The sequence below is a fragment of the Photobacterium sanguinicancri genome (assembly GCF_024346675.1).
Classification (GTDB): domain Bacteria; phylum Pseudomonadota; class Gammaproteobacteria; order Enterobacterales; family Vibrionaceae; genus Photobacterium; species Photobacterium sanguinicancri.
Window position 1 is genome coordinate 1,268,773 of the sequence record NZ_AP024850.1, and the last position, 230,686, is coordinate 1,499,458.

General features: G+C 43.6%; 200 protein-coding genes, 4 tRNA genes and 1 riboswitch (2 of these 205 running past the window's edge). Of the genes, 102 read left to right on the forward strand and 102 right to left on the reverse strand.

What is annotated here, in order from left to right:
• A protein-coding gene (locus tag OCU87_RS06165) for an ADP-ribosylglycohydrolase family protein (protein WP_261858011.1) crosses the window boundary here: on the forward strand, positions 1-189 show its 3' portion. 780 nt of this gene lie to the left of the window's left edge; the window shows 189 of its 969 coding nt (coding positions 781-969); its start codon lies off the left edge, out of view; its stop codon occupies positions 187-189.
• 130 nt (positions 190-319) lie between these two features.
• On the opposite strand, the gene OCU87_RS06170 is transcribed toward OCU87_RS06165, so the two are convergent.
• From OCU87_RS06170 to pabB, 4 genes are all read right to left on the reverse strand, one after another.
• Entirely contained in the window at positions 320-1,681 is a 1,362-nt protein-coding gene (locus OCU87_RS06170; RefSeq protein WP_062688855.1) for an L-serine ammonia-lyase, read from the reverse strand.
• A gap of 239 nt (positions 1,682-1,920) precedes the next feature.
• Positions 1,921-3,171: an aromatic amino acid transport family protein gene (locus OCU87_RS06175; RefSeq protein ID WP_261858012.1), complete on the reverse strand. Its 1,251-nt coding sequence runs from the start codon at positions 3,169-3,171 to the stop codon at positions 1,921-1,923.
• 186 nt (positions 3,172-3,357) lie between these two features.
• Positions 3,358-3,981: a CoA pyrophosphatase gene (locus OCU87_RS06180; protein ID WP_261858013.1), complete on the reverse strand. Its 624-nt coding sequence runs from the start codon at positions 3,979-3,981 to the stop codon at positions 3,358-3,360.
• Between the two features lie 219 nt (positions 3,982-4,200).
• On the reverse strand, positions 4,201-5,598 hold the full coding sequence (gene pabB / locus OCU87_RS06185) for an aminodeoxychorismate synthase component I (protein ID WP_261858014.1): 1,398 nt from the start codon (positions 5,596-5,598) through the stop codon (positions 4,201-4,203).
• Between the two features lie 274 nt (positions 5,599-5,872).
• Between pabB and OCU87_RS06190 the strand changes: the two genes are divergently transcribed.
• Complete coding sequence (locus tag OCU87_RS06190; RefSeq protein WP_261858015.1) at positions 5,873-7,381, forward strand: fumarate hydratase; 1,509 nt, start codon at positions 5,873-5,875, stop codon at positions 7,379-7,381.
• Here the strand turns inward: OCU87_RS06190 and OCU87_RS06195 are convergent.
• A complete protein-coding gene (locus OCU87_RS06195) occupies positions 7,378-7,617 on the reverse strand; it encodes a hypothetical protein (RefSeq protein ID WP_062688669.1) in 240 nt (79 codons plus the stop codon). The two genes, OCU87_RS06190 and OCU87_RS06195, sit on opposite strands and share 4 nt — an antisense overlap.
• A gap of 204 nt (positions 7,618-7,821) precedes the next feature.
• Here OCU87_RS06195 and OCU87_RS06200 point away from each other — a divergent pair, with 204 nt between their 5' ends.
• From OCU87_RS06200 to OCU87_RS06210, 3 genes are read left to right on the forward strand one after another with little or no spacing between them, the layout of a single operon-like run.
• Complete coding sequence (locus OCU87_RS06200) at positions 7,822-8,835, forward strand: efflux RND transporter periplasmic adaptor subunit (RefSeq protein ID WP_261858348.1); 1,014 nt, start codon at positions 7,822-7,824, stop codon at positions 8,833-8,835.
• Position 8,836: 1 nt separating this feature from the next.
• Positions 8,837-9,937: an efflux RND transporter periplasmic adaptor subunit gene (locus OCU87_RS06205; protein ID WP_261858016.1), complete on the forward strand. Its 1,101-nt coding sequence runs from the start codon at positions 8,837-8,839 to the stop codon at positions 9,935-9,937.
• Positions 9,934-13,026 (forward strand): efflux RND transporter permease subunit, encoded by a 3,093-nt coding sequence (locus tag OCU87_RS06210; protein WP_094956596.1) that lies wholly within the window; start codon positions 9,934-9,936, stop codon positions 13,024-13,026. Before OCU87_RS06205 ends, OCU87_RS06210 begins: the two co-directional genes overlap by 4 nt.
• A 100-nt stretch (positions 13,027-13,126) precedes the next feature.
• Here the strand turns inward: OCU87_RS06210 and pyrC are convergent, their stop codons facing one another.
• From pyrC to OCU87_RS06225, 3 genes are all read right to left on the reverse strand, one after another.
• The gene (gene pyrC / locus OCU87_RS06215; RefSeq protein WP_094956597.1) at positions 13,127-14,155 is read right to left on the reverse strand and encodes a dihydroorotase; all 1,029 of its coding nucleotides are present in this window, start codon (positions 14,153-14,155) and stop codon (positions 13,127-13,129) included.
• 133 nt (positions 14,156-14,288) lie between these two features.
• Positions 14,289-15,224, reverse strand: coding sequence for a DMT family transporter (locus OCU87_RS06220; RefSeq protein WP_390960796.1), 936 nt, complete (start codon positions 15,222-15,224; stop codon positions 14,289-14,291).
• 529 nt (positions 15,225-15,753) lie between these two features.
• Positions 15,754-17,757 (reverse strand): methyl-accepting chemotaxis protein, encoded by a 2,004-nt coding sequence (locus tag OCU87_RS06225; RefSeq protein ID WP_261858018.1) that lies wholly within the window; start codon positions 17,755-17,757, stop codon positions 15,754-15,756.
• Between the two features lie 353 nt (positions 17,758-18,110).
• Here OCU87_RS06225 and hinT point away from each other — a divergent pair, with 353 nt between their 5' ends.
• The 10 genes from hinT (at position 18,111) to OCU87_RS06275 (ending at position 26,858) form a co-directional block, all read left to right on the forward strand.
• A complete protein-coding gene (gene hinT / locus OCU87_RS06230; protein WP_261858019.1) occupies positions 18,111-18,461 on the forward strand; it encodes a purine nucleoside phosphoramidase in 351 nt (116 codons plus the stop codon).
• 101 nt (positions 18,462-18,562) lie between these two features.
• The gene (locus tag OCU87_RS06235) at positions 18,563-19,948 is read left to right on the forward strand and encodes a COG3014 family protein (protein WP_261858020.1); all 1,386 of its coding nucleotides are present in this window, start codon (positions 18,563-18,565) and stop codon (positions 19,946-19,948) included.
• Positions 19,948-20,334, forward strand: coding sequence for a YcfL family protein (locus OCU87_RS06240; protein WP_062688677.1), 387 nt, complete (start codon positions 19,948-19,950; stop codon positions 20,332-20,334). The genes OCU87_RS06235 and OCU87_RS06240 overlap by 1 nt, the downstream gene beginning before the upstream one ends.
• Positions 20,335-20,358: 24 nt before the next feature.
• Positions 20,359-20,952: a penicillin-binding protein activator LpoB gene (lpoB, locus tag OCU87_RS06245; protein WP_062688678.1), complete on the forward strand. Its 594-nt coding sequence runs from the start codon at positions 20,359-20,361 to the stop codon at positions 20,950-20,952.
• A 126-nt stretch (positions 20,953-21,078) separates the two neighbouring features.
• Positions 21,079-21,675: a TetR/AcrR family transcriptional regulator gene (locus tag OCU87_RS06250; RefSeq protein WP_062688680.1), complete on the forward strand. Its 597-nt coding sequence runs from the start codon at positions 21,079-21,081 to the stop codon at positions 21,673-21,675.
• A 125-nt stretch (positions 21,676-21,800) separates the two neighbouring features.
• Positions 21,801-22,649: an alpha/beta hydrolase gene (locus tag OCU87_RS06255; RefSeq protein ID WP_094956601.1), complete on the forward strand. Its 849-nt coding sequence runs from the start codon at positions 21,801-21,803 to the stop codon at positions 22,647-22,649.
• Between the two features lie 46 nt (positions 22,650-22,695).
• Positions 22,696-23,535 (forward strand): phosphotransferase, encoded by an 840-nt coding sequence (locus OCU87_RS06260; RefSeq protein ID WP_261858021.1) that lies wholly within the window; start codon positions 22,696-22,698, stop codon positions 23,533-23,535.
• A 242-nt stretch (positions 23,536-23,777) separates the two neighbouring features.
• On the forward strand, positions 23,778-24,593 hold the full coding sequence (locus OCU87_RS06265; protein ID WP_261858022.1) for a DUF6279 family lipoprotein: 816 nt from the start codon (positions 23,778-23,780) through the stop codon (positions 24,591-24,593).
• A gap of 264 nt (positions 24,594-24,857) precedes the next feature.
• On the forward strand, positions 24,858-25,400 hold the full coding sequence (gene ycfP, locus OCU87_RS06270) for an alpha/beta hydrolase YcfP (RefSeq protein WP_062688685.1): 543 nt from the start codon (positions 24,858-24,860) through the stop codon (positions 25,398-25,400).
• Positions 25,401-25,568: 168 nt separating this feature from the next.
• Entirely contained in the window at positions 25,569-26,858 is a 1,290-nt protein-coding gene (locus OCU87_RS06275; protein WP_062688686.1) for an NAD(P)/FAD-dependent oxidoreductase, read from the forward strand.
• Between the two features lie 89 nt (positions 26,859-26,947).
• Here OCU87_RS06275 and OCU87_RS06280 read toward each other — a convergent pair whose 3' ends face one another.
• From OCU87_RS06280 to OCU87_RS06300, 5 genes are all read right to left on the reverse strand, one after another.
• Positions 26,948-27,421, reverse strand: a complete 474-nt coding sequence (locus OCU87_RS06280) for an FKBP-type peptidyl-prolyl cis-trans isomerase (RefSeq protein WP_062688688.1) — start codon at positions 27,419-27,421, stop codon at positions 26,948-26,950.
• A 214-nt stretch (positions 27,422-27,635) separates the two neighbouring features.
• Positions 27,636-28,205, reverse strand: coding sequence for a GNAT family N-acetyltransferase (locus tag OCU87_RS06285; RefSeq protein ID WP_062688690.1), 570 nt, complete (start codon positions 28,203-28,205; stop codon positions 27,636-27,638).
• A 55-nt stretch (positions 28,206-28,260) separates the two neighbouring features.
• Positions 28,261-29,103: a peptidoglycan binding protein CsiV gene (locus OCU87_RS06290; protein ID WP_094956606.1), complete on the reverse strand. Its 843-nt coding sequence runs from the start codon at positions 29,101-29,103 to the stop codon at positions 28,261-28,263.
• Positions 29,104-29,132: 29 nt separating this feature from the next.
• The gene (mfd, locus tag OCU87_RS06295) at positions 29,133-32,588 is read right to left on the reverse strand and encodes a transcription-repair coupling factor (RefSeq protein ID WP_062688691.1); all 3,456 of its coding nucleotides are present in this window, start codon (positions 32,586-32,588) and stop codon (positions 29,133-29,135) included.
• 10 nt (positions 32,589-32,598) lie between these two features.
• On the reverse strand, positions 32,599-33,207 hold the full coding sequence (locus tag OCU87_RS06300) for a PilZ domain-containing protein (RefSeq protein ID WP_261858023.1): 609 nt from the start codon (positions 33,205-33,207) through the stop codon (positions 32,599-32,601).
• A 199-nt stretch (positions 33,208-33,406) separates the two neighbouring features.
• On the opposite strand from OCU87_RS06300, the gene lolC reads away from it, so the two are divergent.
• The 3 genes from lolC to lolE are packed head-to-tail and all read left to right on the forward strand — an operon-like array spanning position 33,407 to position 36,541.
• Positions 33,407-34,615, forward strand: coding sequence for a lipoprotein-releasing ABC transporter permease subunit LolC (gene lolC, locus OCU87_RS06305; RefSeq protein WP_261858024.1), 1,209 nt, complete (start codon positions 33,407-33,409; stop codon positions 34,613-34,615).
• Positions 34,608-35,297, forward strand: a complete 690-nt coding sequence (gene lolD, locus OCU87_RS06310) for a lipoprotein-releasing ABC transporter ATP-binding protein LolD (protein WP_261858025.1) — start codon at positions 34,608-34,610, stop codon at positions 35,295-35,297. The genes lolC and lolD overlap by 8 nt, the downstream gene beginning before the upstream one ends.
• Positions 35,297-36,541, forward strand: coding sequence for a lipoprotein-releasing ABC transporter permease subunit LolE (gene lolE / locus OCU87_RS06315; RefSeq protein WP_062688699.1), 1,245 nt, complete (start codon positions 35,297-35,299; stop codon positions 36,539-36,541). Before lolD ends, lolE begins: the two co-directional genes overlap by 1 nt.
• A 299-nt stretch (positions 36,542-36,840) precedes the next feature.
• Here the strand turns inward: lolE and OCU87_RS06320 are convergent, their stop codons facing one another.
• Positions 36,841-37,371 carry a DUF2062 domain-containing protein gene (locus OCU87_RS06320; protein ID WP_062688701.1) on the reverse strand — a complete coding sequence of 177 codons (531 nt, stop codon included), beginning with the start codon at positions 37,369-37,371 and terminating at the stop codon, positions 36,841-36,843.
• Between the two features lie 29 nt (positions 37,372-37,400).
• Here OCU87_RS06320 and OCU87_RS06325 point away from each other — a divergent pair, with 29 nt between their 5' ends.
• Positions 37,401-39,944: a DNA internalization-related competence protein ComEC/Rec2 gene (locus tag OCU87_RS06325; protein WP_261858026.1), complete on the forward strand. Its 2,544-nt coding sequence runs from the start codon at positions 37,401-37,403 to the stop codon at positions 39,942-39,944.
• Between the two features lie 101 nt (positions 39,945-40,045).
• Here OCU87_RS06325 and OCU87_RS06330 read toward each other — a convergent pair whose 3' ends face one another.
• Positions 40,046-41,677, reverse strand: a complete 1,632-nt coding sequence (locus OCU87_RS06330; RefSeq protein ID WP_062688707.1) for a methyl-accepting chemotaxis protein — start codon at positions 41,675-41,677, stop codon at positions 40,046-40,048.
• Positions 41,678-42,169: 492 nt separating this feature from the next.
• On the opposite strand from OCU87_RS06330, the gene msbA reads away from it, so the two are divergent.
• From msbA to kdsB, 4 genes are read left to right on the forward strand one after another with little or no spacing between them, the layout of a single operon-like run.
• Positions 42,170-43,942, forward strand: a complete 1,773-nt coding sequence (gene msbA, locus OCU87_RS06335; RefSeq protein ID WP_062688708.1) for a lipid A ABC transporter ATP-binding protein/permease MsbA — start codon at positions 42,170-42,172, stop codon at positions 43,940-43,942.
• Positions 43,942-44,973 (forward strand): tetraacyldisaccharide 4'-kinase, encoded by a 1,032-nt coding sequence (gene lpxK, locus OCU87_RS06340; RefSeq protein WP_261858027.1) that lies wholly within the window; start codon positions 43,942-43,944, stop codon positions 44,971-44,973. The genes msbA and lpxK overlap by 1 nt, the downstream gene beginning before the upstream one ends.
• Positions 44,954-45,133 (forward strand): Trm112 family protein, encoded by a 180-nt coding sequence (locus OCU87_RS06345; protein ID WP_062688712.1) that lies wholly within the window; start codon positions 44,954-44,956, stop codon positions 45,131-45,133. The genes lpxK and OCU87_RS06345 overlap by 20 nt, the downstream gene beginning before the upstream one ends.
• Before the next feature lie 3 nt (positions 45,134-45,136).
• On the forward strand, positions 45,137-45,883 hold the full coding sequence (kdsB, locus tag OCU87_RS06350) for a 3-deoxy-manno-octulosonate cytidylyltransferase (protein WP_094957688.1): 747 nt from the start codon (positions 45,137-45,139) through the stop codon (positions 45,881-45,883).
• Positions 45,884-45,982: 99 nt separating this feature from the next.
• Here kdsB and OCU87_RS06355 read toward each other — a convergent pair whose 3' ends face one another.
• Together OCU87_RS06355 and elyC are read right to left on the reverse strand one after the other, a co-directional pair.
• A complete protein-coding gene (locus tag OCU87_RS06355) occupies positions 45,983-47,365 on the reverse strand; it encodes an L-cystine transporter (RefSeq protein ID WP_315972480.1) in 1,383 nt (460 codons plus the stop codon).
• Between the two features lie 258 nt (positions 47,366-47,623).
• Positions 47,624-48,457, reverse strand: coding sequence for an envelope biogenesis factor ElyC (elyC, locus tag OCU87_RS06360; RefSeq protein WP_261858028.1), 834 nt, complete (start codon positions 48,455-48,457; stop codon positions 47,624-47,626).
• Between the two features lie 119 nt (positions 48,458-48,576).
• On the opposite strand from elyC, the gene cmoM reads away from it, so the two are divergent.
• From cmoM to torA, 9 genes are all read left to right on the forward strand, one after another.
• Entirely contained in the window at positions 48,577-49,395 is an 819-nt protein-coding gene (cmoM, locus tag OCU87_RS06365) for a tRNA uridine 5-oxyacetic acid(34) methyltransferase CmoM (RefSeq protein ID WP_062688717.1), read from the forward strand.
• Positions 49,392-50,714: a chromosome partition protein MukF gene (gene mukF, locus OCU87_RS06370; protein ID WP_062688718.1), complete on the forward strand. Its 1,323-nt coding sequence runs from the start codon at positions 49,392-49,394 to the stop codon at positions 50,712-50,714. Before cmoM ends, mukF begins: the two co-directional genes overlap by 4 nt.
• Positions 50,695-51,429, forward strand: coding sequence for a chromosome partition protein MukE (gene mukE / locus OCU87_RS06375; protein ID WP_062688720.1), 735 nt, complete (start codon positions 50,695-50,697; stop codon positions 51,427-51,429). Before mukF ends, mukE begins: the two co-directional genes overlap by 20 nt.
• Positions 51,429-55,898, forward strand: coding sequence for a chromosome partition protein MukB (gene mukB / locus OCU87_RS06380; RefSeq protein WP_261858029.1), 4,470 nt, complete (start codon positions 51,429-51,431; stop codon positions 55,896-55,898). Before mukE ends, mukB begins: the two co-directional genes overlap by 1 nt.
• Before the next feature lie 399 nt (positions 55,899-56,297).
• Entirely contained in the window at positions 56,298-57,320 is a 1,023-nt protein-coding gene (locus OCU87_RS06385) for a hypothetical protein (protein ID WP_261858030.1), read from the forward strand.
• A 300-nt stretch (positions 57,321-57,620) separates the two neighbouring features.
• Positions 57,621-58,415: a tetratricopeptide repeat protein gene (locus OCU87_RS06390; RefSeq protein ID WP_062688725.1), complete on the forward strand. Its 795-nt coding sequence runs from the start codon at positions 57,621-57,623 to the stop codon at positions 58,413-58,415.
• Positions 58,416-58,660: 245 nt separating this feature from the next.
• The gene (gene torE / locus OCU87_RS06395; protein ID WP_062688727.1) at positions 58,661-58,834 is read left to right on the forward strand and encodes a trimethylamine N-oxide reductase system protein TorE; all 174 of its coding nucleotides are present in this window, start codon (positions 58,661-58,663) and stop codon (positions 58,832-58,834) included.
• Between the two features lie 37 nt (positions 58,835-58,871).
• The gene (gene torC, locus OCU87_RS06400; RefSeq protein ID WP_094955791.1) at positions 58,872-60,056 is read left to right on the forward strand and encodes a pentaheme c-type cytochrome TorC; all 1,185 of its coding nucleotides are present in this window, start codon (positions 58,872-58,874) and stop codon (positions 60,054-60,056) included.
• A gap of 19 nt (positions 60,057-60,075) precedes the next feature.
• On the forward strand, positions 60,076-62,553 hold the full coding sequence (gene torA, locus OCU87_RS06405) for a trimethylamine-N-oxide reductase TorA (RefSeq protein ID WP_261858031.1): 2,478 nt from the start codon (positions 60,076-60,078) through the stop codon (positions 62,551-62,553).
• 65 nt (positions 62,554-62,618) lie between these two features.
• On the opposite strand, the gene OCU87_RS06410 is transcribed toward torA, so the two are convergent.
• Positions 62,619-65,669 (reverse strand): efflux RND transporter permease subunit, encoded by a 3,051-nt coding sequence (locus OCU87_RS06410; protein WP_261858032.1) that lies wholly within the window; start codon positions 65,667-65,669, stop codon positions 62,619-62,621.
• Positions 65,670-65,672: 3 nt separating this feature from the next.
• Entirely contained in the window at positions 65,673-66,788 is a 1,116-nt protein-coding gene (locus OCU87_RS06415; protein ID WP_062688731.1) for an efflux RND transporter periplasmic adaptor subunit, read from the reverse strand.
• Between the two features lie 178 nt (positions 66,789-66,966).
• On the opposite strand from OCU87_RS06415, the gene OCU87_RS06420 reads away from it, so the two are divergent.
• Positions 66,967-67,575 carry a TetR/AcrR family transcriptional regulator gene (locus OCU87_RS06420; protein ID WP_062688733.1) on the forward strand — a complete coding sequence of 203 codons (609 nt, stop codon included), beginning with the start codon at positions 66,967-66,969 and terminating at the stop codon, positions 67,573-67,575.
• Positions 67,576-67,675: 100 nt separating this feature from the next.
• Here OCU87_RS06420 and OCU87_RS06425 read toward each other — a convergent pair whose 3' ends face one another.
• The 4 genes from OCU87_RS06425 to ebgR all read right to left on the reverse strand — a co-directional run bounded on the left by OCU87_RS06425 (position 67,676) and on the right by ebgR (position 74,203).
• Positions 67,676-69,124: an amino acid permease gene (locus OCU87_RS06425; protein WP_261858033.1), complete on the reverse strand. Its 1,449-nt coding sequence runs from the start codon at positions 69,122-69,124 to the stop codon at positions 67,676-67,678.
• 108 nt (positions 69,125-69,232) lie between these two features.
• Positions 69,233-69,712 (reverse strand): beta-galactosidase subunit beta, encoded by a 480-nt coding sequence (locus tag OCU87_RS06430; protein ID WP_062688734.1) that lies wholly within the window; start codon positions 69,710-69,712, stop codon positions 69,233-69,235.
• Between the two features lie 3 nt (positions 69,713-69,715).
• Positions 69,716-72,820: a beta-galactosidase subunit alpha gene (gene ebgA / locus OCU87_RS06435; protein ID WP_261858034.1), complete on the reverse strand. Its 3,105-nt coding sequence runs from the start codon at positions 72,818-72,820 to the stop codon at positions 69,716-69,718.
• A gap of 393 nt (positions 72,821-73,213) precedes the next feature.
• Positions 73,214-74,203, reverse strand: coding sequence for a transcriptional regulator EbgR (ebgR, locus tag OCU87_RS06440; protein ID WP_261858035.1), 990 nt, complete (start codon positions 74,201-74,203; stop codon positions 73,214-73,216).
• A 355-nt stretch (positions 74,204-74,558) separates the two neighbouring features.
• On the opposite strand from ebgR, the gene galE reads away from it, so the two are divergent.
• From galE to galM, 4 genes are all read left to right on the forward strand, one after another.
• Entirely contained in the window at positions 74,559-75,569 is a 1,011-nt protein-coding gene (gene galE, locus OCU87_RS06445) for a UDP-glucose 4-epimerase GalE (RefSeq protein ID WP_261858036.1), read from the forward strand.
• Between the two features lie 14 nt (positions 75,570-75,583).
• Entirely contained in the window at positions 75,584-76,639 is a 1,056-nt protein-coding gene (locus tag OCU87_RS06450; protein WP_261858037.1) for a UDP-glucose--hexose-1-phosphate uridylyltransferase, read from the forward strand.
• Positions 76,640-76,736: 97 nt separating this feature from the next.
• Positions 76,737-77,897 carry a galactokinase gene (gene galK, locus OCU87_RS06455; RefSeq protein WP_261858038.1) on the forward strand — a complete coding sequence of 387 codons (1,161 nt, stop codon included), beginning with the start codon at positions 76,737-76,739 and terminating at the stop codon, positions 77,895-77,897.
• Between the two features lie 84 nt (positions 77,898-77,981).
• A complete protein-coding gene (gene galM / locus OCU87_RS06460; protein WP_261858039.1) occupies positions 77,982-79,016 on the forward strand; it encodes a galactose-1-epimerase in 1,035 nt (344 codons plus the stop codon).
• A gap of 144 nt (positions 79,017-79,160) precedes the next feature.
• On the opposite strand, the gene OCU87_RS06465 is transcribed toward galM, so the two are convergent.
• Positions 79,161-80,159, reverse strand: coding sequence for a substrate-binding domain-containing protein (locus OCU87_RS06465; RefSeq protein ID WP_261858040.1), 999 nt, complete (start codon positions 80,157-80,159; stop codon positions 79,161-79,163).
• 166 nt (positions 80,160-80,325) lie between these two features.
• Between OCU87_RS06465 and OCU87_RS06470 the strand changes: the two genes are divergently transcribed.
• The gene (locus tag OCU87_RS06470; protein WP_062688741.1) at positions 80,326-80,658 is read left to right on the forward strand and encodes a tRNA-binding protein; all 333 of its coding nucleotides are present in this window, start codon (positions 80,326-80,328) and stop codon (positions 80,656-80,658) included.
• Between the two features lie 123 nt (positions 80,659-80,781).
• Here the strand turns inward: OCU87_RS06470 and OCU87_RS06475 are convergent, their stop codons facing one another.
• Complete coding sequence (locus tag OCU87_RS06475; protein ID WP_261858041.1) at positions 80,782-81,561, reverse strand: THxN family PEP-CTERM protein; 780 nt, start codon at positions 81,559-81,561, stop codon at positions 80,782-80,784.
• 382 nt (positions 81,562-81,943) lie between these two features.
• Here OCU87_RS06475 and OCU87_RS06480 point away from each other — a divergent pair, with 382 nt between their 5' ends.
• Positions 81,944-82,573 (forward strand): PEP-CTERM sorting domain-containing protein, encoded by a 630-nt coding sequence (locus OCU87_RS06480; protein WP_261858042.1) that lies wholly within the window; start codon positions 81,944-81,946, stop codon positions 82,571-82,573.
• Between the two features lie 134 nt (positions 82,574-82,707).
• Here OCU87_RS06480 and OCU87_RS06485 read toward each other — a convergent pair whose 3' ends face one another.
• Positions 82,708-83,418, reverse strand: a complete 711-nt coding sequence (locus OCU87_RS06485; RefSeq protein ID WP_261858043.1) for a cysteate racemase — start codon at positions 83,416-83,418, stop codon at positions 82,708-82,710.
• 270 nt (positions 83,419-83,688) lie between these two features.
• Here OCU87_RS06485 and OCU87_RS06490 point away from each other — a divergent pair, with 270 nt between their 5' ends.
• A complete protein-coding gene (locus OCU87_RS06490; RefSeq protein WP_062688747.1) occupies positions 83,689-84,573 on the forward strand; it encodes a LysR substrate-binding domain-containing protein in 885 nt (294 codons plus the stop codon).
• Between the two features lie 147 nt (positions 84,574-84,720).
• Here the strand turns inward: OCU87_RS06490 and OCU87_RS06495 are convergent, their stop codons facing one another.
• On the reverse strand, positions 84,721-86,034 hold the full coding sequence (locus OCU87_RS06495; RefSeq protein WP_261858044.1) for an anaerobic C4-dicarboxylate transporter: 1,314 nt from the start codon (positions 86,032-86,034) through the stop codon (positions 84,721-84,723).
• 473 nt (positions 86,035-86,507) lie between these two features.
• Between OCU87_RS06495 and OCU87_RS06500 the strand changes: the two genes are divergently transcribed.
• Positions 86,508-87,278 carry a TSUP family transporter gene (locus OCU87_RS06500; RefSeq protein WP_261858045.1) on the forward strand — a complete coding sequence of 257 codons (771 nt, stop codon included), beginning with the start codon at positions 86,508-86,510 and terminating at the stop codon, positions 87,276-87,278.
• On the opposite strand, the gene OCU87_RS06505 is transcribed toward OCU87_RS06500, so the two are convergent.
• Together OCU87_RS06505 and OCU87_RS06510 are read right to left on the reverse strand one after the other, a co-directional pair.
• Positions 87,229-88,083, reverse strand: coding sequence for a LysR family transcriptional regulator (locus OCU87_RS06505; RefSeq protein WP_062688750.1), 855 nt, complete (start codon positions 88,081-88,083; stop codon positions 87,229-87,231). The genes OCU87_RS06500 and OCU87_RS06505 overlap by 50 nt on opposite strands.
• A 150-nt stretch (positions 88,084-88,233) precedes the next feature.
• Positions 88,234-88,725 carry a MarR family winged helix-turn-helix transcriptional regulator gene (locus OCU87_RS06510; RefSeq protein ID WP_062688752.1) on the reverse strand — a complete coding sequence of 164 codons (492 nt, stop codon included), beginning with the start codon at positions 88,723-88,725 and terminating at the stop codon, positions 88,234-88,236.
• Positions 88,726-89,008: 283 nt separating this feature from the next.
• Between OCU87_RS06510 and OCU87_RS06515 the strand changes: the two genes are divergently transcribed.
• From OCU87_RS06515 to OCU87_RS06555, 9 genes are all read left to right on the forward strand, one after another.
• Complete coding sequence (locus OCU87_RS06515) at positions 89,009-89,542, forward strand: hypothetical protein (RefSeq protein ID WP_261858046.1); 534 nt, start codon at positions 89,009-89,011, stop codon at positions 89,540-89,542.
• 9 nt (positions 89,543-89,551) lie between these two features.
• Positions 89,552-91,153: a BCCT family transporter gene (locus OCU87_RS06520; protein WP_094956221.1), complete on the forward strand. Its 1,602-nt coding sequence runs from the start codon at positions 89,552-89,554 to the stop codon at positions 91,151-91,153.
• 249 nt (positions 91,154-91,402) lie between these two features.
• A complete protein-coding gene (locus OCU87_RS06525; RefSeq protein WP_062688756.1) occupies positions 91,403-92,656 on the forward strand; it encodes an imelysin family protein in 1,254 nt (417 codons plus the stop codon).
• Between the two features lie 172 nt (positions 92,657-92,828).
• Positions 92,829-94,259, forward strand: coding sequence for a di-heme oxidoreductase family protein (locus tag OCU87_RS06530; RefSeq protein ID WP_261858047.1), 1,431 nt, complete (start codon positions 92,829-92,831; stop codon positions 94,257-94,259).
• An 11-nt stretch (positions 94,260-94,270) separates the two neighbouring features.
• Positions 94,271-95,332 carry an imelysin family protein gene (locus tag OCU87_RS06535; protein WP_261858048.1) on the forward strand — a complete coding sequence of 354 codons (1,062 nt, stop codon included), beginning with the start codon at positions 94,271-94,273 and terminating at the stop codon, positions 95,330-95,332.
• Positions 95,322-96,455 carry a DUF1513 domain-containing protein gene (locus tag OCU87_RS06540; protein WP_261858350.1) on the forward strand — a complete coding sequence of 378 codons (1,134 nt, stop codon included), beginning with the start codon at positions 95,322-95,324 and terminating at the stop codon, positions 96,453-96,455. The genes OCU87_RS06535 and OCU87_RS06540 overlap by 11 nt, the downstream gene beginning before the upstream one ends.
• A gap of 101 nt (positions 96,456-96,556) precedes the next feature.
• Entirely contained in the window at positions 96,557-98,347 is a 1,791-nt protein-coding gene (locus tag OCU87_RS06545; RefSeq protein ID WP_261858049.1) for a L,D-transpeptidase family protein, read from the forward strand.
• A gap of 153 nt (positions 98,348-98,500) precedes the next feature.
• The gene (locus OCU87_RS06550; RefSeq protein WP_062688765.1) at positions 98,501-99,055 is read left to right on the forward strand and encodes a YcbK family protein; all 555 of its coding nucleotides are present in this window, start codon (positions 98,501-98,503) and stop codon (positions 99,053-99,055) included.
• A 104-nt stretch (positions 99,056-99,159) separates the two neighbouring features.
• Positions 99,160-99,813: an MBL fold metallo-hydrolase gene (locus OCU87_RS06555; protein ID WP_062688767.1), complete on the forward strand. Its 654-nt coding sequence runs from the start codon at positions 99,160-99,162 to the stop codon at positions 99,811-99,813.
• A gap of 79 nt (positions 99,814-99,892) precedes the next feature.
• Here OCU87_RS06555 and OCU87_RS06560 read toward each other — a convergent pair whose 3' ends face one another.
• Positions 99,893-100,588: a DUF2982 domain-containing protein gene (locus tag OCU87_RS06560; RefSeq protein ID WP_261858050.1), complete on the reverse strand. Its 696-nt coding sequence runs from the start codon at positions 100,586-100,588 to the stop codon at positions 99,893-99,895.
• A gap of 385 nt (positions 100,589-100,973) precedes the next feature.
• On the opposite strand from OCU87_RS06560, the gene OCU87_RS06565 reads away from it, so the two are divergent.
• Entirely contained in the window at positions 100,974-101,375 is a 402-nt protein-coding gene (locus OCU87_RS06565; RefSeq protein WP_062688770.1) for a hypothetical protein, read from the forward strand.
• A 257-nt stretch (positions 101,376-101,632) separates the two neighbouring features.
• Positions 101,633-101,938: a hypothetical protein gene (locus OCU87_RS06570; protein ID WP_062688772.1), complete on the forward strand. Its 306-nt coding sequence runs from the start codon at positions 101,633-101,635 to the stop codon at positions 101,936-101,938.
• A 129-nt stretch (positions 101,939-102,067) separates the two neighbouring features.
• Here OCU87_RS06570 and OCU87_RS06575 read toward each other — a convergent pair whose 3' ends face one another.
• The gene (locus OCU87_RS06575; protein ID WP_062688863.1) at positions 102,068-103,258 is read right to left on the reverse strand and encodes an amino acid aminotransferase; all 1,191 of its coding nucleotides are present in this window, start codon (positions 103,256-103,258) and stop codon (positions 102,068-102,070) included.
• Positions 103,259-103,820: 562 nt separating this feature from the next.
• On the opposite strand from OCU87_RS06575, the gene OCU87_RS06580 reads away from it, so the two are divergent.
• Positions 103,821-105,191, forward strand: a complete 1,371-nt coding sequence (locus tag OCU87_RS06580) for an MFS transporter (RefSeq protein WP_261858051.1) — start codon at positions 103,821-103,823, stop codon at positions 105,189-105,191.
• A 116-nt stretch (positions 105,192-105,307) separates the two neighbouring features.
• Here OCU87_RS06580 and OCU87_RS06585 read toward each other — a convergent pair whose 3' ends face one another.
• Positions 105,308-106,066, reverse strand: coding sequence for an enoyl-CoA hydratase-related protein (locus OCU87_RS06585; RefSeq protein WP_062688774.1), 759 nt, complete (start codon positions 106,064-106,066; stop codon positions 105,308-105,310).
• A gap of 218 nt (positions 106,067-106,284) precedes the next feature.
• The gene (locus OCU87_RS06590; RefSeq protein WP_062688777.1) at positions 106,285-106,500 is read right to left on the reverse strand and encodes a VF530 family protein; all 216 of its coding nucleotides are present in this window, start codon (positions 106,498-106,500) and stop codon (positions 106,285-106,287) included.
• 153 nt (positions 106,501-106,653) lie between these two features.
• On the opposite strand from OCU87_RS06590, the gene OCU87_RS06595 reads away from it, so the two are divergent.
• Entirely contained in the window at positions 106,654-107,127 is a 474-nt protein-coding gene (locus OCU87_RS06595) for a YehS family protein (RefSeq protein WP_062688778.1), read from the forward strand.
• 118 nt (positions 107,128-107,245) lie between these two features.
• Here OCU87_RS06595 and OCU87_RS06600 read toward each other — a convergent pair whose 3' ends face one another.
• From OCU87_RS06600 to queE, 9 genes are all read right to left on the reverse strand, one after another.
• Entirely contained in the window at positions 107,246-107,815 is a 570-nt protein-coding gene (locus OCU87_RS06600; protein ID WP_261858052.1) for a hypothetical protein, read from the reverse strand.
• Positions 107,816-108,044: 229 nt separating this feature from the next.
• The gene (locus OCU87_RS06605; protein ID WP_062688782.1) at positions 108,045-108,623 is read right to left on the reverse strand and encodes a rhodanese-like domain-containing protein; all 579 of its coding nucleotides are present in this window, start codon (positions 108,621-108,623) and stop codon (positions 108,045-108,047) included.
• A gap of 37 nt (positions 108,624-108,660) precedes the next feature.
• On the reverse strand, positions 108,661-109,107 hold the full coding sequence (locus tag OCU87_RS06610) for a MauE/DoxX family redox-associated membrane protein (RefSeq protein WP_062688865.1): 447 nt from the start codon (positions 109,105-109,107) through the stop codon (positions 108,661-108,663).
• Positions 109,108-109,475: 368 nt separating this feature from the next.
• Positions 109,476-110,273: a hypothetical protein gene (locus OCU87_RS06615; protein WP_261858053.1), complete on the reverse strand. Its 798-nt coding sequence runs from the start codon at positions 110,271-110,273 to the stop codon at positions 109,476-109,478.
• A 2-nt stretch (positions 110,274-110,275) separates the two neighbouring features.
• The gene (locus OCU87_RS06620; RefSeq protein ID WP_261858054.1) at positions 110,276-110,788 is read right to left on the reverse strand and encodes a hypothetical protein; all 513 of its coding nucleotides are present in this window, start codon (positions 110,786-110,788) and stop codon (positions 110,276-110,278) included.
• 328 nt (positions 110,789-111,116) lie between these two features.
• Entirely contained in the window at positions 111,117-112,517 is a 1,401-nt protein-coding gene (gene asnS, locus OCU87_RS06625) for an asparagine--tRNA ligase (RefSeq protein ID WP_062688867.1), read from the reverse strand.
• 99 nt (positions 112,518-112,616) lie between these two features.
• Complete coding sequence (locus tag OCU87_RS06630; protein WP_062688788.1) at positions 112,617-114,236, reverse strand: methyl-accepting chemotaxis protein; 1,620 nt, start codon at positions 114,234-114,236, stop codon at positions 112,617-112,619.
• Between the two features lie 366 nt (positions 114,237-114,602).
• Positions 114,603-117,419 (reverse strand): hydrogenase expression protein HypA, encoded by a 2,817-nt coding sequence (locus OCU87_RS06635; protein WP_261858055.1) that lies wholly within the window; start codon positions 117,417-117,419, stop codon positions 114,603-114,605.
• Between the two features lie 310 nt (positions 117,420-117,729).
• Complete coding sequence (queE, locus tag OCU87_RS06640; protein ID WP_062688793.1) at positions 117,730-118,398, reverse strand: 7-carboxy-7-deazaguanine synthase QueE; 669 nt, start codon at positions 118,396-118,398, stop codon at positions 117,730-117,732.
• A gap of 218 nt (positions 118,399-118,616) precedes the next feature.
• On the opposite strand from queE, the gene mlc reads away from it, so the two are divergent.
• Positions 118,617-119,834, forward strand: coding sequence for a sugar metabolism global transcriptional regulator Mlc (gene mlc, locus OCU87_RS06645; RefSeq protein ID WP_062688795.1), 1,218 nt, complete (start codon positions 118,617-118,619; stop codon positions 119,832-119,834).
• Between the two features lie 286 nt (positions 119,835-120,120).
• Here the strand turns inward: mlc and OCU87_RS06650 are convergent, their stop codons facing one another.
• From OCU87_RS06650 to OCU87_RS06675, 6 genes are read right to left on the reverse strand one after another with little or no spacing between them, the layout of a single operon-like run.
• Positions 120,121-120,780 carry an HAD family hydrolase gene (locus OCU87_RS06650; RefSeq protein ID WP_261858056.1) on the reverse strand — a complete coding sequence of 220 codons (660 nt, stop codon included), beginning with the start codon at positions 120,778-120,780 and terminating at the stop codon, positions 120,121-120,123.
• Between the two features lies 1 nt (position 120,781).
• On the reverse strand, positions 120,782-121,801 hold the full coding sequence (locus tag OCU87_RS06655) for an ABC transporter ATP-binding protein (protein WP_261858057.1): 1,020 nt from the start codon (positions 121,799-121,801) through the stop codon (positions 120,782-120,784).
• Entirely contained in the window at positions 121,798-122,586 is a 789-nt protein-coding gene (locus tag OCU87_RS06660; protein ID WP_094956210.1) for an ABC transporter permease, read from the reverse strand. The genes OCU87_RS06655 and OCU87_RS06660 overlap by 4 nt, the downstream gene beginning before the upstream one ends.
• A complete protein-coding gene (locus OCU87_RS06665) occupies positions 122,586-123,476 on the reverse strand; it encodes an ABC transporter permease (RefSeq protein WP_261858058.1) in 891 nt (296 codons plus the stop codon). The genes OCU87_RS06660 and OCU87_RS06665 overlap by 1 nt, the downstream gene beginning before the upstream one ends.
• On the reverse strand, positions 123,473-124,288 hold the full coding sequence (locus OCU87_RS06670; RefSeq protein WP_261858059.1) for an alkaline phosphatase family protein: 816 nt from the start codon (positions 124,286-124,288) through the stop codon (positions 123,473-123,475). Before OCU87_RS06670 ends, OCU87_RS06665 begins: the two co-directional genes overlap by 4 nt.
• A gap of 59 nt (positions 124,289-124,347) precedes the next feature.
• Entirely contained in the window at positions 124,348-125,415 is a 1,068-nt protein-coding gene (locus OCU87_RS06675) for an ABC transporter substrate-binding protein (RefSeq protein WP_261858060.1), read from the reverse strand.
• 214 nt (positions 125,416-125,629) lie between these two features.
• Here OCU87_RS06675 and OCU87_RS06680 point away from each other — a divergent pair, with 214 nt between their 5' ends.
• Positions 125,630-126,346 carry a UTRA domain-containing protein gene (locus OCU87_RS06680; RefSeq protein WP_261858061.1) on the forward strand — a complete coding sequence of 239 codons (717 nt, stop codon included), beginning with the start codon at positions 125,630-125,632 and terminating at the stop codon, positions 126,344-126,346.
• A gap of 15 nt (positions 126,347-126,361) precedes the next feature.
• Here OCU87_RS06680 and OCU87_RS06685 read toward each other — a convergent pair whose 3' ends face one another.
• From OCU87_RS06685 to bioA, 9 genes are all read right to left on the reverse strand, one after another.
• Positions 126,362-127,267: a LysR family transcriptional regulator gene (locus OCU87_RS06685; RefSeq protein ID WP_062688869.1), complete on the reverse strand. Its 906-nt coding sequence runs from the start codon at positions 127,265-127,267 to the stop codon at positions 126,362-126,364.
• 118 nt (positions 127,268-127,385) lie between these two features.
• A complete protein-coding gene (locus tag OCU87_RS06690; protein WP_094956206.1) occupies positions 127,386-128,132 on the reverse strand; it encodes a LutC/YkgG family protein in 747 nt (248 codons plus the stop codon).
• Between the two features lie 15 nt (positions 128,133-128,147).
• A complete protein-coding gene (locus OCU87_RS06695) occupies positions 128,148-129,557 on the reverse strand; it encodes a LutB/LldF family L-lactate oxidation iron-sulfur protein (protein ID WP_261858062.1) in 1,410 nt (469 codons plus the stop codon).
• Between the two features lie 11 nt (positions 129,558-129,568).
• A complete protein-coding gene (locus OCU87_RS06700; RefSeq protein WP_062688807.1) occupies positions 129,569-130,288 on the reverse strand; it encodes a (Fe-S)-binding protein in 720 nt (239 codons plus the stop codon).
• A 252-nt stretch (positions 130,289-130,540) separates the two neighbouring features.
• Complete coding sequence (locus OCU87_RS06705; RefSeq protein ID WP_261858063.1) at positions 130,541-132,124, reverse strand: L-lactate permease; 1,584 nt, start codon at positions 132,122-132,124, stop codon at positions 130,541-130,543.
• 607 nt (positions 132,125-132,731) lie between these two features.
• The gene (locus OCU87_RS06710) at positions 132,732-133,430 is read right to left on the reverse strand and encodes a ChrR family anti-sigma-E factor (RefSeq protein WP_062688811.1); all 699 of its coding nucleotides are present in this window, start codon (positions 133,428-133,430) and stop codon (positions 132,732-132,734) included.
• A complete protein-coding gene (locus tag OCU87_RS06715) occupies positions 133,423-133,992 on the reverse strand; it encodes a sigma-70 family RNA polymerase sigma factor (RefSeq protein ID WP_083540834.1) in 570 nt (189 codons plus the stop codon). The genes OCU87_RS06710 and OCU87_RS06715 overlap by 8 nt, the downstream gene beginning before the upstream one ends.
• 143 nt (positions 133,993-134,135) lie before the next feature.
• Positions 134,136-134,699: an LON peptidase substrate-binding domain-containing protein gene (locus OCU87_RS06720; protein WP_315972481.1), complete on the reverse strand. Its 564-nt coding sequence runs from the start codon at positions 134,697-134,699 to the stop codon at positions 134,136-134,138.
• A gap of 247 nt (positions 134,700-134,946) precedes the next feature.
• Entirely contained in the window at positions 134,947-136,236 is a 1,290-nt protein-coding gene (gene bioA / locus OCU87_RS06725; RefSeq protein WP_261858064.1) for an adenosylmethionine--8-amino-7-oxononanoate transaminase, read from the reverse strand.
• 227 nt (positions 136,237-136,463) lie between these two features.
• Between bioA and bioB the strand changes: the two genes are divergently transcribed.
• From bioB to bioD, 4 genes are read left to right on the forward strand one after another with little or no spacing between them, the layout of a single operon-like run.
• Positions 136,464-137,516, forward strand: a complete 1,053-nt coding sequence (gene bioB / locus OCU87_RS06730; RefSeq protein WP_062688818.1) for a biotin synthase BioB — start codon at positions 136,464-136,466, stop codon at positions 137,514-137,516.
• Positions 137,503-138,654 carry an 8-amino-7-oxononanoate synthase gene (gene bioF / locus OCU87_RS06735; protein ID WP_261858065.1) on the forward strand — a complete coding sequence of 384 codons (1,152 nt, stop codon included), beginning with the start codon at positions 137,503-137,505 and terminating at the stop codon, positions 138,652-138,654. The genes bioB and bioF overlap by 14 nt, the downstream gene beginning before the upstream one ends.
• Positions 138,647-139,495: a malonyl-ACP O-methyltransferase BioC gene (gene bioC, locus OCU87_RS06740; protein WP_261858066.1), complete on the forward strand. Its 849-nt coding sequence runs from the start codon at positions 138,647-138,649 to the stop codon at positions 139,493-139,495. Before bioF ends, bioC begins: the two co-directional genes overlap by 8 nt.
• The gene (bioD, locus tag OCU87_RS06745) at positions 139,488-140,168 is read left to right on the forward strand and encodes a dethiobiotin synthase (RefSeq protein WP_261858067.1); all 681 of its coding nucleotides are present in this window, start codon (positions 139,488-139,490) and stop codon (positions 140,166-140,168) included. Before bioC ends, bioD begins: the two co-directional genes overlap by 8 nt.
• 97 nt (positions 140,169-140,265) lie before the next feature.
• Here the strand turns inward: bioD and OCU87_RS06750 are convergent, their stop codons facing one another.
• A complete protein-coding gene (locus OCU87_RS06750) occupies positions 140,266-141,165 on the reverse strand; it encodes a hypothetical protein (protein WP_206422891.1) in 900 nt (299 codons plus the stop codon).
• A 560-nt stretch (positions 141,166-141,725) separates the two neighbouring features.
• Here OCU87_RS06750 and OCU87_RS06755 point away from each other — a divergent pair.
• The 10 genes from OCU87_RS06755 to OCU87_RS06800 all read left to right on the forward strand — a co-directional run bounded on the left by OCU87_RS06755 (position 141,726) and on the right by OCU87_RS06800 (position 149,268).
• Positions 141,726-142,124: an ATP synthase subunit I gene (locus OCU87_RS06755; protein WP_062688824.1), complete on the forward strand. Its 399-nt coding sequence runs from the start codon at positions 141,726-141,728 to the stop codon at positions 142,122-142,124.
• A 1-nt stretch (position 142,125) separates the two neighbouring features.
• The gene (gene atpB / locus OCU87_RS06760) at positions 142,126-142,896 is read left to right on the forward strand and encodes a F0F1 ATP synthase subunit A (RefSeq protein WP_062688826.1); all 771 of its coding nucleotides are present in this window, start codon (positions 142,126-142,128) and stop codon (positions 142,894-142,896) included.
• 49 nt (positions 142,897-142,945) lie between these two features.
• Positions 142,946-143,182: a F0F1 ATP synthase subunit C gene (atpE, locus tag OCU87_RS06765; RefSeq protein WP_004730405.1), complete on the forward strand. Its 237-nt coding sequence runs from the start codon at positions 142,946-142,948 to the stop codon at positions 143,180-143,182.
• 53 nt (positions 143,183-143,235) lie between these two features.
• On the forward strand, positions 143,236-143,706 hold the full coding sequence (locus OCU87_RS06770; RefSeq protein WP_062688828.1) for a F0F1 ATP synthase subunit B: 471 nt from the start codon (positions 143,236-143,238) through the stop codon (positions 143,704-143,706).
• Between the two features lie 13 nt (positions 143,707-143,719).
• A complete protein-coding gene (locus tag OCU87_RS06775) occupies positions 143,720-144,268 on the forward strand; it encodes a F0F1 ATP synthase subunit delta (RefSeq protein WP_261858068.1) in 549 nt (182 codons plus the stop codon).
• 13 nt (positions 144,269-144,281) lie between these two features.
• On the forward strand, positions 144,282-145,823 hold the full coding sequence (gene atpA / locus OCU87_RS06780; RefSeq protein WP_062688831.1) for a F0F1 ATP synthase subunit alpha: 1,542 nt from the start codon (positions 144,282-144,284) through the stop codon (positions 145,821-145,823).
• A 53-nt stretch (positions 145,824-145,876) separates the two neighbouring features.
• On the forward strand, positions 145,877-146,752 hold the full coding sequence (atpG, locus tag OCU87_RS06785; RefSeq protein WP_094955751.1) for a F0F1 ATP synthase subunit gamma: 876 nt from the start codon (positions 145,877-145,879) through the stop codon (positions 146,750-146,752).
• A gap of 74 nt (positions 146,753-146,826) precedes the next feature.
• Entirely contained in the window at positions 146,827-148,212 is a 1,386-nt protein-coding gene (gene atpD / locus OCU87_RS06790) for a F0F1 ATP synthase subunit beta (protein WP_094955750.1), read from the forward strand.
• Positions 148,213-148,222: 10 nt separating this feature from the next.
• A complete protein-coding gene (locus tag OCU87_RS06795) occupies positions 148,223-148,666 on the forward strand; it encodes a F0F1 ATP synthase subunit epsilon (RefSeq protein ID WP_062688833.1) in 444 nt (147 codons plus the stop codon).
• A gap of 215 nt (positions 148,667-148,881) precedes the next feature.
• Complete coding sequence (locus tag OCU87_RS06800) at positions 148,882-149,268, forward strand: thiol-disulfide oxidoreductase DCC family protein (RefSeq protein ID WP_062688834.1); 387 nt, start codon at positions 148,882-148,884, stop codon at positions 149,266-149,268.
• 29 nt (positions 149,269-149,297) lie between these two features.
• Here OCU87_RS06800 and OCU87_RS06805 read toward each other — a convergent pair whose 3' ends face one another.
• Positions 149,298-150,155, reverse strand: a complete 858-nt coding sequence (locus tag OCU87_RS06805; protein WP_261858069.1) for a helix-turn-helix transcriptional regulator — start codon at positions 150,153-150,155, stop codon at positions 149,298-149,300.
• 184 nt (positions 150,156-150,339) lie between these two features.
• Between OCU87_RS06805 and OCU87_RS06810 the strand changes: the two genes are divergently transcribed.
• A complete protein-coding gene (locus tag OCU87_RS06810) occupies positions 150,340-150,513 on the forward strand; it encodes a hypothetical protein (RefSeq protein ID WP_157072551.1) in 174 nt (57 codons plus the stop codon).
• 137 nt (positions 150,514-150,650) lie between these two features.
• Here OCU87_RS06810 and OCU87_RS06815 read toward each other — a convergent pair whose 3' ends face one another.
• The 4 genes from OCU87_RS06815 to OCU87_RS06830 form a co-directional block, all read right to left on the reverse strand.
• Entirely contained in the window at positions 150,651-151,364 is a 714-nt protein-coding gene (locus tag OCU87_RS06815) for an HAD family hydrolase (RefSeq protein WP_062688837.1), read from the reverse strand.
• Between the two features lie 222 nt (positions 151,365-151,586).
• On the reverse strand, positions 151,587-152,759 hold the full coding sequence (locus OCU87_RS06820; RefSeq protein ID WP_062688839.1) for a MerR family transcriptional regulator: 1,173 nt from the start codon (positions 152,757-152,759) through the stop codon (positions 151,587-151,589).
• 194 nt (positions 152,760-152,953) lie between these two features.
• Positions 152,954-153,538: a GNAT family N-acetyltransferase gene (locus tag OCU87_RS06825; RefSeq protein ID WP_261858070.1), complete on the reverse strand. Its 585-nt coding sequence runs from the start codon at positions 153,536-153,538 to the stop codon at positions 152,954-152,956.
• Positions 153,539-153,865: 327 nt separating this feature from the next.
• Positions 153,866-154,024: a hypothetical protein gene (locus OCU87_RS06830; protein ID WP_164488543.1), complete on the reverse strand. Its 159-nt coding sequence runs from the start codon at positions 154,022-154,024 to the stop codon at positions 153,866-153,868.
• Between the two features lie 405 nt (positions 154,025-154,429).
• Between OCU87_RS06830 and htpX the strand changes: the two genes are divergently transcribed.
• Positions 154,430-155,308: a protease HtpX gene (htpX, locus tag OCU87_RS06835; RefSeq protein ID WP_261858071.1), complete on the forward strand. Its 879-nt coding sequence runs from the start codon at positions 154,430-154,432 to the stop codon at positions 155,306-155,308.
• A 513-nt stretch (positions 155,309-155,821) separates the two neighbouring features.
• Here htpX and OCU87_RS06840 read toward each other — a convergent pair.
• The 3 genes from OCU87_RS06840 to OCU87_RS06850 form a co-directional block, all read right to left on the reverse strand.
• Positions 155,822-157,408 carry a Na+/H+ antiporter NhaC family protein gene (locus tag OCU87_RS06840; protein ID WP_261858072.1) on the reverse strand — a complete coding sequence of 529 codons (1,587 nt, stop codon included), beginning with the start codon at positions 157,406-157,408 and terminating at the stop codon, positions 155,822-155,824.
• 85 nt (positions 157,409-157,493) lie between these two features.
• Positions 157,494-157,665, reverse strand: a riboswitch (Lysine riboswitch).
• 318 nt (positions 157,666-157,983) lie between these two features.
• Complete coding sequence (locus tag OCU87_RS06845) at positions 157,984-159,192, reverse strand: MFS transporter (protein ID WP_261858073.1); 1,209 nt, start codon at positions 159,190-159,192, stop codon at positions 157,984-157,986.
• Positions 159,192-159,359: a hypothetical protein gene (locus OCU87_RS06850; protein WP_164488547.1), complete on the reverse strand. Its 168-nt coding sequence runs from the start codon at positions 159,357-159,359 to the stop codon at positions 159,192-159,194. Before OCU87_RS06850 ends, OCU87_RS06845 begins: the two co-directional genes overlap by 1 nt.
• A gap of 585 nt (positions 159,360-159,944) precedes the next feature.
• Here OCU87_RS06850 and OCU87_RS06855 point away from each other — a divergent pair.
• Positions 159,945-160,844 carry a DMT family transporter gene (locus OCU87_RS06855; protein WP_261858074.1) on the forward strand — a complete coding sequence of 300 codons (900 nt, stop codon included), beginning with the start codon at positions 159,945-159,947 and terminating at the stop codon, positions 160,842-160,844.
• Between the two features lie 55 nt (positions 160,845-160,899).
• On the opposite strand, the gene OCU87_RS06860 is transcribed toward OCU87_RS06855, so the two are convergent.
• Both OCU87_RS06860 and OCU87_RS06865 read right to left on the reverse strand, forming a co-directional pair.
• Positions 160,900-161,763: a bestrophin-like domain gene (locus OCU87_RS06860; protein ID WP_261858075.1), complete on the reverse strand. Its 864-nt coding sequence runs from the start codon at positions 161,761-161,763 to the stop codon at positions 160,900-160,902.
• A gap of 208 nt (positions 161,764-161,971) precedes the next feature.
• Entirely contained in the window at positions 161,972-163,669 is a 1,698-nt protein-coding gene (locus tag OCU87_RS06865) for an L-lactate permease (protein ID WP_261858076.1), read from the reverse strand.
• 157 nt (positions 163,670-163,826) lie between these two features.
• Here OCU87_RS06865 and OCU87_RS06870 point away from each other — a divergent pair, with 157 nt between their 5' ends.
• Positions 163,827-164,729: a LysR family transcriptional regulator gene (locus OCU87_RS06870; RefSeq protein WP_062690377.1), complete on the forward strand. Its 903-nt coding sequence runs from the start codon at positions 163,827-163,829 to the stop codon at positions 164,727-164,729.
• Between the two features lie 49 nt (positions 164,730-164,778).
• On the opposite strand, the gene OCU87_RS06875 is transcribed toward OCU87_RS06870, so the two are convergent.
• Entirely contained in the window at positions 164,779-165,201 is a 423-nt protein-coding gene (locus tag OCU87_RS06875; RefSeq protein ID WP_261858077.1) for a YcgJ family protein, read from the reverse strand.
• Between the two features lie 204 nt (positions 165,202-165,405).
• Here OCU87_RS06875 and OCU87_RS06880 point away from each other — a divergent pair, with 204 nt between their 5' ends.
• Complete coding sequence (locus OCU87_RS06880; protein ID WP_261858078.1) at positions 165,406-165,792, forward strand: DUF805 domain-containing protein; 387 nt, start codon at positions 165,406-165,408, stop codon at positions 165,790-165,792.
• A 100-nt stretch (positions 165,793-165,892) separates the two neighbouring features.
• Here OCU87_RS06880 and OCU87_RS06885 read toward each other — a convergent pair whose 3' ends face one another.
• Together OCU87_RS06885 and OCU87_RS06890 are read right to left on the reverse strand one after the other, a co-directional pair.
• Positions 165,893-166,159, reverse strand: coding sequence for an acyl-CoA-binding protein (locus OCU87_RS06885; RefSeq protein ID WP_261858079.1), 267 nt, complete (start codon positions 166,157-166,159; stop codon positions 165,893-165,895).
• Positions 166,160-166,206: 47 nt separating this feature from the next.
• Positions 166,207-168,210, reverse strand: a complete 2,004-nt coding sequence (locus tag OCU87_RS06890; protein WP_261858080.1) for an SDR family oxidoreductase — start codon at positions 168,208-168,210, stop codon at positions 166,207-166,209.
• Positions 168,211-168,465: 255 nt separating this feature from the next.
• On the opposite strand from OCU87_RS06890, the gene OCU87_RS06895 reads away from it, so the two are divergent.
• The 4 genes from OCU87_RS06895 to OCU87_RS06910 all read left to right on the forward strand — a co-directional run bounded on the left by OCU87_RS06895 (position 168,466) and on the right by OCU87_RS06910 (position 172,862).
• Positions 168,466-170,100 (forward strand): GMC family oxidoreductase, encoded by a 1,635-nt coding sequence (locus OCU87_RS06895; protein ID WP_261858081.1) that lies wholly within the window; start codon positions 168,466-168,468, stop codon positions 170,098-170,100.
• A gap of 254 nt (positions 170,101-170,354) precedes the next feature.
• Positions 170,355-171,416 (forward strand): alpha/beta hydrolase, encoded by a 1,062-nt coding sequence (locus tag OCU87_RS06900; RefSeq protein ID WP_261858082.1) that lies wholly within the window; start codon positions 170,355-170,357, stop codon positions 171,414-171,416.
• Between the two features lie 115 nt (positions 171,417-171,531).
• Positions 171,532-172,350, forward strand: coding sequence for a metalloregulator ArsR/SmtB family transcription factor (locus tag OCU87_RS06905; RefSeq protein WP_261858083.1), 819 nt, complete (start codon positions 171,532-171,534; stop codon positions 172,348-172,350).
• Positions 172,351-172,367: 17 nt separating this feature from the next.
• A complete protein-coding gene (locus tag OCU87_RS06910) occupies positions 172,368-172,862 on the forward strand; it encodes a phosphatase domain-containing putative toxin (RefSeq protein ID WP_261858084.1) in 495 nt (164 codons plus the stop codon).
• Positions 172,863-173,012: 150 nt separating this feature from the next.
• Here OCU87_RS06910 and OCU87_RS06915 read toward each other — a convergent pair whose 3' ends face one another.
• Entirely contained in the window at positions 173,013-173,669 is a 657-nt protein-coding gene (locus OCU87_RS06915; protein WP_062690381.1) for a Qnr family pentapeptide repeat protein, read from the reverse strand.
• A 495-nt stretch (positions 173,670-174,164) separates the two neighbouring features.
• On the opposite strand from OCU87_RS06915, the gene dcuC reads away from it, so the two are divergent.
• The gene (gene dcuC / locus OCU87_RS06920; RefSeq protein WP_261858085.1) at positions 174,165-175,559 is read left to right on the forward strand and encodes a C4-dicarboxylate transporter DcuC; all 1,395 of its coding nucleotides are present in this window, start codon (positions 174,165-174,167) and stop codon (positions 175,557-175,559) included.
• A gap of 127 nt (positions 175,560-175,686) precedes the next feature.
• Here the strand turns inward: dcuC and OCU87_RS06925 are convergent, their stop codons facing one another.
• The 3 genes from OCU87_RS06925 to pnuC form a co-directional block, all read right to left on the reverse strand.
• Positions 175,687-176,367 carry a Crp/Fnr family transcriptional regulator gene (locus tag OCU87_RS06925; RefSeq protein WP_062690384.1) on the reverse strand — a complete coding sequence of 227 codons (681 nt, stop codon included), beginning with the start codon at positions 176,365-176,367 and terminating at the stop codon, positions 175,687-175,689.
• Between the two features lie 238 nt (positions 176,368-176,605).
• Positions 176,606-177,343 carry a nucleoside phosphorylase gene (locus OCU87_RS06930; protein WP_261858086.1) on the reverse strand — a complete coding sequence of 246 codons (738 nt, stop codon included), beginning with the start codon at positions 177,341-177,343 and terminating at the stop codon, positions 176,606-176,608.
• Positions 177,343-178,107 carry a nicotinamide riboside transporter PnuC gene (gene pnuC / locus OCU87_RS06935; protein WP_261858351.1) on the reverse strand — a complete coding sequence of 255 codons (765 nt, stop codon included), beginning with the start codon at positions 178,105-178,107 and terminating at the stop codon, positions 177,343-177,345. Before pnuC ends, OCU87_RS06930 begins: the two co-directional genes overlap by 1 nt.
• An 84-nt stretch (positions 178,108-178,191) precedes the next feature.
• Here pnuC and OCU87_RS06940 point away from each other — a divergent pair, with 84 nt between their 5' ends.
• The 7 genes from OCU87_RS06940 (at position 178,192) to ald (ending at position 184,127) form a co-directional block, all read left to right on the forward strand.
• Positions 178,192-178,392, forward strand: coding sequence for a hypothetical protein (locus OCU87_RS06940; RefSeq protein ID WP_261858087.1), 201 nt, complete (start codon positions 178,192-178,194; stop codon positions 178,390-178,392).
• Between the two features lie 116 nt (positions 178,393-178,508).
• The gene (locus OCU87_RS06945) at positions 178,509-179,507 is read left to right on the forward strand and encodes an ArsJ-associated glyceraldehyde-3-phosphate dehydrogenase (RefSeq protein WP_062690386.1); all 999 of its coding nucleotides are present in this window, start codon (positions 178,509-178,511) and stop codon (positions 179,505-179,507) included.
• 34 nt (positions 179,508-179,541) lie between these two features.
• Positions 179,542-180,771 (forward strand): organoarsenical effux MFS transporter ArsJ, encoded by a 1,230-nt coding sequence (gene arsJ / locus OCU87_RS06950; RefSeq protein WP_261858088.1) that lies wholly within the window; start codon positions 179,542-179,544, stop codon positions 180,769-180,771.
• A gap of 253 nt (positions 180,772-181,024) precedes the next feature.
• Entirely contained in the window at positions 181,025-181,669 is a 645-nt protein-coding gene (locus OCU87_RS06955) for an HAD family hydrolase (protein WP_062690388.1), read from the forward strand.
• A gap of 48 nt (positions 181,670-181,717) precedes the next feature.
• Positions 181,718-182,083, forward strand: coding sequence for a DUF2799 domain-containing protein (locus OCU87_RS06960; protein ID WP_261858089.1), 366 nt, complete (start codon positions 181,718-181,720; stop codon positions 182,081-182,083).
• A 27-nt stretch (positions 182,084-182,110) separates the two neighbouring features.
• Entirely contained in the window at positions 182,111-182,377 is a 267-nt protein-coding gene (locus OCU87_RS06965) for a hypothetical protein (protein WP_094956154.1), read from the forward strand.
• Between the two features lie 634 nt (positions 182,378-183,011).
• The gene (gene ald, locus OCU87_RS06970) at positions 183,012-184,127 is read left to right on the forward strand and encodes an alanine dehydrogenase (RefSeq protein WP_261858090.1); all 1,116 of its coding nucleotides are present in this window, start codon (positions 183,012-183,014) and stop codon (positions 184,125-184,127) included.
• Between the two features lie 112 nt (positions 184,128-184,239).
• On the opposite strand, the gene OCU87_RS06975 is transcribed toward ald, so the two are convergent.
• Positions 184,240-186,150: a bifunctional metallophosphatase/5'-nucleotidase gene (locus tag OCU87_RS06975; protein WP_261858091.1), complete on the reverse strand. Its 1,911-nt coding sequence runs from the start codon at positions 186,148-186,150 to the stop codon at positions 184,240-184,242.
• 237 nt (positions 186,151-186,387) lie between these two features.
• A complete protein-coding gene (locus OCU87_RS06980) occupies positions 186,388-187,104 on the reverse strand; it encodes a glycerophosphodiester phosphodiesterase family protein (protein WP_261858092.1) in 717 nt (238 codons plus the stop codon).
• Between the two features lie 275 nt (positions 187,105-187,379).
• Here OCU87_RS06980 and rsgA point away from each other — a divergent pair, with 275 nt between their 5' ends.
• From rsgA to OCU87_RS07025, 9 genes are all read left to right on the forward strand, one after another.
• Positions 187,380-188,423, forward strand: coding sequence for a ribosome small subunit-dependent GTPase A (rsgA, locus tag OCU87_RS06985; protein ID WP_261858093.1), 1,044 nt, complete (start codon positions 187,380-187,382; stop codon positions 188,421-188,423).
• 300 nt (positions 188,424-188,723) lie between these two features.
• Positions 188,724-190,355 carry a glutamate--cysteine ligase gene (gene gshA / locus OCU87_RS06990; RefSeq protein ID WP_261858094.1) on the forward strand — a complete coding sequence of 544 codons (1,632 nt, stop codon included), beginning with the start codon at positions 188,724-188,726 and terminating at the stop codon, positions 190,353-190,355.
• A 13-nt stretch (positions 190,356-190,368) separates the two neighbouring features.
• Positions 190,369-192,204, forward strand: a complete 1,836-nt coding sequence (locus OCU87_RS06995) for an ABC transporter ATP-binding protein (RefSeq protein ID WP_261858095.1) — start codon at positions 190,369-190,371, stop codon at positions 192,202-192,204.
• Complete coding sequence (locus OCU87_RS07000) at positions 192,197-194,125, forward strand: ABC transporter ATP-binding protein (RefSeq protein ID WP_261858096.1); 1,929 nt, start codon at positions 192,197-192,199, stop codon at positions 194,123-194,125. Before OCU87_RS06995 ends, OCU87_RS07000 begins: the two co-directional genes overlap by 8 nt.
• Positions 194,126-194,154: 29 nt before the next feature.
• Positions 194,155-195,642, forward strand: coding sequence for a glutathione synthase (locus OCU87_RS07005; RefSeq protein ID WP_390960641.1), 1,488 nt, complete (start codon positions 194,155-194,157; stop codon positions 195,640-195,642).
• A 189-nt stretch (positions 195,643-195,831) separates the two neighbouring features.
• On the forward strand, positions 195,832-196,482 hold the full coding sequence (locus OCU87_RS07010) for a hypothetical protein (protein ID WP_261858097.1): 651 nt from the start codon (positions 195,832-195,834) through the stop codon (positions 196,480-196,482).
• Between the two features lie 173 nt (positions 196,483-196,655).
• The gene (locus OCU87_RS07015; protein WP_062690394.1) at positions 196,656-197,429 is read left to right on the forward strand and encodes a ribonuclease H family protein; all 774 of its coding nucleotides are present in this window, start codon (positions 196,656-196,658) and stop codon (positions 197,427-197,429) included.
• Between the two features lie 178 nt (positions 197,430-197,607).
• Positions 197,608-199,077, forward strand: a complete 1,470-nt coding sequence (locus OCU87_RS07020) for a DEAD/DEAH box helicase (protein WP_261858098.1) — start codon at positions 197,608-197,610, stop codon at positions 199,075-199,077.
• A gap of 196 nt (positions 199,078-199,273) precedes the next feature.
• Positions 199,274-199,723, forward strand: coding sequence for a hypothetical protein (locus OCU87_RS07025; RefSeq protein ID WP_261858099.1), 450 nt, complete (start codon positions 199,274-199,276; stop codon positions 199,721-199,723).
• Between the two features lie 88 nt (positions 199,724-199,811).
• On the opposite strand, the gene OCU87_RS07030 is transcribed toward OCU87_RS07025, so the two are convergent.
• Entirely contained in the window at positions 199,812-200,873 is a 1,062-nt protein-coding gene (locus OCU87_RS07030) for an endonuclease/exonuclease/phosphatase family protein (RefSeq protein ID WP_261858100.1), read from the reverse strand.
• 244 nt (positions 200,874-201,117) lie between these two features.
• Here OCU87_RS07030 and deoR point away from each other — a divergent pair, with 244 nt between their 5' ends.
• Positions 201,118-201,852: a DNA-binding transcriptional repressor DeoR gene (deoR, locus tag OCU87_RS07035; RefSeq protein ID WP_083540915.1), complete on the forward strand. Its 735-nt coding sequence runs from the start codon at positions 201,118-201,120 to the stop codon at positions 201,850-201,852.
• A gap of 76 nt (positions 201,853-201,928) precedes the next feature.
• On the opposite strand, the gene OCU87_RS07040 is transcribed toward deoR, so the two are convergent.
• From OCU87_RS07040 to OCU87_RS07120, 16 genes are all read right to left on the reverse strand, one after another.
• Entirely contained in the window at positions 201,929-203,134 is a 1,206-nt protein-coding gene (locus OCU87_RS07040; protein ID WP_261858101.1) for a NupC/NupG family nucleoside CNT transporter, read from the reverse strand.
• Between the two features lie 298 nt (positions 203,135-203,432).
• Positions 203,433-204,371 carry a LysR family transcriptional regulator gene (locus OCU87_RS07045; RefSeq protein ID WP_261858102.1) on the reverse strand — a complete coding sequence of 313 codons (939 nt, stop codon included), beginning with the start codon at positions 204,369-204,371 and terminating at the stop codon, positions 203,433-203,435.
• 159 nt (positions 204,372-204,530) lie between these two features.
• The gene (locus OCU87_RS07050; protein WP_261858103.1) at positions 204,531-207,716 is read right to left on the reverse strand and encodes an ExeM/NucH family extracellular endonuclease; all 3,186 of its coding nucleotides are present in this window, start codon (positions 207,714-207,716) and stop codon (positions 204,531-204,533) included.
• 44 nt (positions 207,717-207,760) lie between these two features.
• Complete coding sequence (locus OCU87_RS07055) at positions 207,761-208,843, reverse strand: porin (protein ID WP_261858104.1); 1,083 nt, start codon at positions 208,841-208,843, stop codon at positions 207,761-207,763.
• Between the two features lie 420 nt (positions 208,844-209,263).
• Positions 209,264-209,629: a hypothetical protein gene (locus tag OCU87_RS07060; protein WP_062690398.1), complete on the reverse strand. Its 366-nt coding sequence runs from the start codon at positions 209,627-209,629 to the stop codon at positions 209,264-209,266.
• A gap of 207 nt (positions 209,630-209,836) precedes the next feature.
• Positions 209,837-210,667 carry an IS3 family transposase gene (locus tag OCU87_RS07065; protein ID WP_239928692.1) on the reverse strand — a complete coding sequence of 277 codons (831 nt, stop codon included), beginning with the start codon at positions 210,665-210,667 and terminating at the stop codon, positions 209,837-209,839.
• A gap of 11 nt (positions 210,668-210,678) precedes the next feature.
• A complete protein-coding gene (locus tag OCU87_RS25040) occupies positions 210,679-211,188 on the reverse strand; it encodes a helix-turn-helix domain-containing protein (protein ID WP_390960646.1) in 510 nt (169 codons plus the stop codon).
• A gap of 68 nt (positions 211,189-211,256) precedes the next feature.
• Positions 211,257-211,333 (reverse strand) — tRNA-Val (locus tag OCU87_RS07080).
• Positions 211,334-211,376: 43 nt separating this feature from the next.
• A tRNA-Val gene (locus OCU87_RS07085) sits at positions 211,377-211,453 on the reverse strand.
• Positions 211,454-211,496: 43 nt separating this feature from the next.
• Positions 211,497-211,573 (reverse strand) — tRNA-Val (locus OCU87_RS07090).
• Between the two features lie 44 nt (positions 211,574-211,617).
• A tRNA-Val gene (locus OCU87_RS07095) sits at positions 211,618-211,694 on the reverse strand.
• Between the two features lie 171 nt (positions 211,695-211,865).
• Positions 211,866-213,020, reverse strand: coding sequence for a DUF3080 domain-containing protein (locus OCU87_RS07100; protein ID WP_261858105.1), 1,155 nt, complete (start codon positions 213,018-213,020; stop codon positions 211,866-211,868).
• Between the two features lie 100 nt (positions 213,021-213,120).
• A complete protein-coding gene (locus tag OCU87_RS07105) occupies positions 213,121-213,468 on the reverse strand; it encodes a rhodanese-like domain-containing protein (protein WP_261858106.1) in 348 nt (115 codons plus the stop codon).
• 293 nt (positions 213,469-213,761) lie between these two features.
• Positions 213,762-214,022, reverse strand: coding sequence for a DUF5062 family protein (locus OCU87_RS07110; protein ID WP_062691131.1), 261 nt, complete (start codon positions 214,020-214,022; stop codon positions 213,762-213,764).
• A 208-nt stretch (positions 214,023-214,230) separates the two neighbouring features.
• The gene (locus OCU87_RS07115; protein ID WP_062691130.1) at positions 214,231-215,601 is read right to left on the reverse strand and encodes an MATE family efflux transporter; all 1,371 of its coding nucleotides are present in this window, start codon (positions 215,599-215,601) and stop codon (positions 214,231-214,233) included.
• 178 nt (positions 215,602-215,779) lie between these two features.
• Entirely contained in the window at positions 215,780-217,606 is a 1,827-nt protein-coding gene (locus tag OCU87_RS07120; RefSeq protein ID WP_062691129.1) for a sensor domain-containing diguanylate cyclase, read from the reverse strand.
• A gap of 238 nt (positions 217,607-217,844) precedes the next feature.
• On the opposite strand from OCU87_RS07120, the gene OCU87_RS07125 reads away from it, so the two are divergent.
• A complete protein-coding gene (locus tag OCU87_RS07125) occupies positions 217,845-218,453 on the forward strand; it encodes a riboflavin synthase (protein WP_062691146.1) in 609 nt (202 codons plus the stop codon).
• Between the two features lie 87 nt (positions 218,454-218,540).
• On the opposite strand, the gene OCU87_RS07130 is transcribed toward OCU87_RS07125, so the two are convergent.
• The 8 genes from OCU87_RS07130 to hutC form a co-directional block, all read right to left on the reverse strand.
• Complete coding sequence (locus OCU87_RS07130; RefSeq protein ID WP_062691128.1) at positions 218,541-218,744, reverse strand: CPXCG motif-containing cysteine-rich protein; 204 nt, start codon at positions 218,742-218,744, stop codon at positions 218,541-218,543.
• A 483-nt stretch (positions 218,745-219,227) separates the two neighbouring features.
• Positions 219,228-219,881, reverse strand: coding sequence for a hexitol phosphatase HxpB (gene hxpB, locus OCU87_RS07135; protein WP_062691145.1), 654 nt, complete (start codon positions 219,879-219,881; stop codon positions 219,228-219,230).
• Positions 219,882-219,970: 89 nt separating this feature from the next.
• Positions 219,971-220,837, reverse strand: a complete 867-nt coding sequence (locus OCU87_RS07140; RefSeq protein ID WP_261858107.1) for a fructosamine kinase family protein — start codon at positions 220,835-220,837, stop codon at positions 219,971-219,973.
• 296 nt (positions 220,838-221,133) lie between these two features.
• Entirely contained in the window at positions 221,134-222,681 is a 1,548-nt protein-coding gene (gene hutH, locus OCU87_RS07145) for a histidine ammonia-lyase (protein ID WP_261858108.1), read from the reverse strand.
• A 20-nt stretch (positions 222,682-222,701) separates the two neighbouring features.
• Positions 222,702-224,405 (reverse strand): urocanate hydratase, encoded by a 1,704-nt coding sequence (gene hutU / locus OCU87_RS07150; RefSeq protein WP_261858109.1) that lies wholly within the window; start codon positions 224,403-224,405, stop codon positions 222,702-222,704.
• 232 nt (positions 224,406-224,637) lie between these two features.
• Positions 224,638-225,678 (reverse strand): formimidoylglutamase, encoded by a 1,041-nt coding sequence (hutG, locus tag OCU87_RS07155; protein ID WP_261858110.1) that lies wholly within the window; start codon positions 225,676-225,678, stop codon positions 224,638-224,640.
• Positions 225,668-226,903 carry an imidazolonepropionase gene (hutI, locus tag OCU87_RS07160; RefSeq protein ID WP_261858111.1) on the reverse strand — a complete coding sequence of 412 codons (1,236 nt, stop codon included), beginning with the start codon at positions 226,901-226,903 and terminating at the stop codon, positions 225,668-225,670. The genes hutG and hutI overlap by 11 nt, the downstream gene beginning before the upstream one ends.
• 267 nt (positions 226,904-227,170) lie before the next feature.
• Positions 227,171-227,875, reverse strand: coding sequence for a histidine utilization repressor (gene hutC / locus OCU87_RS07165; RefSeq protein ID WP_094956307.1), 705 nt, complete (start codon positions 227,873-227,875; stop codon positions 227,171-227,173).
• Positions 227,876-228,103: 228 nt separating this feature from the next.
• On the opposite strand from hutC, the gene OCU87_RS07170 reads away from it, so the two are divergent.
• The 4 genes from OCU87_RS07170 to thrS all read left to right on the forward strand — a co-directional run.
• A complete protein-coding gene (locus tag OCU87_RS07170) occupies positions 228,104-228,490 on the forward strand; it encodes a carboxymuconolactone decarboxylase family protein (RefSeq protein WP_261858112.1) in 387 nt (128 codons plus the stop codon).
• Positions 228,491-228,560: 70 nt separating this feature from the next.
• Positions 228,561-228,953 (forward strand): VF530 family DNA-binding protein, encoded by a 393-nt coding sequence (locus OCU87_RS07175; protein WP_062691123.1) that lies wholly within the window; start codon positions 228,561-228,563, stop codon positions 228,951-228,953.
• Between the two features lie 56 nt (positions 228,954-229,009).
• Positions 229,010-229,312, forward strand: coding sequence for a N(4)-acetylcytidine aminohydrolase (gene yqfB, locus OCU87_RS07180; protein ID WP_062691144.1), 303 nt, complete (start codon positions 229,010-229,012; stop codon positions 229,310-229,312).
• A gap of 188 nt (positions 229,313-229,500) precedes the next feature.
• A protein-coding gene (gene thrS / locus OCU87_RS07185) for a threonine--tRNA ligase (RefSeq protein ID WP_261858113.1) crosses the window boundary here: on the forward strand, positions 229,501-230,686 show its 5' portion. It continues 743 nt past the right edge of the window; only the first 1,186 of its 1,929 coding nucleotides appear in the window; it begins with the start codon at positions 229,501-229,503; its stop codon lies beyond the right edge, outside the window.

Here is a 230,686-nt window from a genome sequence, read left to right on the forward strand (position 1 = left end):
CTTAACAATATTAAAGCTTCAGGTGATAGTTGTGGTCGGGCAATGATGGTAGGGGCAATTGCAGGAGCTTGTTATGGCTTTGGTGATGAGAAAGGAATACCTATCTCATGGCTAACCACGCTACAAAATGGCGAGGCCATCGCGGAAGATATCGAAGCCTTATTAGCGGCGTCTGGCAAGCTTACGTAGTTGCTGTTGGGGTGGAAGCATCATATAGATTGAGGTAATAAAAAAGGCTACCGAATCTTAGATTCTGTAGCCTTTCATTTTTAAAAATCATAGCCTTAGAGGCTATGATTTTTAATTAATAGGTGACCTATTAACAGATAACCTTGATTGCTAGACCACCCTGAGATGTCTCACGGTATTTAGCATTCATGTCTTTACCTGTTTCCAGCATAGTCTCGATAACTTTATCAAGAGATACGCGAGGAGCAGATGAACGACGAAGCGCCATGCGTGTTGCATTAATTGCTTTAACAGCAGCAATACCATTACGCTCGATACAAGGAACTTGTACTTGGCCAGCAACTGGGTCACATGTTAGACCTAGGTTGTGCTCCATTGCGATTTCAGCCGCCATACATACTTGCTCTGGGCTACCACCCATAAGCTCAGCAAGGCCTGCTGCTGCCATAGAACAAGCAACACCCACTTCACCCTGACAGCCAACTTCAGCACCAGAGATAGAAGCGTTACGCTTGTAAAGACCACCGATAGCGCCAGATGCCGCGAAGTAACGCGTGTAATCTTTAGGGCCAACAGATTGAATGAACTTATCGTAGTAAGCTAATACTGCAGGGATGATGCCACAAGCGCCGTTTGTTGGTGCTGTAACAACACGGCCACCGGCTGCGTTTTCTTCGTTAACAGCGAAAGCGTACATGTTAACCCAGTCAACAACTGTCATAGGGTCATTGCTTAGCTTTTCGTTCGTCATTAGTTGCTGACGAAGTGCTGCTGCACGACGAGGAACACGTAGTGGACCAGGCAGGATACCTTCTTCGTTCATACCGCGTTCCATACACTCACGCATGGTTTTCCAGATATTAGCGAAGTAAGTGCTGATCTCGTCTTCTGCGTTCATTGCGCGTTCGTTCGCCATTACTAGCGAGCTGATAGATAGACCGTGCTCATTACATTGCTCTAAAAGCTCATCGGCTTTAGTGAACATGTAAGGTACTTTAACGGTTGATTCTGATTCTTTGCCGAAGTGTTCTTCATCAACAATGAAACCACCACCGATAGAGTAGTATGTTTTGGTATACGCAACTTCTTCATTAACAAAGGCAGTAATTGACATGCCATTTTCATGAAGAGGAAGGTTAGTAGTGTGGAAGTTCATGCCACCGTCACGAGGGAAGTCGACAGTGTGGCAGTGCATACCTACAGGAAGGCGCTCTGTTTCTTCAACACGAGAAATAAAACCAGGAATGCTATCAATATCAACATGCTCAGGACTGTTGCCAGCTAGACCCATGATGATAGCGATATCTGTGTGGTGACCTTTACCGGTAAGAGAAAGAGAACCATAAACGTCAACGGTAATTTTGGTTACATCACGTAATTTGCCCATTGAGCGCAAGTCATCGATGAACTCTTTGCCTGCTTTCATTGGACCGACAGTGTGTGAACTGGAAGGACCCACACCGATTTTGTAGATATCAAAAACACTGATCATGTTCATTACCTCAGCCTGTTTTAAAGTACTCTGCTTTAAATTCGGACTGTATCGTTTTATTTGTCTCGCCCCTTCCTTGGCGAGATGTAGAAAAACAAAAGAGCAGTAGATGATTCATCCCTGCTCTTTTGAGTACTCTATTTTACGCGATTTCTCTGTGAAGACCATGCGTTGTAGCACATTTTCTTATCGTAAATCTACGTTAGCAGCAAATAACACTCTAAGAGTGTCATTTAACCTTATAGTGCGCCGTAGATTACAGAAGTAATCGCTGCAACACCACATAGTGCTGTGAAAATACGTACAGGCGCTGAAGTTTTGTACTTAGCCATTGCTGGAACTTTGTACATTGCGATAACAGGCATTAGGAACAAGATACCTGCAATCATCGGTGCACCCATCGTTTCAATCATACCCAAGATGCTTGGGTTAATAATCGCAACAATCCACGTAGTGATAACAATGAAACCTAGAGAGATTTTCTCAGCTTTCTTAACAGATGTTTTCTCTGATTTAACTAGACCAACAAGACCTTCGTGTGCACCAAGGAAGTGACCGAAGTAGCTTGATGTGATTGCAGCGAATGCAACTAGTGGACCTAGAAGAGAAATCAATGGTGATTCATGAACGTTAGCTAGGTAAGAAAGAACACTGATGTTCTCTGCTTGTGCCATTGCTAGTTGCTCAGGAGACATTGAAAGTACTACAGAGAATACGAAGAACATTACAAAGCCCATTAGCATCATCGCTGCACCACCAGTGATCATGTCAGTTTTTTGAACTGCATTGTCACCGTATACACGACGTTGTTCTTTAGTGAACTGGCTAATGATTGGGCTGTGGTTAAAAGAGAAAACAATGATTGGGATTGCTAACCAGATAACTGTTGGCATTGAGCTCCAGTCTGGTGCAACTTCAACCATAGAAGTGTTCCAGCCAGGAATCAGGTAAATAGAAAGTGCTAGTAGGATGAATACTAGTGGGTAAACCATTGCTGATGTCGCTTTAAGCATTAGTTCTTTACCGAACACAACACCTGCTGTCATCAGAGCGATAAGTACGCCAGACAGTAATGCGCGTGGAATTGATTCCATGCCCATTTGGTTTACAAGGAATGAATCAACAGTATTAGTAATACCTACACCGTAGATAAGTACAATCGGGTAAATGGCGAAGAAGTAGGCAAACGTAATAATTTTTGCGCCAGATTTACCGAAATGTTCTTCAACAGTATCAGTGATGTCTGCTTCTGGATTTTTAGAAGACAGAACGAAACGAGCTAGACCTTTGTGAGCAAACCAAGTCATTGGTGCTGCGATCAAAGCCAAAATAACGAGAGGCCAGAAGCCACCAGCGCCTGCTTTGATTGGAAGGAAAAGTACACCGGCACCAACAGCGGTACCAAATAGTGATAGAGCCCAAGTGAAATCTTTGTAGGTCCACTTTGTTTTTGGAGCAGTTGCTGATGCGGAACTTGTAGTAGTTTGCATAGTATAAATCCAATTTTCGGAACGGGAACGTTAGGAACGAGGCGCATTCTGAGGATTTATAAAAGTAAAACTTTGATTAAGATCTCGTTATTGGATGTATATATTTTGCAATACAAATAAAGGTGATCACGGTCACATTTTATCTGTGATTTGCATAAGTAAAACTTATCCGTCGCAATATAAAGTCTAATGCCAAAGTTGCAGTGATAAAATTTTAATCATTTGTGCTGTTGCTCCCCAAATTGAATATTTGCTGAATGATATGGAATAAATATCATGTAAATGGCCATTTATTGGGAATTTATGGCTTTTTATATTCAATGGGTTGATTAGGTGGTTGATAGGAACCTCGAATAAACTATCAACTTCGTTGCGATCTAATGTGGGTGAGTAGTTTGGGGAAATGGTTGATAAATATGGTGTGACGACATATCCGCTAATTGTCGGAAGTGGAGGAAGTTGTCCTAAAATGTTATCACGTTGACAAATAATGCCGGTTTCTTCGTACGTTTCTCTTAACGCTGTATCAATAAGATCAACATCAGAGTGTTCTTTTTTCCCACCAGGAAATGCAACTTGTCCTGGATGGTGCTTTAAGTGATGGGCGCGTTGAGTTAATACAACATTGAAGGTGTTGTTACGCGGAACAAGTGAAATAAGCACAGCGGCGGGTTTAAATGCAGAACGGTGTTGTTGCTTAGAAAAAGAATGCGCAGCAAGATGCTGACGCACTCGCAACTGATGACTTTCGTCATAGTCTGCGGTCGGCGCCAGTATAAATCGGCTTAGTAATTGCTGCTGTTGGTTCATAACCCTTCCATGGCTAGTATTGTACTATTTGTATATACAGCTTCTATTTTAGTCGTTTTGGGACAGAAACGACGAGTTGTCTCAATATTTAGCTATCCATTGCTAAATATTGCTTGAAACAGCGCTCAGGATAACCGTGTTTCAAGCCGATATTCAATCACAATACTGTTTTATTGTTAAATTGATCACTGATTAAGTTATCAGTATGTAGTCATAATACTATAAAACAGGAAGTATTTTACTCAGCTTGTCCAGTGTCTCTTGATACTCACTGTTCACTTCACTGTCAGCTACAATGCCACCGCCTGCCCATGCATACATTTTATCGTGCTCAGCGACCAAGGTACGAATGGTAATGCTGGTGTCCATATTGCCGCACTGGCTAATGTAACCAATGCTGCCGCAGTACATATTGCGGCGGTTTGGCTCTAGTTCTTCAATGATTTCCATCGCACGTACTTTAGGTGCACCAGTAATCGAACCGCCAGGGAAACATGCGCGTAGTAAATCTGATGGTGAATACGGGTTATCTAATTCGCCAGTGACAGTGCTAACAAGGTGATGGACTGCTGGGAAGCTTTCAATTGCAAACAAACTCGGTACTTTTACCGTGCCTGCTTTTGCGACTCGGCCAATATCGTTACGCAATAAATCAACGATCATTAAGTTTTCAGAACGATCTTTTTCTGCGCAACGCAGTGCCTCAGCACTGGCTTGATCTTGCTGCTGATCAGTAAAGCGGGGGCGAGTGCCTTTTATTGGTTTGGTTTGAATATATCCTTGTTTGTGCTGTAAAAATCGTTCTGGTGATACAGATAAAATACAGCTTTGATTCGTGCGGATAAAACCAGAAAACGGCGCACCATTCGTTGCATCTAACTTACAATATGCCGCCCACTCATTACCGTTATAACTTGCTGAAAAACGTTGTGCTAAGTTGATTTGGTAACAATCACCAGATGTTAAATATTCCTGCACTTGATTAAACTTTTTGCAATAACTCGCAAAAGTCATGTTGGCAGACCATTCAGATGTTAATGCAAATTCATCAGCATGTTGTAAACCATGTTTTTCGTGGTTCAATTGCGCACTGTTTTTAAGTTCGGTTAACCAAGCTAATCGATTACTGTTTTTGGGAGAGACTAAAAACAGTTCTTGGCGTTGATGATCGGCAATCAGAGCCCAATCATAAATTCCAACAGCCATATCAGGTGTGGTTAAGTCTTGGATTGATGTGGAAGGTAACTTCTCGACTCGTCGCCCTAAATCATAGCCAAAAAAGCCCAAGGCCCCACCAAGAAAAGGGATATCCGTCATAGTGTTAACCGACGGTAATAATGAAGCTTGTAGCGATGCGACTAACTCAAACGGATCATCGGTGCTTGTTTTTTCATCACCTTCTGACAATTTAATACGGGTTATTTCACCTTGTGTCTCTAAAGTGGCTAAAGGATCAGCAACTAAAATATCAAAGCGATTATCTGGATGATTGTTTGCAGCAGAGCGTAATATCATAGCCCACGGCATTGCGGATAGTGGTGAAAACCACTCCAGAGATGCCGTTGGATGATACTTGAGCTGTTCTATCTTTAGTGAGGATTGCGATTTACAAATCATTTTCTTTTTTGTGACAGCTGTTCGATTAGCGCGTAGCGCGAAGTTGTCGGCAAGAGTATCATAAAGTTAGTTTTGAATACGACGCCCAAGGAAGAACCTTTTGGTGTATTTTTGGCGATTTATGTCAGTAAATATAACAAAAGGAATATGCCGCAGGATATTGGCAATGTGATTACCCTTTTCCCTATAAATACTGATTGGTATTTTGAAGTGGTAATCATGACAAGGACGCAAATCGGGCGCCATGGAATGATAATAATCAACGAGGGCAAATATGACTGTCATCCGTAAAGAAGATGTGATTAGTAGTGTTGCAGATGCTTTGCAATATATCTCTTACTATCACCCACTGGACTTTGTTCAAGCATTGGAAAAAGCGTACAACAAAGAACAAAGTCAGGCAGCGAAAGATGCTATCGCGCAGATTTTAATAAACTCGCGAATGTCTGCGGAAGGTCACCGCCCAATTTGTCAGGATACAGGCATTGTTACTTGTTTTGTTAAGATCGGCATGAATGTCCAGTGGGACAGCGATTTAACAGTGCAAGAAATGATAGATGAAGGTGTACGACAAGCTTACACCAACCCAGATAACCCGCTACGTGCATCCGTTGTTGCTGATCCAGCAGGTAGCCGTACGAACACCAAAGATAATGCTCCAGCGGTTGTGCATATTGACATGGTACCGGGCAACAAAGTTGATATTCAAATTGCAGCCAAAGGCGGCGGTTCTGAAAATAAAACAAAAATGGTGATGTTGAACCCGTCTGATGATATTGCAGAGTGGGTTGAGAAAACCGTACCACTAATGGGTGCTGGTTGGTGTCCTCCGGGTATGCTTGGTATAGGTATTGGCGGTACAGCTGAAAAAGCAGCGGTACTGGCAAAAGAATCCTTAATGGAATCGATTGATATCCATGAGCTACAAGCGCGCGGTGCACAGAATGCAGAAGAAGAACTTCGCTTAGATATTTATGATCGTGTGAACAAGCTAGGTATTGGTGCACAAGGCCTTGGTGGCATGACGACGGTTATTGATGTGAAAATCAAAACTGCGCCAACCCATGCTGCCTCTAAACCTGTTTGTATGATCCCGAACTGTGCGGCAACACGCCATGTTCATTTCACGCTTGATGGTCAAGGTCCTGCAGAATTAACACCGCCGAAACTTGAAGATTGGCCTGAAGTAACATGGGAAGTGGGTGATAACGTTCGTCGTGTGAATGTAGACGAGATCACTAAAGCGGATGTTCAAGAGTGGAAATCAGGCGAGACAGTACTGCTGTCAGGTAAAATTTTAACTGGTCGTGATGCAGCGCATAAGCGTATTCAAGACATGCTGGCACGTGGTGAAGATTTCCCTGTTGATTTCAATAACCGCTTTATTTATTACGTAGGTCCTGTTGATGCAGTGGGTGATGAAGTTGTAGGCCCTGCTGGCCCAACAACATCAACGCGTATGGATAAATTTACTGACATGATGTTAGAGCAAGCTGGCTTAACAGGCATGATTGGTAAAGCTGAACGCGGTCCAATGGCAATCGAATCTATCAAGGAAAACAAAGCGGTTTACTTGATGGCAGTGGGCGGTGCAGCTTACCTTGTTGCGAAAGCCATCAAAAAAGCACGTGTTGTCGCTTTTGAAGATTTAGGTATGGAAGCGATTTACGAGTTTGAAGTGGAGGATATGCCAGTGACAGTGGCTGTTGATTCAACTGGTAATAATGCCCACCAGACAGGTCCAGATATCTGGAAAGTGAAAATTGCTGAAATGGATGCTTAATACTGACATCTGTTAAATAAATAAAAAGGAGCTTCGGCTCCTTTTTGCTTTTCTGTTGTTATTTTATCTTGCTGTTGCGAGTTCATTTCATAAAAACCACTTGGTTTGGCTCTATTTTCCCTATCGCCTTTCATGTCATAACTTCGCTTGTTATAAGCATAAATATCCTTTCTGCTGAACTCTGTGTCTACACTGTTTAAAAGCATCCACAAAATTTTTACTGTATTAATGTGCAATTTGTCACACTTAGTCAGGCAAAAAAAGGATGTTTATCAGCGCCAGATAAAAGACTGACAGGGGTGTAGATGCCGATGATGATGGATAAGTGCGTAAGTGCTCAGTCGCAGAATCTCGATAAACAGAGCTTCGTTGACGAGAGCTCTACAAACAAATATTTATTCTTAAAAGGCAAACAATACGTCACACGATTTTTTACTGCAATGGCAGCATGCTTATCATTAGCGGCGTGTGGGGAGAAAGAACTCGCCGTGGCTGAACCTGATTCACGGCCAGTGAAATTGATGCCAGTTTCCGTTGGCAATAAAGATACGTTTCGAACTTTTCCTGCGACCGTTGAAGCTGGTGATAAGGCCATTCTGGCGTTTAGGGTTTCTGGTGAATTGGCCAGTATCTCTGTGAATGCTGGTGATGTTGTGAAAAAGGGTAAAAAGTTGGCAATGCTTAATGTTGATGAGCTCACGCAGTTGATGAAGCAAGCGCAAGCGAACTATCAACTGGCATTAGTTCAATTTAACCGTGACGTTGAACTGCGAAAGACCAAGGTGATATCTGAACTCGATTACGATACGTCCAAAGCCGCCCTCAAACAAGCCAAAGCCAGCCTTGATAAAGCCAAAGCCAATCTTAGTTATGCCACCTTACTTGCCCCTTACGATGGCAACATTTCATTGTCTTTGATTGAAAATTATGAATTTGTGAACGCGAAAGAACCGGTATTACATATTCAAAGTGCCGGATTAATTAACGTGACCTTCCAGTTGCCCGATCACTTATTTTCACGATTTAAAGGCTACACCAACACGATTAACCCAGTTGTGACGTTTGATACTGAGTTAGATAAAACCTATCTCGCACAATTTAAAGAAGTCGATACCGAGGCAGACCCAAAAACATCCAGCTACAAGGTGACGTTATACATGGAACGCCCGAGAGGTAAGAATATTTTGCCAGGGATGTCTGGACAAGTTCGGATAAAAATTCCTAGAGGGAAGGTCGGAGCGATTCCTCTGCGTGCGATTATCACCGAAGGCAGTGCAACGTATGTTTGGCGTGTTAGCGATGAGGGATTAATTGAAAAAACAGCCGTTGAATTAGATGAAAATAACCGAATCACGCAAGGACTCCAAGATGGAGATTTGATTGCTACTTCGGGGGTTGATGAATTGGTCGATGGTCAAAAAGTCCGTTCTTGGATTAAAGAGAGGGGGCTATAACATGATGAAGCTATTATCTACGTCAGGTCTTTTTACGATTGGTTTAACCGCTATTTTAGTGTCGGGCTGTGATAAAGCGGCCGTCGAACCAAGAGTGATCGCTCAGCCGATAAAAATTTCCACGGTGTCATTGGCCAATGCTGCACCATTATTGACTTTTCCCGCTGTCGCAGCTGCGGCAGACAAATCCAGCTTATCTTTTCGCATCCAAGGCGAAGTTACTAAAGTATTGATTCGTCCTGGTGCATTAGTGAAAAAAGGCCAGTTACTGGCAGAACTTGAACCTACAGATTATCAACTAGAAGTCGATGATGCGCTCGCTAAATATAATGTGGCAGATAGCCAGTATCGTCGTTCGGCAAAATTGGTCGATAAAGGCTATATAGCGCAGTCTCAATTTGATGAATTACGCGCCCAACGTAGTATCGCCAGAGCGCGATTAGATCTTGCGCGATTACGGTTAACCTTTACTAAACTACGTGCGCCTTTCTCTGGTGTTATCTCTAAAGTCCCCATTGAAGAATTTGAAAACGTACAAGTGGGCCAACAAGTGATGAATATCCATAGTACTAAGCAGGTGGACATTCATATTCAAGCGCCAGATATGGTTTTCTCTCAGCGTTCAGCGGTCGAGATTGAACGTGATAGACCCAATGCCCGCGTAGTAATGCCTGATGGCGTGGAATATCGCGCCAAGCTAAAAGAATTCACCACCGAGCTTGACCCTGATTCAGGCACTTTCCTTGTAACGTTAACCATGCCAATGCCTAGCGATCGCTTCATTCTTGATGGTATGGCCGTTGAAGTAAAAGCGGATGCGCAAAAGTTGAAAATTTATCAAGAAGGTGAGCCTGTTGTGCCCGTTGAAGCTATTTTCAACGAAGACGGTGATGGGATCGAACAAGCCAATAAATTCGTATGGGTCGTCAATACGGACAATACCGTCACGAAACGGCAAATCATAACCGACAAAGTGGTTCCTGAAGGGGTGCGAATTCTTTCTGGTGTGACAGAAGGTGAGCAAATAGTCATCGCGGGTGGTAATCGCCTTCGTGATGGGCAAAGTGTGATTGTTGTTGATGAAGAGGATAACCAACCATGAAACAAGATATCGCATCCTATTTCATCGAAAATAAAGTGATTAGCTGGATGTTGACGCTTATCTTTATGATCGGCGGCACCATGGCTTTCTTTGGTCTTGGCCGTTTGGAAGACCCTGCTTTTACGATTAAAGATGCCATGGTGGTGACCTCATACCCTGGCGCCACCCCGCTGCAAGTTGAAGAAGAGGTGACGTACCCGATTGAAAAAGCGATTCAGCAGCTGACCTATGTCGATGAGGTGAATTCCATTTCAAGTCGTGGCTTATCACAAATAACGGTCACGATGAAAAACAACTATGGCCCAGACGATTTACCCCAAATTTGGGATGAACTACGCCGAAAGGTCAACGATTTAAAACCGAGCTTACCACCCGGTGTTGCTGACCCTTCGGTGATTGATGATTTTGGTGATGTGTTCGGCATTTTATTAGCGATAACGGGGAATGGTTACAGCTACAAAGAATTGAATGATTACGTTGATTACCTACGACGAGAAATCGAGTTAGTTGATGGTGTTGGTAAAGTGTCAGTCACTGGAACGCAGCAAGAACAAGTCTTTATTGAGATATCACTCCAGCGTTTGACTAGTTTGGGAATTTCTCCCCAAACGATTTATGGCACCTTAGCGGCACAAAACTTAGTTAGCAGTGCAGGGGCTGTGCGTGTGGGTGATGAATATATTCGAGTTCACCCAACAGGCGAGTTCAAAAACGTTGATGAGCTTGGGGACTTGATCATCACGGAGAGTGGTGCAGAAGGGCTGATTTATTTACGTGATGTCGCCACCATTCAGCGTGGTTTTAAAGAAATTCCCTCCAATCTGATTAATTTCAATGGTAAGCAAGCACTGAACGTGGGGATCTCGTTTGTCTCTGGCGTCAATGTGGTGAAAATTGGTGACCAAGTTCAGCGTCGCCTTGCCGAATTGAAAGAACAGCAGCCTATTGGGATTAACATTAGTGCTGTTTATAGCCAGCCAACGGAAGTGGATAAATCGGTCAGTGGCTTTGTGGTCAGTTTAGGCCAAGCTGTCGCCATTGTGATCGTAGTGTTGTTGTTTTTTATGGGGCTACGGTCCGGTCTTTTGATTGGCTTAATTCTGTTACTGACAGTGTTAGGTACTTTTGTGTTCATGAAGTGGATGGCAATCGACTTACAACGTATCTCCTTAGGGGCTTTGGTTATCGCGCTGGGGATGCTGGTGGATAATGCCATCGTGGTGGTCGAAGGGGTGCTGATAGGGATGCAAAAGGGGCGGACTCGCTCTCAGGCTGCCTCTGATATTGTTACCCAAACCAAGTGGCCCTTGCTAGGGGCGACGGTTATAGCAGTAATGGCGTTTGCCCCCATTGGTTTGTCACAAGATTCGACTGGTGAGTATTGCCGAACCTTATTTACCGTATTACTTGTTTCCTTAATGCTTAGTTGGTTTACCGCGATTTCGCTCACGCCCTTTTTCTGCGACATGTTCTTTAAGAGCGTTAAAATCGATGAAAACGCCAAGGATAGTGATCCTTATGCGGGTAAATTCTTCGTCGTATATAAAGCCTCTTTAGAGTGGTGTATGCGCCGCGCATGGTTAACGGTTGTTTCGCTCGTGATTATGCTGGGTGTCAGTTTGTATGGGTTTACCTTACTTAAACAGTCCTTCTTCCCTTCTTCAACAACGCCTATGTTTATGGTGGACGTGTGGCTGCCAGAAGGCACCGATATTCGTGCGACCAATGCGGCGTTAAAAGAGTTGGAAGGGGCTTTACAACAGCAAGACGGGGTCGAGTATGTTAGCTCAAGTGCAGGGAAAGGTTCGCAGCGATTTATGCTGACCTACACACCTGAAAAAAGCTATGCCTCATACGGTGAACTTATTGTTCGCTTGGAATCGTTTGATGCAGTGCTACCTAATATGGCGATGTTTAGCGAGTTACTCGATAAGGAATTCCCACAGCTTGAGTACAAGCTCAAACAAATCATGCTTGGTCCATCTTCTGGCGCCAAAATTGAAGCGCGTCTTGTTGGGCCTGATCCAACGGTGTTACGTAGCTTAGGAAAGCAAGTGGTCGATATTATGCATGCCGATCCCGGTGCGTTTAATATTCGTCATGATTGGCGTGAACGTACCAAGGTTATTGAGCCTGTATTTAATGAAAGCCAAGCGCGTCGATACGGTATTACCAAAGAAGAAGTTGATGACTTATTACAAATGGCTTTTTCTGGCTTAACGGTTGGTATTTACCGAGATGGGACTAACTTGATGCCAATTGTGGCGCGTTTACCAGAGAAAGAACGGGTCGATGTTTCTACTATTGAAGGCATGAAAATATGGAGCCCCGTCAATCAAGGTTACGTACCGTTACAACAAGTCATGCTGGGTGTGAACATACGTTGGGAAGATCCGTTGATTGTTAGAAAAGACCGTAAGCGAATGCTAACTGTCATGGCCGATCCCAACCCATTAGGTGATGAAACGGCTGCAACGGTGCAAGCACGTATTCAACCTGTGATTGAAGGACTCGATTATCCTCCAGGCTATTCTTTAGAGTGGGGCGGTGAGTATGAATCGTCGGCTGATGCACAAGCGTCGTTATTCTCAACTATGCCTATGGGCTACTTGGTGATGTTCTTGATTACGATTTTCTTATTCAAGAAGGTTAAAGAAGCCTTGATTGTGTGGGCGACAGTTCCACTGGCGGTAATCGGTGTGACGACAGGCTTATTAGCCCTTAATACGCCATTTGGTTTTATGGCGTTACTTGGATTTTTAAGTCTTTCTGGCATGTTAGTTAAAAACGGTATTGTCCTGATTGATCAGATAGAAATTGAGGTAGCCAGCGGTAAAGACATGTATAGCGCCGTGGTTGATGCGGCGGTGAGTCGGGTACGACCTGTGTGTATGGCGGCGATAACAACCGTGCTCGGGATGCTACCTTTATTACCTGATGTGTTCTTTAAGCCAATGGCGGTTACTATTATGTTTGGTCTGAGCTTTGCCACTGTGCTGACCTTGATTGTGGTGCCTGTGCTTTATCGTTTGTTTCATAAGGTCGAGATTCCAGACTCTAGTTCGGTGCAGTTAGCGACGCAGAGCTAAGTCGGTCAAATATCGCGATAGATGAGATACGAAAAAGGCTCCGCTTTTATTAAAGCGGAGCCTTTGTGCTATTCAGTTTGCAGTTTGAATTAAAGAGCGCTTAGCGTACTTTCCACTGCATGTCTTCACCCGCCAGAATTGGCACTACTACGTCGTTACCAAAGGTCATGGTTTCAGGTACTGCCCATGCTTCTTTTTGTAGCGTAATCGTGTCGGTGTTACGCGGTAGGTCGTAGAAGTCAGGGCCGTTAAAGCTGGCAAAGCCTTCTAGCTTATCTAAAGCATCAGCTTCTTCAAATACACTCGCGTAAAGCTCGATAGCGGCGTGTGCTGTGTATGAACCTGCACAACCACACGCTGATTCTTTACGGCCTTTAGCGTGTGGCGCTGAATCTGTCCCTAAGAAGAACTTCTTGCTGCCACTGGTTGCGGCTTCAATCAACGCTTGTTGATGCGTGCTACGTTTTAGGATTGGTAGGCAGAAAAAGTGTGGACGGATACCGCCAACCAACATGTGGTTACGGTTAAACATCAGATGGTGAGCTGTAATTGTCGCAGCAACGTTCGGGCCTGCATTTTTCACAAACTCTACAGCGTCAGCCGTGGTGATGTGCTCAAGAACAATTTTCAGTTCTGGTAGCATGTCAACAATTGGGCCTAAAACGTTATCTAGGAAAGCTTTTTCGCGGTCGAAGATATCAACATCGTGTGTAGTCACTTCACCGTGGATAAGCAAAGGCATACCGACTTCTTGCATTGCTTTGAATGTAGGAAGTAGCTGTTCAATCGAAGTCACACCTGAATCTGAATTGGTTGTTGCGCCAGCAGGGTAAAGTTTAGCGGCGTAAACATGGCCAGTGGCTTTGGCTTTGCGGATTTCTTCAGGAGAGGTGTTGTCGGTTAGGTAGATAACCATAAGAGGGGAGAAATTGCCTTGAGGACCTTCAGCAAGAATACGTTCACGATAAGATAATGCTGCATCGGTGTCCGTTACTGGTGGGATCAAGTTTGGCATTATGATCGCGCGTCCCATATAACGGCTGATGTCGCGAACAGTATCTTTTAGTACGTCGCCATCGCGTAAATGCACATGCCAATCATCGGGGCGTGTGATAGTCAAAGTCGTCATAGTCGCTTACCTCCCAAAAAATTTGCCCGATTCTAAAAGTATAACTTAATGATGTAAAGGTGAATTCTACATCAAATCGGGCAAACGGTGATTTTAGACGCAATCGTTTGCTGGAGGTCGCTATTTGGTCGTGTTATTTCCTATTCATTAACACGACTGAGTAGACGACTACTGACATGCCAATCGCATGGTACAAGGTAAATGCTTCTCCCAGTAATACCACAGCGAAGATCGCAGTAATAGCTGGGCCTATATTACTGGTTAAGCTGAGTTGCGAGGGACTTAAGCGTTGCATTGCTGCTGCGATTAAGAAAGAAGGCAATACGGTACAAAAGAACCCCATTATCACACCTATGATGATGAACTCTCGACTAAATGTACTTGGCTCAACACCAGTGATATTACTTTGTAACAGAATGATAAATCCCGCCGAACCCATACCGATACAAGTAAAGAGTTGGCTGCCCATTTTGGTGATCAGGGATTTACTCAATACTAAATAGGTCGCGAAGATGATTGCAGAACCTATGGCTAGTCCACTGCCTAATAGGGTGTTACCTCCCATGCTGGATAGGTCGTGCGCCACGATACAGCTGACGCCGAGATACCCTAATCCTGTTGCTTTCAGGGTACGTGATGAAGGCGTTTGTTTTAGCCAGAACCAGCTAATTAGCACCACAAATGTTGGGAACAGGAATATAAGTAAACGCTCAAGCTGCGCACTGACGTACTGAAGCGACAAAATATCCAAGTAGGAAGCTATGTAATAGCCTAATACACCAACAAGCCCTGCGGGTAAGCTATAACGAAGAAGGTTACTCCTATGGGTTTGATGGCGGCATAGCCATAGCAGCATCGCAAGGTAAAAAGGGAGCGAGAAAGCAGCACGTATCGCCATTATAGCAACGGGATCGCCGCCGAATTGATACGCGAACTTAACCAAAATCGGCTTGATAGAAAATAGCACTGTCGCAATTAATGCCAGCAGTATCCCAGTGGCAATATCTGCGCCTGTATTATTTCGCACCTCTATATTTCGCGCCTCTGTATTTCGCGCTTCCGTATTCAGGGTGTCCGTCTTTTGGGGGGCACTAGCAACGTTGCTTTGCTTGATATTGTTATTTGAGTGCGTGTTTGCGTTGGTTGTATCCATACTTGGCTCTTTATTAACAACTGTGAAGTTCGCAGTAAAGGTGTCAGCTGAGCGGTGATGGATGCAGGAGGAAGGCTATTTTTTCGGCTGAAGCTTTGGTTTGAATCATAGCGGCTGTGCATACATCACAGCCCAAAGGAAACTACAGGCTGAGAGTCTGGGAGAGGTTGAGCCAGAGGAGGTGAGCGGGTGCTGTCGCACAAGTTAGTGAAGGGTGATAGGTCATCATACTGCTCCTCGTCGTTAAGAAATAATCATGTTTAAAAACAAGCTAAAGCTTTTGGTCTTTAGCCGCAAGGGTATGGTATTAAAACAGTGCGAAATAAGGGGATAGTTGAATATCACCGAATAAGCGCGCATATAAAAACGGCTAACTGATGTTAGCCGTTTGTCTTTTATGTTGATTGCATCACGCTTACTTGGTGATCAATGAAGCCAAAATTAATTAAACCTTAAAGCGATGCACCAAGCTGTTTTGCTGGTGGGCCAGTTGATCCAGCTTGCTACTTGCTTCTGCGACTTCTTCCATTGAAGTAAAGTTTGCATCAGCAATATGGCTGATATCTTCAAGGCTACGTGCAATGTTCCCCGTGGTACTGCGCTGCTCTTGCGCTGCATGGGCAATGTGCTCGCTCATTTCGCTGATATCTAGAATAATGGCTTGGATTTCTTCCATTGCACCGTTGGCATCTGATGCTTGACTGATGCTGTTATCCATCTCAGAAACGCAGCTTTGCATCATGGTAACAGCCTGCCCAGAGCTGCTTTGTAAGCTTTGAATCATGGATTCAATTTCAGCGGTTGAATCTGTGGTACGTTTCGCAAGGACACGAACTTCGTCTGCGACTACAGCAAACCCGCGACCTTGATCGCCTGCGCGTGCTGCTTCAATTGCTGCGTTTAATGCGAGTAAGTTGGTTTGGTCTGCGATATTGCGAATGACATCTAAAATTGATCCAATATTACTGCTCATTTCTTGTAGCTTGCCTACGGCACTGACTGACTCATCCAGTCGCGTAGATAATTGGTGAGCGGTATTGATGTTGCGGCTCATTACGTCACGGCCAATATCAGCGGCTTTACTCACTTCAATAACACGTTCCATTGAGCTTTGTGCGCTGCGAGAGACATCTGCCACGGATTGCTCCATTTCTGTCATTGCCGTGGCAACAGAGCCTGTTTGCTGACGCTGTTCATTGAGGCGATCTTTAGCCGCAGTTGTTGTAGTTTGGTTTTCAGTTGCAACATTGGTTAAATCTTCAGAAGCAGAACTGATCTCTCCCAACACCTCTTGTAAGTTGCCAGCTAAGGTATTGATATGGCTGCTCAGCTTTTGGAATTCGATGAAGTGATTATTTTCAATTCGCTGAGTCATATCACCATCGGTAAGCGCTTCTAATGTTTTAAGTGTTGAACGAAGTGGTTTTCGTACGCTTTGTGCGAGTACCCAGCCGATGAAAATTGCAAAAAATGTCACACAAAAACCGATAAGCACAGCATTACGTAGGCCTTGATTATAGGCAGTTTCAGCTTTTTCGATAGCACCATTCATCAGGCTGTTTGCTTGATTTTGGAAGGTGTTAAGTAAGTTAACAGCTTCATCGACTTCTGTCGCTAATACCGAGATGTTGTCATACAGGCGGTTTTTAGCATTGACGTAATCGTAATGGGTCGCAAGGATACCGTCGCTTTGGCCTATATCACGCGTATATTGCTGAATAGCCTTATCAAAGTTTTGTTTTAGTGCCGGTAGTTGAGTTGATAAACCTCGGTAAGCATCATTCAAATGGCTGATATAGCGTCTGTTTTTTTTCATCGCCTTACTGATAGCGTCAGCATCATCGATGGCAAGGGCATCGGATGTAATGGTTTCTGTTTGCTCTAACTTGATGAAATAACTCTTAGCCATCATTTTTACAGTGAAGCTCTCTTGATCATCAATGTATTCCTTCATCTTTACGCTTAATTGGGGGTAAAGTTGTTGGAATCGGCGGGCCATTCGTTGACGTTCAGCTTGAGCAACAAGTTGTGTGCGATAATTGGCCATCGCATTATTTGCCTCAGTGAAATAACGTTGTTCTAGGCTTAGTAGCTGATCGGTTTGGGCGCGAAGTGCTGGGTGTTTTTGCACTTCGTTAAGCAATGCTTCCTGTGTCGCTAAATAGGTATTGTGCGCTTCAGTGAAGGTTGCTTGATAGGTTGCCATGCGATCGAGGTTTTGACTGGTGAGGTAGTCTTTGAAAATCTTGTCGGCTGCTAATAAGCGTACACTCGCTTGGCTGGCAGTCGAAACTAGCGGTAGCGATTCTGATGTAACCGCCTCTAGCTGGGCATGAATGCGGTTAGTTCCTTGCAACATCAATGCGATTGTTATAACAAAAAGTACAACCATGACTGCAAATCCCGCATACATTCGACGTATGACAGAGGTTTGTCTTTTATTCTTCATAATGTCCCTAAATAGTCGCTCAAGGCATACTTGGGTGAGTGTGTATGCAAAATAAGAAAAGTACGTTTAACCGCTGAGTCTGACTTCTTTTTCATCGGTGTTTCATTACTAATCAAAATAGCTAAGTATCTGTTCTGTACTATGTTTGACTGTAACACCAGTTGTAGAGTCTTAATGTTAGCCTTGATAATAATTGAGTTTCTAATACACATTCTTTGAACTGCGCTGCAAAAAAAGAGTCACAGAATGCAATATTCACTGGAATTAATGTTTAAAACAGTGTTCAATATTGCTCTGAACGCTGGAGTCGAGCATACTCTTTGGTGATGTAATCTTTTGAAATGGAGCATGGCATGGCCGAAGAAACGATCTTCAGTAAAATTATTCGTAAGGAAATCCCAGCGGATGTCCTTTATCAAGATGAGATGGTGACAGCATTTCGTGATATTAACCCGCGTGCGCCAAGTCATATTCTGATTATTCCGAATAAGCTGCTTCCAACAGTTAACGATATAGAAGCAGACGATGAAGCGATGATGGGACGTTTGTTTACCGTTGCACGTAAATTAGCGAAAGACGAAGGTATTGCTGAAAATGGTTACCGTTTAATTGTGAACTGTAATCCGCATGGTGGCCAAGAGGTTTACCATATCCACATGCATTTAGTCGGTGGTCGTCCACTTGGCCCTATGATTGTTGGCTAAATAAGTAAGAGGAGTGAAGGCATGCTAGGCATGGTTCACTCCTCGTTATTGACTGTTTGTTGGTGATTAACCAGCTCAATGGATGAAAGGCTATAAATTTCATGCTGAAAAAAGCCGCAACGGTATTGTTATCTTTGACATTAGCGGCCTGTGCTAATTTATCTGCTCAGGGATTGTTTAGTCATTACAGTGCAGCGATGGCCCCTACACATACGGCTTTAGAGCAAGGGCGATACGAATCCGCAATTGAATCATTGCCAACAGCACCTGCTGGCCCCATTCTTGATGGTATGGAGCAGGGACGAACACGCTTTATTGCTCAACAATATCCTGCCAGTTTTTCTGCTTTTCAGGGCGCTGATATCGCCGTGAAAGAGCAACAGAGTAAAGCGATTATCCAAGTGTCTGAAGGCTTTAATCAAGCTGGTGCGATACTAACTAACGATAATATGATCACCTATCAACCGACTGATTACGAGTTGGGCTTTTTACATCTTTATCTTGCGCTTAATTACGTACAGCAGCATAAACTCGAGGGTGCATTAGTTGAAGTGCGTCGTGCGAATATGGTGCAAGAAGCGGCACGTAAAATCCGAGAGAAAGAACTTGCTAGTGCTGAAAAGGCGGTAAAGAAAAAAGGCATTAGTGACAATATTGGTGCGGTACTGGCACGTTACCCTGATGCGGGTACAACGCTAAGTGCAGTACAAAATGGCTATCTGTTTTTCTTATCGGGTGTGTTGTACGAAGCGGATGGCGATTTGAATGGCGCTTATATCGACTTCAAGCGCGCATTAGCGGTTGCTCCTAATAATATATATGTCGCACAAACAGTACTGCGTTTAGCAACACGACTACAAATGCGTGATGATTTACAAACACTCGAAGCGCGTTATGGTAAGTATCAAAAGTCAGCGAAAAATGAAGGTAGAGTGGTTATCTTTGATGAGCAAGGTGTCGTTGCTGCTCGTGATAACTGGCGATTGCCGCTTTATCTGAGTGACAGCCGTGGTCAAGGTGCTATCTATAATTTAGCATTGCCATACTATCGCAATGTGACTTTACCAAGATTATCGCCACTTAAATTGGGCAATAACTCATTGAATAGTGAACAAGTTGCTAATGTTAATAGCATGGCGCAACAGAGCTTGTCTGAAGGTTTACCAGCAATAGTGGTTCGCCAAGCATTGCGTGTACTGGCAAAAGATGAAGTGAGACGTACAGCTGCAAAAAATGGCGATGATGTTGGCAATGTATTAGCGAATATTTTTAATACGCTGACAGAGCAACCCGATACGCGTAGTTGGCAAACATTGCCAGCCGCTATCAATATTTATCAGGATGATGTCAAAGCGGGAACGCAGACGTTAAGTTGGAATGGGCAACAGTTGGATGTTGAAGTGAAAGCAGGACGCACAACCATGGTTTGGGTGTCACGCCAAGGCAATCAAGTCAGCTGGTGGTCAGTATTACTAGGAGCAAATTAATGAAAGCACTATCTGTCTTGTTATTTGCATTGATGCTGTCGGCATGTGCGCCACGGACATCAGGCATTAGCATTGAAAGCAGCAATCAAAATGTGGTGATTGGCAATTCATCTTTAGCGAGTAAGTTAACGATTGAAAAAGCCATGATTACAAATGTAAATGGATTGATGAAAGCAGCTGTGCCTGTAACGAGTCAATCTGAAAATGACCTCCAACTTCAATATCGTATCTATTGGTATGATGCACAAGGCCTTGAGCTTGAGGGCAGCGATGCACCTTGGCGCCAATTTGTGATTCATGGTAAAGACTCGATGACACTCCAAGCGGTAGCGACTAGTGCTAACGCAAAGCAGTACCGAATTTATATTCGCCGCGCTAATTATTAATTGATTATTTTTAAAGGTAAGAAGATGAAAAAAGGCCTAATCGCTGTATTAAGTTTAGCTATGTTATTGGGTGGTTGTGCTCAGAAAGTTAGCTACGGTGACGCTCAAGAAGCGGAAACGACAACCATTGAATTTGGTTCTACGGATCTACAGAAAATTGCGGTAGAAATGACAGATAGCATGCTTGCTTCTGGTTCTGTTGCTTACATCACGGCTAATGGCAAACGTCCGATCGTAGTGGTTGATAGTATTAAAAACAAAACCAGTGAGCACATTGATACAGAATCTGTAACGGATTCTATCAGCACGCGCCTATTAAATTCTGGTAAGTTCCGTTTTGTTGATATGACGCGTGTTGAAGCGGTTCGTAAACAACTTAACTTCCAAAATAACGATGAGCTAGTTAATCAAAGCACTGCTATTCAGTTCGGCCAAATGGTTGGCGCGCAATACATGCTTTACGGTAATCTAGCGAGCATCGTTAAGCAAAACGGTAGTGACAAAGACGTTTACTACAAAATGACAATGCGCTTGATGGATCTTAAAACAGGTTTGATCGAGTGGGCGGACGAGACTGAAATCCGTAAGCAAGAAGCGAAGTCGCTATTTGGCATGTAATACCAATTAGTCACTGATTCAACAAATAACGCCAATGAATGCTCGTTGGCGTTATTTTTTTGCCAAAAAAGTACGATCGTGCTAAAAATGGTGTCAGGCATTAAATAGGCAGCACTCGTACCGATAATGAGCAAAAAGAAAGCAACACGAGAACATATTCTAGCCACAGCTTTTGAGGCCGCTAGTACGACAGGATTAGACAGCTTAACCATAGGGAAGCTGGCGACGGATGTGGGTATGTCTAAAAGCGGTTTATTTTCTCATTTTCAGTCGAAAGAAAACCTGCAGGTGGCTGTGATTGAGTATACCGGCATGTTGTTTGTTGAGCGGGTGATCCAACCTGCACGAATAGCGCAGACGGAGAATGTTGAACACAAGCTACGTCTATTGTTTAAACATTGGCTTGCTTGGAATCGTTCATTCCAAGGTAGCTGTATGTTTATCGATGCATGGAAAGATAAAGCAGGTGAGGCTGATTGCGCTTTACAGGCTGCTTTACAAGGAATGACGCGTCGTTGGCTGGATTATTTGGTACACCAACTAGAGAAAGGGAAAGCGAGTGGAGAGTTTCGTGTAAGTATTGATAGCTGGCAAGAAGTTTACCGTTTATATGGTATCTATTTGAGTAGCCACTTATTTCAATCATTAGCATTAGAAACCGATGATCATCAGCGTTTTTGGACTGGGATCGACAGTTTGTTTAACGAATGGCGACAGCCATAACTATCAGGGTATAAATTGCAGCACAGTGATGTTATGCGTTTATGCCTTAAATTTTAATAATAAAAAGCACGGTCGTTCTATTTTTGGTTTCAATATAACGTCGAGACTTGATGGAGAAGGTTAGGATGAGTAGCAAAATTTACTTTAAGCAAACAGGTGGCGTGAATTTACGCCGTGGGTTCATTAATGTTGCATCACGGTTGCATCATCGTATTGCTCCTGCACATGCAAAGCAATTTGCCAAAAAACTATTGCTGACGCCTGTGCGTTCTAAAAAAGTCATCATTGAACCTGAAGGGCTTGTGCGCCAGTCGATTGAGACATCAGAGGGTAAGATCATGACTTACCGTTTAGGAAGTGGTCCTACGTGGGTGCTAGGCCATGGTTGGTCTGGCTCATCCAGTCAATTTTTCCCATTGATGGAGTATATTGCGCAGGCTGGCTATACCGCATTGGCGTTTGATAACCCGGCTCATGGTGAGAGTGAAGGTCAGTTTGGGCATTTGCCTGGGTTTGTCGCTGCTTTAGATGGTGTTTTAGAACAGCAAGATGCCATTGCTGGTATTGTTGCACATAGTATGGGAGGCGCAATGGTACTTGAGAGTCGACACCTATGCTTAGAGAGTAAACCTGTGTTATTGGTTGCCCCTGTACTCAATTATGCTGAAAACCTGATGACAACGGTTGAGCGTTCAGGCTTTTCAATGAAGCTTTTCCAAGAAGTGATTGATGAAATTGCGGTGAGTTATCAATACGAACTTGAAAGTATTAACCCATTGCAGCGTCTTCAGCTCACGAAAGCTCGCACGGTTATTGTGCATGATAAAGCTGATAAATTTGCATCCTTCTCAGAATCCGAGCTGGCAGGAGAATTGTCTCATGTTACCTTGATTGCAACTGAAGGGTTAGGGCATGGCCGAATCCTAAAAAGTGAGCAATTACGTCAAGGTTTTGATTTATTAGCGCGTGCTTAAAGCCGTGGTTTAGTAGGTATAAATTTAAATAGGCAGAATTAAGAAAATGGCAACAAAGGTAGATACATTGGTTTTTGATACGGCGATTAAAACCATGATTGAGCATCAGATTGGTCAGCCTATTATTAATGCAGCCCCTTTGTTGGGGGGGCTAAGTAATCGTTGTTGGCGAGTCGACTTTGATTCATTTTCTGCCGTATGGCGACCTGTTGCCAAGGCATCAGATGCGTTTGCTGTTTCGCGCTTGCATGAGTCTCAAGTACTTCTTCAACTACAGGAAAAGCCATTTTCACCCAATGTCTTATTACTTGCCGATGATGGCTTACTTGTTGAGTGGCACGCTGGTGAGGTGCATCACACGCCATGTGATCTTAATACGATGATGTCTCTTCAAGCACGTATTCATCAATGCGTAGCGCCTGTTCACACTTTAGACGTACACGAAAAAGCGGCTTTGTACTGGTGCGCAATATTGCCTGATGACAAGCATGCTGAGCTTGAGTCGGTTTTTAATCGTTTTCAGCAAACCGCGCTGCCTTATGCCTTTCCGCTGACTTGCTGTCACTTTGATTTGGGCTATTACAACGTTATTCGTTGTGAAGACCAGACGGATGCAGTCATTGACTGGGAGTATTCGGCAGCAGGTGACCCAGCATTGGATCTGGCGATGACAATTCAAGCCAATGACTATGAGCGTGAAGCCGCAGTGAATGCATATTGTCGAGCGCGTAATGACGATAACATTGAGTATTGGCAAAACGCTGTCATTGCATGGCAACCTTGGTGCGATTATCTTGCCATGCTATGGTATTTTGCAGGAGCGCAAGTTTGGCAAGATCAGAGCTATCGTGATCAAGGTAAAAAGCTATTAAATCAATTGCTTTGATTGAAATATAAGCGAACTAGCAGAACGGAATTACAAGGAATGTAATTTCAACTCGTGGTAACGGTCTATATTGATCGTTAAAGGCATTACATTCGTATTAATTTAGTGTCACAAACATAGACTGACTCCAAGGATTAGTGAGGTTAGTATTGAAATCGCTTTTATCATCATTGTTTCATAATACAGATACTGCTAAATCTTGGCGGTATACCTTCTGCTGTTCTTACCTGCTACGAGCAAGTGTGATTCTCACTGTCCTTTTTACAACAGGGTGCGTGCTTCGTCTTGGTTACAATACGCTTAATTTCTGGATCCCATATTATGTTTCGGATTATGTCAGCTTAAACTCAGCGCAAGAACGCGCGTTTGAAACTAATCTTGATTTGGCACTTGAACAACATCGCGTAAAAGAGCTTCCTAAGATCCACCGTTTAATTTCAGAACTTCAAGCGGATCTTGAAAAACCACTGACTTTCCAGCAGATAAAAAGCTATCACTTCAAATTTACAGCGGTGGGGCAAGAATCGGCGACTATTTTCATTCCGACATTTTCAGCTATGTTGAGATCGCTTAATGCTTCCCAGCGAAACCAATTTAATAAAAAAATTGAAGATGATATTGAAAAAGTACGGCAAGAGCGTGTGAAGCTCACGACTGAACAAAAAATTAAAAAGCGAAGTTTGGATCTTCAAGCAAAAGCGAAAGATTGGTTAGGCTCGCTAACCACTAAGCAAAGAGGGCTACTAACAGAGCTTGCAGGCTACCAAGTCGAGATGGAGCCGACATTTTTCTCAGTCAGACAGCATTTTTTATCTGATTGGAAAGCCTTGATGTCTCAACAGCGCTCAACGCAATTTCAACAGCAACTCAAGATAACGGTTCACCAGCTTTTGGCTTTTGAAAACCCTAAAGTAGAAAAAGAACTCACCTTCTATTTGAATCGCCGTTTTGATGTTATGCGCCGACTTAATCATAGCCTGAGCGATAACCAGCTTGAACACTTACAGGGATTGTTGACTGATCTGCGTAAGGATATGGCAAAGCTTATTCATGAATAGCACTGAGTAAATAACCTATGCTATTGGTCTATACGTTTAAATATTAAGATATGCTTTGCCGCCTTTTCATCGCAACAACGCCTATTTTGGGGCAGCGAAAAGCAGATGAAATAGCGCTAACCTTACTAATATGAAGGCTGGCGGCTGTGCAAAGAACTGTGGAGTATTCCTCGATTTTGCATACTAATCCCGACAATTGACTTTTAAACCCTACGAAACGTGTTAGATTAATTTTGCAAGATATATAAACCGAGGGAGAAAAGGATGATCATTTATCTGCACGGCTTCGATTCAACAAGCCCAGGTAACCACGAAAAGGTTTTACAACTACAGTTTATCGATCCCGATGTACGGTTTGTTAACTACAGTACGCGCCATCCTAAACACGATATGCAGCACCTACTAAAAGAGGTGCACAAATTGATTGAAGAATCGAGTGATAAAAACCCTATTATTTGTGGGGTTGGTTTGGGTGGGTTCTGGTCTGAGAGGATTGGTTTTTTATGCGGTATTAAACAGGTCATTTTTAACCCGAATTTACACCCTGAAATTAACATGGAAGGAAGAATTGACCGACCAGAAGAGTATTTAGACATAGCGACTAAATGTGTTTCCGAATTTAGAGAAAAAAATGCAGGTAATTGTCTATGCATACTTTCAACTCAAGATGAAATATTAGATAATCGTCACACAAGTGATGCTCTAGGTGATTACTACAAAATCATCTGGGATGAGAAACAAACTCATAAATTCCAAAAATTATCTCAGCATCTACAAACTATAAAAGCGTTTAAAGAAACAATCTAAGCCTCCTACGCCTTTGAAGGACTGATTATAAATCGGTCCTTCTATCTATTTGCCCTCTGAAACCGCGAGGTTTCATGGTCAGTTTGTCTTAGTGTTTACTGTTGTCAGCCACAGAGCTAAGTCGAGCTATTCAAGACAAGAATTCGATAAATCAAAGAGGAAGTAATCGTGACGCGAATTATCGTTGTTGGCGGTGGTGCCGGTGGGCTTGAGCTTGCTACAAAACTAGGTCGTACATTGGGTCGCAAAGGTCGTGCAGAAGTCACGCTTGTTGATCGCAAAGCAAGTCATTTATGGAAGCCTCTTCTACACGAAGTAGCAACAGGTTCGATGGACGCAGGTGTGGATGCATTAAGCTATCGCGCACATGCTAAAAATCATCACTTCGATTTCCAAATGGGTAGTTTGCAAGAAATTAATCGTGAAGCTAAAACGATTACGCTTTCTGAATTACACAATAAACAAGGTGAATTGTTAATGCCTGAGCGTGAGCTTGCGTATGACATCCTTGTTATGGCGATCGGCTCAACGTCTAACGATTTCAACACTCAAGGCGTACGTGATAACTGTATTTTCCTTGATAGCCCAGAGCAAGCACACCGTTTCCGTACAGAAATGAACGATCAGTTCTTGAAGCTTCACGCTAATAAAGAGCAGAAAACCGTTGATATCGCAATTGTTGGTGCAGGTGCGACGGGTGTAGAACTTTCTGCTGAACTACACAATGCTGTGAAAGAGCTGCAAAACTATGGTTTTGGTGGTCTAGACAGCTCACGCTTAAACGTGAATTTGGTTGAAGCGGGTGAGCGTATTCTTCCTGCTTTACCGCCACGTATTTCATCAGCAGCGCACAGTGAACTAACCAAGCTTGGTGTGAATGTTCGCACTGCTACAATGGTAACGAAAGCCGATGAGTCTGGTCTAACAACGAAAGACGGTGAACACATTCCTGCACAAATCATGGTTTGGGCTGCTGGTATTAAAGCACCTGATTTCATGAAAGACATTGCGGGTCTTGAAACTAATCGCATTAACCAACTTGTTGTTAAACCAACACTGCAAACTACGCGTGATGATGACATTTACGCGATTGGTGATTTAGCGTCTTGTGTTCAAGCTGATGGTAGTTTTGTACCACCTCGAGCACAAGCTGCACACCAAATGGCAAGTCGTTGTTTTTCTAACATTGTTGCGAAAATCACTGACCGTGAGCAAAAACCATACGTATACAGTGACCATGGCTCACTTGTTTCTTTAAGTCGTTTCTCGACGGTAGGTAGCCTGATGGGTAACCTAACGAAAGGCTCGATGATGGTTGAAGGTCGTATTGCACGTGTTGTGTATATTTCACTATACCGAATGCATCAGGTTGCTTTGCATGGTGTGATTAAGACGGGTTTGATGATGCTGGTAGGGCGAATCAACCGCGTACTTCGTCCGAACCTGAAACTTCACTAAGTTAGCTTGAATAAACCAGATAATAAAAAACCGCCAATGTGATAATGGCGGTTTTTTTTACGTCTGCGTTTTAGGGCTTTTTTAAGCGATTAGTTGATTTTGATGAGCTCAACATCAAAAATCAGCACTGAACCTGGTGGAATGCTACCAATTGCACGGTTGCCATAAGCAAGATTAGCAGGAATAAAGAAGCGGGTTTTCTCGCCCTCTACCATTAGCTGTACACCTTCAGTCCAACCTGCGATTACTTGGTTTAGACCAAAATCAATTGGTTGACCGCGATCTACTGAACTATCGAATACAGAACCATCTAATAAAGTACCATGGTAGTGCACAGTCACTTTATCTGATGCTTTTGGATGAGCGCTGCCAGTGCCTGCTTGAAGCACTTGGTATTGCAGACCTGAAGCTGTGACATTCACACCCTCATTTTGTTTGTTCTCAGCCAGAAAGGTTTCACCTGCTTGGATATTTTCAGCTGCTGCTTTTTTGTTGCTTTGAGAGCGATACATGAAAAAAATCACGAAGCCAATAATGGCAATGGTTACGATAATCTTGAACACAGGCTGTCCTTTAAGTGTTTGAGTTGAAATTATAATACGTGGTTTAAGTTATACCAATCCCATCAATTATCCAAACATTCTTGTTGGTTTCAATGACTAAGAACTGCGTTATAGATTTTTCAGGTAGAACAAATAGCTAGCTGCAATCAATGCCGAGTTATTAGTGATTTTTCTGCACAATATCTTGCGTAGTTAATCAAGATAATTGGCCGCTTTAGAAAGCTTCATCCAACAGCTTTGTATCACTCGGTATGATGGAATAAAGGTTGGCATCAATGGGATCGCCATACATCATTATTTTGTTACGCAGTAAGCCTTCAAATTTTGCACCAAAAGTTAACGCGGTACGTTGGCTCGCAATGTTATCGGGGTGGGTGACGATATCAAGACGGGTTAATCCTAGCGTAATGAAGGCTAAGCGGCAGATGACATACAGCGCTTCAGAGGCAATGCCTTTTCGGTGATGGCTTGAACGGATCCAATAACCGACATTTGCCGAATTGGAGTTAGCCAATACATCATAGAGTGAAATACTGCCGACAAAAGTGTCACTACATCGGTCAAAAATTGCGAGCTCATAGCACACATCCGAGCGCCAATTTACTCGACTAGTAATTATCCACTCATTTGCATCGTGCTGATTGTAGCTATCACCACACCATTCTAACCAAGGCGTTAGTTCTGGTAACGATTCATGCACCGCTTCTAAGTGAGGAAGCAAATCGACACTTTTATAAGGGCGTAGAGTAAGACGTGGAGTGTTGTAGATATAATCTAAATTCATTGGTATTTAATACGTTTGAATAGAAAAAACCTCGCTAAAGCGAGGTTTCAAAAAATTAAGCACCGACACGACGTACTTGAATAATCATACCCATTAGTGGGTGATCCAAGTAGTGGGTTTCGCTGCTCTTCATTCGACGTGTTTGCTTAAAGCGGAAGTCTTTCAGGAACTCTTCTACTTCAACCCGCTTTTTCACTTCTTGAAGGTGGCCAACTTGCACGTTCCCTTCGTTCCCTAATGTATCAATTTCAAGCGGTTCAGTACCTACAATGACTTCACGGCGACCTGGTTCACGTAAGTCTAAATCGGCTTCAACGAACAAGTAGTGTTGAACATAGACTTGTAACTTGCCGTCAAGTTCAAACAGTGAGTTTTTGATAGCAGACTCGTTAATGTTATTGATGCCTGTATTGGCTGTACCATTGTCAGTTGTGACGACAATACCGCCTTCTTCGCTTGGCGTTGTTGTGCTGAAGTCTTGATTGGCTTGTGCTGTCACAGCATCGCGAGAACTACCATCCTCAAAGTAACGATCTGAGAAATCTTTGCCTGCGGTTAAATGAATACGAGGTGCTGCACCTCTACTTTTATCACCCTGACGCCATGCAATGTGAGCAAGAGGCGTGAATCCAGCATGATTTTTTAGCTTGGCGTATTCATTATTTAATTGGTATTGGCTTGGTGGTAAAACGCGTACGCCTTTCGCTGCAAGATGTTCGGTATCACTAAAGGCAATGGTGCCACGTAAATCAATGGGCTTTTGGGCATCAGGCCATGATTCATTGACTTGCTCTGGATTAATGTTGCGCTTAAACAAAATGACTTCAATATCAAATTGTCGTGCTGCAAAACTTGGCCAACTTACTACTAAAAGCAGTAAATAGATAAACTTTTTCAAGGTAATACTCCGCACGTTAGTGCATTCAATTATAAGCGGTTTTCAGCAAACTGTGTTAAGACATCGTCAACAAACTTGACGCGGTCTTTCGCATTATTTAGCGGTATAGCTAACTTCAGCTTCGTTGGCCCTTCCATTCGGTATTTCTGCGGCTGTGATTGTAACAAGCCAACAAGGAAGGTCGGGTTGATGCTGGCATCTGGATTGAATTCAAGATACGCACCTTTTTCACCTGCTTCAATACGCTTAATGCCAATGTCTGCAGCTTTCAGTTTGATTTTGTTTAATGCTAACAGGTTCGTTGTAGCTTCGGGTAGTAGGCCGAAGCGATCTATTAGCTCAACTTTCATTTCATTGATCGCATTTTCATCACTCGCACTCGCAATACGTTTGTATAGCGATAGGCGGGTATTGATATCTGCGATGAAATCGTCAGGGATCAGAGCGGGTATGCGTAGTTCCACTTCAGTTTGTTGCTTCAACAAATCATCGAGCGATGGTTCTTTACCTTCTTTTAATGCATCAACAGCCTGTTCTAGCATTTCCATGAAGAGGGTAAAGCCAACAGATTGGATTTGACCACTTTGATCATCGCCCAATAGCTCACCTGCACCACGAATTTCTAAATCGTGGGTTGCAAGGGTAAAGCCAGCGCCAAGATCTTCTAATGAGGCAATCGCTTCTAAACGTTTGACTGCATCTTTGGTCATGCGTTTAGGATGCGGCGTTAGCAAATATGCATAAGCTTGGTGGTGCGAGCGACCAACACGGCCACGCAGTTGGTGTAGCTGAGCCAAACCCAGGTTATCTGCGCGGTTCATGATGATGGTGTTTGCTGTCGGCACATCAATGCCGGTCTCAATAATGGTCGTACAGACTAATACATTGAAACGCTGGTGATAGAAGTCACTCATGATGCGTTCAAGCTCTCGCTCAGGCATCTGACCGTGAGCAAATGTAATACGCGCTTCTGGCACGAGCTTGGTCAGTTCTTCGACCGTTTTTTCGATGCTGTCTACTTCGTTATGCAGGAAGTATGTCTGACCACCACGCATAATCTCACGTAGAATTGCCTCACGTACCACTAAATCATCACGCTCACGCACGAATGTTTTGATGGCGAGGCGACGTGCTGGTGGGGTAGCTATAATGGATAAATCACGCATGCCACTCATCGCCATATTCAGCGTACGCGGAATAGGCGTTGCCGTAAGGGTTAAGATATCGACATCGGCACGTAGTGACTTAATTTTCTCTTTTTGACGAACACCAAAACGGTGTTCTTCGTCGACGACTAATAAACCAAGGTCGTGATATTTAATTGAAGCATTTAGGAGTTTATGAGTGCCGATCAGGATATCAACTTTGCCAGCCTCTACGTCTGCCATAATTTGCTTTTGTTCCTTTGGCGTTTTAAAACGCGAAAGTACTTCAACCCGCACTGGGGTGTTTGCAAAACGGTCTCGGAAGTTTTCAAAGTGTTGCTGGGCAAGCAGCGTCGTTGGCACTAAGACACTGACTTGTTTGTTGTTATCGATAGAGACAAACGCGGCTCGCATTGCGACTTCCGTTTTACCAAAACCAACGTCACCACAGACTAGGCGATCCATCGCTTTTGCTTGGCACATGTCAGACAGTACGGCATTAATGGCAAGTGCTTGGTCATGGGTTTCTTCAAATGGGAACCCCGCACTGAAATCAGCATAACCTTCGCGGTTTAGGATAAATTTATGGCCAGGTTTTAGCTCTCGTTTAGCGTAAACATCAAGTAATTCCGCAGCCACATCTCGGACTTTTTCTGCTGCACGTTTGCGTGCTTTGGTCCAGGCTTCACCACCTAATTTGTGCAGTGGTGCTGTATCTTCAGCGCCACCTGAGTAACGACCGATTAAATGTAAAGAGGCGACAGGCACATAGAGCTTCGCACCACCTTGATATTCTAGGGTAACGTATTCTGTCTTTAATCCGCCGGCTTCAAGCGTTTGTAGCCCTTTAAAGCGGCCAATACCGTGATCGATGTGCACCACGGGTTGATCGATTTTTAATTCAGCCAGGTTACGGATAAGGGTATCGGCATTTATGGTTTTCTTTTCTTCACGTCGACGGCGTTGGATAACGCGCTCACCCAATAAATCACTTTCACAAATGAACGCGATATTGGCATCTGACAAGATAAAACCATTCTCAGCGGCACCAATAACCAGCGTGTATTCACTTGGCGCTTGCAGTGCTTCGGTGAGGTTTGGACATACCATTGGGCGAAGTTTGATGCGCGCAAGCAAATCGAGTAAGGCTTCTCGACGGCCTTCAGAGGCAACTGAAAAAATCACTTTACCGCTGAACCCTTCAATAAAGCGGCGTAATTCAGCGAAAGGTTCTTTTAGCTGCTGGTTAATCATTAACTCAGGCACAGCTTCTAGGGCCGGGTTATATCGGCCTGCTTTATCCGATTCAGCTTCATGGCGAAGACGTACTTGTGGTAACGGTTTAAAGCCAGCAAACATTTCGTCTTTGCCTAGCCATAATTCTGCTGGTGGCAGCAATGGGCGCAGCGGATCGACGCGACGTTGGTCGTAACGGTATGCTGCATCAGCTAAAAACTGATCGACAGGTGATTCCAGCTCGCCCACAGTCACTAACAAACTGCTTTGTGGCAGGTAATCAAATAGCGTTTCTGTTTGCTCAAAGAACAGTGGTTGCCAGTATTCAATACCCGCAGGCCATGTCCGCTTGCTGACTTGCTGGTAGATAGACTCTGGTTCGCGGCGTGCATCAAAACGTTCACGCCAGCGCATACGAAAGTTTTCTACTGCGATTTCATCAGTTGGGAACTCATGAGCAGGTAGTAAATGGATTTCGTTGATTTCACCTGTTGAGCGCTGATTTTCAGGATCAAACTGGCGAATTGAATCGACTTCATCGTCAAAAAAATCAATGCGGTATGGGTGGTTACTGCCCATAGGATATAAATCAACAAGAGAACCGCGGCTGGCATACTCGCCGTGTTCCATCACTTGATCAACATGACGATAACCCGACGCTTCAAGTTGAATACGGAGCTTCTCAAGCGACAACCGATCACCGTTACTCACTAATAGCGCATGCTGATGTAAAAACGATTGTGGCGTTAAGCGTTGCAGCAGTGTGCTTACTGGGATGAGTAATACCCCAGAACTTTGTGTCGGTAACTTGTATAAGCAAGCGAGTCGGTCAGAGATAATATCTTGGTGCGGTGAGAAATTATCGTAAGGTAAAGTTTCCCAGTCGGGGAAAACGGTAACGTCATGCGCGGTAAATTGGCTTACTTCAGGTTGAAGGCGTAATGCCGACTGTGAATCAGCGACAACAACCAGCAGTGGGCCTTTATGTTCATTGGCAAGCTCAGCAATAGAAAGGGCAAGTGCCGCCCCAGAAAGGTTGCCTACGAATCGTTTGTCACCCGCTTTCTGTGGATGAGGTATAGCAAGAATAGATTCTGTTTTCATGGGGCTCTAATTAACTATTTGAACGTTGTTGTGCGCGTTCGCGCAGCAATTTTTGTTGAACATGCAAAGCCGCTCGGATTAATAAATCACGATCGTTTTCAAGTAGCTGGCTATAGCGCAGGTGCACTTCGTAGTTGTTTTTATCGCCGCTGTTGCCTTTGGCATCGCCAGTTTGATTGCTGTATGGCTGGCAATCAATAACGTCGGCATAACAATAGATAGCGGCTGGTGGATCGGTTAAAAACAGTTTCATGCGGACAGTACAACCAGTGGCCAGCGGTGTTGGCGAAAGAAAGCTCAGTCGGCTGGCACCAAAAGTTCGGGTTGTAAAACGAATGGCCGGATCATCTTGTTGGGAAAGAACATAGGAGAGCAATAGATTGATCTTGGTATTTTGAGCACCAAGGTAGCCAATTAACGCTTTGCTATCGTCGCTGCCAAAATTAGACAATAGACGCTCTGTACTTTCTTCTAGTTCGCTGCATTCACTAGCAACACGAAATAGCGGGGGAATTTCTAAACGAAAGGCCTCTTCATCAGGGCATGCAGTGTTCTCGTCAAGTGGCTCTACATTAATAGTCAGCCCTGCATGGACTGAAAAATATTCATCCTGAATCATCGGGTGCTCTGTTTTTTAATTCAATTTAAGGATTATCACGCACCTTTGCCAATCGAGCAAGTGAAGCGGTTTAACTGCTCATTATTTGTCTATATTTAGCTGTTGTTTTTTCATTACTTTTACTTAGGCGGTTGGTAATCACTCACGGCAAGGGTTATGCTTGCAGGCAGTTATTTATTGATGGTTTTTGAGCGAGTTTATGTTTCATCCCGTCTCACTTTTTATAGGGTTACGTTATTTGCGTGGCCGTTCTGGCGACCGATTTAGTCGCTTTGTCTCTTATATGTCGACCGCAGGTATCACGATAGGTGTGCTTTCTTTAGTGACGGTATTGTCGGTGATGAATGGTTTTGAGCAACAGCTCAAGCAGCGTATTTTAGGGGTCATGCCTCAAGCTGTGATTAGCGAACCAGCAAATATCACCTTGTTAGCAGACCAAGCGCCAGCATGGCTTTCTGAATTACCGCATACCACACAAGTTACGCCAGTTGTTCGTGGTGAAGCTATTTTGCAAAGTGCCCAGTCATTATCTGCGGGTATGTTAATGGGGGTTGACCCATCTGAACTTGAACCTATCGCGCAACAAATGACATTGGGTAACCTTTCTGACCTGACATCGGGTAGCTATCGTGTGGTGCTTGGCCAAGCATTGGCGGTACAACTGGGTGTACAGGTGGGTGATAAAGTGCGCTTGATGGTCACCAGTGCTAGCCAATACACACCATTAGGACGTATTCCAAGTCAGCGAAACTTTACTGTGTCTGGCTTGTTTGATACTGGATCTGATGTAGACAAACAGCTGATCGTGGTGAACATACATGACGCTGGTAAGTTGTTACGTTTGAAAAAAGATGAAATTTCTGGCTGGCGTTTATTCTTAGATGATCCGTTTGCGGTGACTGAACTGGCTAATATGTCGTTACCAGATGGCTGGGCATGGTCTGATTGGCGTGAACAACGTGGCGAACTTTTCCAAGCTGTTAAAATGGAAAAAAACATGATGGGCTTGATGTTAGGGCTAATTATTGGTGTTGCTGCGTTTAATATTATTTCTGCGTTGATCATGGTGGTGATGGAGAAACAAGCCGAAGTCGCCATTTTGAAAACCCAGGGTATGACTAATTTTCAAGTTTTGATGGTGTTCATTGTTCAAGGGGCGAGTAGTGGTGTTATTGGTGCCTTAGCGGGTGGATTACTCGGGGTATTGTTGGCTCTTAACCTCAATACTGTTATGACGGTATTTGGCGTACAGTTGATTACTGTTGGTGGTTCACTGCCTGTTGTTATTTCACCGCTTCAAATTTTGTTTGTTATTTTAGGTGCTATAGCATTAAGCCTATTAGCCACTGTTTTTCCTTCTTATCGTGCAGCTACTGTTCGTCCTGCTGAGGCACTTCGTTATGAGTAATTCGTTATTAGTTTGTCATGGTTTGCGTAAAGTTTATCGCGAAGCTCAGATGGAAACCGAGGTACTGAAAGGTGTTGGCTTTAGTATTGAAAGCGGTGAACTTGTCGGTATTGTCGGATCATCAGGTTCAGGTAAAAGTACGTTGTTGCATTTATTAGGGGCTTTGGATGAACCAACTGCGGGCGAGGTTTTTTTCAACGGAAACAACTTGGGCGCAATGAGTACGAATAAACAAGCGAAATTGCGTAACCAAGAGATTGGTTTTGTGTATCAATTTCACCACTTACTAGCTGACTTCAGTGCGTTAGAAAATGTGGCGATGCCCCTGCTTATTGGTGGTGTTGCGATTAATGAAGCCAAATCACGAGCAGAAGAATTGTTGACGATGGTTGGTTTAAGCCATCGAGTAGAACACCGTCCGTCAGAGCTTAGTGGTGGGGAGCGTCAGCGTGTGGCCATTGCACGTGCGTTGGTGAATAAGCCGTCGTTAGTCTTAGCTGATGAGCCAACGGGTAATTTAGACCATAAAACGGCATTGGATATTTACGATTTAATGCGTCGTTTGAATACTGATTTTGGTACAGCATTTTTAGTCGTGACGCATGATAAAGAATTAGCAGCAAAACTTGATCGCTGTATGCACATGCAAGATGGTGAATTGGTACAGGTTGAGGTGGCTTAATGTTTCGACCTTTATCCCTGTATATAGGTAGCCGATTTAGTCGTGCTAAACAGCGTAATAAGATGGTTTCGTTTATTTCGATATCGTCTACGTTGGGGATTGCGATAGGTGTTGCAGTGATCATTATTGGTTTATCTGCAATGAACGGTTTTGAACGTGAATTACAAAATCGCGTGCTATCAGTGATCCCTCATGGTGAATTACAAGCGGTGAATCCTCCATTTACCGACTGGCAGCCTGTGATTGAAAAAGCAGAGCAGCATCCTCGTGTTACGGGCGCGGCACCGTATATTCTGTTTACGGCGTTGCTAGAAAAAGGCACTAACTTGAAAGCGGTTGAAGTGCGAGGTGTAGATCCGACTCAAGAAGAGAAAGTCAGCGCGATTCCGCAATTCATCCAAAATGGTGCGTGGCAGCAATTTAAAGCAGGCAGTAAGCAAGTGATCCTTGGGCAAGGTGTTGCTGATAAGCTGGGTATTAAAGTCGGCGATTGGATCACGGCGATGATTCCAAATCCAGATCCTGCATTGAAGTTGCGAGCACCGCATCGCGTTCGTCTACAAGTATCGGGGTTATTAGCATTGGGTGGTCAAATAGACCATAACTTAGCCTTGGTACCGCTAGCGGATGCGCAGTCCTATTTAGCGATGGGTGATGGTGTGACTGGCGTTTCACTTCAAGTTGATAATGTACTCGAAGCCATGCCTATTGTTCGTGAGGTCGGTTATACCTTACCTGTCTATGTGTATCTGAAAAGTTGGACCCAAAAATACGGCTATTTATACCGTGATATTCAGATGGTTCGTACCATCATGTACTTAGTCATGGTGTTAGTGATTGGTGTGGCGTGTTTTAACATTGTGTCGACACTGATGATGTCAGTAAAAGATCGATCACCAGATATTGCAATTCTTCGTACCATGGGTGCCAGCGACGGTTTAATTAAGTCCATCTTCATTTGGCATGGCGTACTCTCTGGGGTGTTAGGCAGCTTGGTTGGCTCGGCAATAGGGTGCTTTGTCGCATTGAATCTGACGTCTTTTATCAAAGGCGTAGAGCAGCTCATCGGTCACCAGTTTCTATCTGGTGATATCTACTTTGTCGACTTTTTACCCACAGAATTGGCAATGCAAGATGTTGCCCTCGTGACGATTACTGCGGTTATTCTGAGTTTACTCGCGACTTGGTACCCTGCTCGTCGTGCGAGTGCACTCCACCCAGCGCAAGTACTGAGTGCTAAATGATTTTTTAGCGACCGGATGATTAGGTATAACGGGAAAGCAGCCAATCTGGCTGCTTTTTTTATTCAGTGTACTTAGTCGTAGTAGCACTCGCTGTAGCACTGAACATTGTTATGGGGCGATAACACAATGATGCAAATACAGTGATTTGTTAGTAAAACTATCTTAGTTGCTACTCGCATCTACATAAGCTTTATTCAGTATTAAGGGCCTGTTCGACATTATTTTGATATTAAAAAACCTCATTACCCATTGAGTTGATTGGTAACGAGGTTTTTTTGATGGTTATAACTTTTTAGGCGTTATAACCCTTTGCTAAACGGTTTTCTAAAGCGGCGTTTATTCCAGCTTCTTACGACTGAATAACGCCATAGGCCTTGAATACCGAAGTAACCAATAAGGCCACAAGCTACGCTGCAAATAAGACAGCCAAGTAAGAATGGCGGTCCAATTTGGCTCATTTGATGCAGTAAGAAATCCCACGACAGTTCAAAGTGGAAAGCTTGATGTGGCGTGTGCATCAACCATGCCCCAATCTTATATGCGCCATAAAAAAGCACAGGCATGGTAATAGGGTTGCTTATCCATACTAAGGCAACAGAAAGTGGTAAATTAACGCCGAAACAAACAGCTAAACCTGCAGCCATGATCATTTGACTGGGTAGGGGAACAAAAGCCATAAAAAGGCCAACAGCGAAGGCGCCCGAAGCAGAACGGCGGTTTAAGCACCATAAGTTCGGGTTATAGAGGGTGTTGCCGAAAATTTTCAAAGCCTTTTGGCGCTTGATGACGTCATGGCTTGGTAAGAAACGTTTAATAAGTTGTTTAGGCATCTTTATTTCATACTAATCAAGTAACTAAAATGGTTATCCAAGCAGCTATTGGTTTTTCTATCGGATTATTGTCTCTTCACTACTGGCCTTATGTGCTAGCAGATCAAGATGTGCTCATTATTACCCTGCTTGGTGGGGGTGTCGCTTTATTCTTACGCTACTATTTATGCCACTATGCCTTGGCAAATGTATTGATATGGCTCCTTGCTGGTGGCTCGTTTGTCTATATTTCAACCAATAATTATATCAATACAGTGATACAGATCCCTCCGATGGGAGCGAATATTACCATAGTTGGCATAGTTGATAGCATACAAAATGTGAATATTCCGTCTGATAACTTTGATTTCATTATCAAGAAATGGAAAGTACCGTCGGAAACATCCATTAGGGAAATGAAGGTTCGTATTTATTGGAATGAAGCAAATACCCTGAAGCAAGGGGAGTTGCTGACGTTACAAGTTGTTCTGCGCCGACCGTATGGTCGAGTGAATCAGGCCGGGTATGATGCCGAAAAATGGTACGTTGGACATGGCTTTCATGGCCGAGGTAATCTTGTCGAAATATTGCCTGTTACGGCACCACCTACAACGTCAGGTTTTTTACATCAGCAAGGCTCAATTTCCGTTCGGCAATTATTGTTTGATACTGTCGTTGACCAAGTGATTGCCTTGCCAAGGCACGGATTATTGCTTGCGCTCAGCTTTGGTGTGAAAGATGCGTTAACTGCTGACGATTGGTTGTGGCTACGTGATAGTGGACTTGCTCATTTAATGGCGATTTCTGGTCTACATATCGGTTTGGCTGTTGGTCTTGGTTGGTGGGTTGGGCTTCGCTTACGGGGCATACTCCCCGAGGTAACATATTTTACTTGGCTTCCTATGTGGATAGGTTTGCTTTTAGCATTATGTTACGCATGGTTAGCGGGGTTTAGTGTCCCAACACAGCGTGCGTTGCTAATGGCCAGTTTAGTCATGTTGTTTATAAGATACTTAGTGGTGTCACCTGCATGGTTTATTTTATTACTGACATTTGCACTGTGCTTAGCAATAGATCCATTAGCTAGTTATACCATGGGTTTTTGGTTCTCGTTTTTTGCTGTGTTTGTGCTGTTAGTTTTACGGTCGAGCCAGCAATCAGTGCCTCAAAAGAACAGTGCTAACCAACAACAAGAAGACGATTCAAATGTTGCTTCAGGTGTTGGAATTGACCCTCTTCCTTCAGCTAATCGCCGAATTTCATTATTCGCAAGCATGGTAATCACCACATTCTCGCTAATGTATCAACGCTCAAAACAGTTGCTGTTTTTACAGCTGTATTTGCTGATATTAATGTTGCCTTTGCAGTGGTCTTTTTTTGGGGGATTTTCCGCGTTAGCCCCTGCTATTAATTTTATTGTTTTACCCTTAGTGAGTTTACTCACTGTTCCGTTAATTTTTGCAGCCTTGCTGGTCATTAAAATTCCAAGTTTAGCGGCAATATTCTGGCAGCTAGCTGATTGGAGTCTATGGCCTGTGGCATGGCTTGGGCAGCTTTCAGTCGGAGCGTGGCTTGAATTTTCTCTGCTATGGCTGCCTGTTGTGGTGCTTATTGCTCTATTTGTCGTTGGTTTACGATTGTTACCTTTTCATCATTTTCCTGCGCTCTACTTTAGTATCGTATTGGGGTTCTGCTGTTGGCAGTGGCAGCAATATGCCCCGATAATACAGAAGTTTTTATTTACCCGTATGGAAACGATAATAGAGAACAGAGCAGAACAATCATTAGGTGCATCAACTGATCGGCAGTGGCATGTTGACATGTTAGATGTCGGGCATGGCTTATCTGTACTCATTACCCGCAATGGACGTGCTGTTTTGTATGACACGGGTAACCGATGGCGACAAGGCAGTATTGCTGCATCGGTTGTTGAACCAGTATTGAAATATAAAGGTATTTACACACTCGACGGCTTAATACTAAGCCATGCTGATAGTGATCATGCTGGTGGCGCAAGTTATTTAAGTGCGCGGTATGCGCCTAGCTGGAAAAGGAGCAGTGATTATCGTCTAGGGTATTTACCCTGTATAAAAGGTGAAACTTGGGAGTGGCAATCACTCACATTCACCGTCATTTGGCCACCGAAGCGGGTTAAACGTGCGGCCAATCCACATTCTTGTGTTATTACGATAAGTGATAAGCTTTTAGCTAGTAGGGAGGGCCATCAAGAAACCGAGGTGTTATTAACAGGAGATATTGATGCGATATCTGAACTTTTGATAGCCCGAGAGCAGCCAAAACTATCACCTGATGTGTTTTTTGTCCCTCATCATGGAAGTCGTACGTCATCAAGTGTGACTTGGCTAAATAGAATGACGCCTAAACTCGCGTTAGTGTCTGTTAGCCGTTACAACCCTTGGCAATTACCTGCTATTTCAGTGAAAGAACGTTATCAAGTTCGAGGTATTCCGTGGCTAAGTACTGCGGAGTCTGGTCAGGTATCTGTGGTTATACAAGATGGCGACATTCAATATAAAGAGGCGAGAACCAGTTATCAGCAAACATGGTATCGAGACGTGTTTTCTGCCTTGTAGCTGGTTGTTAGTCGGCCCACCTTCAAGCGTGAAGGTGGGCGTTTAATGATATTGAGAGTAAAAATACAGCCTCAACGTTATTACTATGTTCAGGTTATGGACTAAACAATCTTAAATTGTCGAATCACATCCTGCATATTAACGGCCAGTTGACTAAGTTGCATACAGGCCTGAGCTGTTTGAGATGAACCTGTCGCAACTTCACCAGAGAATTGGTTGATATGTTCAACATTACGCTGTAATTCTTCGGATACAGAGCTTTGCTCACTGCAAGCACTTGCAATTTGAATGCTCATGGCTGCCATGTCATTAATTGAAGCACTAATTTGATCTATGGTATTTCCTGTCTGCTCTGTTTGCTCTACGCAGCGAAGGATTAACTCACAGCTATTGCTTGTTCCCTGTACTGCCGTTTTTGAACGAGACTGGAGTTTATCGATAATTGAGACGATCTCTTCCGTTGAAGATTGAGTTCGCCCAGCCAAGGTTCTTACCTCATCGGCAACCACTGCAAATCCACGTCCTTGCTCACCTGCGCGCGCAGCTTCAATCGCTGCATTCAATGCGAGTAAATTCGTCTGCTCTGCAATGCTTTGGATGACATCCACAACCATACTAATGTTAGAGCTATCTTGTTCTAGCTGTTCAACCATTTCCCCCGTTTGTTGGATGACACTTTGTGCCTTTTGAATGTTTTCGATGCTTAATTGCACCACGACTCGCCCTTCTTCCGCATCTGAGGTTGCATTGTTGGCAGACTGAGAGGCCTCTTCTGTATTGTTTGCGACATCATTTACCGTTGCTTGCATTTGATTCATTGCCGTAGCGATCAAGTTAAGTTGGTTTTGCTGCTCATTCATGCCTTGTGAGGTTTGCTCGGAAATAGCGCTAACTTCTTCAATCGACGCACTTAGTTGAGTTGCTGTGCTTGAAATTTGCTCTATTAGGGCCAACAATTTATCCTGCATTTGTTGAAAACTATCTGCAAGTTGCCCCATTTCGTCATTGCCAATTTTGTCTCGTGCAATACGGTGCGTTAAATCGCCAGAAGAAATCTTATGAGCTAACTCCATCACAAGTTCAAGCGGACTACATACTTGACGGCTTAACAGTGATCCCATTACGACCATGAAACCGAGTAGTAAAATTACACCCGCAAATGCATACAAGCGAGTGTCTTCTACCATCTGGTTACTCGTGGCTTTATCTGCGGTCATATAAGACTGGTTCAGTTCTTCAAGATCAGATAAAGCAGTTTGTAATTTTTGAAAGCTGCTTAAGCTAGAGAGAACGATTTGATTGGCTTGATCGAGGTCACGTCGTTTTAATGCAGGAATATACTCTTTCGATTGATTTAGGTACTGCTGCCAAGCTTGGTTTACTTGTGCAAAGGTTTGTTTATCGTTGTCATCCCATAGTCCTTTTTCATACTCATCTAGGTAAGCATTAATGCGCTTTTCTGAGTCGACAATACCTTGAATCCAATTAATTAGTTGTGGGTGCTCTATGTTAGGTAGAAGAGAGAACTGATCTTTACGCAGTGTTATTACTTCATTTTGTGTGTTTTTAACTAAAACAACACTGGGTACTGTGGTTTCGGCAAACTCGACCAGAGAATCATTCACATGATCGAGTTGGTTAACAATAAAAAAGATTAGGAAAACAATCGCAGCAGAGATGCTAGCGAAAACGGCAAACATTTTTTTTCTAATACTTAAATCGGATATTCTCATAGGATAAAAACTTAAAATTGATCTATATAGAGGCTGCTGAGGTGTTCTGGCTCTATCAATATCATCGTTAAAAGCGACTACTTGGTACGGCAATTCCCCAGCAGGATGGTAACGTCATGTTGATTAAGCGGCTAATGTCATGGCGGGATGAAATTATAGAGTGATTACTCAATTGTATTTATGCGCCAAATCACACCAATCGTCTTATGCTTTATACGAATTGTGTGCGTATTGACCATTTCTTTTACTTTAGTCGGATGAAAAGCACGGATTATCGGTGTACGACGACTTGTTTTTTTTGCTTATTATTGATGAGTAATGCTGCTAATTAAGTCGTACATTAATAAATGTTGAGCTTAAGCCGAAGAGGTTTATAGGCGGTTTAATTGTACAAAAAGGGAGCAGTGTAAGTATGTTAGCCGTAACATATTTGGAGCACAGCCAAGATTGAGAGTAGAATGGGAATATCGTCTCAAATAATAACGAGTTTTCATGACAAAGAATAAAGAGCAGCAGTCGGATCAATCGACGCTTGATACCTTTAAACGCCTATGGCCTTTTATTAGCCTGTATAAGACAGGTTTGGCGGTAGCGGTTGTTGCACTGGTTATTAATGCATTGGGTGACACCTTGATGCTTTCTATGATCAAACCACTTATGGACGAAAGCTTTGGTGGTTTTGATTCTGTTGATGGTGATTTCCTCTCAATGATGCCGTTCTACCTTGTTCTCTTAATGATTGTTCGTGGTGCGAGTGGGTTCGCTTCTACTTATTGTCTTTCTTGGGTATCTGGTAATGTAGTAATGAACATCCGTCGTAAAATGTTTAATCACTTTATGAAAATGCCAGTAAGCTTCTTCGATAAAGAATCCTCCGGCGCGTTACTCTCGCGTATCACGTATGACTCGGAACAAGTCGCTTCAGCAACCAGTGGTGCTTTAGTTAGCCTTGTACGTGAAGGTGCTTCAATCATTGGCCTTATGGCGTTGATGTTTTGGAACAGCTGGCAGTTGTCTGCAATTCTTTTAGTAATTGCCCCTGTTGTTGCTATCAGTATTCAGATCGTTTCTAAGCGTTTTCGTAGTATTTCAAAAAATATGCAAGATGCGATGGGCTCGGTCACTTCACAAGCGGAACAAATGCTTAAAGGCCATAAAGTGGTGTTAAGCTATGGCGGTCAGCAAGTAGAAAGCGATCGTTTTGATTCAGTCAGTAATAATATGCGTCAACAAACGATGAAGTTAGTTTCAGCGCAAGCTATTGCTAACCCTGTCATTCAACTAATAGCTTCTTTTGCTTTAGTTGTAGTTCTTGTTCTCGCTGGTTCAGAGTCTCTACGTGCAGAGCTTACTCCTGGTACTTTTGCTGTTGTATTTGGTGCGATGTTTGGTTTGATGCGCCCACTTAAAGCGCTAACGAATGTGACATCACAATTCCAACGAGGTATGGCTGCATGTAATACCTTATTTGAATTAATGGAAATGGAACCAGAAAAAGACAATGGTCACCACGATTCTGATCGCGTAAAAGGTGATATTAGAGTTGATAACGTAACGTTTACTTACCCAACCAAGGATACTCCCGCGTTACGTAACGTGAGCTTTGATTTACCTGCGGGCAAAACATTAGCGTTAGTAGGGCGCTCTGGTTCAGGTAAGAGTACGATAGCAAATTTACTGACGCGTTTTTACGATATTGATTCGGGTCAGATCCACATTGATGATCATATAATTACTGATTACAAATTATTTAACTTACGTGAACAGGTTGCCGTTGTTTCTCAAAACGTCCATTTGTTTAACGATACAGTTGCAAATAATATCGCTTATGCAACCAATAATAAGTACAGCCGTGAAGAGATTGAACGTGCTGCAGAATTAGCTTACGCCACCGATTTTATCCAAGGTATGGATCAAGGTTTTGATACCATGATTGGTGAAAATGGTGTGAGCCTGTCTGGTGGTCAGCGTCAGCGTATTGCTATTGCTCGTGCACTTTTACGTAATGCACCAATACTGATCTTAGATGAAGCAACATCAGCACTTGATACCGAGTCTGAACGTGCTATTCAATCTGCGTTGGATGAGTTACAAAAAGACCGTACTGTCTTGGTTATTGCGCACCGTCTATCGACTATCGAGAATGCAGACCAGATCCTAGTCGTTGATGAAGGTGAGATTATTGAACGTGGTACTCATAGTGAGCTAATTGATAAAGCTGATGGTGCCTACGCGCAGCTTCACCGTATTCAATTCGGTCAATAATGAGCACCTTGATTGAGAAAATTTGGTTTCAGCGCCATCCTGCAGGGATAGCGCTGATGCCTGTTTTATGGCCGCTTAGTAAAATATTCGGTGCTATCAGTCGGTATCGGCGTCAGCAATTCTCAGATGGTAAAAAACCATCTTATCGAGCACCTGTGCCCGTTGTTATTGTTGGTAACATCACTGCTGGCGGCAATGGTAAAACACCGGTTGTTATTTGGTTAGTTGAGCAATTACTTGCACAAGGCTTAAAGCCCGGTGTGGTATCGCGCGGTTATGGTGGCAAAGCGCCACATTACCCTTACCAAGTTAATGCTGACAGCCCAACATCTTATGTGGGTGATGAGCCGGTTCTTATTCATCGTCGTACTGGTGTGCCTGTGGCTGTTTCTCCCGTCCGTGCCGATGCAGTAAAATTGTTACTTGGTGAGACCGATGAAGATCATCACATTGATGTGATCATTACCGATGATGGTTTACAGCATTATGCACTTGCGCGTGATTTGGAGATCGTGGTAATTGATGGTCAGCGCCGATTTGGTAATCAACATTTAATTCCGATGGGACCATTACGCGAATCTTGTGAACGCCTTCGTGAGGTTGATTTTCAAATTTGTAATGGTGGTGAAGCGCAGCAGGGTGAAATTCCAATGCGACTATCCCCTTCAGCATTGATTAATCTCAAAACGGGTGAGCGGTGCTTAGTTACCGAATTGAGTGATATTGTGGCCATGGCTGGTATCGGGCATCCGCCGCGTTTCTTTGAAACATTGCGAGAGCTTGGGGTTGAGCCGATATATTGTCAGCCTTTTGCTGATCATCAAGCGTTTAAACAACAAGAATTAACTGTGCTGGCTGAAAAAGGACAGCATTTAGTCATGACAGAGAAAGACGCGGTGAAATGCCACGCTTTCGCTGAGTCAAATTGGTGGTATCTGCCCGTGGACGCTGAGTTACCAGCAAGGCAGGCACAAGACATCATTAGTCAGATAATAAAAGTAAAGGAACAATATGGATCACCGTCTGCTTGAAATCGTTGCATGCCCAGTGTGTAAAGGGAAATTGAACTACGATAAAGAAAAGAACGAACTTATCTGTAAATTTGATCGTCTGGCTTACGCTATTAATGACGGCATCCCTGTATTGCTGGAACCAGAAGCTCGTACGCTGAGCGCAGAAGAGGTTAAATAAAGCATGGCTTTTACTGTAGTTATACCAGCCCGTTATCAATCATCTCGTTTACCGGGTAAACCATTGGCAGATATTGGCGGGAAGCCTATGGTGCAATGGGTGTATGAACAAGCAAGCAAGTCTGGTGCGGATAATGTTATCGTCGCGACAGATGACCAACGCATTGTCGATGCAGTGAACGCTTTTGGTGGTGAAGTTTGCCTAACGCGTGATGACCATGAGTCAGGCACGGAGCGTTTGGCTGAAGTGGTTGAGAAATATCAACTGGCCGATGACCACATTGTGGTGAATGTGCAAGGTGATGAACCATTGATCCCTGAAAGCATCATTCGCCAAGTTGCGGACAATATTGCACGTTGCGATGCCCCTATGGCTACACTGGCTGTACAGATAGATCATGCAGATGAAGTCTTTAATCCGAATGCGGTTAAAGTTGTGACAGATGCAAATGGCTACGCACTGTATTTTAGCCGTGCACCGATCCCATGGGATCGTGATAACTTCGCTAAGCGCCCTCAAGAAATTCATCAAAGCTTACTTCGCCATATTGGCATTTATGCTTATCGTGCAGGTTTCATTAATACCTATATTAACTGGGAACCAAGTACGCTTGAAAAGATTGAATCACTAGAGCAACTGCGTGTGCTTTGGTACGGTGAGAAAATCCATGTTGACGTGGCAATTGATACGCCACCAGCGGGTGTTGATACACCTGAAGACTTAGAAAAAGTGCGTCAGCTTATCGGTTAGGTTCTTGCGTTAAAGAATCAATCATTGATAAAAAGTGAATACAAAAATGCCACCTTAGCAATAAGGTGGCATTTTTTTGTTTAGAACTTACTGCCAATATTAGGCTTTTGCTGTTTCTACTTCACCATCTTGTTGGAAGATAGATTCGTCTGCCTGACCCAGTAGACGTGAGGTGATTGTTCCTGCAGTCATAGAGCCACTCACGTTAACAGCAGTACGGCCCATATCAATCAATGGCTCGATAGAAATCAGTAGACCAGCGAGTGCGACAGGCATATCAAGTGCTGATAGTACAATCAATGCTGCGAACGTTGCACCGCCACCCACACCCGCAATACCAAATGAACTGATCGTAACAATCGCAACCAGTGTCAGGATGAAGCTAATATCCATTGGGTTAATGCCCACAGTTGGCGCAATCATTACTGCCAACATCGCAGGGTATAAACCTGCACAGCCGTTTTGGCCCATGGTTGCACCAAATGATGCAGAGAAGTTTGAAACGCCTTCACCGTTACCCAACTGCTTAACCTGAGCATCTATGTTCAGTGGGATTGTGCCTGCGCTTGAACGAGAGGTGAATGCAAAGGTCAGTACAGGTAAAACCTTCTTCAGGAAGCGGATAGGATTAACGCCAACCAGAGAAACTAGCACAAGGTGCATAACCAGAATAATGGCTAAGCCTACGTACGATGCCATCACAAAGTTAATCAGGCTAAGGATGTCGTCAACGTTTGAACCCGCAACTACTTTGGTCATTAGGGCAAGTACGCCGTATGGCGTTAGGCTCAATACCATGCGTACCAATGTACGAACAATTTCTTGAGCGACTTGGACAAATTTCTCAAAGCTTGCACCAAGCTCGGGTTGAGTACGGATAACACTGACGCCAGCCACACCAATGAAAGCAGAGAAAATAACGACAGCAATTGTCGATGTCGCACGGCTACCAGCTAGATCTGCAAATGGGTTAGCTGGGAAGAAAGAAATAATCATGTCGGCAAAAGAGATTGCTTCCACTGTTGAAAGGCGAGTCTCTAACATTTCGCCTCGAGCAATTTCACGTGCACCCTGCACGATACCTTCTGCAGATAGACCAAACAGGTGGCTGACGAATAAGCCAATAACAGCAGATGCAGCTGTGGTTGCGAGTAAGATACCGATTGTTAAACCTGAAATCTTACCCAGTGAACCAGAGTCTTTTACTTTAACGATGGCACCAATGATAGACACCATGATCAATGGCATGATGATCATCTTCAGTAAACCGACATAGCCAGCACCCACAATATTTACATACTCTAGCGTGCTACCGATTACGGCATTGCCACCACCATAAACCACTTGTAGAGCACCACCGAATAACACACCAAGACCAAGGCCAGTGAATACGCGCTTAGAGAGAGTTTGATCTGTTTTTTGCTGTTTCGCTAATAATGCGATGAGTAGGGCGAATATCGCCAAGTTTATAATTTGATACATAATCTCTAGCCACCTAACTTCTTGATATGTGAATCTTGTAATGACAGGAATCATAAAGAGGTCTGGTGTAAAACGGGAGCTGTTTTTATCGCTATCAATATATGAATTTCGCACAACTTATAACGTAAAACGCTATCAGAGCGTAATGTGGCGATATAGTGCTCATATAAAACAAAAAGCCAGCTAAGTTAAGCTGGCTTAATGGTTTTGCTAAATTGTGGAATATTTTTGCTTTTATCGACTGTCTAAAAAGACGAGCTATGACAACGCATCGGTGTGGCTGATAACAACGGCTGTTGTGGGTGATTCTTTATCAATTAGGTGCTCATTATTACCGATAATATTGCGTAATTTTTGCCACCATTGCCCCAACGTTTCATGCCAGTAACGCTCAGTTTGTTCTAAATACTTAGCTTGCGGGGTGTATTTTGCCCAAGGCTGTTCAATGTTACGGGTTGCTAAAAAGTTTGTTGGTGCAGGGGTCGGTTGTAAACCTGCTTCATTAAATTCAAATAATGCACGTTCCATATGGCTGGCTGATGTGACTAAGACTAAGTTCTTACTGCCAACAACAGATGATGCCTGGAAGGCTTCTTCCCATGTGTCTTTCGCTGTTTCTAGCAGCAGTATATCGGTTTTATTAACACCTAAAGCTAAAGCCACTTTTGCCATCATTCGCGCTTGGCTTGTGTCACTTCCGCCACCATAGCCAGATAGGATAATTTTAGCACTTGGGTATAAGCGATGAATTCGAATACCTTCGGTTAGTCGCATTAATGCGGTACGAGATAGCTGGGAGGTAATCGGCATTTCATGGTCGATTACATGGCCGCTACCTAGTACCATTATATAGTCAATCGGTTGCTCATTAGGAATGAAAGGTTTGAATTTTCTTTCCATTGGTTTGAGCAATTCAGTCGCGATGGGTTGGAAAGCGAATAAAAATATCCCCAGTAACGAAAGAGTCAAAAGAAAAGAAGCAAAGCCTTTTCGTTTGGTAAACCACAACACCAATAAGCCCAATAAGCCTAAAATCAGCATCGCAGGGAGTGGCATGAGTAATGCCGATATCAATTTTTTTAGTTCAAACATACAATCTAGCCCGAAAAATCAGCAGTTGAGCTTAAAAAGACATCACAAGCCTTTATTCCTATAGAGCTTGTGAGAAAATAAACACCATTTTAGAACCGCTATCATAACGTAAAGCAGCCGTGATCAAAGATCGAAATTTTGACGACCTAGCGCAAAAATTTGCCAAAAACATTTACGGCACTGCCAAAGGGCAGATCCGACAGACTGTTGTATGGCAAGATTTGCAGCAAATATTAGCAGCATTGCCAGATGACAAACCGTTATCTGTGCTGGATGCGGGAGGCGGTGTCGGTCAACTGTCACAAAAGTTAGCTGAATTAGGCCATAAGATCACATTGTGTGATCTCTCTGGTGAAATGCTGAAATTAGCCGAGCAAGACATTGCCAAAAATGGCTTGCTTGAGCAGTATCGATTGGTTCACAGTGCTGTGCAGGATATTGGTGGGCATTTAGCGCAGAAGCCGGATTTGATTTTATTCCACGCCGTCATGGAGTGGCTAGCAGATCCGCAGCAGGCATTAGATTGTTTGCTAGAGCAAGTTAAGCCTGGTGGCATTATTTCTGTGATGTTCTACAACTACAACGGCCTGCTATTTAAGAATTTAATTTGTGGCAACCTGACGCACGTAGAAGAAGGGATGCCGCATCGTAAACGTTTCAAGCTTCAGCCTTATCAAGGCCTCAAACCTGATGATGTTTATCAGTGGCTTGAAGAGGGCGGTTTTCAGATCCTCGGTAAAACAGGTGTGCGCACATTCCATGATTATATGCGCGATACCATGGTTGGGGATTACAGTTTTGAACAAGTTCTTGAGATGGAGCAGAAGCTTTGTCGCCAAGAACCTTATTTGTCGCTAGGGCGTTACATTCACGTGTACGCACAAAAGCCACTTACGGCAGAGGCAAATACTATTAACAGCAAAAAGGACAACGGATGAGTGAAGTTACCCAGACCGTTCCTGAGTTGGTAACTTGGGTTAAGCAGCATGATTTCTCGCTTAACTTACCAACTGAGCGGCTGGCGTTCTTGTTGGCGATTGCTGTTTTAAGTAGCGATCGCTTTGAAGAAGAGTTAGGAGAAGGTGAGCTGATTGACGCATTTCGCATAGTAAGCGACTTGTTTGAACAATCAAAAGAAACGCTCGCATTTCGTGCCAATAACGCCATCAATGAGTTGGTTCGCCAACGTCTTATTTCTCGTTTTACCAGTGAAGTGAACGACGGAGCGAGTATTTATCGCCTAAGTCCGTTGGCTTTGGGTATCACTGATTATTACGCGCGTCAGCGTGAATATTCGACACTGAAATTATCGATTCAGCTTGCCATGGTGGCAGATGAAATCAATAAAGCTGCTGTTGCTGCCAAAGAAGGCGGTGATGATAAGCATTGGCGTACCAACGTTTACGCAGTATTAAAGTATTCAGTTGCTGATATTTTCGATCGTATCGATTTAAACCAGCGCACCATGGACGAGCAGCAACAGCAAGTTAAACACGATATTGCTGAACTGCTTAACCAAGATTGGCAAGCCGCGATCACCAGTTGTGAAAGCCTGCTGAACGAAACATCGAGCACATTGCGCGAGTTGCAAGACACCTTGCAAGCCGCGGGTGATCAGCTGCAAACTCAGCTACTCGATATTCAAGAAGCGACTCAAGGCCATGAAGAACTCGATTTTGTTGATGGCATGATTTTCGTCTTACAGATGAAGCTTGATCGCATTATCAGCTGGGGTCAGCAAGCGATTGACTTGTGGATTGGTTATGACCGTCACGTGCATAAGTTTATCCGTACCGCGATTGATATGGATAAAAACCGTGCCTTTAGCCAACGCCTTCGTCAATCAGTAACGGATTATTTCGATAGCCCATGGCTTCTAACATACGCCGATGCCGAACGCTTACTTGATATGCGCGATGAAACATTAGTATTGCGTGATGATGAAGTAACAGGGCTAGTGCCGGAAGAAATGGAATTTGAAGAGATCAGTTTAGTGAACGATCAACTTGCCGAACAAGTTGCTGCTATGCTGCAAGCTCATAAAGCCACAGGGGCTGCCATTAACCTTAGTGCGCTACTGAAAGACTATCTTGCCGAGCATGAACACGCTCAGCATTTTGATTTATCGCGGATCGTTATCGATCAGGCCGTTCGATTAGGTTATTCCGAGTCGGACTTCAACGCCATTCAGCCCGATTGGGAAGCGATTAACGACTACGGAGCTAAGGTACAAGCCAATGTCATCGATAAATATTGAAGAATTTATGCCGGAGAAGTTGGCTAAAGCGATTGCTAACCCACTTTTCCCTGCACTTGATAATGCGCTCCGTTCTGGTCGCCATATTTCAAGTGAAGATTTAGATAACCATGCACTGCTAATAGATGCAGAGCGTGAGCTACATATGTTTTACAAGCGTTACAACGCAGAACTTGTTCGTGCACCAGAAGGTTTCTTCTACTTGCGCCCACGTTCAACATCGCTGATCAGCCGCTCTGTATTAGCAGAAGTTGATATGCTAGTGGGTAAAGTACTTTGTTTCCTTTATCTAAGCCCAGAGCGTTTAGCGCATGAAGGTATTTTCACTAACCAAGAATTGTTCGATGAGCTAATGACCTTAGCGGATGAACAAAAACTGATGAAGTTAGTGACCAACCGTGCATCAGGATCAGATTTAGATCGTGAAAAGCTATACGATAAAGTGAAAACATCGCTTCGTCGTTTACGTCGCTTAGGCATGATTATCCCTGTGGGTGAAAACGGCAAATTCCGCATTAGCGAATCTGTGTTCCGCTTTGGTGCCGACGTACGCAGTGGTGATGATGTGCGTGAAGCACAACTTCGCTTGATCCGTGATGGTGAAGCTGTTGTTCACCAACAGGAACCAAGCCAATCAAGCTTGCTTGATGATCACGAAGAACATGAAGAACAATTAGAGCTCCCAACAGAGCCTGAACAAGAAGGTGAAGTGTGATGGAACGCGGTAAGTATCAATCGCTCACCATGGTTAACTGGAACGGCTTTTTTGCCCGTACCTTTGATATTGATAACCTAGTAACAACCTTATCGGGTGGTAATGGTGCAGGTAAGTCGACCACCATGGCAGCATTTATCACTTCATTGATCCCAGATCAAAGCCTGCTGCACTTCCGTAACACCACGGAAGCGGGTAGTTCTGCATCTTCTCGTGATAAAGGCTTACACGGTAAGCTAAAACCAGGTGCCTGTTACTCAGCGCTTGATGTGGTTAACTCAAAAAACCAACGTATTATCTTTGCGGTACGCCTACAGCAAGTGGCGGGCCGAGATAAGAAAGTGGATATTAAGCCTTTCATTATTCAAGGCTTGCCGTCGCACATTAAACCAACAGAAATATTGGTTGAGACGCTGTCCGAAACACAAGCTCGTGTGCGTCAATTGAACGAAGTAAAAGACGGCATTGCTGATATTGAAGGCGTAGTATTCAAAGCCTTTAACTCAGTAACGGATTACCATGCGCAAATGTTTGAATTCGGTGTATTACCGAAGAAACTACGTAACAGTACTGACCGTTCTAAGTTCTACCGTTTGATCGAAGCATCGCTATACGGTGGTATCTCAAGCGCGATCACCCGTTCACTGCGTGATTACCTATTACCGCAAAACACCGGTGTTAAGAAAGCCTTCCAAGATATGGAAGCGGCGTTGCGTGAAAACCGCATGACGCTGGAAGCGATCAAGTTAACGCAAAGTGATCGTGATTTGTTTAAGCACTTGATCTCTGAAGCAACTAACTATGTTGCCGCTGACTACATGCGTCACGCCAACGATCGCCAACAGCGTTTAGACAAAACATTACGTTTACGTGGTGAACTACTTGGCTCGCGCCAAAGTTTGATGGATCAGCAATCGACGCTATCCAATCATACCGTAGAGTTAGATGAATTGGCGGAACGTGAATCTGCATTAGAGCAAGATCATCAAGCTGCATCGGATCATTTACAGCTTGTACAAACTGCGGTTCGTCAGCAAGAAAAGATCACGCGTTATAAAGAAGATCTTGAAGAGCTTACAGAGCGCCTTGAAGAGCAAGTTATGGTGGTTGAAGAAGCTGCTGAACAACTTGCAATGGCTGAAGAGCAAGCGCTATTAACAGAAGAAGAAGTTGATAGCCTGAAAACACAACTAGCTGACTATCAACAAGCGTTAGATATGCAGCAAACGCGTGCGCTTCAATACCAACAAGCGGTTCAAGCACTTGAAAAAGCCCGTGACTTGTCTGGTGACGAGCAACTTCTGGCTGACAGTGCGCCAGCTTACCTGACGCAGCTTAAGCAAACTGAAGAACAAAAAACCACGGCGCTATTAGCACTCAAGCATAAGCTTGACATGTCATCTGCGGCCATTCAGCAGTTTGAAAAAGGCTTACAGATTGTTACTACCATCGCGGGTGCTGTTGATCGCGCACAAGCAGGTACAAAAGCACAAGAGTTGATTGCCCATGCGCGTCAACTTCGCCATGTTGCAGAACGCGGTGAACAGCTTAAAGCGCAATACCGCGACTTAGAGCGTAGTGTACGTCAGCAACGTCAAGCTAAAGAGTTAGCAGAGACTTACAGTAAACGTTTTGCTACTAACATTGATGGTGACCTTGCATTAGCAGAAGAGCAAGCACGCCATGAAGCAACACTTGAATCGCTTGAGCAAACGCAAGAAAACTTAGTTGAGCAGCGTAGCGAATTGCGTGGTCAAGAACAGCAACTAGCGGTACAAATCAAGCAGCATGAAGCAAAAGCGCCAGCTTGGATTGCAGCAAGTGATGCGCTAGAAAAATTGGCAGAACAATCCCAGTTTGAGTTGTTTGATAGCAATGCTGTTATGCAAGCGATGCAACAAACCTTGGATAGCGAACGCCAAGTATCAGCAATGCGTGATCAACTGGCACAGCGTAAGAGCCAGTTAGACATAGACATTGAGCGTTTGGTACAGCCTGGCGGTAGCGGCGACTCTGAATTACGTGCACTAGCCGATACGTTAGGCGGCACCATGCTGTCTGAAATCTACGACGATATCACGCTAAGCGATGCGCCATATTTCAGTGCGATGTACGGCCCTGCGCGTCACGCAATTGTGGTTCCTGATCTTAAAGGCATCAAAGATAAGCTGATTGCGCTTGAAGATTGTCCTGACGATCTTTACATCATTGAAGGCGATGCAGATTCATTTGATGACAGCGGCTTTGATGTTGATGAGCTAGAACAAGCTGTTTGTGTTCACCTAAATGATCGCCAACTTCGTTACTCTCGTTTCCCGAAAGTACCACTGTTTGGCCGTGCGGCACGTGAACAACGCCTTGAGCATTTACGTGAAGAGCGCGATCAAGTAGTAGAAGATCACGCAAAAGCGGCGTTTGATTCACAAAAACTACAACGTCTATACCAAAGCTTTAATAGCTTTGTCGCGACGCACATGTCGGTTGCGTTCCAGCCAGATCCAGAAGCTGAACTGAAAACAGCACGTGATAAGCGTAACCAGCTTGTTCGCCAGCTTTCAGAAATGGACGCGCAAGAACAGCAACAACGTAGCCAGTTAACAGCCGCACGTGAAGGTTTAACGTTATTGGGTAAATTAAGCCCAATGGTTAACCTGCTAGAAGACGAAACTATTGTTGAGCGTTTTGCTGAAATCGAACAGCAGCTTTCTCAACTTGATGAAGCGCGTAACTACCTTGACCGCCACGGTAAGGCAATTTCTGAGCTTGAAGGTTTAGTTTCGGCACTGAATGTCGACCCGCAGCAATTTGATGCGCTAAATATTCAATATCAAGATGCAGACCAAACGCTGCAAGCGCTGAAAAAAGAGATCTTTGCTGTTGCTGATTTAGCAGAGCGTCGTCATCACTTTGGTTACGCAGACTCTGTTGAGCTACTTGGTAAGAGTTCAGAACTGAATGAACAGCTAAAAGCTAAACTAGTTGCTGCTGAACGTGAGCGTAACCGTTGCCGTGATGCGTTAAAACAAGCACGTGCACAAGCTAACCAGTACAACCAGTTAATGGCGTCGCTGAAGAGTTCACACCAAGCCAAACTGGAAACAGTGCAAGAGTTTGAGCGTGAGCTACAAGAGTTGGGTGTTCGTGCGGATGTGGAAGCAGAAGAACGAGCACGCGTACGTCGCGACGAATTGAATGAACGCTTACATACTTCACGTACTCGTCGTAGTCAGCTTGAAAAATCAATCACTTCGATTGAGCTAGAAATGAAAGGCTTGGTAAAACGTCTACGTAAAGTAGGCAAAGAATACCAAGACATACGTAAGCTGGTGGTTAACGCGAAAGCGGGCTGGTGTGCGGTTCTGCGTTTAGCGCGTGAAAATGATGTTGAACGTCGTCTACATCGTCGTGAAATGGCATACATGTCTGCTGATGAATTACGGTCATTGTCTGATAAATCACTGGGTGCATTACGTCTCGCGGTTGCGGATAATGAAGACCTGCGTGATTCACTGCGTGCATCGGAAGACATTTCACGTCCTGAACGTAAAGTACTGTTCTACATTGCGGTATATCAACACCTGCGTGAACGTATTCGCCACGATATCATTCGTACCGACGACCCAGTTGAAGCGATTGAAGAGATGGAAGTTGAGCTAGGGCGTTTAACGGAAGAGCTAACGGCTCGTGAACAACGCTTGGCAATCAGCTCTGACTCTGTTGCGAATATCATTCGTAAAACGATTCAGCGTGAGCAAAACCGTATTCGCATGCTAAACCAAGGCCTCATGAACATTGGTTTCGGGCAGGTGAAAGGTGTACGTCTAAACGTGAAAGTACGTGAAACTCATGAATCACTACTGTTTGGTTTAGCGGAACAACAAGATCAACACCAAGATTTGTTCGGTAACAATCGTCTGACCTTCTCTGAGGCAATGGCTAAGTTGTTCCAACGCTTGAACCCGCATATCGACATGGGTCAACGTTCACCACAAATATTGGGTGAAGAGTTACTGGATTACCGTAACTACCTAGAACTCAGCATTGAAGTGAACCGTGGTACAGACGGCTGGCTACAAGCGGAGTCGGGTGCGTTATCAACGGGTGAAGCGATTGGTACGGGTCAGGCAATCTTGCTGATGGTTATCCAAAGCTGGGAAGAAGAATCTCGCCGCTTACGTGGTAAAGATATTATTCCTTGTCGCTTACTGTTCTTGGATGAGGCCGCGCGTCTGGATGCGAAATCTATCTCGACCTTGTTCGAGCTATGTGACCGCCTAGACATGCAATTGTTGATTGCCGCACCTGAAAATATCAGCCCTGAAAAAGGTACCACCTATAAGCTGGTGCGTAAGATCTTTAAAGATCGTGAACACGTTCATGTGGTGGGGTTACGTGGTTTTGGCCAAGAACCAAAGCCGCAGGTCAACATTCAAGATATGCTTGATTTAAAGCCCGCGAGTGTTGAGTAACAACGCAATAAATAAAACATAGATTAATTCAAAGGTCAGTATTTACTGGCCTTTGTTGTTTTCAGCATCTGCAAACCCTGTTCCTCACTACGACTCTATTCTGACATTCATCACATTGACTCGAAATTGCATATTTTGTCTTGTTGGTAAGAAGTTTTTCTCAATCGTTGAGAACACCTCAGATAACCTTTTTCCTTCTCGTATAGCACCTAAAATTTCATTACCAATCTGATTAATTCCGTTCGCAGCCGTGTTAATCACATTGGTCTGTTGGCTGATTTCATTATTCAGTACAACGATGATAAATCGAATAAGAACATAGCAATAAGCAGCAATATAACAGTGGTGACAACGCCACAACAGTAGCGGCCTATTTTCATTTGTCGTAGGGGTGATGACATGAAAAATATAATAGTGATAGTGCTCACCATGTTTGTGGTGGGGTGTGGTGGTTCTGATGGCGACTCTGATGGTGGGGGAGCTGCGGTGAATGCGGGTGATGGGGCCTCTTCATCGGTTCAAGTGCCAGTATCAGCAGATGTTGCAGAGTCACCAGCACCAGAAACACCAACCGATAAAGATGTATCCCAAGTGTGTGTCGCCATTGATGGCATGACCTTTATCAATAATTTAGGTGATATCGTTAATTGGACACCAGAATCATTTGAACAGACAGCAAGCTCAGAAGATTGTGTGCCAGTAGACGGTGATATTCCTGTTGATGGTGATGGTAATCCAATGTTTGTTGTTCTGAATTTAACGGATTTAACCGGTGTTGATCTGGTTCGTTTATTAGAAGACAAACTCATGCTGGCTGGCGATTATGTATCGGTAGCGCTATCGACGATTGACCAAGGTGGTTACGGTGATATTTTGGATACACCTTACTCACATGTTCGCGATATTTTTGGTGATTTAAAGCCGCTGAATATTGCTGATGAGTTAACGTTTGAAGGGCTAAACCTGAACTTTGATGTTCCACAGACCATCACTTTGGCTTTTGATTTGCGTAATATGCTGCAATTAAAAGGTGATGCGTATGAAATGAAGGACAGAGGTTTACGTATCGTCAACAATAATGAAGCTGGGAACATCATAGGGAATATCAACCCATCCGCATGTGCCTCTTCAATGGTTGATGCATATATTTATTTATACGAAGTCCATGGTGAGACAACGGGTGAAACAGGCGGTGAGCCTAATTATGGCGATATGGGTTCTGAATATGCGCCCGTCTTAACCGCAAAAGTCAGTAAAGAAAATACCTACGAATTTAAACATATTCCATCGGGTGATTATGACTTAACACTTGTATGTAATGGTTTGTTCGATTTACCTGATGTTGTAAATGATTTGCTGAATGTTGATTCAAGCCAAAAAGGCTATTCGGTGGGTAAAGATGTATTGAGTATTGATTTTTAACTATCGGACAGCGATTTCATGATGAAATAAACGCCAGCTAATATGCTGGCGTTGTTTTTTTATTCAGCTTAAATTCAAGAATAGGGGCTAGACTAGTCATTTATGTACGATCAATCTCTCATTACTAGCACTTTATTTCTCTTCATATATCGATAATAACTCCCTGACCAGACAAGCTTAACTGCGAATTGTTAGTCAATGTAGACATTCATGCCTACATTAAAGTGGTTGTTTTTTAATCACTCAATAGATAAATTCATTTCCAAGATTTTTGAGACAAGCAACTTGAGAGAACGTTTTATGCCAGCAGTTATGACTTTAAAAAATGTTGTTATCGGTGCGATGTTTGGTTTTGCCGCAACAGGGTATGGCATCGCATCAGCGCATGCTTCTGTAACAACAGCGCCAGATAACCACTTATTATCCACTCTTAAGTATGTAGAGCTTGAAGCCGAACAAGGCGATAAAAATATGCAGCTGTTTCTTGGTCGTGCATATATAGAAGGAAGTAATGGTCTAAAGGCAGATCCACTGAAAGGTATGTATTGGCTAAAAAAAGCGGCGGATGAGACACCTGCAGTACAAGCGATGATTGGTGATTTATTTAAAAATGGCCGTGGTTTACCCCGCGATAATCAAAAAGCAATTGAGTGGTATACCAAAGCAGCGAATGAAGGCTCTGTCCCAGCCATGGTTGAATTGGGTCATTTCTATGCTTCTGGTGGTGGCACAGGTAAAACAGATTGTGCTAATGCCATTAAATGGTTTAATGACGCGTCAAATGCAGGGTCGATGGATTCTAAGCGCAACTTAGTATGGCTATACGCGACATGTTCAGATAAAGAGCAACGCGATGGAGAACGTGCACTTAAGTTAGCGAAGCAGATTATTAAACGCTCTGCCTCGAATGATGCCGGTGATTACGATAACCTTGCAGCTGCTTATGCTGCGTGTGGTGAATTTAACGATGCAGTAAAAGCGCAGCAAGTTGCCTTAAGCAAACTTGAAGGCAAAGACAATCAGCGTATTACTAAGTTCTCGAAACGTTTAGAACTCTATAAGCAGAATCAAACGATTTATAGCGCATCGTTGTAACCGATAGCATGAAGTAACCCCTTCTTAAATACTGCTTTAAAAGCCACCGTTACTACGGTGGCTTTTTTGTGCCTGTTATTTGAGTAAGGCTTAATGATTAGGGGCAAAACTTTGTCATTAATGTGATGAAAGCAGAATTATTTACGTGCTACTCAATCGTTCAGAATTCCTTAACTATACTTTCGTAGATAGGCCTCCTCTCTATTACATCTAAAGAGGTAGGTGAATAAAAAAAGGATGTGAGCATGAGTAATCAAGAACCGCTTAAAGAAGAAGAACGTGGCAAGTACGAATGGCGATCGTTTATTTTTATAACCGTCTTTCTATTCCCTATCTTAGCCGTCGCCCTTGTCGGCGGTTATGGCTTTATCGTTTGGATGTTACAAATCTTTTTCCTTGGTCCTCCAGGCCATGGCTAAGTTTTCCCATTCACAGTAAACGATAAGGTAGGTAACTATGATGAATACGATAAAAAAACTGTGGATGACGTTCTGGCGTCCAGCAGTACATATTAGCCTCGGTGTATTAACACTCGGTGGCTTTGTTGCGGGTGTGATTTTCTGGGGTGGATTTAACACAGCCCTTGAGCACACCAACACGGAAGAGTTTTGTATTGGCTGTCATGAAATGCGTGACAATGTATACGTAGAATTACAGTCAACGGTTCACTGGTCGAATCATTCAGGGGTACGAGCAACGTGTCCTGATTGCCATGTGCCACATAACTGGACAGATAAAATTGCACGTAAAATGCAAGCCAGTAAAGAGGTCTTTGGGGCCATTTTTGGCACGATAGACACGCGCGAAAAATTTTTAGAAAAACGCCTTGAATTAGCGAACCATGAATGGAAACGGTTTGCCGCTAATGGTTCGATGGAATGTAAAAGTTGCCATAACTACGACAGTATGGATTGGGATCTTATGTCCGATCGGGCGCGTTCTCAAATGAAGCAAGCGGCTGAACGTGACCAAAGCTGTATCGATTGTCATAAAGGGATTGCGCACCAATTACCCGGGAATATGGAAGCATCGGGCGGCATGGTGGATCAATTGGTTGCCAAAGCGCAGAACACCCAATACTCCGAAGGTAATAACTACTTCAGTGTTCGTTTCCTTCCAATGTTTGAAGATGAAGCCATGACTAAAGATGGCGGTCAATTAAACCCAGCATCAGAAGTGAAAGTGGTTGCGGTAACAGATAAAGCTATTCAAGTTGAAATTAATGGTTGGCGTAAAACGAAAGGTTTTGGTCGCGTTATTAATGAAGACTTTGGTATGAATATCCCAACGGCAGCACTAAGCAAAGAAGCAGCACAGAGTGAAGGCTTAGTCGAGAAATTTGAAGAGAAAGAAGATGATCTAACAGGTCTGCCTTGGCAGCGTGTATCTGTGAAATTGTGGATGCCAAAAGAATCGATGTTAGCCAATGTTGATGAGATTTGGAGTGAAACAAAATCTGCATACAACACCAACTGTAGTGTTTGTCATACCCAGCCAGAAGAAGCGCATTTCGATGCCAATACATGGCCTGGTATGTTTAACGGTATGCTCGCGTTTGTGAATCTTGATCACGATAGTGAAGCCTTGGTTCTGAAATATCTTCAAAAACACTCATCAGATTTTGCTGATGGTAATCACTAATGCACAGAGGGATTAAGCTATGTCTCTAAGTCGACGTAATTTTTTGAAAGGGCTCGCGACGACCTCAGCTGCGTCAGTGATTGGGCCTAGTTTATTGATGCAAGCCGCTCAGGCGGCAGAAGAGGTTTCGCCGTATGCTGCCGATGGTGTGTGGAAAGTATCGGGCTCTCACTGGGGAGCATTTCGCGCCAAAATTTATAACGGTAAAGTACAAGAACTGAAAGCGCTGGAATTTGATAAATATCCAAGCGATATGCTCAAAGGTATTAAAGGGATCATCTATAGTCCATCACGGGTTCGTTACCCTATGGTACGGCTTGATTGGCTAAAGAAACACAAGTACAGCGGCGATACCCGCGGTAATAACCGTTTCATTCGAGTGACATGGGATGAAGCGTTAGATTTATTTTACCAAGAACTTGAACGAGTACAAAAAGACTACGGGCCGTGGGCGTTGTTAGCAGGGCAAACCGGTTGGCGACAAACCGGGCAGTTTCACAGTTGTACCACGCACATGCAACGTGCCGTAGGTATGCACGGTAACTTCATTAAGAAAGTAGGGGATTACTCTACAGGAGCAGGGCAAACTATTTTGCCTTACGTACTTGGGTCAACAGAGGTTTATGCACAAGGTACATCGTGGCCTGAGATCTTAGATAATACCAATGTTGTTGTGCTGTGGGCGAATGATCCTATAAAGAACACCCAAGTAGGTTGGCAGTGTGAAACACATGGTTCGTATGAGTACTATGAGCAGCTAAAAGAGAAGGTTGCCAAAGGTGAGATCAAAGTGATCTCGGTCGATCCTGTTAAATCCAAAAGCCAAAATTACTTTAACAGTGATCAGATCTATGTGAATCCTCAATCGGATGTCGCCTTCATGCTGGCGATCGCTCATACCCTTTATAAAGAAGATCTATACGACAAGAAATTCATCGAAACCTATGCGTTAGGATTTGATGAGTTCATTCCTTATGTCGAAGGTAAAACTAAAGATAAAGTGGAGAAAACGCCTGAATGGGCAGAGCCTATCTGTGGTGTTAAAGCTGATGATATCCGTGAATTTGCCCGCTTGTTAGTGAAAGGGCGTACGCAACTGATATTTGGTTGGGCGATCCAGCGTCAGCAACACGGTGAACAACCCTATTGGATGGGGGCAGTATTGGCGGCGATGATCGGGCAAATTGGCTTACCGGGTGGTGGCGTTTCGTATTCCCACCATTACAGCGGTGTCGGTATCCCACCAACGGGAGCATCAGGGCCTGGTGGTTTCCCTCGTAATGTCGATGAAGGCCAAAAACCTAAGTGGGACAGCACCGATTTTAAAGGGTATAGCAGTACCATCCCTGTCGCGCGCTGGATTGATGCGATTTTAGAACCGGGCAAAGAGATCAAATACAACGGCGCTAAAGTGACCTTCCCCGACCCTAAAATGGTGGTTATTAGTGGATGCAATCCATGGCATCATCACCAAGATCGAAACCGGATGAAAACCGCCTTCCAGAAATTACAAACTGTTGTCACCATCGAGTTTGCATGGACGGCAACCTGTCGCTTCTCAGACATCGTATTACCCGCCTGTACTCAGTTTGAGCGTAACGATATTGACTTGTATGGAGCCTATTCTGCATCAGGTATTTTGGCGATGCACAAGCTGGTGGATCCGTTATATCAATCGAAAACAGATTTCCAAATCTTCACCGAACTGTGTGAACGTTTTGGTCGGGCAAAAGAATATACCCGTGGTATGAACGAAATGGAGTGGCTACATCAGCTCTACAACGAGTGTCGTGAGGCCAACAAAGCCAAGTATAAAATGCCGGAATTTGATGAGTTCTGGAAGAAGGGCTTGTTTGAATTTGGTGAAGGGACCAACTTTGTCCGTCACGCGGCTTTCCGTGAAGATCCAGAGATCAATCCACTAGGCACGCCTTCTGGGTTTATTGAGATCTTTAGCCGTAAGATCGACCGTTACGGTTACGAGTATTGCCAAGGGCATCCAATGTGGTTTGAAAAATCAGAGCGTTCACACGGTGGACCAAGCTCAGATAAATTCCCTATTTGGTTGCAATCGTGCCACCCAGATCAGCGTTTACACTCACAGATGTGTGAATCAGAAAAATACCGTGAAACCTACACAGTGCAAGGGCGAGAGCCTGTTTATATCAACCCTGAAGATGCCAAAGAGCGCGGTATTAGTGATGGCGATATAGTGCGGGTGTATAACGATCGTGGTCAGTTACTGGCAGGGGCACGCGTATCTGATAACTATCCTCGTGGGGTGATTCGTATTCATGAAGGGGCATGGTATGGCCCTGTGAATGAGAAAGTAGGGGCGCTTGATACCTATGGCGATCCGAATACGCTCACTCAAGATATTGGCTCGTCACAATTAGCCCAAGCGACCAGTGCCAACACGGTCATTGTTGAGTTTGAAAAATTCAAAGGTGAAGCGCCACCAGTCACATCGTTTGGTGGGCCGATATACGTAAGCTGATGTTCTAAGTTATCAATAATAAAAGGAGCGTATTAACGCTCCTTTTTGATTTTTAACGTTTTAGCTTATTCCTCTATAGCCTTAACCCTAAAGAACATGGCATAGAAGAGTGGGATCACAACCAAAGTTAGGATTGTCGCAAACAACAAACCAAACATGATGGTGACCGCCATGCTCTTGAAGAAAGGGTCAACCAGTAAGGGAGCAACCCCTAGAATCGTGGTTAATGCGCCCAATAATACTGGCCTTGCTCGGCTTAACGACGCGTCGATAATCGCGTGATAAGGCAATTTACCCTCGCGGACTTCTGCATCTGCTTGGTCTACCAATACAATGGCATTTTTTACCATCATGCCGATCAAGCTCAAGAAACCAAGTATCGCCATAAACTCAAATGGTGTTTGGAACACAACTAAGCCCACGGTAACACCAATAATCGCCAGCGGTGCTGTTAACCAAATAACCAAGGGCTGGCGAATGGCATTAAACATGAAGATGACAGCTAAGATCATTGCTGCAAATCCATAAGGTGCAGAAATCACGAGTCCTTCGTTCGCATCTTTAGACGCCTTGTATTCCCCATACCAAATCAACTCATAGCCTGATGGCAGTTCAATTGCCTCTATGTGTGGACGAAGCTGATTAAACGCGTCTGCTGTTAATACACCGGGCGCGGGATCGGCTTGTACCAAAATGGTCGGCATTCTATTGATACGACGTAAAATCGCATCTTCCCAAACTACATCCGTCGATTCAATTAATTGGCTGACTGAAACAAAGCCACCAGCGACATGGCTGTAGACCTCGGTATTTTCAATCGCTCGCTGATGATTACGCTCGGTTTCTGGTGAGCGGGCAACAATCGGGATTAAGTCATTACCTTCACGGTAAACACCGACATGGCGGCCAGATAACGTTTGTGCAATAGCTTGGTTTATTTCTTGAGTGGTTAATCCAAACTGTTGTGCTTTTTGTTCTGAGTAACGAGGGCGTAGCACTGGCACTTGTTGACGCCAATCATCTTGTACCGCGATCAGTTGATCGTCATTGAGCATAATCGCTTTCGCTTGTTCTGCTAGCTGACGTAATACCGCACTATCAGGACCTTTAAAACCAGCCTCAATCTTTTTACCGCCACCGCGGCCTAGCATGAATTTCCATACTTTGATGGAGGCATCGGTGTATTTTTCATCAAGCTCATCTTGTAGCTCAACCAGTAATGGCGCGATATTTTGATAGTCATCAATATCAATCAACAGCTGGCCATAGCTTGGGTTACGCGCTTCTGGTGCGTAGGTCAGCATAAAGCGTAAGCCGCCACCACCGACAAAACTGGTGATGTTGGTAATGCCTGCTTTTTGTTTAACGTCTTGTTCAATCTCCGCGATGGTTTGCTCAGTACGTTTAATGTCAGAGCCTTGTGGCAAATACACATCAACCACAAACTGTGCTCGTTGCGATTCCGGCATAAAACCCGGTGGAATGTAACGAACGCCATAAACGGCAGTAAACAGCACCACTAACAATAAGCTCAAGCTAACCAACCTATGCTTAATAACCCATGTTAGTAATTGACGGTAGCCGTGATTGATCCGCCCGACAGGCGCTTCGGCATCGACGGGTTTTACTTTCAAAAAGTCGTAGCACAGCATAGGGGTAATCGTAACTGCAAATACCCAGCTTAAAAGCATAGAGTAGAGGATCACCCAAAACAGTGAACCTGCGTATTCACCCATATCTGATGGTGATAATCCGATTGCACTGAATGCACAAATACCGACAACGGTACCACCTAACAGCGGCCATTTTGTAGCGTTAACTACATCGGACACTATCTCGTCACGGCTATCATCGGGTGTGGTTTGCAGACGCACTAAAATACCATCGGTGACAACAATCGCATTATCAACCAACATCCCCAGTGCAATGATCAGCGCACCGAGTGAGATCCGCTGCATGGCAATGTCTTCAATCAGCATGATGCACAAAGTGCCAGCAACCGTAAGAAGCAGAACAAAACCTATGATGATCCCTGAGCGCACACCCATAAACAGCAACAGTACAATAAATACAATTACAACTGCAGCGATTAAGTTATCGATGAAGTTAGTGACCGAGTCGCGCACCGAATCTGACTGCATGGAGATAACATTCAGCTCTATGCCAAGCGGGCGTTGGTTTTCTAACTCAGCGATACGGGCTTTTACCGCATCACCCATATCAACCACGTTACCGCCTGTTACGTTAGAAATACCAAAACCGACAGCACGCTGACCATTGTATCGAACCATCATGGTGCTAGGTTCTTGGTAACCACGAGTGACGGTTGCAATATCGCCTAAACGTAGCACTGCGTTATTGTCACCAAGGCTCACCTGCATATTAATGAGATCATTAAATGAATCTACATTAGCGCTTGGAATGACAGGTATGCGCATGGCATCAGTTTCAATACTGCCCGCAACTGTCACCATGTTTTGCTTTTGCAGCACTTGGTAAACTTTTTCAGCTGAAACACCAAATTTAGCCATTCGTTCGCCAGACATTTCAACAAAGATGGTCTCTTGGCGCTCGCCCAATGTGGCTGTTTTGGCAACACCAGGTACTAGCACTAGCTCACGACGTAACTCATCGACATAGTCTTGCAACTGCTTGTCAGTAAAGCCTTCTCCAGTCACCGAAAAAAAGAGTGCGTAGACATCAGAAAAGTCATCATTCACTATCGAAGTACCAGCACCTGGGGGTAACTGGCGTTGAACATCGCCAATCTTACGACGAAGTTTATCCCATACTTGTTGGAGTGCCGCTTGGCTATTGGCAAACTCAAGTTTGATTTCAACAGTGACTTCAGACATGCCTTGCTTAGAGACAGACTTTACTTCTTTGAGTTCTTGAAGCGATTGAACTGCACCTTCAATCACATCGGTGACTTCGTCAGACACTTCTTGTGCTGTTGCGCCAGAGTAGGGCGTATTAATGACGGCTTGTCGAATAACAAATTCAGGATCTTCAAAGCGGCCCAGCTTTAAATAACTGAGGTATCCACCCAATAAGATTAAAGTAATAAGCACCCAAACCGAGGTACGTTTGGCGATGGTGTAACGTGCGATATCCATGCTTTAGCCCTCAACGTTCGCAGCGAGTTTGTCAGTGTAAGGTTTCACTTTCATGCCTTCTTTTAAGCTTGAAACACCGGCAATAACGATGCGCTCACCTGCGTGTAAACCAGCCTTAATCACAATTCGGTTTGCGTTGAGTGTGCCAGCAGTTACGGGTCTTTGGTGGACTTGATTATCTTGGTCGACAACCCATACAAACTGCCCACCTTGGTTATCTGGAACCACTGCAGTCAGTGGTACAGTGATCAGTGCTGCGGCTTGTGCTTGATCTGTAGGGTAAACTGGCACAACTTTAACAGCCATGCCCGGTAACACATTAAAACCACGCAGGTCTTCAAAGGTCAGCACCACGGGATAAGTCTGAGTCACAGGATCGGCTTGGGTTCCATAAGTACTTAATACTAATGGAAAGGTTTCATTACGCAGCGCACTAATTTGAGCTAATGCTTTTGATCCTTTTAAATCACCCAGCATGACACTGTCTGGGATATTAATCAGGACTTCTAAATCATTAATATTATGTACTGTTAATACAGGGCTGTTTGCTTGAATTTGTACATGATTATCAACCATCTTACGGCCAATAATGCCGTCAAAAGGCGCGAGTAATTGGGTGTACTCCAACTGACGTTTTGCATCGGTTAAGCGATTTTTTGCGACATTATATCGGGTGCGTAATGTGTCTAGATCACTTTTAGCGATAGCTTGGCTTTTGTCGTAAATTGCTTTTCCACGCGTGTACTCTGCTTCACTGTTTTTAAATTCAAAATGCGCAGAGTCGAGTGCAGTTTTAGCATCTCGAGGATCTAATTGTGCTAATAACTGCCCTTTTTTGACTTGCTGCCCTTCATGCACAAGTACGTCGATCACTCGTCCGCTTAATCGAAACGCAAGATCAGCACGTTGAGTCGAACGTACCACCCCGTTAAAGGTCAATTTCGCATTGGTACTGTGCGAAAGCACTTCAGTCAGCGCAGGTCTGACTGTACTTGTGCTGATGATGTTTTGTGGAGCTTCATTGGCATCACAGCCAGAAATTAGTATTGAACCAATAGCGATACTTACCGCGATGGCCGTTTTTTTAATTAACAGTAATGTTGAAGCTGTCGAGCGCATTGACTCAGTCCTCATGAAAGAGCGATTAATAGGAAAAGCAAAGTGTTTACTGCTCAAGAGATACCTTGCTAAAAAGTAAACTCTGGAGTTTATTTTATACGTAAATACCTCAAAGTAAACTCCGTAGTGTACTTTTGTGTTGCAGACTGTAAACTAGCGTGATTGATTCGGGGGGGATATGGAAAAAAAACTAACAAGATCACAGCAAAAGCATCTTGATATTATTAATGCTGCGAAGGCTGAATTTATTGAGAATGGTTTTCTCGCTGCCAATATGGACAGAATTACAGCTTCTGCGGAAGTCTCGAAGCGAACGCTTTATCGTCATTTTGAAAGTAAAGAAATACTGTTTGAGTCAGTGTTAACCATCATCAATGATACGGTTAACGAGAGTGTTTGTTACCAATTTGAGCACGATAAAACGACAGAAGACCAACTCAAATCACTGGCTTACAAAGAGATTGATGTGCTCTACAAATCTTATGGCATCTCATTAGCCCGCACCATAGTGATTGAGTTTTTACGCCAACCTGAAATGGCAAAAAATCTAATCAATAATATCTATAGTATTCGTGCAATTACCCAATGGTTCAGTGCGGCTGTAGAAGCGGGGCGGTTAAAAGATGAAGATCCTAAACTCATGACGGATGTCTATGTTAGCTTGTTTCAAGGCTTATTCTTTTGGCCGCAAATAATGAATTTGGATGCCGAGCTAAAGGGTGAAGCATTGCATCAAAAAGTGGATACGCTGACGGCCGTTTTTATTCAGTCTTATGGTATAGAGTGAGTTGGTTTATTACGTAGCTTTCAGCAAATAAAAAAGGATGGTGTGGTCACCATCCTTTTTACTTTTTATGTTGATCTGGGCGCGATAGGCTTAGCAGTGATTATTGTGCTTCAGCCTGCACCGCTTGTACTGTAGGTTGTTCTTCTACCATACGGTCAGCTTGGTTTAGCGACTTGATATATTGGTTGTACTTCCACCAAGCAAAGCCAAGGAAGATAACAATGCCGCCCACGTTGTAGAAAATGATCGTCATGATGTCTGCGCCTGTTGGGAAGGTTGAAGCAAGGAAGCCAACAGTGAAGATGCCAATCAGAATCGACACTAGAACAATCCCAGTTGTACGTGAACCCATCTTGAAATCACGCTCTAGGTGATCCAATTTCAAACGTAAGTTCAGGTAAGCAATCATAATGAACAGTGGCGGTAACATAGATGCCGCAGCGGTCATATTGATGACAGTATTCATTAAGTCTTGTGCTGTGTTCGAGCCCATTGTCGGGATGATCATCAACGGAATAACGATTAAAAATTGAATCCAAGCTGCACGTGCAGGTACACCGTTTTCATTTAGCTCTACCGTTTTCTTACCGAAGATACCTGCTGGGATTTCAGAGAAGAAGATTTTAACTGGCGTTGCTGTCCACATCAGCAGTGAACCGAACATTGCAGTGAATGATACCAAGCCAACAAAGCGGTTCATCATGACTTCTGGCAGACCAAAATAAGTGGCTAAGCCTTCAAATACTTGAACTGAACCGCCTGTGTATTTTAGGGTTTCACTTGGTACGAATACGTTGATCAGTACAGAAGCGACAGAGTAAAGCACACCAATGAAGATACCCGCGATTATGATCACCTTTACAAAAGACTTAGAACCACCTTTCACGTCGTTAACGTAAACCGCGACCGATTCCGCACCGCCAGCCGCCATGAAAATCCATGTCGTTATGCCAAGGAATGCCCAGTTAAATTCAGGGATCATAGCGTCAACTGTAATAGGGTCGGCGGGTTGCACGCCACCTAACAGTGCAGCACCAGAAAGTAGAATGTAAGACATGGTTAATAACAACATTAACGATGATGTTACAGAGGTGATTGGCCCCAGTAGTTTTGCACCGTTGGTTGATACGTAGGTGGCGAAGGCGAATAACACCATACTGAGCGCTGTTGTGGTAAATGGCGTAAGTATGTATTCGTACCCTAAGAAGGCGTATGACGCATAGGCAATAACGCGTGGCAGTAAAGTGGTAAAGAAGAACAGGTTAACGAACCAGTAGGTATAGGCTGAAATAAATGCCCAGCGACCACCTAGTGAACTTTTTACCCAAGCGTATACACCTGCTTCTGAATCTTTATTCAGAGAAACAAACTCTGCAATAATCAAACAGAAAGGTATGAAGTAAAAAATCGTTGCCAAGAAAAACATTGGCGCAGAGGATAAACCGATTTCGATGTTGTTGTTTATCACATTGTTGAAGCTGAATACAGCCGCAAATGTGAGTGATAGCAAGCCGAATTTGCCTATCGTATTACGTTTAGTATCAGACATCTGATATCTCCGATGGATCACGTTGATTGTAGGTGAGGAGGGGCTTACAGTGCTGTGACTGCAGTCCCTCTCTTGTTGTTTATTTCCGGATGTTTATTCCGGTTTTTATTATTTATTTAAGAAGTAGCCGTCTTCGATGGTGACTTTAAGCACCACTTTGCGTACGCGTTTTTCTGCTTGGTTATCGCCATGAAAACGGTAGGCTTTGCTGTTATCAAAAACGACGACTTGACCTTGGTGCAGCTCACGACTTTCTCCTCGACCTTGAAGGTATTCTCGGTCGGTTTCATCGCTATAAGCTGTGATTTGAGTTAACGCATTCTTGTCTGCAAATTCGATGGTTTCACTGCCTTCAAGGTAGTAATGCACATCGAAATAACGACGGTTACCTTCGAAGTATTCTGCGTTTACTGAAGCGGGTGTGGCTGATGTTTGGCTGTGGATCATGTACACCAAAGAATCACCAATAGAATGCATCACGCCATCTTTGATATTGCCAATGTTCTCTATGGCTTCGACACAACGATTCCATTTACGTCCTGCGCGATATACTGTTTTGAATTGTTCTAAGCTCTCTAACACGATCATGGTTTAGGCCTCGTTGCTGCTAGTGGAAGAAAGAGAGGGTTGGCTGAAAAAAACATTACCAAAGTCATGCTGCGCCATTGCATTTGCGCTGCAATCACCTGTTTGAAGCGGTAATAACGTTAGGCCATAACGGAAGCTATCCATGTAAACGCGATATGAATCGAGCACCTCGCTCCCCCAAGAGTTAGACCCTAAGCCCATGACTTGGTGATCGAGATTTAGCGTGATATAGCCGCTTTTCTCTAGTTCGATAGTGTGTTGCGCTTGGTGCAGGTTTTGGTTGGTGTAAAACCATGCACTGACGTTGATTTCTTGTTGAGGTTTTACCAAGATGCCGGCACCGCTTCGGTTGGTAAGCGCTGCCCAGCGCACGTGCTGACGATTGCCGTTATTTTGTGGGAATGGGTAGTTCTCGAACATGTCAGCAACCGTTGATTGATAAACATCGATCATGTTGGCTTGCTTGCTGTCTTGGTAGTTTTCTTCAGGCCCGCGACCGTAGTAGTTCACTTGATCGAACTGGCCATTAATGCCCAAATCTAAACCGATAACAGGAATAACATGCGGGTAATCACCATAGCGCTCACCACTTAGCTCAACATTTAGTTGGCCTTCGGCGTTAATTTGGTAGCGGTAGGTACAGCGCATCCCAAAGTCGAACACCGGCGGTGCGATAATGCTGGTGGTTGTGATTTCAACTGCGCCATTAACCTGCTCAACTTCAAGGCTGCGGAAATGTTCTTGCATGATTTGTAGATGAGCAGGCTCCCAGAGTCCTTCGTGTTCTTGCTTGTGGTTATCAACCATAGGTTTGAAGAAGTTCAGCTTAGGGGCTGAGGCAATGAGCTCTTCGCCATTAACCAGCCAAGAGGCCAACTTGCCGTTGATTTTTGAGAAATTCAGCGCGAAGTTTTGCCCTGTGATGGTGTAATCCAATCGGCTTTCTTTTATCTCTAGCTCGGTTGCATTGAGGTTGGTAAAGACAGGTAACTGAGCGGTATTTTTTTTGACGGCATATTGGTAAATCGCGATGTCGTGGTTTGCTTCGCTATACAGCGTGCGGGTGTCTTTGCGGACAGTGAAATTAACGAAAACTTCACGCTCATCAAGTTCTGGTAGCCTAATGTGAATGTCACGCTCAGAGTTTGCAGCCAAGTCTTCAAGTTTGATCTTGCTGCTCGCCAGTGTTTCTCCTTCAGCGCGAATATCAGCGGTGATGGTGTAGTCATCTAGATTGCTGAACCAAAGTTTATTCTCAACAATGAACTGACCTAGGGCTGCGTTAACCGCTCGGATTTTCACTGGGGCAATCACTTGCTTGTATTCTTTTAAGCCCGGCCCTGGTGTTTGATCTGAGTAGATTAAGCCATCCATGCAAAAGTTGTAGTTATTCGGATAATCGCCGTAATCACCACCGTACTTGTAGAATTCAGTACCCTGTTCATCACGCGCTAAAATGCCGTGATCACACCATTCCCAGACGTAGTGGCCTTGAATACTATCGTGCTTGTAGAATACATTTTGATATTCAGTTAAACCACCAGGGCCGTTGCCCATTGCATGGGCGTATTCACAGATAATGCGTGGCTTTTCATGTGGGTGTTCACCAAAGTGGTTCATCAGCTGAGCGCGTGAGTACATGGTCGAAATCACATCAACTACTTCTGCATCACGGTCTTCTTCATAGTGTACTAAGCGGGTGTCATCTATTGCCTTGGTGGCAGCGTACATAGCGTGAATATTGCAGCCGTAACCTGACTCATTACCCATAGACCACATGATGATTGAAGGGTGGTTCTTTTGCGCGTGTACGTGGCGAACAGCGCGGTCGACAAAAACGGCCTCCCATTCAGGATCCTTGGTAATACGGCTTAGATCGCCAACATTGGCAAAGCCGTGGGTTTCAACGTCGGTTTCTGCCATCACGAATAAACCGTAGATGTCACACAGTTCGTAGAAACGAGGATCGTTAGGGTAGTGCGCGGTACGTACTGAGTTGATGTTGTGCTGCTTCATTAACACAATATCTTTTTCTACGCGGTCCATTCCGACGGCGCGACCTTTAAGATGGTCGTTATCGTGGCGGTTGACACCATGTAGCATCAAGTATTGGTTGTTGACGTAGAACAAGCCATTACGCACTTTAATATCACGGAAACCGACACGCTGTGGAATGATTTCAAGTACCTTGCCTGAGCTGTCTTTAAGCGTAAGGACAAGTTGATATAGATAAGGGTTTTCAGCTGTCCAATGGATTGGGCTGACTATATCAATGGCAAATTGCACCTTGGAGAAGGAATCAATCGTTAGACTGTCGAGTGAGCCTTCTGCGACAACCTGACCTTGATCAAACAGTGCGTATTCAAGTGCAACCCCAGACGCTAGCGGGCTTGCTAGGTTTTCAATATCCGCGATACAAGTTAGGGTCGCGCTGCGGTAATCGTCAGCAAAGTCAGTGCGAACTGTTACATCTTGAACATGAACTTGTTCTTTACCGATAAGGTAAACATCACGGAAGATCCCTGCCGTCCACCACATGTCTTGATCTTCGATGTAAGTCGAATCTGCCCACTGCATTACAAGAACAGACAGCAAGTTTTCGCCTTGCTGTACGTGTTGTGAAATATCAAATTCAGCGGTTAAGCGGCTGCCTTTACTAAAGCCGACATATTCGCCGTTCACATAGACTTCAAAGTAAGTTTCCACCCCATCAAATTTGATAATGGTTTGTTTATCGCACCAGTTTTTGCCTAGGGTGAAAGTACGTTGGTAGGCACCTGTTGGGTTGTCGGAAGGAACAAAAGGCACATCAATAGGGAAAGGGAAACCTTCATCGGTGTACTGCAAATCACCGTGACCTTCCATTTGCCACATATTTGGCACCGTAATGTGATTCCACTCAGTCATTAATTGTGAGTAGAACGTATCTGGCACTAATAATGGATTAGTGAAGAAGTTAAAGTTCCATTGACCGCTAAGCTGCATAAAGTGGCTGCTTAATTCTCGTTGGAATGTTTGCGCACTTTTTACTGAGTCGTAAGAGAAGAAGTAGGCACGCGGTGCCATACGGTTCTCATGTAGGTGAAGGAAGTTTTCCCAGTTGTTCACGTGTTGCCTCCCGGTTTATATACCGATGTACTTTTCAAATGCCTTAGAAGGAAAGCTTCAAGGGATAAAAAAGTAAGCTTCAAAATGTGTGGAGCGTTTGCTCCTTAACTGAGGAAAGATATTAGTAAAACTTTTACTAAAATAAATTAGTGAAAACGTTTTACTTTAAGTGGGTCACGAAAATTAAGCAGATTTTAGTATGTGATGTGATCTAGCTAAAGAAATCGATTGCATTGCTTTGAGGGTATATTGTGATGTGGGCAGGGAATTATCTGAGGCGTTGCAGCAAGGCTTGATACGAATGTGTGTTCATTTAGGGCAGAGTGAAATAGCAGTGGGAGTTGTTTTAACAATAATAAAAAGGCACTTAAATCAGTGCCTTAATGATTGTTTTTAGCTTTGTTTCGTTGTTCCACGAAGTTTTAATTTACTGGGAACGTAGACTTTCAACGGAAGGGCTCGGCCATCTCTGACTTTTTCCACTAAGAGGTTAACCCCTTGGATTCCCATCATTTCAGAGTGAATACGCACCGTCGATAGCGGTGGAAAAGTAAAACGTGCTGTCGGAATATCATTCACGCTGATCAGTGAAATATCATTAGGAATCTTCAGGCCATGCTCGTGTAAAGCACGTACCACACCAATGGCAATAGAGTCAGATGCAATAAATAACGCACGTGGGTGATCGGGTTTTGCTAGCATTTCTAGTGCAAGGTCATAACCTGATGAACTAGAGAAGTCACCGCGATAGAGATCGTGCTCGGATACAACTTGCTTTAATTGGCCGTACTCAGCAAAAGCGATTTCACGGATATCGGCGGTGCCTGGTTGGTCTTGGCCGCCAATAAAACCGATACGATTAAAATCTTGAGCAATGAAAAAGTCGATCACTTCTTTACTTATTTTCGCTAGGTCGATATCAACAGAGTCAAATTCTGAATTCTTATCGCTAAAGTCGAGGTAACAAATGTTATCTGTCATTTGCTTTGCGGTATTTAGTACTAGTTGCGTTGTTTTCCCAACCATTAATATTCCAGATATAGTGCTGATCTTATTATCTATTTTACCTTCGTAGCAGCTGGTTAATGTGATCCCTAGTTTATCGCATTGGGTTTCTAGTCCGTGGCGAATGGATAAATAATAAGGATCATTAATTTCAGCTTCTTGCTTGTAATTGTACACAGCAAGAAAGTGGTGATTCGGTACGGCGGCGACTTGGCTTTTTTTCGCACTACTCGTTTTGTATTCCAGCTTTGCCGCAATTTCTAAGATGCGATGCTTCGTATCTTCTTTAACACAAAGCGTTGGGTCATCGTTGAGTACCCGTGAAACAGTAGCCAGAGATACGCCAGCCTCGGTTGCTATGTCTTTTAGTGTTGCCATTTTATCTTTCCTTGGTGGCGATGATCGTCAGATTTATATCTAAACTGTCTATTTTAAAGCATGTTACAGCGCCTGCACGACTTTTTAGTAAAAAATCATTAATTTTAAGACGTCGCCAACATATGCAAATTATTCATTAACTTATTGATAAATAATGAAGTGACTAAAATATACTCTTATGTGAGTAAAATTCTACTTTGTTTATATCCCTATATAATGCATCAAATGGAGTATTTTATGGAAACGTTTACACAAGTGCGTATTTGATCACGGAATTGGATCCACATTGATTGCTAGACTCTTGCTCATGCTAACAACGTACCTTTTTAGGTTGGATGATGAAGAGAGGCCGAGTGTGAAAGTTTTGGTAACTGGCGGGATGGGCTACATAGGTAGTCATACCTGTGTGCAAATGATCGAAGCAGGTATCACACCTGTCATTATCGATAACTTATCCAATGCGAAGTCAGAAGTTCTTCAGCGTATTGACGCGATTACAGGTACTAAGCCTGCATTTCATCAAGGTGATATTCGTGATGAGACTTTTCTTGATTCAGTCTTTGCGCAGCACGATATCCAAGCGGTTATTCATTTTGCGGGTTTAAAGGCCGTGGGTGAGTCAGTGGAAAAGCCTCTGGAATATTTTGATAATAACGTCAATGGTTCATTAGTACTTGCACGCTCAATGCGAAAAGCGGGTGTGAAAAGTATCGTATTTAGCTCTTCTGCAACGGTTTACGGCGACCCACAAGTGGTGCCGATTACTGAAGATTCCCCGACAGGTGCAACCACTAACCCTTATGGGCGCAGTAAGTACATGGTAGAGCAATGTTTCTCTGATCTCTTCACTGCGGAACAAGATTGGAGCATCACGCTACTTCGCTACTTTAACCCTGTCGGTGCTCACCCATCAGGCACCATGGGTGAAGACCCTCAAGGTATTCCTAATAACCTCATGCCGTTTATCGCTCAAGTTGCTGTCGGCCGTCGTGAGCAACTGTCAGTTTTTGGTGATGATTACAACACGCCAGACGGTACTGGTGTTCGTGATTATATTCACGTTATGGATTTAGCCGATGGTCATATTGCGGCACTAAAAGCGGTAGGAGAAAAATCAGGATTACACATCTACAACTTGGGCACAGGGAAAGGCACCAGCGTATTAGAGATGGTGAACGCATTTGCTGATGCCAGCCAAAAAGCAGTTCCTTATCAGATTTGTCCTCGCCGTGCGGGTGATATTGCTGAATGCTGGGCGGATACACAAAAAGCACAACAAGACCTGGACTGGCAAGCAACACGTACAGTTGCAGAAATGACAGCCGACACATGGCGCTGGCAATCAAACAACCCTCAAGGCTATTAAGAGTGAGTAGAACAATGTCGAACAATGAATTTAATCCAGTTGATCACCCTCACCGTCGCTATAACCCGCTGACAGGGCAATGGATTCTGGTGTCACCGCACCGTGCTAAACGTCCGTGGAGCGGGCAAGATGAGAAACCATCAACCGCACAGTTACCAAGTTTTGATGGTGAGTGTTTCTTGTGTCCGACCAATACCCGAATTTCAGGTGATAAAAACCCTGATTATCAAGGGACGTATGTGTTTGGCAACGACTTTGCCGCTTTGATGCCTGATTCACCTGATGCGCCAGAATCGGATAACCCGTTATTTAAAACTCAGGGTGTGCGTGGTCTTAGCCGTGTGATTTGTTTCTCTCCCGACCATAGCAAGACATTACCCGAGTTGCCTGTCGATAAGATTCGTGGGGTCATCGAGACTTGGAACGATCAAATTGAAGAGCTAGGTAAAGACTATATTTGGGTGCAAGCGTTTGAGAATAAAGGCGAGACCATGGGATGCTCGCAGCCGCACCCACACGGACAGGTTTGGGCAAATAGCTTCTTACCTAACGAAATTGAACGCAAAGATAAGTACTTAAAAGAATACTTTGATCAGCAAGGCACTAACTTGCTGGTGGATTATGTTGAATCAGAAATGAAAGATGGTTCACGCACTGTGGTGGAAACTGAGCATTGGATTGCGGTTGTGCCTTATTGGGCCGCTTGGCCTTTTGAAACCATGCTGTTGCCTAAAACACATATTCGCCGCATGAGCGAATTGAGTGATGAACAGCGTGATGATTTAGCGGTCGCCATAAAAAAACTGACTAGCCGTTACGACAACTTATTTGAGTGCTCTTTCCCATATTCGATGGGGTGGCATTACGCGCCATTTTTCGAAGCGGGTGAAGAAACGGAACATTGGCAATTGCATGCTTTGTTCTATCCGCCGCTTTTGCGTAGCGCCAGTGTTCGTAAGTTTATGGTGGGCTATGAAATGTTGGCAGAAAGCCAGCGTGACTTAACGGCAGAGCAAGCTGCACAACGCCTCCGTGACTTGAGCGACATTCATTATAAAGAGCAGTGCTAATCAGCTTTATCGCACTTCTTCACGTTAATCCATATATTAAGCCGCCGCTCGTGATCAGAGCGGCAGAGCGCATAAATTACTTTTTGAGAGTTAGGTTATGACCGATTTAATCCACAATGTGAAAACATCTTTCGAGCAAGTTTTAGGCTATGCACCGAGCCATATTATTCAAGCGCCAGGTCGTGTGAATCTGATAGGTGAGCATACTGATTATAACGACGGTTTTGTATTGCCTTGTGCGATTAATTACCAAACGGTGGTAGCCGCGGCTAAGCGCGAAGATAACCTTGTCCGTGTGGTTTCAGTTGATTATGGCAATGCGGTCGATGAGTTTGACCTAACCCAAGACATTACCTTCCAACAAGACAAGATGTGGGCGAATTACATCCGTGGTGTAGTGAAGTGTTTAATGGAGCGCGGTTTTACTTTCTCGGGTGCTGACATTTCTGTGAGTGGCAACGTTCCGCAAGGTGCTGGGTTAAGTTCATCAGCAGCACTGGAAGTGGTGATTGGTCAAACCTTTAAAGTGCTTTATAACCTAGAGATCAGCCAAGCAGAAGTCGCTTTGAATGGGCAACAGGCAGAAAACGAATTTGTAGGTTGTAATTGCGGCATCATGGATCAGCTAATTTCGGCTGAAGGTCGCGAAAATCACGCACTATTAATTGATTGCCGCAGCTTAGAAACGGTACCAGTTTCCATGCCCGAAGATATGTCGGTTGTGATTATCAATTCCAACAAAAAACGTGGCTTAGTTGATAGTGAATACAACACGCGTCGCGCGCAGTGTGAAGAAGCGGCCCGTATCTTCGGTGTACCAGCCCTGCGTGATGTTTCAATCGAAGCATTTGAAGCAAAAGCTGCTGAACTTGATGAAATGGTCGCTAAACGTGCGCGTCATGTGATCACTGAAAACGACCGAACAGAGCGTGCAGCAAGAGCCCTGATTGCTCACGATATGAAATTGATGGGTGAGTTGATGGCGCAATCTCATGCTTCAATGCGTGATGATTTTGAAATTACAGTATTTGAAGTGGATGCCTTGGTCGACATGGTTAAAAACGTGATTGGCGATAAAGGTGGCGTGCGCATGACGGGTGGTGGTTTTGGTGGCTGTATCGTAGCGCTTGTTCCGCCCGCATTAGTCGATGAAGTGACAGCGACTATTGAAGCTAATTATGAAGCAAAAACAGGCTTGAAAGCCTCGATTTATGTTTGCCAGGCAAAAGACGGTGCAAGTCTTGTTGAATACCTTTAATGAAGGGAAAGCATTATGCCAACGCCCCTAGTTAAAAAAGCAATAACCCCAAAGCATTCTATTGGAAATGAGATAGTAGAAAAAATGAGTTCGCAGGACGCCTTTGATGGGAAGCCTGCACATTTGGTGGAATTAACCAATCAAGCTGGTATGCGTGTAGTCCTTATGGATATCGGCGCGACATGGTTAAGTTGTCGCTTACCATTGGCAAGCGGTGAGCAGAGGGAAGTACTCCTTGGCATGGGGACCATGGAAGACTTTATGCGTCAAACCTGTTACATGGGTGTAACGGTCGGGCGCTACGCAAACCGTATTGCCAATGGATCTTTTTCCATTGATAACAAAAAGTATCGAGTATCAGCTAACCAAGCGGGAAACTGTTTACACGGTGGCTCCGCTGGCTTAGATAAAGTCCGCTGGAATATTGTTGAGCAAAGCCAGCAGCATGTTGTATTTTCGACTGTTTCATCAGATGGCGACCAAGGCTTTCCCGGTGATCTTACTGTCAGTGTGACCTACACGCTGACAGAGCATCATGGCGTTACCATCAGTTATGAAGCGACAACAAGCCGTGCGACACCTTGTAATTTGACTAACCATGCTTACTTTAATTTAGCTGGGGCCGCCACTGGAACGGATTGCCATCAGCACTGGGTGAAAATTGCTGCCAGTCAGTATTTACCAACAACAGATAAAGGTATTCCATTAGGTGAATTGTCGGATGTAGAAGGTAGCAGCTTTGATTTTCGTGAAGGCAAAGTGATAGCCAAGGACTGGATGACAGGCGAGCAGCAGAAAATGGCGAAAGGCTACGATCACAGCTTTTTATTTCCGTTAGATCGTGAAACTTATATACCTATTGCCGAGGTTATCAGCCCAGATCAAAAAGTACGACTCAGTATTATTACTAACAAACCTGCGATGCAGTTGTATACAGGAAACTGGCTTGCGGGTGAGCCGAAACGCGAGGGTGGTGAGTACCGTGATTTTGCTGGATTGGCGTTAGAAACCCAGTTGTTACCTGATTCCCCTAATCACCCTGAGTGGCCTCAGCCTGATTGTATTTTACAACCTAAACAGACGTATCAGTACTTCACGACTTACCAGTTTGAATGCTAGCGAATTACGTTCTCTCGGTTTGCATCGTGGGCTTCCTTGCTAACTAATACTAATGATTCCCCTAAAAAAGCTCAGTATGAATTGTTCATGCTGAGCTTTTCTTTTGTCATCTTCTTATTTTATCTAATGGATCCGCCGTGCGATTTAGCGGCGTTCAACCGAATCTCGGCGAACAAGTGTCGGTGAGAAAATAATGGTTTCGGGTTCTCTGTTTTCTTTTTTAGCCAGAGAAAGGGCGAGTTGCGCTGCTTTTTCTGCCATCATTTGAATCGGATAACGAACTGTCGTTAGGCGAGGTTGGATGTATTTGGCGATTAGCCCATCATCGAATCCCATCATTGAAACTTGGCGAGGCACAGCGATGCCATTTTCATCAAGTACAGACAATGCACCAGCGGCCATGTAGTCGTTGTAAGCAACAACGCCAGTAATGTCGAGTGATTTACTTAGCAGGTTAGTCATGGCTATTTCGCCACCATCACTGTTTGGCTCTCCGTATTCAATATAGCTGTGAGGTAACGTTATTTGGTTATCGGAAAGTGCGGCTAAATAGCCGTTTACTCGCTCATCGGCATCTTCAATTTTGTGGTTAGATGCAAGACAAGCGATTTTCGTGTGGCCCTGACGGATAAGGAATTCGGTCGCTAAGTAGGCGCCTTTATAGTTGTCTAATGAAATACAGCGATCAGCCAATTCAGGAATATGACGATTAATGATCACCATGCTTTTTACTTCTTGGGCATAGGCAATCAGCTCTTGATCTGAAAGGCCTTTAGCGTGGATTACTAATGCATCACAGCGGCTATTGATCAGTAAATCTAAAGCACAGCGCTCCTTTTCAGCATCGTGATAGCCGTTACCGATCAGAATATGCTTGTTGTCTTGATAAGCAACGGTGTCTACTGCTTTAATCAAGGTGCCGAAAAAAGGGTCGGACACATCACCGACAAGCACGCCGACAGTATTGGTACTTTGACTAACAAGCGCTTTAGCAGCAGCGTTAGGGCGGTAGCCGAGTTTTGCCATCGCTTTTGTCACGGATTCGACCGATGCTTTACTGGCTTTCGGTGATTTGTTGATGACGCGAGAAACGGTAGCGATAGAGACTTCTGCTTCTTTTGCGACATCTTTAATGGTAGCCATGTATTACCTCTTTTCTTAACTATCAGCTATTTAACACTTGATGTGAAAATAACGCAATCAAGACTATGATCGGTTACTCAAAATGGGATCTTTAACGTATGTATTATAAGCGATTACTGATAGTGTAAACGCTATCTTTTACTAAAATTTTACCAAGGTTTTATTGATGGAAACGATAGCTTACTCAGACTTTGCAAAATTAGAAATTCGTACAGGAAAAATCCTTGATGTGAAACGTCATGATAATGCAGACAAGCTTTACATTGTACAAATTGATGTTGGTGGAAACACGCTCCAGACCGTGACGAGCCTAGTGCCGTATTACACTGAAGAAGAATTGATGGGTAAGGACGTGGTGGTACTGTGTAATTTAGCAAAAGCAAAAATGCGCGGTGAAACGTCTGAGTGTATGTTGTTGTGCGCAGAAACAGATGATGAATCTGAAAGTGTGTTACTGACGGCAGAAAAAGCAATGGCTGCAGGCGTGCGCATTGTATAAGTTGTTGTCAATTCTTCATATAAGATCGTGTTAAATAAAAGCGCAGTACTTGTATTAGTACTGCGCTTTTCCTTGTTTTATTCTCTTTTGGTACTGGTTGTTTGGTATTTTCTTTTTAGTCTTTTATTTTTCTGTCACTACTTTATTCTTTTTCATACGACGAACTGCCCCTAACCCCAGTAAACCAGCTCCTAGAATTGCAAAAGGAGCAGGCTCAGGGACTTCATTAATATCTTCAAACGCTGTAATTTTTGCAATGATAATAGCTTGGTTATCAACTTTTTCTTTCGTTAAAAAACCATCTACAAAGTTGCCACCAACGGTGAATCCTCGAATATCAATAGTATAATCAACACCGCTAATCGCAAAGACATCGGTAAACGCATTGGTATTTGTGGTAACTCTATCGGCACAGCCATTGACATTTACACCGGTTTGCCCTGCAGGCCCATAAGCACAAGGGCTGGCACTATTAGGGGTTTCTTCGTGATTAAAACTAAATAAGAAATCAACATTTTCTGCTGGTAGAGCACCCGCTTGTACTGTTGTCGATAGTTTTAAATCAACACTTAGTAAACTTGAACCACTAGAAAAGATAGGATTATTTAAGTGAGTGAAAGTACCTAGTTGGAAAATATCACTCATACCCATTACGGTATCAAATTCAGTGCTAAAGGGGGATTCTGAATCAAAATTGTAACCACTTTGTCCGCTTGCCGTTGCAGGGCTACCCCAGCGAATTGTTGGATTAGTCCCTGCTGCAGATGCGACGGGTTGATTTGCCCCTGGTTTAGCGACAGGGTTTAGCCATTCAGCTGTAAATGCTCCGAAGTTAACAGGAATAGCTTGTGCGTTAAACGCGGCAATAAGTGTGATACCTGCAGCTAATACTTTAAGTTTCATATTCGTTCCCTCATTGATATAAATTATGTTTGGCTGTTATTTAGTAATAGATATATCAAGTGTCATGCCAGTTTTTAGACAGATATTGTGTGTAAAAAAAATAGACAAATAATCGTATTAATTGAGCAATGAAAGGAATGGTTTGAATAATAGGCCGTATCAAAAGTGAGATGCTTATTTTTGTTTTGCAAATTGTGACGGAAATTTGAAAGTTTTCGCAAGTTGCAATGCTCATGGATATGTATTTTTTAAAGATTAAAGTGTCAATTATTTTTACACTGTAAAAGTAATGCTTATTTAATGTGTTGATAAATAGGCATATAAATGTTGGTGCGAAGATTGCTCTTTACCTAGTGAATCAATATATAGATAGGGAAGAGTCATGCGATTATTAAATAAGATATTGGTAGTAGCATCATTTATTATTTCGACTTATACGCATGCTGCGTCAATAGCATGTGATGCCGCCATTGCAAATAAAGTGACTGTAAATATGGGGTGTGAGGTTGGGTCTCAAAAAAATGACAAATTGAATCCAACACTAGCCGTTAACGATGATGCTATGTTTGGTATTACCAACTGGGAGTTCTTCGGCAAGATCTTTGAAGGTGGATCTGGAGATAACTCTCTAGATATTAATCTTTCAACAGGCAACTACACCTTCAGTGCAACGGGTGATCTCCAAATGGGGACGTGGTCGATGACAAGCGGTATTTGGACTGCGTTTGATGACATCATGCTGGTCTTTAAAGGCGGTAACCCTAACTTTACGGGCTACCATATTAAAGATGGTGAAATCTCGGGCAGCTATATGACGCCGCAACTTAAAGATGGTAAGCCTCAGGATATTTCTCATATTAGTTTTTACGGTGTGAAGGGTGATGGTGTCGAGTGTCAAGCAACACCATGTGGTCCTATCCCTCCTGTACCAGAGCCATCAAGTATTGCTCTCTTCATGCTAGGTATGACTGGAGTCGGTTGCGCAGTACGCCGTCGTAAAAATAAGCAATAGCTTCAGTAGTTTTGGTGTACTGATTTATATGATTTTTGAACAATAACTTTTCTAGATTGGTACCACCTAAGAGCTAGCATATCGCTAGCTCTTTTGTATATTAGTTACCAGCTTGATGTCTTCCCTTACTTTAATTATGCCACCAATTCATGTTCGTCTGCAGTTGCCCATGCAATACATTCATCAGCAAGGATTTCTAGTGAATCAAGACACTTCAACGGCTGTGATTCGACTTGTGACGCCAGTGCAATAGGGATTTCAGTACAACCAAAAATAACAGCGTCAGCACCGCGTGCCAGCATAGCCTCAAATACTGGTGCCATGAGTTGTTCACCTTCTTTGACGTTACCTGCTTTAACCGCATAAATCCCAGCCATGACTTGTTGCTGTTCTTGCTCAGTTGTTTCTAAGGCATCAATGCCTTTTTCAGCAAGTCGGCCTTGATACATGTTGGTCATCATGGTGGCCGTTGTCGCTAGAATGCCCACACGTTGGTATTGTCGATATTTGGCTTCACTTACAACGCTGTCAATAATACTGATTGTGTGAACATGGCTAATGGCTTGAAGGCGCGCATACCAAAAGTGTGCGGTATTACAGGGAATAACAATACAACTAGCCCCTGCGTTTTGTAATTCTTCAAAGCCCTGCTTCAGAATAGGAAACGGATCGGGCCCCTTGTTAAGAATACAAGCGGTGCGATCGGGAATTTGAGGAACACTGCTGACTAACATTGGAATATGTTCTTGGTCATTATGAGCCGGTGTACGTGCAATAATTTTTTGCATGAAGGTGACGGTAGCGAGTGGTCCCATACCGCCTAAAACGCCCAGTTTTTTCAGCATGATTATGTTCCTAATAGAGTGTTGTTGAAACCACTATAAATAGGCGTAGGTGTGTTTAGAAATGCTAAAGCTGGCGCTCTGATGCCGAATCGGTATAGCGAATTCACTTGCTGTTTGTTGTTTTGATTATTCAGTTTTGAATGGCAATAAATGACTTGTTTAAGTGGTAAAAAATGAAAAGGAAAGTGATTAATGTGATGTCTGTTACAAGCAATATCGCGAGCATTAATGCATTGTTAGGTATAATTATTTTCTTTTTCTGTGCTTATTATGAATATAGAAAGTAAGTGGCTAGAAGACTTTTTAGCCTTGGCTGAACAACGCAACTTTTCTCATGCTGCAGAGCAACGCAATGTCACTCAGCCTGCGTTTAGTCGCCGTATTCGTGCACTTGAAAATGCAGTCGGTGCCGAGCTTGTCGATCGAACCAAAACCCCAATTGCACTCACGCCAAGCGGCAAGCTATTTCGAATTTCAGCCCGTACTCTTATTAATCAAATGGTCGATGGCATAGGTCAGTTATCTGATCTGTCAAAACTGGGCGGTAATATTGTTCGTGTTGCTGCGGCGCATTCCTTGGCGACGAGCTTAGTGCCAAATATCCAGCCACTATTAAGCCATGGTAAACACAACCCCTTGTTAAGCGTTGAAGCGATCGATGTCGATCAAGCGACAGAAGAATTGCATGAAGGCAGTTGTGATTTGTTACTTGCATTTGATGATGAGCGTTTACGTTTACCGCCATATCAGTCATTGCGTATAGGTGAAGCTGAGCTACTGCCTGTGTGTGCCTGCGATGACAAAGGCGACCCTCTATTCCAGTTTGATTTAAAGCAACCGACACCATGGTTGGCGTATAGTCCAAGTTCTTACATGGGGCGACAAGTTGAAGCTGTGCGCGACCAAGTTAACTTGCAAGCGGTGTTTTCGTCATCAATGACAGACTTACTCAAGATCTTAGTGTTGAAAGGCCAGGGTGTTGCTTGGTTACCGGATTACGCAATTAAAGATGAGTTAGCGAGTGGGCAAGTTGCACTGGTTGGTGAGTCATACCTTCGTTTGCCTATTGCTTATTATGCCTACCGCTATCAAGCGCGACTGCACCCAGCAGGTGAGCAAGTGTGGAATACGCTTTGTCAGTTAGTGACAGACTAAGCAAGGTATTAACCAAGCTCTTCACTCAGTTTTTTAATTAAATTCTTGAACGAAACAAAGTGTAATCAACAAGCAAAGCCCAGCAAATATGCTGGGCTTTGTTGTAAAGGGAAATAAGTTTTTGCGCCTATCGCTGCATCACCTTAGTTATAAAATCATAGGTGCAAGAACAAAACCGCAAAGGGTTGAGATGATGACGCCACAAAGCCCTGGTAACAAGAATGGGTGGTCAAAAATATTCTTACCCATACGAGTCGTACCCGTTGAATCAAACTCGATAGCAGCCAAAGAGGTTGGATAAGTCGGTAGAACAAATACGCCAGTGACTGCAACGAATGAAGCCAAGATAGCCCAGTGTGGCACTTGAAGACTAAGAGCAAGTGGAATAATGAGTGGTGTCGTCGCGCCTTGAGAAAGAAGTAGCGTACAAGTGCCGAATAAGACCACAGAAAGTAACATTGGGTAAGCTTGAAGTAGGGTACCTGCGGTGGCTTTAATTTCAGGTAAGTAAGCATTTACCATGGTGGAGCCCATAGTCACAATACCCAAAATAACAGCGACTGAACTCATGCCTGAGCGGAAGGTAGTAGTACGGATGATCTTGTCGGGATTGACCTGACAGAAAGGTACCATTAGACAGGCGACAGCGAACATACTGACAATAATAATGTCACGCGTTGACATCATTGAGCCATCACCAAATTGTGGGCGCAGCGGTGGGAATGCTGCGTAAATAACAATGACGATAGTGGCGAGTAGGAAAAGCAGTACTGAATATTTTGCTTTTGGATCTAACTCAGTATTCGTCGTTGTTTGTGTATCGGTCTTTTGTTTATGTTCAGCCTGAATACGCTCTAGATAGATAGGATCTTCATCGAGTTCACAGCCTTGGCGAGAAGCGACAAAGGCCGCGACCATAGCGGCAATGAAAGACGCAGGTAAGCAGACTGCCATTATCTGTAAAAAGCTGACACCAATAGGCTCCATGATTGAAATCATCGCTGCCATTGCAGCTGAGATTGGAGAGCCAGAAATGGCCACTTGTGAAGCCACAACCGCGGCTGACAGTGGGCGAGAAGGACGTACTCCTATCTCTTTGGCAACTTCAGATATAACGGGTAAAGTTGAAAATACGGTATAACCAGTCCCAGCCATTATGGTCATCAACCAAGTGATCATAGGCGCAAGGAAATTGATATAGCGTGGATTTCGGCGCATGAGATTACCTGCGTAATGCACCAGCCAATCCATTCCCCCTGCGGCTTGCATAGTCGAAGCTGCAGTAACGACAGCCATGATAATTAAAATGACGTTTACCGCAGGCTGGCTCGGCTCTAACCCAAAGCCGAGTGTTAGCACTGCTAACCCTAATCCCCCGGCAAGACCAACGCCTAGCCCTCCCATTTTTAAGCCCCAATAAATGCAACCTAAAACAATAACGAGTTGAATGATAACTAGCATAATTTTTACTCACTGAGTGACAGATTGTTTGGTTTTACGCTGTATGCCTAAAACCTGAATGGTTGAAGTTCATTAACCTACTTTCTATAGGGGTAATGGTGAGCGATTCATTACTCGCTGTTAAATGCTGAAAAATGTTTCGTGATAACAAATCGGCATAGCTAGAGTGATAAAAATGAGATTTAGTTAACTGTAATTATTCAAATCAACAGTCTGATAGGGCTGGCTGGAGTTACTCGATAGGTAATATTAGTCACCTTGGTGCATAAATTTTTATTGGCGATAACGTGATGCTGATCTTGGCAAATTAGCCGAGATAAGAGTCTGAATTTCGTATGTTGAGTATGAGTGATTAACATCCTATTCCAGATTGGAATTAGTCCGTGTCGCAGCTTTCCTTTTTGATCTTATCAATAAGGCGTTACTCTCCATTTTAGATTGTTGGTTTGAATTTGTTATCCAAAGGAATATAAATGGAATTTTCGTATGAGGTCATCGCGATCCTTTTTGGCGTTGCGGCATTGGCGGGGTTTATCGATGCAATTGCTGGTGGTGGGGGACTACTTACCGTGCCAGCCTTATTGTCTGTGGGCATTCCTCCTGCTCAAGCATTGGCGACCAATAAATTACAGAGCTCATTTGGTAGTTTCTCGGCAAGTTTGTATTTTGTCCGCAATGGGCTCGTTAATTTAAAAACAATGCGCTTAGCGATTGCTTGTACCTTTGTTGGTTCTGCAATAGGCGCAGAATTGGTCCAGTTTATTGATGCAGGCGTGCTCACCAATATTATTCCATTATTACTGCTGGGTATTTCTCTGTATTTCTTGTTTGCACCGCAAGCGGGTGTAGGTGGAGGAGAAGCTAAACTATCTGAGACAGCATTCGCGTTCTCAGTTGGATTTGGCATAGGCTTTTACGATGGGTTTTTTGGCCCTGGTACGGGATCTTTATTTACGATTTGCTTTGTCGCTATAGCTCAATTAAGCATGATCGAAGCAACAGCCCGAACCAAGGTTCTTAACTTTACATCAAACATCGCGGCATTGTTGTTTTTCATTATGGCTGGGTTGCCGGTGTGGGAAATTGGTTTAACCATGGCGGTGGGTGGCTTCATTGGTGCGCGTTTTGGTGCCAAGGTTGCGATTACGAAAGGGCGAAAACTTATCCGCCCTATGGTGGTTGTTATCTCTATGGTTATGGCAATAAAGTTGCTGCTGGAACAAAATCCGCAATGGTTTCAATAAGCTGCTCAACACGTTTTGACTGGTAACTCTTGCGGCGGTAGCAAAGGTGTACTGGACGCGTTAATTCATTGAGAAAATCAAAGTGATGGCAGTGTTGAGCTTCAATATTCAGCGTTTTTACGACAGACATTGGGATTAATGCAGGGGCGACACCGCCGAGCGCCAGTTTTGCCGCTGCTGTATAGGAATCCATTTCCATCATAGGTTGAATGCCCATTTTTTGTAATGTCGCAGCTTGGTATGTATTTGCGCTGTTTTTTAGGTCATTCGTCAACAACATTGTGGGTGTTGAATCAAGCGATGTCGCACTCACAATAGTGAATTGTTCATCGATGAGATGGCGAGCCACGATGCCATGTTGTGGTGGTAAATGACCAGCACAAAAGCCCACTGTTGCGTCACCTGATGACACACTTTCAATAATAAAAGGTGTTTGCTGAGTAAAGACTGATAGATGGGGATCTTTTTGAATATAAGCGCCAAGAATGTCACTCAAATAACCTGCGACTAAGGTTTCAGAGCAAGCAATGGTGATAAGCGAAGTATCTTGAATATCTTGCTGCTCAAAGATCAGCCCTTTCATTTCTCGATAGCTGGGTTCAACGCTATCAATAAGCTGCTTGGCGGTAGCGGTTAGCTGGATATGCCGACCCGCAGGTTCAATGAGCTTCTTGCCTAAACGCTTTTCAAGGTTAGCGATACGCTTACTGACCGCAGATTGACTAATGTACAGGCGTGTGCCTGCTTTGCTCATGGTGCCTTCTTTGGCTAATACGAGTAAGGTTTCAATTCCGTCAAGTAACACACAGATTCCATTTATGACAATACGGAATAGGTATGTTAGCGCAGTGTGGGGAAGATTAAAGAGGAAAAAGCAATAAGGTAATAGAGAACGTGCAGAGCGTCACGTTCTCTATTCATCAGCTAGGCTTACAATAGCAGCGATAACGCAGTGTTATAAGTTGCTGGCTTCTTCAGTTTTGGTAATGCTACCTACTGCTAGTACAGGTGCGACATCTAAATGCTCCGCATTCATCATTGATGATATGCGCTGAACTGATGAAAGCAGTAAAGATTGTTCCCACTCCTCAAGTTCATGATATTGAGAAATGAAACTATCTTGTAGTGGCAATGGTGCTTTATTTAGCACTTCAACACCAAGAGGGGTCAAATGTGCATGCACTTTTCGCTTGTCTAACTGGCTGCGTTGGCGCACAACAAGTTCTCGCTTTTCAAGGCGGTCAAGAATCGTTGTTGCCGTTGCTTGGCTCATGTTGGTGTTGTTCGACAATTGGCGAATAGTGACTTCACCAGAATCACGGATAGCGCGCATTAATACTAATTGTGGCCCAGTTAACCCAGCGACTTTATTCAGCTTTCTTGAATGTAAATCAATCGCTCGGATAATTTGTCGCAAGGCAATAAGGACTTCTTCGTGCTTGTCCATTTTTCTCTCCAAGATTTAACGCCGCGAAACTACATCAAACAGAGCCAACATGAAAGAAATAGTTGTTAATTTTGAGGGGCTATAGAATTAATGTTAGATGTGAAAACATTAGAGTTCTAACTAATATTGATTTTGGTGGCTATAATGGAGTGGTCAAAGAATCTACCGTTTGAGGTGGAATTCCACAATTATTCTTAATAAATGTGGCTAATTTGCCATTTTCTTTCATAATCTCCTCCTTTTTTGGTAGTATTTTGCCTTCTTTAGCTTGATGAAAGATATTATGAGTTCTGATAATTTAACCGTAAAAGAGATTGTAGAAGATCTTCAAATTCTTCGTGTTCGTTATGAGTTGCCGGACTCCTCAGCGTTTGTACGCTATGAACCTCGTTTTGATGATAGCCAACCGGAAGAACTAACTGTTCACTCTTCATGGGGTGTTCCATCTGTTGGTGCAGACAAAACGGGTAAGTTTACGCTACCTACATTAGTCAACGAGCTGCAATATGCTTACATTTTGGCGCACATGTTCCCGAATGTACAAGCGATGGAATACTTCCTTGCGGGCTTCGACACCAGCTTATCTCAGTTAGAATTCATTGGCGGTAACTATGATTTTGATCGTATGTGGATTTCAAGTGGAGTGAGCAATCTGGGCATTCCGATGGCTATCTTCCTAGGCCAACGTAATGCCGTGAATGGTCAGCCTTCAGTAACCCTTGTTGATCACCGTAAAGAAGCTACTGGCCAAGTGGTTTATCGTGCTGTTCGTGGTGCTGGTGAGCATGTTGGCGAAGATTTTTACTCGGAAGAGTAAGGAGGCAACATGAGAGCAAAATCAGGTTTACTGAAAGGGCTCAATCCACCGATGGCAGTAACGGCCATGACAGTGATTGCGCTCTTCCTTCTCTTTGGTGCTTTTGACCCAGAACTTGCAGCATCATGGTTCACTGGCGCAAAAGACTCAATCATTGCTGGCTTCAAGTGGTATTACATTCTTGTTGTCGCGCTATTCTTTTTCTTTGCTGTATTCCTTATTTTTAGTCGCTACGGCGATATTAAGTTAGGGGATGACGATACCGAACCTGAATTTAGTTACTTTGCTTGGTTCTCGATGTTATTCGGGGCGGGTATGGGTATCGGTCTTATCTTCTGGAGTATTGCAGAGCCAATGTTCCACCTGCAAAGCAACCCGTTTATTACCGAAGGTAGTACACCGGAAGCTGCGCAAGTGGCGATGCGATTAACCTTCTTCCACTGGGGTCTTCACCCGTGGGCCATTTATGTGATCGTCGGCTTATCACTGGCATTCTTCTCTTATCGTCGTAAGTTACCTTTGGCAATTCGTTCTGCGCTTTACCCAATTTTGGGCGATCGTATTTACGGATTCTGGGGACACGCTGCGGACGTATTAGCTGTTTTTGGTACAGTATTTGGTGTGGCGACCTCACTCGGTTTGGGTGTGGCACAGATGAATACTGGCTTAAATCAGTTAATTGGTATTGATGTGTCGATGACCAACCAGCTGATTTTGATCGCGGTTGTTTCATCTATTGCCACTTTATCCGTCGTATCGGGTGTGGGTAAGGGTGTGAAAATTTTATCAGAACTTAACTTATGGTTGAGTATTCTGATCCTGATTTTCTTTGTTGCATTTGGTCCAACGATTTACATCTTAAACAGCTTCGTACAGAACATTGGTGACTACCTCTCTAATGTTGTAGCGCTCAGCTTCTGGACTAACTCTGAAGCGAATGGTACTTCAGCGTGGCAATCAGGCTGGACTGCATTCTACTGGGGCTGGTGGATTTCATGGGCACCGTTTGTTGGTATGTTCATTGCGCGTATCTCGAAAGGTCGTACGATTCGTGAATTCTCGATTGGTGTATTGATTGTTCCTTCGTTGCTTGGGATGTTCTGGTTAACTGCATTTGGTGGTACAGCACTTCACATTGAATTATTCGATGGTGGCGGTGTGATCGATGCGGTGAATAAAGACCTAACGTTAGCGTTATACGAAACGATTGGCCTGATGAATACCGGTTGGATTGAGCCTATTGCTAAAGGTGTTGTAACTCTACTGATTTGTACGTACTTCATTACCTCTTCAGATAGTGGCACTTTAGTTGTAACAACCTTGCTATCGGTTGGCGATCAAGAGCCACCGCTACGTCACCGTATTTTCTGGGGCTTAGGCGAAGGTTTAGTTGCTGCAATTCTATTGCTGACTGGCGGTTTAGCGGCCTTACAAGCAGCGTCGATTACCGCGGGCTTACCTTTCTCTGTGATTATGTTGATGATGTGTTATTCGCTGATTATTGGCTTACGGAAAGAGAAAGAACGTCAGGTTGAAGACCGGATTCGCTTAAGAGCGCAAGATGGCTCACCACACATGACATTTATGGACCGTATTGGCCCAGGAAACTAACGGTAAGTTAGTATAAAGCTAAGTGACAGCACAAGCTGATAACGACCTTAGAATAGAAATGCGCAGCCAAATATGGTTGCGCATTTTTTTTTGTTTTGGGTGTCAGAGCAAAAAAATACACCTACTGATGGTTTGCGTGTTTCAAAATATAACGATAGTCGTTATCATTCGGTAACAAAAATAATTATCACTAACAATCTCGTTAAGGTGATAAATAAAAGTTAGCAGCTATCACAAGGATGACACATCATGAAAAAGACGTTTGCACGTACTTTAATTGCAACCGCCATTTTATCTACCCCTCTTTTGTCGCAAGCAGCAACCCAAGAAGCTGTCGTTGAACATTACGCTGACATTGCTCACAGCGTATATAGCGATGCAGTCATTACAGCGCAATCACTAGATAAATCACTTAAAGTATTCATAGCTAGCCCTAGTGAAGCGAATTTAGAACAAGCGCGTTCTGCATGGATCCTAGCGCGCGTGCCTTATCAGCAATCAGAAGTCTTCCGCTTTGGTAACGCTGTTGTTGATGATTGGGAAGGTCAGTTGAATGCATGGCCGCTGGATGAAGGACTGATTGATTACGTTGCTGATGATTATCAATATGAATTAGGTAACGAGGGTGCCCAAGCGAATATTGTTGCGAATACAACAGTACAAGTGGGTAACCAAAGACTTGATACGCAAAAAATCACACCTGAACTTCTCGCTGAACTTAACGAAATTGGAGGCTCTGAAGCGAACGTAGCAACTGGCTACCATGCGATAGAGTTCTTGCTATGGGGCCAAGATTTAAATGGTACTAAACCAGGGGCAGGTGAGCGTGCTTATACCGATTTTTCTTATGGTGAAGCTTGCACCAACGGTAGCTGTGAGCGCCGTCGTGAATACCTTCAAGCTGCTTCAACGCTGTTAATTAATGATCTGAAGTGGATGGAACAACAATGGTCGGCAGAGGTTAAATCTAACTATCGTGCTGAATTATTGGCAGATAGCGCTGAAAATGGTTTACGTAAAATGCTGTTTGGTATGGGTTCACTATCTCTGGGTGAACTAGCAGGCGAGCGTATGAAAGTGGCACTCGAGGCTAATTCAACCGAAGATGAACACGATTGTTTCTCGGACAATACGCATAACTCTCACTACTACAACGAGCAAGGTATTTACAATGTTTATACGGGTACTTACATGCGTGTAAATGGCTCGTTGGTTTCTGGCCCGAGTCTTCATGATTTAGTCGCGAAAAAAGACAAGTCAGCAGCAAAAGAGATCCAAGCTGAGTTTGATAATGCACGTAGTGCTGTATACGGCCTAGTGACTTCTGCTGAAAAAAATAACCAATATTTCGATCAGTTGATTGCAGCAGATAATGTTGAAGGCAACAAGCTGGTGAACAACTCTATTTCAGCATTGGTTAAACAAACGGTTGAAATAGAGCGTGCAGCTAAAATTATTGGTGTTGAAAATCTAAATCCAGACACGGCTGATCACCAGTTCTAAATCACTCTGCTATAAATCGCCGCCTTCCTAATGACTTTAGGTTAGGCGGTTTGTTTTTCCAGCCTATAAGAAGTTACGTGTGAGTCACACGGTCTTTTATCTATAAAAAAAAACGGTTGGCTAGCTAACTCTTTATACCGCCCGGTATACAAATTATATAAGTGTGAGCAATATGAAATATTCACTGGTTGTTACTTTCTTTTCTATGCTGGTATCACCCTCTATTTTTGCGACAACCCCGATAGAAGAGGCGGATGAAACAGCATCTGTCACTAGAGCTAAATATCTATCTGGTGGTGCGACCACGATTAAAAAATCAGGCCCTAACGCGTTCTCGTTACCTGCGGCTAATTTAGCGATGACGAAGCGTTTAGACTTTAGTGTGGGTAACAGTTTTTTTCGAAACCCTTGGGTGCAAGCGCCAGCAACAACCGATGCCCGTGATGGCCTAGGCCCAATATTCAATACCAACGGTTGTCAAAATTGCCACATTAAGGATGGACGAGGGCACCCTCCTGAAGAAGGTGCAACCAACGCAGTCTCTATGCTGGTTCGATTAAGCATCCCAGCCATGACGCCAGAGCAGAAAAAAGCCCTGATCACAGATGGGGTTATCCCTGATCCTATGTATGGTGGTCAGTTACAAGATTTTTCTATTTCGGGCGCCAAGCCTGAAGGGCAAATCGCCATTAGTTACCAAAATGTTCCTGTCACTTTCACCGATGGCGAAGTGGTGACATTACGTAAGCCCACGCTGACGATCACTGATCTACAATACGGTGAGATGCACCCTAATGTTCAGATGTCTGCACGTATTGCGCCGCCTATGATTGGCCTTGGTTTGTTAGAACAAATCCCAGAATCAACGCTATTTTCGATGGCGGAACAACAGCGTAAAGAAGGCGTTGGCGTTTCAGGTAAAGTGAATAAAGTGTGGGACGTACAAACTAACCAAGCGGCCGTTGGTCGTTTTGGTTGGAAGGCGGGACAGCCGAACTTAATGCAACAAAATGCCGCAGCTTTTAATGGCGATGTGGGGCTAACTAGTTATTTATTTCCCAATGAAAACTGCACAGAACAGCAAACTATTTGTGCTGAGTTACCTAATGGCGGCAAGCCTGAAGTCAGCGATAAAATTTTAGACTTTGTTGAGTTTTACTCACAGCACCTTGCAGTACCGAGCCGCCGTAATGTTACTGATCCTGTGGTGATGCAAGGAGAAAAACTGTTTGCGGATGTGGGTTGTGGTAGCTGTCATCAAAGCCAAATTAAAACCGCTAAGAATGAAGCCTTACCCGCGTTGTCGGAACAGATGATTAACCCGTATTCTGATTTGCTTTTACACGATATGGGTGAAGGTTTGGCCGATCATCGTGGTGAGTTTTTGGCAACAGGAACAGAATGGCGAACAGCGCCATTGTGGGGGATTGGATATACCGAAGAAGTAAACGGTCATACCAACTTCTTACATGACGGCCGAGCTCGTACCTTGATGGAAGCTGTGCTTTGGCATGGTGGTGAAGCGCAAGGTAGCCGCGATCGTGTTGTTGGACTACCAAAGTCTGAACGTAAAGCGCTGATTGCGTTTCTTGAATCGCTGTAAAGGATAAACACATGAATATGTCTATATTGCGTATCGCTTTGTTGATTGCGGGGCTGGCGAGCGTTACAGGGTGCCAACAAGAGCAACAGACAATATCTGGTGCGGTTCATCAGTTGCACCTTGAAAGTGCGGCTAATTTTGCTCAACAAGCCAAGGCATTAGATCAAATATTTCAGGGATACTGTCAGTCGCCAACCAATGACAACTTAGGCCAAGCTAAGGTGCAATGGTCGAAGACGATGCAAGCCTGGATGGCCCTTCAAGGGCGAGAAAGGGGCAGTGAAACAGCCTTGGAACTTAGTTGGCAGATCCAGTTTTGGCCAGATAAAAAGAACACGACAGGGCGAAAATTGAACCAGTTGCTTAAGCAAGGGGCGATGTGGCAGGCGGATGCGCTTGCGAATCAAAGTGTCGCGGTACAAGGCTTGGGAGCGGCAGAATGGTTTTTATATGATCAGCAAAGCCCTGTTGTGAAGGGGCTTGCGTCTCAGCAGAATGGAGCCTCTCAACAAGACAAAGCCTCTGCGGCTAATTGTTCATTATTTACTGCGGTTGCAGGGCGTATTGCTGGCAGCAGCACGGCGTTAGAACAAGCATGGCAAGTTAATCCATGGCAGTCTTTGCCTGCAAAAATGGCATTAGGAGAGTACTTAGGTGCGCTCAATAATCAGCTTGATTACACCATGAAGAAGCTGAGTCGCCCGTTAGGTAAGCCAGGTTCGCCTAAAGTGTATCAAGCAGAGTCATGGCGCTCTCATACATCGATGACAAACTTACAGTCGAATATTATAGCTATGCATCAGCTTTATTTAGCCAAGGGAACAGGGTTGGATAAGTTACTTCGTGATCGCGGCTATGTAGGTACCGCCGATCGTATAAATAAACGTTTCTCTGCGCTACTTGAAGATTGGCCGCAAGCGCCTGCGATGGTGCCAATGCTAAAAACTAAAGAGGGATATCGCCAATTATTGAATATCTATAACGGCTTAGAATATATCCAAATTGCGTTACAAGATGAAGTCGCTCCTGAGTTGGGTATCGTAGTGGGGTTTAATGCAACCGATGGTGACTGATTTAGCACGTCGAAAGCTACTAAAGATGACGCTGACGTCTGCATCGGTAGTATCTGCTTCTACAATGAGTGGTTGCTCTATGCTATTGCCTCTTGGTGGCGATCAACAGATCATGCAAGTGAGTGGTAAGCCAGCGATTATTGGGTGTAGCCGCCGATTATCTGGTGGTTATGCAGCTGTTGTTGCGGATACAAGTGGTACGCCTTTGTATCAATTTCCTTTGCCTGCACGAGGCCACGGTATTGCAGTACAGAAGAATGGCGCCTGGGCGGCGGCTTTTGGACGTAGGCCGGGGCAATATATGCAGGTTTTCAACTACCAAACAGGGGAGCAATTGCCCTTAGTGGTAGCGAAGCCTGATCGTTATTTTTACGGACATGGCGTGTTCTCCCCTGATGGGCAGTATCTTTATGCAACAGAAGGTGAGCGAGGTACCAGCCAAGGTATCATTGGCGTTTACCGCATCACGACACAAACGATTAATGCCAAAGTAGAAAAAGTTTCAGAGTTAACGGGATTCGGTATAGGGCCGCACGAAGTGGTTCTTGCTGATGTGAATACCTTGGCTATTGGTGTTGGAGGCGTGCATACGCAAGGGCGTACGCCTGTCAATTTAGCGTCCATGCAACCTGCATTGGTTTATCTTGATATAGCAACAGGAAAGGTTGTTGAGCAAGCTGCATTGGCAGATAAACAGCTGAGTATACGGCATTTAAGCGTGACAGAAAGTGGCGATGTTGTATGTGGTCAACAGTACCGTGGTGAACCCGATCATGCTGCGCCTTTGGTTGCTGTTCATCAACGTGGGAAGGCGTTGCAGCACCTACATGCGGAAGAAGAAGATTGGCTTCGCTTTAACCATTACATTGCCAGTATAGCAAGCTTAGATGGCTATATATTAGCAACGTCGCCGAGAGGGAATTGCTACGGTGTTTGGCGAGAGAGTGACAGGCAGCTTATTGATATAAAACCCCTTATTGATGCGTCTGGCGTGGGCGTTGTTAATAATAATTGGGTGGTGGGATCTGGATCTGGCAAGATGTTAACTGTCTCGCAGCATGGTCAACTAGCCACCAATATAAGTCCTGTTCTATGGGATAATCATTGGAGTGTTTTGGATTAAGTTTAAGAATTGATACACCTTGAAGAGTGACAGATTACTAAAATTACTCCCAGTGGTGAATGCGTTTGCCATACTTACAATACGTTAGTGAGGGAGTTCCAATGGCTATGAGAAAACAATGCAGTTTATCCGTCGCATTATTGCTCGCTCTTAGTGGGCCGCAGTGGGCAATTGCAGATGATAATGCCGTTCCGATCTTAAGCTCCCAAGGTGCTGTCACTCAGGATATTCAGCGTCAAGATTCTCCCTCCGCTACAGCTCCCTCAACGCCTTCAAAGAGTTCCTGGCAACCAACAGTTGATTCACCACAAGTTCCTAGTTCGGTATCGATTAAATCTGCACCATTGGAAATGCAAAAAGCGAAATCTTGGGTATCTGAAGTCGCTCGGAATGTTCATGATTTACAATATGTTGATAAGTTAGCTCAAATCTATTATGCCGTTGGTTATACACCACTTTGGCAAGATTCTTTTGTTGCTAATGAGTTCGAAAGTCAAATTCGGGTGTTGGCCTTAGCAGGTATTGATCCGGAGTTTTCGCGTCGTTACGGTATGCTTCAACATTTTAAGCAAGGTAACGATTGGCGACAGTACGATTTACTGGCGACAGATACTTTACTGAGTTATATGAGCTACGTAGAAAGCCTGCCGCAATATGGTAAGCAATGGTTATTTGGGAGTGGGTTGGCGATGCCATTACCATTGCCGTCTGAAGCAGCAATTGCGCGGATATTGAATGCTGTAGAAACGAATCGCTTACGTTATTTTGTTACGTCTCTCAAGCCACTTGATGAAAGCTATACACGGATGGTGTTAGCCATTAACGAATTACAACAGCTTGAATCTGCCGCGTGGCCAACGTTTTATCAAAGGGGCATTATTCGTTTAGGTGCCCCATTAAAGCAACCTGAAGCGTTAATCACGGTCTTGCATCAACTCGGTGATTTAACGGATTATCAAGCAGAATCATTACGCGAAAAAAATGTCCGTTATTACAATGTTGATTTAGTTCAAGCTGTTAAAAGCTTTCAACATCGTCATGGGTTGAAAGTGGATGGTGTGATTGGCCCTAAAACGCGTTATTGGTTGGGGTTATCACCTAAGCAGCGTGTTCGTGTGTTGGCGTTGAATACACAGCGAGTACGTTTATGGCCGATGGATGTATCTTCAGTGTTGATTGTGAATATTCCAGGGTATGAGATGAACTTATGGCTGGATAATAAGCATATTATGGATAGCCGAGTGATTGTCGGTCGTCCCGATCGTCGCACTCCGTTAATGAGCTCAAGTATTAACTCGATCGTGTTCAACCCATACTGGAATGTCCCGATTTCCATTATGCAGAAAGATATTTTGCCCAAAGCTAAATACGATAGTAGCTATATCACTCGTAAAAATTTTGCTGTTATTCGTAGCTGGACAAGTTCAGAGCAAATCCCTGTTTCTGCAATAGACTGGAACAGCGTGTCAGTTAAGTCTTTTCCATATCGATTACGTCAAAAGCCAGGGGCGCGTAATGCATTGGGTCGATATAAGTTTAATATTCCCAATAAGAACGCGATCTATTTGCACGATACTCCGGCAAAGAGCTTGTTTAATGAAGATGGTCGCGCATTTAGCTCGGGTTGTGTGCGCGTCGAACATGCTGATGATTTGGCGATGATCTTGTTAAATTACTCAGGCGTGTCAGAACAACGTGTGAATACACTGAGTTCTCGCTCTAGTACTAAAACGGTAGGGTTAAAGAATAAGATCCAAGTTCACCTCATTTATCAAACTGCGTGGGTTGACGACGAAGGCTTAGTAAATTTCCGAGATGACGTCTATCTATACGATAAAATGAGCTATGCTTCGCAAACTGAACAGAAACTTACAACTGTTTACAAAGACTAAAACTGCTTAATTCTCAATAATTAGACACCGTTTCAGCAATGAAGCGGTGTTTTATTCTATCTATCCTATTTGACTGTTTAAAATTTGAACGTTAATTTAATCGGCGTTCGGGCAACATCGTGTTGTGTTTTTGGTTTTAAATGGGTTTTTGGGATGTCAGATATTGATTATAAACGCCGTCAGATTCTGATTGCTGGTGGTATTACATTAGGGGCAAGCCTGTTTCCACAGCTTGCGATTGCAAGCCCATTTAGGTCAACCAACCCACGTCAAATGTCTATGTGTAATATCCACACGGGCGAAGACTTAGATACACAGTACTTTGATGGTGAAGATTATTTACCTGAAGAACTTCAGCGTATTTACCAAATTTGTCGGGATTTTCGCCAAAATGAAGTCGCGAAAATGGATAAAAAGCTCTTTGATGGCATTGCTAAAATTCAGGCTAATTTAGGCCATAAGGGTCAAGTTCGAATCATTTCAGGTTACCGTTCGCCAAAAACTAATCAGCTGCTGCAAAAAAATGGTGGGGTAGCGAAAAAAAGTTACCACATGAAAGGGCAAGCCATCGACTTTAATTTAGAAGGTGTGCCTTTATCGAAAGTCCATAAAGCAGCCAAAGAATTACGCTTAGGCGGAGTAGGGTATTATCCGAAAAGTGATTTTGTTCATATCGATACTGGTCCAGTAAGAAGCTGGCGTGGGTAACGATATGAATGAGACAACAAAGCCGACACAGCATGTCGGCTTTGTTGTTTTTAGATAGAAAATGGTACTCTTGTATCAGTTTAATTCTAAGGAAACCTGTCAGTATGAGCCTTCAATTTGAAATTGTACCTGTAACACCGTATCAGCAAAATTGTTCAATTGTATGGTGTGATGAGACCAAAGCAGCAGTGGTTGTCGATCCAGGTGGTGATATTCACTTACTGAAAGCAAAAGTTGCCGAGCTTGGCCTTAATGTCGTTAAGCTTGTGCTGACTCATGGTCATTTAGATCACGTGGGCGGTACAACTGCGCTGGCAGCGGATTTAGGTGTACCTGTATGGGGTCCACACAAAGAGGATGCATTTTGGCTACAAGGTCTCGAGCGTCAAAGCGAGATGTTTGGTTTTCCATTAACAGAAGCATTTGACCCTGACCGCTGGTTAGATGAAGGTGATGAAATCCCTGTGGGTAATCAAGTTCTGCATGTTCTTCATACCCCTGGCCACACTCCAGGTCATGTTATTTTGCACAATACAGACGCAAAGATCGCCTTTGTTGGAGATGTATTGTTTAACGGTGGTGTCGGCCGTACTGATTTCCCTAAGGGTGATTACCAAACATTGATCAATTCAATTAAAGGTAAGCTATGGCCTTTAGGTAATGATGTCACGTTTGTACCGGGTCATGGTCCATTATCAACTTTTGGTAACGAACGCGCTTCAAACCCATTTGTTGCTGATGAAATGCCACTGTATTAAGTTCGGAATATTACAGGTAACTATTCTGTAATAATCACTTGGAGCCACACCTTATTTGGTGTGGCTTTTTTATTTGTGCCTAGACTCTATGCTTAAAAGTCGGGGTATCATTCGCTTGGGCAAGATAACGCCGAGCAAGGCCAATAAACTCCCCTAATGGTCGATCGAGTAAATCATCAGAGATAAAGAAATCAAACCCCAAAAGTTCACGGTTATAGCGCATGCGGTTGGCTAGCATGGCGATGAGCCCTTTGAGTTCAACGCCTTTTTGTGTGGTGTAAGGCGTATCATCAAATAACATGTCTTCAATGGCGTGTGGGCTGTTGGGGGTACGTTTAACAGCAAGAAATAATAGCCCTCTTTGCTCAATTAACATTTTGCTTGCTACTCGTGGGCATACAGACGTTAAAAAAGCATCGTAGTCTTTAAGTTTCACGCCCATCCAAGGCAGTGTTTGGTACCAGCCTTCTGTCGTGGGTAGTTCTGTTAGTCCAAGTTGTTGAATAGCTTGCCAGCGGATAGACCAGCCACCCTCCGCGCTGTGGTATTGAAAGTGCATGAAGCTCAAAGTAAAAGTAAGAATCGGTGCGTTCATTTGCTTAAAAGCGATCACCGAAAAAGTAAGTGCAAAGAGCAATAAAACGGATAAGCCGACATTGTTGATGGTGGGTAAAATAAAACTGGTGATTCCAATAGCTAAAATCATCGCAAGGCTCAGCGCAAACCAGTAAATACTAGGCTGACTGTTTACTGGTTTGATATAACGAGTTTCCATCAAAGGAGCCTCGGACACAGGATCTGTATTTGCAGGATCATGCATAAACACTTTCTATTTAAATTAACGATTTAAGTTATGTTCTGGCTTTAATAATTAATATTACACGTACCTTTATGCTACTTGGTGAGCATAAGGGGGTTTAAGAATGCACTGTGTTTTATAATCTTATGCCTTACATCCACTTCTTGCAATTTTGCTCCCTCAAGCAGCGTAAATGGCTAATTTTGGACAAATTCATCAGAATTTTGAGTGAAATCATGTTTTGTTGTGGGTTAAATAACCGTTTGCTGGCATTTCTCTGACATCCTTGGTATAAAACGCGCTTACTTTTTCCCGCTGGTACAGTGGCGACTGAAAGTAGTGCAACGGAGTAGGAAATTTAATGAGAATCTCTCACAAACGTAAAGTTCAGCTTAAGCTGCAAAAGCGTGTATTAGCAAATGTAGCAGTAGCAAAACCAGCAGCGAAAAAAGATGCTGTGAAAAAAGCACCAACTGCAGAAACAGTAAAAGCTGCACCAGCGGCGAAACCTGTAGAAGAAAAAAAGACAGTTCAAGCAGCACCTGCTGTAAAAGTGTCTTTGACTCCAAAGCAGCAGCAAGTGCTTGATATTGTTGTAAGCAATGCTGAAGGCATTAATCCTAAAGGGATTGGTCTTCAAGCAGGTCAAGAAGATGCGAAAGCGGCTTCTTGGGCGACTGGCGCGCTTAAAAAACTGGCTGAAGAAGGTCTAGTTGAGCGTATCCAGCTTGCGGGTAATAAAGTGCTTTACAAAGCGGCTTAATTCTCGCACCCCGCCTCTTATCGCTAGAGGCGGGTGTTCCCTTCTTTTTTCATACCATGTGTCACCCCTCTGCATCTTAGCCACCTTTTTATTCTCATCTTTGCTATCTACATCTCATTAATCTGACGATTTCTTAAGTCTCTGCTATAACTTATCTATAACGGAGTTAAATATTCAGGGACTTAATACCAATTAAAAACTGAGCTTATCCATCAAAGTAGTTAGTGGATTGGTATATACACTCGGAGGCAAGATTTATGACGATGATAAGTGCTAGAGAGTTTTCTGACTGGCTTCGTAATCGCTTTGCTGAAGAAGAACAAGGGGTATGTTTGACGCGCGACGATATTAATCAGCTAACGGGCCGACAGAGTTTTTCTCTGGGATTTGTAAACGATATCCACTATGAGCTTATGCAGCATGGCATGGCTTTTGTGACAGATACATCAAGAGAAAAATTTTATTTGGTACCGGTATCAAATAAGCCTTGGCGAGATCAATTAGAGCGTCAATATGAAAGGGAATTGTTCTGTAATGTTTTACCGTTAGATAAATCAGGCTAATCGGTAATTCGAACATGCTTCAAAGCGTGCTTTACACGAAAAATATAAGAAGTTAATAAAAAAGAGGGGGCTAATTAGCCCCCTCACTTATTCTGATTTTTGCAGCTGGTACGTTAAAGCGGATAAGGCTTACAGTACTGCGGCAATACCTTTACATAGTGGTAGCATATTGTTTTTTGTCATTCCCGCTACGCTGATACGGCCAGAACCGACAATGTAGATAGCAAACTCGTCTTTCAGGCGGTTAACTTGATCTTTATTTAGACCAGAGAACGAGAACATACCGTTTTGGCGTTCAATAAAGCTAAAGTCTGCATCAACACCTAGTTCTTTTAAGGTGTTTACAAATAGAGTACGCATCTCTTGGATACGGTCACGCATCTCAGCCACTTCTTGTTCCCATTCTGCACGTAAAGCTACATCGTTTAGGATCTCCGTCACGATAGCTGCACCATGCGCAGGTGGGTTAGAGTAAATAACGCGAGCAATACTTTTCACTTGGCTAAATGCCGTGGTTGCGAGTTCTGCTGTTTCAGCAACAAGCGTGAAAGCACCGACACGTTCGTTGTATAGGCCAAAGTTTTTAGAGAATGAACTCGCAATTAGGAGCTCTTTGCACTGCGCTGCGAAAATGCGAAGACCAACTGCATCTTCTTCAACACCGACAGCAAAACCTTGGTAGGCGAAATCGAACATTGGTAATAGCTCTTTTTCTACACACAGAGCCGCTAGCTGTTCCCATTGCGTTGAATCTGGGTCGATACCTGTTGGGTTATGGCAGCAGCCATGTAGAAGCACGATGTCGCCAGCATTTGCTTTAGAGAGGTCTTCAAGCATTGCTGCAAAGTCCATGTCTTTCGTTTCTGCGTTGTAGTAACCGTACTGAGCCGTTTCAAGATTTGCAGCAGCAAAAACACCATTATGGTTAGCCCATGTAGGGTTACTGATCCATACTTTCACATCACCAAGTTGGCGTTTAATAAATTCAGCAGCAACACGGAGTGCACCAGTACCACCTGGCGCTTGTGCTGTTAGCGCACGTTTGTTTGCAATAATAGACGCGTCATTACCGAAAAGAAGCTGCTGAACAGCAAGGCCATATTCCGCAGTACCAGGAATACTGAGGTATGACTTAGTGGTTTCTTTCTCTAGTAAGATGGCTTCTGCTTTTTTAACAGTCGCTAAAACTGGCGTGTTACCTGTTTCATCTTTATAAATACCTACACCCAGATTAATTTTTTCTGCGCGAGAATCATTTTTGAATTCTTCAGTGAGGCCTAGAATTGGATCGGCAGGTGCGGCTACGATTTTTTCAAACATTGTGGTGGTCATCCATGCTGAGAGTATTAAAGGGCTTTATTTCTCTTTATACCCTTTGAGAGTGCCTATTTACAACAAAATGCAACAATTTAGCTCGATTTATTTTCACACCTGCTATTTTTTGCATCTTACTCGTAACCACTCGATAAAAAATAGAGAAAATAGATAGCGCGTTGGTTACTAAATAACGTTATTTATTGAGTTTATTGGCTGTTTTGTGAACTGAATCTAGTGTTTTTTGTGGTGGTGATCATATTTGATGTAATTTTACGAGATATTCGCGTGATGTAACATTGTGATGTGAAACTGATCACAGTTGGTACGGATAGCTCTAACGTAGGATTACTCCCCGAAGGAAAACGCTCTAATATGATGATTTAATATGGCTTTTAATTATAAAACACCACAAAAAGCCAATTAGATAGTAAAAAACATAGTAACGATGATTTTTACTCATCTTCATCAGCCCTGAGCATGGAAATAGTATGGTCTCTTCTATTTGTTGGATGTTTATTAAACAACAACATTAGGTGTTGCCGCTGGAGTTTAATCGGGGATGAAAATGGAAAAGCCACGCCTGTCGTTTTGGCAAATATGGAATATGAGTTTCGGGTTTTTAGGGATCCAGTTTGGTTTTGGTTTACAGAATGCAAATGTTAGCCGAATTTTTGAAACGCTTGGCGCCAGCATCGATCAAATCCCTATTTTGTGGATTGCAGCACCGTTAACCGGTTTACTTGTACAGCCAATTATTGGCTACTTTAGTGACCGAACTTGGACGCCGCTTGGCCGTCGTCGACCTTACTTCTTATGTGGCGCAATTGCTTCGTCGTTTGCGTTAATCATCATGCCTTATTCGCCGTACCTGTGGGTTGCCGCGGGGATGCTATGGATTCTTGATGCGTCAATTAATGTATCGATGGAACCGTTTCGCGCTCTAGTCGCTGATAATTTGCCGTCAGAACAGCGTACACAAGGTTTTGCTGTTCAAACATTCTTTATCGGTATCGGCTCTGTTGTGGCTTCTGCAATGCCTTACATTTTAAGTAATGTATTTGATGTTGCGAATACCGCTCCTGCTGGCGAAGTTCCGCCATCAGTGAAGATCTCGTTCCTTTGTGGTGCCGTTGTCTTTTTAGCTTCTATTTTGTGGACGGTATTTAAAACCAAAGAATACTCTCCAGCTGAGATGGATAAGTTCCATGCTGCAGAATCTGGTGTAGCGTCAGAAGCACAAGAAGAAAAAGCCAGCCTGAAAGAAATTATGGACGATCTTCGTGCCATGCCTAAAACCATGATGCAGCTTGCGGTTGTTCAGTTTTTCTCTTGGTTTGCACTATTTGCAATGTGGATCTATACCACGTCAGCAGTTACATCGCATATCTTTGGTACGTCAGACACCAGCTCTGCCCTGTATAACGAAGGGGCTGATTGGGTTGGCCTTTGTTTTGCCGCTTATAATGGTATCTCTGCTTTAGCCGCATTTGCCTTACCTTGGCTTGCAAACCGTACCAGCCGTAAATTTGTTCACTCACTTGCTTTGATGATTGGTGGCGTGAGCTTGGCTTCGATTTCCGTAATTGAAAACCCACAAATGTTGATGCTTAACATGGTGGGGATTGGCATCGCATGGGCGAGTATTCTGTGTATGCCTTACGCTATCCTAGCGGGTGCGTTGCCAAGCCGTAAAATGGGTTTCTACATGGGCGTATTTAACTTCTTCATCGTACTTCCCCAGATTCTAGCGGCGGGTATTCTCGGTTTCTTCACACGCTGGGCATTTGATGGCAACACTATGATGGCATTAGTGTTAGGTGGTTGTGCAATGGTAGCTGCTGGCTTGTTTGTTGTGTTTGTCCAAGATGACGATGAGCCGAATCGAGTTGCGGATAAAACAGGAAAAAGAATGAAAGCCAAGGCTGCGATAGCCTGATAACAAATGTCATTCGTACAGTATTAAAAAGCCAGCATACTTATGCTGGCTTTTTTATGCTCTTGCCTTGCCTTGCCTTGCCTTGCCTTGCCTTGCCTTGCCTTGCCTTGCTTTGACTAAAACTGACTAAAATCAGCAGGTCGCTTTTCGAGGAACGCGGTGATCGCTTCTCGTGCTTCTGGTTGAGTAAGGAGGTGGAACAACTGTTTATTTTCCGCATCAACAGTGTCGATCAATTCATTTACTTCAAAATCTACCAACATAGATTTGCTGATTTGCATCGCTGAGGGTGGAAGTAAAGTAAGTTGATCTAAACAGCTATTCGCATCTTCCATTGGGTTATAGCTTAGGCTAGTAACAAACCCTAAACTGAGAGCTTCTTCTGCCGTCATGATTTCACCGAGCATCAGCATCGCTTTGGCTTTTCGGATACCAATTAGGCGTGACAAATACTGGCTTGATGCAAATTCAGGGCATAGTCCTAATTGAGCGAAGGGCGTTTTGAAAAAAGCATGCGGTGAAATGAACACAAAATCACAAAACTGTAAAAGGGTAGTGCCAATACCAATGGCTGCACCTTCTACAACAGCGACTACAGGTTTCTTATTACGTATTAGTGCTTTGATGAAGCGACCTGCGTGGTTGTCTTGAGCGCCATGAGAGATAGCAAGGAAGTCTTGCATATCATTGCCACTGGTAAAAACACCCCCTTGCGCATGCAGTAAAATAGCGCGCACGCTATTGTTGCTTTGGCATGCCTCAATAGTGTCTGCCAGTGCTTTATACATGTCTTGGTTGATGGCATTTTTAGCTGATGGTCGGTCAATCTCAAGCGACAGAATGTGATTTTCTTGAGTGACATTTATCCCGAGCATTGCGTTCTCCTTCCCTGTGAACGTTATGGTAGTCGTTACAGTTAGGTTAGCTCAAGTTAGAGTTATTACCCTATAAAGATCAAATATAATGCCTATAAGTGGGATGGTCAGCGGACTTGAATGTAAAGCAAGGAGGAGGAAGCGTGATATTAAGAAGTGGTGTTAACTGATATGGTATTAAGAGCCAGCGTTACTAGCTCTTATTCTAAACCTGCGAATTACTTTTGAACCATATCGATATAAAGTGCTTCAACTTTGGTGCGCGCCCATTCTGTTTTGCGTAAAAACTTAAGGCTCGATTTGATGCTTGGATCTTGGTTGAAGCAACGAATGTCGATGCGATAACCTAGTTCATCCCAACCATAATGCTCAACCAATTCTGTAAGAATTTTTTCGAGGGTAATGCCGTGTAGCGGATTGTTTACTTGTGTCATAGTGTTCTATCTCGTTTAAGAACCGCAACTATAGCAGGTAAGTAAAGAAATAATATCGCTTTAGGAATAAAGTTGCGCTGATGTCTGGTAAAATACGGCAAAATTTCGCAGTGAGTCATCTTGACTGAGCTGTAATAAACCTAGGACATACTTGTGGTCAACAACGATATCTTACGCCGTATTCGCTATACTTTTGATTTTAATGACGCAGAGATGATTACTATCTTTGCTGCTGCAGAGCATGAAGTCACTAGAGAGCAAGTTAGTGATTGGTTGAAGAAAGACGATGATGACGCTTTCAAAAAATGTACAGATCTTGAGCTGTCTATTTTTCTAAATGGTTTAATCAACCACAAACGTGGTAAGAAAGAAGGCGAGCAACCTAAGCCTGAAGCACGTTTAACGAATAACATGATTTTCATGAAGCTACGTATCGCACTGAACTACCGTGCTGAAGATGTGTTGGAAATCCTGGAAAGCATCGACTTTAAATTAAGTAAGCATGAGCTTAGCGCGTTTTTCCGTAAGCCTGAAAACAAACACTACCGTGAGTGTAAAGATCAGATCTTACGTAACTTCTTATTAGGTGTTCAACGTAAAGAACGCCCAGAAGTAGAATCTGAATAATACGAAATAGAATTGATTATACGAAGTATAGTCAGCACCACGTATAGATAGAGATAATAAAAGGCTACCTTTGGGTAGCCTTTGTTGTATCTAGGGCTTGCTCGTAAATTAGCCGCCCCTAATGATTTAGTATTATTTCGCCGTCATGCTCAGTCAACAGCATTTTTTGGATGTTGAAACCACAAAGCATGAGAATAAGGCACCAGTTTAAAAAAGGTAGGGTGCTTTCTTCTAGGCTAATCGACAGTTGAGCGGGCTTCCACTGAAACGCTTCACAAAGGCTCTCGACTGTAATACCTGTAAAGGTATTGTCACCAATAATGCGCTTAAATTCTTTTTCGGTAGGCATTTCAAAAGCGTTTTTATTTTTAAACGCTGTTGGTTTAAATGCGCGCATGACTTTTCTTGCATCAACATCAATAGGTTGACCATTGTTTTGAATGTTTGGTCGACCTGCTAGAGCTGCGAGAAAACACCAGCAAGGGTAAGGGATCTCAGACACATTATCCGGTTCGCGCTTATAGCGTGACATCCAATCAGAGAGTTTTTTCTCTTGTAGACCAGTTAAATGAGCAAGGGTTGCTGAATCATAACCATATTCTTTTAGTTGGTTAATAATTTCAGCGACTTCAGAAACGAAGGGTTTGGCCCATTGGCTTGCTGGCACTAGGGTGTTTTCTCTGATCATAATAGACTCATGTGGTTTAGCGTTGCTGCTTACCGAGATAAGCGGATAGGCGTAAGCTTATTCTAACCCTGCAACCAAGTCTATTTACGATAGCCTGCTTGTTACATATTTTACTTTATTGTTGGTATATCGGTCAGTTGGTAGTGCCCTAACAGTATTGAAGGAAAAGGCTGGCCATCATATCTGACGGCCCACCTTTTTAATATTGAAAGTAATTGTGAGGGAAGAGTTATAGCGAAGCGGTTTTAAAGCCAGCGCCTTTCCACGCAAAAATACCACCAGGGTAACGATAGACATTGGTGTAACCGAGCTTCACTGCCCAAGCAGCAGCATTATGGCTACGACTGCATTTCACGAAACCACAGTAAAAGACCAAGGTTTTACTCTTGTCTTCACCAAGAAGCTGGGTGAAGTCCTCAACTGATTTTTGGTCGGTTAATGCTGAATCCCACTCTGGCATATTAGGGATAGGAAACTCGAATTGCATAGCACTTGGGATATGTTCTTTCTTGTAGCTGTCTTTGAACGGCATTGCATCGACAATCATTACATCAGTATCTTGTTCGGTGAGTGCTTTGAGCCCGTTAGTGTCGATAAGCTGATAGTTGCCAGCTAGGGTTTCATTATGAAGCTTGATGGCCACTTGTTCTGTCTCTACTTCGGCTTTGAATTTACCGCCGAACAGCCCTGCATTGGCACTCAACGGTAAGGTTAACAATGCGCTGGCAAGAATAAGAATGTTGAGTGAAAAGCTGCGTCCGATACGTAGGAAAGAAAGCGAGTGCAAAGATGCCTTGTTTTGTCTCATGATTGTATCCTTATAAAAGTAGGCTTGCGCCGCGACATCAGACGGTTGGTGTCATCGCGCGGTGGTTTGCCAAGTTATTGAAATAATAAAGTGCTGCTGAAACACTAAGGATTAGCAGTAAGATGATAAATTGTGGCTGAAGTGTGCTGTACACTTCTGACTGAAGCGAACCCGGAAGGTAGCAGCCGCAATCAAAATGTAAGCCTTGATGAAGCGCTAGCCCCAATAGGGCAATGTGTATGCTAAAAGCCGCAATAACAGGAATTAATGTTGTAATGCCAAAGTAGGTGGTGAGTGCGCTAATGCCAAGCACAAGCGGTAAGGCAAAAGCGATTGATTCGGCATACATAATAGGGACGATGCCAGTATCGCTAAGTAGTAATCTAGTGTGTTCCGATAAGACAAATCCTTTGACCGTGAGCGCCGCCGCACACAGCAGCACAAAAGAGGTAACAAAAAGATGGAAATACCCTTTAGTTTTCATAAATTGATCGCTTCCTTTTGTATTGCCCGATTTCAGAGCTGTCGAATCAACAGCCAAAACCTAATCTGGCAAACCTGTTTGGCTTGAATTCCTTAAGTCAGAATTTTTTCTGCCCTTGAGGTAGGTTGGGTAACCACAAGAGGGATTGAAGTAATGCTAAGTGACCGAATGCGTATAATACCTGACCAGTAGCAAATGAACCTTGATGCAGGTAGCGAAAATGCGCCCTTACTTTGTTGTCGAGAGAGCGAACGTGTTGAAAAATAGGAGAATGTTCAAGAGGTAAGGTGGATAGTTAAAGGGGGGAATATCAGTGATAAAAAAGGCCACCCGAAGGTCGCCTTTTACAATGCTTATGAGCTAGTTTCTTATTTTAATGTGTAGAATGTTTGACCTGCTAGATTGCCATGTTTTACAAAGTCACCGCCTGGTTCACTAGATCCTTTTGTTCGCCACCCATAGAGTCCATTTGACGTTGGATCTGTAAATTTCGCAAGTGCGTTAGCTTTTGCCGCATTAAGTGCTGCTGTTACGAAATTTGAATAGGTTTCTCTTTCAGGATGATTATAGTTATTGGCGATTGTCATGATGAGAGATAGGTTATTGCTGATAGATTCAATGAGACTAGGGTAGCCTTCAAAGCCGTGAAATTGATTTCTGGCGGTAATGACATCTTTATAAGTGACATTTGTATTCGTACTAATTGCAAATCGAGAAGGTTTATTGTCGGCCTTACGGTTTTCTATTACCTGACGCATCCAAAGCATAGAGGTAGACGCATCAACTTCTTTATAGCGAGGGCTACTAGGATTAACGGATTCTGCAATAAATAGTCTTGCGAGTAGGCCTTGTTCGGTATTTTTCTCGGGTAATTGAATGATTTTTTTAGCAAATACTTCAATATCTAGAGTTGCTTCTTTTGCTCCCGCTTTTGCTTTTAATGTCGTTTTACCAACAGCGGTGGCTTTTATATCGATTGTCCACTGACCTTTACCGCCATTATATGGGTTGGGTTTTAAGGTTGAAGTAATTTGTTTTCCACTAGTGAGTGTTATGTCTTTGGCTATCCGTGCCGTTAGCCCATTAGTTCTAAGGCGTTTAATATCATTTTTAGGGATTTTAACAGAGCTGATTGTTATTCCTCGACTGTCGATAAAACTGGTCATTATTATTCCTTTATTTTGATGGTTAAATGTTCGCCTTCAACAACAGCATCGTAAATGCGTTTTGATGCCCAAACTTTATCAACAAGAAAAGTACTGCTTCCTACATCATCTGCGCTGTCAACAACGTGATTGAGTAAATCAATTCTCTGCATATTGGCGTTGGATTGGATGAACGCCCAACTTTCGTTATCTTTAGTACTGATGGGTAAAATCCAAAGTTCCTTACCTTGGTGCCAATAAACGTAAGTAGTGAGATCGGATGGGGAATATCGACTTAAATAAATGTGGTGTTCGAGTTGTTCACTTTTATTGGTGATGATTTGTGAAATCTGCTGTATCAGTGCGCTGTGACTTTTTAGGGTGCTGACAGGGATACCAGTAAAAGGTTGCTTACTGCTTTGATCCGATGCGCTTGCTGTCGCCGAGAAAAGCGATAGACAAAATATGATGGTAGCAAGCGCAAGGGTAGACAGTAACAAATGGCTTGCTGATAACGATGTTTTTATAATCGGCATAGTGATTTACCCAACAGCAGAGTTAGACCTATTTAGGTACCTCTACTCGTGTGATTTGAAACGAATTGATTTTCAAAGGGTATCGTATTTTCTGTTCACGAAATCACTATAGCCATGTCATTGCGATCGAGAGTTGTTAAACCATAAGTGAGTAGTTGAATTATTACAGAGATGTTGAAGTAAGTTCGTATCAGAGCGGCGTTTATATAAAGGGTTGTACTGTGTGGCTGGTGGGCTTGGTTTGCCAATATAGATAGAGACTGAGCAGAAGAGATAAAAAAGGCCACCCGAAGGTAGCCTTTTACAATGCTTGTGAGCGAACCTCTAATTAGAAGTTTGCAGAGCGTGGTGCACGTGGGAACGGGATTACGTCACGGATATTTTGCATGCCCGTTACGTAAGTCACTAGACGTTCAAAACCAAGACCGAAGCCAGAGTGAGGAACTGTACCGTAACGACGTAGGTCGCGGTACCAGTCTAGGTGAGTTGGGTCGATACCCATTTCGTCGATACGCTTGTCTAGAAGCTCTAGACGTTCTTCACGTTGAGAACCACCGATGATTTCACCGATACCAGGTGCTAGAACGTCCATTGCCGCTACTGTTTTACCGTCATCGTTCATACGCATGTAGAATGCTTTGATGTCTTTCGGGTAGTTTTTAACAACAACAGGAGCTTTGAAGTGTTCTTCTGCAAGGTAACGCTCGTGCTCAGAAGACATGTCGATGCCCCACTCAACATCGAATTCAAATTCGCGGCCAGAATCTTTTAGGATTTGGATTGCGTCAGTGTAATCAACTTGTGCGAAGTCAGAATCAACGAAGCTCTCTAGACGAGAAATTGCGTCTTTGTTGATGCGTTGTGCAAAGAACTCAAGATCGTCACGACGCTCTTCAAGTACTGCTTTAAACACATACTTCAGCATGTCTTCTGCTAGTTTTGCTACATCGTTAAGATCAGCAAAAGCAACTTCAGGCTCAACCATCCAGAATTCAGCTAGGTGGCGGCTTGTGTTTGAGTTTTCCGCACGGAACGTAGGGCCGAATGTGTACACTTTACTTAGTGCACAAGCATACGTTTCAGCATTTAGCTGGCCAGATACCGTTAGGAACGTTTCTTTACCGAAGAAGTCTTTATCGAAATCGACTTCACCAGCGTCAGTCATTGGTGTGTTCACAAGATCAAGCGTTGATACGCGGAACATTTCACCCGCACCTTCACAGTCAGACGCTGTGATAAGTGGTGCAGACATCCAGAAGTAACCTTGCTCGTGGTAGAAGCGGTGGATAGCTTGCGATAGACAGTTACGAACACGCGCTACAGCACCAATCATGTTAGTACGAGGACGAAGGTGAGCCACTTCACGAAGGTATTCGATTGAGTGACGAGTTTTCGCCATTGGGTATGTGTCTGGGTCTTCAACTAAACCAACAACTTTTACATTTGTTGCAGCTAGTTCAAAATCTTGACCTTTAGCAGGAGACTCAACAATCTTACCAGTGACCTCAACAGAGCAACCAGTTGTCAGTTTAAGTACTTCTTCCTGGTAATTATTTAACTCATTTGGGACCACGGCCTGAATCGGGTCGAAACAAGAGCCGTCATAAATGGCAAGAAAAGAGATCCCAGCTTTGGAATCACGACGTGAGCGGATCCAACCGCGGACAGTGACTTCAGTGTCTACTGCCAGCTTTCCGCTTAATACGTCTGTTACAGGCGCGTAAGTCATGTTTAAATTATTCTCCGTTAAGGCACTTTGGTCGTAATTGACATATTGTGCTTTAAGATACATTCCGAAGCATTAATATTACCTGTCTTACGTCAAGCATCAAGCTTTGTTATCACTTGAAAGCGTAAATTGATGAAGTAATCGCTCTAATTGCTCTGCTAACTGTTCAAGATTTACACTAATCTCTTTAGATTGCATGGCATGAGATGAAGTTTCATCCGCATGACGGGTAATGGTTTCAATTTTTATATTTACTGAATCTGCCATATTGGCTTGTTCGGCACTTTGTTGCTGAATGTCATTCGCATGCGTGTTAACTACCTGAATATGATTACCTATATCAGATAAAGCTTGTGACAACTGTTCAATGGTTTCCATTTTTGCGTAGGCTGTTTTACAGGTATCTTCTACTGCTTTGGCTGATGCCTCACTGCCTTGATGTAAAACTTCAATAATGGTTTGGATATCGCCTGTTGCTTGGTGGGTACGTGTCGCAAGATTACGCACTTCGTCGGCAACGACGGCAAAGCCACGTCCTTGTTCTCCCGCGCGTGCCGCTTCTATCGCAGCGTTTAATGCGAGTAGGTTAGTTTGTTCAGCAATCCCACGAATGACATCCAAAATTGTTGTCACTTGGCTGCTTTGTTCATTCAGGTGGTTTATTCGTGTTTGCACGTTCTCAATATCTTTCACTAAGTAACGAATGTCATCGCCAGCACTGATCGCCAACTGTGTACCCTGGCGTGCGGAGTCGGACGCATTTTGACTTAGGGTGGCGGCTTCTGCGGTGCGTTGCTCAACATTGTGCTGTTGTTGTTGCATGTGTTCTATTGCCGCACCAATGTCAGTGGTTTCCGATCGCTGTGATTCGACTGCATGAGTGGTCTTGGAGGCAACACAGATTAGTTCATTTGCTTGAAGTGTCAGTGATTCTGATGTGGTTTGCACCTGTTGTAAGCTTGCAGAGAAGTTATCGAGCAGTTGATCGTAGCTTTGGCAGAGTTCACCAATTTCATCTTGGCGTGTTTCGTTCAGGCGTGAGCTAAGGTCTTTATTAATACTGGTGTGCTTCATGTAGTTTGATACACGGCGTAGCGGACGCACGATAATGCGGCGAATCATGAATAAAGCGAATAAGAAGCCAGTACCGGCAATTAATGCCATGATCCCGCCTGCAAGTAATAGCTCTTTGTTGACACGCTCATAGAGTGGGCCGAGGCTATATTCAAGGCGGACAACCCCCAGTACTTCACCTTCTGGCACTATGTGGCACGACAAACAATTTGTACCACGATAATCACTGCTCGCTTTCATAGGGAGAGCAACCAGTAAGTTTTGCCCATTTGGGGTCTGAACTGTTTCAACAATTTGTTCGCCCAGCAAGGCACGGCGATCGAATTCATCAACAGGAGTTTGACCTTTCAAACCCGCACCAAAATATTTGGTGATGCCTTCGCCGCGGATCACACGGACATTGTCGATACCTGAGTGTGACAGTACTTTTTGACGAAGAGTTTCTCGCTGTCCCATAGCACCCGTTAACATCATCATGTTCAAGCTATCAAAATAGTTGCCAGCTTTATCGAGCGTTTGCTCGCTAATTACTGATTGGAGCAAGGCTTTCTGTTGATAAGATTCATAGGTTAACGACGCGGCAAGTACCAGTGTAAAAACGGCTAGCAGTGTGAGTAATAGTTTGTGAGCAATGGTTAATCGCATGTATTTCTTCCTTAAAAGCGATTGATGACGCTGCGGTCTAATGCCGCTTGTTGTTTGAAGTTGACTCTTTAATTTGACGAATTATTCGGTGTCTCTGACCGTACGCAGTGTGGAAGGATGATCACACATATTGATATGTTACTGATTAAAAATGTTAATCATTGGTTTTGGTATGGTTATTGTGATGTGGCGCATGCAATTGCATACTTTGTAATGTGATAGCGGAGGATAAAACTGACACAGATGAATTTATCAGATTTATTTGTCACAAATGAAACGGAAATCGCGCCAAAACTTTGTCGTTAAGGCGCGATGCATTGTTTTTAATTGTTATTAAATAGTAGCCAATTGTGACGCCACACTCCGTTATGGCGTAACGTATTCACAAGCACGTCCGTCATCAAGTATTGTGCCGTTTGCAATACCGGGTGGACGGGGTTGTGGCTGTCCTTCTGGCACAACTGGCGGTTGAATCGTCGTCACATTTGGCACGTCACTGGCGCTAATAAAGGTGATTGTATCGCTCCAAACTTCACCCTCATCGGTGGCAAATTGTAGCGCTGCTTGCCAGCGTGTTTGATGATTGAAGGCTTTAATTGTAAAGCGTAAGCCATCTGATTCTGTCATGGTGATACGCTCATTAAGCGAGCCATCAACAGCTTGATAAAACAGACTGCCGTTTTCATCTATTTTCCAATGTATATCAATGTTGAAACCACAACCTGCAGAATCGATATATTTTCCACGGAAAAAATCGCCATCGAATTCATCACTTAGTTTGAGAAAGCGTGAGCTGTCGCTGGCAAACTTTAGGGCTTTGTCATCGCTTGCAATACCGGTTTCACCAATTAACATTACTTCGTTAAAACGAACGACTTTATTATCCCAACCGACCATACAAGCCGCAGTTTCATTCTGATATTGGACTTGGGTTGATTTAGTTAAGGGTGCTACGGTCGTCATATCCCAACCAGAATCACCAGTGGTACACGCGGTGAGTTCAAACGGTGAATATTCTTTGTTGATAGACGAAAAGATAGAGTTTATTACAGGGCCAAAAGGATCAAAGCGCGAGAAGAACACTTTATAGGCATAGAGGTTAGTGTTTCGATCTCGGCTGGTGACTGCCATTAAATCAAAATCTTGTTCTTGGGCTGGATCCCAGTTGATCTTGAGGTAACCTTCAGGCGTGTGCGCCCAAGTGCGATCGTTAAACTGACGATCACCATTGATGTAGTATTCCCATGTGTTGTCAGGTTTTAGGATGACGGTGTCGATATCGCCAGTATCTGTTAGTTGGACTAGATGTTGGTTAATTAGCCCATCAACATCACTGGCGGTAAAGCGTTCATCGCCGCCACACTCAATAATTGCGTTGAGGTACTTATCCGTTGTAGCTGTTGAGGTATCCCCAAAGCTACAGCGACCAAAGGGTGGTAGGTTACTGCGGCTTGCTGCGGAAAAAATCTGCGCTTTGGCGTTGTTATCGAAACCTGCGAAATGGAAGGCTTCGAATTTCAATAAGGTTTCCCCAATGTTGACGAAGTTTCGGTCTTCCACCAAAAAGAGGTTGTTGGTGGTGAAGCGGTAACTATCATCAAGCTGTTTGACAATATCTGGCACCACAAATTGAATAAACTCGGTATTACCTAATGTGACAGGGGCGAAAGTGCCTTCCGTGAACACATCCCAGTTATCGCCCGCGACATTGAACCAGTAATAAGCAGTAAAAAAGCCGTCATCTTCAATGAACTCAACGACGAATCTATCAGATAAGGTAAAGCCTTTTACCTCTAATACTTGGCTGGCTCGTACATTACTCAAAACATCCTCAAGCGCGGTAATATGCACGCTGGGTTGAGCGGGTGCACTGACTCGGCAAGCATCGTTGTTGTCGCGGGTGTCACACAATAAATACTGTTCTTGTTGCGGTTGCCACGTGAAATAGAAGCCGTATGTATCCTCGGTAAATTCTGTCTCGGCAGGGATGTATTTACTGATGTGATGATTATCTTTCGATGACAAGAAATAACGGATCTTCTTACCTGAAAGCGGATACACTTTCACGCTCAAATTGTTACCCAGTTCTTCACTTCCTTGCAGGGCTGAATTGGACATGACGGCTATTTTTTTTGTGGTTAAGACAACTTTGTCGTAATCGAATAAGCCTTGCCAACCGCCACCTGTGAATACTTGCTTCGAAATATCATTAGATGAAAAGCGGGTGCTTTCACTGAAATAGGTAAAGTAAGTAGAAAAGTTGATGTCGGTGCTACCGTCTTTTCGCCAGCCTGTATCTGTCTGGCGGGTTTCGGCGCCATCATAAGCGTATTGGTTTGCATTGATACCGCTACCTTGGTTCGAATCAAAACTTTTTAGACGCCAATAACCGTCGGTTAATATCGCTTCGATGTTACCTTCTGCGCCGAGTTGCTCAGAGTAGGTACGATCGATAATGCCATCGGTAATATCTTTTACTTTGGTCAGTATTAAAATATTTTGCAGCGTCATGCCGAGTGTGCCTAATTGCGGACGTAAAGCCGATTCTATCTCGCTGTTTATCTGCGTCATGTAGGCAGTCGCTTCACGGAGTTTACGCACGTTAGGATCAACAACTGTTTCGAGAAATACCCCCCAATCACCTTTTTCGACGACACGTTTTGCGATGGCTTGGTAGGCGAGGGTACTGTTTAGTGACACGACCACTTCACCGCTGGTTAATGGCACCATGTAGAGGTATTTGGGTAAAGGGTCACCAATAATCACTTCAGGCTCATTGAAGAGATCAACCAAGAGTATGGCGTTCATTCTCAACGAGGTGTCGGCATCAAATTGATAGCCGCCATTGCTGAGTTTTTTCCAGCCAGACAGGGTAGAGGTACGATAGATTTTCCCTTGCCCGTCGATCAGTACCACTTTGAAATTCTTTTCTTGGAGGCTGGATAGGATATCAGCGTAAGCGGTACTAATAATATTGATTGATAGCGGTGATTTGGACTTGGGCGATGTTGATTGATAAGCCGTCGCTAGCCCTTCAGGTACATCTACCGTCACGGTAAATCGACTAGATATTTCAACAGCTTCTTGTGGTGCGACAACAGGATCATCACTGCCTCCACCACCACAGGCTGTTAATATTCCACCAAGCATGGCTACAGCCATGATGCGAATGAAAGCACGCATAGCAACTCCCCTGTTAAAACGGTAAATCGTGCAACTGCACGAAGGTTATGCTTGAACGCATTTCTCATCATGAATAGTTTAGTTAGCGCGAGAAATGTCGATCTATTTTGGGTGAGTATAGAAAGGCCAAGAGGGGGCTTGTGTGAAACTATGCGACCGATCTTGAAGATGGTGCTGAGGTCTAAAAAATAAGAATGTGTAAAAAGGTTGTACAGTAAAGAAGAGGAGTCAGCAAAATAAAGCTCAGTGCAATAAAGTATGCACTGAACTTAAATCACGTCACTCTTATTGAGATTGAGTGAAGGTTACCTTAAGCAATCGCGAGATATTTGTGTGTTTGAATCGATAAGCGCCAATTGCGTTTCACACAGGTTTCAATACACAGATCGGTAGCACGTGGTTTTTGGCTGATAGGCTGAAGGGCAATAGTCACATCGCTGCGTAATGCTTTGCCTTCGATCAATGCATTTAGTTGGTCGATGTCTTTTTGCGTGCCGACTGGGTGTTTGATTTCGTTAGCGCGTTCTAGGGCACTTGCAAGTACAGGTAACTTGGCTTTCATATTAATTTTAGGTGAAACCGTCACCCAGGTGGCTTCAGTCGTTAATACTTCAGATGTACCACTGGTTTCAATTTGACACTGAAATCCCGCACTTTCTAACGCTTGCGTCAGCGGCAGTAAATCATAGATGCAAGGTTCGCCACCTGTAATCACAACGTGTCTTGCGGTGTAGCCTTGGTCAATCAGTAACTGTACAACGCCATTTGCGTCGAGTTCTGTCCATAATGGTGAGTCTTCTTTTTTCGCCATGATGGTATCAAGGTCAGTAAAATCGCTTGGCTCTGCACTCCAAGTTTGTTTGGTATCGCACCAAGAGCAACCAACAGGACATACCTGTAATCGAACAAAAATGGCAGGAACTCCAGTGAAAACACCTTCACCTTGAATTGTTTCAAAGACTTCGTTTAATTTGTACACCGTAAACCTCAGTGGAGAATGCTAATTTCATTCAACGAAAAAATTACGCAAAATATTGCTTAGTAGCATGCCTTTTACCGTTATCAAGAGCCGGAATAATGCGCTAATTTGTAATTCATCGTGATGAGTATCACGTACTGGGAAGATTGAACTTCACAATTACTTCGCAAAGTAAAAAAATTCACCTGTACGTTTTTTTCTTATCAGGAGTATTGGCAATGTATGTCGCTCAGCCTGGACATATCGATCATATAAAACGAAACAATGCCGGCAGCGTCTATAAACTCATTGACCAGTTTGGGCCTATCTCTCGCATCGAATTATCAAAGCGAAGTCAGTTAGCACCAGCCAGTATTACCAAAATAACCCGTGAATTAATTGATGCGCATCTTATCAAAGAAACCCCGTATCAGGAATCAACAAGTCGTGGTCGCCCTGCGATTGGCTTAGTGCCCGCCAATGAAGGCTGGCAATTCATGTCATTGCGCTTGGGGCGAGGTTACTTAACCATCGCCTTGCACGAGTTAGGCGGCGATATTTTGGTGGAAGAACGCCAGAATATTGATGAACTTGAACAAGATGATGTGCTTAGTAAGCTGCTGGAAGAGATCAATACCTTTTTTGCTAATCATGTTAATGAAGTTGATCGTATCACGGCGATTGCAGTGTCGTTACCGGGTGTCGTGAACGCACATGATGGTGTGGTAGTGCAAATGCCGCATTATAATGTTGAGAACTTGGCCTTGGGGCCTGCACTTCATGAAGAAACTGGGTTACCTGTCTTTATTGGCAACGACACGCGTTCGTGGACATTAGCGGAAAAGTTGTTTGGTAATTCACGTGGTGTTGCTAATTCAATCTTGGTGTCGGTTCATCATGGTGTGGGTGCGGGTATAGTGCTTGATAACACCGTGCTACAAGGTCGTATTGGTAACGTAGGTGAATTGGGTCATATTCAAATCAAACCTTATGGTAAGCGATGCTTCTGCGGTAACCATGGTTGCCTTGAAACGGTTGCTAGTCTGCCTGCGATACTTGAACAAGTTGAAACACGGTTACGAGAAGGTCACCCGTCTTCACTTCATGGTCGTAAGGTGACGATTGAAAGTATCTGTGATGCGGCATTAGACAATGACACTTTAGCACGCCAAGTGATTATCGAATTAGGTCATCACCTTGGGCAAGCTATTGCGATCATGGTCAACTTGTTTAATCCAGAGAAGATCTTGATTGGTGGCGAGTTAAATCATGCCAAGAAAATTCTTTATCCTGCCATTATGGAATGTATCCGTACGCAATCATTGCCGGTTTACAATAAAGATTTAGAGATTGATGAAAGCTGTTTTTACACTCAAGCAACTATGCCAGGTGCAGCTTTGGTAAAACAGGCGCTTTACGATGGTCACTTATTGATGAAGTTGATCAACGAAGGATGAAAGCTTCGTTTGCTAGGTCTAGCAGTTGAACCCGAGCTATAAACTAACTTGAAATAAAAAAGCAGCCGAGTGGCTGCTTTTTTAATGTGTCTAATTTACGGTTTCTAGTTATACCAATCTGGGTAAGTAAATGTTCAGGTGATTGCGCAGGAAAAAGCACTGAAAACAAGGCGTAGATTGTAGATAGCTAGTTGTTCTATCTACAAAATCTATAACGCAGTTATCATTGATTTTAACCAGCAAGAACGATCAGTTACTTAGTTAGATTGGTATTAAGCTGTTGCAATTAATCCCAGCTTAATATCGTCCAGTTTGGTTGATCGGCATGAGCTTTGAGTTTTGGGCAAGGGTTAACCAAATAAGCAAAGTCAGCGTGTTCACACAAAGCCAGATCGTTGATTGAATCAGTAAAAAAATGCACTTCGCTGTAGTCTTTGTCTTGTGCTGCGAGCCACTGGTTAAGACGAATCACTTTGCCTTCACGATAACTCGGCACGCCTAATATCTGGCTGGTGTAGTGATTGTTAGATTCGACTAAATCGATACCGAGCGCGACGGGAATTCCTAAGCGACGACCAACGGCTTGCACTAGGAATGTCACTGAGGCTGAGATGATCACCATATCGATATTGTCACGCTTCAATTGTGCTATCAGTGTTTTAGACTGATTAAACTGCAGGGCTAAAATATGTGACTCCACACACTCTGCTACTAGCGCATCAACGTCTGCTTTAGGCATGTCGGCAAGGGGAGCCATCGAGAAGTTGAGGTAATCCTCCATATCTAACTTCCCTTCAGCGTATAAGCCCATTAATCGCTGATCTTCTGCGATAAAGCCTGCATCAGCCACAATACCTTTCTCAACTAAAAATTCATTCCAGATCATCGCGCAATCGGCGTTGATCAGGGTTTCATCCATATCAAAAACATACAAAGGGGTCGACATGCTACGCGCTCACAGGTTGAATTTCGTTAAGGTTAAACAATAGCTCTAATTGACTGCCAGCTGCGAGCAATCTTTCTGATGAACGGTTGAGTAAATCAACGGTTAGCTCACAATCATCGACATCCACTTGGTATCGAATGACGTTACCCAATAGTTGGTGGTTTTTAATGGTGCCTGTTTGTGGTGCAGATATATGATCACCGTATTGGCGGCCAGCCTCTTTCACGTAGATAGATTCAGGTCGGATAGCCACTTTCCAGCTTGTCTCGATATCAAAGAGTTGTTTGGCTTTGTCGGCATTAACCAAGTTGTAGTGACCCATGAATCCAGCTACAAACTCGTTGGCGGGTTGGGTGTAGATCTCTTCAGGTGATCCTGCTTGCACGATTTTCCCTTTGTCCATTAAGAAGATCCGATCCGACATGATCATGGCTTCTTCTTGATCATGGGTTACAAAGATAGTCGTAAGATCCATCTCTTTTTGAATGTCGCGGATCTGTTGGCGCAAATGCTTGCGGATCTTAGCATCCAGCGCTGACAGCGGCTCATCCAATAACAGAATACGTGGCTTAACAACCAGAGCACGTGCCAATGCCACCCGCTGGCGTTGACCGCCTGAAAGCTGATGAGGGTAGCGCTTTTCACGGCCACCAAGCTCAACTAAGCCAATAACTTTAGCGACTTCACGTTGGATATCGCTACTCGCCATCTTTTTCATTTTAAGGCCAAATGCGATGTTTTCTTCGACCGTCATATTGGGAAAAAGCGCGTACGATTGAAATACCATGCCAATGCCGCGTTGCTGTGGGGTTTGTTGAGTGATGTTCTCACCGTTAACCCAAATCTCGCCACCATTGAGAGGGTCTAACCCTGTCAGGCTACGTAAAAGTGTCGATTTACCACAACCACTCGGGCCGAGTAAGGTGATGAATTCCCCTTTTTCTATGGTGAAGTCAACATTTTCAAAGATAGTGTTATCACCAAAACGTTTGGTTAGGTTTTTCGCAGTTACATAACTCATGAGTTCGCTCCTCGGCTGAAACGACTTGCCAGCCAAGTCAGTACAAAAATAAATAGGAAGTAGGTCATCACCAGCGCAGACGTAAAGTGACCACTGGTATTACGCATGTTGTATAAATACATTTGCAGGGTTTCGTAGCGGGTGCCGACCAAAATATTGGCGAAGACAAACTCGCCCAGTAAGAAAGAGAAAGACAAGAACAGCGATGCCATTAAGCCTTTTTTCAAGTTCGGTAAAATAATCAGTAAGAAGGCTTTCGATGTGCTTGCCCCCAGCAGGTGGGCGGCATCCATCAAATCTTGCAGGTTGATAGCATCGAAGCTATTGGCAATGGCGCGGTACATAAACGGCAACGCAATGGTGAAATAGGTGCCAATCAAAATCCAAGGCGTGCCGATGAGTGCAATTTCACTGTCGGCATATAGCTGAAGCAAACCAACAGACGACACCACAGGCGGCACTGCGAAAGGTAACAAAATCAGCATATTCATGACTTTGTGAAGCTTAGGGAAGTAATAGAACACCACAAAAATCGTGGGAAGAATCAAGATTACGCTTAGCGTTAGTGCTGCAATACAGATAAACAGCGAGCGGCCAAAGGCATCAAGAAAACGGCTATCAGTCAGTAAGTTAATATACCAATCAAAGGTAAAACCATCGGGTAATACCGTTGCTCCCCAGCGCGAAGAGATTGAATAGACAAACGTCGCTAATATGGGAATAAGCATGATGCTGACAATCGAGTACACCACGGTTTTGTGGAAAGCTGTATTCAGGTTTTGCATTAGTTTTTCTTCCCTGCGTAGCTTTTAGCGATAAGCCACTGGTTAACAACAGTGATGAAAGCCAGCATTGCCATAAGGATGACCGAGATAGCGGCCGCTAGGTTAGGCTCAAGGAATAAATCCCCTGATACCAAGCTCGCAATACGAACGGTAATGATGTTGTAGTTGCCTGATGTCAGAGCGAACACACTGGCATACGCGCCAATGGCGTTGGCAATCAAAATAATCAAGGTGCCAAACAGGGCTGGTGACAGAACAGGTAAGGCAATCTTTAGCCAGTAATGCCAGGTTTTTGCACCTAACAGTGCAGCTGCCGCTTGCCAATCATCGTTTAGGGCATCAAAAGCTGGGTAGAGCAGTAACACTGCCAGTGGAATCTGAAAGTAGATATACAGAACCAATAAGCCCCATTTGCCATATAAATCAAAATCGCCTAATAAGCCGTACTGTCTTAGCAGCAGAGTGATAGCGCCGTTGGTACCTAAAATAATGATGAAGGCAAAGGCGAGAGGTACGCCAGAAAAGTTACTGCTCATGTTAGTGAAAGCGACGACACCATCGCGGATTTTAGAATCCACGCGGCGCAGCGATGAAACCAGCAGTGTTGCGATGGCGAGGCCAATAATGCTCGACCATATGGATAACCATAAACTGTTGCTGAACGCTTGCATCATGAAAGCAGAATCAAAGATCTCGCTATAGTTATCAAGTGCAAATTCATCGTCGTAAATGAAGCTGTTTACTAGCACCCAGATCATAGGGGCGAGCTGAAAAAGGTAGAAGAACACCGCAAAAGGCGCCAGCCAAAGCGCGGGCTTTAATTTGCTTAATCGACTTTTAATACGTGAAGAAGACGCAGGGGATGCCTGCGTCAGAGTCGAGCTACTCATAGGGCTAACAATTCCTGAGTATAAGGTTTGTTGTGGTCAAGGTTCATCAGTTGGCAAACCAAGCCGCAGATCTCTGTTTGTTTTACAGTTTTAGTGATGTCTTGCTGGTGGGTGAACTTGTCACCAATCACAAAGAAGGGCACTTCACGCTCTTCTGGCAAAATACCACCGTGTGATAAATCGTTGTTCATGCCGTGATCACTGGTGACGATCACTTGATAACCATCCGCTAGCCACTGCTCGATATAGTTAGATAAGTAAATGTCTGCACCACGGGCACTGTTGCGATACTGTCGTGAATCTAAACCAAACTTATGGCCGATATCGTCAATGTTCATCGGGTGGATCAACAAAAAATCTGGGTTATAAGTACGGCGTAAATACTCGGCATCTAAAAACAACGCCTCATCTGGGTAGTGATCCCAGTGATAGAAACAGCCATGTTGAATATTCATGGTTTCGTCATGGGTAATGCGATCACGCACGGCATTGTAAGGCGCTCGGTTATACAGCTCACTTACCCAATGGTATGCCGCTGCCGCTGTGACTTTGCCCTGAGATTTCGCCAAACTGAAAATGGAATCGTTATGCGATAAACGTGCAATGTCGTTGTTCACTATGCCGCTTTCGACAGGACGAATACCCGTTAAAATACATTCGTACAGTGGGCGAGACATCGACGGTAGCTCGCATTGTATTGGGTATAAGGTTGCTCGTTGCTGCTCAATTAGACCATTTAAGTAGCCCATACAATCACGGGCTACTTGGTAATTGAGGCCATCAAGCACAACTAAAATGACCTTGTTTTTCATCGTAATAATCTCTGTATCAGTCTTTGGAACGCGTCGTTATTTCAAGTGAGTCTTAACGATTACTGCTGGTGAATAAGAACACTTTCTTGCCATTGACGTGGCAGCTTACGTGCTGATTTTTCCCATGCTTTAAAGTCAGTGACTGGTTGTACATTGGTGTAAAGGTCGTTTGATAACAGCTTATCTTGGACTGATTTAGGCAGGGTGACATTGCTACGAATAGGGCGAGCATAACCTTCAGCAAGGTTAATTTGACCTTGGTCGCTAAAGATATATTCACGCGCTAGTTTTGCTGCGTTAGGGTTTTGAGCGTACTTGTTGATGATGGTGGTGTAGCCTGAAATGACCGAACCATCTTGCGGAATAGTGACAGTGAAGCGGTCACGATCGATTTTGTCGCGGTAATTTAGGGCGTTAAAGTCCCACATTACAGCTACTTCAACTTCGCCTTTTTCAAGGTTAGCCATGTTAGGATCAGTGAAAGATAAACGGCCTTGTTTTGCTAGCTTAGAGAAGAATTTAAGCGCAGGTTTAAGGTTCGATTCGTCACCACCTTTGGCAAACGCGGCGGCTAAAATGGCATTGTTTGCTTGGGCTGCAACACCGACATTGCCAACAGTGACCTTGTAATCACCGTTTAGTAAATCATCCCAGCTTTTCGGTGCATTCTTTACTTGGTTGTTGTTGGTAATAAAAGAAATCGTGCCAGTGTAAGCCAGCGCCCAATGACCGTCTTCGTCTTTGGCCCAATCAGGAATGCTATCCCATGTTGTTGGCTTGTATGCTTGTGTCACGCCTTTTTTAACTGCTACACGAGCGAAGGCAAAACCGATATCGCCGATATCTGCAGTTGCACTTTTTTTCTCAGCTTCAAATTTTGCAATTTCTTGCGCCGAACTCATATCGGTATCTTGGTGTTTCAAACCGTAGTTGGCTTGTAGATCAGCCCAAGTTCCTTTCCAGTTAGCCCAACTGTCTGGCATCCCTACGCTGTACACAGCGCCTTCTTTTTGGGCTGCTTGAATAAGTGTGTCTAGGCTTGCGTCTTTCGCTGTTACCGATGCGGAAAAACTGGTTGCAATTAGGGTTGCAGAAAGTGCGGTTGAACGGCTAAGCAAAGTATTCATTGTCTCCATCCTTCTGGACTAGGTCAGTAAGTTCGACTTGTATGGTAGGGAAGGAATATGACGCTTTTAATGGAGTTTTTTTACAGTTTTAATGCGGTTATATGTCGCGAATATTTCAATAATCCAATAGGGAGCAGTGAAAGATATTGTCATTAAACTGTTATTTAGCTGACTTATCTTGTTCATCAATTATGGTTGTTGGACTAGATCAGAGATGGGTACACACGCAAATACACAGCTAGGAAAAATAAAAACGAGTCTTCGCCAGCAAATACAGTCACGCTTGATCAGCCAAAGACAGAAACTGCCTTCTGAAAGAGAGCTAAGTGAACTGTTTGCAACAACGCGTATCACTATTAAAGATGTATTAGTGTCGTTAGAAACCGAAGGGCTTATTTATCGCGAGGAGCGGCGTGGCTGGTATGTATCACCCGATCGAATCTGCTATAACCCGCTTTCACGAAGTCACTTTCATCATATGATCAGTGAACAGCATAGGAGTGCTGAAACCCGCTTGCTGAATATTCGCACCGAAGTGGCGGCAGGTGACTATGCTAAAGCACTCGATCTTCAGGAAATGGTGCAAATCCATGTTATTGAACGCTTGAGGTATATTGATGGGAGAGCTGTATTATTTGTTGAAAATTGCTTAAAAGCCGTATTGTTTCCCCATATATTGGCAGAGGATCTGACACTGTCATTGACGCGACTTTATCGAGAAAAATACGGTTATGAAACACAACGTTCACGCTTTGACGTGATTCCAACCGCAGCACCTGCTCATGTCGCCAAAGCACTTAACTTAGCCGAAGGCCAGCCTGTAATGAAAATATGCCGGGTAAACTACAAGCAAGACGGCGAGCTTATTGATTGCGAGTTTGAGTACTGGCGACCTGATGCAGTCATGATTCAGATCGACAGTGGAGGTTAGCTCGTAATCATGGCATTAAAAGCGCTCTTTAATCCCCATATAGCGCTCACGAATATGCTCAATTAAGGCCTGAATTCGTTTAGATGGTTTTTTGGTATAAGGATAAACTGCGTAAATACCAACTACTTTTCCCGAGTGTTTTGGCAGGACTTCAATCAGCTCACCGCGTTGTAATTCATCATAAATTAAACAAGTGGGTAGGTAGGCAATCCCGTTACCCTTGAGTGCCGCCTTTTTCAATGCTGCTGCATTATCTGAGGCAAAATTACCTGCAACTTTTAAAGTGTAATTTTCGTTATTGTTACGGATGAATAACCAATCAAAGGGCCCGGTACTTTGCTGGGTATAACCCAAGCAATTGTGGTGCAGCAAACCTTTGGGGGTTTCAGGTAAGCCAAATTGCGCAATATAATTTGGCGAGGCACAAATCATCCAACGAGAGTTGAAGATATGGCGAGCAATGAGGCTGGAATCTTCTAAGTAGCCAGTACGAATAACAAGGTCAAAGTTGTCTGATACTAAGTCAACGAAGTGATTATCCATCGACATTTCGACAGTTAAACCTGGGTGATTTTGGCAAAAATCGGACAAGGCTTCAGCCAGTAGAAGTTCGCCTGAAATGGTGGGAACAGAAACTCGAATATTACCTGATAGTGCTTCGCTATAGCCAGTGACGGCATCAAAGGCGGATTGTGCCACTTGATTGATTTCTTTGGCACGATGGAACAGCACGGAACCGGGTTCTGTCAGCGTCAACTTTCGTGTTGTGCGGTAAATCAGTTGTACACCAAGCTCATTTTCTAACTTACTGATGCGCTTACTGACGACCGATTTAGTTATTTTGTTTATTTCCGCGACCTTGCTAAAAGAGCCATGCTCGATCACTTGGGTAAATAACACTAAATCGTCGATTTGAGGCATAAAAGAACTCGTTAATGGTGATAGTGATAAATCAGGTATATAGGAAAGTAGTATAAAGCTAAAAAGGCCATGCTCCAATTGAAGCATAGCCTTGACTCTTTTTAACTATTGATTTGACTTATAGGTCGTCGATAATCACATAAGTCGCATAAATAGGGCCGTGAACACCAACCACTTTGATTAACTCGATATCTGCTGTTGAACTAGGACCAGAGATGAAGTTAACGCAGGATGGCATACGTTCACCTTTTTGCGCTTTCTCGTGTAGTTTGGCGGTTGCTTGGGTTAAGCGTGCCACCAAAGTACTTTTAGGTACAACAAACACGGATGCTTCAGGTAGTAGGCTGATTGCACGGCCTTGTGCTGGGTTGCTGTAAAGCACCATAGTGCCAGACTCAGCTAAGGCTTGTTCGGCAAATACCACGCCTACCTTTGCGCGTTCAGCCACTTCAATGTTAGGTGCGTAACCGAGTTCTGGGTTCCAGACGTGGACATGGTGAGTGTCAGTCTTTAGCTGCTCTACGTCGATTAAGTTTAATAAACGCGGGTCAGCTGAAATTACCGTTTCTTCCACTTTCGCTGGGGCGTCTGCATCTTGTGTTTCATCTTCACAGTATTTTTCACATACCGCCGCCAATGTTTGGGTAAGATCAGCTTGTGTTGTTTCAACAGCATGCGCACCTAATGCGGTGTGCGTGTAATCAACTAGTGCCGCTTTTAGTTCATCTAGGCTGTAATCTGCCATCACTTCTTGGTGGCAGGTGTATTTCAGTGCTGGTCGCTCAACCGCTTCGATTTGGCGAGGGCGGCCTAGTTTTTCTGCAATGTTATCTAAGAAACTGTCGCGATTATGAATTTGACTCATGATTGCCACTCCTCGTTAATTACGGTTTTTGAACCAGCTACGGAAAGATTGACCGTCTGGCGTAGGTAAATCGCGCGCTTCAGTCCACTCACTAATCGCACCCATATTTACGGGTAACTTACCATTTCGAATTAGGCCGCTGGCCATTGTGGCACCCACGCGTACGGTGGTATCCCATAGAATTGGTCGAGCATTAATGAAATTGAAAACACCAACAGATGCACGTTCGCCCAATGGTGTGACTTTCTGTTCACCCATTTTCTGTCGGTGTTTCAGTAGCAGGTCTGAAAGTGGAATTTTTACTGGGCATACATCATGGCAGGCCTTACACAAACTACAGGCATAAGGCAGATCTTTGAAATCATCGTAGCCACCCAGTAGCGGTGACAAAACAGCACCAATTGGGCCAGAATAGATAGAGCCGTAAGATTGACCACCAATATGGCGGTAAGCTGGGCAAGTATTAACACAAGCCGCGCAACGAACACAGCGTAGAATGTCGCGGAATTCTGATCCTAATATATCAGAGCGACCGTTATCAACGATCACTAAATGGAATTCTTCAGGGCCGTCAGTTTGATCATCTTCGCGCGGACCTGTTAGTGCGGTGACATAGCCAGTTAATGGCAAGCCAACAGCACTGCGGCACAAGAGGCTGATAACAATATCCAGCTCTTCAAAGGTAGGAACAATACGCTCCATCCCCATTACCGCGATATGTGTTTTGGGTAAGCTAGTCGCAAGACGAGCATTACCTTCATTAGTGACGAGTGTAACTGTGCCGGAATCTGCCACGGCGAAGTTACAGCCAGTAATACCAATGTCTGCTTCAAGAAAATCGTGGCGAATGTAATCACGCACGTAGCGGGTTAATTCTTCAGGGTCTTCACTGCCTTGATAACCAATTTTCTCTTGGAAAATATCACGGATCTGGTAGCGGTTTTTGTGCAGGGCTGGCACAACGATGTGCGATGGGGGATCGCAGTCATCGACTTGAAGAATATATTCGCCTAAATCGGTTTCTACTACTTCACAGCCGTTACGTTCAATTACGTGGTTGAGGTTAATTTCTTCCGTCACCATGGATTTAGACTTAACGACTTTTTTGGCATTTTTTGCCTGAATAATGCTTTCTACATAGCTAGTGGCTTCTTCTGCGGTGTGGGCAAAAAAGACCTGACCGCCATTTTTTTCGACACTTTCGCTCAGTTGATGCAGGTAGTAATCCAAGTTCTCTAGAACATGGTTACGAATATCCATCCCCATTTCGCGCCATTCTTCCCAGTTGCCAAGTTTGTCTGCCGCTTTTTGGCGGTTGGCGTACATACGGGTTTGGGCGTTGGCGACAGATTTACGCATAAAGTCATCTTTCATTTGGACTTTAATACGATCTTTAAATTTTACATTGCTGGTTTTCATCGACATGTGTGATCTCCTTAGCGGCTCATCAGCACATCAACAATGTGCATTACTTTAACGGGTTTACCTTCACGGTTAAGACGGCCACCAATGTTGATTAGGCAGCTAACATCTGCGCCGATAAGAAAATCAGGTTCTACCGCTGAGATGTGATGGACCTTTTCTTTGACCATCTCACCTGAAATTTCGGCCATTTTCACAGAGAAGGTTCCGCCAAACCCACAACAGGTTTCTTGGTTCTCAATCGGTAGCAACTCTAAACCCTCGACATTCGCGAGCAGCTTGAGTGGTTCTTCACGAACGTTCAATTTACGGATTAAGCTACACGACGGGTGATATACACCACGTCCTTCAAGACGGGCGCCAACGTTCTCAACACCTAAGGTATTTACGACAAATTGGGTTAATTCAAACAGACGATCCGCAACTTTCTGCGCACGCTCCGCCCATTCTGGTTCATCAGCCAGATATTCTGGATAACGTTTTACCGATGCTGCGCATGAGCCTGCAGGGGTCACAATCGGTAAATCATTACACTCAAATGCGCGAATAAGGTTTTTCATTGCAGGTTTACTGCTGTCGATATAGCCACTATTGAGGGAAGGTTGACCACAGCAACCTTGTTGCTCAGGGAAAATAACATCGCAGCCAAGTTGTTCGAGTAACAGGACTGTTTTTTTAGCTACTTCAGCTTTTACCGTGTCGCATAGACAGGTGACAAAGAAGTTAACCTTCATACATTGCTCCAGTTGGCAGCATTGCTACCGTATAGTGATTCTGGCAACGCTTAGCGTTGTCTGTTTATACCCATCTCGATACTGACCTATCTATACAAGTATAAGAACGTATCGAGATGGACTAAAAGTCGGCCCCTGATGCGAGGCCGTTTATTGTGTGTCTCTAATTGTGTTACTGATGTTTCTTCTTATTATTATGGGTACGGATTGGTTCCTAATCGCTCCGAATGCTGCGCTTGTAGCGAGTCTTTATTAAATAAACACACTCACTACCGCAACAATTGCACCATAAAGCACCATAGGTATAACGGTACGCTTAATGATGTAACCTTCTTTATTCGCTATCCCTAAGATTGTAGATACCGCAATAATATTGTTAATGCACACCATGTTACCCATAGAGCCACCAACAGACTGTAGGGCTAAAATAGTCGTGTCGGGTAAGCCAACGGTGTGGGCGATGGTTTGTTGGATACCACCGAAAGTCAGGTTCGATACCGTGGCAGAGCCAGAGAAAAATGCCCCTAGTGCACCAAGGTAAGAAGCAAAGAACTGCCAGTTTGTACCTGTTAAATCAGAGAACGCGCGTCCTGTTGTCATGATTGGCGAATTATCGCCACCCATCATCATGAACTTCACCATAATCAATGCGCCCACTAATGCGATAAACGGCATCTTGATACGGCTAGCTGTTTCGCTAAAGACTTGCTTAACCACAGCCTTTGGTAGCTTGAACACTGGGATTGAAATCAGCACAACTAAGAAGAAAGGGATTAATGCAGGCACGTACAATGTTTTGTAAGCCCATGCGGTTTCAGTACCTAGAATATTACTCAGTTTGATGATTAGCGCTTGGCTAATAGACAAATCACCCAAGAAACCTAAGTTCAAGTTAAGCATTGGCGTTGCATCGGTTAGCATGCCTTTAATGCCTAATTGCTGAATACGGGTAACAATTAAGATGACGATTAACATCAAAGTTGGGCTCATTGCTTTTACAATCTGACCAAACGGAATGTGTGTTGTCTTATGTTGTGTATCGGCTTCAGGCTCTTCTAACCCCACCTTGTAACGGGCAAGAACAATTGATACCGCTAAACCAATAGCACCACCAATCAGGGATGGGAACTCGTAGTTCCATTGTGCAAATAGGATATAAGGCACAGTACAAGCAAGAATGCTCAATTGGATAAACAGCATATTGCGACGAATTTGCTGCCAGCTAACCACAAAGCGCAATGCCAATACAGGAATGACAAAGGCAGCAATAGCATGCATTAGTGCTGAATTACGACCGACTTCAAGTAGATCACTGTCGCTTAGCCCTAAATTGCCGAAGCCAAACCATGTTGGCGTCCCAACGGCACCGAAAGAAACGGGAACAGAGTTCATCACCAGCGCTAACATTGCGACTTTAAGTGGATTAAAGCCTAAACCAACTAGGATAGGTGCAGCGATGGCCGCGGGTGTACCAAAACCTGATGCACCTTCAATCATAAAAGCAAATGCCCAACCAATAATCATTAGCTGTGCAACTTGGTTGCGGCTGATGGTTTCTAGCCATTGGCGAATAACATCTTCAGCGCCTGAAAGGGCGATTGTTCGGTTTAATAAAATGGCGCCCGCAATAATAGAAATTGGGGTAATGGCAGATAACATCCCTGCGACAATATTGGCGCTAAGTAAGGTGACATCTGAACCAAAGTAAAAAAGTTGTAGGGCACCAATTAATAATGCCGTCACCGGTAACGCGATGTGCGATGGCAATGCATTCTTTTTGGTCATCATCCATATCAGTAGCAAGATAGGGACTACCGAAATAACAAGGTTTAACATGCTGTATTCCACTCTATCGTGACTATCCATGCCGAGTGTTGTGTGCACTAAAGCGGTAGTCGATTTTGTAATTATTAATGTTGTAACTTTCGTGAATTTTTCTTGGTGTTTCGATTTCTACGACGTCGTGGGAAGAATATTGTAAGTATGAAAATACAGTTCGCTATGCTTTTTATTTAGTGATTTCATCAGACAAATCACCAATGTGTGATTGGTAATGAAATGTTAAATTCCAATATTCACTTTGCTTTGTTTTAAATCAATGGCTTATGTTTGCTGGGGTAAATCTAATAAAAGTCAATTGGAGCACTATTGGAAACAATGATTTTGTATGAATGACCTAATGAAATAGCGGCATTAAGAGTGTGGATTTAGCGAAATCGTGCTTTTCTGCGTGAAGTTCAATTTTAGCTGAAAATAAGTGGTGTAATAAAACTACATTTAGGGCGTTTTTATGTGGTTTTGAACTTTTATTACAAGGTGAAAATGCGTGGGGGGGATGGTAAGAACAGGGAGCACAAGCAGAGGGAGCCGACAATGCAAAAAACACCGAGTAGTGATCACTCGGTGTTTTTGGGCAAGCCTAATTAGGTTGAATCGATTTAGCTTAGTAAATGACTTTACCTATTCCATTTAGCAGTTGGCTAACACCTTGAGTAAAGTGCAGCGGGGCATTTGCCACTGTATAGCATAGACACCCTTCTTTGGTTTCAGGGGTGTGATGGTTAGAGGCATCTAGCCAAATAAAATCGCCAGCGTGATATACACCATTCTCATCACTGAATTCGCCTGCCAATAGTAATGTTAATTCGTAGCCTTTGTGCGTATGTGCTGGAATTGTGCCTTCTTTATCAATATGAAGCAGGCTTGCGCGTACTTCTTGTTCTTCAAGTGGTAAACGGGCACGAGTAATTTTACCTAATCCATGCCAATTTAAACCATCGAAACTACGAAGCGCACGTGGTAGTGGGTAGCGCGAGCCTTTACATTCCACGGTCGTAACTTCAACTGGGGTATGTACGAGTGGTTCTGCGGTTTCATTTTCTACAATGTCAGCGAACATCGCATCAAAGTTGGCTTGCAGATCAAATTCAGCTTCGGCAGATGCTACAGTACTTTTCGGCTCCGTCGGTGTTTCGGCGTCACGCCAAGAGCGCATGGCTGTTTGCGTGGTAAGTTTATCGGCTTGCTGTTGGCAGCATGGGCATAGCTCAATATGAGCAGAGACCGCAATTGAAAGTGATAGCGGTAGCTTACCTTCCACGTAGTCTTGCATTAACGCTGCATGCGGGTGATGTTTAATCATCGCTATTCTCCAATTGCCCTCGTAACTTTTGTAACCCAAGACGCAATCGTGACTTAATTGTTCCCACAGGAACGCCTAACTGGTCGGCGACATCTTGATGAGATCGTTGGTTTAAATAAATCTCCTTCACCACTACTTGCTGTGCTTCGGGCAAGGTCTCTATGTAAACCAGCAACTCGTCACTCAAGGTTGCATTGGCTTGTTCATCTGTGTGGCTTGCGAGCCGCTCTTCAAAAATAGGCCATAAATCGTCACTGTAATTATCTTCTCTGCTTGATTGCTGTTTACGGAGCATGTCAAAACAAAGATTACGCATGATGGTGTAAATCCATGTTGATGCGGCTCCTTTCGAGCCATCAAAAAGATGGGCTTTGCGCCACACTTTCATCATTGTTTCTTGGACAAGCTCCATTGCAACCGCTTCTTGCTTTAAGTACTTCAATCCGTAGATACGAACTTTTGGGCTGAAATGGGAAAAAATAACAGCGAACGAAGACTTATCACGGTGCAACGCGATATTGGCAAGCAGTTCTTTTTGTTTCTCAATACTCAATTCATCCATTGAAACTCTAGCCCGAGGTTGAGGTCGATTAGATTGAGTATGATAGTAATTTGTTAATGACATAATCTCAATAATGCCTCTGTTAAGAAACACTTCCACGAACATGTATTGAGATTTACGTAGCGGAATTAGGAATGGATCACTTATCTTTTTAATTCTTCGTCTATAACTGAGTGTAGAAAGGACAATGCAGCCTTGTGATCGCTGCGACTCATAAACCATTGCTTTTGCTCTGTACCTATAGGCAAAATCTCGAGCCAACGCTGACATACCCATGCCATATCTTCAAAATCTGGGTGAGGATAATGCGCTGCATGTTCAGGGTATTCTTCAAATAGCATTTGAAGCCCACTAGATAAATCACGGTCGATATATTTTATTTCGGTGGGAGTCCAATTGGGGATAATTGACGTCGTTGCCATGATCAAACCATCATCTTCTGTCCAATGCTGATTGATCACAAATTTATCGATAGCACGTACAGTGATACCCAAGAAGCCATCGGGCATTTGATCAAAATCGGTAATAACAACGCGTGAACCAAAGTGACAAAGGTTGTCATCGGTTTGCATGCAAAGGCCAAAACCTTCATTAGATGCCATCGCCATTTTGACTAATCGGACATACCTAGGTTCAAATATTCGAAGCGTGCTTATCCCACCAGGTAGTAGGTATAGCTTAAGGGGGAATAGGGGTAACTGCATCATATAACCCTTACTGACGTTAATAATGCCTGCCAATAGGTAGCGGCATATATCGCGAGAACAGTCATTTACCTAGCAAGTTATTATTGACCTATCCGTGTGCTTTATAGGGCTAGATTGAATCACTGGTACTCAAAGAGAACGCATATACGTTCTAGTACGAATTATTATTATTTAACGATCATTGTGTAGCTTTGGGTTTAGTATAAGCAGACAAATGTAGGAATTTGTCTGCTTTTCGATAATGGCGTTATTCTGATGCAGAAAGCACAGTAAAAATAGCAGAAGTGAGTTTACTAAGTTGCTCTGGCGTAATAATAAAAGGTGGCATGATGTACACAAGTTTCCCGAATGGGCGAATCCAGACACCAGCATCTACAAATGCTTGCTGAATACTGGCCATATCGACAGCTTGATGCAATTCAACCACACCAATTGCGCCAAGCCAGCGTACAGCTTTCACGGCACCTAGTTGGCTAATTTCTGTTAATTCAACCGCAAGTTGTTTTTCTATTGCCAATACCTGTTGTTGCCATTTGCCTTCTTGCAGTATTGATAAACTGGCGTCGGCAACTGCACAGGCTAATGGGTTACCCATAAAAGTGGGCCCATGCATGAAACAGCCCGCATCCCCGCCACATACAGTATCAGCAACATGCTTAGTTGCCAAAGTAGCCGATAGCGTCATGTATCCACCTGTCAACGCTTTGCCCACACACATAATATCTGGGCTGATGTTTGCATGTTCACAAGCGAATAATTTCCCTGTACGTCCAAACCCTGTTGCGATTTCATCAGCGATTAAGAGTATGCCAAACTTATCACACAGTTCGCGGACACGTTTGAGGAACGTTGGGTGGTAAAGGCGCATACCGCCAGCACCTTGCACGATAGGTTCAAGGATTACTGCAGCTAGTTCAGTCTGATGTGCGGTAATTTGATCACGAAAATCAGAAATATCATCTTCGCACCATTCATCGAAGAAACCACATTCTGGAGAGTCGGCAAAAATGTGCTCAGGCAAGAAACCTTTATACAAACTGTGCATCGAGTTATCAGGATCTGTTACTGACATTGCAGCAAAAGTATCCCCATGGTAGCCATGACGTACCGTCAGAAATTTAGGGCGACGTTCTTGTTTGGTGTGCCAATATTGCAGTGCCATTTTTAGGGCGACTTCAACGGCAACAGACCCGGAATCCGCAAGAAAAACATGCTGAAGTGGCGCTGGTGTCATCGCAACTAACTTTTGGCACAGATCTACTGCTGGCTGGTGGGTGATCCCGCCAAACATCACATGCGACATTTTATCAATTTGTGCTTTTGCAGCGCCATTCAGAACCGAATGGTTATAGCCATGTATGGTTGACCACCACGAAGACATCCCATCAATAATCTGCCTACCATCCTCTAATTCCAGATAAACACCATTTGCACCTGTGACAGGGTAACAAGGAAGAGGGTTTAGCGTGGAGGTGTAGGGGTGCCAGATGTGCTGTTGATCAAATTCTAAATCTATTTTATTGGTTAATTCTTGCACAGATGTAAACCTTGGTGTTTGTTGTTAGTTGACAGTCTACTAAGTCTACGTAGACTAGCCAAGCATTACAGTAAGTAAAATTATTCATAGAAATAGATTTACTGGCGCGTTTGTTATGTCAGTCACTAGAGCTGGTATCAGAATAATAACAAGCAGTTAAGCATGTCGATTGTGCAAAATGGTACGTAAAAAATCGTACCCAATTGCTAAAGAAAGGGGTTATACACGTGGAAGTAAGACACGACTGGACCGTCGCGGAAGTTCAAGCTTTATTTGATAAGCCATTTATGGATCTAGTGTTTGAAGCGCAGCAGATACACCGCCAATATCACGAACCAAATAAAGTTCAGGTTAGTACCTTGCTGTCGATCAAAACAGGTGCTTGCCCTGAAGACTGTAAATACTGCCCGCAGAGTGCACACTACCGCACTGATGTAGAGCGTGAACGCTTGCTGGAAGTAGAACAAGTACTTGAGGCTGCAAATAAAGCAAAAGTGTCTGGTGCTACTCGCTTCTGTATGGGGGCAGCGTGGAAAAACCCGAAAGAGCGCGATATGCCTTACCTGTTGGATATGATCCGTGGGGTAAAGGATATGGGGTTAGAAACCTGTATGACACTGGGCATGATCACGGGCGATCAAGCCAATGTGTTGGCTGATGCGGGTTTGGATTACTACAACCATAATCTTGATACATCACCTGAATATTACGGCAGCATTATTACTACCCGTACTTACCAAGATCGTTTAGATACACTTGGTCATGTGCGTGATTCAGGTATGAAAATCTGTTCGGGCGGCATCATTGGCATGGGTGAAAGCTCACGAGACCGTGCTGCACTGCTAGTTGAACTAGCGAACTTACCGACTCACCCTGAAAGTGTACCAATTAACATGTTGGTGAAAGTGAAGGGGACACCGCTTGAAAACGTGGATGACGTAGATCCATTCGACTTTGTTCGTATTGTCGCTGTTGCACGTATCATTATGCCTGAATCTGCAGTTCGCCTTTCAGCTGGGCGTGAAGACATGAATGAGCAAATGCAAACGCTGTGCTTTATGGCGGGTGCTAACTCGGTTTTTTATGGTTGTAAACTGCTTACTACGCCGAACCCAGGTGAAGACAAAGACATGCAGTTGTTTGCAAAATTAGGTATTAACAGCCAAGAGCAAGCAGCAAAACCGGATCAAATCCAAGAGCATGAATTGCTTGATCGTGTGGCAGAGCGTGTGGCTTCGCGTCCAAGTAAAGATGATTTGTTTTACGATGCAACTGTTTAACGAACACATCACACAAGCGCTGGCAGGGCGCCAACAACAGGGCTTATACCGCCAGCGTGTGTGCCTTGAACGTGCAGCGCAGCAGGTGAATCACCAAGGAAAAACGTTACTGAACTTTTCATCAAACGATTACCTTGGTTTAGCGCAAGAGCCGCGTATATTGCAAGCGTGGCAACAAGGGTTGCAACGTTATGGTGCGGGTAGTGGGGCATCGCCACTTGTCACTGGCTTTAATAAACCCCATCAGCAATTAGAACAACAGCTCGCACAATGGTTAGGTTATGACAGAGCGTTACTGTTTAACAGTGGCTTTGGTGCTAATCAAGCTGTGCTGTTTACCTTGCTAAATAAAACCCATAGCTTGCTGCAAGATAAACTTAACCATGCATCACTAATAGAAGCGGGCATGTTATCGCCTGCCAATATGAAGCGTTTTAAGCACAATGACGTCGCGCATTTACGTCAGTTACTCACTCAACAAGCAGATCAAGCATCTTTGGTGGTAACGGAAGGTGTATTCAGTATGGATGGCGATCTTGCTCCCCTATCTGATATATCAAAAGCAACGCAGTCGTCTTCCTCATGGCTAATGGTGGATGATGCACACGGTTGTGGTGTATTGGGAGAGAGAGGCCGCGGAAGCTGCGATTTTGCCAACATTAAAGCCGACATCCTTATTGTTACTTTCGGTAAAGCCTTTGGTTTACAAGGTGCAGCGGTATTATGCAATGAACAAACGGCTGAGTACTTTGTACAGTTTGCGCGCCATTTTATCTATTCAACAGCTATGCCTCCCGCGCAAGCTTATGCACTTTTAACCGCATGTGAACTCATTCAACAAGATGAATGGCGACGCGAAAAACTGGCGCAATTAAGCGCAGAATTTGAACATGTGCTTGATGATGCTATCGCTTTTAATAATACCCAGTCGCCAATTAAACCTTTGCTTGTCGGTAGCAGTGAAAAAGCAATGCAGCTTTCTCAAGCGTTGAATCAAAGAGGGTGTTGGGTAAGTGCAATTCGCCCACCAACAGTACCGCTGAACAGCGCGAGATTACGCATTACATTAACGGCTAGCCATAGCACCGAAGATGTTAAATACCTAGCAACAACAATCAATGAGGTGATGTATGACTGATGTTGCAAAAGCGGTGCTAGCTATTAATTCCCCAGAGTCAGCCAGCCAGTTAGAACACAATCAGTATGCTGATAAAGAGGCTATCGCGGCGGCCTTTGGTAAAGCGGCTGCGAATTATGATAAATCCGCCGCTTTTCAGCGACTCGTCGGCCATCAACTCATAGAAAGACTCCCTACATTAATGCCTGTGGGGAGTAAATTACTCGATATTGGGTGTGGCACTGGGTATTTCTCAGAGCAACTCGCCAATCGTGGCTTTGATGTTTGTGCGACAGATCTGTCGTTACAAATGCTTGAACAGGCTAAACAGCGTTGTGGTAACCAAATTACTTATCAACAGGGGGACGCAGAAAACCTACCTTTTCCCGATAGTAGATTTGATGTTGCATATACCTCTTTGGCGTTACAGTGGTGCTCAGATTTATCAATACCTTTAAAAGAGCTACGACGTGTGGTCAAACCCGGCGGTTGTATTTTATTCACTACATTGGCAGAAAATTCATTGTATGAGCTTCGTTATGCGTGGCAGCAGGTTGATCAATATCAACATGTGAACCACTTTCTTTCGCAAAAGGCGGTAAAACTTGCGCTGGCGCAAGCGGGTGGGGAAATCGATACCCTAGAATTCCTTCCGATTACAGTGAAATACAATACGGCAGTTGAACTCATGAAAGACCTGAAAGGGATAGGGGCGACGCATCTGCAGCGAGAGCGCAAAGCAGGCTTAGCTAGTCGCAGGACAATTCAGGCTTTAGAACGCGCTTACGATGAGTTTAGAGATGAGAAAGGCCAACTGCCAGCAACCTATCAAGTCTGTTTTGGAGTAATAATTAATGACTAACGCTTTCTTTGTAACAGGGACCGATACCGAAGTCGGTAAAACGGTTGCCACGCGCGCAATTCTACAAGCTGCGGCTAGCGCGAATATTAAGATGGCAGGCTACAAGCCAGTAGCGTCAGACAGTAAAAAAACAGATGAAGGCATGCGTAATTCTGATGCGTTGTACATTCAAGAAGCCTCTGTTGTTGAGCTTGAGTACGACGAAGTTAACCCTTATGCTTTTGAAGCGGCGGTGTCACCACACTTAGCAGCAGAGCAAGAAAACCGTGTGATTGAATTCCCAGTGATTTCTGCTGGCCTCGAAGCCCTAAAAGCGAAGTCTGAAGCGGTATTAGTTGAAGGTGCAGGTGGTTGGCGTGTCCCTGTTTCACGTACCGATTATCTTTCTAGCTGGGTAAAGCAAGAGAAGTTACCTGTTATTTTGGTTATTGGCGTGAAGCTTGGTTGTATGAGCCATGCAATTCTAACGGCAGAAGCAATCCGTAACGACGGCTTAGAGCTTGTTGGTTGGGTAGCTAACCGTATTAACCCGGGTACAGAGAATTACGCAGAAATCATTCGTATGATGGAAGAGAACCTAGGCGCACCTAAACTAGGCGAAATCCCATACATGCCGAGTATTAAAAAGCGTGATTTGTCTAAGTACATCAACTTAGCACCGCTAGGACTATAACTTACCGAATACGTTCTGCATGAATTGCAGGGTGTTACTCACAGTAAGTAGATAGACATTAAAAAGCCGACATTAAGTCGGCTTTTTTGTGCGTGGTCTAAATCAACCTGACTAAAGCGTGATGAAATACAGGGTGATGCAAGAATAAAGTGTGAAAGTGGGGCGTGTGGGTCAATAAAGGTTTTAGCAACCACAAGAAGAATGGCTGTAACCGACTACCAGTGAAGCTAGGGCGACTTTGCGCAGCACATTGGGGGCAACCGTTACCTGCCAAGTGATTAAAGGGAAGCTGTTCGAATGTACCGTGTAGCGCACAGGTCACTTTCCCCTTTGTTCTCGCGTTTACATACACGAAATTCTCGTAGCTATAACGTTTATTATGTAATCGTAGTGCTTGGCTAATGAAATCTGACGTGGTTTTTGTACGATTGTTTTTTGCACAGGCAGGACAGCCAGCGCCACGTAAGTGTGTATCGGGCCGCTGCTCAAAAGGACCGTGCAATGGGCAAGTAATGGTCGCTTTTGTTAATGCTCCTGCATAGACGAAGCGATCATAATGATATTTGCCATGATGAATAGCGTAAGCACGCTCAATGAACTGCGCTTGCGTTAAAGGCGTAGAACGCGAGCAACTTGGACAGCCTTTGCCCGCTAAATGCGAATTAGGGCGCTGTTCAAATTCACCATGGTGTGGACAAATAATGGTACTTTTCTCAAGTGAACCACGATAGACAAATTTACTGTAATCGTATTTGTCTTTATGTACTGCTTTGGCTTTTATCACAAACTCTTTGATTGTTTGTTTTTCTTTGCCTGAACATTTAGGGCAACCTCTGCCCGCGAGGTGAGCATCAGCTCGCTGTTCAAAGTCGCCATGTATTGGGCATGTTATCAGGCTTTTGGCTTTGGCGTTGGTATACACGAAATTTTCATAACCGTATTTTCCGTTATGAAAAGCCCGTGCTTGTTCAACGAACATTGCTGTGGTCTTTTTCATTTCTGTATCTTCGTCTTTGTCTATTCGGCCTACCAGTCAACTACTTCTAATTAGGTAGGCAAAGCTACGTTCCTAAAGGAAGGTATTGATTATTAAAGGTTATTATATTTTCACTACACGTATTTATAGAATAACTATTCAGTCTATTAATGCATAGTCCTACTAACTGATGACACAATCAACCACCAAAAATGAAAATCAATGATTGCAAAAATTGTGATTTTAATCATCTTTGGTGAAGCGTAGATTCAATCGCCGAATTAAAGCGAAACTCTAAAATATTTATTTTCCCAATAAATAACAAAACACCTTAAATAAAGAATATCTCAGTGCAAGTGTTGTAATTGAATATATGTTTGGATGATTTCAAATGTAATGTGTTTTATGTTTGGAAGTTTAATAATATTAAAATCATTAATAAAATTGTGTGACATTTAAAATCTTTGTGTTAGTTTAAAAAAACACTTTGGGTTTTATTTATTATTGCGTCGGTTATTTTATATCTGATGATATTTGGGAGGTGGTTAGCTAAATATTAATTAACGTAAGAGGATATATCTATGGAAAGCTACTCCCCGGGTTCAGATATTATTTCTGTTGTGAAGTCATTATTGCTAGCACAATCAATTGTTGGTGCCGCTGTGATTTTATATCAAATAGTGTCGGGAGATTCCCTGAGTGTTGAGTCAGCATTAATTGGCGTTGCTGTTGCTGTTGTTCCCTCTTTATTAGGTTTGCTTGCTGTTGCAGTAAAAGTTAAGCGTAATAACAGAAGTCACATCAGTGAGCTAGCATGGTTTAATGAGTCGATTAAATTGACGTACACCGCTGTATTGATGTTGTTGGTCTCTAGGTTTATAGAAATCAATGAGATAGTAATGCTTATCGCTTACTCTCTGACTTATATGGGAAGTTGTTTAACCCCTATACTTAACAAACCTCAATTTAGGATGACGTAAGGTGGAAATAGTTACTTCTGCTCATGAATATATTGAGCACCATCTGACATTTCTCACGGCAGGCGAAGGATTCTGGAGTATTAACTTAGACTCCATGTTCATGGTTTGGGTGTTAGGTTTAACTTTTATTGGTGTGTTTAGGTATGTTGCAACTAAAGGAACAAGTGGTGTTCCAGGTAGGCTGCAATGTTTTATTGAAATCACATTTGAATTTGTTAATAACCTAGTAAAAGAAATATTTAAAACAGAAGATAAATTAATAGGTCCTCTTTCATTAACCATATTTGTATGGGTATTCTTAATGAATGCTATTGATTTGCTCCCTGTGGATTTTGTGCCAATGATTGCACGTATTCTTGGGTTTGAGCATTTCAGAGACCTACCATCAGCTGATATAAATGTTCCTGTGTCGATGGCGCTTGGTGTATTCATTCTTATTATTGGATATACGCTTAAAAATAAAGGGTTAGTTGGGTTTATTAAAGAACTAACAACACAACCTTTTGCTCATCCACTGTTGTATCCAGTGAACTTTATTTTGGAATTAGTAACACTGATCTCCAAACCTATTTCACTTGGTTTACGGCTGTTTGGAAATATGTATGCAGGTGAGATGATTTTTATTCTTATCGCATTAATGCCTTGGTGGATGCAATGGGCACTGAGTGTGCCGTGGGCACTGTTCCACATCTTAATCGTGTTCTTGCAGGCTTTCATTTTCATGGTACTGACAATTGTTTACCTGGGAATGGCAGTAGAAGAGCAACATTGATTTTATTTTCTTTAGTTTCATTTTTTCACAATTAGATTCGGAGTTATTCATGGATATTGTTAGTGCGGTTCTTTACGTTGCGGGTGCACTGCTTATTGGTTTAGGTGCTGCGGGTGCAGCAAGCGGTATCGGTAACTTGGCCGGTAAATATCTTGAAGGTGTGGCACGTCAACCTGATTTGACCCCAATGCTACGTACTCAGTTCTTCATCATGATGGGTCTGGTGGATGCGGTACCAATGATCGGTGTAGGTATCGGTCTGTACATCATCTTTGCTGTGGCATAAGTCATTCAACCACTCTTTTAAACAACATTGGGTTACCAAAAAGTGAGGATGGAATGAACTTAAATGCCACCATGCTAGGACAGGCACTGTCATTCGTGATTTTTGTCTGGCTTTGTATGAAATATGTTTGGCCTCCTTTGACTGCATTACTTGATGAGCGCCAGCGAGTTATCGCCGAAGGGCTGTCTCATACCGAGTATGCGGCGAAAGAGCTGCAAATGGCAAAAGCCAATGGTGCCAAATTACTTGATGATGCCAAACAGCAAGTCAGTAGTTTAGTTGAACAAGGTAATAAACGTCGTACGCAGATCATCGAAGATGCCAAGCTCGAAGCGGAGCAAGAAAAAGCACGCATTATTGCCGCTGGGCAAACTGAGCTGGAAAGTGAGCGTAATCGTATTCGCGAAGAACTTCGCCACGAAATGACAGCCTTGGTGATTGAAAGTGCAGAGAAGCTGATTAACCGTCAGCTAGACACAGACACTAACCGAGCATTGGTCAATAAGATCATTACCGATCTGTAATAAGGGGCTAAGAATGTCTGATTCACAAACCATTGCTTACCCCTACGCAAAAGCAGCGTTTGATTATGCTCGCGATGCGGATCAACTAGAAGCTTGGGAAAATATGCTGGTGGTGATGAAAGAAGTCGCCGAAGCGCCAATTGTTGCCAGCCAGATTGAAGCACTCGATATGCTTGGCCCGGATGCTCACGATGCATTTAACCAGTCTTTTCTGGCTATCTGCGATGGTCTCATTGACGAGCACGGGCAGAATTTGGTCAAGCTAATGGCAGAAAATGGCAGGTTAGCGGTATTGCCTCAGGTTACTGAGCTTTACCAGACGTTCAAGTCTGATTTTGAACGCACTGTCGAGGCTTGTGTTGTTACGGCTGAACCATTGGATGAGCAGCAAGCAAATAGCTTGAGCCAAGCTCTGGAGCGGAAGTTGAACCGCACCGTTTCTCTGACTTGCCAGGTTGATAAATCGCTGGTTGGGGGAATTAAGATCACTGCTGGTGAACTGGTGATTGATGGCTCGCTGAAAAGCGCTATTGATCGACTTGCGATCCGCCTAGAGGTGTAATTAGGTACTAGATATGCAATTAAATTCAAATGAAATCAGCGATCTAATAAGACAACGGATCGCCACCTTTAACGTAGCCAGTCAGGCACGTAACGAAGGCACAATTATCTCTGTCAGCGACGGTATCATCACTATTAATGGCCTTGCGGATGTAATGCAAGGTGAGATGATCGAATTACCGGGTGGCCGTTATGCCCTTGCATTAAACCTTGAGCGCCATTCTGTCGGTGCTGTTGTTATGGGCCCTTACGCTGATCTTGCAGAAGGCATGACAGTAAAAGGTACAGGCCGTATTCTTGAAGTACCTGTCGGCAAGGGGTTACTTGGCCGAGTTGTGAATACGCTAGGTCAACCAATCGATGGCAAAGGCGCGATTGAAAGCGACGGTTTTGCTCCGGTAGAAATTATTGCTCCTGGTGTAATCGATCGTAAGTCGGTTGATCAACCAATTCAGACGGGCTACAAAGCAGTTGACTCCATGGTGCCTATTGGCCGTGGTCAGCGTGAATTGATCATCGGTGACCGCCAAACAGGTAAAACAGCGATGGCGATTGATGCCATCATTAACCAGAAAGATTCTGGTATCTACTCGGTTTATGTTGCTATTGGCCAGAAGGCATCAACCATTGCCAACGTTGTACGTAAGCTTGAAGAAAATGATGCATTACAAAATACTATTGTTGTAGTGGCATCCGCATCAGAAGCCGCTGCACTGCAATATCTTGCGCCGTATGCTGGTTGTACGATGGGTGAGTATTTCCGTGACCGCGGTGAAGATGCGCTTATTGTTTACGATGACTTGTCTAAACAGGCTGTTGCTTACCGTCAAATTTCACTATTGCTTAAGCGTCCACCTGGCCGTGAAGCCTTTCCTGGTGATGTGTTCTACCTTCACTCTCGTTTGCTAGAACGTGCAGCTCGTGTTAACGCAGACTATGTTACTCATTTCACTAATGGTGAAGTCACTGGACAGACGGGGTCATTAACCGCGTTGCCAATCATCGAAACGCAAGCTGGTGACGTATCTGCATTCGTTCCAACTAACGTTATCTCCATCACTGATGGTCAGATCTTCCTACAGACGCACTTGTTCAATGCAGGCTTACGCCCAGCGGTTGACCCAGGTATCTCTGTATCTCGCGTAGGTGGTGCTGCTCAAACCAAGATCATCAAGAAATTGTCTGGTGGTATCCGTACCGCGCTAGCGCAATATCGTGAATTGGCTGCCTTTGCCCAGTTCTCATCCGATTTGGATGATGCAACCCGCAAGCAGTTGGATCACGGTGAGAAAGTGACAGAACTGATGAAGCAAAAGCAGTATTCACCAATGTCAGTTGCTGAGCAGGCACTAGCCATCTTTGCTGCCGAAAAAGGCTATCTCAATGGTATTTCATTGGCGAAGGTTGGTGAGTTTGAAGAAGAGCTAATGGCTTTTGCTAAGAGCACTCAAGCTGAGTTACTTACTTCAATTAATGCATCAGGTAACTATAACGATGAGATTGAAGCCAGTCTGCATAACCTGTTGAAGACCTTCATGGATACCCAGTCGTTTTGATCGTCAGGGTAAGCCACTCGGCGGTGTAGCAACAAGGTAGACAGGAGCGAAAAATGGCAAACGCAAAAGAAATTCGCACCAAGATCGGTAGTGTTCAGAACACTCAGAAGATCACTAGTGCGATGGAAATGGTTGCCGCGAGCAAAATGCGTAAGGTGCAAGACAATATGGTGCTGACGCGCCCTTATGCAGACAACATGCGTAAGGTGATCAGCCATGTTGTTTCTGGCTCGCTGGAGTACAAGCATCCATATCTTGAAGAACGCGAGATTAAGCGGGTCGCATACATCATTATTTCTTCTGATCGAGGATTGTGTGGTGGTTTGAATAACAACCTGTTTAAAAAAGTACTAGTCGAGATGCAGCAATGGCGAGAGAAAGGGGTAGAAGTTGATACTTCTTTGATTGGCTCAAAAGCCATCTCTTTCTTCCACCGCATCGGCAATGTTGTTGCTCAGACCTCGGGTCTGGGTGACAAGCCTAAGTTGGAAGATGTACTTGGTCCAGTAAAAGCCATGCTGGAACATTACGATGAAGGCAGAATTGATCGCTTACATCTGGTGTACAACGAATTCGTCAACACCATGGTGCAAAAGCCGCAGGTTGTACAGTTACTGCCTCGGCCTGAGTTGGCACAAGCCGATAATGCGGATAGTAAAAAGTCGGCAGGTCGCTGGGACTATATCTATGAACAAGATCCCAAGGCGTTACTGGATGAATTAATGCTGCGTTATATCGAATCGCAGGTCTATCAGGGAACAGTAGAAAGTTGTGCGTGTGAGCAAGCTGCTCGAATGGTCGCAATGAAAGCGGCCACCGATAACGCAGGCGCCCTGATTAATGATCTTCAGTTGGTATACAACAAAGCTCGACAGGCAGCGATCACTCAAGAGTTGAGTGAGATAGTGTCTGGTGCCCAGGCCGTGTAATACCAAGCTAACTAAGTAAGAGTCTGAACACTTACTTACCCCGATTGGTATAAATGAATTTCCGAGGATAACAAATGAGTACGGGAAAAATTGTTAAAGTCATCGGCGCGGTCGTTGACGTAGAGTTTAGCCAAAGCAGCGTACCACGTGTGTACGATGCGCTGAATATTATTGATGGCGATCACGCCTCGCTAGTGCTGGAAGTCCAGCAGCAAATTGGTAGTGGTGTTGTACGTTGTATTGCAATGGGTTCATCAGACGGTTTGCGTCGTGGCTTAACTGTTGAAAACAGTGGTTCACCAATCTCGGTTCCAGTTGGTGAAGCAACGTTAGGGCGAATCATGAACGTGCTAGGCACACCGATTGATGAATGCGGTGAGATAGGCGAAGAAGTGACTTACGCCATTCACCGTGACGCGCCTTCGTATGAAGATCAGGCCAATAGCGCTGAACTGCTTGAAACCGGCGTGAAAGTTATCGACTTGATCTGTCCGTTTGCGAAAGGCGGTAAGATCGGCCTATTCGGTGGTGCGGGTGTGGGTAAAACCGTCAACATGATGGAGCTTATCAACAACATCGCAAAAGCACACTCAGGTTTGTCTGTGTTCACTGGTGTAGGGGAGCGTACCCGTGAAGGTAACGACTTCTATTACGAGATGAAAGAGGCTGGCGTACTCGACAAAGTAGCCATGGTTTACGGCCAAATGAACGAGCCTCCAGGTAACCGCCTACGTGTTGCTTTAACGGGTTTGACCATCGCTGAACGTTTTCGTGATGAAGGCCGTGATGTGTTGTTGTTTATCGATAACATTTATCGTTACACCTTGGCGGGTACAGAAGTATCGGCACTGTTAGGTCGTATGCCATCAGCGGTAGGTTACCAACCTACGTTGGCTGAAGAGATGGGTGTACTGCAAGAGCGTATCACTTCGACTAAGAAAGGTTCGATCACCTCGATCCAAGCGGTATATGTACCTGCGGATGACTTAACGGATCCATCACCAGCAACCACCTTCGCGCACTTAGATGCCACGGTTGTACTGTCACGTAACATTGCGGCGCTTGGTTTATACCCTGCGATTGACCCGCTGGATTCTACCTCACGTCAGCTTGATCCGCTGATTGTAGGTCAGGAGCATTATCAAGTTGCTCGTGGTGTACAAACTGTATTGCAACGTTACAAAGAGCTCAAAGATATTATCGCCATTCTAGGGATGGACGAATTGTCTGAAGAAGATAAACAAACCGTTTCTCGTGCTCGTAAAATTGAACGTTTCTTAACTCAGCCTTACCACGTTGCTGAAGTGTTTACAGGTCAGACTGGGGTGTTCGTTTCTCTTAAAGAAACTATCGAAGGCTTCAAAGGGCTGCTAAGCGGCGAGTATGACGATATTCCGGAGCAGGCATTCCTGTACTGCGGCAGTATCGATCAAGTAATTGAAAAAGCGAAGCAAGTATAGAGAGGAAGTTATGGCAATTGGCGTTACTAACAATACGTTCCAGCTCAACATTGTGAGTGCCGAAGGCCCACTGTTTTCTGGTCCAGCCCATGCGCTGGCGATTGCAGGGTTCGATGGTGAGTTAGGTATTCGCCCGGGCCACTCTCCTTTGCTGAGTGGGATCAAACCAGGTGTGGCGAGTTTCGTTACCGGTCTAAAGGATCCTGAAGAAATCCTTTATATCTCGGGTGGGATTGTTGAAGTACAACCTTCAGTAGTAACCGTGTTGGCTGATACAGCTATGCACGGGAAGGATATCAACAAAGCCCGCGCGGACGAGGCACGCCGTGCAGCAGAAGAGAACATTGTTAAGCATGCTAACGATGTGAACTTCGCACAGGCGCAAATGGATTTGGCAAAAGCAATGGCACAACTTCGTGCTGTTGAACTAAGCCAGAAACAGAGGCGCCGATAGACCGATATTGCAGTCTGGACACGGATTACCGACCGCTGTCCAGATTGAAATACGGTTTCAGAAAAGCTAATTAAATTTCATTTCCAGAGTTGTCTTGCCCCGTTCAGTGATGAGTTCGGGGCCTTTTTTTTGCGTGGAATTAATCGAGCTGATGATCTAAAGGTGTTTAACCGCGTACACTAGGGTACAGGTTACTCATAGCGACGAAATTTGTAATGACCAAACTAACTGTATTTTATGATGGCACATGCCCGCTTTGTTCAAAAGAAATGGCGGCTTTAGCGGCAAGAGACAAACAGCATTTCATTCAAACCGTGGATATCTACAGTGACGCCTTCAGTGCTTACCCACAAATAGATGCGAATGCTGCTAATACAGTACTACATGCGCTAGATGATAAAGGGCAGTTATTACTAGGGTTAGATGTCACACACCGTGCGTGGCAACTCGTTGGGCGAGGCTGGTTATACGCACCGTTACGTTGGCCTCTCATTAAGCCACTAGCCGATCGTTTTTACCTGTACTTTGCTAGAAACAGATACCGATTTTCATATTGGTTAACCGGTAAATCGCGTTGTGATAGTGGGACATGTTCACGGTGATTAACGTTGGATTGAATTACGTTAGATCATTAACTTCTTTTCATCGCCGCCCGATAAGCCGTCGGCGTAACATGCTTGTATGCTTTGAACTGACGGTTAAAATTTGCTTGGTTATCGTAGCCTACTTTTTGGATAATGATATTTATCGGTAAACTGGTATTCATCAGTAGATCGCAGGCGACATTGAGCCTGATCTTCTTTAAGTGTTGGCTGAAGCTTTCCTTGTAGTGCTTTTGATACAACCTTCGAACGCTACTCTCACTGATATATAAATGTTCAGCCAGATCGTTAACGGCGATGTCATTTGCAAAGTTTTGCATCAAAAATGCCTCTGCTCTACCAATACGCTCACTTATTCTTTCATCTTCATCAACGGGTGCCACAAGGTTAATGAGCTGCTGTGCTTGTTTATCTTCAAGCAGTAGTGAGAACAATGAAAATAGTGTGGTGAGTTGTTGGTGAGGAGGCATTTCAATTACACCTCCCAACAATTGTGTTGCGCGCTCTGTTGTATCTGTCGAAAACTGTATGCCGTGGCTAGCATTTGAGAGTAACCGTTTTAATGGTTCTAGCTCGTGGCAACAAGCGATGAGTTGATGAACCCATTCTTTACGAAACCAAATAACATGCGTCTCACACTGAGTATGCTCCCCATCGGCGTTGGAATAAATCGCATGAGGGAGATCTGGGCCGATAAGTACCATGTGATTATGGTTAATCTCACTTTGGTGGTGGCCGACAAAGCAGCTACCCGAAAAATGACGATGAATGGCGAGTTCGTACTCTTTGTGTCTGTGCCAACCATAGCTTTTACTGCCTTCAACGATCTTTCGGTATCGCCAAGAGGCACCAATTCGTTGCGGCACTTTTTCAAGGTATCCCTTCATCGCTTAGTCTTCATTACTTTGTATCACTCATGTTTGCTTGGTGATTTTTTAGTATTTAAATTATACCTAAAATAGATCTTGAATGTTCTTATTGCGCGAAAAGTACTGCCATTTGCTCGTTGAATACTCTTACTGTGAGTTGAGGTCCATATACTTTCAATGTCCACCACATTGGAGAACTAAGATGACATTACTTAAACAAAAAATAGAACAGCTTATCGCGATTAATCGTCAACAATGGCTTGCAGAGTGTGTGTATCGGTATGGGTTAAAAAGCACAGATATGTGGCGACTATATGGCTACGCTTCTTATGACGATTATCGGAAAGATTTAGCGCGAAGTTTACAGCAAAAATAATACCTCAATATCCCCCCACTTATGATAAACAAGGGGCTTTAATCAGTATTCGTTCATATTCAGCAGCCACTGTAGTGGTCAACTAAAATTGGCCGCTGCGCTCTTGTATATTCAGAGAAGATTGTAAATAGCGGTAGCTATAATGAATACTGTTCACAAAGAGCGGTTAATTCCGTTGGCGTGTGAATAATGAAATCTGGTTGAGTAGCCCAACGTTCAGGTGTTGCACCACTGTAGGTTACGGCAACAGCAATAACGCGCGCGTTTTCGCCCAATGCAGTATGTATATTCCTGGCAAACTGCACATCAGCTTCATGGTCGCCAATATACATAATGGTTTTGCTTTCAGGGTTATCGAATAGCTGGTTCAAACACAGCAAGCCACTTTCTGGTGATGGTTTTTGCCCTGTACTAGACACATCATCGTAGCCAATAACGGCTTTAAAGTAAGAGTCGACTTGCGCTGTATTCAATACATTAACGATGTTGTTTGAGGCATTTTGCGAACAGATACCATGCGGGATCGAGGCTAAATCTTTGATAGTACTGTCTACGTCAGAGAACAGTTGAACTGGCGTCGTGTTGCTCAGTTGATGCTCCGACCATAACGAACCTGCCACTAACATTTCAGATTCAGTCATACCGTAATAACGAACATACAGATCTTGCCAGTTTTTAGCCGCATGGTTTACTTGATGATAGGCAACTTCACTTTGTAGGCATTCTGGCAGGTTGTCTCCCGTTAGGTGGGGCGCAACAATGGATAAAATGTGTTTAGTAATATCTATATTTTTGGGTACTGAGTTTACGAGTGTTCCGTCATAATCCCAAAGGATGGCATCTAGCTTCATTTGTTTTCTCGTACTTTGATACCCAGTCGCGCAAACGGCTAGGTGTTGTTCTGTTGTGCAGTAAATATAACGGAAACTGTAAATTGAAACAGGCTTAAAACGTCGATGCAGGGAAACAGTGAGTTGATTGCTTTATTCAGAATATAAGCGAAATTGTTTGAGTTTGTTAGAGGGGGAACTCACACCATGACAGTATTGAAATGATGTGAATAGGCAAAATAATTAGCGTCGCTTTCTTAATATAAACATCTGGTAGCCAAATTGGCCAAGGTAATTGGTGTAGATGTTATTTTCTTTACTAATATCTTCAAGCGCGACAGAACCAGGCATTTCATCTCTAAGTGCTTCCACACGAGCCTTGAGCGGTTCATAGTAGTTTTGCCATGCTTTTTTACTGAGTGTGAAGTGCTCGATGACGTCAAAACCTGCGGTATTGATTTGTGCTAATCGAGTCGCTATTGGCTGCATATCTGGGTATTCTTTCTGCCAGAAATTGATCGCTTCTTCATTAGGTGTATCGGTTAACCAGACTAAGTCACTGAGCATCATGAACCCATTATCGATAAGCAGTGGTTTCCATTGAGAAAGAGCATTGGTCGTACCCATAATATACGCGCTCCCCTCAGCCCAAATTAAGTCAAAGCTTGCAGGAGCAAAGGGAAGCTCTGTCATGCTGGCTGAAACTGTGGTTAGTCTAGATACTAAGTCCATTGCCTTGAAACGCTCTGAAAGCTTCTCTAACGCAGAATCTTCATTATCAACAACAGTAATTGATGCATCTGTATTATTTGCCAATACGGTGGTGGCTAGCCCTTTGCCACAACCGATTTCAAGAATTTTTTTAGGCTGTTCAGGTAATATAGATAACGCTTGAAGCGTTTCACTGTCGTTGCCAGGCCCCCAGCGTTCAAGGGTTTCAAAGACCTTCATAAAGTCGGCCATGTAAGTGTCGTGTTCGTTCATGTCTTTTGATAACCATTTCAATCGCAAAGCTTCTTTTTCAGTAAAACCTTGCTTAATTAACCAGTCTAAGTGTGCATCAGGCGCGACTTTATCGACGTTCTCATGCCATGCTTTTAGGTCACCTTCACCCAGTAACGCGGCGAGTAATTGACGAGACTGCTGCTTTTGCGCAATCTCTCTATCCAATTCTTGTAAGCGATTTTTAAGCAGCTGACGATCCACTTTTGCTTCTAAGCACGCTTTGCATTCTTTGAGTGTTAACCCACCAGATTGCAGTTGTTGAATAAGGCGGATCCGCTGTAAATCTTTATCGCTGTACACGCGATAGCCGTTGTTGAGGCGATGACCTTTAATCAGTTGTTGTTTCTCGTAATAGAGTAGAGCAGTGCGTGATAAGCCCACTAGTTCTGCGAGTTCTGAAATTCGATACACTGTTTATCTCCACACGATTGTTTGAATCAAGGTACTGTAAACTGTAAAGCTATAGACAGGTCAATACTAATAGTCGAACTAATTTATTGATGGTGAGGTGACAAGCATAGAAGATCGTGAATTGGGTGGGAAATAGAGCCACATCATCACGAAAGCGTAATGATGTGAACGATATTTGTTAGGCTTTTACGTTGTTAGTTTTTAGCAATAAAATCAGCTTTGGTCATACCGTAATGCAGGCGGTCAACAAAGCCATTTCCAACTTTGTAGTAATCGCTCTGACAACCTTCGCGTTTGAACCCGCATTTCTCTAACGTTTTGTACGAGCCTACATTACTGGCATAACAGTCAGCTGTTACTTTGTGAGCGCTAAGCTCGTTAAATGCAAGTGCTGTTAAGTATTGTGCGGCTTGAGTGGCAATGCCTTGTCCCCAAGCATGCTCTGCTAGCTGGTAACCAACTTCAAAATTGCCTTCTAAGAACATCACCGACGGTAGTCCTGCCATACCCATGTATGTGCCTTTCGTGTTACGAATAACGACGGTGAGTTGTTCTGGCCATTCACCTGCAGCTATTGCACTTTCGGTGTTTTCTATAATTGGACCAAAGAAACCTTCATAAATTTCAACGGGCGCAGGGGCAAAAAATAGGTATTCGTTTACCGCTGGATTCCCAAGCATATCGATAATGTCAGGTAAGTCGCTTTGGGTAATTAATGACATATTCAGCGTTGACGTTAACGCAACAGGCTGGCCTTTTTTAAGAGATAGAGTAGACAATGTTGTAAACCTTATAATTGGAATTATACCAAGCTCATTGATTATCAAATCATTCTTGCTTTTCCTGCGCAATGTCTGACTAGCTAATCGATGGAATGGATATTACAAGGTGATGATAGTGAAGAGTGCGTAAGACTGATTGAATATTTCCGACACTTTTTGGAATGCGTGAAAATGTTGTGATAGGTGACGATAGTTTGGGTCGGATTACTATTAGGTCAAGCGCAGAGTAAAGGCATAGATTAAGGTGAGGAAGGTCTGATACAAAAATCCCCCGCGAGTGACAGGGGATTCATCTGAGCAAGCTATAACGTTGAAGAACAGATTTTAGTCTTGTGTTAAACCAATAAGTGCTTCTTGTGTTGAAGATAGCTGTTGCGTGCCTGACTGATCTAAACCAAGTTCTTTGTGCGCTTCATCTGCAGTCATGCCCAGATGGCAGCGAAGGATATCAATTGCAACTTGGTAATTCTCTTGATCTGCCATTTTTCCTCCTTGATAGATATGACATTCGTTCTATATGCTATCGACAATAGCTAACTAGCATGATCTATGCAATACGACTAAGGTCTTATACTAATAAAAAAACACTTTGTTCAGCATTTAATCAGCTAGTGAGGTTAATTTGTAACTTAGTCTTAATATCTATTGTTGTATAGAAAACTCTTTCGATACAATGGGCTAGCGGTTATTGGTTAGAAGGGAAATGTATACTAGCTAACGAAAAGTAACAATTTGCTACTTTCACTTGTAATCACTTTGATCGACCATACTATATAGATAACTCGTTAAATGCTTTTTACGTATATACCAATCCAGTGTGTATACAGTTGTAATGGCATATTAACAATAAAGCTGTTGAAGCTTCTTTTATTGGAGAAAACTACAAATATGAAGCGTATTGCATTGTTTTTGGCAACCAACCTTGCCGTTATGTTGGTATTCAGTGTCGTCTTGAACATTGTTTATGCTGTCACAGGTATGCAGCCGGGTAGTCTTTCTGGCTTACTTGTTATGGCGGCACTATTTGGTTTTGGTGGCTCGCTGTTCTCTCTATTCATGTCGAAGAAGATGGCGTTGCGTTCAGTGGGCGGTTCAGTGATTGAACACCCTCGAAATGAAACTGAACATTGGCTAATTGAAACCGTTTCGCGTCAAGCGCAAAAAGCGGGCATCGGTATGCCAACGGTAGCGATTTACGACTCTGCTGACATCAATGCTTTTGCGACAGGTGCAAAGCGCGATGATTCATTGGTTGCGGTATCAACAGGTTTGATGCACAGCATGACTCGTGATGAAGCTGAAGCTGTACTAGCTCACGAAATTAGCCATATAGCGAATGGCGATATGGTGACGATGACCTTGATGCAAGGTGTAGTGAATACCTTTGTTATTTTCGTCTCTCGTTTAGTTGCTGGTGCTATCAGTGGCGTGAACAGTAACGATGAAGAAGGCGAGGGTGGTAGCTACATGACTTACTTTATCGTCTCTTCTATCATGGAAGTATTGTTCGGCTTCTTGGCGAGCATCTTGACCATGTGGTACAGCCGCCATCGTGAATTTAAGGCAGATGCAGGTTCGGCTCACCTAGTGGGTAAACAAAAGATGATTGCCGCGCTAGAGCGTTTGAAAATGAGCCAAGAACCACAACTTGAAGGTTCTATGATGGCATTTGGTATTAACGGTAAGAAGTCACTGTCTGAGCTATTCATGACACACCCACCGCTAGAAAAACGTATCGATGCACTACGCCGTGGTGAGCACCTTTAATCGGTAATTGATTAAGAGTTAGCTCTCGGAATATTGAAGCTACGCAGCTAGCAATAGAAGCGAGTGACAAGTACAAATCGAATGCCAGTCAGTTTTGCTGACTGGCATTTTTTGTTGCTGCTGATTTGATAATCTGACTTTCTGACTTTCTGACTTTCTGACTTTCTGACTTTCTGACTTTCTGACTTCGAAGGGATAATTGAATCTATCGTAGTTATGATAGGTAACGCTTAATGGGATACTAAGCCAGCTAAGTAATTTATCGTTTTTGCTGGTTAAAACACGCCCCTGACAATCGGGTTATAAATTTTGTAAGTCGAATAACGAACGACAAAATCTACGCTTTATTCTATGTGTCTTTTCCTACGTAACATCGATTAAGCAGAAAACTGCACACTGACTTATTTGAGTTGATATTGATGAGGGAGCCATAATGTCGATATAAAAAAAGAGCAAAGCCATGATAGCTTTGCTCTTCTATTTCAACCGTGGATAGCGTTGAGGGTAACTTGCTTAGTTCGTAACAGGTTCACTTGCCATAGCAGGTTGTACCTTGCGCATTGCAAAAATACAGAAACCTAAGAACCAGATACCACTGACGGCCAGACCTGCCCACGCAGAATGAGTGTAGCCAATTGCTAAGTAGCCTAGTAGTGCGCCAAACGCGACAGAGCAGGCGTATGGAAGTTGAGTCAGCACATGATCCATATGGTGGCAGCCTGCACCTGTTGCAGACAGAATACTGGTACTTGAGATTGGCGAACTGTGATCTCCAAATACCGCACCTGCTAGTACAGCAGACAGCATAGGTAGTAGCATCGCAATGTCACTTGCTGCTGCAATATCACCTGCGAGTGGCAGCATGATACCGAACGTACCCCAACTTGTACCTGTCGCAAACGCCATTGCACAAGATAAAACGAATACCAGCGCCGGTAACAATTCGATAGGTAAATTACCATTAGCCATAGACGCTAAGTAAATACCTGTTTGCATGTCGCGAACAACAGCACCAATAGTCCAAGCGAAGAATAAAATAACAATGGCAGGCATCATCGCAGAGATACCTTGAGGTGCAGCTTTAAGCCACGTACTTGCGCTCATTTTTAAGCGTAGTGCCAAACCAACTGAAACCACTAAACTACAAATCGCACCGTAAACCAGTGATGAACCAACATTGGTATTTTCAAATGAACCAATAACGCTAAATGCGCGGCCATTTGCGGCAAGTACTTCAGCGCCAGATTGCACCATAAAGAAAACAGTCGCAGCGGTTAGTGTGAAGATAGGCAATACCATATCAATCATGCCGCCTTTAGCATCTTCAGGTACTTCTACGTCTAGGCCTGCAGGTTTACCTTGTGATTCGTCCCAAAGCTGACCTTCTAGAGCTCTTGCTTCGTGCTTACGCATTGGGCCAATGTCTAACTGGAAGAAAATAACGCATATCACCATAACAAGGGTGAACACGGCGTATAAGTTCATTGGCATCATTTCTACAAACGCAGCGATAGGGCTTTGGTCTGTTACGTTATGTGCAACCATAATGCCACCGACAAGTGCGATGATATAAGCACCCCAAGATGAAATAGGCATCAAAACACAAACAGGAGCGGCAGTAGAGTCGAGTAGGTAAGCAAGTTTAGCGCGGGAGATTTTGAAGCGGTCTGTTACTGGGCGGCAAATAGCACCAACGGAAAGGCTATGGAAGAAATCATCAATAAAGAAAACAAACACCATTAAACCCGTTAGCGACTTAGCACTGCGGCGGTCTTTACAGCGAACCGAAGCCCAATCGGCAAAAGCTTGCGTTGCGCCAGAAACACTCATTAAGCTAATCAGCGCACCAAGCAATAACATGAAAATAATCATATTTACATTGTCGCCGTTTACCGTGCCGTCACTCCATACGATGGCTAAGACTTTGCCGACTAAATAGTGAAGGGTGTCTAGCGGCGAATAATGGTTAAGCATTAATGCACCAGCTGCGATACCTGTGCCGAGAGATAGCAAAACACGACGCGTGGAAACAGCAAGGATGACCGCTATCATAGCGGGCAGTACGGACCAAAGAGAGTCCGAAAAATCAAAAAGGTTCATGATCTCAGTTCACCTACAACATATAAGGTGGAGATCTACCGAAAGGACGAGTAACTAAGAAGCATAATAACGATCACTTGTTACCCCTTCTGGCAGCGCTCCATAGTAAAAACCTATGGCAGTTCTGTACCTATTCGGCACAGACCCAGCGACTGAGGTTGATAGTCACAGTCACTTCGGCGCTGGCTCCTTTCTCCGGCATCAAAGGAATCACCCTCCACTCGGATACTTTTAGGCAGCGCGCCTCTACTTTAGGGTTGGCAAACTCCATTATACCAATGAAATGCCTAGTGTTGGTATTATATGTGGTTGAATATTTTAGTCATCAAATAATCCGCTTTATTCACAGTTAAATGCAATTTTTTTGATTGTGATGATAAATATATCAAATAGATGATTGAGGATTGTTCGTTTTGTGAATGTCTCAGGTACTTTTTAGCAACAAAGTGTGCGCAGAGTTGTTGTTAGGCGGAGGTGATAAAATGGAGGGTGAACGTAGGGAAATATTGGCTGCATAAATTATTATGCAGCCAGGTGCTTACTGTTGTGCTATCTGAAAGCTTTATTACTACAGATTAACTGTACGCCACCTTCAAGCGAGCAACTGGTTTGCAGTTGATTGGAAGATGAAGTAATGCCGCAATGAAAGCCAGCACTACAGTCGACCACCAAATAGGTTCATACGAACCGTAGTAATCGTAAATTCGACCACCGACCCAAGCACCTAAGAAGCTACCCACTTGGTGTGTAAAGAAAACTAAACCGTATAAGGTTGATAAGTAGCGCGCGCCGAAGATCTGACGAACTAAGCCAGAGGTTAACGGCACTGTACCTAACCAACAAAAACCAATCGCACCACCAAATATTGCAGCGGTGTGCTCAGTAACAGGTAAAGTAACAAAGGCTGCAATAACCACAGTACGAACAAGGTACAGCGAAGTCATGACATAGCGTTTGTCAAACTTATCGCCCATTACGCCCCAAAAATACGATCCGAAGATATTAAAAATACCCACATAGGCTAATGCCATCGCGGCAATATTGCCGGGTAAGCCTTTATCGGCCAAATAGCTAGGTAAGTGGGTCGCAATAAACATCACATGAAAACCACATACGAAGAAACCCGCATGAATTAGCCAATAGCCTTTGTGGTTGAAGGCTTCAGACAATGCTTGTTTTAATGTTTGTGAATCTTCAACAGTACCGCCTTTATTGTTGGCACTTTCTGTTTTCATAAAGCTCGCGAATGCGATCATTAAACAGCAAGATAAAGCAAAGATTTGCAATGCGGTTTGCCAGTCAAAATGTGTCAGTAGCGATTGTGCACCAGGGATAACCGCAAACATACCAAACGAACCCGCAGAGGTGGTTAGGCCAAATGCTTTTGCTGTGTGTTCAGCAGGTACTACGCGTGCAATAGCCCCAAGTACGATCACATAGCTGGTTGCGCTTAAACCAAGGCCGATCAACATGCCAATAGTGACATAGAGCATGCTTGGCTCAGTCGCGATTGACGTTAGGTACAGTCCTGCACCATAGGCAACAGCCCCAAGCATAATAATGCGGCGTGGTCCCCAGCGATCCGATGCCATGCCAATAAAAGGTTGGAACATGCCAAATAACAGGTTTTGCAGGGCAATCGCAAAGCTAAAGAACTCACGGCCAGTTTGAAATGTATCTGAGATTGGCATCATGAAGATACCAAAAGATTGCCTAATCCCAAGGCTAAAAATTAATGTCCCTATTCCCATCCATACTAAAAGTGGAAAACGAAAAATACTCATTAATGGTGCTCTGTATGTGAATCCGAATTTGATTGATGACAACCAGCATGGACAGCATGCTGCGCGAGTGCATCTAACAAAGGCTGACAATGATGAACGCCAATAAGGGTAATGATGAGCAGTAAAACCATACGACTTAACTGCGCAAAAAGTGATTGTGAAAACATCAGTGCCTCATACGCGAAATTGCGAGGCGCGGATATTAAAGAAACGTAGCTAATGACACAAATGAATAAAAATCAGGAAGGTTATGCATAAAATGCATTGAATGAGAGAGGTTAACTTCTGTGAAAAATAAAGAAGGTTTCTTCAACGTTTTCTTTTCGAATTGCTGAAAAACTAACAGTTGAATCAAGTGCTTTGAAGCGGCAATGACGCAAACACGGTGCCAAAATGCTTGGTAGATTTTCCGATTGTTGGGAATTCCCAATAACAAATCCCGCTATGTACTTAGTTGGATCATCTTGTTGGTGTTTAAAAAAATGTTGATATCTTCGGCATGAGTAGGATGAAGAATGATAGTAGAGTGGGGTATTGTCTTTGCGTTTTTATTCATACAGAAGTTTATTTCTGATATTTGAGCAGACTATAAGGTATTTGAATGATTTAGATGAATACTTGTAGGTATAAAATGTGATGATCTTTGTGATAAATCACTCGGTTCATTGTGAAACTAATCGTGTTTTTGCAAAATCATCATACAATGCGCGTTATTCCTCATTGCTCCATTTCTGTTTAAGATAAATCATTAAATGACCCTCGAAAGACGTGCTGAGTTCTTACTCCTCTTTACAACATTTTGCGCCTCTGCTGGCTGGATCTTTTCGAAAGAAGTGATTCAAGGTTTGCCACCATTTGGCTTTATGGGGTTACGCTTTTTTACTGCCTCACTGATCCTGCTTCCTTTTTGTTTCAAGCATTTTAAAACGGTTGCACTTGGCGATGTCCTGCGCTCTATGTCGGTAGGTTGCTTGCTCGCTGGTGCATTATTGTGCTGGATTTATGCAATTTCAATCAGCGATACCTTAGGGGAAGGGGCTTTTATCATGAGCCTGTCGGTATTGCTTGCACCGTTAGTGGCGTGGGTACTCTTTAAGCATAAACCTGTACGAGAATTTTGGTTGTCGTTACCGTTTGCCATTGTTGGTTTAATGCTGTTATCACTTTCACAGGGCTGGCAAGGATCTGTCAGCCAATTGTGGTTCTTACTTGCTGCCTTCTTTTTGGCATTGCATTTTAACTTTAATAGTCGCTTTGCTCAGCGTATGCCTGTGATGCTACTAACTTGCATTCAATTGTTCGTAACAGGTGTGCTAGGACTAATCCTATCGTTATCTGTTGAGACATGGCCTGCAACAATACCATCGGTAATATGGGGATGGTTTGCATTAAGTGTGTTGTTTGCTACTAGCTTACGTTACCTGACTCAAACCATGGGTCAACAACGGGTCACGGCAGCCAATGCTGCGATCATCATGATCTTGGAGCCGATTTGGACGGTGCTATTGAGCATTTTATGGTACAAAGAAGCGATGCCTGCCGCTAAGGTAATAGGCTGTACAATGATCCTGTTTTCTTTGCTGCTGTACCGTGGTTTATCTAACCCTAAAATTCGAGCATTTCTTAAACGCTCTGATCTTCATTCGTCCTAGTGTTGGCTAGTCGCATGGCTGCTTAGTGTGATAGTTTTTTTTGCTTTGCAGTGTATTAGCGTTCACGCTGATAAGGCGTCGCTTGCATGGATTTGACCTCGGGCAATCGAAGGTCATTAGAATCATCCGAGCGATTTTTCAGTAATTTATATTCATTCTCTATCGAATGCAGAACTTGCTTAAACGGTTGGTTGCCAACGGTTAAGCTGGTTTGGAAGGGCTGTGAGTAAATTAAAATAGCGTACATTACCATGCCCGTTGCAGCACCATATGAAGACAGATAAAACATGCTTACCTTGGTTTGTTTAAAATAACTAAGGGGGATCAGCGCCAAGAAAAATAACCCTATGACCATGGCCCAAAACAGTGGTGGTAGATCGTCGTCGTAGTCAAACAAGCGTTGCATACGTAAGCGCTCTATTTCATCGAGTAGTCGATCGATTTCATTGGTTGTGTCGACAATTTCGTCATTGCGTGGAATAGCATCTAGCAAGCGGCGTAAGTCATATAAAGCATGATCGGCAGTGAGACTGCTTGATAACGGATCTTTGGTGCCCCAGTCTTCTTCAATCACAGCATATACGTAGTTCGCCAATGTGGTGATGCTAGGTATAGCGTGTTCTCTTGGTAATTCCTCACTTAAATCTTCTAATACTAACGAAATCACCATGGCCTCTTGATCAATCGATTCCCGCAATTCGTTGTATTCGGAAAAAACAGAATTGAATGCCAGTGCGAGAATGAATGCCTGAATGGCGCCTAAGCGTGTTGATAGCGTTGAGCAAAGTTGGGCATTTTCATCGGTACGGGCGGGATGAACAGCATAGTGGATAATGGTGGTGAATAGCACTGCAATTAGTGCGGAAATACTGATAACGGTGGCTAAGCCAACGAAAGTAGGAAGCGATTCTATCACCACATCAATTCCTTATGCGCACAAGGTGATTACAGTATAGCTGGCGACACTTTGTCTGCGTGTCTTGGATGATAGACGCGGCTGGAATATGGCAGGAAAAAGGCTTAAGCAGTGGTAAAAAAATAAGCCAAGAAGTCCCTTTCTTGGCTTATTTTATCGTTAATCTATTTTAGGTTGAGACCAGATCTTAAGCTGGTATTAACGACTATCGTTAATGAGCCACTATCAGTGGATCGCTAATATTGAAGCCATAAATGATGACTAAGCCGATAATACCCGTCATAACAAGGTAGTAGAAAGTTGGGATAATCGTTTTACGTAAAGTTGCGCCTTCACGGCCTAGCAAGCCAACCGTAGCTGATGCGGCAACCACGTTGTGAATCGCAATCATATTACCCGCCGCTGCACCTACTGCTTGCAAGGCAACAACAGCCGCACTTGAGATGCTTAGTGTTTGTGCCACTTCAAATTGAAATTGGCTAAACATCATATTAGATACTGTATTAGAACCTGCGATGAATGCACCTAATGCACCTATGGTCGCGCTAAGGGCAGGGAAGAACTCACCGACTAAGCCTGATGCAAAGTTCGCCGTGGTTACTGGCATACTGGCTAAATCTGCACCATTTACGCCTGAGTTAATGAAAATACGTACCATAGGGATGGTAAATATAAGTACAAAGCCAGCGCCAATCAGGGTCTTACTTGATTCGCCAAAAGCTTTAAATAATGGGCTGACTTGGCGTGATTGCAGCAATACCGCAAGCAGTGCAACAAACACTAGAATTCCACCCGGTAAGTACAGCGGCTGGATTGCGGCACTGATCCCAGACTCACCTAAGATATTACTTAGCGAGAAGCTGACATCGGTCAACATACCTTTGAAGTCTTTACTTACGCGACTAGCAACCAGTATTACAGCTAACAGTACATAAGGTGCCCATGCAAGCGCCAGGCTCATTGGCTTACCCGTTGTCTCTTTGATTTCAATTTTTAGAGAACCTAACCACTCTGCTGGCCATTTGTCTTCACTTTCGAAATCCCACTTTGATTTAGGCACTAAAAAGCCTTTTTTCGCCGCAGTTACCACAATGGCTAATCCCACTAAGCCACCAATCAAAGATGGGAACTCTGGGCCAAGTAATGCACCTGTTAATGCGTAAGGAATCGTAAAAGCTAAGCCTGCAAAAATAGCGAATGGTAGAATATCTAGCCCTTCAGTCCAGCTTCGGTTTTTACCAAAAAAGCGCGTTAGCATCATCGCCATAAGCACTGGTATTAAGGTGCCAACACAGGCGTGGATTAATGCAACGTTTGTGGTGATTTGCTGTAAGTACACATCCCATGTTGAGCCATTAGCGACTAATGATTCCGTGATGTTATGAGTGTCGAGTCCTTTATTGACACCTACGATGATAGGTGTGCCAACGGCGCCAAAAGAAACAGGGGTTGATTGGATCATCATGCCCATCAGTACGGCAGCAAGGGCTGGGAAACCAATGGCAACCAATAGTGGTGCCGCAATCGCCGCAGGAGTACCAAATCCAGATGCCCCTTCAATGAATGATCCAAAACACCATGCAATGATAATGGCTTGAACACGGCGATCGGTGGAGATATCAGTAAAACCATTACGAATAGTGGTGATGGCGCCGGTGTGCTTTAAAGTGTTTAACAAGAAGATGGCACCGAACACGATCCACAATACTGCAATGGTGATCATCAAGCCTTGGATACTGGATGCCAGCACACGGTTAGCGGACATGTCCCAACCGAATAAGGCAATAATAACCGTTAGACCAAAGGCAACAGGCATTGCATGTTTTGCTGGCCAGTTAAGGCCAACCAGTAAGATAGCGGCGAGCACTATCGGCGAAAAGGCGAGTAAAGCGAGTAGGGTATCAGTCATTAGAGTACATCCTTCGTACAGCCGTTTTGTTTTAACGTTAGATTAATTATTTTGTTGTGTTTGTAGCGAATATGTAAATCAAGCGTGACGGTACTCCTTTCATTTTTCTTAATATAGGGAAATAATGAAAAAGATTATTTCCAAAAGTTGATAAATCATGGTTAAAACAGATGACTTGATCCTGTTTGCACAGGTTGTGGAGCTCGGCTCTTTTAGTCGAGTAGCAGAGCAAAACAGCCTTACAAACTCAGTGGTTAGCAAGCGGATAGCGCGATTAGAGGAAAGCCTTGGAGTACAACTTTTGTACCGAAGTACACGAAAGTTAACGGTGAGTGAGGCTGGAAAATTACTTTATCAAGGTGCTAAAAATGTGAAGCAGGCAGCGGTAGAGGCAATAGATACCGTGGCAGGGTTTGGTGAAAAAGTGACTGGACATGTGAAAATGTCAGTGCCTACTATCTCGGGAGACCTACTTTTAGCAGATGCGGTTGCGGATTTTTGCGTGCAAAATCCGGGGATGACAGTGGATATGTCGCTTGATAATAAGTTTGTGGATTTGATTGATGATGGTTTTGACTTAGTGATCAGAACCGGTCACCTCGAAGACTCCAACCTAATTGCACGCCATATTTTAGATTCGCAATGGGTAATATGCGCGGCACCTGCCTATATTAGCCGAAACGGAAAACCGCAGCATCCCGAGGATTTAGTGAACCATAATTGCTTACAGTATGCTTACCAAACAACAGGTGCAGCGGAGTGGTTGTTTAAAAGAGATAGCGGTAATTATATCGTGCGGATCAGTGGTAACTTCTCAACCAATAACGCGGGAGCATTACGTAAAGCAGCCTTAGGCGGTCACGGTATTGCTTATGTACCAAGGTGTTTGGTGTATCACGATTTGATGAAAGGGGATTTAATGGATTTATTCCCTAAGCAAGTTGGTAAGCGGCTAGGCATTTATGCAGTTTACCCGTTCACTCGCCAACCACCGCAAAAAATCAGGTTACTAATAGAGCATATTCGTGCGCGTTATCTCGCTATTGGCCACTATTTTTAATGCATCATTAGTGGCTCGCTTTCATGCTATGAGTCGCGAGCTTACCGTATTATTTTTCTTCGGCGAATAAGGTATCAGTAAAGGGGATTTGTTTGGTCTCGCTATAGCGATCATCAAAACAGGCACGCTCGGCAGAATCACAATAAACCTTGTTACTAAATGAAAAGCGGCTACTGTCGAAGTTGTCGCTTCCGCCAACTTCTTCTATCATTTTTAGCATTTTATTCTGGGCATCGTCACCTAAGTAAGACTGGGTAAAAGCCATTGAAATACCAAATCCATCGACACAGAACCCTGCTTTTTCATCACAAATAATGCCTTGCTCAGGGGAAAATATCCCAGCAGCTAATGTTGTTACTGTCGCTGGCTTCTCTAGTTCAAGTACTGGTGAGCTGGTTGCAAAGGTAAAGTGCGTAAAGTAAGCTGCGCCAAAAACCAAGGAATATCGGACTAAGTGCTTGATAAACTGCATGGCATTGCCTTATTTGTGAAGAGCATGTCCATTTAGCTTATCGTAAATCGGGTAGAATGCTGTCTCTAATATGCGTTGATGTTGTCTTGTTTAGCTATATTGCATTCTTACATTTCAACGATTTATTTAGCGACTTCATAACGTCTGTTTTATGCTAACAATTAATAAAGCAAGATATAGCAGCAAATATTAAGAGGAAGGTCTATGAGCTGGTATTTACACGTTTTAAAGAATTATGCTGTTTTCAAAGGAAGGGCTCGTCGAAAAGAGTATTGGTATTTCTTCTTAGTTAACCTTGTGATTGCATTATGTTTAGCTGTGGTAGATAACCTACTTCATACACCAGGATCTGCTGATGGAGCGGGTATTTTGGGCTCTATCTATTCTTTTGCTGTGATGATCCCAACAATCGCTGTTGGCGTAAGACGTTTGCATGATACAGGTCGGGTTGGCTGGTGGATGTTTATTGTGATTATTCCTGTTATTGGTGCACTTGTATTGCTGTACTTTTTCGTTAAAGACAGCGAGGCGGAGCCTAACGAGTATGGTCCAAATCCTAAGCATATTGAAGATGCCCAATTTAGTGGCTAGTGATTAGGCGACAGCGTCCGAATTTCGCGACAAAAAAAGGCAGACTTAGGTCTGCCTTTTGTTTATTTAACAACCGTGTAGATTGTTAATCTGATAGTAATTACGCGTATGTTTTCGTTAATTTTTCAACAATGTCTACGTACTTTTGCATTGCATCGTCTGCGTTCATACCTTGTAGCTTTTCCCAAGCTTCAAACTTAGCGGCACCTTTAAAATCAAACATACCTGGGCGTTTACCGTGTACGTCGCCGTCAGTTGCTTGTTTGAATAGTGAGTAAAGTGCTAATAGCTCGTTATTCGATGGACGTTGAGTCAGCTGTTTAACATCCTTTTGAGCTTGTTCGAAACTTGCTTTTAAATCTGCCATGTTAATTTTCCTTTTACCAATAGACGTTTAAAGTTGATGTTCGCGACTTATAAGTAGATGCCACGTAGTAATGCTGAGAGCGCAATAAGCTCTGCTGATGATGCCTTTTCTTTACCTTTCTCAGTATCTAGCTCTGTTCCTTGAGTGCTTTCTTTTGAATCAGGGAACATACGGAAGCTGCTGTTCATGATGATTTCAGCAAGTTTAGGGAAAAGCGCGTGAACAATTTGCCCGAAAATACCGAGATTGGTTGCAATGCGTTTAGGCTTATCGATGATTGCCGTCGCCAATAAATCAGCGGCTTCTTCTGGTTTCAGCGTCGGCACTGATTGATAGATTTTGGTTGGTGCAATCATAGGTGTTGCCACAAGTGGCATGTTGATGGTGGTGAAATTCACATTCATATCTGAATATTCTGCGGCAGCACAACGAGTGAAGGCATCGAGTGCGGCTTTAGAAGCAACATACGCAGAAAAACGTGGTGCGTTGGTTAATACCCCAATAGATGAGATGTTAATGACGTGGCCACCACCTTGTGCTTCCATACTTGGCAGTAAACCTAATGTCAGTTTAAGTGCACCAAAGTAGTTCAGCTGCATCGTACGTTCGAAATCGTGGAAACGGTCAACTGAATTTGCAATCGAACGACGAATTGAGCGACCTGCATTGTTAATTAGAATGTCAACGCGACCGTGAATTTCTAAAATATCAGCAGTTAAACGTTCCACATCACTGATGTTAGACAGATCACATTGGTAGGTATGTGCTGTACCACCTAACTCTTCAACTTGCGCACGTGTTTCAGCTAGCTTTTCTTCATCACGCGCAACCAGAATCATTTCTGCGCCATTTTCTGCTAATTTGAATGCAGTTGCTTGGCCGATCCCTGAACTTGCGCCAGTGATCAAAATGATCTTGTTTGCGACGCGTGCTTTCAAACTACGATCACCTGAGATTTCAGGATCTAAGTGACGTTCCCAGTAATCCCAAATAGCAGGTGCGTAATGAGGAAGACGAGGACACTCGATCCCTGAACCTTTAAGCGCCTGCTGTGTTTCGCGGCAATCAAACTCTGTCGGGTAAGTGAAGAATTTCAAGACTTCAGCTGGGATGCCGAGATCTTTCATTGTGACATCTGCAATTTGTTTAACAGTCGGTAACGACATGATCGCTTGTTTCACTTGATTTGGCACTAAGCCAAATAAGCGTGCATCAATTCGCATCGCCATACGTGGCGCATGACCTGCTTCTGCGAAGATATTGAGCACTTCACCGGCACGATAAGGTTTTGGATCGGTAATGTGGAAACACCCACCGTCTAACCCCTCTTTATGTGCGATATGGTCAAGTACATTGACAACATAATCGACAGGTACAATATTAAGTCGGCCGCCTTCTAAACCTATTGTCGGTACCCAAGCCGGTAATACACCGCGAATGCGTTGAATCATCTTAAACAAGTAATACGGACCGTCTACACGATCAGCAACACCTGTTTTCGAATCACCAACAACCATACCTGGGCGGTAGATGCGGAAAGGGACTAAGCAGTTTTCTCGAACCGCACGTTCAGATTCATGTTTGGTAGAAAAGTAAGGGTGATCAAGGTTTTCAGCCTCGCTAAACATGTCCTCACGGAAGTGACCTTCGTATAAGCCTGCTGCTGCAATTGAACTAATATGATGGAAACAACCGACGCTTAGTAGATTAGCCGCTTCTAAAGCATGGTTTGTACCTAATACGTTAACCTCTTGCTGCTCTTCAGCGCCAGCGCTGAGGTCATAAATTGCAGCTAAGTGGAAAAAGTGAGTGACTTTGCCTTTTAATGCAGAGATATCTTGCTCTGAAAGCCCCAGTCCAGCTTGAGTGAGATCACCTGTAATTGGAACGATGCGGCCAGCCTCGATCCCGTTCTCTTCTTGCCATGTGGTTAGTCTTTGTTGAGCATTTTCATTGCGGCAAAGTACATATATCGTCCCTTCTCTTTTTAACAGGCGGGTTAACAGGTTTCGTCCTAGAAAACCTGTACCGCCAGTAAGAAAATATGCCATTTGCTCTCCTTAAGTATTCACAGCTGATAAATGTATTCCTTTTCGATATACAACTTACACTGGTCAGAGCTCCTGTCTTTAGCCAAAGTTTAAAATTATTAAATAGATCACCTTTTAAATTTGTTTCATATCGAGTTTTCACTCTAATTCAAAGATAAAGCAGACATTGGTCAAAAAGAAATTAGAATTCATCTATTATTAATTAATCGACAACAAGAGAATGAGCTGGCGCTTTTCAAGGATGGAGAAAGAATAATGTTCGACTATATCATTGTGGGTGCTGGCTCTGCCGGTTGCACATTAGCAAACCGATTATCTGAAGACCCTAAAATAAAGGTTTGTCTAATTGAAGCAGGACCTAAAGACACTAGCTTTTTAGTGCATGTACCTTTGGGTTTAATAGGCATGATGCATTCAAAGAAAATGAATTGGCGTTATTACACAGACCCAGAAAGTGAATTGAACAACCGTCAGTTATTTTGGCCTCGTGGTAAAACCCTTGGTGGTAGTAGTGCATCCAATGCTATGTGTTACATCCGAGGACATGCTTGGGATTATGATCATTGGGCCAGTCTTGGCAATAAAGGTTGGAAGTACAATGATGTGCTTCCTTATTTTAAGAAAGCACAAAACCAAGTGCGAGGAGAAGATGCCTACCATGGTATTGGTGGGCCACTTAATGTTGATGACCTCCGCGTAAAAAACCCGTTGTCAGTTGCTTTTGTTGCTGCAGCCAAACAAGCGGGCCACTATTACAATTCAGACTTTAATGGGGTAAGCCAAGAAGGGGTTGGTTACTATCAAGTTACCCAAATTAATGGGCAACGCTGCAGTTCTGCGGTGGGGTATTTACGTCCTAGCGAAACGCGGCCTAATTTAGTGGTTATTACCGATGCGTTAACCACCAAGATCTTGTTCAATGGGAAGCAAGCTGTAGGTGTGGAGTATGAAAAGGATGGAAAGCGTGATGTTGTTAATGCGAAGCGCGAGGTCATACTAAGTGGAGGCGCAATCAACAGCCCGCAATTACTGATGTTGTCAGGCATTGGTGATCAAACGCAATTGGAAGCATTAGGTATAGATTGTCGTCATCATTTACCGGGGGTTGGTAAAAACCTTCAAGATCATCTCGATACATTAGTAGTGACGCGAGAGAAAACCTTCCACTCTGTTGGTTTTTCCCCCGTTGCCATGTTACGTTCCTTAAAAGGAGCGGTGGATTATTTACTGTTTCGAAAGGGTAATTTCACCACCAATATTGCAGAAGCGGGTGGTTTCGCTAAAACATCGCCCGATCTGTCTGAGCCAGATGTTCAGTTTCATTTCTCCCCTTGCTTTCTTGATAATCATGGCTTGAATTTATGGCAAACAGTCCGTCATGGTTACTCGTTACATGTGTGTAATTTAAGGCCGAAGAGCCGTGGCTGGTTATCGCTGGCGAGTACCAATCCCCACGATGCGGTGAGGATCCATGCAGGTTATTTGTCTCACCCTGATGACATTGAAGTGATGTTGAAAGGGATTAAGTTATCACGTCAAATACTTGCGCAAAAATCATTTGATGCATTTCGTGGAGAAGAGGTTTATCCCGGTAAAGCTATTCAGTCAGATGACGAATTAAGAGCATTTATTCGCCGTAAAGCAGAGTCTATTTATCACCCTGTAGGTACCTGCAAAATGGGGGCTGATAATATGGCGGTTGTAGACAGTGAATTAAAAGTACACGGCTTAGTTGGATTGCGGGTTGTTGATGCTTCTATTATGCCAACATTAGTTGGAGGAAATACAAATGCACCAACAATCATGATTGCAGAAAAAGCCTCAGTTGATATTTTATCCAAAGTAGAAATAAGCTATCAACAGAAGAAAAAAACCGTCGGCATCGTTTAGTTATTAAAAATTAAAGCCTATGAATATTTTGATTAGGCTTTATTTATATCTATTTTAAAAATTAGGGTGAATGTTCTAATTTTATTTACCATAATTGTTTTGCATAGTCTTAATTTTAATTTCCTTTCTCTGCTAAATAATCAATTAGCCCTAACTTGGACGCTTTCTTGCGTTTCCTATATTTAATGTGACTGAAATATGAGACAGTTATTTAATGTTTTATGTGTCTAACATTATTTCGCTCGGGGTGAAGTATGTTTTCAAAAGATAATTTTTCTAAAAAATTTCAAGGCTTAATGAACGATGTAAATGAGCGCTTGAAACAAAACACCGAGTTAGCACAATCAACCATCAAACAATTTGTTGAGAATGGCGGTTCATCGTATCCAGCAGCTGCCGTAATGGCGACATTGAATGGGTTGTTTGGCGATACCTTGCTAGAGAAAAAGCACAGATTTGCTCAACGCATGTCGATTCGTGATCAGAAGCAAGATTTGGTACTTGAAAAATCCCAGTTAGTACGCCAGTTGCCAGATGCGCAATCCCGAATCATCTTGTGCGTACACGGCTGGTGTATGAGCGATGTGCAATGGACTCGTAAAGGCGTTGATCATGGTCGCCAATTCGAAAAATTTGGTTATACCCCTTTATATCTGAGGTACAACACGGGTCGGCATATTTCAGAGAACGGTGAAGATTTTTCTCACTTTCTAGAGCAGCTGATCAGTGAGTGGCCTTGTGAAGTAAAAGAGCTGGTTTTACTCGGTCATAGCATGGGTGGATTAGTTAGCCGAAGTGCTTGTTATTATGCGTCGCAGCATCAGCATACTTGGCTTAAGTCGTTAACAACCTTGGTGACACTTGGTAGTCCTCATAATGGTGCGCCGCTTGCTAAATTGGCATGTTGGTTAGACGCACAAATTGAAGATACTCCGTCGTTAAAAGTGTTCTCATCTATTGCTGACGTTCGCAGTAATGGCAGCCGTGACTTAAGCCGAGGTGTGATTTTTCATGAAGCATGGCGTGATGGTCAGCAAGGCGTTTTCCCTCATATCCATTTGCCTTTGCACGTGAACTGTTTTGCCGCTGCGAGTTGCTTAGGCCATGACATTGAAGATGAAAAAAACAGATTGCTAGGCGATGGGTTAGTACCTGTATCGAGCGCATTGGGTGAGGCGAGGGGCTATATTACGCGTCTTGGCTTTCCGCTGGATAACTTATGGGTCGCAGGGGGGATTAGCCATCTAGGTTTGCTCAATCATCCGCAAGTCTTGCATCAGGTACAGTCGTGGGTGTTAGTGAATTCGCCTGATTAAAACCGAAAATTTAAGTCAGAATGTGGTCGTTTCATACATATGTAAAAAATCATATATATGATTTGCGATATATTGAGTTTGCGATAGTATACTTCTTAGGCTGACTAAGTAACGATTGATCATGAAACGAATATTATTTCTATGTACAGGTAATTCTGCACGCTCCCAATTAGCTGAAGCTATCATGCGCGATATGGCGGGCGATACGTACGTGGTGATGAGTGCGGGTATGCGTCCAGAAGGTGTTGATCCTCGGGTGTATGAAGTGCTTGAACACTTTGAAATTAACAGTGATAACTTGAACAGTGTGACAGCCGATTCTTATCGCGATCAGCATTTTGATGTTGTGATCACATTATGTGATAAAGCGAGTAACGAGTGTGAACTCTTCACAGATTCGGATGCGCTTATTCACTGGGATTTTAAAGACCCTAAACAGCAAGCAGGCAGCGACAGTTTTTTTGAAACAGCAGAGCAGCTAAAATCAAAAATAGCCTTGTTTTTGTTGTTAAATGGCGAACATAGCTCACCAACCATTGGGCCTGTTGAGTTATTTAAGATCATGAGTGATCCACTTCGTTTGCGTATCTTGATGTTGATCGAAGATGAATTTGCTTTGTCTGTTAGTGATCTGACCAAGGTATTGGAAGTAAGCCAACCTAAAGTATCGCGTCATTTAGCGTTATTACGCGATGCGGGGATTTTGAATGATCATCGCGAAGGGCAGTGGATCTACTATCATTTTCCGATCACATTACCTCGCTGGATTACGCATGTGTTAGCAACGGTACGCAATGGTAACTCTGCGATGATTAACCAAGAAAAAATTCGGTTAATGCAGCTAAAAGATCGTCGCAAGCCTCAGTTAAGTAAACCTCATATGTTTAACCCGCTAAGTGAACACTATCAACATCACTTGATGGAAAAAAATTGACAGAATAGGAATCAATTATGCCGACTCATCCATTTTGGGCTCTTCCTTTAGCTGATAGCGGAAAGTTATTGCTAACGCCTTGCCCTGGCACGAAAGAAGCAGACTTAGCCAGCTCTATTGCTGATTTGAAAGCTGAAGGCGCGACGGTTGTGCTGACAGCATTAGAAATGAATGATTTGCCTAACGACGGAGTACAAGCATTAGCAGATGCATGTAAAGACGCGGGCTTAGCGTGGTTTCACCTTCCAATAGAAGATGATTGTGCACCAGCCGAAGGTTTTGATGAAAATTGGACAGCCGCAAATCAGGCTGCTCAGCGTGCATTAGATAACGGTGAAGCAGTAGTGGCACATTGTAAAGGTGGCTCTGGCCGTACAGGTTTAATTGCTGCTCGTATCATGCTTGATCGCGGTGTTGATGTGAAAACGGCAGTGGCACAAATTCAGGTGCTTCGCCCTGGTGCTTTCACTCGCCAAGCGCACATCGATTACATTGCTCAGTTTGCTAAGTAAGCCTAATGAATCACTGCTGAATTGTGAATAATACGAAAAGATAGCTAAGAAAGGCACGATGATCGTGCCTTTTTATTTCACTTCTTTATTTTACTGCTTTCTTATACCCAAACCTTGAGTCATCTCGGAATCTATTTATAGGTCGAGGCCTTAATCAGGCATGACGATAATACCAAGTGGTTCAAGTAACTGAGCTTGTTGCCATTCGCAAATTTTGACACCATGTAAGCTTACACGCCGTGGATCAAGACCATACAGTTCAGTGTGGCTTAAATCGCAATTTTCCATATTAAATTGTCCCCAGCTATCTTCTGAGAATTCACTGCGGCTTAAATCCGACCCTTTAAACGAAGCACCTAATAGATTTGCACCATTCCAACGGTTTTCAAACAGGTCACATTTTTCGATGCACTGACGTTCAAAGTTGGTGTAAGCAAGGTTACAACCTGTAATATAAGCAGAGCAAAAGTAACTACTGTGGCTGATATGGTTAACAAAGCTGGCTTGCTGAAAGTTCACCCCCTTTAGATCACACTCTCTGAACTCTATGCCAAAACAATTCGCGCCTGAGAAGTTAGCCATGGCAAGTTGGCACTGCTTGAAACTGGCATCGCGTAAATCGGCATAATTGAAATGGCACCCTTCAATGTCACCTTGTTCAATAAATTTACAATTAACAAACTGTACATCTCTTAAATCAGTACGTTCGAAATTACAGCGATAGAATTGGCAGTTTTCGTAATGCGAGTCACGTAAGTTCTGGTGAGAAAAATCCGCCTGATCAAAAGATTTGTTTTTCGTTAGCATGGGTAAGCTCCGTTAAATAACCCGTGCAGACTATCATCTGATAACGTAAAAAAACCAGTAATTAAAACCCTGTAAAAACAACATATTAAAACCCTTCAAAATAGCCCCTTTAAGGCCCCAAAATCGCACGTGATAAGACTAACAAGCTTGTTATCATCTGAGCGTATGAGGAAATTAATTTGGATTAATGTCGTCTTAGCCATTAATTGGTTAAATTTGCAGCAAAATGCACTATTGGCATGGTGGTAAATCTTTTCTAGTGTTGAACAATACCTTGTAAAGATTCTTTGAATTATTGCTGTGGCTTATTGCTTTACGGCGATAGATACATAAAAAACAAGCGAATATGTCAAAATGTGACCATATACAGAGAAACAAGATCCTTCATGCGAGCGATACTATGTGTATATGCAACTCATGATATAAATCAACATTTGGTTGCATACTCTGAGATATACCTCTGCACTGTTATCTAACACTGCTTATGAGGAAGCAATGAGCATATTTATCTCCATACTTGTCGTATCTATAGTCGGATTCGCCATTCTTAAAAAATATAACGCAATTGCCACCCTATTTTTAGGGGCGGCGGTATTAATGGCTGTCTGTGCTGCAATGGGGTTGCCCGTTATACCAGAAGCTCAATCCAGCGGTAATGCGTGGCTGGATATCTTTGAGTCGATGAACTTAATGTTCAATAACCGCTTCGGTGGCATGGGGCTGATCCTGTTTGCCTTGCTAGCTTATGCGCGTTACATGACTTACATTGGTGCTAACGATATTGTTATCAATAATGCACTTAAGCTACTGGGTGGAATCAATAAACCCTACTTATTGCTGTCTGTTACTTTTCTTATTGGTAGCTTTATCTCGCTAGCAGGGTTTGGTGCAACTAGCCTTGCAGTATTATTGATGTCGACCTTGTTCCCTGTTCTAAATGCCCTTGGATTACCTGCTATTTCGATTGCTGCTGCTATTGCAACAACTGCGACTATCAGTTTCTCGCCGTTGGCTGTCGACTCGGTGATTGCAGCTGAAAACGTTGGTATGTCGGTTGAAATTTACACCATGAAATATCAAATTCCTTTGGCTATCCCAAGCATGCTTGCGATGGCGGCTGCCCATTACTTCTGGCAGCAGTATATGGATAAAAAAGAGGGGTTATTTCAGCAGGGCAATACCAAGAAAATTGATCTTAAAAATGTCAATGTGCGGACCTCGGAAGTAGAAGGCAAAGCGCCAGGCTTTTACGGCTGGCTGCCGATGTTACCCATCATAGTGCTCATTATCACCAGCGGTGAATTAGGCCTGATTGAAGGTGTTAGCATGAACATTGGTACTATTGCCATTCTATGTTTGTTTACCGCTATGGCGTTGGAAGCAATTCGTCACCGTAGTGGTCGCTTAGCAATGGACGGTATGAGTGCCATTGTGAAGGGGATGGAAGATGCGTTGCCAGTGGTTCTGATTTTGGTTGGTGCAGGTGTGTTTGCCCAGAGCCTGAAAGCTATCGGTGCGATCAATATGTTGATCGAATCAGCCTCACAAGTTGGCTTTGGCCCTACGGCAATGATGTTGGCACTGGTTGGTTTGACGGGTGCAGTTGCCTTCCTGACTGGGTCTGGTAACGCGGCTTTTTATGCCTTTGTTGAGCTGATCCCTAAAATTGCGGATGGTATGGGCATTAATGGTGTTTATCTGGTTATGCCAATGCAACAGGCTTCAAATGCTTGTCGTGCGATGTCACCGGTAGCTGGGGTTATCGTTGCGTCATCTGGTATGGCAAAAGTGTCGCCGTTTGATTTGATTAAGCGAACCATTCCGCCAATTACATTTGGACTCGCGGTTAACATCATTCTAAGTATTCTCTTCCTGCCAATGGCTATTTAATGCTACTGGTATTACTTAACTCTTGATGGGGTTAGTGTAACCATAACAACAAAGTCTGATACCTTACGACGAGGGATCAGGCTTTTTCTTACACAATAATATGAACATTGACTTATCCGAATTGGAATTACTCAAATTCAAAGATGAATGATTTGAGCGCCTCAATATCGGCGATTTTGATTTCACCGCTGGTTTTAGTGATTAGGCCTTTATCAATTAACTCTTTAACGGCACGTCGGTAGACCCGACTTGAAGTACCAAAGCGTTCTGCTTCTTGCTCTGCCTTACCAAACGATCCGAGTGTGACTCTTTCTTGGTAGCGGTGCCATAAGTCATACGCAATGTTGTAAGTTATCGAGTGCAGTAGGCGATAGGTATAAATATCTAGCGAGTCTTGGTAATCATTGGCTAGTGCACTGGCAAAGAAAAGGGTGAACTCAGGACGATGAGTTATAAGTTCTGCAACGGATTTTAAACATATAACGTCAACTTCAAGCTGTTCTTCTGCTACCACATTCCATTGACACCCTGTTTGAGAAAAAAGCTCCATTTCCCCAAAAATATGGTGATCACACTCGACTTCCCCGAGCTGAAAGCAGCGACCATTCATTGCAGATATGTGCATCGATACCCGACCAACAGAAACGAGGTAGAGATGTTTAACCGGTTGGCCTTGTTGCAAAATAATCTCGCCAGCTTGGTAAAATCGACTGTGAAGCTGGCACTGGTAGAAAGCTTTACGAAATTCATCGTAGAGTTTGTTGAGGGTGTCGGTAAATCTACCTGTTTGATAGGGTCTTAGCTGCATAGCGAATGTTAAATAGTGATGAATAGGATGAGAGTGGCGGAATGATACATGTATCAATAAATCCACTTTGTTGTAGAGATCACAGATAGTGACAGACGATCGGCAATTACTCTGGGCGATAAGCCGGATGAGCAAAAGCCCAGAACAATCTGGGCTTTGCTATCCTAATGTTCTTGGGGGAGAACTGATTGTTAACTGTGAAAGAAACTACATTTCTAACTAGGATTAACCATTGTGATTAATAGCGACAAAGTGCAGCTAAAGCGGCTTTTGCTGCCATCATTTCCCCTTGAACCGTAATGTCATTTGCGTTCGCATACTCGCTCACACCTTCTTGAACATTTTGTTGGTATAGCACTACGTTATTCAATATTGATGCGACTTGAATCCCACGTAATTTTCCGACGGTAAACAAGGCTGACGTTTCCATGTCAGCACCTAGAACGCCTTTACGGCTCCAATGCTCGCATATTTTATCTTCTTCATCGGTGTAGAAGCTGTCATGTGAACGAACAATACCGTAATGCGCAGGGTAAGCATGCTCTGTTAAATAGCGTTCTATTTCTGTGGTGAGTGGACGGCTTGCTACCGCCGGATAGCTACTTGACACATAGGCTTTAGAACCACCTTCATCGCGTACAGCCCCTTCAGCCACTATGAGTTCACCTAAACCAATATTACCTTGTAGTGCACCAGCCGACCCTACACGCACTATATACTTAGCACCACATAAGGTTAATTCTTCAAGTGCAATCAGTGCGGAAGGGGAGCCGATCCCTGTGCTGCAAACCGTTATCTTATGATCTTGGTAGTAGCCGCTAATTATTCTGTACTCGCGGTTTTCAGCAATTTGTTCACTGCGCTCAAGTAGCGTGGCGATTCTGTTTACGCGGTCTGGCTCTCCACACACAATCACTTTGTCCGATACATCGTCAAAGCCGACAGCGATATGGGGCTGTTTTACATCGTTACTCATTATGCTAACTCGTTCACTGTTTCTTCGGCTTTATTTTGCTTAGTTTGATTTTGTTTAGCTTGGTTGTGCTTCGCTGTGCCCATCCAAGTGCGAGTTCCGTTCATCGCAATAAATAGCAAAATAGCGTACTCAATCGACAATGCATACACCCCTTGAGCAGCATAAATGCCGACACTAATTATGTTAATCACTACCCATAAAATCCAGTTTTCAACATATTTACGAGTCATCAGAATTTGCGCGACCACAGACAGTACTGTCATCACTGAATCCCAGAATGGGAAGGCATCGGGCTCCAGTGTCGGACGTGCTAGGTCTGCGCCCAGTAAATTCAAGCCATCAACACTCACGTTAGCCAGTGCCAAGAAGAATGGGTCGATGTAAATTGTCATAATACCAATGGCTAAAACGCTAACGGCAATAGTGTAAGAGAGCTTTTGTTTACTCAACCAACGTACTTCGAGCTTGTCACCATTTTCTGATGTTGGTCGTGTCCATGCATACCAGCCATAAAGGTTGGCGCAGAAGAAGAACAGTTGCAGTAACAAGATGCCATAAAGTTGAATTTGATAAAAAATGATGGCAAATAAACTGACATTGATAAGGCCAAAAAGGTAATTGATCGTTTTCTCTTGGCTTGCATTCCAAATACACAGCAAGCCAAAAATTGTCCCGATGGCTTCAATCCACGACATTGCGTAGCCACCACCAATAGGGATGTTAATAAGGGTGTTATTGATATCGAACCAAGCGATAAAGTCCATCATGTATGTCCTTGGGTTATTTTCCGTATGGCGCCAGTGTAGAAAATTGCCTCTATTATCATAAGGACATTTGTCCGACTGCTATTGGCTAGGCTCAAGTTTTGTGAATTTTCTGACGAGTTAGTGGATGAGTTAGTGGATGAGTTAGTGGATGAGTTAGTGGATGAGTTAGTGGATGAGTTAGTTGGTGAGTGTCTTCTCGTCACGACAATCAACGGTGTTTTTCTTTCTCGTATGGGGGAAGGTCCTAGCTTCCTACCTTTTTTAGATCGTTGTTTTTATTAGTACAACTAAAAAATGGTGAATAATTAACTTAATAGGGTTTGTATATCTGCTAATTCATATATATGATTATTCGAATGTATTAACTATTGCTTCTTAAATATCGAAAAGGGAATCACATGGCTATTAAAGTAGGTATCAACGGTTTTGGTCGTATCGGGCGTTTAGCACTACGCGCAGCATTTAACTGGAAAGACGTCGAATTTGTACAAATCAACGACGTAGCTGGTGACGCTGTCACGTTAGGGCATTTACTGGAGTTCGATTCAATCCAAGGGCGCTGGGAACATGAGGTTACCGTCGATGGCAATACTATTATTGCCAATGGTCAGCATATTAATTGCACCCAAGAACGTGATATTGAAGCGGTAGATTGGTCTGGTTGTGATGTGGTACTGGAAGCAACAGGTGTACATCGTAAGAAATCGTTGCTGCAAAAATACCTCGATCAAGGTGTGAAGCGTGTTGTGGTATCTGCACCTGTAAAAGAAGAGGGCGTACTGAATGTCGTTGTTGGTGTGAACGACAACCTTTACGATCCTGCACTACACCAAATTGTGACAGCGGCATCTTGTACTACTAACTGTATAGCCCCAATTGTGAAGGTTATTCATGAAAAACTGGGTATTGAGCAGTCTTCATTTACCACGATTCATGACTTAACCAATACACAAACTATTTTAGATGCGCCGCATAAAGATCTTCGTCGCGCTCGTGCTTGTGGTATGAGTTTGATCCCAACAACGACTGGCTCAGCAACGGCGATTGTTGAAATCTTCCCCGAGCTTGCTGGTAAAATTAATGGTCATGCTGTGCGTGTACCCTTGGCAAATGCCTCGCTGACCGACATTATTTTTGATGTTAGCCGTGATACAACAGCAGAAGAAGTGAATGACTTGCTGCAAGGAGCTGCAGAAGGCGAAATGACGGGTATTTTAGGATTTGAAGCGCGACCGCTTGTTTCTATCGACTATAAAGGCGACCGACGTTCGACCATTGTTGATGCACTTTCTACCATGGTCGTGAATAATCGCATGGTGAAAATCTACGCGTGGTACGACAACGAAATGGGCTATGCCACACGCACAGCGGAACTGATCCGTAAAGTCGGCTTATAAGCTGATGGCAACAGCGGCTATATAAGGTACAACCATGATCGCGACTTTTTCACAATTACCGCAGCAAGTGCGCCAATACATGCTGGTGACGTTCAATTATTGGAATTTCACCATCACAGATGGCGCTTTACGCATGCTGGTGGTGCTGCATTTTCATCATTTGGGTTATACGCCACTGCAAATTGCGTCTTTATTTTTGTTCTATGAATTCTTTGGCGTTGTTACCAACCTTATTGGTGGTTGGCTAGGGGCGAAACTTGGCTTAAATAAAACCATGAATATTGGTTTAGCCATGCAAGTCGCCGCCTTGTTTATGCTTGCTGTGCCTGCCGATTCACTCACTGTGTTGTGGGTGATGCTTGCACAAGCTATCTCTGGCATCGCCAAAGACTTAAATAAGATGAGTGCAAAAAGCGCGATAAAAACCCTAGTGCCTAACGAACAACAAGGCGCCCTGTATAAATGGATTGCGATTCTTACGGGTTCAAAAAATGCCCTTAAAGGCGCAGGCTTTTTTCTTGGTGGGGCATTGCTGGCTTGGCTCGGATTTCAAGGTGCGGTTGTACTCATGGCGTCTGTGCTGGCGGTCGTGTTAATAATAAGCCTGACCTTGCTAAAGAAAGACTTAGGTAAAGCAAAGAAAGCCGTAAAATTTAAGGAAATTTTCTCTAAGAGTCGCAGCATCAACATTCTATCCGCAGCTCGAATGTTTTTGTTCGGGGCGCGTGATGTTTGGTTTGTAGTGGCACTTCCTGTCTATCTTGGTCAAGTGTTTGGTTGGGATCACTTGTGGGTTGGTGGTTTTCTTGCACTTTGGGTTATAGCTTACGGTTTTGTGCAAGGCTTTGCACCGCGCATAACAGGCAAGGCACAGGGTGTCGTACCTGATGGCCGTGTAGCTTTGATTTGGGTCGCCGTTTTAGCCTTTATTACTGGTGCAATTGCGTTGGGAGTTCAGTATGACTGGCAACCGCAATTTACCATTGTATTTGGCTTATTGGTCTTTGGTGCCGTATTTGCAGTTAACTCTTCACTTCACTCGTACCTTATTGTGAGTTATGCAAAAGGTGATGGCGTATCTTTGGATGTCGGCTTTTACTATATGGCCAACGCGATGGGGCGTTTAATTGGTACGATTCTATCTGGCTGGGTGTATCAAGCCGCAGGGTTAGCTGCTTGCTTGTGGGTATCGTTTGGCTTTTTGGTTATCACAACCCTGATTTCTATTGGTTTGCCACAGCATAAGTTAGCATCTGCACAATAGTACTGATCTTTAGCCTGCCAGTAAGGATGGCATTCAAGGATCGATATACCAAACCACGGTAAGTTAGCTTACCGTGGTTTTTCATTTTTAGCCTTATTTACTTCGCCAGCAAGGTTTCGTTAGCTTAGTTCCGTTATACTTTTATAAGAGTGATACCAAAGACAATTGTTTCTAGTATGGCTAGAGGTGGTACTGGCATCCTCCTTTATCACTCATTAAAGAAGAACTAAAATCATAATTATAAGGTGAAAGTATGCAGGCTATTTGTTTCGATTTTGATGGCACATTAATAGATTCGGAAGTTTTTCATGCACAGAATTGGTCGCATTATATTGCATCTGTAGGTGGGGACATTTCACAGCCTCAGTTTCTTTCTCATTATGCTGGTTTGCCTTGGCCGAAAGTAGCGGCTGTTTTGAAGACCCAGTTTTCCCTGCCTCAAGAAATTCATCATATTTTGTATGACATGGAAACACTGACACGCGAAAGGCTACAGCAAGGACGAATACCTGCTATGCCGGGTGTTGATCGCGCGTTAAAGCAATTACATGGTCAGTGTCCACTTATGGTGGTAACGGGTTCGCCGCGTGAATATGTTGAAGGCATTTTAGATAGCTTAGGTTGGTTATCGCTTTTTGATGGTGTTGTGACGGGGCAAGATGTCGCGAATAACAAGCCATCCCCAGAAATTTATCAGCTGGCTTGTAAGCAATTAAACGAAAAACCTGATCGTGTGATTGCAGTAGAAGACAGTTTAACGGGTGTCACCTCATCGTTATCAGCGGGTTTACCAACAATACTAGTGAACCCAGATTTGCCACAATGGAATGTGGACGTGCACGACTCTTTTTCATCAATGGAAGAAGCGCAAGTGTTGCTTCATCGAATGATAGCGTAAAGTAGCAACATGCAGTAAGGACTTAACTCGTAGTAGAAAGGAGAGCATATGAATAAATGGCTTCTACCAATTTTTACGGGCATGTCATTGTCGGGTTGTGTACTGCAGCCACAATTGGCATTTAATGACGATACTGCATGGAAAAATTATGGCTATGAAACGGCACTTTCAGGAATGATAAAAAATTCGGAAGATGACCTACGAAGCCGAGATAAAATGAAGTCGTTGCAAGCAACGGGCTATCAAGCCTATAGTGACGGCTATGAGTTAGGGCGAACAGAATATTGTACACAAAATGCTTTTATACTCGGCGTTAAAAACCAAGCATATCATGGCATTTGTGATCGCTTAGACTGGACGTTCCGACAAGACTATATCAGCGGGCGTACAAGTCGTGCTGGCCGTTCATTTTAAAAGTAAAAGAGCAATAACAGGCGAAGTATGCAAAACGAAGAAATCATGACAGGCGAAATGCTTGTAGAAACAGTTGAGAACCAACTGGCCGAAGGTAACCCTGTAAAAGTGAAAGAAACATTGATGCGCTTAGTGATGACAGGCACACCGCGTGAAGAAGCATTAGAAATGATTGCTTGTGCGCTATCTGTCGAAGTGTTCGATGTAGCAAAAAATGAAGGTACTTTCGACTTGAAGCGTTATAGTGAAAACCTAGACTCGCTGCCTGACATGCCTTGGGATTTTGATGAGTAAGCATTCACCGCTTATTATTCAATAGTTTTAAAGAGAAACCACTGCTGATTTATCACAGTGGTTTTTTTTAGTGAGATTATCGTTATCTTCTGGAACATTTTCTTGTCACCATCCGTTCATACTGCCATTTTCCCCGTTGTTATTAAGCTCCACTGATTTCCTACTCAATAATAATCATTAGTGCTCTATATGTGATTTAGGTATTTGGTTGTTCGCTTTCTTTATGTTAACGATATGAAAATTATTGTTGTCATAGATCACTGTTATGAAAGTTTCATCAAAGTGTTGTAAGTCATTTATTACGGTATGCTGGTGCAACATTATGCTTTCAATAGTGTGATTTAACCGATGAAAAGACAAAAAATAGCATTAAATAAAAGCTTTTAGTGCTAACCAGCCCTTTATGGGTGGTTTTAGTATCTGGTTTTCTGTCAAAATCTAGTTATCTGGTCTGGCTTGTTGCTATAAAGTGGTTTTTTCTGGTGTGACTAACTTCAAACTTGGTTGATCATGCTGCCGTGGAATAAAATTCCAGTTTCATTTGTTGCTTATTAGTTAAAATTTAGTGCCACATTCCAAGTTTTTTTCTTTATTGTGTATATAACTTTTAAACAAGGCAGCAAGGAAACTAAAGATGATTATTGGCGTACCTAAGGAAATTAAAGTTCACGAATACCGTGTAGGTATGGTTCCAGCATCTGTAAGTGAAGCAGTAGCGCATGGCCATAAAGTATATGTAGAAACGCTAGCGGGTTCAGGGATTGGTTTTAGTGACCAAGACTATATTGATGCTGGTGCACAAATTCTGCCAACAGCTACAGATGTTTTCGCTGAAGCTGAAATGATTGTTAAAGTTAAAGAACCGCAGGCTGTTGAGCGTGCGATGCTTCGTGAAGGTCAAATCTTATTTACTTACCTTCACCTTGCTCCAGATCCAGAACAAACGATTGACCTTGTCAACAGTAAAGCAGTGTGTATCGCTTACGAAACAGTGACCGATAACCAAGGCCGTCTACCGCTTCTTGCGCCTATGTCTGAAGTGGCGGGTCGTATGTCGATTCAAGCCGGTGCTTTTGCCCTAGAAAAATCAAAAGGCGGCCGCGGCATGCTACTGGGTGGCGTACCAGGTGTTGAGCCTGCGAAAGTGGTTATCATCGGTGGTGGTGTAGTCGGTGCAAACGCAGCACAAATGGCCGTTGGCCTACGTGCTAATGTCGTGGTACTTGACCGTAATATCGATGTATTACGTCACTTAGATGCGCAGTTTGGCGGTGATGTACAGTGTGTTTACTCAACTAAAGATGCGATTGAAAAGCACGTATTAGAAGCTGACCTTGTTATTGGTGGTGTATTGGTAGCGGGCGCAGCAGCACCAAAACTAGTCACTGCTGAAATGATTAAAGCGATGAAACCTGGCGCTGCAATCGTAGATGTTGCTATCGACCAAGGTGGTTGTGTTGAAACTTCACACGCCACAACGCACAGTGACCCAACATACATTGTTGATGATGTGGTTCACTACTGTGTAGCTAACATGCCGGGTGCCGTTGCACGTACTTCTACGTTTGCACTGAACAATGTAACGCTTCCATACATTCTTCAGCTAGCAGACAAAGGTTACAAACAAGCACTACAAGATGATAAGCATCTTCTAAACGGCTTGAATGTATACCGTGGTCAGATTACTTGCGAAGAAGTGTCTGAAGCACTAGATATGCCATACGTCGCACCAGAAGCTGCCATTGCGTAATCGGTAAAAATTAAATATAAAAAAATCCCCGTACTGTTCAGTGACGGGGATTTTTTATGCTTTTAATTAGGCTCAGGCTGCTGTTTTAGAGCACTACCTTACTTTCAATATATTAAAAGCTGTTTAAGTTTTCGATCAGAACGATGTCACGTTGTGCAGCGCGTTTTTCAACATCATTTTTCGCTGTTTTAACCGTGTGTTGTAAGCTTGCAAGCACTTTTTCCATGCTTGCTTTATTGCTGAAAATTTTATCTTTCACATTAAGAGCAGCTACATTGGTGTAACGGCCGTCTTCACTAGTAGGTACTGAGATCTTACCGCTGTTCACGAGATCTTTAACGATCTTCGCTTCTTTTTCAAAGCCTGTTAATCCAGCCAAATGCCAGCGATGCATTGGCTTACCTTCGTACTGGCCATGCTTAACATCTGTTAAGTACTTAATGGTGAGGTTACGAATAGTACCGGCTTCCTCGCCGAACTCTTCTTCTGTATCAAATAAGACAGGGAATTTACGACCTTCCAATACGCCACCCGCTTTAGTTAAGTGGCCCATACGGTAGCTGTTCATACCAAGATGAATAGGGGTGGTATCTGTGATCAGGCTGTTGTCAGCAAACTTAAGATCTTTAATACGTTTGCCTGCGGGCTCTGTTAAATCAATGGTGTAAGTCACGCCAGCAAAGAAGTCGTTGGTTGAGTATTTTGATGAGCGACGTTCAGGGTTGAAGCTGTAAGTCACATCGCCATCTTTTACACTGTTAAAGTAGCCAGCCGACCATTCCATGTAGGTTTTCAGCTCTTTCCCCGTCATTTCATAAACGGTAATTTCACCACCAGCGTATTGGTAGTTGAAAGCAATGTCTTTCGCTTTGATTGGGCCAACATCAAGTTCAGCTTTGTCGTTATCAATTTGAAGTGCAATCACATTGGCCATAGGCGCGTAATGCATGCTGGCTTCTTGGTATAGCGCACTAATACCCGTGTCTTGAATATGAACTTGCGGTATGCCTTTAATTTCATTTTCAGGAACAAGATCAGTACCTGTTAGTTCCGCGACCGAGCGATTTGCGTTTTCACGCAGGCGCTTGTGATAAGGGGCATACAAGCTTTCCATTTTCTTATCAGAATCGGTGCCTTGAATTTTGTAGGTGAAGCTGTCTTTATTGACGAGAGTGAACTGACCATCACGCTCTTCAAATTGAAGATCAATACGAGAAAGAGCACGGCCATATTTGTCTGGTTCGGTGATGATAACGCCGTTTACAACTGCTTTGTCGATACGGGTGTGCATATGACCAGCAACAATGGCATCAATTTCTGGGTTGGCATTGGCAATATCGGTAACGCCAGTGTCTTTAATATTGTTCTCGTTATCTAAGCCCATGTGCGCAACTAACACAATCGCATCAACTTTATCGTCGATTTGCTTGATGACTTTTTTAACTTCCAGTGAAGGGTTGGTAAAGGTCATGCCATTTAGGCGATTAGTGCCTTCAGCGAAAACTGCAGTCATCGGTGTATCCATGCCGATAACACCAATTTTAATGCCGTTACGTTCAATAATGGTATGAGCGGGTAGAAAAGGGTTACCATCTGCACGTTTAATGTTGCCACCAAGTGATTGGCCTTCAAATTGCGATAATGAACGGTTTAGCACCTTCAAGCCGAAATCAAATTCGTGGTTACCCAATACCCATACATCGTAAGACATTTCGTTGAAACCCAGCATCATAGGATCAACTGGCTCATCTTTAAATGTTTCAACAAAGTTACCTTGAATGGTATCGCCCGCATCAACCAAAATAACATTGCTTTGCTCTTGGCGAACTTGTTTTACTTTGGTGGCTATTTGACTAAGGCTACCACGCATATTTAGCTTATCGCTTGCGTAGTCCCAAGGCATGAAATGACCATGAATGTCAGATGTCCCCAGAATAGTGACATCGGTAATATCACCGTCAGCTGCAAATGCAGCTCCGCTTAACGCAAGAAGTATGGCAGAAGTAAGTAACTGCTTTTTCATAGAATAAGGCTCGAATTAGAATTATGTAATGGTTTCGGGCGCTATGGTAGGGGGATATACATCTCATTTGGGTGATGCATGTCACTCTTTTATTGAAACAGATTCGATATATACCACGCAGTGTGAGTGCTATCTCACTGATGCGCATAAAAGGATGGAAGGTAAGTCATTTATTACCGTTTGAAAATTAGGCTGAGCAATAATCAGCCTAATGATGCAACAGTAACGGGCTTAGCCCTAAAATTTATTCGGGTAATCAGTGATGATGTTATCGACGCCCCATGAGCGGAACATAGCGGCTTTATCGGGCTCATTCATGGTCCAGATGTGTAATTGCAAACCAGCGGTTTTAATTTTGGTTGCCATACTTTCGGTGAGCTTACTCTGATCGTAATGAATACTGTACAGCGACAGGTCTTGTGCTTTTCCCATCATATTACGTCTGTTTTTTGAGGTAATCAGGCCACGACGTACTTCTGGGTAGAGCGTTTTACAGTAAGTAAGCACACCCAGATCGAAGCTGGAAAATACCAGTTTATCGAGCGGAAAATTAAGCTGCTTAACGGTCTGTACTATCTGTTCAACCAGTGGGAGCACTTCTGCTTTACGGTGGATCTTAATTTCTAAGTTCATCGTAATATCAAGCTGGTCGCAAAGAAGCAGTGCCTCTTGCAAGGTTGGAATTTGCTCTCCGATATACAAATCTTTGCCATCGCCCATGAACTTGGCGTTTGCATCGAGCTGTTTTAATGTTTCCAGCGACATCTTTCCAACGCTACCACGGCCATTAGTACAGCGGTTCACGGTTTTATCGTGGATCATTACTGGAACCCGATCCGCGCTAAGCTGCACGTCCATTTCTACCCATGTTGCGCCACATTCAGCAGCCTTCTTAATGCCAGCTAGGGTGTTTTCTGGTGCAAGCGCGCGTGCACCACGATGGCCTGAAATCATAGTAAATCCATATGTATAAACGGTTTATGAGTGGAGTGTATCCAATTATGATGACGGAATCTTTATTGCTGATAGCAATATTAAATACAAGGTTAAAGTTGGGGGGGCGGAAATCCATCTAAACTGTCGTTTTTTTTCAATTCACATTCAGGTGTTACCGTTATTATTATGTCTATCGGCTTAACCACTTTTGGCTGCTAGGCTAAATCGTGACAAATACCGAGACATTTAGAATACAAATTGAGTAGGCATAGTGTGTCTAAGGTAAAACAAGAATGAATACAAAACCGACATTAGCTCAACTTGGGTGGCGTCCATTTTTCCGACAACAACTCACACTTGAAGAGCTGACTGATTTTCAGATTGGTCGCGTTGTTGAACAGCATCGTAGCGGTGCGATTGTAATGAGTGAACAAGGTCAAGCAAGCCTAATGCAATCGCCACAGAGTGATCGACTTTGTGTCGGTGATTGGGTGCTATTTGATGATAATTTGAAACTTCATCGCCTGTTAGAGCGTCAATCATTGTTCGAACGTAAAGCGCCTGGATCTAAACTGGACACACAGTTGATCGCATCTAATGTTGATAGCTTGCTGGTGGTGTGCTCATTAAATAACGACTTTAAACTGAGTCGCATTGAACGTTACTTGGCCTTAGCCAAAGATGCAGAAGTCGAGCCTGTGATAGTTCTGACGAAAGAAGATCAGTGCGACGATGCAGACGAGAAACGCAAACAAGTTCAAGATTTAGACCCGTTTATGATGGTGCATGCCATTAATGCGCTAGACCCAGAACACCTTAAAGAACTGTCTGGTTACTGTAGCTTAGGCAAAACCTTGGCATTGGTTGGGTCTTCAGGTGTTGGGAAATCTACATTGGTCAATGGCTTAATGGGTTTTGAAGCTCAGCTCACCGCAGGTATTCGTGAAGATGACAGCAAAGGCCGCCATACCACCACATCTCGTGCCTTAAAGTGGATGCCACAAGGTGGCTTGTTGATGGATACCCCAGGAATGCGTGAATTGCAGCTGACAGATTGCGAAAAAGGGGTGAATGATACCTTTAGCGAAATCACAGAGCTTGCAGATCAATGTCGCTTTGCTGACTGTCAGCATGGCAGTGAACCCGGCTGTGCGATTCAAGCTGCATTAGCAGAGGGAACCCTAGCGGAAAGGCGTTTTATCAGTTACCAAAAGCTGTTGCGTGAACAAGCGTTTAATGGTGCTACCTTGGCTGAGAAACGCACTAAAGATAAAGCCTTCGGTAAAATGATTAGCACGATTCAAAATGAATCACGCCAGCGTAAAAAAGGCTTTTAATCGATTTAATTATCAAGATTATTGGTGTTCTAGATTCCCGCTAGCTTCTTGTTATTCAAACATTAACGCCACCGCATTCGGTGGCGTTGTCCGTTGTTGCTAATTTTTGATTTATTTTCAATTTTCTTTCGTCTTTTTCCTTTCTCGTTCGTCTTAGCTACATGAATCCTAAACGTGATTGCTGCCTAAAAGTGATTACTGAGTGTCGGTTCATGGCTTACTCAATGGGAGTGGCTTTCTTCGTGGTGTTTAAAAGAAACACCGAGATAATCGACACAGTTTGATAGAGAACGAGAAGACATGTTACAGAAAGTTGGCGCGCAAAAAGAGCAAGGTGCTATGAATTCTGCACCTCAGTGGCTACACCAATACAAAGATGTCCTTAATGCGCTAAGCGGTATTCGTCGTGGCATTGAGAAAGAAGGGGTTCGAACTGCCGTTGATGGCAACTTATCACAACATGCGCACCCTCAAGCATTAGGTGCGGCGTTAACACATCCAAACATCACGACTGACTTTGCCGAGGCACAGCTAGAGTTGGTGACGCCTGCTTATGCTGAACGAGGTCAAATGTTTGATCACCTCAGTACCTTACATGGCTATGTTGCGAATAATTTGTCCGATAGCGAAGTGATGTGGGGGGCCAGTATGCCGCCACGTTTACCAAGTGAAGAAGCAATCGCTATAGCGGATTATGGTCACTCGAATGTGGGGCAAATGAAGCAACGCTACCGTCATGGATTGGCTAATCGTTATGGTAAAAAAATGCAGACGATTTCGGGTATCCACTATAACTTTTCGTTGCCAGAAACCTTTTGGCAAGCCTTGCATCAGGTTGAGAATAGTCCCCAACCGTTGAGTGAATTTATCTCAGATCGTTACTTCCATATGATCCGCAATATCATGCGTCATGGTTGGATTATTGGTTATTTATTTGGTGCATCACCCGCGGTTGATAGTTCGTACTTAGTGGGTAAGCAGCATGATCTGGATGAACTGGATTTCGGCATAGCTGATTTTGGTTCAGCTACAGCGGATAATCACCGCACTTATTATGCACCTTGGGCAACGTCGTTACGGTTAAGTAACTTAGGTTACAGTAATAGCGAGCAGTCTAAATACGCGCTTAATTACAACAATAAGCATGATTATTTATCTGGCTTATATAACATTTTGGCGATGCCAAGTGAGTATTACGCACAGTTTGAACAAAACCAGCAAGTGAACAACAAAGTACTGCAATTAGAGAATGAATTGTACAGTTCTGTGCGGCCCAAAATTGTTAATAATGAGCTCCGGCCTTTATACGCAATGTGCCGTTATGGCGTGGAATACATAGAGTTACGTAGCCTAGATATTAATCCTTATTTACCGCTTGGGCTTGATCAAACGCAGAGTTATTTCTTGGATTTGTTCTTACTCTACTGCGCGCTTTTACCAAGTGCAGCGCTAGATGCAGATGAACAAGCCGTGATACAGCAGCGCCAAGAATGTGTTGCGATGCAAGGACGAAAACCTCAACTAAAACTGCCGACATTAGAGGGTGAGCAACCACTAAAAACGTTAGGGTTAAACCTGCTAGCTGATATGGAAGCCTTGCTACCTCTTTTCGAAGACCAACAAGAAGCCACAGTGTATGCGCAAAGTGTAGAGAGAGAAAAAGCCAAGTTGTTTGATGCTAGCTTAACGCCGTCTGCGCGAGTGTTGGCTGATATGCTGCGCGATAATCTGTCCTATACCGATTTATTGTTAGGCTTGTCTCAAGCGCATGCAAGGCAGCACCAATTGGTGAGTAAAACAACACCGCTATACAAAGAGCTAACGGTCGCCGCAAAGCAATCTTTAGAGTTACAGCAAGAAATTGAAGCCAATGACACCATTAGCTTTGATGATTATTTACAACAAAAAACAGCATTAACGTACGAGTGCTAAAGGCTTTTGATTCATGGAAATATTGTGGAAATTGCGTAGTTACATAAGAATGTTTTCTCGTCATTATGTGATTGCGTTTATTGGCTTACAGGTTGTTGCTTTACTTAACCTTGTTCCGCCTTGGTTGATTGGTCGCATTGTGGATGCGATTAGCGAAGACAGGCTAACGGGGACTCTTCTTGCGACGCATTTAGGTGCCATTCTTGCCGCTGGCTTTGGTATGTATGGTTTGCGTTATGTGTGGCATAGCCAGCTATACGGGGCATCTGTGGGTATTACACAGGTGATCAGACAGCAATTGTTCTGGCACTTTACGCGTTTAACCCCAGAATTTTACGCGCGCCACAGTGGCGGCGATTTAATGGCACACGCTACCAACGATTTGAATGCTGTCGAGCAAGCTGCTGGCGGTGGTGTAATGACCATGGTGGATTCATTGATCGCAGGCTTAACTGTGATCTTTGGGATGGCGTTTGTAGTGAGTGGTGAATTAACGCTCGCGGCACTACTGCCTTTCCCATTACTTGTGTATGTGACCCATAAATATGGCTCGAATTTACAGCGTCGATTTGGTCGCGCACAAGGTGCGTTTTCATCGTTAAATGAAGAAGTCCGTGAATCTGTGTCGGCAATTCGTGCGGTACGTTCGCACGGTTTAAATCAACGTCAGCAAAGCCGTTTCGACGACACGCTCGATCATACGTTAGAGACCAATATCTCAGTTGCCAAAATTGATTCATTATTTGGTCCAACAATTCAGTTGATCTATGGCTCATCGTTTGTGATTTCATTGGGTTACGGCGCGTGGTTAATCAGCACTGGTGATATTACCGTCGGGCTGTTTACCAGCTTTACTTTATACCTTGCGCAATTATTAGGGCCGTTTCTGCAATTTGGCTGGCAGTTCAATATTTTCCAACGAGGTACAACCTCTTGGCGTCGATTAGAAAAGCTGTTTGCTCAACAGCCTATGGTCAAAGAAGGTGAAGCAGAATTACCAGCTGATGCGATGCTCGATATTACTGTTGATATCGATCACTTTATGTATCCAGCCGCTACGCAGCATGCGTTAAAACAGGTGGACTTTTCCGTTTCCGCTGGTGGTTTTGTAGGTATTACTGGCCCAACGGGCGGTGGTAAAAGTACCTTAATTAATTTGTTGTTACGGCAATACAGTCTGCCTGAGTCTTCACGTATCACGTTAGCAGATATGCCGATTAACACGCTAACCTTTCACGCACTGCGCAGCAAGATTGCATGGGTGCCCCAAAAGCCGTTTTTATTCTCAGGCACGGTTGCTGAAAACATTGCATTAGCGCGTCCAGATGCCTCGGAAGCCGAGATCATTCATGTGGCAGATATGGCTGGCATACTGGATGAAATCCACGCGTTGCCAGACGGGTTTAAAACTGTCTTGAATGAAAATGGCGGCAATTTATCTGGCGGTCAAAAGCAGCGTTTGACATTAGCGCGTGCACTATTAAGTGACAATGAGATCTTGTTGCTCGATGATCCTTTCAGTGCGCTAGACATGAAGACAGAAGCGAAAATTCGGAAGAACATTAAGCATCACTTTAACCATAAGACGATAGTGATGATCAGCCAACGCCTCGCGAACTTGATGACGGCCGATCATATTGTGGTGATGGAAAATGGCAGTATTCACGAGCAAGGAACGCACAGTGAACTCATGGCCAATGAAAGCTGGTACGCACGTGTGTTTACCAAACAGAACCAAGCCAACTTTCGACAACAGCAAGTACAGTCGCAAGCGAACACACTTGTTTCCGCTGTGAGTGAAAAGGCTAGCAACAAGGCAAGTGAAGAAGCGGGTGAACAGTATGCTTAATGGGTTAAATCACACAATCAAATCAAAAGCAGCGGCATCAGGTTCGCCATTTTTGAGGTTACTGGCATTTTCTCTGCCGCATAAAATGCGATTTATTGCTGCGATGTCGCTGTTAATTGTAGCGATAAGTACCGAGATGGCGATTCCATGGCTAGTAAAAATCATTCTCGATGACGTGATAGTGCCGCAGACATTTGATTGGTCGCACTTAGGCTTATTGTGTGGCGCGGTCATGTTGTTTTACGTGGTATCGGCGGCGTTTCAATATGCGCAATCTGTGATGTTTCGTCATGGTGCGTTGTTGGTGGTTAATGATGTTAGAAGACAGCTTTATACGCATTTATTAAAGTTACCGATTAGTTTATTTGATCGGGTACCCGCCGGGAAAATGGTGTCTTATGTCACCAACGATACTGAGTCGTTACGCGATATGTTTGTGACGACCATGCCGACCATTTTGCAAGGTACGGTTCGTATTGTGGCCATTTTTATCGCGATTGCTTTGTTGGATTGGCGATTGATGTTACTGAGTTTATTTTTGATCCCAATCTTGCTGTTGACTATGCACTGGTATCGCACTTTATCGATGCCTATTTTTGATGGTGTGCGTCAACAAGTGAGCAATATAAATAATACGATCAATGAATCTTTACAGGGCATGGCGCTTATTCAAGCTTTTGGTCAAGAACGCGCGTTTGGTAAAAAGTTTGAAAAAGACAACGAGGCTTGGCTGGCGTATCGCAATCGCTCTATCGCGATCGATAGCTTAATGCTGGCTCCGTTCACCCGCTTAATCGGCACCTTAACAGCAATTGGGATTATTGCGTGGTTTGGTGTGTCTTCTTGGGGCAGTGTTGTTGCTGTAGGTACCTTGTACGCTTTCTTAAATTATATTGAGCGCTTTTTTGAACCTTTCCGTCAGTTATCGATGGAGCTAAGAAAGCTACAAGTGGCAACGGTATCGGCAAAGCGTGTGTTTGAGTTATTGGATGAGCCACTTAGCCATGAGGCGAAAGCCGATGATGGCAAAGTTACTGGTGACCAAGCGACTGATGACCAAGCTGTTGATGACAAGGCAGTTGAGGACAAAACACCAGCTGCTCCAGATCATAGCGCAGAGGTGCAAGCCTCTCATCCTGAAGCGATTACCTTCGACGGTGTCTCGTTTAGCTATGATGGTAAACATAACGCGTTATCCAATGTGAGCTTTACAGCTGAAAGCGGTAAGTTCACCGCGATTGTTGGGCATAGCGGCAGTGGTAAAAGTTCGGTGATTAACTTACTGATGCGTTTTTACCAGCACCAACAAGGTGCAATTACTATTGGCGGTAAGAATATTGCGAGTTTACCTGATGCACAGCTCCGAAAATTAGTGGGTTTGGTTTCGCAAGAGCCCTATATTTTCAGTGGTAGCGTGCTTGAAAATATCGACTTGTCACATCAACAAACTCAGCGTGAAGCTGCTATTCATGCGGCAGAACAAACGGGGGCGGCGCAGTTTATTGAACGCCTTGAAGATGGATACGATCATCAGCCTGGCTATAGCGGTTCATCGTTATCGCTTGGTCAGCGACAATTGATTGCAATGGCACGTGTATTGGCGCATAACCCTGCGATTTTCTTACTGGATGAAGCGACGGCCAATATCGACAGTGAAACAGAAGATACGGTGAAAGCAGCACTGGCAAATATGCAGCAGGCGAAAACCGTGATTGCCGTTGCGCACCGATTATCAACCGTAATGAAGGCTGATAAGATTCTCGTCATGCACCAAGGTGAGATTGTTCAAAGTGGTACGCACGATGAATTATTGATAACTGCAGGGCATTACCGCGATTTATACCTTGCCCAAAAGGCAGAAGAAGACAATCAAGATGAAAATATCGACCTTGGTTTGGCACCAGCAAGCGTTACTGTATAAGCAACACCGTAATGAAGGATTTTAAAATAATGAATAAAGCGAATGTATCAAATGTTTCGCCTCTGGAAACGAACGTACAACCTTCTCAGCAAGCCATCAATGATATTTGTGAGTGGGAAATCATGCACGGTGTGGCGATCAAAAATAGTGATGGCACGGCAAGGCATTGTCCATTCAGCCTTGCCCCTATGGCAATGAAACGTCATGTATTTGAAAATTTGCAAACGGTAACCCCATTGATTACCAAGTTGATCAGTCGCATTTCGGAAGATCATGATTACCTGCAATCGTCATTGGTTGAAATGGCAAAAGCGGAGCCCTTCTTTGGTCGCTTAATGGAGTTGCACGAGCAGATCCATGGTACACACAATGCGCCTTTGAAAGCGGCAAGACAGCCGTTGTTATTAATGCGTACCGATTTTATGGATGATCGTGTACAAGGTGCAAAAGTCATCGAGTTTAATGGTATTGCCGCGGGTATGGGGCCATTTGGACAGCGTGCGCAGCAACTTCATCGCTATGTGAAAAACCAATGGCCTAAAGAGTATAATGTCTGGGCTGAAGATAAAGATGGCGCAGCGGAAGACAATGCTTGTTTAACGCAACTTGCCCAAGGTATTGCAACAGCGGCACATAGTGTTCACGCCGAGTTTAATGACAGTAAACAACCGACCTTCTTGATGGTAGTGCAAGACAAGGAAGATAATGTTTACGATCAGCACTTGCTAGAAGTCGCGTTACAAGAAATGGGTATTCGCACCGTTAGACGTACATTTGGTCAGCTGTCCTGCCAGTTGTCTACGGGGGATAACAACCGCTTAGTGCTGCAAGATATTGGTGGTATTGATGTGGTGTACCTGCGTGCAGGTTACCAATACATGGATTACTTCTCGCCCGAGTTAGCAGAGGAAAAGTGCTGCCATACCCTGAGCCAAACACGGGTGTTTATTGAAAAGCACAACGTGGCGGTGAATGCGACCATCAGTCAGCAATTAGCGACCAGCAAAACCATGCAGATGCTTATCACCATGATGCCTGCTGAAGACTTTACGCGTTGGGGGGGGAGCCTTGACGAAGCGAATCATATTAAGCGTGTATTGGCGGCTATGTTACCGATTAATGCTGACACTATTCATTGGTTCAAGACAGAAGCAGTGAAAGAAGAGTGGGTGCTTAAAAACCAAGGCGAGGGTGGTGGACACTGTGTGTTTGGTGAACAGATCACAGAGCGGTTAGAGCAGCTAAAAGACAATGAATTTGATGCATGGGCATTAATGCAACGCCTTTATCCGCATGAACGTAATAAACCGACCTTGGCTGTGCGTGATGGGGAGGTAACGGTGGTTAATGATTTAGTGAGTGAAATTGGTTTATTCACGGCGTTTTACAACGACAAGCCTGTGACTGATTTTGAAGGATATGCAGGGTATTTGGTGCGTAGTAAACCCGCTCAAGAGCATGAGGGCGGTATTCATAGTGGTAAAGGGATACTTGATTCGATTACACTGATTGAATAACGTTCTGTTTTAATATGTGTTCAGTTTGGCCTTGATAGTGACTGTAAGGCTAATCTGGACACGTTTGTTATTTGTCTTTTTTATCCTCGTGATTCCTATCTATCCTTGCTATTTCTTTTAATTACTTTTAACGTACAGCTTGTTTTGAACGCTGTATTTTTGCTTGTTAAGTAATATAAAGGACACCTCGTGATTAAAAGTCTTTTGGTTAAAATCATTTTACTCCTTGTAGGGATTAGCTGCCTGGTGCTGGCTGCGGGTATTTATCGCTTTAATTTTACCAATGATGATATCTATGTTGACGAGCAACCGGTGTCTGTCGCAACGAAAGAAAAGAGTAATGTCATGCGGATGTTGTTTAGTTTCCAAACAGACAATTACTGGCAGGTTGAGTTACCCGAGCTAAAGCTGGCCGTTCCCTTGATGGAACTAAAGGAATATAACGGCCATCATTTTGCGGTAGGTGAATACCAATTTGGTCAAGAGCGCGGTGTGGTGAGTGTTGATTATCCTCGAATCACAGTGTTGAATTTCACTTATGTCCAAGATGAAATGATTTTTGCTGTGCCATTTTCAGTTTCCAATCAAGGGAGTGGTGTTCATTGGTATATAGGTTTGTATAACATGAATACTAAATACGGTGACATCCAACAAATCGATTCTCTCTTTGTCGGCGATAGAATTGTAATCAATGAAATGAATACTGATGAAGCTTTTGATGTGACCTCTAGTATTCGTTTGGCTTATTTTAGCCACGGGCCAGCCCAAAGCATGGCTGACGATCCTAGCGTAAACACGACCAAGGTGATTAAAGTGACACCAACGGGTTTTGTTAAATAACGGTTTATCTTTCGCCTTTTATAATGTTTTTTCACCTTAGTGAACACGATTGCGTTGTGTTTCTGCTCTGTATCACTGTATCTGTTTGTATCTCGCAGAAAAGTAGGAGACTATCTTTTTATGAGCGCTTTGTTATAGACGCTCTGTGCCTCTATTAATAAAAAGGGTCAGGTATGGCAAAGAAGTATTATGTAGTTTGGGTGGGTCGAGAAACAGGTATCTTTACCAACTGGCCTTATACCAAAAAGTTGGTGGAAAAGTACCCACAGGCAAAGTACAAATCTTTTCCTACAGAAGCTGAAGCCAAAGCTGCTTTCTCTGCGGGTCATGCAAAAACGTTTGCAGGTGCGGCAAGTGGCAAAACGGCGGGATCAAAACCAGCAGCGACGAAGAAAGCAGGTTCTAGTTCGGCTAACCCTATGATTAAGAGTGATGTTCATATTTTCTGTGATGGTGGCTGCGATCCTAACCCTGGTAAAGCGAGTTCAGGTGTTGCTGTGTATCGTCAGAACACATTAGAAGAATTGTGGTATGGCTTGTTTAATCCGCATGGCACAAACAATTCTGCCGAGCTAAATGCACTGCATCAGTCCTTATTGATTGCGAAAGCGGATTTAGACGCTGGTAAAACTGTTCAAGTATTATGCGATTCACAGTATTCAATCAACTGCGTTACCGTCTGGGCATACAGCTGGAAGAAAAAAGGTTGGAAGCGACAAACACCAGGCGATATCAAAAACTTGGAAGTGATTCAGCAAGCGCATGCACTTTACGACAGTATTAAAGACAAAGTGACTGTATCGCATGTCAAAGCGCATATTGGTATTGAAGGAAACGAACTGGCCGATCGTATGTCTATTTATGGTATTGATCAGAAAATGACTGAATTTTGCCGTTACCCAGATACATCAGATACCGCTAAGCTACTTGCTCTTCGAGCAGGATAGGCAGTCCCCCCTTTTTAGGTAATAGAGTCTGTGTTAACTACCCAAGTAACCTGAGAATTTAGGTCACTTGGGTCTATGGCGAATAAATTCAGCACAGAACTTTATTATCCTGTATGCTACACGCCCCCCGTCGTCTAGGCGGTCTTCACTATGAAACATTACAATAAAAGATGATCTTATGAGTTTTGACTCTTTGGGCTTATCAGCCCCTCTCTTAAAAGCCGTAGCAAACCAAGGCTATGACACGCCATCACCGATTCAAGCGCAAGCTATCCCTGCTGTTATTGCAGGCAAGGATGTAATGGCGGCGGCACAAACAGGGACTGGTAAGACAGCGGGTTTTACACTGCCAATTTTGGAGCGCCTGTCTGGTGGTCCTCGTGTGAAATCGAACCAAGTACGTGCGTTAGTGCTAACGCCAACCCGTGAGCTTGCAGCTCAAGTAGCTGAAAGTGTAGCGACTTATGCGAAGCATTTACCACTAAGTTCTGCTGTTGTATTTGGTGGCGTGAAGGTCAACCCGCAAATGATGCGTCTGCGTCAAGGTGCCGATGTACTTGTGGCGACACCGGGTCGCTTGATGGATTTGTACAACCAAAAAGCCGTGCGTTTTGATCAACTTGAAGTGCTGGTATTAGATGAAGCTGACCGCATGCTGGACATGGGTTTTATTCGTGATATTCGTAAAATTATCGCAGTATTGCCTAAGCAACGTCAGAACCTACTTTTCTCTGCAACGTTTTCAGATGAAATTCGTGCATTAGCAAAAGGTTTGGTGAATAACCCAGTTGAGATTTCTGTATCGCGTAATACAACGGCTCCAACGGTAAAACAATCTGTTTTCCCTGTTGATAAGAGCAAGAAATCTGCACTGCTAGCTAAGCTGATAAAAGATAATAAATGGCAGCAAGCATTGGTGTTTACTAAGACTAAACACGGTGCGAACCGCTTAACTGCTTTCCTTGAAGGTAAAGGTATTAAAGCAGCGGCGATTCACGGTAACAAGAGCCAAGGTGCACGAACTAAAGCACTGGCAAATTTCAAGAGCGGCGAGATCAATATTCTTGTTGCGACGGACATTGCGGCACGTGGTATCGATATCGATCAACTGCCACAAGTCGTCAATATAGATTTACCGCATGTACCTGAAGATTATGTTCACCGCATTGGCCGTACTGGCCGTGCAGGTGCAGAAGGCCATGCGATTTCATTAGTCAGCGCTGATGAATTCAAAGAGCTAGTGGCGATTGAACGTTTGATCCAAAAATTGATTGATCGTGAAATGATTGATGGCTTTAAGCCTGTGAATGGTCTGCCACCGTCGCGCTTAGATACACGCCCAATTAAAGCGAAGAAACCGAAAAAACCAAGTCTTGATCATAAAGATGGTCAACGTTCTGGTGACAACGCGAAGGGCCATAAGCCTCAGGGTAAAAACCGACGTCATGTAGGCACAAACAAGCCTTCAGCTAACGCTGGTAAAGCGTCTGGCAGTGATGCTGGTAACGGTGCAGCAAGAAAGCCTAAGCCAGCTGGTGCTGGTGCAGCTAAAGCGACAGGCAAACCTGCAGGTAAACCTCGTCGCAGCAACACTGATGAGAAGCCGCGTCGTCCACGTACACCACAAAACAGAGGTGTGTTGCGTTAATCGCTAATCACTTTGTTTTAAAAACCCGTTAGCTCGAAAGAGTTAACGGGTTTTTTATTGTCTGTAAATCAATAATAAAGGGTCAACTTGGATGATAATTGCCGTAAAAATAGTTGCAATTGCAACTATTGCGCTCTATTCTTTGTTCTACAGTGCTGAAAAGCCATAACACAACTTAAGAGCAAGTGAGAGTTTGATGAATAGAGCCGCCGTTAAAATAGTCCACCGCCTAGCCGGTATTATCGCTTTATTGATGATAACGACCTTTTTTACATCAAGCGTTGTTGCTGACTTATTCGGCTCGTATGAAACTATTACGCTGGTGAAGCAAACCATTTTGCAGTGGGTCGCCGTGCTTGTACTGTCGATGATGGTTGTTGGTATTTCAGGTAAGAAGCTTTATCCAGCAGAGCCAAAAGGTGTTTTAGCTGTCAAAGCGATGCGATTGAAAATTGCGGCTTTTAATGGTGTTGTTATTTTGATACCTGCAGCTTATTTCTTAGCTGCATGGTCAGCGGAAGGTTTATTTGATACCCGTTACTGGTTACTCCAAGTGATTGAGTTACTGGCAGGGGCAACTAATGCAACCATGATCAGCCTGAACATCCGTGATGGTGTTCGTTTAGGTAAGAAACCACGGAAGTAACAGGCTCTGATTAAAATCAGGTGTCATTGGTTGGTGAGGTTAAGCGACTAAGCTACGAACTTAATAATCAATGACTGGAAGGCGGGTGTTAGCTGCGAAGGCTGAGTGTAATATTCACAATACCGTGGTCTGTACTGTTGCCATCACGGTCAAAAATTGGATTGATTAAATGACGATCATAAGTTTGGTAATCACTGACTTCAAACAAACTGGCGTTATATTCAGCATTGAATTCGCAGGATAATAAGATGTAATCCAGCACGTTACCTTTCGCCCCAAAATAGTGAGTCGGCGAGCGAGTAACATTATTGGCATGATCGGTGGTTTGGTAAAGTTTGAAACTGTCTGCTAACCAAAAGGTATCCAGAATCTGTTTTTGATCGGATACTTGGCGATCTCGAATGCTATTTGTTGTTAAGCATTGTAAAGGGGTCTGCTGAATATCATCATTAAAGTCACCCATTAACACCACAGGGTTACCTGTATCTTCTCTGCGTTCGATGATGGCGTAATATAAAAGTGCGGCTTCACTTCCTCGTTGAATCGATGATCCCCAACTTCCTATCACTTCTGCTTTTAACGTGGCGAGTACCTGTGCTTTCGTCGACGGAGTGCTTGCACCTGCAGTATGTTGTTCTGTACTAGCTTCAAGCATGGGACGCTTCGACTTTAAGTGCACCACATAGCAATCAGTATCACCCACATGGGGCAAATCTATGGTTGCTCGTAATGGTTTCCTGCTGAACGAAAATTCTGGATCAAGCCCGATGCTTTCCGCAACATCGAAAGGAGCTGAAATTGCAGATACAGCCTTAATTGGGTAACGAGACGCTAAAGCAACCACAGGATCGCGGCAGATGTAGTCATCAATAATAGTGGGTTCATCGACGACGCAAAAGTGAACGTAACCTTGCTTCGCTAACAAATCTTGTAGGGCATCAGCACTGAATACTTCTTGAAAGCCAATCACGTCTGGTTGATATTGCTCGACATAGTCGCAAATCCAATCTTGCTTTTTTTGCCAGCTTTCTTGGCTATAAATATTCTCGAAATCGTAATAGGCCAGCGGGGGTTCAATGTAATTGAAAAGATTGAACGTCGCTATTTTTAGGGTGTTGTTCGTTACATCTGGAGTAGGCTGTGTAGGCAAAGGAAGATCCAAGCAGTGAAGCGTGTATCTATAGTGACGGCTAATGGTATAGAGCGCAAATCAAAGAGAGCAGATATCGTATTTTAATTGTTAGTCTCATATATATAGATCAAGGTGATGATGTTAAACACTCAATATAATCAGTACTTTATTGGTTTATGTGCACAGACGCATCGTTTGCGTCTGTTAGGGCATAGGAAAGTCATCTAAAATGCAAAGATGATAATAATTGGTATGTGAGTTGATGGTAGAAACAAAAAGAGAAAAACGAATAAGGCAATTATCGGAGTTGTTGCTGGGAGAAGAGAAGGTTCATTTGAAAGATGCAGCGGAAAGCTTAAATGTATCTGAAATGACGATTCGCCGTGATTTTAATGAGCCAAACGTATTGGTGAGTTTAATTGGTGGCTATGTAGTAAAGAAGCAAATTGGTGCAGCTGAACTTGAATATGTCATTAACGAACAGAGTACTAATCATGTTAAAGAAAAGGCGAAAATAGGCCAAGAGGCTGCATGCTTAGTTTTTGATAATCAAACGGTTTTCTTTGATAACGGCACAACCATTGTTCATATTATCCAAGCGATCAGTGATGAAATATCTTTTACTGGTGTTTGTTTTTCTTTGAATGTTTTTATGGCCCTCAAGAATAAGCCAAACTGTCATGTGATTCTGTGTGGTGGCGCTTACGATAGCAAGCATAATAACTTTTACCCTTTAGGTGATAGCAGCGAGATCGACAATATCCGCTTCGATACCGCCTTTCTATCTGCGGCAGGTATCGATCCTGCGCATGGCTTAACGTGTTACTCGTTTAACGAATTGGCGTATAAGAAAAGGGCGATTACACAATCTCAGAATGTTGTACTGGCGATTGATAACAGCAAGTTTGGTGTGGTGAAATCTGCGTTTATTTGCAGCCTAAACAGTGTTGATATTATTATTTCTGATATAGATATACCGGCAGAATACGAGACGTAGGCTACGATGATAGTGACAGTATTAGAAAGGGGCATAGAGCCCCTTTTTTGATCATCTGTAACGCGTATCTAACGTCTTAGAGTGACAAAATGACTCCAGCAATAGCAGCACTCATTAAGTTGGCTAGTACGCCAGCCGTAATGGCACGAAACCCATGTTTAGAGATAAAAGTACGGCGCTCTGGTACAAGGCTGCCAAGTCCACCAATTAGTATCGCCATGGTCGAAATGTTCGCAAAACCGCACAGTGCAAAAGTAATAATGGCTTGAGAGTGTGGGCTTAGCTGATCTTTTACTTCCATTAGCTGAATGAAGGCAACGAATTCGTTGACGATGACTTTGTTACCGATAAGCGAGCCCGCAGTAATTGCTTCACTCCATGGCACACCAATAAGGTATGCGACAGGGGCAAACAAGTAACCCATTATCAATTCAAAGCTAAGCGTCAGACCAAACCAATCACCGATAGTCCCTAACAGACCGTTCAATAATGCAATAACACTGATAAAAGCAAGTAATGTTGCACCAATGGTTGCGGCAATGCGTAAGCCTGCAATCGCACCGTCTGCTAATGCTTCGACAACATTGGTTGCGCGTGGTAAATCAACGGAAGTGATTTCGTCTTCATTATTGGTTTTTTCACTTGGCGGAAATAGGATTTTCGCCATCAGTAGGCCCGCAGGTGCCGACATGAATGCCGCCGCAATTAGGAAATTCAATTCAACGCCAAGTGATGCATAGCCAACTAACGTACCGCCAGCAACAGAGGCAAGGCCGCATGTCATTACTGCAAAGAATTGTGAATCACTCATATTCTTTAAGTAAGGTTTGACGACCAAGGGAGCCTCGACCATGCCGACAAAAATATTGGCGGTTGCAGATAAGGATTCTGCACGTCCAGTACCAAGTAGCTTTTGCAGTGCACCGCCAACAATATTGATGACTTTTGGCATTAAGCCAATATGGTACAGGGCCGAAATAAGCGCAGAGAAGAAAATGATGATGCCCAGTACGTTAATTGCGAATACGAAACCAACGCTGCCTGTTGCTAAGCCACCAAATAAGAACGCAATACCTTCTTGTCCATAATCAATAACACTTGATACGGTGTTGCTAACAGCGCCAAGGGCGGTTTTGCCGGCAGGGACATACAGAACAAGTAAAGCGAAAAGAATTTGTAATGAAAAGGCTAGGCTAACTGTTCTTAATGGGATGTTGCGACGATCGTTAGAAAATAAGTAGGCAAACGTTAAGATAGCCACAATACCAAGTAAAGAAGACATGGGTGAACCTTGTAACAGAGTGTGTAGGCGCTGCATTTTATGCATGACGCAAACGGTTGCAAGGGGTGAATGTTAGCGTTCTGTAATGAGAGAGCGGCGTGCCACATTCTGGTTTTTTAAGTTGTTAATATATAAGTGCTATTTATTTTCATTTAGAAGATTATTTCCATTTGGAAAAGATGTTTTGGGTGATACGAATGATCACGGCAACAATATTGATTGTTTAATCAGCATTGTTGCCATCAGAAAGTACTGGCAATACAGTAAAGAGCCTGACAAACCGGTGTTTTTTAAGGTATCAAATAGCAATATGTTGGCGAAGTTCAATATCCCAGTAGGGCGTATCACCAATGTAGTCTTTAAAAAAGCCGATCACTGCGGATATTTTTTTAGGTAAATGTGCTCGACTTGGGTATACCGCATAAAATGGCATAGCTTGGTTAGCTTGCCACTCAGGTAATAATTGAATGAGTTTATTGGTTTTAAATTCATCAGTTAGCAAGTAAGTCGCTAAGTAAGCAATTCCCCAGCCAGCGATAGCGGCATCGCGTACGGCTTCAGCAAGATCGACACGATAATTGCCTTCAACGTCAATCTTTAATTGTTTGTCATGTTGTTTAAAAGACCAAGATTGATAGTTTCTCTGGCGGCTCCGGTACGTTAAGCAATTATGATTAGTCAGCTCTTTTGGGTGTAAGGGGGCAGGGTGATGCATTAAGTATTCTGGCGATGCTGCCACCACAAAACATGTTTCAGCCAGGCGCTGCGCGACATAACCATCAGGGATGTGTTCATAGTTGGTGATCCAAAGATCTAAGCCATCTTCGATCATATCGGCTTTATGATCGAACAAGCTGATTTCAACGCGCAATTTAGGGTAGTGGCGCTGCAATTGTTCAATAGCTGGGATCAAATGCATGGTGCCAAAAGATTGTGAAATACCTAAGCGTAAAACACCTGAAATTTCATCGCGTGTATCTTCCATTATCGCTTCGCCATCTTGCATGGCTTTTACGACATGATCGCAATAATGTAGATAGGTTTCACCGGCTTCTGTTAGGGTAAAACTACGGGTTGTACGTTGTACTAGTTTAACATTCAGTGCCGTTTCTAATGCACCCAATTGTTTGCTGATGTGTGATGTAGATACACCGAGTTGTTTACCTGCAGCGGTAAAGTTTCCCGCCTTAACAAGGGAGTGAAAGATGACCATCTGGCCAGCGCGTTCTGGGCTCAAAATGTATGCTCGATGAGAATTGACCCGCAGAGCTTAGCATATTTGGTATTGCGAGTAGTGAAGGTGATTGAGGTAACTAGAGGAATGGATAGTTTACAAAAAAGAGGCTAACCGAAGTTAGCCTCTTGAGATGAGTATTACGTGTATACCGCGTTTAGATTATTTTTTTACTTTACGTAAGAAGCCTAAACCCAGTAGAGACAGTAAACCGAAGATGCCAAATGAACCGCCGCTACCGTCATATGGTGGAATTACTACTTTTGGTTTCGTTGAGTCACGTTTAGCCACTTCAACTTGCATGCTCACTTCTGAGCCAGCCACGGTTGTTGCTGTTGAAGCTTTTTGCGCACTAGGGCGTGTTAGCTTCATGGTCACAGTGTAGTTGCCTGGTTCGATACCACTAACGTCAAACTCTACAAGTTGTTTACCATCTTTGCTCAACTTCATTGTAGGTAGTGCAACTTTGCTCATGTCTTCAGGTTCTGGAGAGAATGAGATTTCAGCGATATCGCCAATAAGTGCTTTATCTGTGTTAATGGAATAAGGCACATCCATACGACCACTGGTAGTGGTTAGCAGAACTGGCGCACCATCAGCTTCACCGTAACCATAACCAAGTGCCATGATTGCAGAGTCGTGGTCAGATGAACGGTAAGGCGTTTCAGCATAGAAGTTATGCGGAGTCGTTTTCTCTTCGCTGCTACTTAAACCTTTACGGCCTTGGTTGTAATCATACAGCGTCGATTCAGCGGCATTGATGTGCCAGTCTGTTGCATCCAATAGGTGCTTCTTAAGGGATGGCGAGATAAGAACGTGGTCAAGTGAGCCGATCTCATCGTTGTAAGAGTAGCTCCAGCTCATTTTCTTGTTTTCAGCATCTTTCAGGCTAACAGCATTAATATAACCGTAACTATCAGTGATGATAGCGCCATTTTCACCAAATTGAGGTCGTTTACCGATGAAGGTATCGCGAGCGGCTTTCAGTGTTTTACCTGTTGGATTAGAGGTTAGCACTAGCATAGGGTCTTCATGTGTATAAGAGTTCATGTCACCCATGATGATGCGATCACCACCGATTTTTGCCATTTCTTTACCGAGTTGTTCAGCAGCGGCAACACGGAAGTTTTCACATGAACCTTGGAAGTCTTGATTGCTCTTAACATCATCTTCTTTAGGGTCAAATTTCTCCCAAGTTTCCCAGCCTTGCCAATCTTCCCAACAGGTAGAGCCTTTCGATTTCAGGTGGTTAACCGATACAGTGACTTTTTTACCCGTGTTGTGGATACGGAAAGTCGCGGCAATAGTATCGCGCTGGTAGTTCTTACCGTTTTCACGAATTTCACCTTTTTTACCTGTAATCGCGCTACCATCTTCATAAGTGATCATTGGTGCTTGCTGCGAAGGCATAGGGATGATTTTCGCTTGCTCTAGCGAGACTTTACTTGGACGGTATAGTAGGCCTGAGCTGATAGCATCTGAACCAACAGAATCAAACTCATCAAGCACGGTATTGCCATCTGAATCGAAGCCTACGAAGACGTATTTGTTGTGAATTGATTCACTTTTGTTGCGGTCTTTGTAGTTTTCTTTGTAGTAGTTGTCATTAATGGCTTTTACTAATTCAGTGATCGCACTGTAGTTACCAAAGCCATTATTTTCAATTTCCATTAAGCCAACAACATCAGCATCTAAGCCAATAATTGCTTTAACAATTTTAGCTTGTTGTTGCTGGAACTCTAACTCGCTATCTGCACCACGGTTGTCACCATGTTGGTTACTTGCACCACCAAACGGCGAGTTGAAGTAGTTCAATACGTTCTGAGTCGCAAAGCGAATAGCAAACTTGTCAGATTCGGTTGAATCATTCAGCTCAGGCTTGGATTTACGATCCGTATTATGGGTAATGTTTTTGCTGGTGATCGTATTGGTTGCCAGTAAACGGTAGTTACTGTGGGCGTAGACAAGCACGCCTTCTAAGCCAGTGATACTGTCGTTAATACGAATGTAGTTTTTGTCTGGATTGCTGTTGAAATCAGGGTAGTACGGGATATGACCATTGGATGCGCTTTTGTCTGTATCTACATATAAGCGGTAGTCATTGTTTTGCTTATGTTGGGCAATAGAGTCTTCACTGCCAGCGACATGTTCTTGGTTTGGCTGCATGTTAGGGCGTTTGTACGATAACACCATGTTGTTACGATAGCTGTCAAAGTCAAAGCTGAAAGTACGCGAAACACGCATGGTTTCGTTTTCTTTGGTGCTTTCGTCCATGTTATCTGTTAAGCGCACTAACATGCCTTCATGGCGCTCTAAGGTTTTGCGGAAGTATTGGCCGTCAGATGGAATGCGTTTAAGGTCTACTGCTTTCGGCTGAGATCCACTTGCGTTAACGGTTTCCCATTTATCATCTGTCGCGATAACTTGGGTTTGGCCATATTCTTCTTGAACAAAGCCTTTAACACAGACTTCTTGACCAACCATGTCATTGCTGACTTGACCGTCTGTTTTGATAAATACGCCATCTGAGGTTAACTCTTTACCATCAGTTGCGTATAAGAAGAAGCCTTTTTTATAGCTAGTTGAAACTGCGCTAACGATACCTTGAACTAGGTATTCATCATTACTGATATAGCCTGAAGTAATTAATGGAGATTTGAATCCTTCGCCCTGTATATCACCAGGATAGAGTCTATTCATTCCAGAGTCACTACAAGGTGTAGCTGGTGCTTCTTCTGTCGCAAGAGTAGGGTCACCAAGGCCATCAACAGTGTCTTTAGGTTTAACTAACCATGCTTTTGGGTTATGAACTGTTAATGGTGCTGCAGCGGTTGCTAAACGGCGATATGTTTTATCTGTTCCCCAGTTTTCACCACTAACACCGATAACATCATATTTATTGTTTGCATTGCTTGAATCCGCGATAAATACAGCATCATCACCGCTGAAGTTCATCGAGTTATATTTTGTCTGATTGTAATCAGAACCAACTACTGATTCAGCATTGTTTGCTTTAATTGCATTTGTTAATGCGTCTTTTGCATCAGTGTGAGCAACAACAATTGTTTTACCTGGTTGAATGGTGACACCTGTTAATACTGGCGTACCTTCGGGGGTGTAAATTTGGTTATTGTGAATACTACCAGAGCTTGATTTGCTCGCGTAATATAGTGCTTGATCGCCATTGAAAGTAAACGGTGCGCTACCAGTATTGAGTATTTCAATTGCACGGTTATCACCAGTGCCTTCAACGTACTCAGAAATAATAATATCGTTAATACCAGCCATTGCTGGTGCTGCTAATACGGATGCGATAGCAGCGGAAAGTAAGGTGACTTTTTTATTCATGATGGGGTGTCCTTCAATCCCTAAATTCTTTTTAAACAGTGTGATTAGAAGTAAATACGCGTGTAGGCGTACATATCTTGTGCTGCATCGCCAGCATTAGCTTCAAGCGCAATGATTGATGACGGCGTTGGTTTGAAGTTCACGCCCAACGTGCCCCATGTGCGGCTTGAACCCCAGCTGTGTTCTTTGGTATCCCAAAATTCACTGTCTTTATCCCACTCTTCATAGGCTTCATAGTTGGCTGAGCCTGTCATTTCCCATTGTGGTGTGAATTCGTATTTACCTGAGATCAGCGCACCTTTGCGGTAAAGGGTTTGATAGTCGTTATAAAGGTGAACGCTGTTGTTTGGATCTGTGATATCGGTAGGGGTTTTGGTTTGAGCTATATCTTCGTCTTCAAGGTAGCCATTAAAGCCAAGGTGGAAGTTATCGGTAACGGCGAAGCGCATACCAAGACCTGCAAGCTTTTGCTTACCGTACTTAGATTCGCCTTCTGCACCACCGCGGCCTTCAAGACCTACGACTGCTGAAAAACGACTGCCAAAGTAGCCGAAATAACCATTAACAACATCGCCAAGAAGAGAGCCAGAAGATGATTTAGCGTTGTAACTGTATGACGTACCTAGTTTGAAGCTGCCATAAGTACCTTCATATTTTACCGTCGCATCTTGGTCGCCTGCTTCACCTGTTTCAACTGTGGTATCGAACGTGAAGTCACCCCATTTGTCGTAATCGTCAAATGCAGTATCGGTTAAACCAAATTCAACATAGTGGTAGTCGTTAAGGGCGTAGCCAATGAACATTTTATCGATGCTAAGCACCATATCGCCAGAACCGTACTTCCAGTTTTCACGCTCAAAATCTAGCTCTAAGCGGTAAACTAATTGGCCGTTTTTACCTTTCACACCCAAGGTTGCAAAAGAATCGTCAATGTAAGCTTGGTCTTTAAAAAATTCGCCGTACTCAAAATTTGCACCAAAATGACCACCAACGCCAACTTCACCATATAGGTTTAAATTGTCACCGTTTTCGTTTTGATAGATATTGGCTGCTTGTAGGCTAGTAGAAGCGAGAAGGGTAGATATACACACTGCTAGTGCTGTTTTGTTAGCCGTTTTAATGTTCATTACTCGACCTTATGTATGTTATTTAAGTAACATTTGCTTGTTTGTATGTTTTAATTCTCACATTTAAGAATGTTATCTTACAATCTCAATTCATTGATTTTGTGATTAAAGTCAGCTTGGCTGCATTATGTGTGAGCAAATATGTGATGTTAGGAGTATTGGATTGCGTTGACTTCACAAAAAAATGTGTTAAAAAAATCACAGTGCAGGGTAACGTTTGCTTCAAAATGCGTTAGAGTAAAAGCTCTATGATGTTAGATGAAATATGATGGATAAGCGGCGTTATCCGCATAGGTGATCACAAGGGTGAATAGGGCGATACTGATTATTGAATTAAAAGGCAGATAAAGGGGAAGCGGGGGAGTTTGTCATCATTAATAAGAATGCAGGAGTATGGCGATACCCCTGCAGTAAACGTGTTTAGGCTGATTGCAATAATACGTTATTGAGGTAATTCACAACGTATGCAGCATCTTGGGCTGCTGTATTTACTTTAGCGATAATGCGTTGTGCGCGTTCATCATCTGCTTGTAGGCTAGCTTTGACTTTTTCATTCATCGCTGCAGCCATTTCAGCTTTTTGTTTACAGTCACTGAATAAGGCTGAAACGAAAGTAAGCTCAACTTCTTCGCCGTTTGCAAATGCATCTGCAGCAATTTTGTAAACGGTATGAAACTTGGTAGCCATGTCTTTTTGATCTGCTTGGCTTTCTTTCGCCCAATCATTAGACCAACCTTTGAAGATAACTGCAATTTGAGGATTTGCTGTCAGTTTTACTTTTTGCATTCGTTGTAACCCTAGGTGCTATGTATGAAGGCATAGTAAAGGAGCTTACTTTCGGTTTAAAGTCTAAACACGAATCATCTTAACAGCTGATTATAAAGTGAGCACATCAGTAAGCTGAATGTTTAATCGATGGGGCCAAGGCAAAATACAATACATAAAAAAAAGCCTGCTAAAAATGAAGTGACCCCATTAAGTTGGACATTTTAGTTAAGCGGCTTGTAAGGCCTGATTTCGATATTCTATCGGAGTCAGGCCTTTTAGTTTTACCTTTATACGTTTTGTATTGTAATACTCTATGTACCCTTTAATCTTTTCTATCAGTTCATCGGCATCTTTGAAGCTTTTCCCGTGATACATCTCTGTTTTCAGCAACGCGAAAAAGTTCTCGGCTACAGCATTATCGAGGCAATTCCCTTTTCGCGACATACTTTGGGCAAGACCACAGTTAGCGAGTTGCTTTTGATAAGCCTTATGCCGATATTGCCAGCCTTGGTCGCTATGTACAATTGGTCTTGAGTGTCCTCTAAGTTTCTTTATTGCATCTTTCAACATGCCCGTAACCAGTGGTAGTCGAGCATTTTTGGCTAGCCTAAACGAGATCACTTCTTGATTAAACAGGTCAACTATCGGCGACAAATAGACTTTCTGCCCTTTAACCTTGAACTCGGTGACATCTGTCACCCACTTTTCATCAGGTTTTGTCGCCTTGAAGTCTCTTTCAAGTATGTTTGGTGCCGCTCTCCCTGCTTCTCCTCTATAAGCTCGATACTTCTTTGGCCTCATCGTGGATTTTAGCCCCTGACGGGTCATCAGCCGTTGTACCGTCTTGTGATTGAGCTTGATACCGCGATTCCTTAATTCCAAGTGAATACGGCGGTAGCCATAACGCCCCTCATGCTCATGATAAATCGATCTAATAACTTCTAGCTCGTGCTCATAAGCGTCAGGCTTATGGCATGCTTGAATTTGATAGTAGAACACACTCCTTGCCATCTTCATGGCTCGAAGTAGGTGCTTTAAAGAGTGCTTTTCTTTCAGAGCTGAGACGGCTAACGCTTTTTCTTTGTTTGTCGACGCTTTTGCTGTTTCAGCTCCTCCAACTTTTTTAGAACAGCATTCTCTGCCCGCAAGTACGCCAGTTCCTCTTTCAGCTCTTCAAGGGTCATTTCGTCATCAGGTTTTGGTGTAGCTTTGGATTGATATTTCATGAGAGGTCTTCCTATAGGGCGGTTTTCTAGTCCTTCTAAACCGGCCTCATTGTACTTTTTAAGCCATGACGACAAGATGCCAGGAGAGGATAGGTTCAAAACAGCGCTAGTGTGACTGAGAGACCACCCACTCGTCCACATCAGATTCAATGCCTGCAATTTCTTACCCGCACTACTGCTATGTGAGGAAGGTAAGAAGGAGTTGGTGCCATGTATCGAATAGACCTGAGCCCAGTACCTTATTTGTCTCGATGATATTGAATATTCACTAGATAGCTGTCTGCTGGATGCTGTTCCATGAAGATATTGCCTAGCAATAGTAAGCTTTAATTCACGACTATATTTGGACATAAAAAAGACCCCTAATAATTGGTTGTCCAACTATTGGGGGTCATTTCAAAAGCAGGCTTTTTTATATGTGGTGCTCGCTACTGGACTCGAACCAGTGACACCTTGCATGTCATGCAAGTACTCTAACCAACTGAGCTAAGCGAGCAAATTGTACAGCATGATAACCCGCAATACGTGCTATCTAAATATGGTGCTCGCTACTGGACTCGAACCAGTGACACCTTGCATGTCATGCAAGTACTCTAACCAACTGAGCTAAGCGAGCAAATTGTACAGCATGATAACCCGTAGTACGTGTTATCTAAATATGGTGCTCGCTACTGGACTCGAACCAGTGACACCTTGCATGTCATGCAAGTACTCTAACCAACTGAGCTAAGCGAGCAAATTGTACAGCATGATAACCCGTGGTACGTGTTATCTAAAATATGGTGCTCGCTACTGGACTCGAACCAGTGACACCTTGCATGTCATGCAAGTACTCTAACCAACTGAGCTAAGCGAGCATCTTCATCGTTGTTAGCCTTTAAAAAGGTTATTCAACGTAACGCAAAAGATATTAGCGATTCGCCACTAAGCGTGCAAGTGTTTACGTTCTCTTTTTTCGCTTTCATCGCGCGTTTGGTTATCAAATATACTGTTTGCTGGTCTGGCATGCTAAGTGTTTGGATTAATTCTTATATTCCAACTTTAAATTGGCAGCGTTTAAAGGTGCGCTGCCAAAATTTAGTGTGATCCAGAACCGCAATTCGAAAAGCTTGGTGTAAATTTCCGTCTATAAAGACCTCTTTATATGCCAGAAGGTCGGGGTGCTTGGTTGGTAATTGATTAAAGACTTGTTGTAAAACAGGCTTAACTTGGAGGTATTGCGAATCTAACTCGGCAAGGTAAGATTGAATTTTAGGGTTATAAAAACGGTAAAACACGTTTTTAAGGTACTCGGCTTGTTGCTGATTACGTTTTTCTCCACAGATAATGGTATTTTCTTGCTGATTCAACAACTGCGTAGTGATGTTGAGCCATTGGGTCGCATTCGCTATGGAGTAATACAGTTGCCCAAAGTAACGGCTACGGTGAATGTTTTCTTGGTGTATTAACAGCCTATTTGCTAAAGCTTCATCAATACGCTTTGGTGTGATCTCGTGAGTCGGCTTATTGTCGGCATCTGGCTGGCTTTGCGAATACTCTAACAGCGTTAATATATCCTCCATGGCTGCAAGGTTTGCTGTTAAGCCAGCGAAGTTATCTATATCAAAAGTATGTGGGTAAAGTACAAACTGTTGCCGCCACTCTTTGCCCGTTGCAAGCATATTCCATATTACCGAGCTAAGCTGTTGTTGTTTTTTTTGCTTAATGGGAGTGAGCTCATCAATAAGAGGCTGACTAATAGGATTATCATCGCTGGCAGGTACTGTTTGTGTCACACATTTTTCTAGCCCGTTTAATAGCAGCAATTCATATCTGAGCTGGCGAGTTTTATCTTGGACTTTTCCTAAGCTTGAGTTGCGGTCGGCAATAAGCTGAAATAAACCGCAACGACGAAGTTCGTAAGCATCAAGTAACCCGATACGGATGTCTTCTACTGGGACATATAAAGTGCGTGTCGAAGGGAAGTTGGGCAGAGAATCAAGAGGAGGAAAAGGTATCGGGTCGGTATCCAATACGTTGGCTAAACGCTGATGGTAGTCTTTGAAGTAACGCTCACCACTGTTGTCACACCCTGTTAGCATCGCGCAAGCTGATAAACTTAATGCAAGCAAACGCAAGGTAAGATAAGCGTACCGATAACAAGATAGGCTCGCTACGCGATTGAAAGTGAGCGTATTATTCATTTCAAAAGTATAAACAACTTATACCAACCTAACGAAATAACTGCGTTGCTTTATCAGTATCAGTATCAGTATCAGCAACGCAAAAGAGGAGCTGTGCGACCTATTTAGGTTGAGTGGACTGCATCTCTTCTAATCCACCGCCGTTATAGATCTGAGTAAAGCCTGCTTTTTTTAAGTAGTTCATGGCCTGACCTGAACGATTACCACTGCGGCAATATACGACGATTGGCGTTGATTTATCTACATCGGCAAAAGCGGTATCTATGGTGTCTAGCGGGTAGTTTGTTGAGCCGGTTAGATGCCCTTGGCTAAATTCACCTGGTGTTCGTACATCGACTAAGAATGCGCCTTGCTCGATGAGACCCCAAGCTTGCTCACTTCGTTCTGATGCCCAACCAGTAAAAGAGGTTATTGCCAATAATAGGTATAATACAGCGTTGATTTTCATACGTTATCTCTTATAAACCGCTCTAAAGTTATGATTCTAGTTTACGTCTTATGGTTTAGATCATCTGTTCTCTTGATCGTGTTTATTAAATATAGTGCAGCCAATTGAAATGATGTTGGATAGCCGTGTTTGGCAAAGAAAATTGGTTTTGCTGATGTGTTGTTAGAAGCGGCTGCGTTGCTGATAGATTAAGTTGATTAACCCAAGAACAATGCGTCATGAACTGCTAGATAGTCGCAGTTCATGACGGGGTGATATGTGTCTTCGTGCTCTAGGGCGTCACGAAGAGTGCGTTATTTCAGTAATTCGTGGTCGGGCGGTAATAGGCGAGAGATCCATAGCACCAATTTGTGCTTCATGTTGACACCGTCTTCTTGGTCTACAGCTAGTGGTGTGATTTGTTTGTATTGCACAAGTAAACGATAAATACATTCAACTTTATCAGTGGAAGACACATAACGTTCTAAATCGTTATAGCCTTGCTTTTTAGCAAACGCAATGCCGAGTTCCAGTGCTTTCTTGAGTAACTTTGCATCATTCTTATTTTTCTTCATCTTTTTTCCCTGTCACGCCTTAACGTACTTTATTCAGAGTATCTGAAATGAAAGGGAATACCAATCATCACGTGACATTCTGTTGCTGATTTCCAAAGAAAAGGGGGGATAAAAATAAGGCGACCTCTAGGCCGCCTTATTGATGTAATTACTAAGATGTTTTTAGCAAAAGTTAACTAACTAACTAACTAACTAACTAACTAACTAACTAACGTGTAGCCATCGCTAATTGTAAATCTTCAGGTTGATGCTGTAACCAACGTAAACGAGAGCCAAGCATAATGGCTGATGATGTTAAACCAAAGATGATGCCAATCCAGAAGCCATGTGGTCCCATAGGTTCAGTGATTAAGTGGGTCATACCTAATGTGTAACCAAGCGGCAAGCCAATTAACCAATATGCAATAAAGGTTCGCACGAAGATAGCGCGCATGTCTTTGTAGCCACGCAATGCACCCGCAGCCACGATTTGAATCGCATCGGTACATTGGTATACCGCGGCTAGAAGCAATAGTTGACTGGCAACGAGAATGACTTCTGCATTATCACTATAAATCGCAATGATCTGTTCGCGGAATATCACGGTTAAGATTGCGGTAGAGATTGCCATAATGAAGGCTGTCGCTAAGCCGCAGTAGCTGCTGACTTTAGCACCTAATAAGTTTTCTTCACCCAGTTGGTGACCAACGCGGATGCTTACGGCTGCTCCTAGGCTCATTGGTAGCATAAACACCAATGAAGAGAAGTTCATTGCGACTTGATGCGACGCAACCATGACTGCGCCGAGAGGAGCAATCATGATAGCAACAACAGCGAACAGAGATATTTCAAAGAACATCGATGCAGCAACAGGGAAGCCCATTTTAAATAAACGCGTTAGAGCTGCTAAGTTAGGCTTGTGCCACGTTTCGAATAACTTTGCGGCTTGAAGGCGTTTATTCAGTTTGATGTAAACTAACATGGCAAAGAACATGAGCCAGTACACAATAGCGGTTGCGACACCACAGCCAACACCACCCAGCGCGGGCGCACCAAACTCACCGTTAACAAAAATCCAGTTAAGTGGAATATTTGCACCTAAGCCAATGAAACCGATGATCATTCCCGGAATGGTTAACGACAGCCCTTCAGTAAAGCTTTTAAGTGTTTGGAACATTAAAAAGCCCGGGACGGCAAACATCACAGCAAACATATAGCCATTTGTTTTTTCGGCTAAAATGGGTTCAACATCCATATAGTCAATCAGCGTACCTGCATTGTACAGGACGAGCATGATGGGCACAGAAACGAGCAGTGCTAAGAAAAAACCATGTTGGACTTGATAAGGGATTTGGTCTTTTTTTCCTGAACCATTGAGTTGCGCCACAATAGGCACTAGCGCAATAAGTAGGCCGACACCAAATAAAATGGAAGGAAGCCAAATGCTGGATGCGACAGACACCGCTGCCATATCGGTTGCGCTAACACTACCCGCCATTACCGTATCAATAAACCCCATAGAGGTTTGAGCTACGGAGGCAAGCAGAACGGGGATAGTTAATTTGAGTAAACGACGTGTTTCTCGTTTGTACTTGTGCATGGATATACCTGAATTCAAGCGCTATCTGGAGGATGCCAGAAAGCGTGTGCATTATAATGGCTTCCGTGCTCATTTCACTCTTTTCCACGAGTGTTTATTGGAAAACAGCATAGTTTGTTTTCCGCAGTGATAAAACTAAGAGCATACAAGTTTGGCTAATAGGTGTGTTGATGTGGACCTAAGAAAGCGGTGATGTATCTGATAAGAAGATGACACGGTCTTTACCCGCTGTTTTGGCTTTAAATAGCATTCTATCTGCTTCAGCGTAGACATTTTTTTTGTCTAGGCTCGAGTGGGTAACACCAATACTGGTGGTTATCTGAATGTTATTACCATCAAGCATGAGAGGGGTGTTTCTTACGCAGGCAAGGAGCTGCTGCGCGTACCGATGAATATTAAGTACATCATGGTCATTCACGTAAAGCGCGAATTCTTCACCACCAATGCGGCCAAATAATGCATGGGTTCCAATACAAGACTGACACACGGAGCAAAAATGTTGTAAAACACGATCACCAACCAAGTGGCCATAGGTGTCGTTGATTGACTTGAAGTTATCAAGGTCAAGTATCAGAAGCCAGCCTGTATTATTTTTACTGCGTTGTTCAAACAGTTGCCAAAAATGTCGACGGTTAGCAATTTGAGTTAATGGGTCAAAGTTTGCTAACAACTGCAGTTGAATATTGGCGTTTTGAAGCTCAGACGTGCGCTCTTGTACTTTCCGTTCAAGCTCTTGGTTATTGTAAGCTAATAAGTTATTTAAACGTGTAGTCTCTTTTTGTTCGTCTTTAAGCTGGCAAATTGTTTCTTGAAGGTGTTCAGCCATGTTATCGAATGAGCGAGATAGCTCACCTAATTCATCTTCACGATCGAGTTGGGTACGAGAACTCCATTTGCCCAAAGTAATTCGCTTTACCGTTGCTTGCAATTGATTGATTGGTTTTAAAATGTAACGTGTACCTTGGGAACCGAAATACATGGCAAGTAACATGGCAATGATTGTAAAAAGCACGGCGTAATATTTCGCATTGATAAACTCACCAATAAAATCACAAATAGGAGAAATAAGTAAGATTGTTAAATAACGTTCTTCTCCTAATTTATATTTGGTGTGGGCGGTCATCCATGTGCTGTTTTGTAGCGGGTATTGATTAACTTCAATGGTATTGCTTGGTGGTGTGCCGTAAATGTTTTCCCAGATTACATTAACGATGGGTGTCAACGGTGTACCAAGGTTCATCAAGGCGGGGAGGTCTTTGTCAGAACTTGCGATGATGGCGCCCTGATCACTAATCAGTAAAATACGGCTGTTTGTGCTTAAGATGTTTTTTTGCAATTCATGCTCGAGCGTTGATAACGTTAGATCAAGGCCCCAGACACCTAAAAAGTTACCGTTATTATCGTATAGCGCATTAGCAAGGCTCACACCAAGAACATTCTCTATCGCGCCAGGGTAGATATCACTCCAAACGGGCCCTTTGGTTTTTATCGCGCGTTGGAACCATTGGCGAGTACGAGGATCGAAATGGGCATTTGTATTGATGACTTCAGTACCAATGCCTGCAGAATCTGTACTATAGCTGGTGGTTGGCCCTGCTTTATCATGGTCAGACTCGATACGTATAAAGTTACCAAATTCATCACGCCCAAGAGAGAGTAAGCTACCGTTCGCGGAGGCAAAATAGAAGTAATCAATCTCATCATGGTGTGCTAACACATTAGCTAAGTACTTTAATAAATTATCACGCTGTTTCACGACAGCAGGTAGAGATTGTTGCTCGGTTATTTGATGTTGATAAACGAGGTGCGCTTCGTCGAAAAAATCATCCAAATGACTAGTGATAACTTGGTTTGACTGGCGAAATAGTTGCTGAACACTGTTTTGCAAAATTTGTTCAGAACTTGAGTACCACATCATGCCAATAGGGATGGCTGTCAGTAAGACAAAGATAGAGAGGGTCAGTTGGATTCTAAACCCTAGATTTTTGGTGTTAAGCTTCACCATAAGAAAGATATCCAACCTGTAGTAATATAGTGGCTTCATCACGAGTTATTCGTAATGGCTATTTTGAGGGAAGCATAATATAACTGATGTTAATATTTCAAACGTTAATGCATCAATTGGTGTCTAATCTTCTAAAAACCGCACTTTTAGTGAGAGTTTAGGTGGTTTATCTTGACACTAAGTATGGAATGTTATGCAGGATATGTTGCATGTTAAGTACGTATTTGATGAGGAAGTTATGTTTACAGGCATTGTACAAGGTACGGCACCGATTGTAGAAATAAGTAAGAAAGAGCGCTTTCAAACTCATACCATTCGTTTAGATAAATCTTGGCTATCAGGGCTTGAGATTGGTGCGTCTATTGCGCATAACGGTTGTTGTTTAACAGTAACACAGATAGATGGTGACTTAGTCTCTTTTGACTTGATGCAAGAAACGTTAAAAGTGACGAATCTTGGTCTATTGAATGACGGCGATCGCGTTAATATTGAACGCGCTGCTAAGTTTGGTGATGAAATTGGTGGGCATTCAATGTCGGGGCACATTATGTGTATGGCGACGGTGTCTGAGGTGATCAAAACACCGAATAACTGCCAGATCTGGTTTAGCTTACCAGCTGCACAAACAAAGTATGTGTTTACGAAAGGTTATATCGGTATTGATGGGATCAGCTTAACGATAGGTGATGTGGTCGATAATACGTTTAACGTGAATTTGATACCAGAAACGTTAGCACGTACTAACCTAGCTTGGCGAGGCGTGGGTGACATGATCAACATTGAGATAGACCCACAAACACAAGCCGTAGTTGATACCGTAGAGCGTGTATTAGCAAACAAAGCTTGAGTAAATTTGCACTGCTGTACTGACAAAAGCCCAATGCGTTCGCTTTGGGCTCTGTCGTACTAAGGAGCCAACAATTTTACGTTTGTCTTAGAAAATCTGTTCATCATCAGCATCAATGAAAAGATTGATTGTTTTATGTAGCTCATCAATCTGCATATTAAGATGGATTGTATGGCAGCAGGCTGGGCAGTCATCGTAAAATTCTTGGCTACCACCACTAGTATCTAGTGTAATGTGAATATGGTGTCCGCAGTGTGGGCAGCTTGCCGATTGTTCAGAATATTGTTTCATTATCTCGCTCCTCAATATGCCATGGCATATATAGCATAAGCATCCGTTGCTTTTGCACTTTCCAGTTTATTTATATGTAACATTGTGTCGCCAGAAAACACATCTAATCTATGTAGGACGAAATGTTTTAAATCAATAGATTAGGAGCAAATGTTTTGCTGGTATAAGCACACCGCACTCTATGAGTAGTGTGAAGCACTTTACTACTGTTACTTCTATTACTTACCTATATTATTACTCTAGCGCCTGGTGATTCTTTATGCCTAAAATTAACTACAAAGTTTGATTTATTAAGAAGATTCAGTGCTTGGTGTAAAGCTGGATCGCAAAAGTGAGTTTTTTTTCTGGTATATGAAAGGATGATAAAAGATTGAAAATTTCAGAAGGTGTTAGAAGTGAAACAAAGAAGAAAGTATCGTTCGGATAAATTTGATCTTGATGCAAGATGTTAAGATCTTGCACCAAACTGTGACGATTAGGTATTTACAGCATTGTAAATAATTGCTGATTTACTTCGTGAAGCGATGAAAGTTTACTGTCAGCAATGGCCCAGCGCGGGTCGTCGGCCACTACATGTTCAGGTACAGCAATCCCTTTCATACGGGCAGCTTTTGCTGCAAGTACACCATTGAGCGAATCTTCAAAAGCGACGCAGTACTCTGGAGCAACACCAAGTGCATCTGCTGCGTTGATGTAAACTTCAGGGTGAGGTTTGCCAAAGCGTAAGTGCTCTGCAGACACCACAACTTCAAAGGTGTCTTCTAATGATAGGGCTTTTAATGTGGTGGTTATTAAGCGCATCGGTGAAGACGATGCCACCGCTAGCTTTAGATTTAATGCTTTACAATGCGCGAGGGTTTCCAATACTCCGGGCATCATAGGTTTATGCTCGGCAACCAATTCTTCTACGCGAGTGACAAGTGCTGCGGTAACCTCTTCACAGCTAGGGCCTTGCCAAGGTTGGCGAGAGAACCACAATTCCACGACTTTATCTACGCGTAGCCCTGTCGTTTCTAAGGTATCTTCTTGTTTGATTTGTACGCCAAGATTTTGAAATGTTTCTACCTGAGCTTGTTGCCAAAAAGGTTCGGAATCGACCAATAGGCCATCCATATCAAATACAGCAGCTTGTAACATCATTGTTTGTGTTCTTCGTTAGTCTAAATGAAACATCGCCTGTTTGTATAAGCAGGCGATAGGAGAAAAGTGAGAGTATGTAGGTGAGCTTAGTCAGTCAAGCTGAGCTTATTAATTATGTGCTCTGCTTGCAGTAGATAGTCTCCACCGAACAGGTTGCAGTGATTAAGTACATGATAAAGGTTGTATAAATCACGACGTTCTTCATAGCCTGCATCAAGTGGCCATACAGATGCATAACCTTCATAAAAACGACGAGGGAAACCACTGAAGAGTTCTGTCATGGCGATATCACATTCACGATCACCCCAATAGGTGGCGGGATCAAAAATGATTGGTCCTGCAACACTTAATGCGGTGTTGCCATGCCATAAGTCACCATGAAGTAGCGATGGTTTCGGTTGGTGCTGTACTAAGATCTCAATAACATTGCTTGTTATGGTATCGATATTACCGAACTTGAGCCCTTTTTCTTCACAGAGCTGTAATTGCCATGCAATGCGTTGTTCTGCAAAAAAACGGCACCATTTTCGTCGCCATTTATTAGGCTGTGGGGTAAGTCCAATGTAGTTGTCAAAATCAAAACCATATTCAGCTTGTTCGCCCCACAGGTGAAGGTCTGCGAGTTCTTTACCTAAGGTAAAAGCGGATTGATCATCGATGGTCTTGGTTGGTAGATAATTAAGCACAAGGAAAGACTTATCGCGACTCACGCCCATGTGAACGTAGTTAGGGACATCAATGCTGTTTGATTCAGCTAGCAGACGAAGACTTTCGGCTTCGCTTTCAAAGATGGGTAATAGGTCGCGATCATTAAGTTTAATGAAGAAACGTTCTTCACCGTCGCTGATGCAATAGCATTGATTAATGTCACCGGCCTCGATCGGTTGGTGTTCACTAATCTTAAATGGTCGATCAAGTATTTCTGAAAGCTGGTGAGAAATTGCTTGCCACATAGCATCCTCCACGGCAATTCGATCAAGACAATAAAGATGACAACCCTAATTGCGTGCGGGAAAGTCATACGTTTCATCAACATCTTAGACCATTTATCGTGGTAATAACCGTGCTTTTATCAAGGTTTTACAGTCTTATTCCAATATGCGTGATTTTTATTGGAACGAACTTTAGACGTAAGACATGGGCAAGTGACTGACTCGTAGCGATAATTGAGAAATGAGCAAAAAAAGAAGGTGGATAAACCACCTTCTGTTAGGACAAGATTATTATCAATTATTTAGGCGAATTATATTCACACACTTGGCAGCAATTGTGCTGGCATGAGTGTGTTGTACTGTGCTTCGAGCAATAAAGCGTTGGCTTTTTCAATATCAGGTGCGAAATAGCGGTCTTTATCGTAAAAGCTGACACGCTCGCGTAATATTGCTTTTGCTTCTTCTATGCGTTGTGAGCTTTTATGGGGGTGACGGAAGTCTATCCCTTGTGCTGCTGCTAACAACTCTACTGCTAATATGCCACGGGTATTGGCAGCCATTTCATTTAGGCGGCGCGCTGCAAACGTAGCCATCGATACGTGATCTTCTTGATTAGCCGAGGTTGGTAGGCTGTCGACACAAGCTGGGTGTGCCAAACTTTTGTTTTCGCTGGCCAGTGCCGCAGAGGTAACTTGCGCAATCATAAATCCAGAGTTAACCCCGCCGTTGTTGACTAGAAATGGCGGTAATTTACTTAGGCTACTGTCGATTAATAAGGCCATACGACGTTCTGATAAACTGCCAATCTCCGCAATGGCTAATGCGAGGTTATCGGCAGCCATTGCAACTGGCTCTGCATGGAAGTTGCCGCCAGAGATAATATCGTCATCGTCGGCAAAGACCAGCGGGTTATCAGAGACAGAGTTGGCTTCTACTTCGAGCACACCTGCGGCATGGCGTATTTGTTGTAAGCATGCGCCCATAACCTGAGGCTGACAACGCAGTGAGTAGGGATCTTGGACCTTTTCACACTGTTGATGCGATTGCCCAATCTCACTGGAGATGTCCAGTAAATGACGGTAAGCCTGCGCGGCGTCCATTTGGGTACGATGGCCTCTTACACGGTGAATACGAGGGTCAAATGGACGTCGACTGCCTAATGCTGCTTCAACTGACATCGCACCACACACGGTAGCCGATGCAAACAAATCTTCTGCTGCAAACAGACCTTCTAGTGCAAATGCCGTTGAGGCTTGTGTGCCATTCAATAGGGCTAAGCCTTCTTTGGGCGCTAGGGTTATAGGTGCTAGCCCTGCATACTCTAGTGCAGTTTTACCTGATACGACTTCCCCTTTGATTCTGGCTTCACCTTCCCCCAGTAATACTGTGCTCATGTGAGCGAGTGGGGCAAGGTCACCGGATGCGCCCACTGAGCCTTTTTTCGGAATACAGGGGTATATTCCTGCGTTGACTAACTGCATTAGCGCATCCACGACAAGCGGACGAATACCAGAATAGCCACGCGCTAAGCTATTGATCTTCAGCACCATCATAAGACGTACTGTTGCGTCGTCCATGTACTCACCAATGCCAGCGGCATGTGACAACACGATACTGCGTTGGAGTGTTTCTAAATCTTCCACCGCAATACGCGTGTTGGCGAGTAAGCCAAAGCCAGTGTTAATGCCATAGACTGTTTTGTCTTCATCTATCACACGCGTTACCGCTTCAACGCTGGTGAGCATCTCAGGGTAGGCTGATGAATGTAATGACACGTTAATCGGGTGACGGTTCACATCACGTAACTGATTAAGGCTGAGCTTGCCTGGCACTATTTCAAGGTTGTAGGTATCAATCTGATGCATGGTGCTTTCCTTTGCCGTTATCATGACTGTGAGTGTGTGTTAGGAGCTAGCATAGGTAGATCTAATGCTTGTTCTTGGGCACATTGTTTTGCGATGTCATAACCTGCATCGGCATGGCGCATAACGCCTGTGGCGGGATCGTTATGTAACACGCGTTTAACCCGTATGGCGGCATCATCGCTGCCATCACAGACTATCACCATGCCTGAATGCTGAGAGAAGCCCATGCCAACACCACCACCGTGGTGGAGTGATACCCAGGTTGCCCCAGAGGCGGTATTCAGTAGTGCATTAAGCAACGGCCAATCAGAAACAGCATCAGAACCATCCATCATGCCTTCAGTTTCGCGGTTTGGACTAGCGACTGAGCCTGAATCAAGGTGGTCACGGCCAATGACAATAGGTGCTTTAAGTTCGCCATTTCTGACCATTTCGTTGAATGCGGCGCCTAAACGTGCGCGGTCTTTCAAACCAACCCAGCAAATACGCGCAGGTAAACCTTGAAACTGAATGCGCTCGCGCGCCATGTCTAACCAGTTATGTAGCTGTGGATTGTCTGGGATCAGCTCTTTTACTTTCTGATCGGTTTTATAGATATCTTCAGGATCGCCTGATAGCGCTGCCCAGCGGAACGGGCCCACACCTTCACAAAATAAAGGTCGAATATAGGCAGGAACAAACCCTGGGAAATCAAAGGCATTTTCTACGCCTTCTTCAAATGCCATTTGGCGGATGTTATTACCATAATCGACAGTCGCTGAACCGTTGCTTTGCAGCGCTAACATGGCTTTTACTTGAACTGCCATCGACTGTTTGGCCGCTTTTACCACGGCTGCTTCATCTTTTTGGCGCATTGTTGCTGCGTATTCTAAGCTCCAACCTTGTGGTAAATAGCCGTTAAGTGGGTCATGTGCTGAGGTTTGATCTGTCGTTGCATCGGGTGTAATACCACGATTAACGAGCTCTGAATAAACATCGGCGGCATTGCCTAATAAGCCAACAGAAACCGGTTTACCCGTTTGTTTTGATTCTTCAATGATGGCTAACGCTTCATCGAGGCTGGTGGCTTTACAGTCGACATAGCCCGTACGAAGACGATAATCAATTCGGCTTTCATCACATTCAACAGCAAGCATAGAGAAGCCAGCCATGGTGGCAGCCAGTGGTTGGGCTCCGCCCATACCGCCCAAGCCGCCTGTTAAAATCCAGCGCCCATTAGCGACACCGTCAAAGTGTTGTTTTGCCATTGCAACAAAGGTTTCGTAAGTGCCTTGGACGATCCCTTGGGATCCAATGTAGATCCAGCTACCTGCGGTCATTTGACCGTACATCATCAAGCCTTGTTTATCGAGCTCGTTAAAGTGTTCCCAGTTGGCCCAATGCGGAACAAGGTTGGAGTTGGCGATAAGTACACGAGGTGCATCTTTATGGGTTTGGAATACACCAACAGGTTTACCTGATTGCACTAAAAGCGTTTCGTTATCTTCTAGTCGTTTAAGTACTTCAACGATTTTGTCGTAGCATTCCCAGTTACGGGCTGCACGGCCTATCCCACCATACACAACTAACGCGTGAGGATGCTCGGCCACATCAGGATGAAGGTTGTTCATTAGCATTCTAAGAGGGGCTTCTGTTAACCATGATTTAGCGCTAAGTGATGTCCCTGTCGGGGCGCTAATAGTTCGGTTTTCATCTAAACGAGATGTTGCTGAGTGGTGCGTCATTTTGCTCTCCTTGCGGTATCTACCCATAGGTTAGTGTTTATGTAAATGCCTATGTAAACGCCTATGTAAACGCTTGTGTAAACGGGTATGAACGATGCGAATTTAGTTTGTACTGTTGATGTGTTGCTAGATTTGGCTGTGTTTCATTAATTCACAGTTTTTATGAATCGACAGTGTTTTATGAATCAACAGTGTCTTGTGAAATCATGGTGTCTAATGGATAGGTTGCGCCTTAACGAATAGATTGTGCAATCAGCCATGTCAGCCTTGCAGCTAACCGCGCAGTTTGATTATCGATATCAAAGCGAGGGTTTAGCTCTGCAATGTCGGCAACAAGTAATTTGTTTTCGTGTTGTGCATTTTTTGCAGCAAATATGGGTTGTAACAACGCCTCAAAAATATCGAGCGGGATCCCTCTGGCAGCTGGTGCACTAACACCAGGTGCTACAGAAGCAGGGAAGGCATCCATATCAATCGTGAGGTAGAGGTAATCACATTCAGCAATAAAGCCCTGTAAAATTTCAATGCCTTGTTTTAACTCAAAATAGTTGAGGTTGTGATCTTCAATATAAGTTACGCCAAGTTCATCCGCTTTATCGAACAGTGCCTGTGTATTGCTGGCTTGATTCACGCCAATGCAGGCGTAATGAAATGGCCAGCTTTGCAGTTCACAAAAGCGAGCGGCTTGATGAAAAGGTGTGCCTGAGCTTCCAAGGTTCCCACCTAAGGCTGCTGGTAGGCTCCTTAAATCAAAATGCGCATCAAAATTAATAATGCCAATGCGCGGCACGTGTTGGGGTGGATAGTCAGACGATGATATCTCGTGTTGCTGAGTTTGCTTTTGTTGAATGTATCGGCCTAAACCTTGAAAAGTCCCCCAAGCGACTTCATGGCCACCACCAAAAACAATCACTTTGTGTTTTTGGCGAAGGGCTTGTGATACATCGTTAGCTAATCGTAACTGAGCTTGTTCAAGGTTACCGTCATCGCAATGGATATCGCCGCCATCATAGATAGGTTCTTTATGGTGCCAAGCTAGGTTTGCCAGAGCTTTACGAATCACCACTGGGGCATCATAAGCGCCAGTTCTCCCCTTGTTGCGGCTTACGCCCTCATCACACGCAAAGCCTAATAACATGATGCCTTCATCGTTGGCGTTATCGGCTGGCTGTACTTGATGGTGCCAACGTAAACCACGATCGCTATCTTCAGCGTCATTTCGGCCTTGCCAAGGGCTCATGTCTATCACTGCGGAACGCATATCAATCGGCATAAAAGAACTCTCCATCAACAACACGGGCGAGCAAATCCGGTACGCCAATGCGATACGATAATTCAGCCGGGTGTACTAGCTGCCATATAGCCAGATCTGCATCCATACCAACACGAATTTGCCCTCGACTTTCCCCTAACCCTAGGGCTTGAGCTGCATGACAGGTAACACCTCGCAGGCTTTCTTCTGGTGTGAGTCTAAAGAGGGTACAGGCAAGGTTCATCATCATGCGCATTGAAGCGATAGGTGAAGTGCCTGGGTTAAAGTCACTGGCAATCGCCATTGGCACTTTGGCCTTGCGAAGTGCATCGATAGGAGGATATTGGGTTTCACGAAGGAAATAGAATGCACCGGGTAACAAAGTCGCTACCGTTCCGTATTTTTGGAGTGCGGTAACACCAGCATCATCCAGGTACTCAATATGATCAACGGATGTTGCCCCCATTGATGCAGCAAGTTGGCTTCCACCTTGATTAGATAGCTGTTCAGTATGGCCTTTAATCTTCAATCCATGTGCAAGTGCAGCAGCATACACACGCTCACATTGTTGATTGCTAAAGCCAATGTTCTCGCAAAACACGTCGACAGCATCTGCTAACTTCTCAGCTGCGACAACGGGAATTATTTCAGTGCAGATATGATCGATATAGCCATCGGCATTATGTTGATACTCTGGAGGAAGGGCATGTGCTGCCAACAATGTGGTGCTGACTTTTATGTCTTCAAGTTCGCCAATGGATTTTGCTACGCGTAGCATCTTTATTTCATCTTCGAGGGTCAGCCCATAGCCAGATTTAATTTCAATGCTTGTTACGCCGTCACGTTTTAATCCTTCCAACCGATCAATAGCTAATTCGTAAAGCTCGTCTTCGCTTGCAGCTCGGGTGGCTTGAACTGTAGCAAGAATACCGCCACCCGCTTTAGCGATAGTTTCGTATGGTACACCTTGCAAACGTTGTTCAAACTCATTGGCGCGATTCCCCGCGAAAATGAGGTGAGTATGACAATCAATAATACCCGGAGTGACCAAGGCTTGTTGGCAATCAATAACATCAGGATGACCATGAAGATCGACATGATCTGATGATCCGATATAGCTGATCTTACCATTGATAATGCCGATCACTGCATTGTCGATAATATGATAGCCATTGTTTTCATCAGCGGACTGATTTGCTATTGGCTGCATAGTAACGAGCTTTAGATTAGTAAGAACACGATCCATGATTATCCCACAATGTTATTAATGTATATACAAATAAATAGACAATTTTCTCACTGAACTCAAGATGAGATGTAAAAGAAATGTGATCGTTATACTGAGTTCAGAGAGTGTTAAGCTAGTTTTGTGAGCAAGATCAGTAGGAAATATATAAGTCGCTGTCGATGAATTCAGTTTAAAAAATGAATAAAAGTCATTGTGGTGTTGGGGAGAGTAAAGAAAGAGAAAGCGATGTTTCCACTCCGCTTTCTTTTTAAGGTTTAATGGGGCTTAGACTGCGTTACGTGAGCTTAATTTATATTTATCGCCTGGATGATAAAGTAACGCGGTACTGATCAGGTTTTTATTGCTCCAGGTTCGTCTGTTTAGCAATAAACAAGGGGTTGAATCTAGCATCTTGAGCAAGGCTGAAATACGTTTTGGCGGCAAAATTGCCTCGACGGTATGCTCTATATCACTCAACGGGCATGTTTGAACAAGGTACTCGTTGGGTGTTTGCTGCGTGAAGTCTTGATCCAAGTATTGCGGAGCATAATCAGGGTTTACCCAGCGTTCTTCAAGCTGAATAGGGGAGTCATCCTGAAAGTGCACAATTTGGGTGAAGTACAATGCAGTACCATGCCTAACGCCGAGCCGTAACGCGGTATCGTCTGTTGCGGCGACTTTTTGCTGGCTGATCACTTGGCTAGAATATTGGTGGCCGCGCTCAGTCACTTCTTTAGCGATGTTAGTGATAGTCATCAGCGGAGACTCGGCTTTTTTATGGCACACAAATGTACCACGCCGTGGAGTACGCTGAAGTAAACCTTCTGATACCAACTCTTTGACAGCTTTATTCGCTGTCATACGACTAACATTGAACTGTTCAGATAGCGCAATCTCAGTCGGGATTTGATACCCCGGCATCCATTGGCGACTCTGTATATGATCTTTTAAGTATTGCTTAATAACTAAGTAACGTGGAGATTGGCTCATTGCTATAAGTCCATATTTGCCTATACAAATAAAAGCAACTTTTATGTGTGATTGCAAGTTTAGCGAGTAGGCTTCGAGCGGGATTATTCTATATTTGCGCTTGAACGCAACAACGAAGGTGATGTTTTGGGGAGGATTAACATAAGTTTTGCAAGCCTATGTGATAGGTGACGCTAGCAAATGATGGTATTTTATTTGTTTAAAATCATACAAGTAGGTTTATAGACTATGACAAGTAGATACGAATCTGGTTTGACCAAGCTAAATGAATTAGCACCTGGCGCGGCAGATAGCATGATGGACACTTTTCGTGACGTTTGCCCTGATTTAGCAAAGTATACGATTGAGTTTCCCTTTGGTGATGTTTTACAACGTGATGGTTTAGATTTTCGTACGCGTGAATTAGCCACTATTGCTGCATTGACGGCAATGGGAAACTGTCAGCCACAGTTGAAAGGGCATATTAGCGGTGCGTTAAACATCGGCTGTACTCAGAAAGAAATTACTGAAGTGATTTTGCAAATGTCGGTTTATGCAGGCTTTCCTGCTGCAATTAATGGTATGACAGCAGCTAAAGAGGTGTTTGAGTTATTGGATGATCACGACGCAGAGTAACGCCATATATAGTGAATACCATACTATTGTGCGATGATTACGCCTTATATCTGCTTTTTTAGGAATAGCAATGTTAGAAGAACAACAAAACAACCCACTTCACGGCCTTAAATTAGAAACGCTACTCACAGAGCTTGTCGACTTTTATGGCTGGGAAATCCTTGCAACTGCTATGCGTTTTCATTGCTTTACAAAAAATCCTTCAATCGCGAGTTGCGTTAAGTACTTTCGTAAAACTGAGTGGGCGAGAGAAAAGCTAGAAGGCTTCTATTTATCTCGCTTTAAGCGCATGCCGCGTGCATCTGACGAAGAGTATGCTTTACCGCCTCGTAAGCGTACGTTTGCAAACGGTATTGAGCCACGTGAACCTATGGTATTAACGGTAGAGTCGATTGAATTGTCGCAAGCGAAAGCCGCTTCTGCTTATAAAGACCGTTCATCACGACCTTCTCGCCGTCGTTAATCCTCACTTGTTTTGCTTTATATTAAGGATGTACTGTGAATAGTATTCCAACAGAAATGACCTTCTTTGAACGTTTTGAAGTGGACATTTTGGCTAAAAAGAAAACCATCACTATTCGCGATGAATCTGAAAGCCATTACCAAGTTGGTTCAGTCGTGGACGTGTCTACATACGAAGATGGTCGTTGGTTTTGTAAATTAAAAATCGACGCGGTAACGCCCGTTTTGTTTTCTGAACTAACAGATTTCCATGCAGAGCAAGAAAATATGACATTGCCAGAACTGAAATCTGTCATCCAAGATATTTACCCAAACATAGAGTCTCTCTATGTGGTTACTTATCAACTTGTTGAAGCATGATTATAAACAGAGGCTTTGCAATCATTATCTAGCCTCTGCTATTATCGCGAACGCTTTGTCTCACTATATCGCTCTGTATTGCGGGGTTGGTGAAGCAAAAGCCTCTTAATTTAACTCATCAAAGCTTTCAAAGGCTTTACAACTGACATGTGCTACTTGGTGTGTGGCACCACTGTAAGGAATATTCAATGCCTGTAATTACTCTTCCTGACGGCAGTCAACGTCAATATGACAATGCTGTATCAACAATGGACGTAGCGCTTTCTATCGGTCCTGGCCTTGCTAAGGCTTGTATTGCTGGTCGTGTTGACGGCGAACGTGTTGACGCTTGTGATCTAATTGAAAATGATGCTTCTTTAGAAATCATCACAGCGAAAGACGAAGATGGTCTAGAAATCATCCGTCACTCTTGTGCGCACCTTTTAGGTCATGCGATTAAGCAACTATATCCTGAAGCAAAAATGGCGATCGGCCCAACGATCGACAACGGCTTCTACTACGATATCGATCTTGAGCAATCGCTAACCCAAGATGATGTTGATGCTATTGAAAAGCGCATGCTTCAACTTGCGAAAACTAAGTATCAAGTCGTTAAGAAAAAAGTGAGCTGGCAGGAAGCACGTGATGCGTTTGAATCACGTGGTGAAACCTACAAAATGGAAATCCTAGACGAAAACGTATCACGCGATGATCGTCCTGGCCTTTACCATCACGAAGAATACATCGACATGTGTCGTGGCCCACACGTACCTAACATGAGCTTCTGCCAGAACTTTAAGCTTCTGAGCGTAGCGGGTGCATACTGGCGCGGTAACAGCGATAACAAGATGCTGCAGCGTATCTACGGTACTGCATTCCAAGACAAGAAGTTGCTAAAAGCACACTTAACGCGTCTAGAAGAAGCAGCAAAACGCGATCACCGTAAAATCGGTAAGCAACTTGACCTGTTCCACATGCAGCAAGAAGCGCCGGGTATGGTTTTCTGGCACCACAACGGTTGGACTATCTTCCGTGAGCTAGAAGTATTTGTTCGTGAGAAACTAACAGAATACGATTACCAAGAAGTGAAAGGCCCATTAATGATGGACCGTGTACTTTGGGAACGTTCTGGTCACTGGGACAAATACGCTGAAGCAATGTTCACGACGAATTCAGAGAACCGTGAATATGCTATCAAGCCAATGAACTGCCCAGGTCACGTGCAAATCTTCAACCAAGGTCTGAAGTCTTACCGTGATCTTCCACTACGTATGGCTGAGTTTGGTGCTTGTCACCGTAACGAACCATCGGGTGCACTTCACGGTATTATGCGTGTTCGTGGCTTTACTCAAGATGATGCGCACATTTTCTGTACAGAAAGCCAAGTACAACAAG

Coding starts and splice junctions, on each gene's coding strand:
- hinT (WP_261858019.1), top strand. CDS start 18,111: ATGGCCGAAGAAACGATCTTCAGTAAAATTATTCGTAAGGAAATCCCA.
- OCU87_RS06425 (WP_261858033.1), bottom strand. CDS start 69,124: ATGTCTGATACTAAACGTAATACGATAGGCAAATTCGGCTTGCTATCA.
- OCU87_RS06960 (WP_261858089.1), top strand. CDS start 181,718: ATGAATAAATGGCTTCTACCAATTTTTACGGGCATGTCATTGTCGGGT.
- OCU87_RS06620 (WP_261858054.1), bottom strand. CDS start 110,788: ATGCCGATTATAAAAACATCGTTATCAGCAAGCCATTTGTTACTGTCT.
- OCU87_RS06910 (WP_261858084.1), top strand. CDS start 172,368: ATGCCGACTCATCCATTTTGGGCTCTTCCTTTAGCTGATAGCGGAAAG.
- OCU87_RS07025 (WP_261858099.1), top strand. CDS start 199,274: ATGAATAGAGCCGCCGTTAAAATAGTCCACCGCCTAGCCGGTATTATC.
- OCU87_RS07100 (WP_261858105.1), bottom strand. CDS start 213,020: ATGAATAATACGCTCACTTTCAATCGCGTAGCGAGCCTATCTTGTTAT.
- OCU87_RS06830 (WP_164488543.1), bottom strand. CDS start 154,024: ATGGCAGATCAAGAGAATTACCAAGTTGCAATTGATATCCTTCGCTGC.
- OCU87_RS06390 (WP_062688725.1), top strand. CDS start 57,621: ATGCCAGCAGTTATGACTTTAAAAAATGTTGTTATCGGTGCGATGTTT.
- mukE (WP_062688720.1), top strand. CDS start 50,695: ATGTCATCGATAAATATTGAAGAATTTATGCCGGAGAAGTTGGCTAAA.
- OCU87_RS06675 (WP_261858060.1), bottom strand. CDS start 125,415: ATGAATACTTTGCTTAGCCGTTCAACCGCACTTTCTGCAACCCTAATT.
- OCU87_RS07110 (WP_062691131.1), bottom strand. CDS start 214,022: ATGAAGAAAAATAAGAATGATGCAAAGTTACTCAAGAAAGCACTGGAA.
- OCU87_RS06345 (WP_062688712.1), top strand. CDS start 44,954: ATGGATCACCGTCTGCTTGAAATCGTTGCATGCCCAGTGTGTAAAGGG.
- OCU87_RS06810 (WP_157072551.1), top strand. CDS start 150,340: ATGACATTACTTAAACAAAAAATAGAACAGCTTATCGCGATTAATCGT.
- OCU87_RS06705 (WP_261858063.1), bottom strand. CDS start 132,124: ATGTTAAACCTTGTTATTTCGGTAGTCCCTATCTTGCTACTGATATGG.
- OCU87_RS06495 (WP_261858044.1), bottom strand. CDS start 86,034: ATGCTAGTTATCATTCAACTCGTTATTGTTTTAGGTTGCATTTATTGG.
- OCU87_RS06850 (WP_164488547.1), bottom strand. CDS start 159,359: ATGTTTTCACAATCACTTTTTGCGCAGTTAAGTCGTATGGTTTTACTG.
- elyC (WP_261858028.1), bottom strand. CDS start 48,457: ATGTTTGAACTAAAAAAATTGATATCGGCATTACTCATGCCACTCCCT.
- hutU (WP_261858109.1), bottom strand. CDS start 224,405: ATGACGCACCACTCAGCAACATCTCGTTTAGATGAAAACCGAACTATT.
- OCU87_RS06175 (WP_261858012.1), bottom strand. CDS start 3,171: ATGCAAACTACTACAAGTTCCGCATCAGCAACTGCTCCAAAAACAAAG.
- OCU87_RS06750 (WP_206422891.1), bottom strand. CDS start 141,165: ATGAAAAAGACCACAGCAATGTTCGTTGAACAAGCACGGGCTTTTCAT.
- lpoB (WP_062688678.1), top strand. CDS start 20,359: ATGAAAAAAGGCCTAATCGCTGTATTAAGTTTAGCTATGTTATTGGGT.
- OCU87_RS06665 (WP_261858058.1), bottom strand. CDS start 123,476: ATGAGTAGCTCGACTCTGACGCAGGCATCCCCTGCGTCTTCTTCACGT.
- OCU87_RS07175 (WP_062691123.1), top strand. CDS start 228,561: ATGTTAGAAGAACAACAAAACAACCCACTTCACGGCCTTAAATTAGAA.
- asnS (WP_062688867.1), bottom strand. CDS start 112,517: ATGACTTACGCGCCTGTAACAGACGTATTAAGCGGAAAGCTGGCAGTA.
- OCU87_RS07120 (WP_062691129.1), bottom strand. CDS start 217,606: ATGGTGAAGCTTAACACCAAAAATCTAGGGTTTAGAATCCAACTGACC.
- OCU87_RS06325 (WP_261858026.1), top strand. CDS start 37,401: ATGGTTATCCAAGCAGCTATTGGTTTTTCTATCGGATTATTGTCTCTT.
- atpA (WP_062688831.1), top strand. CDS start 144,282: ATGCAATTAAATTCAAATGAAATCAGCGATCTAATAAGACAACGGATC.
- OCU87_RS06605 (WP_062688782.1), bottom strand. CDS start 108,623: ATGAGACAAAACAAGGCATCTTTGCACTCGCTTTCTTTCCTACGTATC.
- OCU87_RS06880 (WP_261858078.1), top strand. CDS start 165,406: ATGAGCTGGTATTTACACGTTTTAAAGAATTATGCTGTTTTCAAAGGA.
- pyrC (WP_094956597.1), bottom strand. CDS start 14,155: ATGACGACTTTGACTATCACACGCCCCGATGATTGGCATGTGCATTTA.
- OCU87_RS07040 (WP_261858101.1), bottom strand. CDS start 203,134: ATGTCTTCTTTACTTGGTATTGTGGCTATCTTAACGTTTGCCTACTTA.
- OCU87_RS06180 (WP_261858013.1), bottom strand. CDS start 3,981: ATGAACCAACAGCAGCAATTACTAAGCCGATTTATACTGGCGCCGACC.
- OCU87_RS06650 (WP_261858056.1), bottom strand. CDS start 120,780: ATGTCGACCCCTTTGTATGTTTTTGATATGGATGAAACCCTGATCAAC.
- bioD (WP_261858067.1), top strand. CDS start 139,488: ATGACTAACGCTTTCTTTGTAACAGGGACCGATACCGAAGTCGGTAAA.
- OCU87_RS06690 (WP_094956206.1), bottom strand. CDS start 128,132: ATGAGTCAAATTCATAATCGCGACAGTTTCTTAGATAACATTGCAGAA.
- OCU87_RS06430 (WP_062688734.1), bottom strand. CDS start 69,712: ATGATCGTGTTAGAGAGCTTAGAACAATTCAAAACAGTATATCGCGCA.
- OCU87_RS06585 (WP_062688774.1), bottom strand. CDS start 106,066: ATGCTCGGGATAAATGTCACTCAAGAAAATCACATTCTGTCGCTTGAG.
- OCU87_RS06980 (WP_261858092.1), bottom strand. CDS start 187,104: ATGATTTCAGGCCATCGTGGTGCACGCGCGCTTGCACCAGAAAACACC.
- OCU87_RS06550 (WP_062688765.1), top strand. CDS start 98,501: ATGTCAGATATTGATTATAAACGCCGTCAGATTCTGATTGCTGGTGGT.
- OCU87_RS06500 (WP_261858045.1), top strand. CDS start 86,508: ATGGAATTTTCGTATGAGGTCATCGCGATCCTTTTTGGCGTTGCGGCA.
- OCU87_RS07020 (WP_261858098.1), top strand. CDS start 197,608: ATGAGTTTTGACTCTTTGGGCTTATCAGCCCCTCTCTTAAAAGCCGTA.
- lolE (WP_062688699.1), top strand. CDS start 35,297: ATGTTTCGACCTTTATCCCTGTATATAGGTAGCCGATTTAGTCGTGCT.
- OCU87_RS06415 (WP_062688731.1), bottom strand. CDS start 66,788: ATGCGCTCGACAGCTTCAACATTACTGTTAATTAAAAAAACGGCCATC.
- arsJ (WP_261858088.1), top strand. CDS start 179,542: ATGATCGCGACTTTTTCACAATTACCGCAGCAAGTGCGCCAATACATG.
- OCU87_RS06590 (WP_062688777.1), bottom strand. CDS start 106,500: ATGACACAAGTAAACAATCCGCTACACGGCATTACCCTCGAAAAAATT.
- OCU87_RS06260 (WP_261858021.1), top strand. CDS start 22,696: ATGGCAACAAAGGTAGATACATTGGTTTTTGATACGGCGATTAAAACC.
- OCU87_RS07115 (WP_062691130.1), bottom strand. CDS start 215,601: ATGCACAAGTACAAACGAGAAACACGTCGTTTACTCAAATTAACTATC.
- dcuC (WP_261858085.1), top strand. CDS start 174,165: ATGAGCATATTTATCTCCATACTTGTCGTATCTATAGTCGGATTCGCC.
- OCU87_RS06385 (WP_261858030.1), top strand. CDS start 56,298: ATGAAAAATATAATAGTGATAGTGCTCACCATGTTTGTGGTGGGGTGT.
- OCU87_RS06485 (WP_261858043.1), bottom strand. CDS start 83,418: ATGCTGAAAAAACTGGGCGTTTTAGGCGGTATGGGACCACTCGCTACC.
- OCU87_RS06330 (WP_062688707.1), bottom strand. CDS start 41,677: ATGAGAATATCCGATTTAAGTATTAGAAAAAAAATGTTTGCCGTTTTC.
- atpD (WP_094955750.1), top strand. CDS start 146,827: ATGAGTACGGGAAAAATTGTTAAAGTCATCGGCGCGGTCGTTGACGTA.
- OCU87_RS06975 (WP_261858091.1), bottom strand. CDS start 186,150: ATGAAAAAGCAGTTACTTACTTCTGCCATACTTCTTGCGTTAAGCGGA.
- OCU87_RS06755 (WP_062688824.1), top strand. CDS start 141,726: ATGGAAAGCTACTCCCCGGGTTCAGATATTATTTCTGTTGTGAAGTCA.
- OCU87_RS06560 (WP_261858050.1), bottom strand. CDS start 100,588: ATGGAAACTCGTTATATCAAACCAGTAAACAGTCAGCCTAGTATTTAC.
- ebgR (WP_261858035.1), bottom strand. CDS start 74,203: ATGGCAACACTAAAAGACATAGCAACCGAGGCTGGCGTATCTCTGGCT.
- mfd (WP_062688691.1), bottom strand. CDS start 32,588: ATGAAAACAGAATCTATTCTTGCTATACCTCATCCACAGAAAGCGGGT.
- OCU87_RS06420 (WP_062688733.1), top strand. CDS start 66,967: ATGGAAAAAAAACTAACAAGATCACAGCAAAAGCATCTTGATATTATT.
- OCU87_RS06680 (WP_261858061.1), top strand. CDS start 125,630: ATGGGTACACACGCAAATACACAGCTAGGAAAAATAAAAACGAGTCTT.
- OCU87_RS06555 (WP_062688767.1), top strand. CDS start 99,160: ATGAGCCTTCAATTTGAAATTGTACCTGTAACACCGTATCAGCAAAAT.
- OCU87_RS06885 (WP_261858079.1), bottom strand. CDS start 166,159: ATGGCAGATTTAAAAGCAAGTTTCGAACAAGCTCAAAAGGATGTTAAA.
- OCU87_RS07050 (WP_261858103.1), bottom strand. CDS start 207,716: ATGAATAAAAAAGTCACCTTACTTTCCGCTGCTATCGCATCCGTATTA.
- OCU87_RS06465 (WP_261858040.1), bottom strand. CDS start 80,159: ATGGCTACCATTAAAGATGTCGCAAAAGAAGCAGAAGTCTCTATCGCT.
- OCU87_RS06545 (WP_261858049.1), top strand. CDS start 96,557: ATGGCTATGAGAAAACAATGCAGTTTATCCGTCGCATTATTGCTCGCT.
- OCU87_RS06250 (WP_062688680.1), top strand. CDS start 21,079: ATGAGCAAAAAGAAAGCAACACGAGAACATATTCTAGCCACAGCTTTT.
- OCU87_RS25040 (WP_390960646.1), bottom strand. CDS start 211,188: ATGTCCAAATATAGTCGTGAATTAAAGCTTACTATTGCTAGGCAATAT.
- OCU87_RS06240 (WP_062688677.1), top strand. CDS start 19,948: ATGAAAGCACTATCTGTCTTGTTATTTGCATTGATGCTGTCGGCATGT.
- OCU87_RS06300 (WP_261858023.1), bottom strand. CDS start 33,207: ATGATTCAGGATGAATATTTTTCAGTCCATGCAGGGCTGACTATTAAT.
- OCU87_RS06870 (WP_062690377.1), top strand. CDS start 163,827: ATGGTTAAAACAGATGACTTGATCCTGTTTGCACAGGTTGTGGAGCTC.
- OCU87_RS07000 (WP_261858096.1), top strand. CDS start 192,197: ATGCTTAATGGGTTAAATCACACAATCAAATCAAAAGCAGCGGCATCA.
- torE (WP_062688727.1), top strand. CDS start 58,661: ATGAGTAATCAAGAACCGCTTAAAGAAGAAGAACGTGGCAAGTACGAA.
- deoR (WP_083540915.1), top strand. CDS start 201,118: ATGGTAGAAACAAAAAGAGAAAAACGAATAAGGCAATTATCGGAGTTG.
- mukB (WP_261858029.1), top strand. CDS start 51,429: ATGGAACGCGGTAAGTATCAATCGCTCACCATGGTTAACTGGAACGGC.
- rsgA (WP_261858093.1), top strand. CDS start 187,380: ATGAATACAAAACCGACATTAGCTCAACTTGGGTGGCGTCCATTTTTC.
- OCU87_RS06320 (WP_062688701.1), bottom strand. CDS start 37,371: ATGCCTAAACAACTTATTAAACGTTTCTTACCAAGCCATGACGTCATC.
- torC (WP_094955791.1), top strand. CDS start 58,872: ATGATGAATACGATAAAAAAACTGTGGATGACGTTCTGGCGTCCAGCA.
- mlc (WP_062688795.1), top strand. CDS start 118,617: ATGTATGTCGCTCAGCCTGGACATATCGATCATATAAAACGAAACAAT.
- lolD (WP_261858025.1), top strand. CDS start 34,608: ATGAGTAATTCGTTATTAGTTTGTCATGGTTTGCGTAAAGTTTATCGC.
- OCU87_RS06635 (WP_261858055.1), bottom strand. CDS start 117,419: ATGCGTGCTTTCATTCGCATCATGGCTGTAGCCATGCTTGGTGGAATA.
- hxpB (WP_062691145.1), bottom strand. CDS start 219,881: ATGTTACAAGCTGCTGTATTTGATATGGATGGCCTATTGGTCGATTCC.
- OCU87_RS06200 (WP_261858348.1), top strand. CDS start 7,822: ATGGCAGCATGCTTATCATTAGCGGCGTGTGGGGAGAAAGAACTCGCC.
- yqfB (WP_062691144.1), top strand. CDS start 229,010: ATGACCTTCTTTGAACGTTTTGAAGTGGACATTTTGGCTAAAAAGAAA.
- OCU87_RS06710 (WP_062688811.1), bottom strand. CDS start 133,430: ATGATTAAACATCACCCGCATGCAGCGTTAATGCAAGACTACGTGGAA.
- pabB (WP_261858014.1), bottom strand. CDS start 5,598: ATGATTTGTAAATCGCAATCCTCACTAAAGATAGAACAGCTCAAGTAT.
- OCU87_RS06530 (WP_261858047.1), top strand. CDS start 92,829: ATGAAATATTCACTGGTTGTTACTTTCTTTTCTATGCTGGTATCACCC.
- hutC (WP_094956307.1), bottom strand. CDS start 227,875: ATGAGCCAATCTCCACGTTACTTAGTTATTAAGCAATACTTAAAAGAT.
- OCU87_RS07015 (WP_062690394.1), top strand. CDS start 196,656: ATGGCAAAGAAGTATTATGTAGTTTGGGTGGGTCGAGAAACAGGTATC.
- ald (WP_261858090.1), top strand. CDS start 183,012: ATGATTATTGGCGTACCTAAGGAAATTAAAGTTCACGAATACCGTGTA.
- OCU87_RS06720 (WP_315972481.1), bottom strand. CDS start 134,699: ATGATGCAGTTACCCCTATTCCCCCTTAAGCTATACCTACTACCTGGT.
- OCU87_RS06930 (WP_261858086.1), bottom strand. CDS start 177,343: ATGAGTAACGATGTAAAACAGCCCCATATCGCTGTCGGCTTTGACGAT.
- OCU87_RS06510 (WP_062688752.1), bottom strand. CDS start 88,725: ATGGACAAGCACGAAGAAGTCCTTATTGCCTTGCGACAAATTATCCGA.
- OCU87_RS06255 (WP_094956601.1), top strand. CDS start 21,801: ATGAGTAGCAAAATTTACTTTAAGCAAACAGGTGGCGTGAATTTACGC.
- OCU87_RS06475 (WP_261858041.1), bottom strand. CDS start 81,561: ATGAAACTTAAAGTATTAGCTGCAGGTATCACACTTATTGCCGCGTTT.
- OCU87_RS06575 (WP_062688863.1), bottom strand. CDS start 103,258: ATGTTTGAAAAAATCGTAGCCGCACCTGCCGATCCAATTCTAGGCCTC.
- galK (WP_261858038.1), top strand. CDS start 76,737: ATGACCGATTTAATCCACAATGTGAAAACATCTTTCGAGCAAGTTTTA.
- OCU87_RS06515 (WP_261858046.1), top strand. CDS start 89,009: ATGAGTTCTGATAATTTAACCGTAAAAGAGATTGTAGAAGATCTTCAA.
- OCU87_RS06520 (WP_094956221.1), top strand. CDS start 89,552: ATGAGAGCAAAATCAGGTTTACTGAAAGGGCTCAATCCACCGATGGCA.
- hutI (WP_261858111.1), bottom strand. CDS start 226,903: ATGGATCGTGTTCTTACTAATCTAAAGCTCGTTACTATGCAGCCAATA.
- OCU87_RS07170 (WP_261858112.1), top strand. CDS start 228,104: ATGACAAGTAGATACGAATCTGGTTTGACCAAGCTAAATGAATTAGCA.
- OCU87_RS06210 (WP_094956596.1), top strand. CDS start 9,934: ATGAAACAAGATATCGCATCCTATTTCATCGAAAATAAAGTGATTAGC.
- OCU87_RS06695 (WP_261858062.1), bottom strand. CDS start 129,557: ATGTCGATGAAAACCAGCAATGTAAAATTTAAAGATCGTATTAAAGTC.
- OCU87_RS06580 (WP_261858051.1), top strand. CDS start 103,821: ATGGAAAAGCCACGCCTGTCGTTTTGGCAAATATGGAATATGAGTTTC.
- OCU87_RS06205 (WP_261858016.1), top strand. CDS start 8,837: ATGATGAAGCTATTATCTACGTCAGGTCTTTTTACGATTGGTTTAACC.
- OCU87_RS06660 (WP_094956210.1), bottom strand. CDS start 122,586: ATGCAAAACCTGAATACAGCTTTCCACAAAACCGTGGTGTACTCGATT.
- OCU87_RS07005 (WP_390960641.1), top strand. CDS start 194,155: ATGAATAAAGCGAATGTATCAAATGTTTCGCCTCTGGAAACGAACGTA.
- OCU87_RS07125 (WP_062691146.1), top strand. CDS start 217,845: ATGTTTACAGGCATTGTACAAGGTACGGCACCGATTGTAGAAATAAGT.
- OCU87_RS06795 (WP_062688833.1), top strand. CDS start 148,223: ATGGCAATTGGCGTTACTAACAATACGTTCCAGCTCAACATTGTGAGT.
- OCU87_RS06565 (WP_062688770.1), top strand. CDS start 100,974: ATGAGAATCTCTCACAAACGTAAAGTTCAGCTTAAGCTGCAAAAGCGT.
- OCU87_RS06355 (WP_315972480.1), bottom strand. CDS start 47,365: ATGTATCAAATTATAAACTTGGCGATATTCGCCCTACTCATCGCATTA.
- hutH (WP_261858108.1), bottom strand. CDS start 222,681: ATGCATCAGATTGATACCTACAACCTTGAAATAGTGCCAGGCAAGCTC.
- lpxK (WP_261858027.1), top strand. CDS start 43,942: ATGAGCACCTTGATTGAGAAAATTTGGTTTCAGCGCCATCCTGCAGGG.
- atpE (WP_004730405.1), top strand. CDS start 142,946: ATGGATATTGTTAGTGCGGTTCTTTACGTTGCGGGTGCACTGCTTATT.
- OCU87_RS06915 (WP_062690381.1), bottom strand. CDS start 173,669: ATGCTAACGAAAAACAAATCTTTTGATCAGGCGGATTTTTCTCACCAG.
- OCU87_RS06685 (WP_062688869.1), bottom strand. CDS start 127,267: ATGCCTCAAATCGACGATTTAGTGTTATTTACCCAAGTGATCGAGCAT.
- OCU87_RS06225 (WP_261858018.1), bottom strand. CDS start 17,757: ATGAAGAATAAAAGACAAACCTCTGTCATACGTCGAATGTATGCGGGA.
- OCU87_RS06770 (WP_062688828.1), top strand. CDS start 143,236: ATGAACTTAAATGCCACCATGCTAGGACAGGCACTGTCATTCGTGATT.
- OCU87_RS07130 (WP_062691128.1), bottom strand. CDS start 218,744: ATGAAACAATATTCTGAACAATCGGCAAGCTGCCCACACTGCGGACAC.
- OCU87_RS06875 (WP_261858077.1), bottom strand. CDS start 165,201: ATGCAGTTTATCAAGCACTTAGTCCGATATTCCTTGGTTTTTGGCGCA.
- OCU87_RS06410 (WP_261858032.1), bottom strand. CDS start 65,669: ATGGATATCGCACGTTACACCATCGCCAAACGTACCTCGGTTTGGGTG.
- bioC (WP_261858066.1), top strand. CDS start 138,647: ATGACTGATGTTGCAAAAGCGGTGCTAGCTATTAATTCCCCAGAGTCA.
- OCU87_RS06470 (WP_062688741.1), top strand. CDS start 80,326: ATGGAAACGATAGCTTACTCAGACTTTGCAAAATTAGAAATTCGTACA.
- OCU87_RS06775 (WP_261858068.1), top strand. CDS start 143,720: ATGTCTGATTCACAAACCATTGCTTACCCCTACGCAAAAGCAGCGTTT.
- OCU87_RS07060 (WP_062690398.1), bottom strand. CDS start 209,629: ATGCAAAAAGTAAAACTGACAGCAAATCCTCAAATTGCAGTTATCTTC.
- gshA (WP_261858094.1), top strand. CDS start 188,724: ATGTTACAGAAAGTTGGCGCGCAAAAAGAGCAAGGTGCTATGAATTCT.
- OCU87_RS06995 (WP_261858095.1), top strand. CDS start 190,369: ATGGAAATATTGTGGAAATTGCGTAGTTACATAAGAATGTTTTCTCGT.
- OCU87_RS06490 (WP_062688747.1), top strand. CDS start 83,689: ATGAATATAGAAAGTAAGTGGCTAGAAGACTTTTTAGCCTTGGCTGAA.
- OCU87_RS06615 (WP_261858053.1), bottom strand. CDS start 110,273: ATGACCAGTTTTATCGACAGTCGAGGAATAACAATCAGCTCTGTTAAA.
- OCU87_RS06540 (WP_261858350.1), top strand. CDS start 95,322: ATGGTGACTGATTTAGCACGTCGAAAGCTACTAAAGATGACGCTGACG.
- OCU87_RS06450 (WP_261858037.1), top strand. CDS start 75,584: ATGTCGAACAATGAATTTAATCCAGTTGATCACCCTCACCGTCGCTAT.
- OCU87_RS07140 (WP_261858107.1), bottom strand. CDS start 220,837: ATGTGGCAAGCAATTTCTCACCAGCTTTCAGAAATACTTGATCGACCA.
- OCU87_RS06840 (WP_261858072.1), bottom strand. CDS start 157,408: ATGAACCTTTTTGATTTTTCGGACTCTCTTTGGTCCGTACTGCCCGCT.
- OCU87_RS06700 (WP_062688807.1), bottom strand. CDS start 130,288: ATGAAGGTTAACTTCTTTGTCACCTGTCTATGCGACACGGTAAAAGCT.
- OCU87_RS06600 (WP_261858052.1), bottom strand. CDS start 107,815: ATGATCAGAGAAAACACCCTAGTGCCAGCAAGCCAATGGGCCAAACCC.
- OCU87_RS06670 (WP_261858059.1), bottom strand. CDS start 124,288: ATGAAAAACAAGGTCATTTTAGTTGTGCTTGATGGCCTCAATTACCAA.
- htpX (WP_261858071.1), top strand. CDS start 154,430: ATGAAGCGTATTGCATTGTTTTTGGCAACCAACCTTGCCGTTATGTTG.
- mukF (WP_062688718.1), top strand. CDS start 49,392: ATGAGTGAAGTTACCCAGACCGTTCCTGAGTTGGTAACTTGGGTTAAG.
- OCU87_RS06815 (WP_062688837.1), bottom strand. CDS start 151,364: ATGAAGCTAGATGCCATCCTTTGGGATTATGACGGAACACTCGTAAAC.
- OCU87_RS06890 (WP_261858080.1), bottom strand. CDS start 168,210: ATGGCATATTTTCTTACTGGCGGTACAGGTTTTCTAGGACGAAACCTG.
- kdsB (WP_094957688.1), top strand. CDS start 45,137: ATGGCTTTTACTGTAGTTATACCAGCCCGTTATCAATCATCTCGTTTA.
- atpG (WP_094955751.1), top strand. CDS start 145,877: ATGGCAAACGCAAAAGAAATTCGCACCAAGATCGGTAGTGTTCAGAAC.
- OCU87_RS07105 (WP_261858106.1), bottom strand. CDS start 213,468: ATGAAAATCAACGCTGTATTATACCTATTATTGGCAATAACCTCTTTT.
- OCU87_RS06525 (WP_062688756.1), top strand. CDS start 91,403: ATGAAAAAGACGTTTGCACGTACTTTAATTGCAACCGCCATTTTATCT.
- OCU87_RS06865 (WP_261858076.1), bottom strand. CDS start 163,669: ATGACTGATACCCTACTCGCTTTACTCGCCTTTTCGCCGATAGTGCTC.
- OCU87_RS06570 (WP_062688772.1), top strand. CDS start 101,633: ATGACGATGATAAGTGCTAGAGAGTTTTCTGACTGGCTTCGTAATCGC.
- OCU87_RS06845 (WP_261858073.1), bottom strand. CDS start 159,192: ATGAGTATTTTTCGTTTTCCACTTTTAGTATGGATGGGAATAGGGACA.
- OCU87_RS06945 (WP_062690386.1), top strand. CDS start 178,509: ATGGCTATTAAAGTAGGTATCAACGGTTTTGGTCGTATCGGGCGTTTA.
- OCU87_RS06630 (WP_062688788.1), bottom strand. CDS start 114,236: ATGCGATTAACCATTGCTCACAAACTATTACTCACACTGCTAGCCGTT.
- OCU87_RS06800 (WP_062688834.1), top strand. CDS start 148,882: ATGACCAAACTAACTGTATTTTATGATGGCACATGCCCGCTTTGTTCA.
- msbA (WP_062688708.1), top strand. CDS start 42,170: ATGACAAAGAATAAAGAGCAGCAGTCGGATCAATCGACGCTTGATACC.
- OCU87_RS06235 (WP_261858020.1), top strand. CDS start 18,563: ATGCTGAAAAAAGCCGCAACGGTATTGTTATCTTTGACATTAGCGGCC.
- ycfP (WP_062688685.1), top strand. CDS start 24,858: ATGATCATTTATCTGCACGGCTTCGATTCAACAAGCCCAGGTAACCAC.
- OCU87_RS06715 (WP_083540834.1), bottom strand. CDS start 133,992: ATGGATGAATTGAGTATTGAGAAACAAAAAGAACTGCTTGCCAATATC.
- torA (WP_261858031.1), top strand. CDS start 60,076: ATGTCTCTAAGTCGACGTAATTTTTTGAAAGGGCTCGCGACGACCTCA.
- OCU87_RS06805 (WP_261858069.1), bottom strand. CDS start 150,155: ATGAAGGGATACCTTGAAAAAGTGCCGCAACGAATTGGTGCCTCTTGG.
- OCU87_RS06655 (WP_261858057.1), bottom strand. CDS start 121,801: ATGAGTTATGTAACTGCGAAAAACCTAACCAAACGTTTTGGTGATAAC.
- OCU87_RS06535 (WP_261858048.1), top strand. CDS start 94,271: ATGAATATGTCTATATTGCGTATCGCTTTGTTGATTGCGGGGCTGGCG.
- pnuC (WP_261858351.1), bottom strand. CDS start 178,107: ATGGACTTTATCGCTTGGTTCGATATCAATAACACCCTTATTAACATC.
- OCU87_RS06480 (WP_261858042.1), top strand. CDS start 81,944: ATGCGATTATTAAATAAGATATTGGTAGTAGCATCATTTATTATTTCG.
- OCU87_RS06955 (WP_062690388.1), top strand. CDS start 181,025: ATGCAGGCTATTTGTTTCGATTTTGATGGCACATTAATAGATTCGGAA.
- lolC (WP_261858024.1), top strand. CDS start 33,407: ATGTTTCATCCCGTCTCACTTTTTATAGGGTTACGTTATTTGCGTGGC.
- OCU87_RS06965 (WP_094956154.1), top strand. CDS start 182,111: ATGCAAAACGAAGAAATCATGACAGGCGAAATGCTTGTAGAAACAGTT.
- OCU87_RS07055 (WP_261858104.1), bottom strand. CDS start 208,843: ATGAACATTAAAACGGCTAACAAAACAGCACTAGCAGTGTGTATATCT.
- OCU87_RS06925 (WP_062690384.1), bottom strand. CDS start 176,367: ATGCAGCTAAGACCCTATCAAACAGGTAGATTTACCGACACCCTCAAC.
- OCU87_RS06610 (WP_062688865.1), bottom strand. CDS start 109,107: ATGAAAACTAAAGGGTATTTCCATCTTTTTGTTACCTCTTTTGTGCTG.
- OCU87_RS06900 (WP_261858082.1), top strand. CDS start 170,355: ATGTTTTCAAAAGATAATTTTTCTAAAAAATTTCAAGGCTTAATGAAC.
- OCU87_RS06190 (WP_261858015.1), top strand. CDS start 5,873: ATGACTGTCATCCGTAAAGAAGATGTGATTAGTAGTGTTGCAGATGCT.
- OCU87_RS06855 (WP_261858074.1), top strand. CDS start 159,945: ATGACCCTCGAAAGACGTGCTGAGTTCTTACTCCTCTTTACAACATTT.
- OCU87_RS06895 (WP_261858081.1), top strand. CDS start 168,466: ATGTTCGACTATATCATTGTGGGTGCTGGCTCTGCCGGTTGCACATTA.
- OCU87_RS06170 (WP_062688855.1), bottom strand. CDS start 1,681: ATGATCAGTGTTTTTGATATCTACAAAATCGGTGTGGGTCCTTCCAGT.
- galM (WP_261858039.1), top strand. CDS start 77,982: ATGAGTTCGCAGGACGCCTTTGATGGGAAGCCTGCACATTTGGTGGAA.
- hutG (WP_261858110.1), bottom strand. CDS start 225,678: ATGCCGATTGATATGCGTTCCGCAGTGATAGACATGAGCCCTTGGCAA.
- bioF (WP_261858065.1), top strand. CDS start 137,503: ATGCAACTGTTTAACGAACACATCACACAAGCGCTGGCAGGGCGCCAA.
- OCU87_RS06285 (WP_062688690.1), bottom strand. CDS start 28,205: ATGAATTTAGATTATATCTACAACACTCCACGTCTTACTCTACGCCCT.